Origin of the sequence: Pseudomonas sp. LH21 (genome assembly GCF_036549575.1) — a bacterium.
GTDB lineage: Bacteria > Pseudomonadota > Gammaproteobacteria > Pseudomonadales > Pseudomonadaceae > Aquipseudomonas > Aquipseudomonas peradeniyensis.
In genome coordinates, this window is record NZ_CP144367.1 from 4018062 (window position 1) to 4242795 (window position 224734).

A 224734-nucleotide genomic window follows, 5' to 3' on the forward strand; every position below is an offset into this window, starting at 1 on the left:
CGGCCCGCCGGAAAATACAGCTGCCAGCCCGCTGTGTGCGGGGCGTCCGGGCTGTCGGGCGCGCCGTCGTTCTGCAGGAAGATCACCGGCACGCCAGCCTGCCGTGCCCGCGCCAGCAAGCGGGCGATGCTTGCCTGCAGGGCGAGGTGACCGGGGACGGCGTTGGCCCCTTCCATGAACGCGCATTGCACGTCCACCAGCAACAGGGCCTCGGCCCGGGGGATCGGTTCAGCGGGCATGCGGCGCTCCACGGCGAGAGATGAAAGGCCGAGCATAGCGCAGCCCCAAGGCGCGCCGTACCATGACCGCCGATTCATCACAGTGCCTTGGAGGCCAACATGAAACACGCTATCGCGCCGGTGGGCGCGGAACATTTCGATCGGCTGGCCGATCTGTGGGAAGCCTCGGTACGGGCGACCCATGACTTTCTTCCCGATGGCTACATCGAACGTTTGCGGCCGCTGGTGCGCGAGCAGTACCTGGGGTTTGTCGAACTGCGTGCCTGGCGCGACAGCGACGGCCATATCCAGGGGTTTGCCGGGGTGCATGACGGCAAGCTGGAAATGCTCTTCATCGACCCCGCCTGCCGCGGCCAGGGCATCGGCAAGGCGCTGCTGGCCACTGTGGTCGAGGAGTTGGACGTGCGTGAGGTGGACGTCAATGAACAGAACCCGCAGGCGGTGGGGTTCTACCTGAAACAGGGGTTCGTCCAGGTCGGCCGTTCCGAGGTGGATGGCCAGGGCGATCCGTATCCATTGCTGCACTTGAAGCTGGAGGGGTGAGCATGTCATTCACGCCTGCAAAGGGGGCCGCTTTGCGGCCCATCGCGGGACGAGCCCGCTCCTACAGGTATTGTGCAGTACCTGTAGGAGCGGGCTTGCCCCGCGATGAGGCCTTCAAGACAAACCTATACTTCGGATAACCACCCAGCCTCTCGCCAAGGGGGCAATCCGCGTGAAATCAATCCTCGTGATGTTTGCGCTCTGCCTCCTGCTGGCCCTCGCCGGCTGCGCCGGCAAACGCCCCACGGCCCCACCGCCACCGCAGAACCTGCCCCCCGCCGTCTGGCAACGCATCGACCAGGAAATCATCGAGGCCTCGGTCGCTGCCGCAGGCTCGGCCAACGACTACGCCCGACGCTCCATGCGCGTGTGGAAAGAGCGGTGCAACAACGCACCGAGAACGACTTCATCCCCTGGTTCACCGGCTACTGGACCCAACAATGGCTCACGCTCAAGGTGGCCTGGTACACGATGAACAGCGGCAACGGCAACGAGCCGCCGGAAAAGCGCCTGGGCTTGTATCTGCAGGCACAATACCGCGAACGGGTGATCGACCCGGTGGCCGAGCAGATCAACCCCGAGGGCATCCGCGACCGCGCCAGCGAGCTTTACCTGCAACTGCTCGGCCAGCAGCTACCGGCGATCATCCAGCGCTACAACGCGCCGCCCGAGCAGTTCAGTCAGCGCCTGAATCGCATCCCGATCATCGCCCTGGGGCCGCCGGACGCACGCAACGCCTCGCTCTACCAACTGCTGCGGGCCAAGTCGCTGGACCAGCAACCGGCCTGGCAGTCGCTGCGCCAGCACCTGCACCAGCAGGCCGCCAAGGGCCCCGGGCAGACCGAGGCGGGGCTGTCGTCGGTGGCCACCCAGGCCAGCGAAAAACTCGGCGCCACCCTGGCCCCGCGCGGCGCTGCCAGCGCGATCGCGGCGGCGGTGGGCAAGGCGGCGGGGGCGTTGATCTCGGTGGCGGCAACCGGCTACGGCATCATCACCCATGACCGCGAGCAGCCGCAGATGGTCGAGCAGCTGCGGGTGATCCTCAATGTGGCGCTGAACCAGGAATGGCAGGAGCTGATGGAGAACCGCCAGAGCGGGGCCATGGCCGGGGTGTATTACCTGTCGGGGCAGGTGGAGGACAGTTTGCTGGGTTACCGAACGCCATGATCTGCAGGCAACGCACCCCCTGTAGGAGCGGCCTTGTGCCGCGAAAGGGGCGCGAAGCGGCCCCTGGATTTCAGCATTTATTCATAGATCGCCGGGGCTGCTTCGCAGCCCTATCGCGGCACAAGGCCGCTCCTACAAAAGGCTCACGCTGTCGCCAACGCCGAGTTCGGCAGCCCAAAGATCCGGTCGAACGCCCAGTTGTAGACGAACGTGTAGCACGGCACCAGGATAATGAACGCCAGGTCCACCAACAGTGCCTCCAGCAGGGTCATGTCCAGCCACCAGGCGATAAGCGGGATCAGGTACACCACCAGGGTCAGCTGGAAGCCGATGGCATGCGCCACCCGCCGGCCCAGGCTGCGGCCGCGCTTGGCCTGGCGGCTCTCCCAGCGTTCGAACAAGGTGTTGTAGATGAGATTCCAGAGCATGGCGATGGTGGTGATCATTACCGCCAGGGGGCCGGTGTGCGAGGCCTGGGTGTCGGACAGGTAGGCCAGGCCCAGGGTCGACATGCACAGGCCGATCAGTTCATAGAAGGTCACGTAGACCAGTTTGCGTTTGAGTCCTTGCACGGGATTACCTTGCTGCGGGTATGACGAAGGCGCGCAGAATGCATCAACACACTTGACAGAAAAAGTCGGCAGCCTTCAGATTTACTGAAAGGAGACTGCCATGAACTTTTCCAGCGACACCATCCTGCTGTTTCTCGCCGTGCTCGACCGCGGCTCGTTTTCCGCCGCCGCGCGGGCCCTCGGGCGCGTGCCCTCGGCGGTGAGCATGGCCATCGGCAACCTCGAGGCGGAACTCGGCTACCCGTTGTTCGAGCGCGGCTCGCGCGAAGCACGCCCGACCGCCCAGGCCCAGGCCCTGGAACCCCATGCCCGGCTGATCGCCGAACAGCTTGGGCTGCTGGAGGTGCACGCGCTGGAGCTGTCGCGCGGGCTGGAAAGCAGCCTGGCCATCGCCGTGGTCCCGGACATCGACCAGCGCCCGCTGCTCGACGCCATCACCCGCCTTGGCGAGCGCTATCCGCTGCTGGACATCGAACTGCTCGCCGCGCCTCAGGAAGAGGCCCTGCAGTTGCTCGACAGCGGTCGCGCCGGCCTGTGCCTGGCCTTCGCCGGGTTGCAGGTGGACCCGCGGCGCAGCTTCCAGCACATCGCCATGGAATCGCTGGTGGCCACGCTGTCGCCGCAGCACCCCGCCCTGCGCGAAGGGCGCATCCGTCACCTTGAAGACTTGGTCAACCTGCGCCAGATCCTGGTACGCAGCCGCGACCTGCCGCTGTCCGACCCACGCTCGCTGATCGGCACCTCGCACTGGCGCACCGACAGCCTGGACCTCGCCGTGCAGATGGTCGAGGCGGGCCTGGGCTGGGGCGATTTGCCCCTGTCGCGGGTTGCGCCGCTGATCGACGCCGGGCGCCTGGTGCGACTGGAATTCCACAATACCCGCAACGAACTGCAACTGCCGGTGAATGCCTTCTGGCTCAAGCAGCAACCCCTCGGTCAGGCGGCCAGAGCGCTGGTTGGCTTGCTGGCATCGAAACAACTTGTCACCCACTGAAGGCGATTCGGCCAAGCATTGCGACATTTAGTCTTTCAACATTTTTCAGACTCGGCCGATAGCGTTGCAACAGGCTCCGCCATTCGTGCCACAAGCACGCGGCGCCCTCCTTTCACTGGCTCAAGGTCTCGAAACATGAACCTGAAATTCCGCCACAAGATCCTGCTCAGTGCCTGCGCCGTCGTCGTACTGGCCTTTGCGCTGTTCACCCTCTACAACGACTACCTGCAACGCAACACCATCCGCCAGAACATCGAGTCCTCGGTGCGCCAGGCCGGCGCGCAGACCGCCAGCAGTGTGCAGAACTGGATGAGCGGACGCATCCTGGTGCTGGAGAACCTGGCCCAGGACATCGCCCAGCAGGGTGCCGGCAGCAACGTGCCGGGCCTGGTCGACCAACCGTCGTACACCAGCAACTTCCAGTTCACCTACTTCGGCCAGAACACCGGCCTGTTCACCCAGCGCCCCGACGCCAAGATGCCCGATGGCTACGACCCGCGTCAGCGCCCCTGGTACACCCAGGCCGTGGCCGCCAACCAGACCATGCTGACCCCGCCCTACATGGCGGCGGTAGGTGGCCTGGTGGTGACCATCGCCATGCCGGTCAAGGCCAAGGGCAGCGGCGAGCTGATCGGCGTGGTCGGCGGTGACCTGAGCCTGAACACCCTGGTCGACATCATCAACGCCGTCGACTTCGGCGGCATCGGCCACGCCTTCCTGGTCGACCGCAATGGCCAGGTGATCGTCAGCCCGGACAAGGACCGGGTGATGAAGAACCTCAAGGACATCTACCCGGGCTCGCCGCTGCGCGTGGAAACCGGCATCCAGGAAGTGAGCCTGGATGGCAAGGAACGCATCATCTCCTTCGCCCCGGTCGACGGCCTGCCGTCGGCGCAGTGGTACATCGGCCTGTCGATCGACAAAGAAAAGGCCTACGCCCCGCTGAGCCAGTTCCGCACTTCGGCCATCATCGCCATGCTCATCGCCGTGGCCGTCATCGCCGGCCTGCTCGGCCTGCTGATCCCGGTGCTGATGCGCCCGCTGACCACCATGGGCCGCGCCATGCAGGACATCGCCGAAGGCGAAGGTGATCTGACCCGCCGCCTGACTGTCGAGCAGAAGGACGAGTTCGGCGAGCTGGCCATCTCGTTCAACCGTTTCGTCGAGCGTATCCACGCCTCGATCAGCGAAGTGTCCTCGGCCACCCGCCTGGTGCATGACCTGTCGGAAAAGGTCGTGGTCGCCTCCAACGCCTCGCTCACTGGCTCCGAAGAGCAGAGCATGCGCACCAACAGCGTCGCTGCCGCCATCAACGAACTGGGCGCCGCCACCCAGGAAATCGCCCGCAACGCCGCCGATGCCTCGCAACACGCCAGTGGCGCCAGCGAACAGGCCAACGGTGGCCGCCAGGTGGTCGAAGAGGCCATCAGCGCCATGACCGCCCTGTCCGAGCGCATCAGCGAGTCCTGCGAGCAGATCGAGACCCTCAACGCCAGCACCGACGAGATCGGCAAGATCCTCGACGTGATCAAGGGCATCTCCCAGCAGACCAACCTGCTGGCGCTCAACGCCGCCATCGAGGCCGCCCGTGCCGGTGAGGCCGGCCGTGGCTTCGCCGTGGTCGCCGACGAAGTGCGCAACCTGGCCCACCGCACCCAGGAGTCGGCCGAAGAGATCCACCGCATGATCACCAGCCTGCAGGTCGGCTCGCGCGAGGCGGTGCACACCATGAACACCAGCCAGGTCTCCAGCGAAGAGACCGTGCAGGTGGCCAACGAGGCCGGCGAGCGCCTGGCCAGCGTCACCCAGCGCATCGGCGAGATCGACGGCATGAACCAGTCGGTGGCCACCGCCACCGAAGAGCAGACCGCCGTGGTCGAAAGCCTGAACCTGGACATCACCCAGATCAACGCGCTAAACCAGCAAGGGGTGGAGAACCTCAACGAAACCCTGCGCCACTGCGACGCCCTGAGCCAGCAGGCCGGGCGCCTGAAGCAACTGGTCGGCAGCTTCCGCATCTGACCTGCCGCCCGCTCCCGCATGCACTGCGGGGGCGGGCTTGCCTCAGGCCACCGCCACCTTAGCCCCCCTGCCCCGCCGTAACCATCCCACCAGCACCGCCGCCATCAGCACGAATCCCAGGTAGCCGAACAGCGGATACACCTGCCCGACCAGGCTGATGAACCCCACCAGGCTGCAGACGTACCCTACCCCACCGGCCGCCACCGCTCCCCAGCGGAACTTCAACGTGCCCGCCGGCAACAGCCGCGACAGGAACGAGAACAGCGTCCCCACCGCCGTGTTGACGATCATCCCGAAGATGATCAGGCACATCACCAGCCCCAGCAGCGGCGACACTTCGCCGGCGATCGACAGCATCGGCATCGGCAGCGCGGCCACGCTGTCCAGGCGCGACAGCAGCCCCGCGCTCATCACCAGCATCAACCCGCCGAGCGCCGCGCCGCCCAGCAGGCCGCCGACCACGGCGACCCGCCCGTTACGCGCCGAGCCGCCGAGGATTGCCAGGATCGGCGCCCCGGCAACGATGTTGTAGGAGACATACAGGAACGCCCCAAGCAACCAGTGATGGGTGCCCGCCTCCTGCTGGCTGGCCACCTGGTCGAGCGCCGCGAAACTTAAGCTGCGGGTGCACACCGCATACAGCGCGATGGCCGAGGCCACCAGGATCAGCAATGGAGTGATCGCGCCAATGGCCACCATCACCTTCTGCACATCCAGGCAGACGATGGCCACCACCAGCACGGTGACCAGCACGCTGCCGGCCAGCGCCGGGATGCCGAACTGCTGTTCGAGCAGCGCGCCGCCACCGGCGAGCATGACCACGGTCACGCCGAACATGAAGAAGGTGATGAGCCAGTCGACCAGCACGCCCAGGTGGCGACCGCAGATGGCCTGTATCACCGCCTTGTGCGAGGTGGCCTGGAGGCGGTTGCCCAGCCCCGCCAGGGCCATGCCGAGGAACGTGAACAACGCGGCGCTGACCAGCGCGCCGACCAGGCCCCAGACGCCGAAATCGACGAAGAACAACAGCAGTTCCCGCCCGGACGCGAAGCCCGCCCCCACGATCACGCCGACGAATGCGCCGGCGATCTTCAGCTGCTCTTGCATGTGCACCTCTGGTTTTTATTGTTGTGTCGGGTCGTAGCAGGTTGTCGTGGCAGCGGGCTTGCCCCGCGATACAGCCATCGCGGGGCAAGCCCGCTGCCACGGTGTCAGTTGTCCTGACCGAGGTAGGCCTGCACCTCGATCTCGACATCCACGCCCAGCGCCAGTGCCGAGGCCACCGTCGAACGCACCGGCAGCGCCGCGCCGAAGAACTCCTTGTAGACCTCGTTGAAACCGGCGAAATGGCTCATGTCCGACAGCCACACGGTGCACTTCACCACCTGGTCGAAGCGCGCGCCGCACGCCGCCAGGCTCTCGGCGATACGCTCGCAGGCCGCCCGGGTCTGTGCCTGGATATCGCCACGCACCACCTCACCGCCCGGGCTCATCGGCACCTGCCCGGACAGGAACAGGAAACCCCCGGCCTTCACTGCGCGGGAAAAGGGAAACGGCAGGCTGCTGGGGAAACGCTGGATTTCATTGCTCATGGGATGCTCCATTCAGGGTTGGATGAAACGGGCCGGGGACAGCCGTGCTGGCTCGACCCCCTGGCTGACAAGGCTGGCGCACAGCGGTAGGCCCAGCAACAGGTCGGCCGCCAGGCGCGAGGCCCCGGCGGCGGACTGGATACCATAGCCGCCCTGGGCCGCCAGCCAGAAGAACGCGGGTGAAACCGGGTCGAAGCCGATCACCAGGTCGCCATCGGCGACGAACGAACGCAGCCCCGCCCAGCTGTGGCTGGGCCGGCGGATCTCGAGGGTCGTCATCGCTTCGATGTTGTAGATCCCCAGCGCCAGGTCCAGCTCTTCGGGCGCCGCGTCCTGGGGTTCGACCGGGTCGGCGTTGGCGGGCGAGCCCAGCAGTTGGCCGGCGTCGGGCTTGAAGTAGAAGCTCTCGTCGACACCGATCACCGCCGGCCAGCGGGCGAAGTCGTGCTGCGCAGGGCCGGGGAAGGTGAACGCGCTGCGTCGACACGGCTGCAGGCCGACCTTGCCGACCCCGCACTGCCCCGCCACCTGATCGGCCCAGGCGCCGGCGGCATTGACCAGCAGCCGCGCACGCAGGCGGCTGCCGTCGGCCAGCTCGACATGCCACAGGTCATCCCGATAGTACGCCTGCACCAGCTCGGCATTGCAGCGCAGCTCGCCACCGGCCTGGCGCAGGCCGCGCAGGAAGCCCTGGTGCAGGGCGTGCACATCGAGGTCCATCGCCCCGGTCTCGTGCACGGCGCCGGCCAGCAGTTCGCCGCGCAGGCTCGGCACCAGTTCGAGCGCCGCCGCGCTGTCGAGCAGGCTGACGGCGGTGCCATTGGCCAGGTTCTGGGCGTAGGTGCTTTCCAGCAGATCGTGCTGCTCATGGCTGGCGACATACAGGCAACCGCGGGGTTCTAGCAGCGGGTGTTCACAGAAGCCCGCCGGCGGCTGCTCGTAGAACGCCCGGCTGGCGCGGGTCAGGGCCTGGATCTGCGGGGTGCCGTAGGCCTCCATGAACATCGCCGCCGAGCGCCCGGTGGCGTGATAGCCCGGCTGCGCCTCGCGCTCGAGCAGCAGCACCTGGCGCTGGCCGGCCAGGCGGTAACCCAGGGAGGCGCCAGCGATGCCGGCACCGATGATCAGAATGTCGTGGACCTGTCCCATGCACGCTCCTCCGGCGCTAATTATCATTTGTGAGAATTCTAATATATGAGAATTTAGGATTGCGCAAGGCGCCAAGGTAAGATGCCCGACCAAAGCACAGCCCGAGAGCCCCGATGCCCGACGTCCCCTCCACCCGCCCCCCGCTCGACCGCAGTGAAGTCGGCGCGCGCCTGCGCCAGGTGCGCAAGGCCAGGCAGATGACGCTCAAGCAGCTGTCGGCGCTCAGCGGCGTGCCGCTGTCCACGCTGTCGAAAATGGAGCTGGCGCAGGTCTCTGTAAGCTATGAAAAACTGGCCGCCGCCGCCCGCGCCCTGAACCTGGACATTGCCCAGCTGTTCCGCGCCAGCGGCCCGGTGGGCGCACCGCAGCCGGCCACCGTGGTGGTCGATTCGCTGGCAACGGTGGCGGGCTATTCCACCGGCACCTACGACTACTACCCGATCGCCGGCGCCTTCCCCGAGCGGCGCATGACCCCGGCCTATGCCCGCATCATCGCCCGTGAACGCGGCCAGTTCGACGATTTTATCCGCCACCCCGGCCAGGAGTTCGCCATGGTCATCAGCGGACGCGTGCGTATCGAGTTCGAGACCGGCGAAACGGTCAGTATCGGCCCGCAGGAGACGGCGTATTTCGACAGCCAGGTGGGGCATATATACCTGTCGGAGAGCGAGGATGGCGGCGATGCGCAGGTGATGGTGGTGATGACCGATCGTTAGTGCAGTTCCTCTGAAATCCCCCTGTCGTCGACAACCCAAGGAAAGGTCAACACGAATGACGCAGGTGATGGTACCTCGACCGTATGGCGCCATCAGCCTCCAACCGAAGATGTGTTGAACCGTTTGTAATACTTATGGTGTTAGTCAGATCCGCCGCTACCCTACCTAGTAATTTTATCAGGTTACAACTTGGGACAATTACGCGACTATCGCCTGGCGGCCATAAGAAACCACAAGAGCAGAACGGTCAATAGATGCCTCCCGAGTGAAGATGAAGACTCTTGTATTTAGACCGTTCGGAAAACCCCAGGAGAAGAATCATGTCAGAAGCTGTCACCAGCAGGAAAAATCTGCCAGAAGGGCAATACAGCCCGATGCCGGAACTCGGAAAATTCACCCGAGATTTCATCATGGCACATGAGGTCGCATTTATCGCACCTCCATACCCAAATCTAAAGGTGGGTGATAAATTAAAGCTCCGCCAGGTTCAAATTAGCAGAAGCAATCACGAAGAAGGAAACGAATCCGAGGTTCCTCAAACATTATTCGAATTCGAGCACATCGTTACGAGTAGCGATGTAGGCAAGGAATGGAAAGTCATTATCCCAAAACATAATCTGCTCGCAGGAAGTCACGTCGGCCATGGACATTCCGTGTGGTCTGTCAATGGTATGGAAGAAAGCACTTCCGGCCCCCATGTCATCTTCGATACTCGGGGAGACTCCTAATCACCTCACATGAATAAACGCCGCATTGCACCCTTGGCCTACGAGTTCGCTTCACGCTGGCGACATCGACCACTCGGGCACCACTGGGAAGCACGCTCGGGCTTGTTTCGGTCATCGGTTATAACCTAATAACCAACAAGTCTATTTGGCTATAAAAAAACCTATATGCTGGCATGCATCCGATCACGGGCAAGCTGGGCGTCGAGTAGCGTATGGATGTAGGTTCTTTCGGTTTCACCATTGCGGGCCTGGTTGTGGGCTTCATCGTCGGCATGACCGGCGTCGGCGGCGGTTCGCTGATGACCCCGATCCTGCTGTGGTTCGGCATCAACCCGGCCACCGCCGTGGGCACCGACCTGCTCTACGCCGCCATCACCAAGGCCAGTGGCGTCTGGGTGCATGGCCGCAACAAGAACATCGACTGGAAGATCACCGGCTGGCTGAGCCTGGGCAGCGTCCCGGCCGCCGCGCTGACCCTGTGGTTCCTCAGCACCCTGCACGCCGACACCTCCGCGCTCAACGCCATCATCAAGCAAGGCCTGGCGGTGGTGCTGATCCTCACCGCCCTGGCAATCCTGTTCAAGTCGCGCCTGCAGGCCTTCGCCAGCAAGCATGCCGGCGATCACTACCACCTCAGCGACCGCACCCTGAACATCCTCACCGTGATCACCGGCGTGGTGCTGGGCGTGATGGTCACCCTCACCTCCATCGGCGCTGGCGCGCTGGGGACCGTGGCGCTGTTCCTGCTGTATCCGTTCCTGGTCACCCGCCGCCTGGTCGGCACCGAGATCGCCCACGCCGTGCCGCTGACCCTGGTGGCGGGCCTGGGTCATGCCGGCATGGGCAACATGGACTGGTCGCTGTTGGGCTACCTGCTGCTGGGCTCGTTGCCGGGGATCTACCTGGGCAGCCACCTGACCGGGCGCATCTCCGACCGCGTGCTGCGGCCTTGCCTGGCGACCATGCTGTTGCTGATCGGCTACAAGCTGGCGTTCTGAACCGTCCCTCAGACCCTGTAGGAGCGGCCTTGTGCCGCGAAAGGGCTGCGCAGCGGCCCCAGGATTTCAGCGTTGACGCAAAGATCGCCGGGGCCGCTTCGCGCCCCTTTCGCGGCACAAGGCCGCTCCTACAGGGAACGCGTCAACCACGGCGCCATAGCACCGGCCAGAACTCCGGTTTCACATACCCACAGCGATCCAGCCGGGCCACGCGCTCCAGGCGCATGCGCTCACCGTCATAGCGCCATTGCTGGACCAGCCCGCAACCACGCTCCAACAGGCTTTTATCAGTGGCCTGCAATTGGCCACTTTGCGGATCGAACGCAACATGACCACTGAGCAGCGGCGCCAGTAACGGCATCGGGGTCTCGAACGCTATCTTGTTGATCTGGTAAGGGGCGGTGCGGGACACCCGATACAGGTAATTGGCGCAGAACTCGCCACTGCACCCGACATTGAGAATGACCAGGGCGCTGTCAGCGTCAAGCGGGTACACCTCATAGTGGCTGAAGCTGAGGCCCGGCACATCACCCTCGACATCCGCCTGGTGCTTCACCGTCCTGCCGATTTCATGAGCCTGCTCGTCGTTCATGCCCGGCGCGGCGACGAACCGTGGCAACGCCGCCGCGACAGGAGCGTCAGGCACCTCGGCAGCCGGGGCGTCACCCACCCGCACCAGCGCATCGACATGCCCTACCCGCCCCTGGACCGCATCGATGGCCAGCAACGCGCCACTGATCCCCTGCAACGACGCGACCAGCTCGCCATCCTCGGTCAACGAACTCAGGCGATTGCCGTTGCGTATCTGACGGATCAGCGCCAGAGCCGCATCGCCTTCGAGCTGCAGGTCGAAATCGTACTCACCTTGGATCCGCCGCCATTGAGCCGGCAGTTCCTGGCCATCGAGCAGCACCTGGTCGGCAAACGCCGGCCCGACACGCAGCGTCAGCTCGAGCTTGCCCTGCGGCCCCGCCTCGCGCCGGACGATGGTCTGCAGGCCGCTCATCAGCTCGTCGTCGATGGCCAGCAGCGCGGTGCAGGCACGGGTGTTGTCGCAGCCGACCGCCCAGTCCTTGACCTGCCGGTACAGCGGCACCGCTTCGAGCGCTGCCTGGGTGCTTTCAGCCTGCGCGGCCAGTGGCGCCACGAGCACCAGCAGCAGTGCCGCACGATGGTGTTTCATCCATTGCATGGGGTTGCCCCTGACGTCCCTTTCACGTTTTCAGCCTTCGCTGCGCCATAGTACCGGCCAACTGTCAGTGCCCACTTCGGCGCATCGGTCCATCCGCGCCAACCTGACCAGGCGCATGCGCATGCCGTCGTAGCGCCAGCTTTCCTCGACCCCGCAACTGCCGGGATAGTCGTCCTTGGCATAGCTGTGGAGCTCGCCCTTTTTGGGGTAGAACTCGATGGCGTCGCGCATCCGGCTGATCAGTACCGGGCTGGACGGTGCCTCGAACTCCAGCGGCCCAAGGGCATAAGGCGCCTTGCGCGACACCTTGTACAACGCGTAGAGGCAATGGAAATCGTTGCAGTTGTAGCTGAGCAGCGCCAGGGCGTGCTGGTCGTCCAGGGCATGCAGCTCTAGCTTGGGAGCGACATCGTATTCGTTCTTCAGCTGGTCTTCGGCGGCCGCCTTGGCCATCACCACCGGATTGATGCCCGCCAGTTCCTGCTCGCTAAGCGGCGTGGCTGCCACAAAGGCCGGCCCCCGGGGCTTGGCCGGAATGGGCAACTGGGCGTCGGCGACGCTGTCACCGGGTCGCACCAGCGCGCTGTAGTGGCCGACCCGGCCCTGCACCGCATCCATCAGCAGCAAGGCGGCGCTCAGGCCTTGCAGCGAACTCACGCGCTCCCCTGGCCGGGTGTCGTCCACCAGGCGCTGGCCATTGCGCAATTGCCGCAGCACGGCATAGGCATCGGCGCCCTCCAGCTCCAGGGTGGTCTCGACGCCGCGGGTCATGCGCCAAGGGGCGACCAGCAGCTGGCCGTCGAGCAGGGGCTCGCCCGACCAGTCGGTGCTGCCCACCAGGGTCAGGTGCAGGTTGCCCCAGGCACCCGCCTCGCGCTGCACCAGCATGCCCACCCGCATTAACTCCGGATGATCGGCCAGCACCGCGGTGCAAAAACGCGTGTTGTCGCAGCCCACCACCCAGTCCTTGATCTCCCGGTACACCGGTACCGGCTCTGGCTCCGCCGCGCCGACCAGGCCCGGTAGCAACGCCAGCCCCAGGGCCAGCCAGTTCCTTGTTGTTGCGCGCATCGTGCTGCATTCCTGTCTTAGCCGTGAAAGCCTCACTCCAGAGGCGGCGCAATGATTCCACAGATCAAATGCCAGGTGCGGAAAATCGGCAGTGGTGGTGGCGCCATGGGATCTGGCAGTATCGGTTGCGTCCTGTTCAGAGCCTGCGTCATGTCCGCTACCGTCAGCCCGCTGTTGCTTGCCTTGCGCGAGGGTACCCGCGCCTGCCACGAAGGGCTGGAGGCGCGCCTGCCGTTTTTCAGCGAAGGCTTCGACCGGACGGCCTATGCGCGCCTGCTTGCGGCTTACCACGGTTTCCATGCGCCGCTGGATACCTTGCTGGCCGGGTACCAGGCCGCCGAACGCAACAAGACACCCGCCTTGTCCCGCGACCTGAGCGCCCTGGCCATCGATGTCGAAGCACTGCCGCTGTGCCACGCCCTGCCTCGCATCGACGATGAAGCCAGTGCACTCGGTGTGATGTATGTACTTGAAGGCTCCACCCTGGGCGGCCAGGTACTCAAGCGAGCCATGGCTGAACGCCTGGGCATCGACGCCGACAGCGGCGGTGCGTTTCTCGACGTCTACGGCGCGCAGACCGGCGCACGCTGGCGCAGCTTCCTCGATCGACTGGCTGGCGCCGAGCAGGAGCCTGCCGCCCAGGCCCAGACGGTAAAGGCAGCGGTCGAGACCTTCACCTGCTTCGAACGATGGCTCGAAGAGCGACGCGTGCTGGTCTGCTGATCCACTGCGCTGGGGTCCTCACTTGCGGCACTTGTTCAACAGCGATGTCACTGTGGGCGTCATGCTGATCGCCGCTGCGCACAAACCACCGCATAACAACGCGAAGCCCAGCGCCCGCAACGGGTGCAAGGTATTGAAGAACGCCAGCACCAACAGCACCAGCAACAGCGTCAATCCGTAGCGGAGTGACGTTCTTGGAATGGCCACCATCAGCAGGTTGAAGAGCACGAAGGCGTAGAACACCATCATCGTCGCCAAGCCGACGCTGACGCCTCGCGCCATGGGCGGGCCAACATGCTGCCGATAGAAATCGAAGCCCAGGCTCAAGAGGAAGGGAAACGCCACACAGGCCAGTGCGTGCAGCAGGAAACGGGAAAGCAACGGCAACATTCGTCCTTGATCCTGGAGCCGGCCATGGGTTGTGTATGGCCGTAAATGAAGGGGACGAATTTAAGGGGGGCAGGCATCCTGGCACAAGCCTTTGAGAACCGGGCCGCACCTGCGGCCCTTCTACCAGAGCGCTAATCTGGCTCATCGTAAGTGACCCGACCCAATGACCAGGGCTCTACGATTTCACTCACGATGTTGCGCAGCAATGAACCCCATCCTTTGCGATTGTGTGCACCGGGTCCCATCAGCCTCAACATCAAGTACTCGTCCAGATACTCGTCATAGGCATAAATCAGCCAATAGTCGTTTTCGGGCTCATCGACGCGATGTGTCCGACGAAATGGCTCGTCGATTGACGCCCAACGCAGCATGACCGGTTGGGAGGTGGCCAGATGGATATGGTAAAGCTGGAATTTATCTTCAAGTGGTGCGTCCCTGCCAAACGTCTTCGGCTGAATGCCACCGACTTTGTAGGCATGGAAATCGACGTAGAGATCGTACCAATCTTCAAATCCCAGCTTGAACAGCTCAGAGACTTTGACAGACGGCACGGCCCCTCACTTGGTTACAGGCAGCTTTCCATGCTTTTCGACATAATCAAGCAGCGCCTCGCTTGAACGGGCACCCTGTCGAAGAACCTCTTCATCACTTTTGCCGCTTCGCTTTTGCTTGGGAACAAAGGTATTGTCCTGCTTTGCAGGTGCGTATCGAGCCATGACTACCTCCAGTACGCTGATGAGTTGATGCTACGTGCTCGGGGCGCCCGCCTCAAATGTCTTGCGACCATCGGAAGCCCCTGCCCACGCCACAGTCGAAAGCGTAGTCCGCACCAGCGGCCACTGGCCGTGGGATTTGCAACAGATCCTTTCTTCACGCACTGCGCCACACGGTGCACCACCCTCCTGCGAGCCCCGACATGAACGTCATTGCCTGTGATCTGCACCACCTGGACGCCGCCGCGGACCTCTTCAACCAGTACCGGATGTTCTACCAGGAGGCGGATGACCTCCCCGCTTCCCGCGCATTCCTCAAGACCAACCTCGAAACCGGCAACTCGCGTATCTACCTGCTGCTGGACGCCGACGGCCAGGCCATCGCCTTTGCCCAGCTGTACCCGGCCACCTGTTCGCTGGCGATGAAGCGCTTCTACTGGCTGTATGACCTGTTCGTTGCCCCGCACGCCCGCAGGGGCGGTCATGCCCGCTACCTGATGCAGCAACTGACCGAGATTTTCCAGGCCGAGGGCGCGCAGCGGTTGAGCCTGGACACCGCCCGGACCAACCTCGCCGCCCGGGCGCTGTATGAGTCACTGGGGTATGTGGCCGAGCAGGACTTCGTGACCTATCACAAGATGCTCGATCACTGACGGGCAGGTGCAGGGTCGGGCCGCACAGGCGGCCCTCGCTGCCATCGACTAACCCCGCTCTATCCCATCCAGCACAGCCGACGCCAAGGCCAGCCCTTTTTCCAGGGAGTTCTCCGTCGCCACCAGCAGACTGCGCAGTGGTTCGCTGGCTTTCTCCAGGGCCATGGCATTGGTTTCGTAGGCCGCCTGCAAGGCCGCCACCGCGCACACCAGCGCATCCTCGCCATCAATACCGGCATGCACCGAGAACATCGGTGGATGGGCGTCGTGGCAGGTGCCGAAATTGGCGTGGGCCGTGGTGGGGCGGGAGGTTCGAGGGGTCGTATCGAGGGTCATGGGCGAACCTCCCGGGGCAAGATGCGGGGTGGGTCGGGCACGATTTTCAGCATGGTTCAGCACTCCTGTACCGTCATGGGAAAACTGCCTGAATCCGCTTGCACTCGAATAGGTGGCAGCTATACGCAGGTGTGCAAGACCGAGGGTACAGGAACTCGGCAGGCCCAAGGGCCTCCCACGCATAGCCGCCATTGGAGGGCCCGAACCGCAGACTGCCGGCAAGGCCCAAAAGCGCTTTCGCGTTGTACCTGTACGGGCTTGCACACCCGGTCGTTGAATCAGCAACGACAGGCCGAGACTAAGGAATGCGACTGGCCAGAACAACAGCTGAAAGGCCGGAAAAGCATGCTTGGGAAACGTCCTACGTGAAATAGGGAAAGTCTTAGTAATCCGCTTGAAACAACCGTCCTGGCCTCATCGCGGGGCAAGCCCGCTCCCACGCATTTCCTCCTATTTGCCCTGCTACTTGCCCTGAAAGTCAGGACAATTTCTTATTTTCCTGTACACGAAATATCTACTAAAGGTTTATATTCCGCCCGCCGAAACAGAAAAGGTAGCAAGTGGCCACCACTCCATCGAAGCGGCCATGTACACCCTTCACTCTCACGGATGGGCGTCACCATGAAAATAAAAAACAAACTGATCCTGGCCTTCGTACTGGTGGCCTTCATCCCGGTGGCCCTGGTCGGCGGGATCTCAGTGCTGAACATCCGCAGCGAGGCGGTGGACCAGTTCCTCGACGGCAGCACCCGGGAAATCCGCCAGATCGACGGCAACATGCGCCAGTTCTTCGATGGCACGCTGCAGAACGTCGATCAAATGGCCAAGGATCCTGTATACACCTCGGTCACCTCGCTCAAGGACTACACCGGCGCCGATGCCGCCCGCCAGCCAATGCCCGAAGCCGCGCAGAAGGTGATCGACGCCTTCGCCCGCTACGGCACCACTCACCCGGCCGCGGCGATCCTGTCCATCGGCCTCGAGGACGGCAGCTACGCCAAATGGCCGGACGACCCGCAACTGGCCAAGTACGACCCGCGCACCCGCCCCTGGTACAAGGCTGCCATGGCCAGCCCGGACAAGACCGTGCGCACCGCCGCCTACTACTACGACAAGGATGACGTGGCCCTGGTCGGCACCGCCCGGGCACTGCTCGACGAGGCCGGCAAGGCCAAGGGCGTGTTCGTGGTCAGCGTGTCGTTGAAGAATCTCACCGAGCTGGTCAAGAGCATCAAGCTGGGCGACAGCGGCTACGTGATGCTGATCGAGGACGGCACCGTGCTGGTCGACCCGCGCAACGCCAGCCACGGCTTCAAGCAGCTCAAGGACCTCGGCGCGCCCTACGCGCAACTGGCCGCCACTTCCCAGGGATCCACCGACGTGGTGATCGACGGTGTGCGCTACATGGCCAATGTGTGGACCTCACCGGGCCTGGGCTGGCGCTTTATCGGCCTGATCGAGTACGACGAGGTGATGGCCGCGGCGACGCGCATGACCTATGTCACCGCGTTGATCGTGGTGGTGCTGGCCCTGATCTTCGCCCTGGTGGCCGCGGCGTTCTCGCGGGTGATCGTCAAGCCGATCGGCCAGGTCAGCATCGGCCTGCAGTCGATCGCCGAGGGCGAAGGCGACCTGCGCCGCGACCTGCAGGTCCAGGGCAAGGATGAAACCGCCGAGCTGGCCGGCTGGTTCAACAAGTTCCTCGCCGCCATCCGCCAGCTGATCCAGCGCATTGGCGCGGCCTCGACCAACCTGCACGAAGCCTCGCGCAGTAACAGCGAGATGGCCGGCAACATGAACGAGGCCGCCGGGCGTCAGCGCGAGGCAGTGGAGCTGGTATCCACCGCGTTCAACGAGATGGTCGCCACCGCCAACGAAGTGGCGCGCTCGTGCAGCAGCGCCGCCGACGCCGCCGAGCACGGCCACCGCCGGGTGGCCGAGGGCAAGCAGCAGATCGAGGCGACCACCGACAACGTCAATCGCCTGGGCCGGCGCCTGAGCGAGTCGTCCCAGGCCATGGTCGAGCTGGAGGAAGGCAGCCGCAGCATCAACCAGATCCTCGGCACCATCCGCGCCATCGCCGAGCAGACCAACCTTCTGGCGCTCAACGCCGCCATCGAGGCGGCCCGGGCCGGCGACCAGGGCCGTGGCTTTGCGGTGGTGGCGGACGAGGTGCGGGCGCTGGCCAAGCGCACCGCCGACTCCACCGGCGAGATCGACCAGTTGCTCAACACCTTGGGCGGCAAGACCCAGGAGGTCTCGCAGAAGATGGAAAGCTGCCTGGACCTGTCGCGGGCCAGCGTGTCGTCGATCGAAAGCGCGCGGGACAGCTTCGAGGGCATCCAGCTCTCGGTGAACGAGATCCGCGACCAGAACCTGCAGATCTCTGCCGCCGCCGAGGAGCAGCACAGCGTGGCCGAGGAGATCAACCGGCATATCCAGCAGATCTACGACGAGGCACGGCTGGTGGAGGGGCTGGCCAGTTCCGCCCAGGCCGACTCCGGCAGGCTGGCGCAGCTGTCAGACGAGTTGAACGGGTTGGTGGGACGCTTCAAGTCGTGACCTTTGGCTTCACGCGGGCCCTGTAGGAGCGGCCTTGTGCCGCGAAAGGGCCGCAAAGCGGCCCCGGCAATTTCTGCATCACCGCTGAAATCCTGGGGCCGCTACGCGCCCCTTTCGCGGCACAAGGCCGCTCCTACAGGGGTTGCGCATGGCTCGGCTACAGTGAACTCGACACCATCCTCGAGAGCACCATGCCCAACCACAGCCCCATCCCCCGCAGCGTCTGGGCTTTAGGCTTCGTCTCGCTGCTGATGGACATCTCCTCCGAGATGATCCACGCCCTGCTCCCGCTGTACATGGTCACCGTGCTCGGCACCTCGGTGCTGGCCGTGGGCCTGATCGAAGGCATCGCCGAGGCGACGGCGGCGATCACCAAGGTGTTCTCCGGCGCCCTCAGCGACCGCCTGGGCAAGCGCAAGCGGCTGACGGTGATCGGCTACGGCCTGGCCGCCGTGACCAAGCCGATCTTCCCGCTAGCCCCCGGGCTGGAATGGCTGACCGCGGCACGCTTCGTCGACCGCGTCGGCAAGGGCATCCGCGGCGCGCCACGGGACGCGCTGATCGCCGATGTCACCCCCGCCGCACTGCGCGGCGCGGCATTCGGCCTGCGCCAGGCGCTGGATACGGTCGGGGCGTTTCTCGGGCCATTGCTGGCGATCCTGTTGATGTGGCTGACCGCCAGCCACTTCCAGACGGTGTTCTGGGTGGCGGTGATTCCGGCGTTCATGGCGCTCTATGTGCTGGTAGCCTTCGTCCGCGAGCCCGAAAAACCGGCTGCGCTCGGCACAGTGGCCATGCCTCTGGCACTTCGCGAACTGGCCCGGCTGGGCAACGGTTACTGGCGTCTGCTCTTCCTGGCCACGCTGTTCACTTTGGCGCGCTTCAGCGAAGCGTTTCTGCTGCTGCGCGGCCAGGCGCTTGGCCTTGCCCCCTTGTGGGCGCCAGCGGTGCTGGTGCTGATGTCGCTGGCCTATTCCCTGTCGGCCTATCCTGCCGGGGCACTTTCCGACAAGGTCGGGCGACGGGGTGTGTTGATGCTCGGGCTGGCCCTGCTGGTGCTGGCCGATCTGCTGCTGGCCTGGTTGCCGGGCCTGTCCGGCCTGGCACTGGGCGTGATCCTGTGGGGGCTGCACATGGGGTTTACCCAAGGCGTGTTCAGCGCCTTGATCGCCGATAGTGCGTCCGAGGACCTGCGCGGGACCGCATTCGGCGTGTTCAATCTGGTGACGGGGGTGGCGTTGCTGGTGGCCAGTGTGCTGGCCGGAGGGCTGTGGGACTGGGTGGGATATCAGGCGACGTTCATGGTGGGGGGCGCTTTCGCGCTGGTCACGCTGATGGGGCTATGGCTTACCCGGTGATAGGCCATGAAGAGCAGCCTCGTTACCTGTGCTGAAGCTGTCGCGGGACAAGCCCGCTCCTACAAAGGTTTAAATCAGCTCGCGGAAATCGGACTTCACTTGATTGCCGACAAACCCAGGGATTGGTGAAAAATGCGCTCCAGCGCCGAGTAATCACAAACAACTGCGGCAATGTTCGCTTCGACCCATGCATCGGGTTCAACCTGCCACCAGTCGATCTGAAAACCCGCATTGAGCAGTAGATGCTCGAACAGTATGCGCTGTGCCCGCCCATTGCCCTCTCGGAAGGGATGAATCATATTCAGATCCCCAAAGCTTTCAGCAACAGCGGCCACCAAGGCGCCACGATCATGCCCCTCGAACCACTGCCTGTTTGCCATCCTGGCGAAGACCTTGCCGGCTTCGGGCTCGATCCGACTTAGATTGCAAAAACGGGTCTGGCCTTTCGAAATATCGAGAACACGCAGCTCGCCCGCCCAATCGTAGACATCCCGAAAAAGCGAACGATGAATCTGCTTCAAGTAGGCAAGATCATAGGGTGGCAGACTGAATTCGATCTCGCTCGCGGCCAGCTCGGAGAAGTCCCGCTCGGCCCTGCACAGCTCATCGTCATCATGAATACCGAGCCGATTGCGCAAAACCGAGGTGCCGGCATAGCAATAAGCATCCTGCCCGACCCCGTATTTATCCAACGTCAGCTCTGCTTGCGGTATTTACGCAGCAGTTCCTCCCGGGTGGGAAGCTCACGCTCAGCCGCGTCCGGTGACACGGTGAAGCCCTCTAGCCGCAGGCTGGCTACATAGTTAGAGCGACGTGTCTTGGCACAGTAAGCCTTCTTGGTTTCCAGGCTGATCCCTTTCACCTTTACACACCTTGATGGGTGAACACATCGCGATTATAGCGGATCGAAAGAAGCACCGTGCTACGTATAGACGCTAGGCAGGCACCTCCGTCGCAGGCTGCTGCTCCAGCAACGACCATCCCCCCTGCCCGTCCACCACCAGCCGATGAGAGTGGAACCCCGCCAGGGTACTGCGGTGCCCGACACTGACCAGCAGCGTCGCCGGCAGCTCCGTACGCAGCAGCGAATACAGCGCATGCTCCAGCCCTTCGTCCATCGCCGAGGTGGACTCGTCGAGGAACACCACCTGCGGCCGGTTGAACAGCACCCGGGAAAACGCCAGGCGCTGCTGTTCGCCGAGTGACAGGATCCGTGACCAGTCGCGCTGCTCGTCCAGCCGCTCGGCCAGATGGGCGAGGTTGACCTGGCGCAGGGCCTGCTGCATGCGCGCATCATCGCCGGACGCGCCCTGCGCTGGATAGGCGATGGCGGTGCGCAGGTCGCCCAGCGGCAGGTATGGGCGCTGCGAGAGGAACAGCGCCTGCGTCCCCAGTGGCCGCCTGACCTCGCCCTCGGCATACGGCCACAGGCCCGCCAGGGCACGCAGCAAGGTGGTCTTGCCACTGCCCGATGGCCCTTTGATCAGCAGCGCCTGGCCGCTGTGCAAATTCAGGTCAAGATCGGCGATCAGCGCGTGGCCGTCGGGGCGGCGCACCTGCAAGCCCTGGATCCCCAATGCGTGTTCCTGATCCACGCTGACTACGCGCGGCAACTCGCTGGCCTGCTGGTTGGCGTCGAGAAAACCGGTCAGGCGGTCGAGGGTGGCGCGGTACTGGGCGAAGGTGTCGTAGGACTCACGGAAGAATGACGAAAAAGCGAAAAAGGGGACAGATTTATTTTCTCTACTCTAATTTCGGCCTACCCTGCCAAACAGCTAGATCGCTACGCTCCAGGAACCAAATTTAGAGTAGGAAAAATAAATCTGCCCCCTTTTCCTTCGTCCCCTTTTCCTTCTTGCATTGCGCTCGCGAACATATCAGTGCCTGATGCATCGTAATAGGGGTGATTTTGTGCTGCACGAATCTCAAACCCCAGCACTCCCGTTTTATCCACATTCACGACCAATCCTGCTACGCCCTCAGGATTACCGTACCTAAGAGTAGCACCCCCATTGGACACACTCATCATAAAATCATTTTTGACATCTACTTTTGGAATAGGTGACTGAATTCTCCACAATTCTCCTTTTGCACCAACTAACCAGCGACTATTTCTTGCATCAAGCTCGCGACTTTGGATTTAAGCATTACATCGTCGAACTCATACTCTTCCCTTGATTCATCTGACTCGTACATATCCGCAGCACAAAAAATGCTGGACAAGCACTCGCTCAGCGAAGGCTCATCTAGTTGAAGGAGATTCCTATCTCGCTCAATTTTCCAAAGTTCAATATACGCCTCAGAAAAAACTTCGGCTGTCAGCCTTCCGGCCACATACGATCTTGCAAACTCCAAGAGAGTAAGACTCATCGTAGAACTCCATTTTTAACAAAGTTATCAAACTGCTGAGTTCCTGGCGAGAGCTTAAAGCCCGTCACAAAACCTCCTGACGCATCGAGCACAACAGCGTTGTTGGTGGTCGAATTAAAGAACACCTTGGAGTCTTTTACAAATCGGAGAAAAAAGGAGAAAAAAGGAGAAAAAGGGGACAGATGTATTTTCTCTACTCTAATTTCGGCCTACCCTGCCTAACAGCTAGATCGCTACGCTCCAGGAACCGAATTTAGAGTAGGAAAAATAAATCTGTCCCCTTTTCCTCCAACCCAACCATCGCCCCAAGCATTAAATCATACTACTGACATCTATACGAGAAGAAAAGCGTAGTGATAGAACATGAATAACACCCCTAATATCCCCAGGCAATTCACAAAGACGTAGTCCCGCTTGAGGTCTAGCGATCAAACTGTACCCCCCCAACTGATTAACATCATAACTAAACAAACCTCTACCAGCCATAGCGATAAATGATTTCAAGTATCGCTCCCGCTGCAGGGCGCTATTAAATTTCGGCAAATTTTCCTCAATAACCAATACCCCGACGCCGCCCTCTACGGACAAAAAATAATCAAGACTTTTCTCATATGCAGCAATTGACTCCCTTATCTGCACAGGAATGTAGCCTCGCCCTCCCGTCGCGAAATGCGCCAGCATGCCATCTTGAAAGGAAGCAAACCAGTCGAGATCATTAACCTCTAAGAACTCATCATCCATTTCCATCATTCAACTCCAAACATGCCAATGCAATTATCACAACGAGGAACCACCTCGCCTGTTCGCGGACGTATCGCAGAAGTAAATTTAATGTCACTCAATTTCAATCTTGAATTATTCAATAGCAACTCATTAGCAGCCCTAAACTCAGCACAACGACCCAGCGTGTTGCCACAAGCTGTTTTAACGCCCAACCCCCCCAAACGTTCAGCATATGCAACCAGCTCGGGCGCGATTATATCCGGAACGGCCCCATTCGATGCCGTTACTATCTTACCTGTCAGAGGGTCTACAGCGCCAATTGCGGTAGGTGGCTTGTATTTCCCAAAAGTACCGATATACGCTTCCAGCTGTCGGGTCGCGTCATCAAGAAGCTTACTGGTCTCTACCGCACTTTTTGCCCCCACAACCTCTGCAGCGCTTTTCACCCCTATCCGCTCAAGCAACGGCCCCAACAATTTCCCAAGCAAAGGACCGCCAGGTACAGGCAACAGCGTCGCCGCCACACTGGCATCACTGATCGCCTTGGCATTTGTTGCCTCAATCCAGCGCTGCGTCTCCGGATCATTCGGGTCAACGTTACTTCCCGCCGCAATACATTCCGCGCTGCCACAAGGAAAATACCGCGGAGTGAAGACCTTGCCCTCGACTTCCACACTGGCGCGATAGCCACCCTTTTCATCGAGCACATAACCGGTCAGACGATCCCGACCATTGCCAGCCCCCACACCAGCCTGCCCTTCGTAGGGCTGCGCCGATGGCGTCGTCCAACTGTAGCGGTCCGAGTTGGCCTTGATGTAATCGATGACAGCAGGGTCAAGCCTGGCGAGGGTCTGGACGTAGGTATCCGCGCCCGTCCTCACCCAATGGCCATCTTTGTCGTAGATCTGCCCAGCGGAAGCCACAATGTCGCTGGCCGGGTTGAGCACACCGTCCCGGGTCGAGGCCAGGCGTAACTGCTCTTCGATCTGCCCGACCGTGAAACGCCCATTACTACGCGCCGCCAAGCGCGTGGCAAGGGACTTGTCGTCGTTGTGCAACTGGCGGTTATAACGCTCGGCGTTACCGGCAACCCAACTGGCGATCTGCGGATCGCCGCCTGCCAATGCGCCGGCGAGTACACCGATGACCTGCGCGGTACCAACACGGAACTGATCGTTGGTGGCAAAGCGCTGATCCAGGTACTTGCCCAGCTTGTCGCTTGCAATGGACGTCAGGCCTTCCGACGCTGCGGCCGCCATGGCGCCACTCGTGAAGTCGCCACCACGTGCCTCGGCCAACGCCCCACCCAGCACCGCATGCATCATGACCTTCGAGGCCGTCCCGGGGTCGATCCCCAGCGAATCCGCGAAGTCACCCAGTTCCTTGTTGCTGCCTGCGGCGAGCAGGTCGAAGCCCTCCGAAACCAGGGCTCCGCCCAGGTTGTCCTTGAGACTACCGCCATTGATCGCCGTACTGATGGTACCGGCCACCAAGGCATGGCTGCCGCTACGCAACAGGTTCTGCCCGATGTTGTCCAGGCTGAGCATCTGCGAGGTATAGCCTGGGTTGTTGACGCCACTCTTGGTCAGGATCAACGCGCCATCGGTATTCCAGCCACTCACCAGGCTATCCAGCTTGCCCAAGGCCATTCCGGTAGCCCACTGCGTGGCGTAGCCCTTGATGGCTTGCATGCTGGTGGCGGACTTCAAGCCGGCACCGAGATCGCCACCACCGTTGATGGTACCCACGGCGAGGTTGCTAGCGAAAGCGCCAGCCAAAGGCCCAAGGTAGAAGCTGGCGATGATCGAAATGATCAGCGCAGGGGCAGCGCCCAGACTCGACTGGTTATACTTCCAGCTCTCGTGAACCTCCTTGACCAGCCTCCAGTCGACATCACCACGCGCCTCTGCATCCTTGAGCCAAGCGAGGCCAGGTTCTGCTGCGACCGTTGCATCGATCGTCTGGCTGACCGTCTGCTGGTCAACCTGCTTAATGTCGATGTGGATCTTCCCCGCAGCACGAATGGCCAACTGACCCTGGGCGATCAATTCGCTCTGGCGCAGGGTCTCATCCGTGCTGCCTTTGCCCTTCATGCTGGTCCAGGCCATGCTGCTTTTGGACTTCTCGTGACTTTCCTGGCGCAAGTCCTTTACAGCTTCGAAGGTGATGTCGCCGCCGCTCTCCAGCGTCAGGTCCTCGCCACTATTCAGCTTGGCAGCCTGGTACTGCTGATCGCCCTCGCTCTTGATGGTCAAGTTGCCACCCGCGCTGACGGCACTGCCAACCTGGGTCACCTTGGTCACTTCATCACGCTGGGTCTTCTTGCTGCCGAAGCTGCCTTTCTTCTTCTTGTCATACAGCGAGTAATCACTGTCTTCGGCCGCCAGCAGGCCCAGCCGGCCACCGGCGACCAGGTAGGCCTCGTCCCCGGCCTCGACCCGGCTGGCGCTCATCGCCAGGTCCTGGCCGGCGACCAGGGCCACGTCGCCACCTGCCTTGACGGTGGTGGACACCTGTTGCACGTGATCTTCGAGCACCTTGACTTTCTTGGTGTTCGCCGCCCAATGCTGCTCGTTGGCCGCCGAGATCAGGCTCAGGCCAGCGCCGGCCGACATCGCCACGTCGCGCTTGGCCTCGATCTGGCTGGCGATCGCCGCCAGGTCCCGGCCGGCGACCGCCGACAGGTCACGCCCGGCCGTGATAGAAGAGCCGTGCTGGGTGATCGTCGAGCTGCTGTGGCGCGCCGCAGCGTTGGCATTGCTGCCCACTTGCTCGACCACGCCCAGGCTCAGGTCGCGCCCGGCCTGCAAGGTCAGGTCGCGTCCGCTCTGCAACACGCTGGCGCTGCTGATGAGGTCGCGCCCGGCCTTGACGCTCAGGTCGTTGGCCGCCTCGATGCGGGCCGCGCTGTCCAGGAAGTCGGTGCGCTCGCTGATCACACCGTCGCTGCTTTGGTGCACGGTGACGCTGCGTTCGTTGAGCACACTGCCGTTAGCCGCGACCAGCGACACGTCACGCCCGGCGATGATGCCGCCGGCCTTGTTGACGATGTTGTTGCCGGCCAGCAGGTCCAGGCGGCCGCCCGCTTCGATCAGGCCGCTGTTCACCAGGTCGTTGCCGACCGTGCCGGTGAGCTTTTCGAGGGCGCGCAGGGTGCCGGCGTTGTCGAGGTTGTGGCCGGCGATCAGGTTGACGTTGTTACCGGCGATCAGCGCGCCGTTGGGCGCCAGGCGTTGCTTGGCGTGGGCCAGGTAGAGCACCGGCGCCAGCACTTCCTCGCCGCGCACCGTGGTCTTTTCCAGCCAGACGATGTCGTGGGTCAGGGCCGCGACCTGCTCGGCGCTCAGGCTCACGCCCACGGCCAGGTTGAGCTGCTGCTTGCTCTTGATGGCGTTGTCCATCAGGTACTTGAACAGCTTCTCGTCGGTGTTCTGGCCGTCGATGAAGCGCTGACCGGTGCGGGCCATTACCGCGTCGCGGATCAGGCGTTGCTCGTAGAAGCCATCTCCCAGGCGTTTGGCGCTCTGGTCGGGGTTGTAGCCCAGGTTAGCGAGCAGGTAGTCCGAACTCATGAACTGCTTGAGGTCGGTGAGTACCGGGTTGGTTTCGACCAGGTACTTGTGCGGCTGCGGTTGCGACTGGCGTTCGGGCAGGCCCTGGACGCGGCTGACGGTCTGGCTGACGAGTGTGAGCGACGGTTCGCTGCTTGGCCGCGAGACCTGCGGCCTCTGCACGCCATCGACCTGCGGTGGCAGCGCCTCGATCCCTTCGACGGAGGCGATATCACCCATTTGGGCGCGCACCGGCTGCAGCGTGCCGACGTCGATGCCACCCACGCTGGGAACCTCGATCGCATGGGCGGCGGCATCGATGTCACCGGTTTCGCGCGCCTCGACGGTCACCGTGCGGGTACTGGCGGCCAGCGGCGTGACCGCGTCCAACTGGAGGGTCCGGCCTTGGCTGTCGGGCAATTGCTGGCGTTGGGCCAGGTCGACGCTGGCCCCGCCAAGGGTCCAGTTCTGCGACCTGCTGCTGCCCTGGGCCGCCTGCGCGCTGTCGGCACCCTGCTCGCTCAGGCGGAACAGGCCATTCTGACTTGTAGGCAGGCTGAAGCCCGGCAGGGTCACCGGATTGACCTGCTGCTGGGCCAGGTCCGGTGGTAGCTGGGTGTTGATCGAGACCGCGGTCGAGTAGCCACTGCCAGCGCCGGTGTCGGTCTTGGTGCGCCCCGCCGAGACGTAGGCATAGTGCGGGCGGATCACGCTGTTGCTGATGTTCTGCGCGGCATTCAGGGCAACGTTGCCGCCGGCCTGGATCACCGCGTCATAGGCCTGGCCATCGCCGTTGCTGTTGGTGACTACCTTCGACAACATGCCACCGCCCATCAGGCTCAGGAAACTGCTGAGCTCGGCCTCGACCGTCGCCGATGGCGTGGGGCTGTTGCGGGCGTTGAAATTGGCCGCGGCCGGTAACGCCGAGTGGATCTGCTTGACGAAGTTCCAGTATTTGCGGGTGGTCTTGATCTCCTGGGCTTGCAAACCTTCGTTGTTGATGGTGACGGCGTTGGCTGTGAGGTTGCCGGTGGCACTGATCGCACTGCTGTGGTTGCTCAACGTCTGGGCGTCAATCAGCAGGTCGGCGCCGCTGTTGAGGTTGGCGGCGGCACTGCTGCGGGTGACGGTCAGGCGGTCGATTTCATCGATCTGCCACAGGCCGTTGCGCCGGCCTTTCTTGCGGAAATCGCAGCCGGGGCCGGGGATCAGGTTGCAATCGAGTTCTCTGATGGTAACCGAGACTTTTTCCGGCTTCGTATGCTCCAGCACGTCACGCACATTGTTGACGGTAGTGGCGTTGATCGTCAGGTTACGGCCGCTCTCGATGGTGCCCGAGCGGTTGTCCAGCAGGTCGGCCTTGGCCTGGCCCGCGTCGCGGGCGATCAGGACGTTGCCCAGGCCATAGACGTCGGCGTAGCTGTTGGTGAATGTGGCAGCCAGCAGGCGCATGTCGCCGCCGCTGGTGATCAGGCCCTTGCTGTTGAGCAGCGCCGGGGTGGTCAGGGTCAGGTCTTCGCCGCTGGCCAGGGTGCCGCTGTTATTGACGCCGGCTGCCGTCAGCGTGAGGTTGTCGGCGGCGGTCAGGCGGCCGGCGTTGTTGAGCTGGCCAGCGAGGTTGAGGGTGGCGTCCCGCCCGCTCGCCACACTACCGGTGGCGCCCAGCTCCAGTTGCCGAGCGTTCAGGCCAAGATTGCCCAGGCTGCTGTAGCGGCCGTTGCCGGTGTAACTATCGGTAAGGGTCAACTGTGCCGAGCCATCACTGGCGATCAGGCCGTCGTTGCTCCAGTTGCCGCCGGTGCCGACCAGGCTGTCCGAGGCCAGCAACTGGCCTTGGGTGGTCTGGTTCAGCTGTTTGACGTTGAGGGTCAGGCGCCCGGCCTGGATCACGCTGCTGTTGGTCCAGATGTCCGCAGTCAGCGTCAGTCCGCCTCGGGTCAGCACGCTGCCGCCGGCATCGAGCAGGTTGGCGGTGGCGACGTCGAAGGTGCCGGCGCCGCCGTGCAACAGGCTGCCGCCCTGGTTGCGCAGGCCGGCGACGTTCAGGGTGAAGTCGCTGTTGCGTGTTTCCAGGTGGCCGTTGCGGTTGTCGAACACGCCGCCGATCTGCAGGTCGGTCTTGCCATCGATGCCCAGGGCGCGCAACTGGCCATCCTGGTTGTCGACGCCGCTGGCCTTCACGGCAAGGGTGCTGTCGCTTTCGATCACCCCGGCACGGTTGCCGAGCTGGCCACTCAGCCCCAGTTCGACCCGCCCGGCGGCGATCTGGCCGGCGCTGTTGTCAAGGGTCGTGCCTTTGAGCTGCACCAGGTTGCTGGCGTACAGGCCGCCGTTGGTGTTGACCAAGGCGGCGGTCTTGATCAGCGCATCGCCATTCTGGGCGGCGATACGACCGTGCTGGTTGTCGAGGCTGCCTGCGGTCAGGTCCAGGCGCTGGCCATGCAGGGTACCGCCCTTGCCGACGCCGTCCTGGCCATTGAGCAGCTTCTGGTCGGCCTCGATGCGCAGCAGCCCCTTGAGGCTGGCCAGGGTGCCACCCTGGTTGCTCAAGGTGCTGGCTTTGACGTCGACGTCCCCGGTGCTGGCCAGCAGCTTGCCGCCCTGGTTGTCGAGCTCGCCATCAGTGGCGAAGTTCAGGCCGCCCTGGCCTTGCATCAGGCCGCCGAGGTTGCTCATCCCGGCCGCCGTTACCTGCAGCTCGGCGCCTTCGCTGTAGATCAGGCCGTCGGCGTCGTTGCGCAGGATGCCGGTGGTGGTGATCGCCATCCGGCCGTTGCTCACCAGCGTGCCGCGCTGGCGGTTGTCGATGCCGCCGGCTCGCAGGGTCAGCAGGCCCTGGCTGGCGATCTGGCCGCCCTGGTTGTCGACCTGGGTCGCTCGCTGCAGCAGCAACGGGCCGCCGCTGGCGAGCTTGCCGTTGGCGTTTTCCAGTTTGCCGAGCAGGTCGAGGGTCAGGCCGCCGTTGCTGGCCAGCGTGCCGGCCTGGTTGCGCAGGTCGGTGGCGGTGACGGTCATGGCCTGCTGGCCATTGACGGTGCCGCCCTGGTTGTCGAGGGTGGCGGCTTGCAGGTCGAGATCGGCACCGCTGTCGATCAGGCCGCCGGCGCTGTTGTTCATCTCACCGGCAATTGTCAGGCGCTGGCCGGCGCCGCTGGAGAGGATGCCAGCGCTGTTGTCGAGGCTGGCGGCCGCGACGCTCAGCCGGCCCTGGCTGACCAGGGCGCCGGCCGTGCTGTTGAGCAGGGTGCCGGACAACTGCACGTCCAGCGCGCCGTTGCGGCTGGACAGCGTGCCCTGGTTGCGGTTGTCGAGGCTCGCGCCGGTCACGGCCAGGCCTTGCCAGCCGGACACCAGGCCGTTCTGGTTGAGCAGGCTGGCGGCGTTGACGGTCAGCTCCTGGCTGCTGATCAGCTTGCCGTCGGTGTTGTCGAGCAGGCCGGTGTTCAGGGCCAGCGCGTGCTGGCTGGAGAGCTCGCCGCCTTGGTTGTTGATGGCGCGCAGGCGCTCCAGGGTCAGCGGCCCCTGGACGAGGATCTTGCCCTTGCGGTTATCCAGGTCATTGCCGTTCAGGTCCAGGGTGACGGCGCCCTCACCGACCAGGCGGCCGCCCGCCAGGGTGATCGCACCGAGGTCCAGGGCCATCGCGCCCTTGGCGGAGACTTCGCCGCCGCTGCCGGTGTCGAGGTTGCCGGCGTGCAGCTCGAGTCGGCCCTGGCTGTTGACCAGGCCGTTGGCGCTGTTGTCCAGGGCCATGGCGCGCAGAGTCAGGGCCTGGCTGGCGCTGATCAGGCCCTGGTCGCGGTTGTCGAGGCGGCCGTCGCTGCTCAGCAGCAGGTCGCCACGGCTGCTCAAGGTGCCGCCGCGGTTGTCCACGGACGCGGCGCGGGCATCGAGGCTGGCGGCGCCAACCAGGCCCTTGGTGTTGTCCAGCAACTGGGCGATACGCAGGGTCAGGCCCTGGTTGCTCAGCAGCTTGCCCTGGGCGTTGTCCAGGTGCCGGGCGGCGAAGGTGAAGGCCTGGGCGCTGGATATCTCGCCCTCGTGGTTGCTGACGCCGGCGAGGTTGTCGAGTTGCAGCGGGCCGAGCGCGTTGATCAGGCCGCCCTGGTTGTTCAACTGGCCGTTGTGCAGGTCGAGGGTCAGGCCGGCATCGCTGAACAGCTTGCCACCCTGCTGGTCGAGGCCGCTGACGCTGGCGGTCAGGGCCTTGGCGCTGCCGATGCTGCCACCGTTGTTCAGTTGCCCGGTGGTCAGGTTCAGGGTGTCGCCGCTGTCGAGGCGGCCGCCCTGGTTGTTCAGGGTGCCGGTGGTCAGCGTCGTCGCGCCTTTGCCGCTCAGGCGCCCGTCCTGGTTTTCCAGGCCGGCGCTGCGCAGGGCCAGGGTGCCGTCGGTGGCCAGCTCGCCGTGCTGGTTGAGCACTTGGCCGGTGACTTCGACCTTCAGGTCCTTGGCGCTGGACAGTTGGCCCTGGCGGTTGTCGAGGCTGGCAGCTTCGAGCACCAGGGTGCCTTCGCTGCTCAGCAGGCCGTCGCGGTTGTCCAATTCGCCCGCCAATCGCAGCACCAGGGGCTGCTGGCTGCGCAGGCTGCCACCGCGGTTGTCCAACCCGGTGCCGGTGAGCGTGAGGCGCTGGCCGTTGAGTTTACCGCCATTGCCGTTCAGCAACTGGGCGACACCCAGGTTGAGGTGCTGGTCGGCCTTCAGCAATCCACCGTCGCTGTTGTCCAGGGTCTGGCCGGTCACGCTGAGGTCGGCGTTGCTGGTCAGTTCGCCCGCTCGGTTGTCGAGGCTGGCAACGTCGAGTTCCAGCGCTTTTGTAGCGCCGATCAGGCCGTTGCGGTTATCCAGGTTGGCAGCACTGATGCGCAGGGTGTCGGTGCCGATCAGCTTGCCGTCCTGGTTGTCCAGGCGCGCGGCTTCGACGCTCAGCGCACCCTTGCCGTGCAGGCTGCCGCCTTGGTTGTCGAGGTGACTGGCGCGCACCTGCGCCGCGCCATCGCCGACAAGGGTGCCGCGCTGGTTGTCCAGCAGGCCGTCGACGGCGACCTGCAGGCCGTCCAGGCTGCTGATCACGCCATCGGCGTTGGCCACGCTGGCGCTGCGGCTGTCCAGGCCGTTGGCGCTGATACGGCCTTTGAGGTTGCTCAACACCCGCTCGACACGCAGGGTCAGGGCCTGGTCGCTGACCAGCTTGCCGTTGCTGTTGTCCAGGCTTCGGGCTGCCAGGGTGAAGGCGTGCTGGCTGGAGATCTCACCGTGCTGGTTGTCGATACCGCCGAGCTGCTTGAGTACCAGCAGCGGCGCAGTGATCACACCGGCGTTGTGCAGGTCGGCGCCGTTCATGTCCAGATCGAGCTGGGCGCTGCTGCTCAGCTCGCCACCTTGCTGCGCGAGGCCGCCGAGGTTGGCGGTCAACATGCCGGCACTGGCAATGCGGCCGTCATTGTCGAGTTGCTTGGCCTTGAGGTCGAGGCTGCCGGCGACAATCACGCGCCCGCCGTCGCGGTTGTCGAAGTGGTCGAGGCCCAAGGTGGCAAAGCTCTCGCTCTTGAGAAGCCCCTGGCCACGGTTGTCGAGACTGGCGCTGGTCAACGTAAGGGCATTGGCGCTCTCGATGACGCCGCCCTGGTTGATCAACTCGCTGGCGCTGACAATATTCAGCACACCATCACTGGAGAGACGACCGTCGCTGTTGTCGATGCGCTGGCCGTGCAGACTCAGGGTACCTTCGCTGCTGAGCTTGCCCGCCGTATTGTCCAGCCCCGCCGTCAGTTGCACCGCCAGGGCCTGCCCGGCGCCAAACGGCCCCCGGCATTGTCCAGGCGGCTGCCGGTGTGGTGGACATCCTTGGCGAACACCAGCCCCTTGGCCTGGTTGATCAGCGCGGCGACGGTCAGTTGCAGGTTCGTGCCGGCGATCAACTTGCCTGCGCTGTTGTCCAGATGCTGGCCAGCGACCTCGGCGCCGGCCTGGCTGGACAGCTCGCCGGCGCGGTTGTCGATGTGCTCGACCTTGAGTTTAAGTGCCTTTTTCGCCCCGACCATGCCGCCATCACGGTTGTCGAGGCTGCTGCCTGTGAGGTCCAGGTCGCCTTGGGCGACCAGTTCGCCACCCTGCTGCGCCAGCACTCCCACGGTAGCTCGCAGGTCGTTCTTGCTGGAGATTCGGCCCTTGCCATTGTCGATGGCGTCCAGGGTCAGGGTCACCGGCCCCTCGGCATTGACCAGCCCCTGCTGGTTGCGCAGATGCTGGCCGGTCAGGGTCAGGCCCTGCTTGCTGTTGAGCACGCCTTCACGATTGTCCAGCAGGCCGACCTGCAATACCTGGCCCTGGTTGGTGCGCAGAGTCCCGCCACGGTTGTCCAGGTGCGTGGCCTGCAGGTCGATCGCGCCTTTGGCCTGGATGCTGCCCTTGGCCTGGTTGTCCAGCAGGCCATCCACCTTCACGGTCAGGCCGCCATCACTCACCAGACTGCCGGCCTGGCTGTTGTCCAGGCTCGCCGCGCCCACGTGCAACTGTTGCTTGCCCCCCAGGGTGCCGGCTTGGTTGAGCAACGCGCCACGGCTGGTCAGGGCGAGGCCGGCATCGGCCATGACCTGGCCAGCCCGGTTGTTCAGGGTCGCGACGTTGATTACGCCGGCGCCGCTGCTCGAGACTTCGCCGTCGATGTTGAGCAGTTCTCCCGCCAGGGTCAGGTCGAGCCCTTGGCGGCTGCCGAACACGCCGTCGCTGTTGTCCATGCTCGTGGCCGTGGCATTCAACCCGGCCGCCGACACCTGCCCTTTGACGTTGCGCAGCGCCTGCTTGAGGCGAATGTACAGGGCCTGGTCGCTGAGCAGCTTGCCACCACTGTTGTCGAGACCGCGTGCGGCCAGGGTGAAGCCTTGCAGGCTGGAGATTTCGCCGCCCTGGTTGTCGACCTGGGCCAGGTGCTTGAACAGCAGCGGGCCATGGGCGTTGATCAGGCCGGTGGCGTTGTTCAGGTACTCGCCTTGCAGGTCGAGGGTCAGGGCCCCGGTGCTGTAGAGCTTGCCGCCATCTCGCTGATCGAGGCCTTTGATGCGGGCATCGAGCACCTGGCTGCCGGCAATACGGCCGGCCTGGCGATTGTCCACCTGTGCCGCCACCAGCGTCAGCCGCTCGGCACTGGTGAACCGCCCTTGGCGGTTGTCCAGAGTGCCGGTGGTAACCTGCACGTCGCCGTCGCCGCTCAGGGTCCCGCCGCGGTTGTCGAGGCTTGCACTGGTCAGGCTCACGGCACCCGCGCCGAGCAGTTCGCCCTTCTGGTTGCTGAATGCTCCGGTGGTGCCCAGCACCAGGGACGCGGCGCTGCTGGTACGGCCACTGTCATTGTCGGCACTGGCGGCTTGCAAGGTCAGGCCACCATCGCTGCGCAGCGTCCCTTGGCGGTTGTTCAGCCCGGCGCGCAGTTGCATCGACAGGCCTTGCCTGGCATACAGACTGCCCTGCTCGCTGTTGTCCAACTGCACCGCATGCAGATCGACCGTCTGCTGCGCGGATACGAGACCTTTGAGGTGGTTGTCCAGCCGCTGCAAGGTCAGGTGCATATCGCCGTTGGCCAACAGACGACCGCCGGTGCTGTTGTCGAGCTCGCTGCCGGCCAAGGTCAGGTCGGTGACACTGGAGACTTCGCCCTCACGGTTGTCCAGGGTCTGCACAGCCAGGTTCATGGCCTGCCCCGAATTGACCAGGCCACCTTCGCGGTTGTCCAGTCGCGCACTCTCGACCGTCAGCGCATCGTGGGCCGAAACGATGCCATTGCGGTTGTCGAAGTGGCCGACACTGAGAGCCAGGGTGTGCTGGCCGGTGATCCGGCCTTTGACCTGGTTGTCCAGGCTGGAGGCGTTCAGGCTCAGGTGGCTGTTGGCCGCCAGCAACCCGGCCTGGTTGAGCATTTGCCCCTGGATCACGGCCTGCAGCGCGCCCTCGCTGGTGAGCGTGCCGTGGCTGTTGTCGAGGCTGGCGGCAGTGAGTGTCAGTGCCTGACCGGCTATCAGGCGACCCTCGCGGTTGGCCAGTGCCCCGCCGTTGGCTGTCAGCTGGCGCTGAGCGCTCAAGCTCCCGCCCTGGTTGTCCAGGCGCTGGGCGGCGCTGACGGCCAGGTCGCGGCTGGCCACCACATGCTTGCCGCGGTTGTCCACGGTTTGCGCGTTCAGTTGCACATCGCCGCTGGCATTACGGCTGTTGTCGAGGTTGACCCCGGCTTCGATGATGCCGTGGTTGGTCAGGCGGCCGCCGCTGTCGAGGCTGATGCGCCCGGCGGCGGCGAGGGCCTGACGGTTATCCAGGTCACCCTGGGTCGCTACCCGCAGCTCGGTACCGGCGTACACCGCGCCCTGGGCTTCGAGCTGGCGGGCGGTGATATCCACCGCGCCTTTTTCGGCTTTGACTTCGGCCATGTGCAACTGACCATTGGCATCCAGCCGGATATCGCCGCCACTGGCGATCAGTTGACCGTCGAGCTTTACCCCGACACCGTCCTCGGTGCCCACCAGCTTGATGGCCCCGGCATACATGCCGCCCAGGGCCGAGGAGTCGATCGCCAATCGCGGCGCGTCCGTCGGGTTGGCGGCGCGCGCGGTGGCTTGCAGCGTGGCGGCGTCAACATCATTGGCACCGGCGATCACCGCCAGGTTTCGGGCCTGGATCTCGGCGTTGATCTTTGCGCTGCGGGTGACGATCTCGAATTGCTCGACATTGCCGGCATTGAGGCCGCCCCCCTCAATGGCGACGCTGCCCTGTTCCACCTGGTAACGCTGCAACTGGCCGTTTTCGATCACCGGTTTGCCGGTAGTCAGGGTGACATGCGGGGTATTGATGAAACCGCAACCGTTGCAAGATACGCCGTAGGGGTTGGCGACGATGACATGGGCCGACTGTCCGGCCACTTCGGTGTAGCCCTTGAGCTGGCTGGGATTGCTGCCGGTGACCTCGTTGAGGATAACGTTGGCTGCGCGGCCGGCCAGGTTGGGGTTGCCAAGAATGATCCCGCCCAACTGCGTGGACTGGGTGCGTCCGGTGGCGTTGTTGAGGATCACCCCCTGCTGGCCGACGTTGTAGTCGTTGAACGTGTTGTGCGACAAGCCGCTCGCCGTGGGCGTGGCGATGTTGACGATGGGCACGCCGTTGCCGGCCTGACCCAGTTGCGTCGCGCCGCCGTTGACCACGATGCCGTCGGCCATGGCCACCAGCGGCTGCCAAAACATCATGTTCGCCAACATGAAGGCCAGGCCACGCTTGGACAGGCCCCAGAACGTGTCACGCGGTTTCAGGGCAGCGGAAGGCTGGCGGGCCAGGAAGGTGAACTGACGAACATCCATGTCGGGCATCTCGGTTGTAAAACGGTGTTGGAGCAGCAGAACGAAGTTTCAGCGCAGGCCATCGCGCCAGCCACAGTGGCTGGAGCACATCAGGCGCGGGCATGCGCAGCCGTTCAGGGCAGACTGGCCAGCTGCAGGTGCGTGGCCATGTCGATGCAACGGCAGGTAGGCGGGTGGCGCAGGCAGCCACCGCGGCGATTGGAGGGGCCATCGGCGCACAGGCGTGCGCCTGAGGTGGAAAAGTACATCCTCGATCCTTCGAAAAAATGCTGGTGCAAAATCGATAAAGCGAATGATGTTAAATTGACATCAATTTGACGTCAATTAAACATCGACAAGACCAGGCATCCTGGGCCGTGGAGAAATGAGCCAGCACCGTACGAAAACCATCAAAACCGGCCCCCATGACTGAGCCGGCACAATCGCGGAATCAGGCAGGCGTACCGACCGCAGGCTGCTGCTCCAGCAACGACCATCCCCCCTGCCCATCCACCTCCAGCCGATGAGAATGGAACCCCGCCAGGGTGCTGCGGTGCCCGACACTGACCAGCAGCGTCGCCGGCAGCTCCGCGCGCAGCAGCGAATACAGCGCATGTTCCAGCCCTTCGTCCATCGCCGAGGTGGACTCGTCGAGGAACACCACCTGCGGCCGGTTGAACAGCACCCGGGAAAACGCCAGGCGCTGCTGTTCGCCCAGCGACAGGATCCGCGACCAGTCGCGCTGCTCGTCCAGCCGTTCGGCCAGATGGGCGAGGTTGACCTGGCGCAGGGCCTGCTGCATGCGCGCATCGTCCCCTGGGGCGCCCTGTGCCGGGTAGGCGATGGCGGTGCGCAGGTCGCCCAGCGGCAGGTACGGGCGCTGCGAAAGGAACAGCGCCTGCGTCCCCAACGGCCGCCTGACCTCGCCCTCGGCATAAGGCCACAGGCCCGCCAGGGCGCGCAGCAAGGTGGTCTTGCCGCTGCCCGATGGCCCTTTGATCAGCAGCGCCTGACCGCTGTGCAAATTCAGGTCGAGATCGGCGATCAACGCGTGGCCGTCGGGGCGACGCACCTGCAAGCCCTGGATCCTCAATGCGTGCTCCTGATCCACGCTGACTACGCGCGGCAACTCACTGGCCTGCTGGTTGGCGTCGAGAAAACCGGTCAGACGATCCAAAGTGGCGCGGTACTGGGCAAAGGTGTCGTAGGACTCACGGAAGAACGACAGCGAATCCTGCACCTGGCCGAACGCCTGGGCGGTCTGCATCACGTCGCCGAGCTTGATCGCGCCGCTGAAGAAGCGCGGAGCCTGGAGGATGAACGGGAACACCACCGCCACCTGGCTGACGCCCAGGTTGAAGCCGCTGAACTTGAGGTTCCGGAACACCAGCGCCCAAGCGTTGCCGATCAGCGCGAAGAAGCGCCCGAGCAAGGTGCCCCGCTCCACCTGCGCGCCCTGGTAGAAAGCGATGTTCTCGGCGTTCTCGCGCAGGCGCATCAAGGCGTAACGGAAGTTGGCGGTGAGTTTCTCGTTGAGGAAGTTGAGGCGGATCAGCGGCTGGCCAAGGCGGAAGGCAATCCAGGTGGCGATCAGCACATAGACATACACGGCGAATACCATCGCCCGGGGGACTTCGATGCCGGCCACCGCCAGCGGCGCGGAGAGGCCCCAGAGAATGCCGGTGAAGGCCACCAGCGACACCAGTGCGCTCACCGCCCCCAGCGCCAGCGACACGGAGCCGGTGACGAAGGCGTTCACATCCAGTTCGATACGCTGGTCGGGGTTGTCCACCGGCTCGGTGAGGAACTGCCCACGGTAGTAGGCATCGCCGTGCATCCAGTCGGCGGTCAGGCGCTCGGTGAGCCACACCCGCCAACGGATGTTGAACGCCTGGGTGACGTAGAAGGCGAACAGCGAGCGCAATACATGAATGGTCGCCAGCACCGCGAACACCCCGAGCAGGTACCAGAACGCGGTCTGGTCCAGTGCCTGCAAGGCGCTGTAGAAGCCGTTGTACCAGAACGAGAACAGCACGTTCAGGCGCACCGCGAACAGCGTCAGGACCAGCAGCAGGGCGAAGGCCAGCAAGGGCCGCCAACTGCGACGCAAGCTGAAATAGGGTCCGGCCAGTTGCCAGAACTGAGCCCCCCAGCGGGTGTAGCGCACCGCCAGCAAGGCGGTAATGGTGAAGCAGACAAGGGTGACCAACGAGGCGATTGCCAGCCAGCTCAGGCTCTCTTGCAGGGCCTGGTGCCAGTTCATGTCCATGGTGCGCGTCCGTAGAGGCTATTTTTGCGAGCGTAGCACCGGACATGCATTAACCCTGCAAACATGACGGACATTTCATCCTGGCCATGCGCTGCGCCAGCATCTGCGCAGGACTTGTCAGGGCGCGGATAATCGCGGCACCGTCACCGCAGAACCAGGCCATGAACATTCGTCTTGCTGGACTACAGGATCTACCCGCCCTGATCGCCATCGACAGCGTCGTCCACCAGGACCCGCTGCGTGCCGAACAGATTGCCGACTGGCTCGGGCAGTACGCCTGCCTGGTGGCCGAGGTGCGAGGTTCGGTGGCTGCCTACGCGGTGATACACCAACACTTCTTCGGTTGCGCTTTCATCGAGATGCTGATGGTTAGCCAGGACCATCGACGCAGTGGGCTGGGGGCCGCGCTACTGGCCCGCATACAGGCCGATTACGCGGGGCAGAAGCTGTTCACCTCGACCAACCGCTCCAATGATCCAATGCGCCGCTTGCTGGAGCACCGGGGCTTTGTCGAGAGTGGCGTTGTCGAGCACCTCGACGAAGGGGACCCGGAGCAGGTCTATTTCTGGCGATGCGATTGAGCCAGAATTCTAGGGCCCTATCGCGCGCCCTGTAGGAGCGGCCTTGTGCCGCGAAGGGCTGCGTAGCGGCCCCAGGATTTCACTGCCGAACAAAGATCGCTGGGGCCGCTTTGCGGCCCTTTCGCGGCACAAGGCCGCTCCTACATGGGCAGGCGTGAATTGCGCAATCAAACCACCGGCTGAAGTGCCTCGCGCACCAACGCATCCAGCCCCTCGTCTCCCTTGGCCAGCAATCGTTCACCCAACTGCCGGCGCATGGCCGGCGTCCAGAAGCTCTGCAGATGCTGCCTCATCCCCTGCACCGCCTTGGCATGATCCGGCTCGCTGTCGAAATAATGGGCGATCTGGTTGGCCATCTTCACCAGGTTGTCACTGCTCATCGACGCACCTCCGCCGCTTCCGCTTGCCGCCGCTCCTTGAGCAACCTGCGCTGCTCGTCACTGAAGCGCTGGTAGCGTTTCTGCCACTCCGACGGCTGGAACACCTTCGCCACCTCCACCGCAGTGACCTTGTATTCCGGGCAGTTGGTGGCCCAGTCGGAGTTGTCGGTGGTGATCACGTTGGCGCCGGACTCGGGGAAGTGGAAGGTGGTATACACCACACCCGGCGCCACCCGGCCGCTGACCCTGGCGCGCAGCACGCTCTGCCCGGAGCGGCTGCCGATGCCCACCCAGTCACCGTCGCTGATACCCCGACTCTCGGCATCGCTGGGGTGGATCTCCAGGCGATCCTCGTCGTGCCAGGCGACGTTGTCGGTGCGCCGGGTCTGCGCGCCGACGTTGTACTGGCTGAGGATGCGCCCGGTGGTCAGCAGCAGCGGGTAGCGGCTGTTGACCTTCTCGTCGGTGGGCACATAGCCGGTGAGCATGAAGCGCCCCTTGCCGCGCACGAACTGGTCGATGTGCATGGTCGGCGTGCCGTCGGGCGCGGCGTCGTTGCAGGGCCATTGCAGGCTGCCGTGACGGTCGAGCTCGGCATAGCTGACCCGGCGGAAGGTCGGGGTCAAGCGGGCGATTTCGTCCATGATCTCGGAGGGATGGCGGTAGTGCATGGGGTAACCCAAGGCACCGGCCAAGGCCACGGTGGCCTCCCAGTCGGCCTTGCCGGCCAGCGGCTCCATCACCTTGCGCACCCTCGAGATGCGCCGCTCGGCGTTGGTGAAGGTGCCGTCCTTCTCCAGGAACGAGCTGCCCGGCAGGAACACATGGGCGAACTTGGCGGTCTCGTTGAGGAAGATGTCCTGCACCACCACGCACTCCATCGCCAGCAGCGCGGCGGTGACGTGCTGGGTGTTGGGATCGCTCTGGGCGATGTCCTCGCCCTGGCAGTACAGCGCCTTGAAACTGCCGTCCAGCGCGGCCTCGAACATGTTGGGGATGCGCAGGCCCGGATCGGGCTGCAAGGTCACGCCCCAGGCCTGCTCGAACTCGGCACGCACGCTTTCGTTGGAGATATGCCGGTAGCCGGGCAGCTCGTGGGGGAACGAGCCCATGTCGCACGAACCCTGCACGTTGTTCTGCCCGCGCAACGGGTTGACCCCCACCCCTTCGCGGCCGATGTTGCCGGTGGCCATGGCCAGGTTGGCGATGCCCATCACCGCAGTGCTGCCCTGACTGTGCTCGGTCACGCCCAGGCCGTAGTAGATCGCCGCGTTGCCGCCGGTGGCGTAAAGCCGGGCGGCGGCGCGGATCTGCTCGGGGGGCACGCCGCACACCGGGCCGAGCACTTCAGGGGCGTTGTCGGGCTGGGCGACGAAATCGCGCCAGCGGGCGAAGTCCTCGGGCTCGCAGCGGGCATCGACGAAGCGCTGGGCCAGCAGACCTTCGGTGACGATCACATGGGCCAGGGCGTTGAGCATGGCCACGTTGGTGCCCGGTCGCAGCTGCAGGTGCAGCTCGGCGCGGGCGTGGGGCGAATCGACCAGGTCGATGCGCCGCGGGTCGATGACGATCAACCGGGCACCCTGGCGCAGGCGACGCTTGAGCTGCGAGCCGAACACCGGGTGCGCGTCGGTGGGGTTGGCGCCGATCACCAGCACCACGTCGGCCTGCATCACCGAGTCGAAGCTCTGGGTACCGGCGGACTCGCCCAGGGTCTGCTTCAGGCCATAGCCGGTCGGCGAATGGCAGACTCGCGCACAGGTGTCGACGTTGTTGTTGCCGAAGGCCGTGCGCACCAGCTTCTGCACCAGGTACGCCTCTTCGTTGGTGCAGCGGCTGGAGGTGATGCCACCAATGGAATCGCGCCCGTACTTGAGCTGGATCCGCCGGAACTCGCTGGCGGCATAGGTGACCGCCTCGTCCCAGCTGACCTCCTGCCACGGGTCTTCCAGGTGCTTGCGGATCATCGGCTTGGTGATGCGGTCCGGGTGGGTCGCGTAGCCCCAGGCGAAACGCCCCTTGACGCAGGCATGGCCATGGTTGGCGCCGCCGTTCTTGTCCGGGACCATGCGCACCAGCTGCTCGCCCTTCATCTCGGCGCGGAACGAACAACCCACGCCGCAATAGGCGCAGGTGGTGATCACTGCCCGCTCGGGCTGGCCCAGCTGAACCAGGCTCTTCTCGCTCAGGGTGGCGGTCGGGCAGGCCTGCACGCAGGCGCCGCACGATACGCATTCGGAACTGAGGAACGTCGCCGCCGGCCGCCGCTACCCGCGAATCAAAGCCACGCCCGGTGATGGTCAGGGCGAAGGTGCCCTGGATCTCCTCGCAGGCACGCACACAGCGGTTGCAGACAATGCACTTGCTCGGCTCGTAGTCGAAGTACGGGTTGGACACGTCCTTCTGTTCGCTCAGGTGATTGGCACCGTCATAGCCGTAGCGGACCTCGCGCAGGCCAACCTGTCCGGCGACGCTCTGCAGCTCACAGTTGCCGTTGGCCGAGCAGGTCAGGCAGTCCAGCGGATGGTCGGAGATGTACAGCTCCATCACATTGCGCCGCAGGTCGGCCAGGCGCGGCGTCTGGGTTCGCACCACCATGCCCTCGCTGACCGGCGTGGTGCACGAGGCCGGGTAGCCGCGCATGCCGTCGATCTCGACCATGCACATACGGCACGAGCCGAAGGCCTCGAGGCTGTCGGTGGCGCACAGCTTGGGAATGCTGGTACCGAGCATGGCGGCGGCGCGCATCACCGAGGTGCCGCCGGGCACGCTGATCGATCGGCCATCGATGACCAGGCTGACCTGCACCTCGCTGACCCGTTCCGGGGTGCCCAGGTCGATGTCGTTGCGGGGATCGAAGTAGTTGATCATTGCGCGGCCTCCAGGCCGAAATCGGCGGGGAAGTGCTTGAGGGCGCTGACCACGGGGTACGGGGTCATCCCGCCCATGGCGCACAGCGAGCCGTACTGCATCGTGTCGCACAGGTCGCGCAGCAGGCCGGCCTGGCTGGCGCGGTAGGCCGGGTCGGTACTGGCGATCAATCGATCGACCACCTCCACGCCACGGGTCGAGCCGATCCGGCACGGAGTGCACTTGCCGCAGGACTCCTCGGCGCAGAACTGCAGGGCGAAGCGGGCCATGCCCGCCATGTTCAGGGTGTCGTCGGCCAGCACCACACCACCGTGGCCGAGCATCGCGCCCAGGGCGGCGAAGGCCTCGTAGTCCAGCGGGGTGTCGAACTGCGCGGGCGGCACCCAGGCGCCCAGCGGGCCGCCGACCTGCGCCGCCTTGATCGGCCGGCCACTGGCGGTGCCGCCGCCGTAGCCTTCCACCAGCTCGCGCAGGGTCAGGCCGAAGGCGCGCTCCACCAAGCCGCCATGGCGGACATTGCCGGCCAGCTGGAACGGCAAGGTGCCCGTCGAGCGGCCCATGCCGAAATCGCGGTAGAACGCCGCGCCCCTGGCCAGGATGATCGGCACCGAGGCCAAGGTGAGCACGTTGTGCACCAGCGTCGGCTGGCCGAACAGGCCTTCGAGCGCCGGCAGCGGCGGCTTGGCCCGGACGATGCCGCGCTTGCCCTCGAGGGATTCGAGCAACGCGGTTTCCTCCCCGCAGATGTACGCCCCCGCCCCCACCCGCACCTGCAGGTCGAAGGCCACGCCGTTGCCGGCGACATCCAGGTAACCGGCCTCGCGGGCCAGCAGGATGGCCTCGTTCAGGGCACGCACGGCATCCGGGTATTCCGAGCGCACATAGATGTAGCCCTTGTTCGCCCCCACGGCGAGGCCGGCGATGATCATGCCCTCGATCAGCAGGAACGGATCGCCCTCCATCAGCATGCGGTCGGCAAAGGTGCCGGAGTCGCCTTCGTCGGCGTTGCACACCACGTACTTCTGCCCGGCCGGCGCCTGGCGCACGGTGCGCCACTTGATGCCCGCCGGAAACGCCGCGCCGCCCCTGCCCCGCAGCCCGGAGTCGAGCACCGCAGCGACCACCTCGTCGCCGTCCAGCAACGTGGCCTGGCGCAGGCCTTCGAAACCGCCGTTGGCGTGATAGTCGTCCAGCGACAGCGGCCGGGTGATGCCGGCGCGGGCGAACAACAGGCGTTGCTGCGTCTTCAGGTAGGGAATCGCTTCCACCGGCCCCAGCGCCAGGGCATGGCTGCCGGGGTCGCCCGCCAGGGCGTCGAGCAGCCCGGGCACATCCTCGGGGGTGACCGGCCCGAAGCCCAGGCGGCCCTGGGCGGTGTCCAGCTCCACCAGCGGCTCCAGCCAGTACAGGCCACGGGAACTGGTGCGTTTGATATGCAGCGGCAGGCGCCGCTGCGCGGCTTCGCGGGTCAATGCCTCGGCCACCTGGTCGGCGCCGACGGCGCAGGCCAGCGAATCGCAGGGGATGCACAGGCTCAGCATGCTTTCACCTCCTCGCGGCAAGCGTCCACCAGCGCTCGCAGGCGTTCGGGGGTGACGCGGGCGTAGAGCCGGCCATCGAGCTCCAGGGCCGGCGAGCAGGCGCAGGCGCCCAGGCAATACACCGGGCGCAGGTCGAGCGCGCCATCCTCGGTGCGGCCGTGATCCTCCAGCCCGAGCTGCTCGCGCAACTGCGCGGCCAGCGCCTCGGCGCCACGGCTCTGGCAAGACTCGGCGCGGCACAGGCGCAGGGTATGGCGGGCCGCTGGCGTGGTGCGAAAGTCGTGGTAGAAGCTGATCACCCCGCGCACCTCGGCCTGGCTGAGGTTGAGGGCATGGGCGATCTCGGCGACGGCGCTGTCGGGAATGTAGCCGGCGCCGGCCTGGATGGCGTGGAGGATCGGCAACAGGGCGCCGGGGGTATCCTGCTCACGGGCCAGGACGCGTTGGATCAACGGCAGGTGGTTCAAGTCATCAGGCATACAGCAGACCTCGGCATCCCGGGGCGGCCCGTTGGCGGGCGGCGGTCCGGCGGTGTTCAGCTGCGGTGCGCGGGCCAGGTCACGGTGGCGGCAGGCCGGGCACCCTCCTTGTCCGTGGCCGGGCGTCTTGCTGCGCTCGGTCCACGGGCATCCTCAGAGCATGGCAGTTATTGCGCGAGGGGGTTGTGCGCGGGCGACCCGGCGCGTCCTGAAACCGACCACCGGAGGGGGCAAACTGGGCCACGAGCTGGCCGCCCCTTTGGAACAACACGTAACCCATTGATTTAGCTTGACCCTGTGGGAGCGGGTTTACCCGCGAAGAATCCAGCGCGGTGTATGGCACCGGCTCCGCCGGTGTTCGCGGGTAAACCCGCTCCCACAGGGTGCGTGCTGGCTGCGCAATCATCGTTCCCTGCGCGACAGCGCAGGCGATCAGTCCACCACTACATGAGGCAGGAAGCGCGAGCTGTCCTTGGTGATCAGCGTGTCGTCTTCCCGAATGCCGATCCCCGAGGCCAGGTCACCGATCACCCAGGAGCCGATCAGGGTGTAGCTGTCGCCGAACTTCGGCAACGGCGCAAAGCCCTGGAGGATGTAAGGCGCATCGTCGTAGGGCCCGTCCTCGAACACCCGCTGGTCGTCGACGGTGCGGATATCCACGTTGGCCCCCTCGCGGGAGAAGTACGGTTTGCGCACCCAGCCCTTGGGTACCGGGCGTTGCGGGTCTTCGTCGAGGAGCGCCGGCAGCAGGTTCGGGTGCCCTTCGTGCCATTCCCACAGCAGCGGCAGGATGCCCTTGTTGGAGATCAGCGCCTTCCACGCCGGTTCCACGAACTGGGTATCGCAACCGGCGATGGCCTGGCCGAAGTCTTCGTGGAAGATATGCTCCCAGGCGTGCAGCTTGAACAGGCGTGGAATCGGCCGGCCTTCGAGGTCGACGAAACGCCCTTCGCCATTCAGGCCGATGTCCTCCACATCGATATGCCGGGTGCTGATACCTACGTGCCCGGCCATCTTGCGCAGAAAATCCGTGGTGCCACGGTCCTCGACCGAGCCGGCGATGGCCGAGAAGTAGAACGGGCTTTCGCGCTCGAAGGTGCCGAAGGCTTGCACCAAGTCCTCGGCCAGGGTGTTGAACTGGCTGGCATGGGCCGGCAGCACGCCGCGCTCGATCTGCTGCTCCAGCCAGATCAGCTGGAACGCCGCCGCCTCGTACAGCGAGGTCGGCGTGTCGTAGTTGGCCTCGATCAGCTTGGCCGGGCCGTGGCCGTCGTAACTGAAGTCGAAGCGCCCGTAGAGGTGTGGATGCCCCTCTTTCCACGAACGGCGCACCAGGTCGAAGAACGCCGGCGGGATCGCCAGGCGGGTCATCAATGCCTCGCTGTCGACGATGCGCTCGACCGCATCCAGGCACATGGCGTGCAGTTCCTGCGTGGGCGCCTCCAGGTCACGGCTGACCTGGGCCTCGCTGAACTGGTAGTAGCCGCGCTCGTCCCAGTAGCGCTCACCGTCGATGGTGTGGAAGGAAAAACCTTCGCGTTCGGCGGTGGCGCGCCAGTCCGGGCGTTCGTCGATGCTGATCTTGCGCATGCTCAACCGCCGAAGCTGAAGCCGCCGCTGCTCTTGCCGCCCCAGCCGCTGCGCGCAGTGGCCTGGCTGCCGAAGCCGCCGCGGGAGATCGACGAGGACACACTGGAGCGGGTCGAGGTTTTGGACCTGTAGCTGCTACCACCGCCGGAGTTGCCGGAGTAGTAGCTGCTGTAGCTGCCGCCACTCTGCTGGGCCTGGTCGGAGCGCTCGAAGCGCTTGCCCTGGTCGATCTGCTGGCCGAGTGTGGTGGTGCGGTAGTCGCCGCGGCTGTCGCGGTACTGGTACACCGGCTGCGAATAATACTGGCGGCTCCCGCCACTCATCATCTGGCCCAGCAACAGGCCGGTGAGCAGGCCGTTGAAGTTGCTGCCACCGCTGACGGCCTGGCCGCTGTTCTCGACCTGGGCGCGGGCCGCGTCAACCTGCGACTGGCTTACTTCACCCGACACCGCCAACTCGAAGCCACCCAGGCGCGGCATGTAGCGGCCGTCGCTGGTGACCTGGCAGTAATCGGGCACGAAATCGGCCTCGCAGGCTGCCTTGTCGCCATAGGTCGGGGCGACTCGACGGTGATCGGCCAGCGCCTCCATGTAGGCGTCGGAACACACATCCACCGGCATCTTGTCATCGACGCAGGCCTGGACGGTGGTGTAGTTGCTGCGCTTGCTGACCGTGTAGGTCTCCTCGGGCGCGCTGCACGCGGTAAGCGCCAGCGGCAGGGAGCTGGCCAGCACCAGCTTGACGGAACTTCGTCTCATGTAGGGCTCCTTGCGCGCAAACGGCTCAGACCGACGGGGTCATGCAGGCCGAGTTGAGGAAGCCCACGCTGATCGCCACGGCGGCGGCGTAGATCGCGGCGGCCATCTCGCCCTTGGCGATCCGGCTGGCCAGGCCCTTGAGCACCAGGCTGGTGATGCCGAAGGCGAGCAACTGCACCACCGCGGCGATCACCACCCAGACCACGAAATCGAGCAGGCTGACGCTGTAGGCGATGATGTTGCTGGCCGGCAGCGAGAAGCCGATCAGCGCGCCGCCCAGGGCGATGGCCGCGGCGCTGTTGTTGTCGCGGATCAGGGCGAACTCGCGGTGCGGGGTGAGGTGCGTGTAGATGAACTGGAACACCCAGAACAGCACCAGCGCCACGCTGATGTAGAGGATGAAGCCGATCACTGCCTGGGCATTGAGCGACATGCGAAGAGCGTCGAGCATGGTGAATCCTTGTCAGATGACGTTGAAGTCCGTTGATTGCAGGGTGACACCCACCGAAGTGGTCAGGCTGACATTGCCTTCTTCGTCCTCCTCCACCGACAGCAGGAGGAACTCGCGGCGATCGGTCAGGCCGGTCTCGCGGGCATACAGCATGGACAGGTGCTGGATGCGGTAGCTGGTCTCGGGGCTGGTGACCCGCTCGCTGATCGGCGTCAGCTCGGTCTGCCCTTCTTCGCTGCCCCACTGGCGGACGAACTCGTAGCCTTCGTGCTCGTAGTACGGCAGGCCGATGGTCGACTCAGGGCCCACCAGGCGCTTGAGTTCGGCGTCACTGTTGATCGGCAGCACACTGTAGTAGCCGAACAGGATGATATCGCGCACGTCCTCGGCGGAAGTGCCGCTCATCACCACCTGCAGCCAGTAGTCTTCGTCTTCCATGTAGAAGCGCGCCAGGCGCACCGACTGGCCGAGGTCGACCTCGCCGACGGCCCAGACCACTTCCTGCTCGGGGACTTCCAGCTCGGAGTGGCCGTCGAGCAGCAGCTTGAGCGAGGGGTCGAGCTTGAGCATGCGCCCGCTGCCCAGGCCGAACGGCAGGTTGCCTTGGGCCTGGCTGCCGGCGGCAGGTTTGGGGGCTTCGAAGCCCATGAAGCGTTTCAACCAACCCACGGGGCATTTCCTTGAGAGGGTGACGGAACCGGAGCCAATCCAGGTGCTGAAGCGAACAGGCAGGGCCTGCGGGGAGAAGGCGACATTGAAGATCCCTTGGGTCGCGGCAGTCCTTTGGCGGGGGCGACACGATACTGCTTTTCGTGCGCGCCGCCAACGGGTCTGGGGCAAGGTTTTGCGCCAGCCGGACCGGCCTCATCGCGGGGCAAGCCCGCTCCCACAAAGCCGCTGCAGATTTTACCGTTGGGAGCCTGCTCCCACAAAGCCGGTGCAGATTTTACCCTTGGGAGCCTGCTCCCACAAAGCCGCTGCAGATTTTACCCGTGGGAGCGGGCTTGCCCCGCGATGGGGCCGGCCCACTCAGCGGATCACTCCGCCGGCTTCGCCGCCTTGGCCTTCAAGCGCGCCAGCACATCATCGGCGCCGCTGTTGCTGGCGCCGATCCCGGCCGCCTTCAGGCGTGCCTCCAGGTCGCTGCCATCGGCCTTGCCGGCCAGCTCCGCCGCCGCTTCCAGCTCGGCCGCGCGCTCGCTTTGGCGCTTCTTGATGCGGTCCAGCGAGCCGACCGCCGTCTCCAGGCTGCCATTGGCGCCGCCGGTGGCCGACGCCGCGCTCACCTGGGCGCGCTGCACGCTCTCGCGGGCCTTGACCAGGTCCACCTGCTGCTTGAGGCCCTTGATCTGCGCCTCGGTCTTGCTCACGGTGGCGGTCAGGGTCGCCACCGACGCGCCGAACTGGTCGGCCAGCGCCTGCTCGGAATCGCGCTGGTTGGTCAGGTCGGCGATGCGCGCCGCGCACTCGTGGGCCAGCCCTTCCTCGCCCTTGTCCAGGGCGGCGATGGCCTTCTGTTCCCAGTCGCCGATGGTCTTGTCGAACTCGGTGATGCGCTGCTGCGCGGTCTTGTGCTTGGCCATGATCTTGACCAGCTGGTTGCGTGCATCGATCAGGTTGTTGTCCGCGTCGCGGATCTCCTGGTCGAGGATGCGCAGGGCCTGGGAGTCGACGATCGCCTCACCGACTTCCGAAGCGCCGCCACGCAGGGCGGTGACGATCTTTTTCAACAGGCTCATGGGGCAATCTCCGGAATCAGTGGGTGAAGTAGTCTTCGAAGTCTTCGGCGGCGGTGATGACATTGTCGGCCAGGGTGTGGATCTCCTGGACGATGTTGTCCAGTGACGAGGCCGCGCTCAGGGCGCCGAACATGGTGTACACCGACTCGCCCGAGGGCAGCCTGTGCAGGCCGATGGACGACAGCGGGAACACGTCGCGGGTGCGCAGCACCGCATCGTTGAAAGCCGCGGCGTCTTTCACCTGGCTGGCCTGCACCAGCAACGTGTCGACCAGGATTTGCTCGCCGGCCACGGCGATGTAAAGCGGCAGCCCGTCCAGCTCGTGCATTGTCAGCTTCAGGCTGGGTTCGGCGCCCTGTTGCAGGGACAGGCCGATCGCGCCGCCGCGTACATCCTCGAGCCCCTGGAGGGCGCCGTGCAGCGATTCGATCGTCCAATGGTTGTGCTCGGTCATGAAATCCTCCGTTCTGACCTGTTTGCCCGCGAGGGGCTGACGTAAAGCCTTCTCGATACCGCGCAAGGCGGCGGCATGCTCTGGCAGGATCCACAACTCACGCTTGACCAGGCCCGCGGCCTTGAGGCGGGCGCGCATGTCGCGCATGTAGTCTGTGGAGCTTTTCTTGCCTGCCATCGAGGGGTGTCCTTGTCTCACATGTGAGGTACATTACGCCTGGATTGTGACGTTCGCAAGTCTCACATGTGAGCCCCTACCCCGCTACCCGCACCAACCGCTGCAACACCTCGATCACCTGCGGATCGCGCACTTCGAGCACGTCCATCTGGATCCGCGCGATTACCGCCTTGAGCAGCTCGGTCTGGCTCATCCGGGTCTGCTGCAGCAGCGCCAGAAAATCCTCGGCCATGTGCGCGTTGACCTTCATCGACAAGCGCCGGGTAGCCCCCGATGCCTGCAACCCACGCTGACGCCGCTGCGCCTCCAGGGCCGTCACGAAGGCCTCGTGGCCAGGCTGCAAACCCATGCCCTGGCGGGCTTGCACCAGCCACTGGAAGTAATGGGCCAGGAACAGCTTGCGCAGGTGCCCGCCCGCCTCGCTGCACACAGCCTGCATCGCCGCATCCAGCACATCGAGATAGACCGCCGGCAGCCGCGCCTCGATGGACTTGAGCTGCTGCTTGCGCGTCTCGCGAATTGCCGGGGTGGACTGCGGCGGGATGGCCACCACCGTGTCGCAGCCATCGCAAACGCCCACCAGGATGTCCCGCGCAATGCCCTGGCCATCGCTGAAGGGCACGTCACGCCGGGTGTAATGCATGGCGACCAGCGCCTGACAGTGCTCGCACAGGGCCTGGCCGGTATCGCCTTCGAACAGGATCTTCATGGTCGGAATACTCACTGGTGAACGCTGATGAACCACGTCTGGGGTTCGATGAAATAGAACTTGATGTACCAGCCGCGGCGCTTGAGCACATGGACCTCGATGGCCGGCACGGCATGATGCGCACTGCTGCTGTAGTGACTACCGTCGCAGGAATGGATGATGTCGATGACTTCACCTGCGCCGACCTCCCCAATGGCCAGCAGGTTCTTGACCTCGATATCGCCCCTTGAAGCGTGCAGATAGTTGCCGGACTCGAGTGCGGCGACTACTGCACTCCTGATGGCCCTGAAACCCTTTGGCATGATCCTTCCTCGCCAATACGAAAATCATCGTACAAAACCCTGAATGAATCCACCTCTAGGTCAATTCACCCGACCAGCGGCGCATCAGCCACGTCGAAATGCGGATGACACGTGCGGATGAACTATGGCTTGACGGAATTAGCTGCGTCAGACGTCTGTGTAACAGGTGCTTTCGAGGATTAGCTGGATGTTTCAACAAGGCTGGGCGGTCAGCAATATCACCTTCGCCGCGGGTCCGATCGCCCCCGCCTCACTCACCACAGAATTATTTCGATTTTTTATAAAAGAGCGGCTTGCAATAGCAAATCGCTAGCAGGAACATCGGATCCGAATCCGGCAAACATGGACCGTTTACTTCAAATGCACCGTTCCCGCAAAAACCGTCTTGCCCTGCAGATTGCCCTTGTCGTCTCCAGTGGCACTTCACTGCACGCCCAGGGGGCGGAGTATTTCATCGACACCGCCACCTATTTCACCCAGGAGCTAGGCAGTACCGACAGGCTGAATGTCGGCAGCGCCGGCAGCGTCATCGTCACCACCGGACCGGCGGTGACATTGAACAACCGCAACTACGTCCCTTCGGTTTGGGTCGACAACGCGGGCACGATCACCTCCACCGTCGCCCGGGCTATCGACACCCTCGACCTGCCTGACACCGGGGGGCACTACCATATCAACAACCACGCCGGCGGACTGATCCAGGGTAACGGCGATGCCATCCGCATCAACAACACCACCTCCTACGGCTCCCTGGATATCGTCAACAGCGGCACTATCAGCTCCGCCTTCGGCCAGGGCATCAACCTTGATGCAATGGTCGGCAGCAGCTACTACACCACCTACGTCACCAACGCACGCGGCGGCGTGATTCGTGCCTATGCCGCCGACGGCATGACCACGGGCTCGAATGCCAGGATCGACAACTTCGGCGAGATCTCCAGCGATGGCTTCGACGGCGTCAACCTGCGCGCCGCAACCGGTACCTATGTCACCAACCATGGACAGATCGATGGCGGTCGGCATGGCGTCAACGCTGATGCAAATGGAACGCTCAGCACCTTCGGCACGGTCATTGGCCGCAACGACGCCGGGTTCAATTCGTCTGGCGACAGCAACGTCTTCAACTATGGTGGCCTGATCGTCGGTGGCGCCAATGGCGCGCAGGCCTACGGTGACGGTGATGGGGTGCGTATCGCCGGCATCGGCGAGGTCTCCAACAGCGGCACGATTCGTGGCGAAGGTGCCGCTGGCCTTGATCGCAACGGCCTCGCGAACACCAGCGAGGGCGTCGTTCTGGGTGGCGGCCGGCTGGTCAACGGCCCGGACGCCCTGATCGTCGGCGCTGACAACGGCGTGACAATCGGCAGCGCGCGCAACCGCGATGGCGCGGCGCTGGGCGGCACCTGGGTGAGCAACGTCGGCACCATCCAGGGACTGAACGGCCATGGCGTCAAGTTCGTCGGCGCGTTCGACGACAGGCTTGTCAACAATGGCCTGATAAGGGGCAACAATGGCCTGGCGCTGGACCTGGGCGGCGGCAACGACCTCCTCCAGGTCTCCACGCGGGGCCGCTTCGAAGGCCTCGTCGATGGGGGCAGCGGCCATGACACCGTGGAGCTGGGGCGCAAATACGAATGGTCAGGCAGCGGCAGCTTCGGCAACAGTCGCAATTTCGAGTCCCTGCAGGTCCTGGGCGGAACCTGGACCGTCACCAGCCCGGGCGACTTCAGCGACACCAGCCGGGTGTTCGACTACGCGCACCTGGTCAACCAGGGCGCCCTCAACGGCAGCGTGGATGTCGATCAATGGGGCACCTATGCCGGCGGCGGCTCGGTCGGCCATCTCAATGTCAACGGCACGCTGTACAGCAAGCCCGAAGGCGCCACCCGGGTCATCGGCAACCTGACCCTGGGCAACCAGGCAATCGTCGATATCGGCGTCAACCCCGACGGCAGCAGCGGCACACTGCGGGTGGGCGGCACCGCCTATCTCAATGACGCCAGCCTGCGGATCTCCCCCAACTTCAGTGATGTGCCATGGCCATGGCACAGCCAATACACCGTGCTCGAAGCCGGCCAGGTCGTCGGCCGTTTCGCTCAGGTTCAGGATACTTACTATGCGTTCCTGACCCCGGAGCTAAGCTACACCGACACCCGCGTGAACATGACCTTGACGCGCAACGACGTGCAGATGACCGAGTACGCCACCACGCCCAACAGCCAGCGGCTGGCCGAGAGCATCCGACCGAACTACTACTGGTGGGAGAGCGACCCCAACAGCCCCGTCTACGACGCCCTGCTCTACGCCAGCCCCGCCACGGCCAGTTCGGCCCTGGAGCAACTGGCCGGCAGCGGCAACGCCAACCTCGGTGCCGCGATTCTCGGCAGCAGCGCCCAGGTCGGCACGAGCATGCTCGCGGCCATGTACCAGATGGGCAGTGGCGCCGGCCTGGCCCTGGCGCTCGACCCGGTGCAGGCCCCGAGCGTCGCCGCCACCGGCGTGCCCAGCGAGCTGCGCAACCTCAACGACCCGCACGCCCGTGGCCGGGTGTGGCTGCAGGGCATCGGCGGCTACGGCAAACTGGATGGCGCCCACGGCAGCGCCGGCCTGGAGCAACGCACCCAGGGCACCCTGCTCGGCGTCGACTGGGCGCTGGACGACACCTGGCGCCTGGGCGTGCTGGGCGGCTATTCGAAAACCCGCCTGGACAGCGGTGCCGACGAGGGCACCCTGGACAGCTGGCACGCCGGCCTCTATGCCTTGCGCCAAAGCGGTCCGCTGGCCCTGCGCCTGGGCGCCGCCTACAGCCGGCACGACGGCGACAGCAAGCGGCGCATCGAATTCGAGCGCTTCAGCGAGCGCCCCAAGGGCGACTACGACGCCGACAGCCAGCAGGCCTTCGTCGAGCTGGGTTACAACCTCGGCAGCGGCCGCCTGAATGTCGAGCCCTTCGCCAACCTCGGCTACCAGCGCTATCACCGCGACAGCTATCGGGAGAAAGGCGGCATCGCCGCGCTGGACGTCGACGGGCAGAGCCAGGACAACTTCAGCAGCACCTTCGGCGTACGCCTGGCACACTTGAGCCAACTGGACAACGGCATCAGCCTGACGCCACGGGCCAGCCTCGGCTGGCGGCATGTGTATGGCGGCGTGGACAGTGAGGTGCGCCAGGCCTTCGTTTCCGGCGGCAGCGCCTTCAGCGTCGAAGGCACCGCGCTGGATCGTGACAGCCTGATGCTCGAGGCCGGGGTGGGGATTGGCCTGTCGGCACGGCACAGCCTGAACCTGGGGTACAGCGGCGAACTGGGCAGCGATAGCCGCAACCAGGCGCTGACGGCGCAGTGGCAGATGATGTTCTGACGGTAGCGGTCGATGGCCCCACACAGGGGCCATCAGCCACGCCTCATCTGTATCAGAACGCGTAGACCAACGTCGCCGTGGCGCTACGCGGGGTGCCATACCAACCACGCGCGCCGATCGCCGAGTAGTACTTCTCGTCCAGCACGTTGTTGAGGTTCAACGAGACGCTGGTCTGCGGCGTGATCGCGTACTGCGCCATCAGGTCGACCACGCTGTAGGCGTCCTGGGTGAACGTCTCGCCATGGGGCCCCGCTTTCTTCTTGTACTCCATGCCCTGCCAGCGCACGCCGCCGCCGACTTTCAGCTGCGGCAGGGACTGCAGTTGGTAGCTGGTGAAGAGCTTGAAGGTATCGCGGGGTACTTCGGTGAGCAGGCGCTTGCCTTCGGCGTCCTCGGCCTGGGCATAGGTGTAGCTGGCAGAAACTTGCCAGTCGGGCAGGATCTGCCCGGCCGCCTCCATCTCGAAACCACGGGTCTTGGTGCCGGACTCGGCGCGGTAGGCCTGGTTGCCGTCCGGTGCCAGCTTGTCGCCGTCGGCAACAGCCAGGTTGTCCTGCTGCACTTCGAAGACACTGAAGGCGGTGGTCAGGCGCTTGTCCCAGAACTCGCTCTTGATGCCCAGCTCGTAGTTCACGCCCTCCAGCGGTTCGATATAGCCACCATTGGCATCCTGCCGGCTCTGCGGTTTGAAGATGGCGGTATAGCTGGCGTAGGCCGACCAGTTCTCGGCGAAGTCGTAGACCAGCCCCACATAGGGCGTGACCACCCCGGTCTCGCTGCGCGAGGTGCGCGTGGTGGCGCCGGTGGCCAGGGTGGTATGGCTTTCGTCGCGTTTCCAGTCGATCAGCCGCGCACCAGTAATCAGCGCCAGTTCATCGGTCAGGCTCCAGCGTACCGAGGCCACCAGGCCGTCCTGGGTTTCATCCAGCGCATCCTCCGTGGACTTGGTGTGGATGGCCGCCGGGATCGCCAGCGAACCGTCCCAGGTGTGGATGTTGTCGATGGTCTGGAACGACCACAGCGGGTAACCGTCGTTACGGTAGTAGGCGCGATAGTGACTGGCTCCCAGGTACCCCTGGTGCTCACGGGAAAACAGCTCGAACGGACCCGACGCCGACAGGTCGAACGACGTCTGCCGCGGGTCCCCTGCCCAACGCCCCGTCCAGGTGCTGATGCCGCTGCCGTCGGGCTTGACGGTGCCGCTGGCGGCGGTGGCAAAGGCGTCATCATAGCTGCGCCGACTGTGCTCGGCGTTCAGCTTCAGTTGCCAGCCGTTGTCCAGCTGGTGCTCCAGGGTGGTGAACAGGGTTTTCGCGCTGCGCTTGTGGTAGCTCCAGTCGGACGCCGAGTTGAACGAACGCGATGGGTTGAAGTGGCTGCCATCGGCGTTGTACATCGGAAAACCGTGGTTGCCCGCGCCGTCGTTGTCCATCTCCTGGTATTCCGCGCCCACGGTCAGCAGGGTGCTGTCGGTGACGTCCCATTCCACCACGCCGTAGGCCACCTGCCGTTCCAGCGACTGGCGGTCGACATTGCTCTTGCTGTCGGTGGTCGAGGCCACGAAACGCCCACGCACATGGCCGCTTTCCGACAACTTGCCGGACACGTCCAGCTCGGTGCGGTAGTTGTCCCAGGAGCCGGCCTTGAGGGTCAGTTTGCGTTGGGTCTCGACGGTCGGTTTCTTGCGAATCAGGTTGACCGTGGCGCCGGGATCGCCGGTGCCCGACATCAGGCCGGTGGCCCCGCGCACCACTTCCACCCGGTCATACGACACCATGTCGGCCAGGTCGTCACGGAACCCGTAGCTATCCGGGCGGTTGACGCCATCGACCTGGATGCTGCCGACCTGGAAACCCCGCACGTAGATATGGTTGGCGTCGCTACCGGCCGGCCCCATGCTGTCGACGACCACACCCGGCGTCTGCTCGAGCACCTGGGTCACGTCCGTGAGGTTCTGGTCTTCGATCTGCTGGCGGGTCACCACGCTGACGGACTGCGGCGTCTCCCGCGCCGACAGGCGCAGGCCGGTCGCGGTGCTGGCAGAACCCGTGGTGTAGCTGCCGGTGCCTTCGGTGGTGCTGCCCAGGCCCAGGGCATCGACACTGGTCGCACCCAGCTCGACGGCGCCGTCGTTCTGCACCTTGCTCAGCACATAGCGCTTTTCGCCCACCTGCTGCACCCGCAACCCGGAGCCCTGCAGCAGCGTCGCAAACCCTTGCTCCAGCTCGAAGCTGCCCTGCAGCCCCGATGAATGCAGCCCGCTGGTTTCGTCGTTGCTGAAGCTGATGGTCACGCCGCTGGCGGCAGCGAACTGGCTGATTGCAGCGGCCAGGCTGCCGGCCGGGATATCGTAGCGCTGCGGGGCGGCCCAGGCGGTCGAGGTCGCCAATGCGCCAGCGCACAGGCTCAATGCGAGGGTCGCCTGACGGATACTGCAGGCTAGCGAGGTACGGCGTGCGGACATGAAAAGGGGTTCCTGTACTGGTTGGCATGGACACGCTTGAAGCGCGCGCCCTGAAGAGCCGAAGCAGCACGAAAAATCTGCTACCCCAAATGCGAAAAATTCTCGAATGTTGAGAAAGGATGAGCAATCACCCAGACTTTCAGCCTGTGTTGTCGTACAGGATTCGAGGCGTGGAAGTATTTGAGGCGTAGAAGGATTTGAGGCGTGGGGGCGGGCTTGCCCCGCGATGCGATGGCAGCCTTGACGCCCTCATCGCGGGGCAAGCCCGCTCCCACGCAATGTGCATTCGGGAGGGAGGCCGGACCACCCTACCCCACCCCAAGTGGCTCCAGCCGCACCCAATAGCGCGTCATGCGCCTTGCCCGAACCGGCAACGCGTCTTCCAGACTGGCCAACGCGACATCGGTATCATCAAGATTGAATGCCCCCGACAGCCGCAACCCGGCAACCTCCTGCGCACACCCCAGATACCCAGACCGATAGCGCCCCAGCTCACGAACCACATCGCCCAGGCGCCAATCGACGCTGACCAGCATGCCCTGCGCCCAGGCCTGGGCACCGGGCGCCAAGGGACGCAACGGCCCGATGCTATCGGCAGCGAAGCTCAGCCCATACCCGGCATCGATACGCACCACTTGCGACGTTTGCCCTGGCCGCACTTCCACGGCATGGGCAGCCACCGCCACATGGCTCGTACCCGCGTCCTGACGCACGCTGAAGCGGGTACCCAGGGCAAGGACCGCACCTTCAGCGGTGCGCACACTAAGCGGACGCGGGTCCTTGGCGGTCTCCACCAGGATCTCGCCCTGGCGCAGGTGGATCAGCCGCTGGCCAGCGTCGAAGCGGATATCGACGCGGCTGTTGGTATTGAGGTCCAGGCGCGTGCCATCGGCCAAGGTCACTCGGCGTCGCTCGCCGGTCCGGGTCGAGTAATCGGTGCTCCACGGCGAAATCCGATAGCCCTGCCAGCCCACCACACCAGCACCGAGCAACAGCACCAGGGCCTTCACGGCATGGCGCCGATCCCGTCGGGCGATTTCCAGGGTCTGCGCGGCGCCGCCGGGGGCATTGCCCAGGCGGCCTTGCAGCTCCTCCAGCCGCGCCCAGGCGGCGGCATGGCGAGGGTCGGCGGCGCGCCAGGCTTGCCAGGAGGCGCGGGTGGCGGCGTCGACGTTGCTGTCGTGCAAGCGCACGTACCAGTCCACGGCCTCGGCAAGAATGGCCTTCATGCACCCTCGACCAGCAGGCAATGCATCAGCCCGCGCGCCAGGTGCTTGCGCACGGTGCTCACCGAAACGCCGAGGCGTTCGGCAGCCTTTTCGTAGCTCAATCCGTCCAGTTGCACGGCAAGGAAGATCGCCCGGGTGCGCGGGCCGAGCCCGTCGAGCATCCGGTCGATGGCCATCAGGGTATCGAGGATGGCGGCGTGGGTTTCGGCGGAAGGTGCGTAGTTCTCCGGCTGCAGCGCCAGCGCTTCGAGGTAGGCGGTTTCCAGGCTGCGGCGGCGATAGAGGTCGATGACCAGGCCCCGGGCGATGGTGGCCAGGTAGTGACGGGGCTGGTTGAGGGTGCCGGCGGTGCGCGCCAGCAGCACGCGGATGAAGGTGTCCTGGGCCAGGTCGGCGGCATCGGCGGAGCTGTTCAGGCGTTGGCGCAGCCAGCCGTGGAGCCAGGTGCTGTGCTCGCGGTAGAGCGTTTCCAGGCCGCAGTGGACAGTGCCGGCGGGAACAACGGTGGACATTACGCCCTCCCCCAAAAGATTACCAGGTGCGAATAAGAATTTGTCGCAAGTGTACTCAGTGAGGGCGGGATTGGGAATGGTGGCAGGTACGCTCACATTGCTGGAAAACCTTTCATGAACGGATCGATTGCCTGCATCAGCTGCGCAACCATTGATCCGCCCATGATGGATCGTCTTCAGTCATGAAATGACTGCGCCAGAAACTCGGTGATCTGCAAGGCAAGCTGCTGCTGGATCAGCGCCCGTGGCCGAGCGTTATCGCCATCCCGGCAAATGACGCCATCACCGGGCGCGTCCTCTTCGAGCAACGCCAATGCGCCGGGTTTGCACATGGACAAGAAGCTGAAGTGGCTGGCGTCCTCGATCTCGACATAACGACTCGTCGCCTGAGGCAAACGCTTGGCCAGGTCGGCGGACTCCAGCTGCGCCGGAAGGTCTTCGGAGGGCGCGCCCGCCGCGATCACCAACGTCGGTACCGGCAATGCCGCCAGACTGGCATTGGTCATGCCCCGTGACAGGCCCAGATCCAGGGTCACGATGGCCGTGACACGCTTGTCACGCAGATCGTCGTCCAATCGGGCTTTCGATGCCGGGCTGCGGTCGGGGTTGATCTGTTTGTATACGTTGCAACTGGCCAGCTGCGGATGGGCAATGCAGTCCTGGGCAAAGCGCTCGGCGTCGAACCGGGCACCGGCGATTTCCAGGGCCGTCCAGCCGCCCAGCGAATGGCCTGCCACCGCGATCTTGCCCACCGCCACCGCTCCGAACTTTGCCGGCTGAGCCATCACCGCATCAATGGCCCGTTGCAGGTCGATGGGACGCTGCCACAACTGTGCCGCGGCTTCAGGGTCGCGATCGCGGGTGGTGGTGCCGGGATGGTTGACCGCCGCCACGATGTAACCCTGCCGAACCAGCGCGCTGGCCAGCCATGACTGGTTTCCCCAGTTGCCGCGGTAGCCATGGGACAACACCACCAAGGGGTGTGCGCCTTTGGCCGGAGGCGCATCGGGCACGGCGGGATCGCCGACGAACACCGGTGTATCACCGATCAGTTGCGGCGTGGCGGTGGTTGTAGCCGGGTACCAGACCGCCAGCTCCAGCGGGCGGTTATTTTGCTGGTCTGCCAGGGTCGAGGTCCGGAAACCGATGGGTGTTTCGCCGGCAAACGCCGGTAGGCTGAAACAGATGGAGAGCAAGAAGCCGAGCAGTGTTTTCATTGTTTTTATCTTCCTTGATGGGATCAGCGCCAGCAGGGCGCGATCGGGTGCGTGGGGAACGTATCGCCCCCTCACGTTGCCCTCGATCAGAACAGCCCGCCCATGGTCAACGTCAAGCCGCCACCAGCCTGCACCCCGATGTTGAATCCGGCGGAGAAGATCACACCCTTTGCCGAGCGCAGAAGACGCGGCAGGGTGTCCTGTGGCAGAAGCGCACCACCCGCCCCCACTGCGGCGGTGCTCATGATCAGCAATTTGGGGTCCAGACCGAACAGCACGCCCGACCCGCTGCCACCACCGACCAGGCCCAGCCCGCCTTCGAGGAACACGCATCCACCTTTGAAATCGTCGCGGACCAGGCCACGGCCAGCGACCGAGTCAGCCACCAGCACCGTGCCGATCGCCGGGAAGTCTTCGTTCGCGCCCACCGCGCCGACGCTCTTGCCACGTACCAGCAAGTTGATCTTGCCGACCCGCGGCAGGCGCGCGCCGACGCCCACCCCGATCCCGAGCGAGCCGTAGCGAAACTGTTGTTCGGCCTTGTCGGGATCGGTCAGGGTGAGCAGACCGCCGCTGGCGGCGGCGAACATCACCGTCAGACCACCACCGCTGGCCGTCTTGTATTTCCAGTCGCTGACACTCAGGGGTAATGTGACTTGCATGTGAACCTCCTTGTATTGGCAATACCATCCGGCGCTGGCGAATGCGTATGCCCGGACCGCCAGCAGCATAGCAACTCGTTTATTTTTTGAGGCACCGGCTCAATCAGAAATCTGGACGCCGCAGTCGAGCGCCGAAGCTGCCAGCTTGGCCATCTCAAGCCTGCTGTCCGGCTCGATACCGTCCTCTATCATCCAGGTCGCTGACAACCCTGCCCATGCCAGCACCCATTGCAAAAGCCTGCGACGATCAATACCGGCAGCAGCCGAGATAATCGCTATCCGACGTGCAAAGACCCCCGGTGCCAGCGCGCTCGCATCGTCCGGGTTGCAGAGGATGTTGGCGTAATCGAAGCCGCGCTCGCCGTACAACCCTTTGGGATCGATGGCGAGCCATCCAGCCGACCCGAAATCCAGCACGTTGCCGTGATGGATATCACCGTGCAGCACCACCACATCCTGCGGTTCGGCCAAAAGCGCCCTCGCCGCCCTGGCACTGTGTTCCAACACCCCGCCGTGAGTCGCCGCCGCACTCCACAACGCTTCGAACCATTGCGCCAGCGGAACCAGCGCAGGCATTGGCTCAGCGCGTGGGGCGTGTAGGCGGGCTACCACCGCGCAGAGGATGCGTGTGGCCTGGTCATCCCGGCCATCGGCAGCCATCTGCGCCAATGATGCCGAGCCTTGCGCCCGCTTCATCAACAACGCTTCGCAGTCGTGAGCCAGCACCGGAGCCGCACCATCACCGCCCCACCAGGCCATGAGCTGGTTGCCGGCCTGCTCTTCAGGTGATTGCGCGATTTTCAGCATGGCGGGTGTATCGCCCTGGCGAACCGGGAGAAGATGGCCGTTCAACGACTCGAACGCGTCCCCGTCGAGGGTCAGCCCCCATCGTTTCAGGTAGTGGTCAAACATGGTTTCATTACTCGCGATTCACTTGTGAACGGGGCTCGATGAGCCGGTGAACATCCATCGATGCCGTTCATTCGGAAATGACTATCCTGACGCGACGATTACCCGAGTACCAGCAGATGCTATCCGCACACCAAGCCAGCGCCATCGTCCTCAACTTTCTTAAAGACGTCATCCGAGATGGCCGCCCGGAACGGTTCGTCATTCAGTCCTGTGAACTCACCGCGAAGGGTGACTACTGGGTAGTTCGTTGCAACAGCGAGGGCTGCGTGGTGCATGGCAAGACCGAGTATTGCTATGTCGGCGTCAACGCCCATCTGGTCGATGTGAACAGCGGCGCGCTCGAAACGGTCGCCAACTGCTTCACTATCGAGGAGTACCTGCAGGACAAGGATGACCTCCATGCCGCAGCGGGCAAAACCTATGTGCTGGCGCCTTCGTTTACTCGTGAGAGCAGAACGGCGGTGATCAATCTGCGACAGAAGCTCGCCTACTCCTATCCCGACACCCTGTTCCTTCTGAAGGGGGCAGGCCGGCTGTGGTTCAAGGGTATCCGCCGGCAACTTGAAGATGCCCGGCAATTGCTCGCCATCGAAGGTATCACGACACAGATCGAGCTACATGCCGACCCACTGGACGCCATCCTGATCGGGCCGCAAATCTGGTACACCGAGGCGGTATTCAATGCGCTTCGCAGGAAGCCACTTCACCATGGCGAAGCTACTGAATGATGTTTTGTTCGATATAACCTGCCCTGCAACTGCCTCAACGGGAGAGGTCTGCCAGTAACGTCTTGACCGCCTCAGGCCCCATGGCACTCAAAACCTGCGTGGCGGCCTCGCGCATCGGTTGCCAGTGGCCACGCTGAAAGATCGACCGATCATGGCAAGGCAGGTCGCCGTCGCCCATCGACGCATAGAGCGCCCATACGCGGTTCAATGGCGCCGCAATCGAATCAGGCAAGGCATTACCGACGACCTGAAGCGCGTCCTGTACATGACGCATCCTGGCGTTCCACACCTCGCAGGCCAAGCAACCCGGCAGCGCTTGCTCCTGCTGTGTTGCGGTCATGGCAACGAACTCCAGCGCCGGAATCAAACGTGCTATCGCGTCGACAGACTCCAGTTCGTCTGCGCCATACCACTGGCAAATCAGGTCGACAAAATCAGGCATCTCGCTGGCCTTTGAGGTTGAGGTGCATCAGCAGGAACACGGGTGTTCGGCATGGAACACCACCTTACATGCGATGTACACCCATTGCCCAAGCCCTTTGCCAGTCACAACTTATAGAACGCTCAGAAAGACAGCGAGAATCAGATTAAGCCCCTTCCTTGTAGTCCATTTCCCAAACATACTGCTGCCGCCTTTTTTCCGTTGCGACTGCTCTGATCGGGCTCTAGTCTCGGGCGAGTCGCTGGTGTTCAGCGACCGGCTTTGACAGGCCGCAACGGTATTAAGCATACGGCTAGCCTTCGATGGTGGCTGTACGTGCGGGCACGCTTGCGTGCGCCGGAACTTTGCTTATTCCGCCGGTCTGTCAACCCACGTACAGCTGCCACCCTACTGTTTGACAGCAGGCAGGTGGCAGCCCTTCGAAAGGAATAAGTACATGCTCAAGATCGTCCCCGACCCACCCCACAACCACCACTCCCTCGAAGACACCCTCATCCAGGCCACCGAGTACGCCCTGTGTGCATTGACCGTGGCCCATCATGCCGTACAGCTAAAACCCAGGTCGCCCGCCGCGATCCTGATGATGGCGTCGATGCATGAGATGGAGTCGCTGCGTGTGTTGCTCGAAGCGGCATTGATCCAGGTGCAGATGCCAGCACAGGCGCCGACATTGCACTAGACAGCAAGGCATGTGTTGCCTGGTCGGGCCCTTTCGCGGGTAAACCCGCTCCCACAGGATCACCTGTGCCTTGGAGCCAGCGCTGTACCTGTGGGAGCGGGTTTACCCGCGAAGAGGTCCGCACAGGCACCGACCATCTCAGGGAGAGAATCATGATTACAGACGACACCCCCACCACTGTCGGCAAGACCAAGTTCTACCAGGGCGAAGGCCAGACCGACCCACTGTTCTGCATCGAACCCGGTATCCCTTGCCAGCACGCCCGCGACCAGGCCTCGGAACTGATGGGCTGCGTACGCGACCTGACCATCACCGGGATCATGGAGGAGAAACCGCAGATGCTCTGGGCGGCGTACTACCTGAGCGCGTTGGCCAAGGCGCTGATGGATGATGCGGAACTGGGCATGAGCCACTGAAGCGGGAGAAGACTTGGGCTTACCTTGCAACAGGTAAGCCCTCTCAAAATAAAAGAGCCACGCACTGCGTGGCTCTTTTATTTCAGCTTGCCACCCTCTTAAAGTGATTGCAGAGAAATACTAGCGCTCGTAGAGTCTTGCTGACTATCAGCATCCATCCAGACCCACTGCGTACCGTCGCCTTGCAAGTTATTACTCACACTTTGAATCTGAGTCGCAACAATGGTGACGGCTCCTTGTTCCGAAGCCGTAGGCCCAATATTGGTGACTTGACCAGACAGCAGGCCATTGGAGGTTTCATTAACAACAAACACAGTAGCAGCCGCTTCCCGGAACTGGCACGAGATAAACTGAGTAATTTTGCTAACGATGGTCAGATTCATCCACTTTGACGGAGGCACCGAATAATAGCGATTATATTTGTTGAACGGATACTGCTCACCATTAGCCTGCAGCTGATTATTGTTCAGCCCGCTTGTATTGGTCGGCATGCTGGTACTGCCCAGCCACAGTTCGACCTGTGCGATGCCACTGTTGCTGGGCAGCGAAACCGAAATGGTCTGGGTGTCGGTACCCGAAACAAAGCCCATCGAGGCCAAGCCGGCATTGGCAGTGGTGCCTGGAACAGTAATGCGTGCAGGGGGTTGGCTATTGCTCCATACCACATTGACAGTGGCATTGTTGTCACTACCCGCAGAGTTATAGATGAAAATCCCGTAAATCTGGCCAGGGCGCAACGTCGTGCAGGTAGCCGTATCACCCGGAGTCAAAGTGATCCGTTGGCCACCGTTCCAGTTTATTTGTGAGGCTGCGATAGCGAAGCTTTCCATGGGATAGTCCTTTAGTAGATGCAGCATGATAGACGCGCGTACGTCCCTAACATCCGTTGCGCGACTACGAGCTTAGCCATCACAAAAAAATATGCTACGGAGTGCTTAGAATCATTGGGAATTAGTGAGTAGTGGCTAAAAGCTATTCACCCCTCAATTAAAACTTAAGTAACAATCACACTAAAGCAATAGCCAGAATAGCACTTTCTACAACAGGCTGAAATCCATTACCTTTCAGCACCCGCTGAAGATATTAGGCCTGCTGGCTTTCACGATAGAAATTTGCGCGATAGCAGTTGAACGCTTTATTCGAACTCCCGTCCCACCCTCCCGATTGTCCCAGCATCATCGAAAAACCGTAATGCTGAAGATCCTCCCCCGCCCACCCCACAGCACCCCCTCTGTGAGAGCGAGCGGGCTGGGGTAGCGCTCAGTCTCCAGGCGCTACACGATTTCAAAGCTGGGCCTGAATAACAGGCGTTGCCATGGGGAGCACGCACTCCGTCGGACCATGAGAACTAAAAGTACGGCCCTGGGTCTGATTTGCACCCCAAACCCTCGCCCCTCGGAGGCGTACAGACCATGAAACATAAACTGGTGGCCATCTTCGCTTGTACATTGGCGCTTGGCGCTACTGCGTTGTTGCCTGCGGATGTCTCACCCATTGGCTCAGCCTATGCCAAAGGCGGTGGCGGTGGCGGTGGCGGTGGCGGTGGCGGTGGCGGTCATGGTGGTGGGAACGGTGGCGGCCACGGCGGCGGCATGGGTGGACACGAGGGTGGTCGTTCCGGCTTTGGTGGTGATCACGCAGGCAAGGCCAGTCGCGATCACGGCGTCAGCGGCAACCGATACGGCAGCCTGCGCAATGATGACAATGGCCATGGTTCCGTTACCTCTGGCGTAGCCCACTCCAAGGATACCCGCGGCCTGTCCAAATCCACCGCCGTCTCGCAGACAACCCCTGGGGATCATAACCAGAAGGGCCTGAGCAACGCGGTCCGGTCTTCGTCCAAGAACGATCGGTAAGCTGAGAGATCCACGATTCCATGCCCAGCCTCGTGCTGGGCTTTTTGCATTAGCTTCAGAGCATTCCTGGCCTGGAGGCGCCCAGCCGGGTAGCGCTTGGAATGTTGAAGCAGGGCCGGGCCCTGTTCGCCGGCAGCCCGGCTCCTAAGGAGGACGGGAATAACGCCCTGCGTACCAGCCGGTACCTTATCGCCAATCGGACCGGACGAGTCCCGCCATGCTTGGTGAACTGGGGGCCATCAACCTTTCCATCGCTTGCCAGCGGGACCCACCGCCTGGCTTCGCTGAGTTCGTGTCCCAGACTTATGCAATCTCAAGCCGCTTCCTCCTTGCGCACCTAGCCATCACGCCGCTTCTCCGTGGCACCGATGATGGATTGGGCACATTCTTTCTGAGCGTCAAGAGTTATGCAGCCTCTAGGGCAGCCTTCTTTCCACACGTACCATTTTTGTACCAATGTGCCTTCCTGGCCTGCGGCTCCAATTTTTTGGGCTGGTGTTTTTGCACAAAATACTGTATAAAAATACAGTCATGGAGAGCTTTCTCACATTGCGCTCTCCAATCACCATGGGCCCAAGCTGGAGACATCCCTGACAGGAAGGTGATAAATTGCTTACTGGAGCCAAACGGTTGATGAAGCGCTGAACACAGAGGGAGCTTCGCAGTGCAGACCATAAGTGTGCCTACCCTGAACGATGGGCAGTATGACTTCTTAAGATTATTTCAGATTTGGGAATCGGTAAGCAGGTGCCCTGCAGGGACACGATTCAACTTTTCTCATTGTAATTTTTTACGGCCAAACGCCGTAGCGTTCTTGGGTGGACTCACCAGGCTGGCTCAACACCACAATATACCTGTCCAGATTGAATGGAATACCATTTCACCAGCGGTACTAGCTAATCTGTGCCAAAACGGATTCGCTTTGAGCTTTGGCTATCCTTCACCGGGATGGAATGGAAACTCTATTCCTTATAGAGAGGACCGGCATTCGGCGCCGAACCCTGTCCTGGACTATTTAACTGACTTATGGCTTGGTCGCGGATGGGTACATGTCAGCCCTCGTCTAAGTGATGCGATAGTGGGTAAAGTCTGGGAAATTTATGCCAACTCTTTCGAGCACAGCATATCAGCCGTTGGAGTATATAGCTGCGGTCAGTATTACAACGCAATGAACCAGCTCGTCCTATCGGTCGTTGATTTCGGAGTAGGCATACCCTCCAAAATACGCCAATACCTTCAAAGTGATCCTCGCGCTCAAAACCTTCTATCAAGCTCCTGCCTCGAATGGGCCTTTCAAAGTGGAAACACAACTAGCACTCAACTTGGGGTCGCTAGAGGCCTTGGGCTTGACCTCTTGAAAGAGTTTGTACGAATCAACGCTGGATCACTTGAAATCTACAGCAACAATGGTTACGCGATAGTCGATCGAAACGGCGAGCGATACCAAGATCTCAACGGCGGCTTTTCGGGTACCGCAGTTCAAATAAAGCTTAACTGCGACGAAACCCTTTATCATTTCCGTGGCGAACTTTAGCCACTAGGAGAAAGAATGCGAATTCAAATCATTGAAACTTTTGGCCCAAGATGCATAACCGACGCAGATGGGCAAAAGCTCCACGACGAAGTTCTACCACACCTTCGAGAAAATACGGACGTTTATCTTGATTTCACCGACGTAAGGCAGTTCGCTTCGCCATTTTTCAACTACTCCGTGGGACAGTTACTAAATGACGTAACCGAAGACGAACTTCGAAAATTCTTACACCTCGAAGGACTGAACGAAACAGGTCGCTCAGTTGTAGAGAGAGTTATTTCAAATGCCTCCAAGAACAAATCCAACAATGACTACCGAAGGATAGTAGATTCGATCCTGGAGCAACAATCGCGAGGGGATGATTAATGGCGATCAACTTGACAGTCAATGCAAGCGTCGTTGATATATCGAGTGACAATCCAAAGCCCGGTGATAGCTTCCTCATTGACACTAATGTCTGGTACTGGATGACGTACTCTCGCGCCAGTCAGTGCGGAGCGCGTCCTTACCAAGTGAGTAGCTACCCAACCTACACAGCTAAAGCCCTGCAAACCAATTCGAAGATTTTTCAATCAGGCTTCAGCATTGCAGAACTCTCTCACATAATAGAGAAGGCAGAGCGCGAGATTTATAATGCAACAAACACTCCGGTTGGAACGAAAGAATTCAGACACAACTTCCCGGCAGAAAGATCAAATGTTTGCGCAGAGATTGACTCAGCTTGCCAACAGGTCCTCTCATTAGCCGACCCTCTTGAATCAGCTGTTAACAACGACCTTTCAAATGCCGCCTTGAAACGCTTGACTTCTAACATTGTGGATGGATACGACCTCTTCATCTTAGAGTCCATGACAACTCAAGGCATTACTCAAGTAATTACGGACGATGGCGACTTTGCCACTGTACCTGGAATCACTGTCTTTACCGCAAACCGTAATGTACTAGCGGCAGCTAAATCTCAAGGCAAACTCATTGTCAGATAATCATCCTTATAGTTCTACACGCATCGATTGCACTAGTGTATTGATAAGATAAAACGCCCAAGCCCCAACGCAATGGGCTTGGGTGATTTCTTGGATCCGTGGGCATTTCCAATAAATCAACCACGTCATCATTTTCTAAAACTGCCCACAGTGCAAAGATGGGGCGACTGATAAAACCACCCCTACATACCTAGACTCTACTTTATATAGCGCCAGCGGACCAGGCGAGCGTCTTTACCCATAGATCCCCTGAACTTTATTTTACTCAAAAAGAGTCACTTCTAAGTTCCACTCCGTAAGATTTAGCTATAACTCCCATTTTCTCCTCAATCTCAGCATACTGTTTTTCCGTTCTCATACGAGCAAAGTCTGCCCTCAGGAGATACAGCTGTTCCTGATTAACATAAGGGGAAATTATATTCAAATTTGCATGAAACAAACGCCACACCAAAACTGACTGACTCATAGACGAATAAGCTACATAAGCCGCAATTATGAAAGCCAAGACACTAAGCCTTGCACTAAACAAAAGCCCCCGCAAAATTATTTTTACTCTAGCACTAACCTCACCATACTCACGATCTCGTGCCCATACATCCTCACCGCTCTTGTCGCGACCAATAATTCTGTAAACTATACGCTCCCCCCAAACCTGCATGAATCCTACATACAGACCCATGATAGCCAACATATAAAGCAATAACGTCACTCCAGCCATCGGCGTTGGATCTAAGGCCGCATTGCTAAATACTGAATCTCTAAGTTTCTGGGAGCCAAAAGTAAAAAAATCAAACAAGTACCTCGACGCGACGTTAAAGCCTGGCTTAACTATAGCATCGTAAATCGCCGAACATACAACCCCTACAATTATCACCCCAACAACTGTAATAGGGGCTTTACTTTTCAATACTTTAGAAATCATTCCTATAAACTCACATTGGACATTGAACGTCGCACTCATTTTGTCCCAAATCGGTGGCATTTCGCCACCCCTCATCACCAAAGTTTTCTACTTATCGCACCAGAAATTAACAAAACACCCTACGAGCGCTTGCAGGCTACGCCCCGCCCGCAAGACCTGGCTACTTGTCTAGGTGATACCCTTAAAATAATCGATCTAAACGGCATCGACGGGCCAGCTCACTGCGCATAGATAGTCCATAACTGGTCGAGCCTTGTGGTGTAAGACTGACTGATCATCTCACGACGCATCCCCCAATCGGGGGTGTGAGGGACGCTTCCAGCCCGCAACGTGCCTCTGCCATACCGGTCATTGATATCATCCAACACCGACATCAAGCGATTACACGTCGTCGGCTGCGAGGGCATAAACAGATCATCCGTGAACTCGCCAGGCTGCCGCAGATCCAGTAGCAGCACCTCGGCCTTGCTGTACCGGTGGCCGGCCTGGTAGATCCGCTCCACAGCCTCAGTTGCCGCCCCGATCAACAGCAAAGTGTCATTGGTGGGATAAGGCAGGTCGACCAAGGCCCCCTTAGCAAGGCGCGGCTCGTTGGGGTTGAACATGCCGGTGCGGATCGACACTCGCATGCGCTTGCATACCGAGCCCTGGGTACGCAGCTTCTCAGCCGCACGCGCCGTGTAGGTGGCCACCGCTTGCTTGATCGGTGCCAGCTCCGTCAGCCGCTTGCCAAACATTCGGCTGCAGCAGATCTCCTGCTTCGGTGGGTCAGCCTCATCCAGCTCGAGGCAAGGTGTACCGGCGAGCTCGCGCGCGGTCTTCTCCACCACCACGCTGAACTTGTCGCGCAGCATCCGTGGGTCTGCCTTCGCCAGGTCCATAGCCATGCGGATGCCCATCGCCTCGAGGTGCGCCGTCATCCGTCGGCCAATACCCCAAACCTCTTTCACCTCAGTATTGCGCAGTACCCAATCGCGCTTGAAATCGTCAGTGATATCGACCACCCCGCCCGTATGCACCTGCAGGCGCTTGGCCGTGTGGTTGGCGAGCTTTGCCAGGGTCTTGGTGCGGGCAATCCCCACACCCACTGGGATGCCGGTACAGCGCAACACCTTGGCGCGCATATCTCGACCGAACTGGGTCAGGCTCCCCTGCACGCCCGTGAGGTCAGCGAAACATTCGTCGATCGAGTAGACCTCAGCCGCAGGCACCATCGACTCGATCAACGACATGACCCGCTCGCTCATGTCGCCATACAGCGCATAGTTTGACGAGAACGCCACGATGCCATGCCGGCGCAGCTTCTCCTTGGCCTGGAAATAGGGCTCGCCCATCTTCACGTAGGGCTTGGCGTCGTATGACCTGGCGATCACACAGCCGTCATTGTTGCTCAGCACCACGATGGGCGTCTTGGCCAGATCGGGCCGGAACACGCGCTCGCAGCTCGCGTAGAACGAGTTGCAGTCGATCAGCGCGAACACCTGGTCACTGGGCATGATCGCGCACGCTGTAGCGAACCACACCCCAGATGAGCAGGTCGTCGCCTTCCATGACGTGCCGCGGTGGGTAGGCGGGATTCTCCGACTGAAGGATCAGCACGCCATCGCGCCGGTACAGGCGCTTGCAGACGGGCTCGGCGTTGATCGCGGCGATCACGATGTCGCCGTGCTCAGCCTCCTTGCTGCGGTCTACGATGAGAAGGTCGCCCGAGAAAATGCCGGCGCCCTGCATGCTGTCGCCCTCCACATGCACCAAGTACACGTGAGGAGCACGCAGGTCGAAAAGCTCGTCGAGGGAGATATGGCGCTCCAAGTGATCCGCCGCTGGCGAAGGGAATCCGGCCGGCACACGGAACGAGTACACCGGCAGCCGCGTAGGGCCGCCCGTCGGCGCGCCCAGGAAGGTGATGGTCATGGCAGATCAACTCAAATGAATATCTGTATATTCATACAGTAAACTGTTAGACCGTTCCTACGTCAATGCGCGGACGCGAGGCAGCCGACAAACGAGCGAGGTGGTTTATGTGCGGGAGGCTAAGTCAGTACAGCGGCATCCATGACTTCGTTGACACTCTGAGCATGCCGGAGGTCTGGCGAAACAACGTCAGCGACCAGCCTCTTGGCCGGTACAACGTCGCGCCAACGACGAATGTGGCGGTGCTTCGAGTAGATGACGCAGGCCCGCGCGCGGACCTGGTGCGGTGGGGGTGGCGGCCGCACTGGGCGGCCGACCGGGCGGCGCCGATCAACGCCAGGGTCGAAAAGGTGGCGCACGGCCCGTTCTTCCGCGCGATCTGGCCGCACCGGGCAATCGTACCGGTGGACGGCTGGTATGAATGGGTGGATGAAGGAGGACCGAAAAAGCAACCCTACTTCATCCACCGACGAGATGGACGCCCTGCCCTATGCGCTTCCATAGGTCAGTTCGCAGGCAACGAGCACGATGGGTTCGTCATCATCACCGCCGACGCACAGGGCGGGATGGTCGACATGCATGATCGGCGACCAGTCGTACTGTCGCCCGATCTGGCTATCGAATGGGTTGCGGCCGGCATGCCCAGCGAGCACGCTGAACAGCTGGTGCTCAACCTGGGCGAGCCGGCCGAGGCCTTCGAGTGGTACCGCGTAGGAACTGCCGTGGGCAACGTGCGGAACCAGGGGCCAGCTCTAATCGAGCCGGCTCAGTGACGAATCAGGGCTTGATGGCCAAGCGCATACAACTGGTAGTCGGAGACCGCCTTAAATGAGGACTCTGCTATCAATCGCAGGCGCTCAACCTCCTCTGCCGGCGCTCCCGAGTCCTGCGCCCTGTGGTAAGCGCGCATGTCCTCAAGAGCCACATTCATCAGCGGCTCACCTGCCTGGATCATTCCTTCGATGGTTCGCTTCACGACACTGCCCTGATGTTTAGATTAGGGCAGTATAAAGTGCCAGCCAGAGATACGCGCAGGCCTCAGAACAGCTGTCCCAACCGTTCCGGCTCCCAGTTCATGATCACCAGCTCACCAGTGACATCGGCCTTGCCCTGCCGCTGGTTGGTGTTGCTGTAGCGGATGTCCAGGCACTCGAAGCGGAAACCGTCGAAGGCTCGCCGGATGTCCGGGTGATCGTTGATGCTGACCATCACCCTACCCTTGCAACGCCGCATGAAGTCGGCCATGCGCTCGTACTCCTCGAACGGGAAGTCGACGCCGTAGCCGGCGGTCTGCCAGTAAGGCGGGTCCATGTAGAAGAACGTGTGCGCTCGATCGTAGCGCTCGGCGCAATCGAGCCAGGACAGGTTCTCGACATAGGTGCCGGCCAGGCGCTGCCATGCGGCCGAGAGATTCTCCTCGATGCGCAGCAGGTTGATGGCAGGTCCCGTGGTGGCGGTACCGAACGTCTGCCCGGTGACCTTGCCGCCGAAGGCGTGCTGCTGCAGGTAGAAGAAACGGGCTGCACGCTGGATGTCGGTCAGCGTCTCAGGGCGGGTCATCTTCTGCCACTCGAAGATCTGGCGCGAACTGAGCGCCCACTTGAATTGGCGGACGAACTCCTCGAGGTGGTTCTGCACTACCCGGTAGAGCGTCACCAGGTCGCCGTTGAGGTCGTTGAGCACCTCCACCGGAGCGGCCTGGGGACGCATGAAGTACAACGCGGCACCGCCGGCGAAGACTTCGACATAGCATTCATGAGGGGGAAAGAGTGGGATCAAGCGGTCGGCCAGGCGGCGCTTGCCGCCCATCCAGGGAATGATTGGAGAGGTCATTGATTGCAAGTCTTTACTGTATGGATAAACAGGTGTTAGGCTCGCCGCGCTTTGTGCACAAGGCAGGGGCCACGGCTGGACTTGCAGGAAGGGTCTGCGGGTTCGGCGGGCCGGGCTGGATGTTGGCGCATCCACCCGGCCCGCCTCTTTACTACTTCGTGACTTCGCGCACGTAGGCCTGACAGGCCTTCAGCGCGATCAGTCCTCGATCGCCTTCGCCGGTGATGGCGATAATTCGTCGAGCATGCGCTGGGTCAAGTTGGGCGCGTAAGGCTCCATCCACCACTCCTCCGGTGCCGGCGGGCGCTCGCCCCCCACTGCCACAACCCTGGGCGGCAACGGATCCGGCGTCGACCAGGACTGACAACCGCAGATCAGCAGTAGCAAGCCGGTCGCGCAGGCGAGCCTGAGCTTGTTGAGCATCGTTCATCTCCTTCCAGTGGGTTTTGTCTTGGGCCTGCAGGCGATCCTCCAGGGCACGCCTTGCTACCTGCAGCTGCTCGAGCTGGTCGAGCGCTGCCACCGCAACCACCTCCCGCTCTCGGCTATGCTCCAGGTCCTTTGCCGCAAGCTGCTGCTCATAGCCCGCCGCCTGCGTGGCCAGCTCGTTGGCCTGCCACAACCAAGCAAGCCGTCCGCCGACCACGGCCCCGAACACCAGAGCCAGCAGCGCAAGCCGCGATTCCAGGCCCATCAGATCAGCACCTCCTCGGCACGCTCGTAGATCTCCAAGCGATCAGCCTGCCCGTTGAGCCCGCCGTTGATGCGTCGCGTGATGGCTTCGAACGCCGACGGCCCCTTGTCGGCCAGCGAGTTAAGCCCCGCCTGGTGCCAGAACCACCCGGCCGAGTCTGCGGCATGCTCAGGGCGCTCGAGGAGTTCGGGGTGGGCCAATAGGTCCAGGCCCAGCGCCTCGCCACATCGCTTGTAGTTGGCGCGCCCGGTGATCTGAATCAGGCCACGGCCACAGTACTTTTGGCCGTCGCCGTCGGCCTCGGGCGTGTTGCCCAGTCGGGCGGCGAGCTTGCCGGTGTCGTACTTCGACAGGTACTGATCGCCGCCCAGCTCGCGAACGTAGCGCAGCTGGCCCGACTCATGGCCGACCTGGGCGAGCCACGCACGCTTGCGCAACGGGGTGACAATGCCCCACTTCACCATCGCCGCATTCAAGACAGGAAGAAAAACGCCGGCTTGAGTGCCGGCGTTGGGGAGGATCTGCTGCAGCTGCTTGAGGGTGACTGTCATCTTGAATCTCCTGTTGTGGCCGCTCAGGCCGGGTTGACCGCGACCACCTTCAGTGGCTGGTCGGATTTCTTTTTCTTGCCCTTGCCTTTGGCCTTGGCCTTGCCCTTCTTGCCGCCGTTGCACTCCACCGCGGTCGACCAGCCAGAGGCATCGAACGTCTGCTCGACGCTGTCGACCAGGTACTGCCCGTCCAGCCCATCCTTGAAGCCCTTGGCATTGATCACCCGTTCAGCGAACAGATCGGTTCGTCCGGCCATCTGCAGGCGCACGCCGGCCGTGCTGCGGTTGAATGCCGCGAGCTTGGCTTTGGCAGCCTGCAGGGCTGCCGACTTGTTCGGATAGATGTGGCGATCGGTGTGCACGCCCGGCAGGCCGGAGGGGGCGTCGTCGTTGCTCAGCTCGATGACGGCCAGTTCTCCAGTCTTCTTGTCCTGGTGCGTGGTCTTCACGGCCGCCTGCGCGTTGCGATCGCCGAGCCGGAACTGCCACCGGCTCACATCTGCCGGGGTGATTGTGACCGTGCCAAAGGCCTTGCCGCTGGCACTCAGGCTGGCTTCACGGGGCATGACCAGCAGCTTTCCGTCGGCCACTTTCGCCGTGCAGTCGTACTGCTTGGCCAGGCGGGTGATGAAGTTGAAGTCGGATTCTTTGCGCTGGTCGACGCGATCGACCTTCGTCTGCACCGGACAGACCGGTGTCCAGCCGTTGCGGGCGGCGATGTCGCGGACGATCTGCGACAGGGGCACGCCTTCCCAACTGCCACTGCGCGTGGTCTTGCCGGTGCCGCGCATGTCGCTGGCCTTGCCGCGGATCACCATGGTGCGTGGCGGCGCCGAGACCTCGATCTCGTCGACGGTGTAGCGGCCCAGACGAGCCAGCGGCTGGCCAATGTAGCCTAGGTGGACCTCGATCCGGGCGCCCCTGGCAGGCAAAGCCACCGCCGCGTCGCGGTCATCGATCCGCAGCTCGAACTCGTCGGAGTCCATGCCGGGCTTGTCGGTGGTTCTCAGCAGGATCAGCCGGTCGTTGATCAGCATCGTGATGTCCCTGCCATCAGCGACGATGCGGAAAGTGGGTTGCATAGGCACTCCAGAATGAAAGAGCCCCGCACTGGGCGGGGCTCGGTGTGTGGCGGTGGGTCACCCCCACAGCTCGATTGTCTCGATCGACGGCGCTGCCAGCTCGGGCAGCACGATGATGACCCCGGCGCGGTAGGGCTGCGGCTCATCCGCCAACCCAGGGTTCTCCTGCAGCACCAGTTCGACGGTGCCGTTGAGGTGGCCGTAATGCTGGTAGCACAGCGTGTCCAGCAGATCCCCGTCAGACGTTCTGCATGTCGTTGCCATACTTCACAAACTCCAGTGAGAAACCCTGCTTGCGCGGGATGCCGCCGGCCAGCAGCGCGCCCTGCTCTTCGTCCAAGTTGGTCAAGCACCAGGTGCCCAGCACGTCGCCGTAACCGGTCACCAGGCTGACCGGCTGTAGCCGGCGGACGATTGTGCGCAGCGCATCCAGCTGCTTGATCCCGCCCCTGCTGGTGAAGATCACTCCCTTGAGCGTGATCTTGTCCTCGCCCTGCCCGACCGCCTGCTGCGCAATATCCCGCGTGAGGCGCTCTTGGCCGGCCCAACGCGCCGACGTCTGCCGGCGGAGCTCGTCAAAGGCTGCGGTATCCAGGTTGAAGTAATACGGCTGCAGCTTGGCGTCGAGCGGCTGCAGGATCAGCAGGTGTGGGAATGGTTTGATTGCCTCGGCTGCCGGCGTGGCCAGCGGCGCAAGCGCACTGGTCGGCAGAATGTTGGCCAGCGTAGGGCTTGCCTGCCCAGCAATGCGGCTGATCGCCGCTGATGCCCTGCCGGCCTGTTCCTTCAGCGAGCCGATGCGGTCTTGCACCCCTGCCGCTCCGCTGACCACCTGGCTGTAGGTTGATGCCACCTGCCCCACCGTGGACTGGGCCGCATTGATGGCTCGCATCGTGCGCTGCAGCTTCTGGCCGAGGGCCGGGCCAAGGACTGGCAGGCTCTCCAGCTCCGAGGCGGCTCCGGTCATATCGCCGACGGCACCGGTCAGCGGTCCCAGCATACCGTCGAGGCTGGTGCGGCCAGCCTCCCCCGCCGCAATCAACGACGACAGCGTCGACTGCATGGACGCCATATAGGCCATGGCACCTCCTTAGACATGTGGTTGATCGAAGAGCTGACCAGAAGCCTGTCGCGCAAGGCTTTCCCGTGACCAGGTCTCCCAGCTGTTGCGGATCATCCCCTCGAGCGAGCGAAACACCTGCTGCGGATCCTTGACGTCGCCTTGAACGGTGATCGGCATGTTGGGCATGTAGGAGAACTGCTGGTCGACCTTGGGCGGGTCCGCTTTCGGCTTGGCCTGCTCGAGCGCCTGGGCCACGACGGGCGCCGTGGGAGCGGGTGCTGCGGCGGCGATCGACCGAGCCACATCACCAGGGACCGACTTATCCTTGTCCGCCTTCGCCACCTGCTCGTCCTCGCCGAACAGTTTCTTGCCCAGCCAGCCGCCCAGGCCCTCACCGCCAAGGCCGCCGATCGCGGCCCCGATAGCACCACCAATCGCCGTGCCCAACACGGGCACAACAGAACCGAGCGCCGCACCTGCAGCACCGCCCGCCAGCGCGCCGGCCAACCCGCCCGCCGCGCTGCCGTAGCCCTCGGCTTTCTCGTCCTGGGTTTTCGCGTTCATGGCCGTCTCGACCACGGTCATGCCCGCATCGAGCACCTTCCCGCCTGGGAGTTTGCCGACCACCTTCGACACCTTGCCGACTGCGCCCATCACCCGGCCTATCCGACCGACCTCGGCTGCAGCCGTCGCAGCGCCTGCGGCCGCCGCACCTGTCGCAGCCCCGGCTCGAGCGACTCGGCCGACAGCCCCCGTGGGAGCAGACCGACGCGGTGTAGCCCCGCCCCGGCCCCTGCGCTGCCGGCGACGCCGTCGACCACCTGGTTCACCCGCGTCGACCGATGAGCCAAACCCGCCAAGGTCCTTGGCGTTGACGACAAATACACGCTGCGGCTCGCTCCCGAGGCCGCCACGATCATCGTTCGCAGCACCCGCACCGAACACCTTGCCTAAGGCGCCGAGGCCTGCATCGACCATCGGGTTGCCCGTCTCCGACAGCTCTCCCTCACCACCGGCGCCACGCCCCATCCTGCGGCCCCGTGCGAGGTTGATCACCCCACGCCCAACCTTGATCGCACTGCGTGCCGTGAGGAACGCCATCACCGCCGCAGCGATGCCCGAGACGCCCAACACCAGCCCAGGCAGCTTGTCCGACAGATAGGTGATGCCATGAGCGACCTTGGTCAGCCCTGTGGCGAGAAGATCAGTGGCCGGGCGGATCGCATCGCCAATGCTGCGCATCGAGTCATCCACGGCCTGGCCCAACTCGCTCCACTGCTGCTTGGACGTTTCTCGACGCTCGGCCAGGTTCTTGTCGAGGATGCCCCCTACCTTTTTCGCATCAGCCGAATCGGCCTTGAGGGTGTTGTACAGCCCCCGGTTCTGCGCGTAGGCCGTGAGCGCTGCCTTGACCTGCATGTCGGCGAACACATCACCGGTACGCAGGCTTCTTTCCAGCGCCTCGAGCGACGCCTTGACCTTCTCCGGGTTAGCCTCCTTGTCGATGTTGGCCTGGGCGTCCTTCATCGCCTGGGCCTTCTTCGGGTCGGTCTTCTCGACGTACTGCATGGCCAGGCCCATGGACGCCTCAATGACGTTCATGCCCTTTTGCAGCCCGGTGTTCAGCGACTTCTGGTAGTCAATCCCGGCCTTTGCATAGTTCTTCTGGATATCACCGGCACCGATCTTCTCAATCCAGTTCTTAAAGTTGTTCGCCGCCTCATCGGCGCTGCCAGCGGTCTTCATCTGCACCTGCAGCATCGAGCCCAGTGAAGTGACCGCATCCAGCCCGGTGACGCCGTTCTTCTCCATCCCGGCCAACAGTTGCGGGAACCACTTGGCCATGTCGGACGCCTCGAAGCTGCCCGCCTGCCCCTGATACGCGATGGCCTCCAACGCCTGCTGCATGACCTTGGGATCGGTGATCTTGGCGTTCTGCTGCAGCGCCTGGATCATCGCCGCCGTGTCGACGCCCGAGGAGCCTTGGCCGACGGCGAATTTCGCCGCCGTCGGCGCATAGGCCATGGCCTTGTCCACCTCCATACCGGCGCCGACCAGCTGGTTGATCAGGTCCGCCACGTCGTTGCGCGACATCCCGGTATCGCGCGCAGTATCGATTACCGCCCGACTGAGCTGGGCCTCTTGCGGCTTGTTGACGATGTCCGACTTGATCGCGATGTCACGGATGATCGCTTGATAGTCCGCACTGATCTTCGTCGGGATCGCCGCCAGACCGGCGCCAACTACAGTGGCACCGATGTTGGACTTGAGCGACGACTTGCCCGCATCGATCTGTTGCCGGCCTTTCTGCTGCAGATCTGCAGCTTTCGCTTCACGCCCGAGTCGCTGGTACTCCTTGGACAGCCGGCCGACCTCGACGCCCTGTTTCTTCAGCGCATCGAGATTGCCCTCCAGGCGCCGCAGCAACCGGGAGGCCGCCGCCGCGCCGCTGTCGTGCGCCTTCTTCCATTCCTCCCGGAGCTTGATCGTTTCACCGATGGTGTTCTTCAACACCTTCGCGCGGCTGCCGCTCTCCTCGAGCTTCTTGATATGACCCTTGGCGGTACCGAATGCCGAACCAAGCGATGCGGCAACAGCCCCGCCGATTTCCAGCGCGATCGCCAGCTTTGCCATGCGCTACCCTCCTGCAGGCTCAATCCGTGAGCCACCAGACGATGTCCATCCAGGGCATCGCAGAGATCTCTGCCGCCGAGAAACCCAACTCCTTCGCCAGCCGCTTGGCCAGCTGCTTCTGAGATCGCGGGTCAAAGCTCGTCGTCTTGCACCAGGCGAAAATAGCCGGCCTGCAAACGGCTGTAGTCCTTCAGGGTCAGGCCTTCGAGGTCCTTCAGGCCGACCTCGGCCAGCGAGGCGAACAGGTTCAGTTCGCGTTGTTCATCATCACCATTGGTGAGCTGCTGTGCAGCACGAATGTCGCGCACCGTCGGCGCCCGCAGGTTCAGCTTGTCCACCTGCACGCCATTGCACTCCGCGGGCCTGCTCAAGGTGACGATGACGCGGTCGGTTTCAAGCTGCAGGTAAGCGGGGATCTTCTTGCTCATGAGGTGTTGTCCTTATCGGTGAGTACGTTAAAGGCCCAGGGCCTGGCGTTGCTGGGCGAGCTGGTCGACGCCGTCGATCACGCGCTTCATGCCCAGGGCATCGATCTCGTAAATCAGGCGCCCGTCGACCTCGAGCTTGTAGTAGGTCACCGCAACGTTGTGCTTGATCTCAGCCTTGTCGCCCGCCTTCCAGTCGCCCATGTCGACCTCCTTCAACGCGCCGCGCAGGGTAACGATCACCGGGGTGACCTTGCCCTTGAGGCCCTTGAAGGCGCCGCGGAACGTGCCGTTGAAGGCGGTGCCATCGGCCAGGCCAAAGAACTTCAACGACTCGCGCCGTACGCCGGTGGTGGTGAAGGCAGCCTCTTGTTTCTCCATGCCCTGTTCCATCTCGACAGGCATGTCCATACCGCCCGGGCGGTGCTCCTCCATTTTCAGGGTGAGCTTGGGCAGGGTCAGGCTGGGCACATCGCCCTGGAAGCTGACGCCATCGACGAACAGGTTTAGGTTGGCCAGTGTTTCGGGAATCATCGCCATGGGGGTCGCTCCTTATGCGTTGGCGTCGAGAACTTCGGTCAGCCACTGGTTGGTGACCTCGACGCGGAAGTTGGGGTTTTCGGCAGGCGGGACATCGGTGAAGCGGATGTTCCAGTACACCTTGCCCTGCTCCAGCTGGCTGGCAGTGTTCAGTTCGGGGTCGGCGAACACCTCGAAGTTGATGATTGCGCCCTGATTCTTCAGGTCGCGCATGAACGCCTGCAGGCCCTCGGTGACGTCCTTGACGTAGGTAGCCGTGATCGAGCGGTCCACGGCCCACTTGTGGCCGTAGAGGATCGCGTCCATGACGATGTCCATGGTGCGCACGCGGGTGACGAAGGCCCATTTCGGATCGCTCGACAGCGTACGGTTGCCCCACAGCCGGTAGCCGTCGTCGCGAATGATGGTGGCGATATTGGCGTTGTTCAGCAGGTTGGCGCGGCAGGTCTCGTCGCCGTCGAGGAACTCGATGGGCCGCGACGTACCGGTGATGCCGACGAACTCCTTGTTCGACGGCGAGGCCCAGAACCCATACTCGCGGTCGGTCCAGGCGAACAGGCCGGCCACCCAGGCCGAGCTGGGTGCGTCCACCGTGGCGCTCGCGTCGGTATCCCAGAACCGCACGCCCGGATCGACCAGGAACGCACGCTTGGCACCAAACTCGCCGGCATACGCGACAGCCGCTTCGTCAGTGGTGTTCGGCCCGTCGAGAATGGCGATACCGCGCAGCTTGTCGGCTAGGGCCACCAAAGCACTACCGACCGCCTGGGTCGCGCTGTGCTTGGGTGTCACCAGCAGCCGCGGCTGTGCGTTGAACCGGCTCTTGCCGTCGAGCAACGCCTGCAGGCCAGTGCGCTGGCCGCCCGCCTTGGTCCCGCCGATGATCGCCGAGGTCTGCTCAGCGGTGTCTTCAAGCTTTGCCACACCACAGGCGACGATGACCGCCTTGGCACGGGTGTAGATAGCGCGGCAGGCTTTGGTGATCGCCGCGCCTTCGCCGAATGCGGCGACCGCCTCACGCTCGCTGGTGATCATCACCAGGTCATTCGCTTTGGCCGTGCCATCGGGGCCGGGGGTGAAAGTGTCGACCAGGCCGATGATCGAGGAAGACGGCAGCGCGATGGTACGCGCGCCCGTATCGACGTTCGTTACGGTAACACCGTGGAAAAAGCCACTCATGTGAAGCCTCCAGAAATGCGAAGGCCCCGACAGTGCGGGGCCTCAAGGATTTACATCAGGAAAGAAAAAGCCCCAGCAATGCGGGACTTCAGGTCAGCAGGTCATCGAGCCAGGGCGGCGCGCTCGGCCGCTTGGCAACGCCGGGAAACGCCTGGCTTTCCGGCCACTGCCGAAGCGCGGCACGGTAGTGCTGCAACGCCAGATAATCTTCAGCAGACAGCGTGCAGGGCTGCACGAGCTCCAGCTCATCACGGTGTCGCGTCACTAGCGGGTCAGTTGCCAACAATTGGCGATCACGCCAACGCCGCTCGGTCTCGGCAAGTGCTTCACCCGTGGGCGGTGGCGGATCTCCCAGCACCGGCATTCCGTCATCACCCTTGACCACCACCTTGCCGGCAGCAAGCCCATTCTTGAGCATGATTGCTTGGGCCTCTGGCACTGCCACAGCGTCATCAGGAATGATGAAGTTGTATTCGGGCGAGTACCAGCCGGGCTCTGCGAAGCTGTAGAGCCAGGTGATTGCAGGCGACTCGACTGTTAGATCTTGAATGCCCATCAGTAACCCCATGCCCACCAGTTGATAGTTTGATTCACGCCGCCGCTCGTCGTGTTTATGTCTTGCGTCACGCGCAGCAGCTGGTTTGATAAAAGGGTTGCGTATGCAGTGGTGTTGCCCTGGATTGTCGCGGCGCTAGCCGCTACGCCCGCGAGAGCCCCGAGACCCACGTTGAACGCCAGCGGCAGTGTCACGTCCACCGCTGCGTCCGGCCCCACTAGCGTCGCCCCAAACTGGATGATCAAACCGCCAGGCACATCGGGTATGCGGATAAAGTCGTTCGCAGTAAACCCACGCTTGGGGAGCAGAGCACCGACAGCCTGCGTGATCAGATACTGAATATCCGTCCGGCTGAAGGTCTCGGACTTCGGAAACGCATCAGTAATGCCGTAACCGGCCAGCGTGGTCGACTTTGCGGCCTTTCCTGCAAGCGCATTGGCCATAGTCGCTGCGAAGTTAGGATCATCACCGAGCGCGGCGGCCAGCTCCCTCAGGGTATCCAGCGCTGCCGGCGACGACGCGACCAGTTTTGCGACAGCCTCCATAACGAACTTCGTATTAGCGGCCAGATCGCTGGAGTTACCGGCCACGACGTCCGGCACCCGAACAGGCCCGGTGAACGCAGCACCCGCCAAGTTGGCCTTGAGCGCCGGGGTGAAGTTTCCGTCATGCCACAACTCCCGCCAGGTACCGGCACCATTGGCCGCGACGCGCCGAACCCCATACCACTCATCAATCATGCCCGCGAGCATCTGGAACGAATACCTGTCGCCCGGATACTTGATATAGAAGCCGGCGCCGTAGCCGATCGCTGCGGGCTTGTCCGTGGTGCCATTCGTCACAGAGACGAACTGGGTGTCCGTCAGGTCAGTGAGAGCCCCCGCAACGACTGGCGCGTCGCCCAGCAGGCCGCCGGCGCCCTTTGACATTTTCAGCGCCAGCTTTGCGTCTGTTTGGGTCTGCGTGTAAGCGTCCAAAATGCCGTAGCCGCTCAGCGTCGTTGGATTCGCCCCCTGCTGAACGATGCCGCGCTCATCAATCGTTACCTTTGTGTAAGAACCTGCCACCTTGTTCTTGGGCAACACGCTCAATATCGCGGCGTCGACATATTCTCGAGTGGCCAGCACCACCGCCGGATCGATCTTGAGTTGCACGTTACTGGAGCTGCTGACAATCAGGTTCATGCGGACAACCTGAGTTCGCCCTGAGCCTTGGCTGAGCAGCGGTTTGTAGGTCGGCGCGCAGTTTGCGACAGCGACCATGTCACCGTCAGCGTCGTACAGCGCAATCTCGCGTATCCACTTTCCGCCTACATCGGCGGGAATGACCTGCTCGGCAATGATGATCGCGCTGTTCTTATCGTCCACCTTCAGCAGGTTCAGCGGCGCACGGCGCCATTCACTGATCAGGCTCGTCTGTGTGGCATTGGGAGTGGGGTCGGTGCCATTGGCATCACCCACGCCCATCTGGGTGATTTTCCACGGGATGCCCAAGGCATCCGCGTTGGCCTGTTTCGCCGCCCCCACGTTGGTGAGGATGGCGTAAAACTGTGAGTTCTGGTCAACCATGAGCAATGTCCAGGGTGTCGATTGTATGTTCACGGCCACCGCGCCCGATGGCACCGGTGACGACAATGTCGCGCTGCACGGGCGGATAGATGTCCAGTACGTCGCCTTCGCTCAGCGCCCCCGCCAAGTAGAAAGCACCACTGGTTTCAAGGCTGATCTGCAGTGCAGTGAGGTGCCGGCTTACCGGGCGCGCGTCATCCAGCAGCGAGGCCAGCTCTCGGTAGGTCTCCTCGTCGATGCCTCCGTCCGAGACGCCTATCTTCAAACCGAAAGTGCCCGGCCTGCCCAGCGGCCACTGCTGCCACCACTCGCTGACCTCGATCAGATAGCCGAACGGCTCGACCACCCGGCGAAGCGCGCCGATCGTGCCCTTGTGCGCATGCACGAAGAACGCGGAGCGGATCACCGACCGCTTGACCGCCTCCGACCAGGTGTCGTCCCAGCGGTCCACCGACCACGCCCAGGCCAGCTGGTACAGCAGGTGCGCCGGGCAGGTGTCGGGGTTGTACAGGGTCCGCAGGGGGATGTCGGTCAGCTCGTCCGTGGCGACCTCGACAGCGCGTTCCAGCTGGGTGCTGTTCACGGGGAGCAGACTTTTCATGTCAGCCACCCCATGCCACGTCGATCGCCTCGCACCACGCCGCCTGTTCCTTGGTAGGGCGAATGTCCGTCCACCCCACCAGCTCCACGCGACTCACTCCGTCAATGTGCAACTGGGCATCGATCCCGGACCGCGAGACCTCCAGGCCCAACCGACGCCGGGGATTTACCCAGGCCTGCAGCCGAGCCTTGCATGACGCCAGGATGGCTTCGTTCTCCGGCCCCGTACCGGCCTTGTATAACAGGGCCTCGACGCGGTACGGCAGGATCTCGGCGGGCTGGACCGTGAGCCGATCGGCCACCGGGCGCACGTCATCATCGCTCAGGTGTGCACGTACCGTCTCCAGTAGTTCCGGCGGGGCGTGGCCTGTGCCCTCCAGATCCAGCACCGTGACCACCACCTCGGCCGGGGCCGGGCTCTCGGCTGTCGCGTCCGCCACCCGGCCGGAGGCATTGCGCGCATGCAGGATGTAGCTGTTACGCGGGCCGGCAGTAGTCAGCCCCTCATAGACCAGCTGCACGCGCTCACGCAGCGCATCGTCTGCCTCGAGCACGCGCTCGACCGGAGGCACCGCATTCATGTCCTCGGCCTGCACCACCAGCCGCTGCAGGTTCACATTGGCGGCCAGCTGGTCCAGGTCCGCGCCGCGTGCATAGGCCAGCATCAAGGCCTTGGCCGCGTCGTTGACCCGCGCCCGGTTCTGCATTCGACGGTAGGCACCCAGCTCGAGGAGCTTGGTGATCGGGTCACTCTCGAGCAGCGCATCCCATTTGTCCCCCATGTACTGGCGAAAGCGTTGCAGCTCTTCGCCGTACACCCCTTCGAAATCAATGCTCTCCAGCACCTGCGGCGCCGGGAGCTGCGACAGATCCACTACGCTCATGCACTCACCTCCAAGACTGCGCTGTCGCCCAGGTACGTACCGGTCAGTTGCAGGTCGATCTTGCCGTCAATGACCGCAAGCACCCGCACCCGCTCCAGCTGCAGCCGCGGTTCCCATCGGCCCAGGGCACGGGCAACCTCGGCCTGCACCGCACTCTTCCAGCCCTCGTTCACCGGCAGGTCGACGTAGCGGCGCAACTGGCAACCGTACTCAGGGCGCATCCGGCGGCTGCCTACCGTGGTAGTGAGGATGTCCTCGATTGACTGCCGCAGGTGCCCCAGGCCGGCGACCGGCTGGCCCGTTCGACGATCCATGCCGATCACGGTCAGGCTTCCCTGAAGTCGGACCGGTTGCGCATGTAGGCCAGGCCCACCGCGTCCTCGCCGCTGATCGTGACCTGGCCCTGCACCACTTCAAGCTCCACCCAGTCGGGCAGGATCAACTTGCGGCGGGTGTACTCCTGATCGATGAAAGTCACCGGTCCGTGCGGTACCGGCGCCGCTTCGCTGCCCTCTTCAGGCTCTTTCTGTGTTCTGGCCATGCTTTCCTCCAGGCATGAAAAAGCCCGCACTAGGCGGGCTGTGGTCAGTGTTTGTGGTTTGCCGTGTTGCCGGCGGTGTCGATGATCCGGCCCCCGCCGTTGATGTCACCCGTGACCATCAGTGCTCCGTTGATCGTGACCGCGCCGGTCAGCGTGATCGTGTCACCCTGAGCGGTGATGCTCGAGGACTGGGCCGTGATGGCGTCGTCCGTCAGCACCGCCTGGGAGGCCCCGACCTTGACCGTGACCGTGCCGCTGGGCAGCTCGATCGTGTAGGTCTTGGCCTGCCAGTCGTAGACCAGGGAGCCACCGTCGTCGAAACGCCAGACCTCGACATGGCCGCGGTTGTCCGGCGCCGGGCCGGCGTTGCCGTACAGCCCTGGCACGAAAGTGCCCTGCGCAGGCTCGCCGCTGGGACTGATCAGCAAGCCCTGCTCTTCCAGGCTCGGCGCCCGCCAGTGGCGCGCCTTGCCGGCGGCCTGGCTGTGCCAGCGGACCCAGGCGCTGGTCCAGCCGCTGCCGTCCGACACCCGCACCATCGCGGCGACAAGGTCGACGGCGACCACCCGGCAGGGGATCACCAGGCTGGCCAGCATCCGGTCGTGCATGGCTGATGCGTAACTCATGACAGTTCCTCCGGGCTGACGGGCTCAGCGTACGGGCCGACCTTCAGCACCAGTGTGCCCGGTGGCTGCCTGGGCCATGGCCACTCTTCCTCGCCCAGGTAGATGATCTGGGTCCACTCCACCACCCAGACCGCGTAACCGTCCAACTCAGGCCGCGTCCAGTCCTGTGCTGCTCGGACGAACTTGGCCGGCTCGACCTCGATGCCCCATGTCTGTATACGCAGCAACACGGTCAACTGAGCCGCCGAGAACGCGGCGATACGGAGGCTAAAGTCTTCCTCCCCCGCGACAATAACGCGCGCCTCGAAGCGCGCCTCCACCCCAACCTCGCCAGTACCAGGGTCCGGCCCCGGCTCCCACTCGACCAACTCAATCACCACTGCGGGGATCGCAATCCGATCAAGCCGGTCAGGCATGGTGCCGACGTATTCCAATGCAGGCAGCGCCTCGGCGATGTGCGTCTCGATCGCGGCGTACAAGCGATCAAGTGGGATCGGATCCTCAGCCATTACCAACCCTCCCCAACAGTTTCTGCAGCTCGTAGTTGAGCTCTTGCCTCATGACCTCCAGCAGCCGCTGGTGGGCCTTCTGTGTCCACGACTCGAAGTGCGGCTTCACGTCTTCCAGCGAGATCATCGCCTTGGCCAGCGGGAAGCGGCTGCCGTTCTCGGCGATCCAGCCCGAGCTGGCACCGCCCTTCCCCGACACTTCGCTTGCCGGGTAGTCGCTTGCCTTGAAATGCTTGCTGGCCGTGCGGATCCAGATATCGGGGTTGCTCCCGTACACCGCCTTGTAGAAAGCCCCTTGGTAGCGGCGTCCTGCCACCGAGACCCCGTTGCGGGTTTGCCGGGGCCGACCCGCGCGGCTTGCTGCGATTGGGTCAAGGCCGAACCACAGCTTGCCGCGACCGTCACCGCCCACCGGATAGGCCCGCAGGCGCTGACGAACCGAGGCCACGGCGATCCGCTCCTGCACGGCGACTGCCCTACCCACGTGGGTGCGCAGCCAGCGCAGGGTCTTGTTGATCGCTCGACGCTGAGCTTTGGCGATGGCCTTGGGGGCCAGCGCCGCGAACGCATCAAACTGTGCGACCTGCTGGGGCAGCGCCTGTAAGGTGATCATCCCGGTACCGGAGGACACCTTGTGATAGCTGCCGACGCTCATACCGATTTCCTCAGCACCAGGGCCACCAGCCCGTCACCGCCTGGCTCGACGCTGGCAATCGTGTACGCGCCGCCGCCATCCTCGGCCGGCACGTCGATTTCTACCCGCTGCCGGGTTTCGACTCCGGCGTTGTCCTTCACACGGATGACTAGGTGCGGTTCGCGCAGGGCCGTGGTGATGCGGCCGAGCTTCGGCTGCAGCCAGGGCGCCGAGAACATCCCCAGCACCTCACGGCCCTCAATCCGCGCCGTGTCGCCCAGGACTTCGAACACGGTGTCGTCCACTTTGTCGATCAGGTCCCGGAAGGCCATGATCAGAGCGTCAGGCGGATTACTGCACGGGGACGAGTGCAGATGTGCAGCGGGTTGGATTGCGCCTCGCCGTCGACACCTTTGCCGAACGGCATCTCCTCGATCTTGCTGTAGTACGGCAGGCCTTCGGTGTTAACCGTCTCGATGTAGTCCGCTGGTGCGTAGATCGAAAGGAACAGATCTGAGACGCCCTCGGGCACCAGGCGGGCCTCGTCGTCGGCAACGTAGGCCTTGCCGCCTACCTTGCCGCGATAGCGCTCCCAGCTGATGCCGCCAAATTCGAACGACGCACGCCCGTCACCCCGCAGGGATGCGGCCTGCTCGCTGGCCTTGTAGGTCTCAACCACCGAATTGTGAGCGATCAGCTTCTTCCAGAACGTCTTGCCGCAGAAGGCACGTGCACCAGTGGTGGTGACGTTGCCGAGCGCGTCTTCCTGCATGTCCAGCGCATCGACGCACTGGGCCTGGACGTTGGCGTTCTGATCGTTGAGGCCCATCGACATCGTCTGCCGGGAAACACCAAAGGTTTTGTAGATGTCCAGCAGCACCGAGGTGCCGTCGGCGTCCAGCACCTGACCATTCACAGCACCCATGCGGTGATACTCATGGGTGGCGTCCAGCTGGCTGCGCACCTTGCTCAGGCGTTTGTTCACCACGGCCTGAACGGCCTGGAGCTCGGTGGTGGTACCAAACGCACGAATGCCCTGAATCTCGTCGGCCTTGATCGAGAAGCGCTGCGGCAGGTGGATGGTGTTGAACGGGATCAGCTTGCGCTTGCTGCCGCCGACCACAAGGCCAGAGGTCCCACGTTCACCTGCAGGAACCAAGGCCAGCGTATCGCCGTCCTTTTCGATCTGAACGGTCAGGGTCGGTACGCCCTCCTCGCGGAACAGGCCGAGGGCGGCCAGACGGCCCGGCACGTACTCCTGCTCGTTGATGGCAGCGGTCAGGGCCGCAACGCTGAAGGCATCGTCTTGAAAAATGGCAATCTCAGCCATGGGGTACTCCAGAAAGTAAGAACCCCGCACAAGGCGGGGCTGGGAGAAAGAGAAGGTCGGATCAGCGCAGGATGATGAACTGCTTCGCCAGGGACTTTTCGGCATCAGCATCGACGCCCGTCAGCAACGCCTCGGTGACCTCGGCCAGCCGCACGACAGCGCGCCCCCGGCGCGAGATGTCCGACTCACCGAGCGGGGCGAAAAGGATGCAAACGGCGTTTTCAGTACCGTCTTCAGCCGCAGGAGCGTAGGGGGCGAACTCGCCAGTTGCCGTGACCAGGCCGAGCAACTGCCCAGCAACCAGGGCCGGGCCGGCTGCGATGTTGATGGCTTCGCGGGAGATCTTCCCCGCGCCCTCAGAAAGCAGGAACTCACCGGCGTGGACCGGTTCCTGTTGGATGTTGCTCATGGTCGTGCTCCTTTGTTGGCGGCCTGCCGGCGGGCAGCCCAGATGCTGGATGGATTAGGGAGTTGCGCCTTCACCTTCTCTTGATCGTCGTCGGCCGGCGGCAACGAGTTATTGATCTCGAAGCCCTTGCCGGAGCTGACAATCTTCTCGAACAGCCGAGCACGCACCGCGTCAGCGTCCAGGCCGGCAGCGACGTACTCTTTGGTCAGCTCGGGCAACCGCGCGGCGACACAGAGATCGTGTACGCCCTTGGCATTCTTCAGCGCGGCCTGCACCGTGGTCGCGTCAGTCAGCTTGGTCGAAGCGATCAACGTTTCAGCCAGATTGCCGATACCGGCCTTGGCGCAGCCCTGGGTGATCATCAGCGCCAGCGCCGTGGAGTCGGCGACGTCAGGCTTGGTCGGCGCAGGCGGCTTTGCTGGATCACCTGCCGGCGGCTTGCCAGCCAACTGATCGAGCAACGGCTGCGGGGTTTTCTGGTACCGGGCCATGGCCGCGCCATTGCCCAGACAGGCCCGCACCTGCACGCCGCTGCCGATCTCATCGACCAGCCCGAGGTCGAGGGCCTCTTGCGCCGTGAGCCAGCTCTCATCGTTGACCAGGCGCCGCAGCTCGGCTTCGTCAATCTCGGGCGACTTGGCCTTGTAAGCCGCGATGATCACTTCGAACGCCTGGTCGAGCACATCGGCCACCCGACGCAGCTCGTCGGCGTCACCTTCGATCCAGGTGTAAGGGTTGTGAATCATGAGAATCGCGTTCGACGCCATCACCACCCGGTGAGCGCCGCACACCGCAACGCTACCTGCGCTGGCCGCCAAGGCATCGATCCGGGCGGTGCAGCGCTCGCCCAGGCGGGCCAGCGCGTTATGGATGGCCACACCCTCGAACAGGTCGCCGCCGTTGGTGTTGAAGGCCACGTGCACCGGCGAGACACCGTCATCAATCGCCTTCAGATCGCGGAGGAACTGGTTGGCGGTGATGCCCCAACCACCGATCTCGCCATAGATGTAGATCTCGATCGGCGCTGGCTCGGTGTCAGCAGCGCCATCAGCCTTGGTCGCGGCGCTGATGCGGTACCAGTGCTGCTCGTTTTCCGGTTGCGGCGCGGGCGCCTTGTTGAAGATGCGGAGCGGTTTCAAGGGGGTCATGGCTTCTCCTTCTCGTCGGGATCATCATCGACCGCCGACAACGTGCTGTACTTGATACCCAGGGCCTGCGCCCGGGCGAGATCGGCGGCGTTCTCTTCGTCCACCACCTCGGCATCGGTACCGTTGCGCAAGCAGGTCTCGCTGCGCGTGGTGAAGCCGGCAGCGATTTCCATCTGCCGGGACTGGACATCTTGAACCGGGTGGATGTAGGCCCAGCCTTGCGGCACCCAGCGGGTCCGACAGTACTCGCGGCGACGCAGCGAGTAGTCGGGCAGGTCGAGCCCCCCGGCCAGGACGGCCATGTCCAACCAGGCTTGCCGCACAGGACGGCACAACTGGTGGACGTAGACCTGGAACTGGAGCTGCTCCAGCCGGCGTCGGAACTCGGTCAGCACCACACGGATCGCGCGGTCGTTCACGCCCTGCATGTCGCCAGTCATCAACTCGTACGGCAAGCCGGTGCCAGCAGCAGCAGCCATCAGTTGCTGCCGCATGAAGTCGCGGTAGTTGTTGCCCGCGTCCGGTGGGTCAGAGAACTCGATCTCCTCGCCTGCTCCCAGCTCCTGCACCGTGCCGGGCTCCAGCCCCACCATGGGGGTGAAGCCGTCTCGGTCGAGGTCGAGGGGCGCACCAGTGAGGGGGTCGAGCTGTGGCCGCCCCTCCGGCGCGGGTTTGCGCACGAAGCCTGCGAACAGGTTGGCCACTTCCTGCCGGAACAGCACCGCATCGTCGAAGTTGTCCAGGCTGCGTAAGCGCTTCAGGACCGGCGCCAGGCGCGGCACACCGCGCAGCTGACCTGGCTCCAACGGTTCGAAGACGTGCAGCATCTGCTCGGCCGGGACGCGTACCAACTGGTTGTAGCCTACGTTCAGCGAGGACTTGTCGCTGGGGTGGACCCGATAACACCAGTACGCCACCCGCCGGCCCATACCGTTGAACTCGATCCCGGCGCGGATGACGTTGCCGAAGCGGGTCACCTCGAACTTGTCGTGGGGAACGAACTCCGGCGCCAGGCACTGCAGCTGCAGCGGCACGGCGTATCCATCCTCCAACCGGCGCGGACGCAGGCGGATGAAGCACTCGCCCGACTGCTCCACGGTCCGAGCCACAAGGGCCTGCAGGCCGTAGAAGTCGGTGAGCTGATCGGCATCAGCCTCATCGACCCAGTCCTCCCACAGCATCTGCATTGCCTTGCGTAGCTCTTTGTCGGCGAGCTGGGGATGCGGCGTGATGCCGGTTCCGATCAGGTTGCTGACCCGCTTGTCTATGACGTTGGCCGCGTAGGGGTCATTGCGCACCGCGCTGCGGGAGCGGGAACGCAGGTTGCGCAAGGCCGGCATGATCAGGCTGTTTACGCCAGTGTCCGGCGCGTCCCACCCCGATGAGCGCCGTCCCTCGGCGGCGCCTTCGTAGCTGGCCTTGATCCGCTCGGGCACCAAAATGCCTGAACGTCCGAGGGACATGTAACGTCCGCTCACAGTCCCTTGCCCCCATGGTAGAGGCGAGTCACGCGCGAGCGCGGCCCGGCGGCCTTCACCAGTTCGGACTGGATCAGGTCGCGAGCCTTGATCAACTCGTCGACCGTTCGATACTCGACAGTGCGGTCCGAGTACCGAACGATCTTTTCACCACGCGCGATCGCACGCTCGACGGTGGCGAGGTCTGCTTTTGTATAAGCCATGTCAGCGTCTCTTCAGGTATCCGCTGCTGGAGCTGCGGCGTTGCATGGGTTGAGGCGCGGCCCTCGGGGCCGGCTGTGGCGGGGGCGGATCGGGGCGCCTGACCGGAGCCGGCGCAGCTGGTGGCGGCGGATCGTCTTCGTCCTGGCCGTCGGGCGCTGACTCGTTGGCCTGGGGCCGGGCTGGCTGCTGCTCGCTTTGATCGAACAGGCTGGCCTGCGCAAGGGCCTGCCTCAGCTTGTCCCAGTCGTGTTCGCCGTACCGGTGCAGGCCGAGGAAGTTGGCCATTGCCAGGTTGTACACCATGAGGTCCAGCGCCTCGTTGCGCTCGGCCTTGCTCTTGACCCACTCGATCCGCTTGTAGCCCTTCACGTAGCGGGCGATCTTGCGTTCAGCCACGCACTGCTGGAAGAACTCATCCGGCAGGTCCTTGGCGAAGTGCAGCGCGCCCGGCCCCTTCTCGAAGCTGTAGCGGTTGTAGATCCAGTCCTTGGCCGTGTCGGTACCGACGATCCAGAGCTCGGCGCCGTTGCGCTCGGTCTGGCCCTTCCAGGTGACGTCCACCTGCGACGGGCGCTGGGCGATCACAGGCCGCCCCGGCTTGCTCGCCCCCTTGAGCGCGAACACGTTGCGCCAACGGCGCACGCGGGTGAACTGGTAGACCTCGTGGGTGTGGTGGCCGCCGGAGTCGATTCCGGTGGCCAGGATCGCCAGGCTTACACCGCAAGGGTGGCGGTAGCGGATCTTGAGCCGGTCATCGAGCAACGCCCAGGTGCGCTCGTCGGCCGGGTCGCCAGGGATCACCTGGTGATCAACCACCCAGCGCTCCATGCCGGCGCCCCACGCCATGACCATCAGCTCAAGGCGGTTGGCCTGGACATCGACGGATGCCGTCAGCGCAAGCGCCCCCACAGGTAAGGTGCCCAGCACGTAGTCTTCCTGAAGCGCACGGGCCTGCAGCACCTCAGCCTTGGTCTGCTCGATCGCGCTATCCCAGACCTCGGCCAGACGGGTGTTGTAGAACACCTGCATGGGTTCAAGGTCGCCGCGGTCCTGGGCACGCTTGGCCTCCTCGAACTCGCGAGCCAGCATGGCCCAGGAATGCCAGCCCAGCGGGGCATACAGCGCGTTGAGGTGGAAACTCACCGTCTCACCGTCGCCTTGGGCATGGGCTCGCCACTCGCCCTTGGCCAGCATGTCGGCCTTGTGATGCTCTTCGATCAGCACATCACACTCAGCACCTTCGCACTGGTAGTGCACCCTGCTGAAGTCCGGCGAGTACAGCAGGCGATCCCACTTCAGGACCTGCATGTGCCCGCAGGTCGGGCATGGCACGTAGTAGTGCCGCTGATCCCCCATCATGAACAGATCGTCGATCCGTGAGGCGCCCTTGATGAGCGGGGAGCTGGAGAAATAGAACTTAGCGTTGCGGCCGAAGGTACTGCCCCGCGCCTCGGCCAGCTTGATCGGGTCGCCCTCTTGATCGACGTCGACGTCCCAGCGGTCGACCTCATCGCCATACACGTAGCGGGCGGACAGCTCCGACAGGTTGGCAGCCGAGCCAGCGGTGGTGGCGTACAGCGTGCCGCCCTCGAACTCTTTGGTGTCCATCGTGTTGCGTGCATCCCTGGAACGGTTAGCCGCCACGCGCGCCTTGAGTTCTGGCGTTGCGTCGATCGTCTTGCCAATCCGCGAGGACACCCGCTTGGCCAGGGCCAGGCTGGGCAGCAGGGTCAGGATGTTGGAAGGCGCCATGTGGATCAGTGCGCCGATCCAGTTCAGGGCGATCTGGGTTTTCATCAGCTGCGATGCGACCTTGGTCACCACCCGTTTGCAGGGATGGGCAGGCGACAGGCAGCGCATGGGTTCGCGGGCATACGGGGTACGCGCGGTGCGGTACTTGCCGGGCTCGGCGGCGCCGGTATCACGCGGGATCCGCATGTACTCGTCCGCCCACTCGTCTACCCACAGCTCGGGGTCAGGCGTCAGCCCTCGGCAATACGCTTCGCGGTACACCTTGGCACCGTCTGCGTATCCGGTGGGCATAGGCTCAGCTCTGTGTGATGGCTCGGTCGAGGTCGGCACTACTCATCTTGTTGACCTCGGTGAAAACGCGGCGGAACGCGGTGGCAAGGTGCTTCTCGATGTCCCATGGATCGTCCATCCCCACCAGCTCGGCAGCGAGCTGGGGTGCAAGGCCGAAGAACTGGTCGCGAAGCATCCGGCCTACGGCGTAGGCCGCGTCTTCCACCGCCTTGCGCTCGACCAAGTCGCCCTGGACCTTGTGGAACTCGGCCTCGGCCAGCTGCGCCAGGTAGAACTCGCGATGGGCTTTCGACCGCTGGAAGTTGTGGCCACTGCCCGGCGCCGGATCCGGCTGCTGCACCGCAGGTGTGTCGCGGCCTGGCTGGAGCTGGCTGCGCACGTCGCGTTCTATCCGGGCTTCTTCATGCCGGGCCGCGACCGGCGCCTTGGCTGGATCCGCCGATTCGGCCAGCAGCAGCTCGGTGGCTTCGACGTCGACCTTGCCGTCGGCAGTCAGCACCAGGCGTTCTTGCTTGACCAGTTTGGAAACGTAGGATTTCGACCATCCATTGCGGGCGGCGAACTCCGATTTCGTCAGATGGGTCATGTCGAAAAGTCCAGTTCACCCAATGAATTCAGGGGGTTAACCAGTTCACCGCAGTTCACTAAGCGGGTGAACCGTCCGCTAACAAAGAATCGCGGGTTCCCGGTCCCGTACCCCGGCAATATCGCCAGGGTCCCCGGCCACACCCAGTATTCCGGCCGGGTCACTGACCTGCCTCGGTGCCAGCTGGCGGCACCTGCGCCAGCCCCAGCCGCTTGGCAGCCCAACGCTCGTAGAGGTTGATCGCCACATCGGCGCCGGCCATCGCGGTGAGGCATCCGACCGCAGCCGACATCCACACCGAGACGCCGAGGGCGTACAGCAGCATGTTGGCTGAAAGGCCGCAGGTAACGCAGGCACCTGAACGCAGCGCGAGGCGACGAACCAGCCCCCAGCCCCGAGCACCTGCTTTGTCAGCCCGCCACATCTCACCCGACACCCCGCCGACCAAGGACAGTACGATCACCATCCATATCGGCATTTCAGCGAGCGCTTGCTGTTCACTGGTCATTCATTTCTACCTTTAAGCGAGATTTTGAAGTGGGGTTTTGAGTTGAGGCAAGCCCATGGCAGCCATATGCTGCGTCATCAAACTAGGAGTAATGCGATGGATATGAAGATCGTTGCTTATGCAGGGCTAATCGTGGCCGTCATCAGCCTTTTGATGACCTACATCAAGCTAGCGCCCCCCGAGGTAAAACGACTGAAACGGATCGTCTTTCGCATCTGGGTGCTTGTATCACTGGCATTTTTGACTCAGGCCTACGCCCGAGATCTGTATCAGATGATCCAACCAGGACAACCAATAAACCTCGAGACGATTGCTATTGGGCATGGCTTGATGTTTGGCCTGATCTCATTCGCAGTCATCCTTCCAATCATCGTCTTACACTGGCGGACAGTGGACAGAGCTGAAGGGCAATAGCAAATCAGGTGGAGAGAACCCCACCGGCCGGTAGGGTTCTAGAGGGAGTGCGCGATTGGGCGGGAGCCCTTAAGCGCACTTGTCATATCGTGGCGCCTTTTTACATGCCACCGGAAAAACCGAAAAGGGGCAATTATCGGTACGCCACAATGTGGTCGCTATGTAGCATCCATGTTGCAGGCAAGTTGCATAGTGACCCGACGAACGGTAGGCAAGCGTACCCGCCCTGCCCTTGCCCCAAGGATGGCCAGCACCTGCAAGTGCAGCGCTTTCACCCAGTTGCGATAGGTGCGATCCGCGTCCTCGGCCAGCCCTACTTCGCGCATTTGCTCACGCACCGTCACACCGTGCAGGTAGCGCAGCTCGGCCAGCTTTGCCAACGTGGCGCCCCGAGCATCACGCCGCGCCAGTTCCGCCACTGCAGCGTCGACCTCGGCGGCGGCATGGTCGAGGCCCGCACCCGACACCAAAATGCGCGCCCCCGACGATCCCATGCGCGGCGCCGCCCCTTTCCACTCCATGATCGTGCCCATCTGGCTGCCCAAGCTCGCGTCCAGCCCCAGCTTCCCGCGCTGCTCCCCCCAGTGACGCATCAGTTCGCCCACCAGGCGCAGACGCTCGACCGGGTCGATCAGTGCTGACATATCCATCCGGTGCTGCGCCAATCGCACCAGGAGCTGAAGGCGCATTCCATGGTCCATCGTCATCACCATTCCTCCGAAATCAGCACCCAACACATATTTAGCCAACCCAACACAAACTCAACACACTCAAACCCCAATAAATTCAATGGATTGGAAACATGTGTGTTTAGTGTGTTGGGTGTGTTGGGTTTTTCAGGGGTCGCATAGAGATTCATCCGCCCTTCGATCCCAGCGCTTGAAGAAGATCGCATGCGCGTGCGCGTGCGCGAACCCAACACACCCAACACAAATAGCCGCCAAGCCACGGATTCCGGGACCTGAGCCTGTGTTGACTTGCGTAATCCAACCCAACACAAACCCAACACACCCAACACACTTACCGGCGGAGTCATGCTGCAACCCTCTTGATGTGGTCCCAGGCTTCCACGTTCCAACCTGCGAGCTTCGCTCGCTCACGCCACTCGATGACGTTCTTCCCCAGCACGGCCGCATTCAGGGATGGGGGTAGGGAAGGATCTCCATCGTTGGGCATGAAGAACGCAGCGAAACGCCTGGTGTCCTTCGCCGTGGAAGGGTCCGTCCAGGGAATAGCCCTCGTCTTCTCCACCTTCGCGCTCAACATCAGCGAGAACTTGGTTTGGCTCATGGCGTGCTCTTTATTGTGGGCGCACCACTCGATGAACATGGCGTACACATCCGAGGTCAGGCAGCAGCCCCACAGACCATACCCAAGCTCGCCGTTTCGCCAGAGGTAGAAGAAGGTCTGCCAGGCCGTGCGGCTTAGCTCGACCAGGCGTTGCCGGGCCTCGGTCTTCGGTGGACGCGTGCGCTGGTTGAAGTCCTCAAGGTCGACGTCCAGCAGCCAACCGTACAAGGCGGCCACTCCACCGTTGGCCAGCTCTCGGGCGATTGCCTTCTGGCGCTCAGGCGGCAAAGTCTCCAGGGGCCACATCACCAGCATCCGGCGATCGTCTTCGCTGATCGGCCAAGGCATGATCTCATTGCTCAGGAACGCCGAGTTCATGTGGTTGGCCTCTTCCCAGCCGTTGATGAACTTGGATTCCATCCGCACCGTCTTGCCTGTGATCATGTGCTTGATCTTGCCGACTTGGTTGTAGCGCTGGTCGCGGCTCACAACCTCTTCGAACACCGCCCACAGCTTGCCGCTTTGCCAGGCGTTGAAGTTGCCTTCCAACTGCGCCTGGCCAACCGTCGCGCTGTACCGCCCGTAAAGCTCACCCATGATGTCCGCGAACAGCAGGCTCTTACCCGAGCCTTCCATGGTCGAGTGGAACAGGATCGCCGTGTCCATCTTTGCGCCCATATGCTGCAGCGGGTAGGCCAGCCACTTGATCAGCCAGTCCAGCGCTTCCGCTTCGTTGTTGCAAAGGAACGCGATCAGCCAGCGCAGGTTCTCGCAGGCAGCATCATCGCGCACCGGCGTGAGCGGCAGCCCCTCGAAGGTGTTGATGTAGATCGCCGGATCTTTGGTCATAGTCGGGTCGAATACGATGTGGTCGACGTCCACCACCCGCCGATCCGGGCTGTTCAGCCATAGCTGATAGGCATCACCCAGGGCCATCTTCACGCTACCCTCGGGCAGGCGACGTTTCTTCTCGCGGTCCCAGGCCTCCTTCGTACCGTCGATGTAGATGTACCGGTCGAGCGGCTCCAACTTCAGCGCCCCGCCCTTCTTGCTGGACATCTTCCGGGCGTGCTCAAGCTCTGACACCTGCTCGGAGGCAATCAGCTTCTTGTCGGTCCGCTCTATCCACTCCTTGGCCAGCGGCTTGCCAACCAGGGCTTCGAAGCCCGCCCGCTTCATCGCCCGCCCCTTGTCCAAGTCCCACACGCTGGTGGTGCCTTCGACCAGAGCGAAGCGGCGCATTGCACCGTCAATGTCCAGGGCGTCGCCCCCTGCCCCCCCAGTGGCCGAGGAGCCGGCCGGGCTTCCCGCCTCGACGTCAGATGGGGTGTGGGGAAGGTGCTCGACATTGCCGTCGCCGATCGGCGCCAGTTCGGCCTGCTCGGAGACCGATGGGGTGTGGGGAAGCTCACCCAGCGGCGGCGGCTCTGGCGGGCGGGACTTGGCGTCGATACCGAGGATCCGAGCTGCCGCCCTGGTCGCAGCCCTCTGGTCACCGTCGTGCATCAGAATGCAGAACACGTCGAAGGCATCATTCTTGTGTCCGTTCGCCAGCGGGTCCGACGTGTGATGAGAAAAGAGCTTGCCATCGGTGATCGTCACCCCAGGTATACCGGAGCTGCTGTGCGGGCTCAGCCACTTCCCGTCGATGCGCTTGTAGCCATGCGCCTCGATCATCGTGGCGATGTCATGGATACGATTGAATTCCGGGATGACCTCGGGAAGCTTGTCACCAGATCGAGCAGCAGCTGGGGATGGCCTTGGCAAGGGGCGAGCAACGGGCATAGCCGGCTTCGGCCTCCACGGGCAAACGGCCTCCCCTTTGGGCTTGAACTCGTCCCAGCCCTGCCAGATCGCCAGCAGTTCGGGTGGAAGCTCCGGCAAGCCGCCCGCGACTGGCGCGGTGCGCCATGTGTAGGGCTTGCCCGTACCTGGGTGAATAGAAGGCGGCAGCACGTCCTGCACCAGGCCGCCCCGCAACTCGAAGACGGTCACTTTCTTGAAGGGCTCAGCCGCCAGGCGGAAAGCCGCTTCGCGGTCGGCATCTTCCTGGTCTACAGCTGCTTGCACCTGTGCCATGAGCCCCTTGTAGATGGTGCCATCGGGGTCGTTTTTGTTGGGCCACACCAAGGCGTGACGGCTCAACTCAACACCCTCGGGGACGCGGAACATCACACGGAAACGCTCAGGGTTACCCACGGAGGTCGGGTATGCGTCTGCAAGGGCGTCAACGTCGAGTCCAAGCGTCTGCTGCAGGACCTGCCGCGTCAGCTCGACATCATCGACGTCCAGCGAACAGACACGACTAGGCCCGAGTACCACCCCTAGGTTGTGACTCGGGCGCTTCGTCCAGAACGCTTCGGCATCAGCGGCGACAGTGAGGTAGCGACCGGGCAGGTTCCAACCCTTACCCTTTGGCCCCTTCTCGCCTGGCTCGATGGGAACCAGGGCCAAACCAAAGGTTTCAATGTAACGCCGCGCCCAATCAGCTGTGGTAGGAGTTGGGCGCGTGCTCATCTGCGACGCTCCCGTAATCCTTGGCAGTCGATACAGGTTTCACAACCTGCGACCGACTGCTGGCGGGCCAACGGAATAGGCTCGTCGCAATCCTCGCAGAACTGGGCACTCGGCTTTTCAGGAAGGCGCGCAAGACGCTGCAACGACAACTGCAGGAAGTACTCAGCATGATCGTTGGCGAAATCGACAGCATCAGCCATGGCTTATGTCCTCCATGGCCTCGCGGGCACCTGCCATGATGGCGAGCACCTGCCGGATAACCTCCATGCCACGCTGCTCCAGGTCCAACACCTCCGGCAAGGTCCAAACGTTGTCCGAGGCACCATCATGCAGGCTACCTACGAACTGCCCCGACTCGTCGAGCAGCTTCGCGACCGCCTGCAGCGCGTCGTTGGTGGCCGGAACCGGCTCGGGGCGATACCAGACCGCACCGGCAGGACGGACCAGCGCGTCGAGTAGCCGCGAATCACCAGTCCACTGGACGATCTCTTCGAGCTCGTCGGGGGTTGGCCAGCGGCGGTCGTCGGTGTGGTGTAGCTTCTTCTGAAGGGTATCCACCTCAAGCCCCATGTCGAAGGCCAGCTTGGTGATACCACCGTGATAATCACGACCAGCGCGATAGAGCGCCTGCCGCAAGGTGAGGACTGGGCCAACGCCCGGCAAAAGATCAATCCTGCTCATAACCGTAAAACCTCGGTTTACGGTGTAGCCAGAGAATGGGGTAGGCCCTATCCTACAGCCACGACCGTACTGTGCTGTGCGTCGTCGTAGCTGGACTGGGGAGGTGAGAGTCCCCAGTCCAGCACCTTACTTTTTTGTCTGTCTCAAGTAGGCCCAGTCGATGTCCGGCCGCATGGCCTCACAACGAATGACCCCTTTTGTTTCCCGTTCCAGGCTTACAGCCAAACCAGCGCTAGCGCGACGGTTGCCGTAAGCCACCTGCTTCAACTGGCCTGGCGACGTCCCGCAGTGCTCCGCGAAAGCCTTAAGCCCTTCCCTGTCCATCGTCTTCAAGTACTCGCTAAGCGTCATAGACACCTCCATGGGCGGCGAGATTAGCAATTGCTAATGATCAAAACAATAGCATGTCGTAATTTACTGTTTGCTAACGGACAGCAATCATCGCCGTATGGATATCAACGAAAGGCGTATCGCCTCCCTCCGCAGAATCATGGGTACCCTGAGCCAGAAGGAATTCGCCGAGGCTCACGACCTGGACGCGTCGTATCTGTCACAACTACTGAACGGACATCGCAAGCTGGGGGAAAAGGCTGCGCTGAATTTGGAGCTCAAGATCGGGCTCGCAGCAGGGACGCTGACATCTCCTCCCTCGGAGGAGCCCCCCACCAAAGCCCCAGACAATGTGGTTCGCCTACCCACCCGCGTGGTCAAGGACAAGAACTTCTTGCTGATTCCGCATCTCGACATAGCGGCATCAATGGGGCCAGGCAAGGCAGCCCCAAACATGCACATTGAAGTCATTCGCGACATGACGGTTCATCTGGATTGGCTCAGGATGCAGGGCCTGACCTTCTCCAAGATCGACAATCTGGCGATCATCACCGGAGATGGAGACAGCATGTCGGGGACCTTCGCCGACGGGGACGCGCTTCTGGTGGATCGAGGCATTAACGAGGTTAAGACCGACGCCATCTATGTCTTCACCCTTGACGGAGACCTCTACATTAAGCGCCTTCAGCGTCTCACCGGCGGTACGCTCCGGATGATTTCTGATAACCCAATCTACCCTCCAATCATCATCGACGAGTCGATGATCGATCGCATGCACATCCAGGCCCGAGTTCTGCTCGCCTGGAACGCTAAAAAGCTCTAACACCACTTCGCTGTGCATCACCGGCTTGTGCGCCGGGCACAGTCATGCCCGATAAATTTAGCATTTGCTATTGATGAACGAATTAGCTTTTGCTAATTTCGTGTTGCGTCAGCTCTCACATAAAGGACATGACCCTCATGAAATTTGCACAGCACAACGGACCCAGCGCGGTTCTGCTACACCCAACCACCTGCAGCAGCCTTGCGAAAATCAGGGAGTTCCAGCACCGCACGGGTATGCAAGTTGTCGTATCCCAGGCAGGCAAGGCCCACGCCGTTCCCTACTCCGGAGGTGCCGCGTGAGCGAGTTCACTATCCCTTTGAGTCGGATCATGGTGCTGGAGCGCACGCTGGAGCACGGCGGAAACGCGACGTGCAAACTTCAACGCCCCGAGACATCGCTGGACGCCCAGGTCTACGTCGAGAATGACAGCACCACTCACCACATCAAGGTGACGATGGGGCCGCTCACCAGCTCTCTATCCCTTCCCCGCAGACTGGCCACCAAGTGCCAGTCCTTACGCTATTTCCTGCAGGATCTGGCCAATGGCCGAGCTGACTCCGGCGCAATGTCGGAAGAGGCTCTCGCCCTGCTGGAGGCGCAAGACAGCGTGGATGAAGTCCTACTCGTCGGCCAGATCGCGTATGTGATCAATACCGTCAACCATGCGCTGCCCTTCGGCGCAGTTATCACCAATGACCAGGGCGAGGTCTGCGCAGCGGTTACCGCCTCGAGCAAGCAGCAACTCGCTGCTGCCCTGCGCGCAAAGCTCAAGCCCGGCCATGAGGGGCCTGGGGAGCGCACATGAGCACCCTGGAACAACTGCGCAGTGAGTGGGCGACGCCCTGCCCTACGTTGACCGCCGTGCGGGAGCGCTACTTCCCACACATAGGCTCGGACAGACGGCTCAGGGAGCTGATCAACAAAGGGGCGATCCCGCTGACGTTGAAAAAGCTGCACAACTCAGCGAAGGCGCCCCACGTGATCTACCTGCACGACCTCGCCCAATACCTCGACCGTCAGGCGCAACAAGACTCGCAAATCGCGTGAACCAGGCGGCCCCGGCCATCAGGGGCAACAGCCCGCCACCGGCTCTCAAATCCACGGTGGTTGGTCAATTTGGAGCACACCATATGCAACCACATCAGCAAGTCCTCGCCATGGGCATCCTTTGGCTTGTCACCTTGATCGTCGCGCCATACCTGTTCTCGAAGGCCCGCAGCCGCGCCTTCAGTCGTGGCATGGAGATTGGCAAAGAACACCATAGAGCCGATCTCAAACTGCAGCTCAAGACCCTCCGAGAGGAACTGGACGAGACTCGCATCCAGACCGAGGCAGACCAGCGTAAACACCATCAGGCCGTGGCGGCTCTCAAGCGAACCATCACCGAGCTTGAAGAGCGGATCATGTCCTACACAGGCATGCCGGTGACCAGGGCAGACTACGACCAACTGCTCGCTGCTGCCGACACCCTTCGGCTCGCCAACCGCACCCTCACCGTATTGAAGTCGGAACTCCAAGCAGCCCGAGCAGGCCACCAGGCCAAGGCCATGGATGACTTGGCGATGCGCATCCACGCCCAACTGCGTGCCACACCGGCCAGCGCCTCTAAAGCGGAGGTAGCAGCATGAGCACCAAGAGCGTACTCGTAATTGGCCCCCAAGGGTGCGGCAAGACCACTCAAGCCCCCGCGATCGCCAAGGCCCTGGGCCTCAGCAATATCCACGACAACTGGGAGCCCGGAGCAGCAGTCGCACTTCTGGACACCCTGGTACTGACCAACGCACGCGTTGCCAACTGGCACTTCAAAGGGCGGACGATAACTTTCGACCAGGCCATGCAGATCGTCCAGCGCGGAGGTGACGCAGCATGACTCTGCGTAGGCATGTTTTGAAGCACTTCCACATGTGCTGCGGCTTGGGCGGCGGCGCCAAGGGGTTCAACCGATCAAAACCCATCGTCGGCAACCTGCAGGCCGACTGGCAGTGCATTGGCGGCGTCGACGTGGACCCGGCCGGGCTGGCCGATTTCGAACGTCTATCGGGCGTGAAGGGCACGCTCATCGATCTGTTCACCCGCGACCAGTACATCCGTTTCCACGGGAAGGAGCCACCACCAGGGTGGCGCGAGGCGACCCCGGAGGATATTCGTCGCGCCGCAGGCGGGCAGCGCCCTGACGCAGTGTTCATCAGCTCCCCCTGCAAGGGCGCGAGCGGGCTGCTGTCCGAAACCATGAGCCTGACACCACGGTACCAGGCCTTGAACGAACTGACGCTGCGCTGCATCTGGCTGTTCTGCGAGGCCTGGGCCGACGACCCGGTTCCGCTGCTGGTGTTCGAGAACGTACCCCGCCTCGCCACTCGCGGCCGGCACCTGCTCGACCAGATCAACAGCCTGCTGGGCCAATTCGGCTACGCAGTCGCCGAGACCACTCACGACTGCGGCGTCATCGGCGGCCTGGCCCAGAGCCGCAAGCGCTTCCTGCTGGTGGCCCGCCACGTCGAGAAGGTCCCTCCGTTCCTGTACGAGCCAGAGAAGAAAAGCCTGCGAGCCGTGGGCGATATCCTTGGACGCATGCCACTGGCCGGCGACATCGAGGCCGCCGGCCCCATGCACCGGGTTCCCGCACTGCAGTGGAAGACTTGGGTACGCCTCGCTCTGGTCGAGGCTGGCAAAGATTGGCGTAGCCTCAACGACCTCGCGATCGAGGATGGCTACCTTCGCGACTTCGTGATCGTCCCCGAAGCCTACGCAGGCTATCTGGGCGTGAACGACTGGGAGAAAGCCGTAGGCACTGTCGCCGGCAAATCCAGACCAACGAACGGCGCGTTCTCGATCGCAGATCCTCGCGCTCAAGCCGGCGCCCTGCAGTACCAGCAATACGGGGTGCGCCGCTGGGAAGACACCAGCGGCGCAGTGATCGGCGTCAAAAGCCCAGGGCAAGGCACGTTTAGCGTGGCCGATCCACGACGAGCAGGTGGCGGCTTCGGCAAGTATCAGGTCACCCCTTTCACCAGCCCAGCCAACACCGTGATTGCTGGCAGCACCACCGGCCAAGGCGCCTTTGCGGTACAGGACCCGAGGTACCACAACTGGCACCCCGGCGCATCAAGCCGCAAGCTGAACGTGGTCGGAATGAACCAAACCGCTGGCACTGTCACAGGCTCGCAACAGGTCGCCAGTGGCGCTATGTCGATCGCCGACCCTCGCCCCGGCATGCGCCGCACCAAAGGCGATGCCTACCTCACTGGCGGGCATTACGGCGTGGTGCGGTGGGATGGACCGGCAGGCGCCGTGTCCGCCAGCGCGATGCATGACAACGGCCGCTGGAGTGTCGCCGACCCGCGCCTACCCGCCGCCAACGAACGCCTGACCTGCGTAATTGAATCGCTGGACGGGACATGGCACCGCCCCTTCACAACCTTCGAGCTGGCCGCCATCCAGAGCCTGGTTGAGCCGGAAGAACAACTCGAACTGGACGGCCTCAGTGACCAAGCTTGGCGCGAACGGATAGGCAACGCTGTGCCTCCACATGCCGCGGAGGCCGTAGCGGATGTGATGGGCACCACTCTGTTGTTGGTCGCCCAGGGCGAAACCTTCGTGCTGAGCAGCATGCCGATTTGGGTACGCCCCATCGCCGTAGGCCTGAGCGTTGCTCAGCGGGAGGCCGCATGATTGACGATCGTCACGATTGCCCAGCGTCGGACGCTGAGCACAGAGCCGCCGCGTGGCTCGGCCAGGCCGGGCTGTATCGCACTCGACTGGAAGGCGTGCAGAACGGCGAGCAGCACCTAGAACCAGCTTCTACCGACGAGCATTTCGAACTTTCACAAACCCACGTTCGCGAAGGCCTGCGCCATGCCCAGCCGCAGATGGAGAACAATTCATGAAGACAGCCTTTGTGTTGATGGCACAGTACAACGGCCTAGCCATCATCTCGCTTGAGCAGGTCTGCGCCGACTACTTTACACACCTCACGCCGCTAGTATTCCAACGAAAGGTGCTGGCAGGGGAGATCAAGCTTCCTATAACCCGTCTTGAACCTAGCCAGAAAAGCGCCCGAGGCATTCACATTACCGATCTGGCTCTCTACCTGGATCAGCAGCGGGATGCTGCGCGCAAAGAATGTGCGCAGCTGAACAAGACGCTACGTCCGGGCTAATTTGGAAATTGCGTCTACTAGTAAGTGATGTCGTAAGAATTATACTTGACCCAGCTGGCTGCATTCGTCTTGCGCCCTGCGTCGATGGCCGTCAACGATCGGCGGCCATCTCTGTAGCCGCGATACGCAGAGAACATCTATTGGCAAAAAGCTGCCGCTCGATGGTATCTACCAAAACTACGAGCGGAACTGGTTTCATTTATCTGCTGAATTATCGGGTTCTAAATCTAAGCGGACGTAACGCGGCTCGCGCCGAAGCCCATCCGCTCCATAGGTCTTCACAAGCTGGAGTTCTTCAACATTGAAAGTTATGCCGTCGACAAGGCAGGCTTCAGCTACGCGAGGGCTATTATTATATAGCCAAACATAATGCTTTTTTGTCCAACTAATAATCGCTTTATGCAATGGCCAGCTTTCTTTTCCACGACTACTCTCATGCACTTCCAGCCCCATCACATTAAGGCAGAACCCGAGAATTTTCGCACCTTTGAAATTAGGGAAACGATCCATCTCAGCAATCGCATCATACAACAGCCGGCGAAACTTATACTTCACCACTTTACCACTCGCCCCATTAAGCCCGTGGTTAATCGGCCCCCAGATCGAGTTATGCTGGATAAACCAGCACTCCCACTGCGGCGAAGCTACAGACGAGGCGTGGAAGATAACCTCAAAAATCATGCTGGCAATGTCATCGTAAATCGACTCATATGGATGGCCGTATTCCACTCTCACGCGAAGGCGAATGTAGTCAGGCTTCCCTTTCTTATCCAGAATCTCAACAGCATCTTTGATGAAATCGATGACTATCCGGAGGCACTGAACGGTATCGCTGTCGAGCGAATTGGCTACCGCATTCAACTTGTACAGCCCATAAACAGCATTCTCGATATAGCCCTTCGCGCGAAACAGGGGATTAGAGTGATGCCAGTGCGGTTTTTTTACATAGTCACGGAGGGTAATCAAAACCACCCTACAGTAAGCTTCCCACTGTACAGCGGTCCATTTCCGATTCCCCACGAGGTCTGGATCAAGCAAAGTTCCAATGGTGTCAACCATCATATGATTTCCGAACATTGCTTGACTTAGGGGCTGGTGGTATCCGATTAGTCCTGACTCATACCCCATAGACTCATGATAGATAAACGAGTTCGTATTTAGCAGGGCCTCTCTCACGATATTTTTGGCGAAAATTTCGATCTGGACACCGTATTTTTTGGTCTCACCAATTTCGTCAAAGATTGCAAGCGCAGCGCCCGGCGAGGATTCGACTATCACACGACAAAGTCTTTTATCGGCTATAAGAAGCAGGATATCATTCGCATAGGACTCTACTTTAGGCAGGACCGGCGACGTTTGACTTCCATCTGATTTTGGGTGGTGATTTACAAAAACTTTCCGATCAGTTGCGTAGCGCACCAATGCTCTAGCAGAGTACATGAGTTCGTCAGCGACCACAGACAGTTCTTTCGGGTCACCTTTCAGAATGTGTCGATACAAGGTCTGTGCATAGCGTTCGGCGTTCCGCCTTCCGAATGTTGGTCGCCTTATAAAGGCGAACCATGCCCAGGTTAGGAATGTAATGAAGAAGATACCGGCGAGGAAGGCCTGCCATAAGGGTGGGGTGAGCAAACTGCCTCGTGGTACGAGCCACCCTTGAGCACGCCATAGGTCGGTCAATAAGGTGAGTACACCCACGATAGCAACGACTGAGTAGGTTAACCGTTGGAGCGGAATCGGGGCGGTTTGGACACGAAAGCGATAGCGCACGTCACCGATTGTCCAGGCGAGAACCATAAGAGCAAGACCCGCAAGAAATTCCGAGAAACCGAAAAATTTGGAACCGTTCGGATCAAGCTGAACAAAGCACACAGCCGCATAGCACTTCTCTACTACCATAACCATCCTTAGAAAATTTCTTTCCTGAGGTGTATACCCCGGCAGCTCTGGGGAGAACAAGAAAATATCTCTAATGGTTCAGTTTTTAGGACCCAGGTAACCAACTGTCTCATAATCCGGCATGGGACGGGTGCGGAACAGATGCAGTCAAAGGCTGCTCGCAGGCTTGTGCTTTGGCGCGGAACTGGTCGTCCCTACGACTGATTTCGACGGTTAGCCGCTTGACTCCAGCAGCAGCTTTGGATCGAAGCTAATAATCGTGGCCGCCCTTCATCGCCCCTAAGGGTTGAATCGCTAGGGAACAGACCATAGCCTGCCGCCGTCCGAATCCATCGATTACAAGGGGCAAGCCCAACTAGTCAACCCTTGCGCCGAGGGTAACTGGCGCCTGGATAATCCGCTCTAACCAACTCCATCCCTTGTATCGATCGCCACGCCCCCGCAGGTGGGTGTAACGCCGCAGCGAGTTCCAGTCACGATGACCAGAAACACTCGACACTCTGGGGATATCCCAATCCATTTCGAACAGCCTGCTCACGCCCTCGTGGCGCAGATCGTGGAAATGCAGATCCGCCACACCAACCATCTTGCAGGCCTGGGACCAGGCCTTACCGATTGAGTCGCTGTTGTAAGGGAAAATCTCAGCACATTGGCGCGGCATACTTTGCAGAATCCTCCACGCCTCATCAGGGAGATGGCACCAAACATCGTTGCCAATCTTCTGCCCCGGGTTCTTCATGTCGCGCACTTTCACCGCCTGGCGGTGCTCATCCAGATCCTCCCACAAGATGCGGGCGATCTCGTCCATACGCCGTGTTGAGAAGATGGCAAACGCCGCCACCTTGGGCATGTGAATGACAGTCGGGCGCCGTGAAAGCATCTCGAAGAAATGCTCGAGCAGCTTGTCGAGTTCGTCGAGATTGGGCCTTCGATCCCGCTCACGGCTCCTCATGTTGTAACCGAGCCGCTTCAGCACGAGGCGCGCATCCGGCATGGCTTGAGGGTTGATCTCATACCCCCACGCCGCCCTGGCCAGCGACAGCACTGAGCCCAAGTGAGCAAGATCATTGCCAGCTGTCTGCGGTTTGATGTCACCACCCTCGGGGCTCATGCGCCATAAAGCATAGTCCACCAGGACCTGCTGAGAGATATCGGAATCGACCACGTCGCCCAGGTAGCTACTCTTGATGGCCACGAGGGTCTGCCGCTTCGTCTTGCCAAGCGGCCGAGCTTTCTCTGCCTCCACCAGGTATCGGTCGATCATGTCCTTGACGGCGTGCCCGCCACGATTGGCCCGCTCGATCGCTCCAGGTTCCGCCAACTCGGTCTCTCGTCGCTTCGCCCAGGCTTGAGCTGCCTGCTTGCGGGCGAAGGTCTGACACTCTTGGTAGACTAGGACACCTTTTTTCTTGAGGCGGATCTGGACGGTATAGCTGACCGTTCCATCGGCCTTTTTCCTTGCTCTGATCGTTGCCATATTTTCCGGTGGTACAAGCGTGATTGGCGGTGGTACATCGTACCACCGTCACACCAAAAACGTCTGAAAACCCTGGAAAATGGTACAAAACCGTGTAGACCAGAATGCCCCTAGAAACAGCTTCAAAGCCACAAACCACGCGCCCCGAGCCGTCCCGCCGCTTCTCCGTGGCACCGATGATGGACTGGACAGATAGACACTGTAGGTTCTTCCTGCGCCTGCTCTCCCAGCATGCGCTGCTCTACACCGAAATGGTCACCACCGGCGCCCTGCTGCACAACGACGCCCAGCGTTTCCTGCGCCATGACCAATCCGAGCACCCGCTGGCCCTGCAGTTGGGCGGCAGCGTGCCGGCGGACCTGGCCGCCTGCGCGCGCCTGGCCGAGGAGGCCGGCTACGACGAGGTCAACCTCAACGTCGGCTGCCCCAGCGACCGGGTGCAGAACAACATGATCGGCGCCTGCCTGATGGGCCATCCGGCGCTGGTGGCCGATTGCGTCAAGGCCATGCAGGACGCGGGCGGCATTCCGGTCACGGTCAAGCACCGCATCGGCATCAACGGCCGCGACAGCTACGCCGAGCTGTGCGACTTCGTCGGCCAGGTGCGCGACGCCGGGTGCCGCAGCTTCACCGTGCATGCGCGCATCGCCATCCTCGAAGGCCTGTCGCCCAAGGAGAACCGCGAGATCCCACCGCTGCGCTACGACGTGGCGGCGCAGCTGAAGGCCGACTTCCCGGACCTGGAGCTGGTGCTCAACGGCGGTATCAAGACCCTCGACGAGTGCCGCACCCACCTGCAGACCTTCGACGGCGTGATGCTGGGGCGCGAGGCGTACCACAACCCGTACCTGCTGGCCGAGGTCGACCAGCAACTGTTCGGCAGCACGGCGCCGGTGGTCAGCCGGGCCGAGGCGATGGAAAAGCTGCGTCCGTACATCGTCGCGCACATGCAAAGCGGCGGCGCGATGCATCACATCACCCGGCATATCCTTGGGCTGGGCCAGGGCTTCCCGGGAGCGCGGCGCTTCCGGCAGTTGCTGTCGGCGGACATTCACAAGACCAGCGAACCGCTGAAGGTGCTGGACCAGGCCGCCGAGCTGTTGCAGGGGCGCTGAGGGAACCTGGGGCGGGGTTGGCACTCGAAGGGTTAGCCTTTTACCGTGGCCCTGGCGTTGGCCGGGGCTGCTTTGCAGCCCTTCGCGGGGCAAGCCCGCTCCTACACACGGGAGCGGGCTGCTTCGAAGGGTTTCCCGATACGCCTGCGACGGGCCTTGAGTGGCTGTCGGGGCTCGGGTAATGTCGAGTCATTGCACAGGACAGAGCACGCCCATGACCTCCAAGCTGGAACAACTCAAGCAGTTCACCACCGTGGTCGCCGACACCGGCGACCTGGACGCCATCACCCGCCTCAAGCCGGTCGACGCCACCACCAACCCTTCACTGCTGCTCAAAGCCGCCGCCATCCCGGGTTACGCCGACCTGCTCAAGCAGGTCAAGGCCGATGCCAAGGGCAATGTCGACCTGGCCTGCGACAAGTTCGCCGTGTCGGTGGGCTCGGGCATTCTCAAGGTCATTCCGGGGCGCATCTCCACCGAGGTGGACGCGCGACTGTCGTTCGACGAGCCGGCGCTGCTGAAAAAGGCCCGTCAGCTGATCGAGCTGTATGAAGCGGCCGGCGTGCCGAAAGACCGCGTGCTGATCAAGCTGGCCTCCACCTGGGAAGGCATCCGCGCCGCCGAGAAGCTGGAGAAGGAAGGCATCCAGACCAACCTCACCCTGCTGTTCTCCTTCGCCCAGGCCCAGGCCTGCGCCGATGCCGGGGTGTTCCTGATCTCGCCGTTCGTGGGGCGCATCTACGACTGGTACAAGAAGAGCACCGGCAAGGAATACGTCGGCGCCGAGGATCCGGGCGTGCAGTCGGTCACCCGCATCTACGACTACTACAAGACAAACGGCTACGACACCGTGGTCATGGGCGCGAGCTTCCGCAACATCGGCCAGATCGAGCAACTGGCCGGCTGCGACCGCCTGACCATCAGCCCCGAACTGCTGCAGCAACTGTCGGACGACCAGGGCGAACTGCCACGCCTGCTCAAGCCGGGCAATGCCGGCGAAGCCAAGCAGCAGTTGAACGAAAGCCAGTTCCGCTGGGCGATGAACGAAGACGCCATGGCCACCGAGAAGCTGGCCGAAGGCATCCGCCAGTTCGCCCGCGACCAGGAGAAGCTGGAAGCGCTGATGGCTGGCTGACAAAGCCTGATACATCTTCGGCTTGATCGACGGGCGGTTAATGCAGAGCATTTCCCGCCCGTTTTCGTACCAGGCCATAACACGCACCCTGTGGGAGCGGGTTTACCCGCGAACACCGGCGCAGCCGGTGCCAGCCACCGCAGTGCCTTCTTCGCGGGTAAACCCGCTCCCACAGGGCCTGAGCCAGACCCACCTCTCATGTTTTGCTCAAGATAGATGACACCTACCCCGTCGCTCCCCCTCGTCCTCGCCGGCCCCATCCTCCGCCGCCTGGAACCGCAACGCCTGGCCATCTGGCTGGTCGGCTCGCAACCGCTGCAACCCGAGTTCCTCCTCGACCAGGCCGGCATAGGCGTCACCACGCGCTGCGAGGTGATCGCGGTCGGTGTGCACGCCTTCATCCATCTGCTGGACATCCACTTCGACCACCCACTGCCCAGCAACGTGGCGCTCGACTACGACCTGCGCCTGGCCAACGGCCAGGGCATCGCCGACTGGGCCCCGCACCTGCTCTACCCCGGCGCCAGCCGCCCCAGCTTCGTGCTGCGCGAGCGCCTCGACCAATTGCTCCACGGATCCTGCCGCAAGCCCCATCACCCGGCTGCCGACGGCCTGCTGTGCGCCGACCGCCTGCTTGCCGCCAACCCGCGCCCAGAAGAACGCCCCGCCGTGCTGCTGATGAGCGGCGACCAGGTCTATGCCGACGATGTCGCCGGCCCCATGCTGCGTGCCATCCACGCACTGATCGAGCGCCTGGGCCTGTTCGACGAAGCCCTCGACGGCGCCCTGGTCGACAGCGGCGCCGAACTCTATCGCCACCCGGCCTGCTACTACCACCGCGCCGACCTGCTGCCGGCCCAGGAAGGCAACGAGACCCTGCGCGAACGCTTCTTCGGCGGCAAGCGCAAGCCGATCTTCTCGTCCAGCAACGCCGACAATCACCTGGTGACCTTCGCCGAGGTCATGGCCATGTACCTGCTGGTCTGGTCGCCGCTGCCGTGGACCCTGGTGCGGATGGACATGCCAGAGGGCCTGACCGAGCAGCGCCAGGCCCGTTATCAGTGCGAACTGCCGCTGATCGAGGCTTTTTGCGACGGCCTCGGCCAGGTGGCGCGGGTAATGGCTCACCTGCCCTGCCTGATGATCTTCGACGACCACGACATCACCGACGACTGGAACCTGTCGGCGCAATGGGAACAGACCGCCTACGGCCACCCGTTCTCGCGGCGCATCATCGGCAACGCCCTGCTCGGCTACCTGCTGTGCCAGGGCTGGGGCAACGACCCGGACGGTTGCGCGGCGCTGGTCGGGCAATGCCGGCAACTGAACGAGGCACGGGACGAGCTGATCGGCGAGCTGCTGCGCTTCCAGGGCTGGCAGTACGCGCTGCCCAGCAACCCGCCGCTGCTGGTGCTCGATACCCGCACCCGCCGCTGGCGCAGCGAAAGCAGCCTGGCCAAGCCCTCCGGCCTGCTGGACTGGGAGGCGCTGAGCGAACTGCAGCAGGCGCTGCTCGACCATCCTTCGGCGATCATCGTCTCGCCGGCGCCGATCTTCGGGGTCAAGCTGATCGAGACCGTGCAGCGGGTGTTCAGCGCCCTGGGCTACCCGCTGCTGGTGGATGCGGAGAACTGGATGGCCCATCGCGGCGCGGCGCAGGTGATCCTCAACATCTTCCGCCATTCGCGCACGCCGGGGCACTACGTGGTGCTGTCGGGCGACGTGCACTACTCGTTCGTCTATGAGGTGCTTATCCGCCACCGCCAGCGCAGCCCGCACCTGTGGCAGGTGACCAGCAGCGGGATCAAGAACGAGTTTCCCCGGCGCCTGCTGGATGTGCTCGACCGGCTCAATCGCTGGCTGTACTCGCCGCGATCGCCGCTCAACTGGTTTACCAAGCGCCGGGAAATGGAGGTGGTGCCGCGCACGCCCAGCCGGAGCAAGGCAGGGGAGCGGTTGTGGAACAGCGCGGGGTTGGGGCAGGTGTTCTTCGATGGCCAGGGGCGGCCGGAGCGGGTGTATCAGTTGAATGCGGATGGTTCGCCGGCTACGGCGTTCATCCAGGAGTGACGCCATCGCGGGGCAAGCCCGCTCCCACAATGAACACCATTGTTTCCTGTGGGAGCGGCGGTGCGCCGATGCGACTTGCCCCGCGATGGCGTCGGCAGGTCCAGTGCAGGATCAAGACCGCTCGAGCGCGCTCACCAGGTCATGGAACGCCTCACGGTTGGAGTCATTCAAGCCCATGAGGATCTTGTGCGCCTCCAGCACCTTGGAACGCACCACGCTCTCGTCCTGGTCCTGGGACGGCAGGTCGGTCAGGCATTCCGGGCACGGCACCGGGCGGTCGACGATGTTGAACACCTGGTCGAAGCCCATGGACTGCAGCAGGCGGGAAATATCCGGGTTGGTGGTGACCACGGTCGGCAGCAGGCCGACTTTCTGCCGGGACAGGATCGACAGCTTGGCCAGCAGGCCGAGGGTGGTGCTGTCGATGCTCTCGGTTTCGGTCAGGTCGATGACGATGGCCGAGAAGTTCAGCGCGGTGAAGATCTTCTCGATCGTCGCATCCAGCGCCGAACACAGGGTCAGGCGCACTTCACCGACAAATTTCAGAACGAAGGTCCCGCTCTGCTCGGCGAACTGGATTCTACCAGTACTCATTCAAGGTTCCTGCTCAACACCAATAGGGCGATATCATCCGGCATCTCCCCAAGCGTAGCCAATTCGAATCGTTGGCGCAGCCCCTCCAGGCTACCACCCGCCGCCTTGACGATTTCCGGCAAGGCCGCTTCCTTATCTTTGAGTGTGTCCCCAGGCAAAAGGTCCAGAATGCCATCGGACATCAGGGTGAGGCTGAACTGCGGTGGCAGCTCCAGCACCTGGTCCTGGTAGCTGGCCTCGTCGAACAACCCCACCGGCAGGCCGCGGCCTTCCAGGTAGCGGGCCTGGCCCGGGGTGTACAGCACCGGCAGCGGCAAGTGGCCGCCGACGCTGTAGGTGAGCAGGCCGGTGTCCTCGTCGATGACGCCACCGACCATGGTCACATGCTTGCCCAGCTTGCAGTTGATCAGCCCGCGGTTGATGTGGCTGAGCACCTGCGAAGGCTTGAACTCGCGCATCTTGCCGCCACGCTTGAATTCGAACAGCAGGCGCGTGGTCATGAACTTGAGCAGCACCGTGACGAATGCCGACGAGGCACCGTGGCCGGAGACGTCCGCCAGGTAGAAGGCGATGCGCCGGTCATCCACGCGGAAGTAGTCGGCGAAATCACCCGACAGGTACAGCGACGGGATGATCTGGTGCTCGAAGGCGAACTCGCCGGCCACCCAGGGGTTTTCCGGGAGCATGTTCATCTGCACCTGGCGACCGGCGGTCTGGTCCTCCTGCAGCAGGTGCAGGCTGGCCTCCAGCTCGCGGTTGGCGGCTTCGAGCTTCTCCCGGTAGCGCTGGTTCTCCAGCACCAGGCGCGAGCGGTCGAGGGCGCGGCGCACCGAGTGCTCGAGCACGGCCAGGTCTTCCAGGGGCTTGATCAGGTAGTCCGCCGCGCCCAGGCGCAGGGCTTCGACCGCGTCGCTCATGACGCCGGCACCGGACACCACGATCACCGGCAACTGCGGCGCGCGCTCGCTGATCCGGCGGATCAGTTCGAGGCCGCCCATCTGCGGCATGCGCAGATCGCAGATCACGAGGTCGGGCTGGTGTGCTTCGAAGACCTGGAGGCCCTGCTGGCCGTTGCCGGCCTGGAGGACGCTGAAGCCGCTGTCTTCCAGATAGGCGGCGAGACTGGCACGGACCACCTCGTCGTCATCGATGATCAGCAGCGTTGCACTGGGTTTCTGCATGTGGGCGAACGGCGCCAGATTTGGGTTGGCGTAGCGGCTGCGAAGGACCGACAGACGGCTACTGGAATGCTCTCTAGCCACTCTCTATTTGAGTTGTAGGACAAGAAGACTGGTCCGGCAAATAGCGAGGTGCCCTGTAAGGCGCTGACGGTACTCCCATCCGCCTGGCGTTTCAAGCATGGCAAGGAAGACTTCCGCGCACTTTACAGGGCAAATCACCCGGCGTTATAAGAAAGCACATCGGCGCAACCTGACGAAAGGATGCAAGCATGTCCCAGCCTCCCGTGGATTACAGCGAAAAACGCGATTTCATACGCATGCGCATTGAAACCGAGGTCAGCCTGCTGCACGCCGGCCAGGTGATCAGCGCCGTGTGCATCGACCTCTCCAGCAGCGGCATGCAGGTCCAGGCACCGCAGCGGTTCAAGGTGGGCGACCAGCTCGAGGTGCGCATCGACTCCGACCATGCCGCCCTTGCCGGCCTGCATGCCAGCACCGAGGTGGTGTGGATCGCCGACCAGCCCGGCGGCGCGCAGAAGTTCGGCCTGCGCATCCTGGCCATGCATTGAACTGTTACGAAAAAGGCGACCCGAAGGTTAATGCCAGTCAGTTAAACCAATTGGGGTCGCTGCGCGACCCTTCGCGGGTAAACCCGCTCCCACAGGTACAGCGCTCGATTCAGCGTTTGCGCGATCCTGTGGGAGCGGGCTTACCCGCGAAGGGCTGCAAAGCAGCCCCAATAAGTGCGATGAAGCGCTAACTGACTGGCATTAACCCGAAGGTCGCCTTTTACGTGAGCCGGTCGATCAGAAGTCGTCTTCGACCTGGCCGTCCTTGACCTTGAACTCGCGGTTCTGCAGGTAGGCGTTGCGCAGGAAGATGTACTTGTCGCCCTGGATCAGTTTCTCCGCCGACAGCAGGCTGGCGCGGGTGTCGATCACGTCCACTGCCATGAGCGAGTTGCGGGTCGGCACATGGTCGATGTAGCGGTAGGGTTCGGTGTAGGTGTCCGGGTACTTGGCCAGGCCGTCACGCACGGTGCTCGGGCCAAGGAACGGAATGACCACGTACGGCCCGCTGGGCACGCCCCAGTAGCCGAGGGTCTGGCCGAAGTCCTCGTCGTTGCGCTGCAGGCCCATCTTGGTGCCGACATCGAAGAAGCCGCCCAGGCCGAAGGTGGTGTTGACGATCAGCCGCGCCGTGTCGATACCCGCCGCTCGAGGCTTGAGCTGCAGCACGTTGTTGGCCAGGTTGGTGACGTCGCCCAGGTTGCGGAAGACGTTGTGGATGCCATCCTCGAGGAACTGCGGGGTGACATACTGGTAACCCTGGGCCAGCGGCTTGAGGGCATAGGTGTCGAGGACGTCGTTGAACTTGAAGATCGGTCGGTTGACCGACTCCCACGGATCCTCCTCGGTGGCCGCCTGGGTGACTGCCACGGGCGCCAGCAGCAAGCTGGCGCAGACACAGGCCTGGGTGACTCGCTCGATCACTCCGGCACCGATCCTACGCATAGATGTTTCTCCATCGGATTTCACGGCGGCAACGGCCTTTGGCGCGCTGCTCGATAGGGCGCAAGTATACTGGCTTGCTGGCTGAACGGTAGTTTTACATATCTCTGTCAAGATTTCGTGAACAACTGTAGTCGTCATCCCTTGGTCACAATCGCCGGGTAGCTTGCGGGGTATTTAGGGACGTTGCCATGCAAGACGCACCCGCCTTCACCGCCGTGCTGTTCGGACTGCGCGGCTGCCTGGTCCAGGCAACCGACGGCGGCCCCCTGCCCGCCCCCGGCGCCCTCGATTCCCTTCACCGCCTGCGCTCACAGGCGGTGCCGTGCATCTGGCTCGACGAACTCAGCGCCAACCAGGGCAAGCGCCTGAGCAGCGTGCTGCCCGACTGGCTGCCGGGCCATCTGGTCAATGGCTGCAAGTGGCCGGCGCCCAACGCCTGCTGGCAGGCGCTGATGAGCCTCGACAGCCAACGCCTGGAAGGCTGCGTGCTGGTCAGCGGCGAGCCGCGGCTGCTGCAGGCCGGGCTCAACGCCGGCCTGTGGACGGTGGGCCTGGCGGCCTGCGACCTGGGCTCCAGCCAATGGCAGGCCATGACCCGGCAGGAACAGGAGCGCACCCGTGGCAAGGCGACCCTGGCGCTGTTCGGCCTGGGCGTGCACTCGGTGATCGATCACCTGGAATCCCTCGACACGTGCCTGGCGGACATCGCCCAGCGCCGGCACAAGGGCGAGAAACCCTGATACATCCCCGTTGATACGGGTCATGCAAAGCAGCGGCAGGTGGATTACGCTAGAAGGCAGGCCAGAACCTTTACCGTGTCGCCGAGGTCCATGGCTTGCCAAGTCATTGATGGAGAACGAACAATGCCTGCCCGCGAACTGCAAGAGCAACTCGATAGCCTGCGCGAGCAACTGGACCGCAATCCACCGCTCTCGCTGGAAGAGCGCGACCACCTGCATGAACTGATGCAGCAGATCGAAGCCCAGATCAAACTCGAAGAAGCGACCAAGGACAACAACCTGGTCGATGGGGTCAATACCGCCGTCGAACGCTTCGAGGCCGATCACCCAGACCTTACCGCCATCCTGCGCAATATCGCCAATCACCTGCACAGCATGGGGATCTGATCACATTGCGCTGTCGCGCACAAACAGGGACGTGGGAGCGGGCTTGCCCCGCGAGACCGGCGTAGCCGGTGCCATCCATCGCGGGGCAAGCCCGCTCCCACGATGCCCGTACTACTGACGCACCAGTCGCAGATTCTGCGGGCTGATCGCCCCGGTGCTGCGGTACGGGTTGATATCCAGCCCACCCCGGCGCACATACCGCGCATACACCGTCAGGTGCTCAGGCTTGAGCAGGTTCTTCAGGTCCAGGTAGATCCGCTCCACGCATTGTTCGTGGAAGTCGGCATGCTGACGGAAGCTGATCAGGTAGGTCAGCAGGCTGGCATGATCCAGCGCCTGCCCCTTGTACTCCACCACCACGCTACCCCAGTCCGGCTGGCCGGTGACCGGGCAGTTGGATTTGAGCAGGTGGCTATGCACGGTCTCTTCCACCACGCGCTCCGACGCGCAACGCAGCAGCTCCGGTTGCGGCTGCTCGTAGTTGCTGATGTTCACATCCAGCGCATCGATGCACTCGCCCGGCAGCGCAGTCACGCCCTGCCCCTCGACCTCGGCCAGGGTGCTGACCTTGACCCCGACAGGCTTGCCGGCTGCGGCGGACAGGTCCTGCACCAGGCACGCCTGCAATGCCTCCAGCGACTCGAACACCGTCTGGTTCAGCGAGTTGAGGTACAGCTTGAACGACTTGGACTCGATGATGTTCGGCGAATCGCACGGGATGGCGAACTCACCGATGGCCACCACCGGCTTGCCCGAGGGCAGCAGCCAGGACAGCTCGAAGCAGTTCCAGAAGTCCACGCCCTGCCACGGCAGCGCATCGCCGCTCACGCCCAGCTCGGTCCATTTGGCCAGGCGGGGAATCGGGAACAGCAGCGAGGGGGTGTAGGTGGCGATGTATTCGCTGGACTTGCCCAGCGGGGAGTGTTCGGCGGCGGGATGCATGGAAACTGACCTGAAGGTTCGAAATTGCCCCTAGTCTACCGGTTTTGCACCCCGCCTTGGAGCCGTTGTCACTCGATGGTCAGCGGGCCGACCATGCCTGCCTGATAGTGGCCCGGCACGTTGCAGGCGAACTCGATGGGCGCCGACTTGCGGAAGGTCCAGGTCAGCTCGGCGCGCTGGCCGGGCTGCACCAGCACGGTATTGCCGCCGTCATGGCCGTGGCCAGCGCCCATCTGGCCGTGATCCATCTGGCCATGGTCCATGCCTTCGTGGTTCATGCCGGCGGTGAACATCTTGCCCTGCATGGCGATCATTTCCTTCTGGTGCTCGGCGTGCATGGCCTTGTCGCCCAGGTTGAACTCGTGGGGCAGCTTGCCTTGGTTGACCAGCACGAAGCGCACGGTCTCGCCGGCCTTGACCTTGATGCTCTTGGGTTCGAAGGCGATGTCCTTGAGCACCACCTCGACGGTGCGGGTGGCCTTGGCCGCCTCGGCCGGCTCGCCGAAGGCGAAGGGTTTGCCGCTGTCGGCGAAGCTCGGCAGGCTGACCAGTGCGAGGGCGGCGGCGATGAACAGGTGTTTCATGGGTGACTCCGGGTCGTTCTGGGAGAATGAGGCCATTCTCGAAAAGGCTGGCTGGCAGCTGGCTGACGGGAAGATTACAACTTTGTCAGCTTGGGCAGGCCGCCGGATCGTCACGTATCATTTCGGCATCACGTTGGCCCTAACCGTTGGTAAACACATGAAACTGCTGATCGTCGAAGACCAGGCCAAGACCGGCCAGTACCTGAGCCAGGGCCTGAGCGAAGCCGGTTTCGCCACGGAGCTGGCCATCGACGGCGACACAGGCCAGCACCTGGCCCTGACCGGTGACCACGACCTGCTGATCCTCGATGTGATGCTGCCGGGGCGTAACGGCTGGCAGATCCTCCAGGCCGTGCGCCAGGCCGGACTGGACACGCCGGTGCTGTTTCTCACCGCCCGCGATGCCGTCGAGGACCGTGTCCATGGCCTGGAGCTGGGTGCCGACGACTATCTGGTCAAGCCGTTCGCCTTCTCCGAGCTGCTGGCCCGCGTGCGCAGCCTGCTGCGCCGGGGTGCCAGCGCCAGCCAGGACACCTGCCTGAGCCTGGCCGACCTGCGCCTTGACCTGATTCGCCGGCGCGCCGAGCGGGCCGGCCAGCGCGTCGACCTGACCGCCAAGGAATTCGCCCTGCTCGAACTGCTGCTGCGCCGCCAGGGCGAGGTGCTGCCCAAGTCGCTGATCGCCTCGCAGGTGTGGGACATGAACTTCGACAGCGACACCAACGTCATCGAGGTGGCCATCCGCCGCCTGCGCCTGAAGATCGACGACCACCACGCCACCAAGCTGATCCATACCGTGCGCGGCATGGGCTATGTGCTCGAGGAGCGCCAGGACTGATGCGCCGCCTGTCACTCGGCAGCCGCCTGGCGCTGCTGTTCGCCGCCTGCACCGCCAGTGTCTCGCTGGGCGCCGGCCTGCTGTTCAGCCGCGCCAGCGAGCAGCATTTCGTCGAACTCGACCAGCAGCTGCTCAGCGGCCGCCTGTCGCTGATGCGCAGCCTGCTCGACGGCGTCACCAGCCCCGAGCAACTGGCCACGCGCCTGCCGGGACTGCTCAATGAGCTGAGCCACCAGTCCGACCTGGCCTTGCGCGTGCGCGCGGTCGACGGCACCACCTGGTTCGCCAGCCGCAGCGACCTGCCCGACGCCCCGGATCAGCCCGGCCTGGCCACCCTGCATACCCAGGGCATCGACTACCGCGGGCTGAGCCTGCCGCTGGACGAAACCCGACCCGCCTCGCCGCAGCTGACCCTGTTCCTCGACATCACCCATCACCAGCACTTCCTGCAAGGTATGCAGCGCCTGATCTGGCTCACGGTCGGCCTCAGCGCGCTGGTCACCGCGCTGCTGGGTGCCTGGGCCGTGCGCCGTGGCCTGAAGCCGCTGCGGCGGATGGGCAAGGTCGCCGCCAGCGTCAACGCCCGCTCGCTGACCACCCGCCTGCCGGCCGCCGAGATGCCCGAGGAGCTGGCCGAGCTGGCCGGCACGGTCAACGCCATGCTGCAGCGCCTGGACGACGCCTTCCAGCGCCTGTCGGCATTCTCCGCCGACATCGCCCACGAGCTGCGCACGCCGCTGTCCAACCTGCTGACCCACACCCAGGTCACCCTCACCCGCCCGCGCAGCCTAGAGGAGTACCGCGAGGCCCTGCATGGCAACCTTGAAGAGTTGCAATGGATGGCCCAGCTGGTCAACGACATGCTTTACCTGGCCAAGGCCGACCACGGCCTGCTGATGCCCAACAGCCAGGCGCTGGACCTGGCGACCGAGGTCGATGCGCTGCTGGAGTACTACGCACCACTGGCCGAAGAAGCTGAAGTCAGGCTGTCACGCGAGGGCCAGGCGCATGTCGAAGGCGACCGGCACATGCTGCGCCGGGCCTTGTCGAACCTGCTGGACAACGCCCTGCGCTTCACCCCGGCCGGCGGCGAGATCCGAGTGAGCCTTGCGCCCGGGTTGCGCATCGAGGTGGCCAACAGTGGCCCGGCAATCCCCCCGCAACTGCTGGAGCGGCTGTTCGACCGTTTCTATCGAGCGGACCCGGCGCGCCAGGAGGGCAGCAGTGAGCATGCAGGGCTCGGGCTGGCCATCACCCGCTCGATCGTGCAGGCCCACGGCGGGAAGATTCGGGCGGAGTGCGAAGGTGGGTGGACGCGGTTCGTGATCGAGTTGCCTGCGTAGCCCTCATCGCGGGGCAAGCCCGCTCCCACGCCATATTATGATGGCTGGAAATAGGAGGTCTGGCGTGGGAGCCAGATTATGATGCCTGGAAACAGGAGGTCTGGCGTGGGACCGGGCTTGCCCCGCGATGGACTATAGCCAGATAGCATCCCAATGAGGATAATCCCCCAGCCGCCTGACCAAACCTGCCCTCAAGGGATTAGCCACCACATACCTGGCAAATTCGCGAAGATCTTCCTCCCGCCTCAGCGCCCTGTCGTGATAGCCCGGCTGCCATAATGGTCCTTTCAGTTTTCCAAGCTTGAACAGCGAACATCGGCTGCGCGACTTGAATCGCCGCATAATCGTAGCGAGCGTGTCATCTCCCAACTTGATCAGCCAGTGAAAGTGATCAGGCATGACCACCCATGCGAGGCTGCACAAAGACCCCTCCTGCTCAGCCTGATTGAAATGGAAAGGCAAGCAACGAGCAGCTTGGAAATCTTCAAAAAATGGAAAGCGGTCCCTGGTCGTGCTAGTCAGCAAGTAGACCCGGCTAGGCTCGGAACACCTGCCGTGGCGCAGGCGGTGGGAAGCGGGACGATCCATGTCGATCTCCTTGAAGTAAAATTCTCAAGGTAGATGGCCAATGCAAGCGACAGCGAAGGGAAGCGGTACCGGATGTTTCATGGTTCGTGTACAAGCATCGCGGGGCAAGCCCGCTCCCACGCCAGACCTCATACTTGCAGGCATCAAAGACCGGCGTGGGAGCGGGCTTGCCCCGCGATAGCGCTTACTCGTAACGCAACGCCATCGCCGGTTCGATCTGCGAGGCCCGGTAGGCAGGATAGATGGTCGCCAGGAAGCTCATCACCAGCCCGGCCACGCAGATGATCGCCACATCGCCCCACTGCAGCTCCGACGGCAGGCTGCTGATGAAGTAGATGTCGGAGGTGAAGATGTGCTGCCCGCTGACCCGCTCGACCCAGCCGACCACGGCGCTGACGTTCAACGCCAGGAGCACCCCGAGCACGCCGCCGATCAAGGTGCCGACGATGCCGATCAGGCTGCCCTGGACCATGAACGTGCCCATGATCTGCGCCGGCGTCGCGCCGATGGTGCGCAGGATGGCGATGTCCGCGCCCTTGTCGTTCACCACCATCACCAGGGTGGCGATGATGTTGAAGGCGGCCACGGCGATGATCATCATCAGCAGCAGGCCGATCATGGTCTTTTCCATCTTCATTGCGCTGAACAGGCTGCCCTGGGTGTGCGACCAGTCGTCGGCGCGGTAGCCGTCGCCCAGCCCGGCGGCGATGGCCTTGGACACCTGCGGCGCGGCGTACAGGTCGTGCAGCTTCAGGCGCACGCCCTGTACCTGGCCCGGCGCCCAGCGCTGCATCTCGCCGGCGTCGGCGATATGGATATAGGCCTGGGAACCATCCAGCTCGGCGCCGACCTTGAAGATGCCGACCACGGTCAGGCGCTGCATACGCGGGGTGATGCCGCCCGGCTCCTTGCTGACCTCCGGGACGATCAGGGTCAGCTTGTCGCCGGTGTTCAGGCGAAAGCGTCGCGCCGTCAGTTCGCCGATCACCACGCCGTATTCACCGGGCACCAACGCCTGCAGGCTGCCCTGGACGATATGCTGGGTGACGATGGAGACCTTGCCCTCCTCGGCCGGGTCGATGCCGGCAACCTGGATCGGCTGCATCGCCCCCTTGTACGAGAGCATGCCCTCCATCTCGGTGATCGGCGCCGCGGCCATCACCGCCGGGTTGCCTTCGGCGGTGCTGGCGACCTTGCGCCAGTCGTCCAGCGGCTGCGCGCCGAGGATCGCGGCATGGGGCACCAGGCCGAGCACGCGCGAGCTCATCTCGCGCTGGAAGCCGTTCATCACCGACAGCACCGTGATCATCGCCAGCACGCCAAGCGACAACCCGATCATCGAGGTCATGGAGATGAACGAGATGAAGTGGTTGCGACGCTTGGCACGGGTGTAGCGAGCACCGATGAACAAGGACAAGGGTCTGAACATGAACAGGGATACCCAATCTAAGTGTGAACCGGAGCGCCTCAAGGCGCCCCGCGCAAGCGATTCAGATCGCCACCAGGCGCCCGTCTTCCAGGCTCAGCACGCGGTCCATCTGGCGCGCCAGGTTGAGGTCGTGGGTCACCACCAGGAAGGCGGTCTGCGAATGCGTGGACAGCTCGCGCATCAATTCCTGGATACCCATGGCCGTATGGTGGTCGAGGTTGCCGGTGGGCTCGTCGAGCATCACCAGGCCCGGACGATTGACCAGGGCGCGGGCGATCGCCACGCGCTGACGCTCACCACCGGACAGCTCGGCGGGCTTGTGATTCAGCCGGTGCCCCAGGCCGACGCGCTTGAGCAGTGCCTCGGCGCGCTCGCGGGCCTCGGCGATCGGCGTCTTGCCGATCAGCAGCGGCATGCAGGCGTTTTCCAGGGCGGTGAACTCCGCCAGCAGGTGGTGGAACTGGTAGACGAAGCCCAGTGCGCGGTTGCGCAGCAGGCCACGGGCCCGCTCGCCCAGCGCCGACAGCTCCTCGCCGGCCAGCCAGACACTGCCCTGGGTTGGCGTGTCGAGGCCGCCGAGCAGATTGAGCAAGGTACTCTTGCCCGAGCCCGAGCTGCCGACGATGGCCACCCGCTCGCCCGGGTGCAGCTCGAGGTTCAACCCCGACAGGACCTGGACCGACTCCGGGCCTTCCTCGTAGCTCTTGCCCAGGTTGCGGCAGCTCAACACGGCTTTATCACTCATGCGCGACTCACTCATAACGTAGCGCCTCCGCCGGCTGGGTGCGCGAGGCGCGCCAGGCCGGATACAGGGTGGCGAAGAAACTCAGGACCAGCGCCGCACCACAGACCATGTACACGTCCTGGGCCTGGATCTGCGACGGCAGGTAATCGATGAAGTACACGTCGGCATTGAGGAACTTGTGCCCGATCAGGGTCTCGATGCCGGCGATGGCCGCGCTCACGTTGAGCGCGCCGAGGATGCCCAGCACCGCGCCGATCAGCGTGCCGACCACGCCGATCACCGTGCCCTGGACCATGAAGATGGCCATGATCTGCCCAGGCGTGGCGCCCAGGGTGCGCAGGATGGCGATGTCGCCGCGCTTGTCGTTGACCACCATCACCAGGGTGGAAATGATGTTGAACGCCGCCACCGCGACGATCAGCAGCAACAGCAGGCCGATCATGGATTTCTCCATGCGGATCGCCTGGTACAGGTTGCCGTGGGTGCGGGTCCAGTCACGCGGGTAGAACTCCTGCTCGCCCAACTGCTGGGCGATGGCCCAGGCGGCCCGCGGGGCCTGGAACAGGTCGTCGAACTTCAGGCGCACGCCCTGGACCTGGTCGGCCTTCCAGCGGTGCAGGCGCGACAGGTCGGCGATGTTGGTCAGCCCCAGGTAGCCGTCGATCTCGCCGGCGCCGACGTGGAAGGTGCCGACCACGGTGAAGCGCTTCATGCGCGGGAACATCCCCGCCGGGGTGACGCTGACCTCGGGGGCGACGAAGGTCAGCTTGTCGCCGATACCCACGCCCAGCTTCTGCGCGGCCCTGTCGCCGATCATGATGCCCCACTCGCCCGGGGCCAGCTTGTCGAGGCTGCCGTCGAGGACGAACTTGTCGATGATCGACACCTCGCGCTCGCGGGCCGGGTCGATGCCGTTGAGCAGCACCTTCTGCACCTTGCCTTCATGGGTCAGCAGGCCCTGCATCTGGGTGAACGGCGCGACCGCCAGCACCTGCGGATTCTGCTTTACTTTAGAGGCGAGGGCCTGCCAGTCGTCGATCGGCTGGCCGGTCTCCAGCGTGGCGTGGGGGATCATCCCCAGCACGCGGGTACGCATCTCGTGGTCGAACCCGTTCATCACCGAGAGCACCACGATCATCACCACCACGCCCAGGGCGAGGCCGATCATCGAGGTGAGCGAAATGAACGAGACGAAGTGATTGCGGCGCTTGGCACGGGTGTAGCGCGTACCAATGAATACGAATAGAGGTCTGAACATGTCGGGGCTTGTTCGGATGAAAGGGAACGTCCTTGTGGCGAGGCGCCTACGGCGGCTTTACACTCGGACCACCGCCGTAACCTTGGGTTCGCCATGACGACATTAGACGAAGAAGATCGCCGCGAATACTACCGCATCGAAGATCGGATCGCACTTCAAATCAGCCCCCTCAGCGCGGCCGAAGCCCTTGAAACAGAACTGTTGCAGGATGATTCCGAGCTGTTCAACCTGCTCAGCGAGCTGCACCTTTCGGACTTCGAGTCGCAGCACCTGTTGCGCCAGCTGAGCGAAAAAGACCGCACCCTGGCCGCCTTCCTGCGCGCCCAGAACAAACGTCTCGACTTGCTCAGCGCCGTGGTCGCCCAGACCCTGATCGGCGAAATCGGCCAGCCGCAGCCGGTGATCATCTCTGAAGGCGGCATCGAGTTCGCCCAGGCGCAGAAGATCGCCACTGGCACCCGGGTCAAGGTGAAGATGGTGCTGATGCCCCGCGCCCACGGCCTGCTCCTGCGCGGCCGGGTCACCCACTGCGACCCGCGCCCCGACGGCGACTTCGAGGTCGGTACCGAGTTCATCGACATGACCGACGCCCAGCGTCAGTTGCTGGCCCGCTACATTTTGCAGCGCCAGCAACAGCAACGACGCCAGGCGCTGGAACAGAACGACCCCGCTTCCTGAAGCCCTTTTCTCTCTGATTTGAAGGAACGAACGTGACCTTGATCTATGGCCACCGCGGCGCCAAGGGCGAAGCGCCCGAGAATACCCTGCAGAGTTTCCGCCAGTGCCTGTCCCATGGCGTGGACCGCTGCGAACTCGACCTGCACCTGTCGGCCGACAACGAGCTGATGGTGATCCACGATCCGACCCTCAAGCGCACCACCGGCCGGCGCGGCAAGGTGGTCGAGCACACGGCGGCCGAGCTGGTCACCTATGATGCGCGCAAGGGCGGCCCGGGGCATGTGCAGCCCTGCCCCATCCCACGGCTCGAGGAATTGTTCGAGAAGTGCCCGTTCGAGCACTGGCAGCTGGAGGTCAAGAGCGCCTCGCGCACCCGTGCCGCCAGCACCGTGCTGGCGATCCGCGAACTGGCCCAGCAATACGGGCTGCTGGACAAGGTCACCATCACCTCGAGCTCACGGGAAGTGCTGGGTGCCGCCCAGGAGCTGGTGCCCGACATCAAGCGCGGACTGGTTGCCGAGTACGCCTGGCTCGACCCGCTGAAGGTCGCGCAGAACTACGACTGCGAGATGCTGGCGTTGAACTGGACGCTGTGCACCCCCGAGCGCCTGATCAAGGCGCAGCGCCAGGGCTTGCACGTGTCGGTATGGACGGTCAACGAACCGGCGCTGATGCGCCGGCTCGCCGACTTTGGCGTGGACAGCCTGATTACAGACTTTCCCGGTTTGGCCAGGACCACCCTCGGGTAGGGCTGAAATCGGTCTCCCCGACCGGCTCAGGCCACCGGTCGGAGCCGCTCAAAAAAGCCGGTTCAGACCATCGTAGGCAGCTACCCGATAGGCTTCGGCCATGGTCGGGTAGTTGAAGGTGGTGTTGACGAAGTACTTCAGGTTGTTCTGTTCGCCCGGCTGGTTCATCACCGCCTGGCCGATGTGGACGATCTCCGAAGCCTGGTAGCCGAAGCAGTGCACGCCGAGGACCTCGAGGGTCTCGCGGTGGAACAGGATCTTCAGCATGCCTTGCGGCTCGCCGGCGATCTGCGCGCGGGCCATGCTCTTGAAGAAGGCCTTGCCCACTTCGTAGGGCACCTTGGCCTGGGTCAGTTCCTGCTCGTTCTTGCCGATCGAGCTGATCTCCGGAATGGTGTAGATGCCGGTCGGCACGTCGTTGACGAAGCGCCAGCTGCCGTTGTCGACGATGCTGCCGGCGGCCGAGCGGCCCTGGTCGTGGGCGGCGCTGGCCAGGCTCGGCCAGCCGATCACGTCACCGGCGCCATAGATGTTCGACACGCTGGTGCGGTAGGTCTCGTCGACCTCTATCTGGCCACGGCTGTTGACCTTGATGCCGATGTTCTCCAGGCCCAGCTTGTCGGTGTTGCCGGTACGACCGTTGCACCACAGCAAGGCGTCGGCCTTGATCTTCTTGCCCGACTTCAGGTGCAGGATCACCCCGTTGTCCAGGCCTTCGACGCGGTCGTATTCCTCGTTGTGGCGCACGGTGATGTTGTTGTTGCTGAAGTGGTAGCTCAGCGCCTGGGAGATTTCCGAGTCGAGGAAGCTCAGCAGCTGGCCGCGGTTGTCGACCAGCTCGACCAGCACGCCCAGGCCGCTGAAGATCGAGGCGTATTCGCAACCGATCACCCCGGCACCGTAGACGATCAGCTTGCGCGGGGTGTGGCTCAGGCTGAGGATGGTGTCGCTGTCGTAGACGCGCGGGTGGTGGAAGTCGATGTCGGCCGGGCGGTACGGGCGCGAGCCGGTGGCGATGATGATGTGCTTGGCGTTGAGCTTCTCGACCACGCCGTTGGGGCAGACCACTTCGACGGTCTGCTCGTCGGCGAAGCTGCCGGTGCCGACGAACACGTCGACGCGGTTGCGCGCGTAGTAGCCGGTGCGCGAGGCAACCTGCTTGCTGATGACCTTCTCGGCGCTCTTGAGCACGTCGGGGAAGGAGAACCAGCGCGGCTCGCCGATGGCGCGGAACATCGGGTTGGTGTTGAACTGCATGATCTGCCGCACGGAGTGACGCAGCGCCTTGGACGGGATGGTGCCCAGGTGGGTGCAGTTGCCGCCGACCTGGCGACGGCTGTCGACCATGGCCACCTTGCGCCCTGCTTTGGCGGCGTTCATTGCCGCGCCTTCTCCGGCCGGACCGGAACCCAGCACCACTACGTCGTAGTTGTAGACAGCCATGCGTACTCCTTCAGAACTGGCCCGCCGGCCGGATGGCCGCGGGGCGCGATCATGTCGCCGGGGCGCCATGAGAAAATTCGGGTGCAGTCTAATCAAGCGTGAACGCCGCGCACATTAACCCTTGGTCGCGTCGTAGGCCATTATTGCCTGCACTACATGTCGTTTCACCGTATCCATGGCATTGATCATCCGTGGCTTGCCTTTCACTCGCCTTTCACCAGCCGCTCGAAGGCCGGCGTGGAACGGGAGACGAAACCACCCTCGACCCGGGTCACCAGCACCGCGGCGATGCCGTGGGCGATGGCGAAGTCCCAGCCCTGCTGCGGCCCGAGGATCAACAGCACGGTCGAGTAGCCGTCGGCCTGCAGCGCCGAGGCGTCGAGCACCGTCACCGCCGCCAGGTCGTGCTCGACCGGGCGCCCGAGACGGGCGTCGAAGGTGTGCGAATAGCGCCGGCCATTGTCCTCGAAATAATGCCGATAGTCACCCGAGGTCGACACGGCCATGTCCTCCACGTCGATGACCTGGCGGGCGATCTGGCGGTCCTCGCGCGGCAACTCCAGGGCCACCCGCCAGGCACTGCCGTCGGGCTTGCGGCCCACGGCCTTGAGCTCGCCGGTGGCTTCGGCGAGAAACGCCTCGATACCCATGGCGCGCAGGCGCTGGGCGATCAGGTCGACGGCGTGGCCGGCGGCGATGCTGTTGAAATCCAGCTCGATGGCGGCGTCCTTGCACAGGGCCTCGCCCTCGATGCGCAGGTGGCGGTAGCCCACGCGCTGGCGAGCACGGGCCAGCGCCTGCGGGTCGGGCACGTGCATCTCGCGGGCCTGGGGGCCGAAGCCCCAGAGGTCGAGCAGCGGCTCGACGGTGAGGTCGAAGGCGCCCTGGCTCTGCTCGGCCAGGTGCTGGCCGAAGCTGGCCAGCTCGAACAGGTCGGCGTCGATGGGCAGGCACTGGTTGGCCGCAAGCTGGTTGAAACGGCTGACGGTGGAGTCGCCGCGGTAGGTGGAGTAGCGGGCATCGATGGCCTGGAGGATGGCCTCGACCTCGGCCTGGACCTGCTCGGGCGCCGGACCGCCGGGTTGGCGCACGTACTGGATGCTGTAGCTGCTGCCCATGGTAGGGCCGCCGAAGCGTTCTAGGGTGGGAGTTGGCTCGCAGGCGGACATCAGGATGAGGATGAAGATTAAAAGCGCACGCAATCTCTAGATCTCGACTGTCAGGACTGACCCTATCGCGGGGCAAGCCCGCTCCCACGCTGGTGATGCTTGTCGCTCTATTTCCTGCGCGGCTGCACTGCCGGCTCACTACTTACTAAGATCGCACATCGGCCGGCGTGGGAGCGGGCTTGCCCCGCGATAGGGCCATCGAATCCTGAAAAAAAACGGGAACCCGAAGGTTCCCGTTTTTTCAACGCATTACAAGCGGATCAGCGTGGAAACGCTGGCGGGTTCACACCGGCCATGTCTTCCATCACGCGCACCACCTGGCAGCTGTAACCGAATTCGTTGTCGTACCAGACGTACAGGACAACGCGGTTGTCGTTGCAGATGGTCGCCTCGGCGTCGACCACACCGGCGTGGCGCGAGCCGACGAAGTCGGTCGATACCACTTCCTGGGAGCTGACGTAGTCGATCTGCTTGTGCAGCTCGGAGTGCATGGCGGTCTGGCGCAGGTACTCGTTCAGCTCTTCGCGGGTGGTGGCCTTCTCGAGGTTCAGGTTGAGAATGGCCATCGACACGTTCGGCGTCGGCACACGGATGGCGTTGCCGGTCAGCTTGCCCTTGAGCACCGGCAGGGCCTTGGCGGCGGCGGTGGCGGCACCGGTCTCGGTGATGACCATGTTCAGCGGCGCGGCGCGGCCACGACGGCTGCCCTTGTGGAAGTTGTCGATCAGGTTCTGGTCGTTGGTGAACGAGTGAACGGTTTCGACGTGACCGTTGACGATGCCGTACTGGTCGTTGATGGCCTTGAGCACCGGCACGATGGCGTTGGTGGTGCAGGACGCCGCCGAGATGATCTTGTCGTCGGCGCTGATGTCGCCGTGGTTGATGCCGTGCACGATGTTCTTCAGCGCGCCCTTGCCAGGTGCGGTGAGGATCACGCGGGCAGCGCCCGGGCAGGCCAGGTGCTGGCCCAGGCCATCGGCGTCACGCCATACGCCGGTGTTGTCGACGATCAGCGCATCGTGGATGCCGTACTGGGTGTAGTCGACTTCGCTCGGGCTCTTGGCGTAGATCACCTGGATCAGGTTGCCGTTGGCGGTGATGGTGTTGTTGGCTTCATCGATGACGATGGTGCCGTCGAACGGACCGTGCACCGAGTCGCGGCGCAGCAGGCTGGCGCGCTTGACCAGGTCGTTCTCGGCGCCCTTGCGCACGACGATGGCGCGCAGGCGCAGGCCGTCGCCGCCACCGGTCTTCTCGATGAGGATGCGCGCCAGCAGGCGGCCGATGCGGCCAAAGCCGTACAGGACGACGTCGGTGCCCTTGCGTGCGGAAGCGTTCTGCTGACCCACGACATCGGCCAGTTCGTCACGGACGAACTGCTCGGCGCTGCGGCCATTGCCTTCGACCTTGAACTTGTTGGCCAGCTTGCCCAGGTCCACCGAGGCGGCGCCCAGCTTCAGCTCGCTCATGGCCTTGAGCAGGGGGAATGTCTCGTGGACGGACAGCTCGGTCTCGTCGGTCTGACGGTGACGGGCAAAGCGGTGGGCTTTGAGGATCGAGATAACCGAACGGTTGATCAGGCTGCGGCCATAGATCGAGCTCACCACGTTGTTGTTGCGGTAGAGCTGACCGATAAGCGGGATCATCGCTTCAGCCAGGGCTTCACGATCGATCCACTCACCAAGACACTGGTCGGGCTTCTGAGTCACGGTAACCTTCCACATGTAGGGGAACAAAAAAGGGGCTACATTATGACGCCCCTCGGCGTATCGGGCAATGAGCGCCTGTCGCCGACGCCAGACCCCGTCGTCATGCCCTCGCGAGCCTGACAGCGAGCCCCGGCACCGGTACAATCGACCTCTTTGCCGCAACGCTTGGAGTCCGATCTCCCGTGTCAGTTCTGCGCCTACCGCAAATGTCGGCCACGGCCGGCAAACAAACCTGGGGCAACCTGCCCGGCGCCGCCTTGAGCCTGGCCATCGCCGAGGCGGCCAGTACCGCCGGTCGCTTCACCTTGCTGCTGACCGCCGACAGCCAGGCGGCCGATCGCCTCGAGCAGGAGCTGCGCTTCTTCGCGCCGGCGCTGCCGGTGCTGCCGTTCCCCGATTGGGAAACCCTGCCCTACGACCTGTTCTCGCCGCACCAGGACATCATCTCCCAGCGCATCGCCAGCCTCTACCGGCTGCCGGAACTGGACCACGGCATCCTCGTCGTGCCGATCACCACCGCCCTGCACCGCCTGGCCCCCACGCGCTTCCTGCTGGGCAGCAGCCTGGTGCTGGACGTCGGCCAGAAGATCGACGTCGAGCAGATGCGCACGCGCCTCGAGGCCAGCGGCTACCGCTGCGTCGACACGGTCTACGAGCATGGCGAGTTCGCCGTGCGCGGCGCGCTGATCGACCTGTTCCCCATGGGCAGCAAGCAGCCGTACCGCATCGACCTGTTCGACGACGAGATCGAGACCCTGCGCACCTTCGACCCGGAGTCGCAGCGTTCGATCGACAAGGTCGACTCGATTCGCCTGCTGCCGGCGCGCGAGTTCCCCATGCAGAAGGACGAGGTGACGCGCTTCAAGGCGCGCTTCCGTGAACGGTTCGACGTGGATTTTCGCCGCAGCGCGATCTTCCAGGACCTGACAAGCGGCATCATCCCCGCCGGCATCGAGTACTACCTGCCGCTGTTCTTCGAAGAGACCGCCACCCTGTTCGACTACCTGCCGACGGACACCCAGGTGTTCTCCCTGCCGGGCGTGGAGCAGGCCGCCGAGCACTTCTGGAACGACGTGCGCGGGCGCTATGAAGAGCGTCGCGGCGACCTCAGCCGGCCGCTGCTGCCGCCGGCGGAGCTGTTCATGCCGGTGGAGGACTGCTTCGCCCGCCTCAAGCAATGGCCACGGGTGGTGATCGGTGCCGACGACGTCGAGCCCGGCGTCGGCCGCGAGCGCTTCCCGGCCCGCGCCCTGCCCAACCTGGCCATCGAAGCCAAGGCCAACCAGCCGCTGGCGGAGCTGGCGAGCTTCCTCGACCAGTTCCCCGGCCGCGTGCTATTCACGGCGGAATCGGCGGGCCGGCGCGAAGTGCTGCTGGAACTGCTCGAACGCCTGAAGCTGCGCCCGCACACCGTCGACGGCTGGGCCGACTTCGTCAGTGGCGGTGAACGCCTGGCGATCACCATCGCGCCGCTGGACGACGGCCTGCTGCTGGACGACCCCAGCCTGGCCCTGGTCGCCGAAAGCCCGCTGTTCGGCCAGCGCGTGATGCAGCGCCGGCGCCGCGAGAAACGTGGCGAGGCGGCCAACGACGCGGTGATCAAGAACCTCACCGAGCTGCGCGAAGGCGCCCCGGTGGTGCACATCGACCACGGCGTGGGCCGCTACCTGGGCCTGGCGACCCTGGAGATCGACGGCCAGGCCGCCGAGTTCCTCACCCTCGAATACGCCGAGGGCGCCAAGCTCTACGTGCCGGTCGCCAACCTGCACCTGATCGCCCGCTACACCGGCAGCGACGACGCCCTGGCGCCACTGCACCGGCTGGGCTCCGAAGCCTGGCAGAAAGCCAAGCGCAAGGCTGCCGAACAGGTGCGCGACGTTGCCGCCGAGCTGCTCGACATCTATGCCCGCCGCGCCGCGCGCAAAGGCTATGCCTTCGCCGATCCGGCCGCCGACTACGCCACCTTCAGCGCCGGCTTCCCGTTCGAGGAAACCCCCGACCAGCAAGCCGCCATCGAGGCGGTACGCGCCGACATGCTCGCCAGCCAGCCGATGGACCGCCTGGTGTGTGGCGACGTCGGCTTCGGCAAGACCGAGGTGGCCATGCGCGCCGCCTTCATCGCCGTGCACGGCGGACGCCAGGTCGCATTGCTGGTACCCACCACCCTGCTCGCCCAGCAGCACTACAACAGCTTCCGCGACCGCTTCGCCGACTGGCCGGTGAAGGTCGAGGTGATGAGCCGCTTCAAGTCGGCCAAGGAAGTCGCCAGCGCCGCGGCGGACCTGGCCGAAGGCAAGATCGACATCCTCATCGGCACTCACAAGCTGTTGCAGGACGACGTGCGCTTCAAGGACCTGGGCCTGGCCATCATCGACGAGGAACACCGCTTCGGCGTGCGCCAGAAAGAGCAGCTCAAGGCCCTGCGCAGCGAGGTGGACATCCTCACCTTGACCGCAACGCCCATTCCACGGACGCTGAACATGGCGGTGTCGGGCATGCGCGACCTGTCGATCATCGCCACCCCGCCGGCCCGGCGCCTGTCGGTGCGCACCTTCGTCATGGAGCAGAACAAGAGCACGGTCAAGGAGGCGCTGCTGCGTGAACTGCTGCGCGGTGGCCAGGTGTACTACCTGCACAACGACGTCAAGACCATCGAGAAGTGCGCCGCGGAACTGGCCGAACTGGTGCCCGAGGCGCGCATCGGCATCGGTCACGGGCAGATGCGCGAGCGCGAACTCGAACAGGTGATGAGCGACTTCTATCACAAGCGCTTCAACGTGCTGATCGCCTCGACCATCATCGAGACCGGCATCGACGTGCCCAGCGCCAACACCATCGTCATCGAACGCGCCGACAAGTTCGGCCTGGCCCAGCTGCACCAGCTGCGCGGCCGGGTAGGTCGTAGCCACCACCAGGCCTACGCCTACCTGCTGACGCCGCCGCGCCAGCAGATCAGTGCCGATGCCGAAAAGCGCCTGGAGGCCATCGCCAACACCCAGGACCTGGGCGCAGGTTTTGTCCTGGCCACCAACGACCTGGAGATCCGCGGCGCCGGCGAGCTGCTCGGCGAAGGCCAGAGCGGGCAGATCCAGGCGGTTGGCTTCACCCTGTACATGGAAATGCTCGAGCGCGCGGTCAAGGCCATCCGCAAGGGCACCCAGCCGAACCTCGAGCAGCCGCTCGGCGGCGGCCCGGAGATCAACCTGCGCCTGCCGGCGCTGATCCCCGAGGACTACCTGCCCGACGTGCATGCGCGCCTGATCCTCTACAAGCGCATCGCCTCGGCGGCCGACGAAGAGGGCCTCAAGGACCTGCAGGTGGAAATGATCGACCGCTTCGGCCTGCTGCCCGAGCCGACCAAGAACCTGATGCGCCTGACCCTGCTCAAGCTGCAGGCGGAAAAGCTCGGTATCAAGAAAGTCGATGCCGGCCCCAATGGCGGCAAGCTCGAGTTCGAGGCCGAGACCCCGGTCGACCCACTGACCCTGATCAAGCTGATCCAGGGCCAGCCCAAACGCTACAAGTTCGAAGGCGCGACCCAGTTCCGCTTCCTGGTACCGATGGAACGCCCCGAAGAACGTTTCAACACCCTGGAAGCGCTGTTCGAGCGCCTCACCCCACAAAATCCATAAGGAAGCTTCATGCGTGCCATCCGTTGCCTGACCCTGCTGCTGGCCCTGCTCGCGCCAGCTGCCTTCGCCGCAGGCCCCTACCAGGTGGAAATGATCCTGGTGCGGCAGAACGCCGTGCCGGCGATCACCAGCCCGTTCGCCCCGGAAGACTGGAGCGCCGGCGCGCCGCGCCTGGAAAAAGGCGCCGAGCGCCCGACCGGCCTGGGTGACGAAGTCACCCGCCTGCAGGCCACCGCCGACTACACCGTGCTGCTGCACAAGGCCTGGCAGCAGGACGGCGATACCGTCGCCGTGAGCGCCGGTGACGAGCAATTCGGCCATTTCCCCATCGAAGGCAACCTGAGCATCAGCGAAGATCGCTTCATCGCCGTCGACGCCAACTTCTGGGTCAACCAGCTCGACGGCAACGGCAGCGTGATGCAGAGCGAACAGCTCAAGCAGAGCAACAGCAACATGAAGGCCGGCCAGCTGACCTTCTTCGATGGCGGGCATCTGGCGCTGCTGCTCAGGGTTTCGCCGGCCGGCATGCGCAAGATCCCGCTGCCGGATCCGGAAATGATGGAGCAGTGAAACCGTGAACGCCGATGTGCAGAAGCTGGCGGCCGAGAACCCGAGCTGGAAGCGCGATTTTTCCGCGGCCACCCTGCAACGTGGTGAACGGTACGCCGAACAGGGCCTGGTGCAGATCCAGTCCCACGGCGACTCGCGCATCGCGTCCACCTGCCACGGCAGCGGCGGCAATGTCTATCGCCAGCGGATCATCATCACTGCCGGCCCCTCCGGGCAGTGCCATGTGCGCGGCGACTGCTCCTGCCCGGTCGGCACCAACTGCAAGCACTGCGCCGCCGCGCTCTATACCCTGGCCAACAGCTACGGACACGTCGCGGCCAACGGCGACCAGTTGCCCCATCACCTGCAGCACTGGCTGCAGGGGCTGGAGCCGCCTGCGCCCAGGCAAGACGGCGCTGAAGACCGGCGCGGGCGCATGGTCTGCTACGAGTTGATGCTCGTCGATGACCACAGCAGCTGCGCGCTGCGCGTGCGCAAGGGTACTCGCGAAGAGCACGGCATCCGCTACAGCCGCATCCATTCGTTATACGAATTACTTTACGAGCCGCCGAAGTACGTCAAGGAGGAAGACCTGCGCATCCTGCGCCAGCTCTCCGCGCAGAACGCGCCCTATGGCCAGGAACGCGGCTACACGCTCAAAGGTCATGAAGGCGGCGAATTGCTGCAGCGGGTGCTGGACACCGGGCGCCTGATGTTCATTGAAGAGCTGCCGCTGCTGCTGCAGGGCGCAGAGCGCCGGGCACAGTTCCGCTGGGTTCGCCTGGACAACGGTGACTACCGGGGCATGTGGTACTGCGGCGAGCAGCCGCTAAATTGCATACTGCCGCTGATACCGCTGTTCTATTTCGATATCGATACCAAGGAAGTCGGCACCGTCGGCCACGACCTGGATCCGCACACTGCCCTGCAGCTGTCCCTTGCTCCCGATGTACCGGAACACCTCATCGTGCCCCTCAGCCACAAGCTCAACGCCCTCAATCATCACCTGCCGACGCCCACCACCGTGCAGCAGGAGCAGCTCGACGACATCCAGCCGACCCCGCACCTGACCCTCGGCAGCCTCGAATTCAGCGCCTACACGCCCAAGACCGGACGCATGCAACGGCAGATGCAGCACCGCGCCGCGCTGGCGTTCGACTACGACGGCCTGCGCGCCAGTGGCGGCGGCGACAAGCCACTGAGCCGCCTGGTGGGCAGCACCAGCCAGCGCATCCGCCGCCAGCCCCAGACCGAGCAGGCCCTGCGCAAGGTGTTGCGCGAGCATGGCTTCAAGCCCGCCACCCGCCAGAGCAAGGCCCTGCCCGACAGCGCCGGCGAGATGCTCCAGTTGCCTGACGACGAAGCCTGGCTGCGCTTCGCCCGCGAAGGCCTGCCGCGCCTGCGTGAGGCCGGCTGGGCCATCGATGTGCACCGCGACTTCGCCTTCAACCTGCACGAGGTCGACGACTGGTACGCCACCATCGATGAAGCACCGGGCCACGAATGGTTCGACCTGGAACTGGGCATCGTCGTCGAGGGCCAGCGCCACAGCCTTCTGCCGATCGTCCTGCAGCTGCTGCGCGCCAGCCCCGAGCTGCTGCGCCCCAGCGAACTGGCGCGGCGCAGTGACGATGAACACCTGCTGATCGACCTCAACCGCGCCCGCCACGACAGCCCGGCGCTGCGTGTCGCCCTGCCCTATGGGCGAATCAAGGCGGTGATGGGCACCTTGGGCGAGTTGTACCTGCACGACGACGTCAGCGGCCCGAGCCTGCGTCTGGAGCGCGCCGACGCGGCGCGACTGAACGACATCGACCACCTGCCGCTGCAGTGGGAAGGGGGCAGCCAGGTGCGCGACCTGGGCCGGCGCCTGCGCGACGCCCGCGATCTGCAGGTGGCACCGCCCAAGGGCCTGAACGCCACCCTGCGCCCCTACCAGCAGCAAGGCCTGAACTGGCTGCAGGCCCTGCGCGAGATGGGCACCGGCGGCATCCTCGGCGACGACATGGGCCTGGGCAAGACCCTGCAGACCCTGGCCCACCTGCTGCTGGAGAAGGAAGCCGGACGCCTGGCCCACCCGGCACTGGCGGTGATGCCCACCAGCCTGGTACCGAACTGGCTAGACGAAGCCCGGCGCTTCGCCCCCGACCTGCGCGTCCTGGCCCTGCACGGCCCCGGCCGCAACAAGCACTTCGCCAACCTGGCCGACTACGACCTGGTGCTGACCACCTACGCCCTCGTCCCCCGCGACCTGGAACACCTCAAGGCCCAGCCCTGGCACCTGCTGGTGCTGGACGAGGCGCAGAACATCAAGAGCAGCACCAGCAAGGCCGCCCAGGCCGTGCGCGAGCTGCAGGCCAGCCAGCGGCTGTGCCTGACCGGCACGCCGATGGAGAACAACCTCGGCGAGCTGTGGTCGATCTTCCACTTCCTGATGCCCGGCTGGCTGGGTGACAGCAAGCGCTTCACCCAGGACTACCGCACCCCGATCGAACGCCACGGCGATGCCGAGCGCATGGCCCACCTGGCCAGCCGCATCCGCCCGTTCCTGCTGCGCCGCACCAAGGAGCAGGTGGCCACCGAACTGCCGGCCAAGACCGAGATGATCCACTGGGTCGAGCTCAGCGACGCCCAGCGCGACACCTACGAAGCGGTGCGGGTGGCGATGGACAAGAAGGTCCGCGACGAGATCGCCCGCAATGGCGCCGCCCGCAGCCAGATCGTCATCCTCGACGCGCTGCTCAAGCTGCGCCAGGTGTGCTGCGACCTGCGCCTGGTCAAGGGCACCGAGACCAAGGGCACGTTCGCCGACAAGGGCAAGCTGGGCAGCCTGCTGGAAATGCTCGAGGAGCTGCTCAGCGAGGGGCGCAAGGTGCTGCTGTTCTCGCAGTTCACCTCGATGCTGGCGCTGATCGAGTTCGAGCTGGAGAAGCGCGGCATCCGCTACAGCCTGCTGACCGGCGACACCCGCGACCGCCGCGCGCCGGTGCAACAGTTCCAGAACGGCGACAGCGAGGTGTTCCTGATCAGCCTCAAGGCCGGCGGCACCGGGCTGAACCTGACCGCCGCCGACACCGTGATCCACTACGACCCGTGGTGGAACCCGGCCAGCGAGAACCAGGCCACCGACCGCGCCTACCGCATCGGCCAGGACAAGCCGGTGTTCGTGTTCAAGCTGATCACCCGGGGCACGGTGGAGGAGAAGATCCAGCAGTTGCAACAGGAGAAGGCGGCGCTGGCGGCCGGGTTGCTCGATGGCGGGCAGGCCGGGCAATGGCGGCTGGGGGATGACGAGATCGAGGCGCTGTTCGCGCCGCTGCCGGGTAAGCGCGGGCGTTAAGCCAGGCTTTTCCCGTGCCGGCCTCTTCGCGGGTAAACCCGCTCCCACAGGGACGGCGTATTCCTTGAGGGTGACGCCTTACCTGTGGGAGCGGGTTTACCCGCGAAGAAGCCAACGCGGTCAATCGACCAGCTGGGCTTCCTTCAACGCCCCCAGCGCCTCCAGCCAACGCGGCTGCTGGCGGTAATCGGTACGCGCGAAGCCCTGCCCGCGCATCCGCGCGATCCGTGGCGACGGCTTGACCTTCATCCGCTGCGCCGCGCTCAACGCCAGCTCCGCCGCCGCCCGGTCGTTGCACACCAGGCCCATGTCGCAGCCGGCGCTCAGGGCCGCCTCGATACGACTGGCGGCATCGCCCACCACATGGGCGCCGGCCATGGACAGGTCGTCGCTGAAGATCACCCCGTCAAAGCCCAGCTCGCCCCGCAGGATGTCCTGCAGCCAGCGCCGGGAGAAGCCGGCCGGCTGGTTGTCGACCTGCGGATAGATCACATGGGCCGGCATCACCGCCGCCAACTGGCCACCCAGGCGGGTGAACGGCACCAGGTCGGCGGCGCGCAGCTGCTCCAGGCTGCGCTCGTCGACCGGGATCGCCACATGGGAGTCGGCTTCGGCCCAGCCGTGGCCGGGGAAATGCTTGCCGCAGGCAGCCATGCCCGCGGCGTTCATGCCGCGGATGAACGCACCGGCCAGCTCGGTGGCACGCTGTGGATTGCCTTCGAAGGCGCGGCTGCCAACCACGGCGCTGCGCTGGTGATCGAGGTCCAGCACCGGAGCGAAGCTCAGGTCCAGGCCCACCGCCAGCACCTCGGTGGCCATCAGCCAGCCGCACTGCTCGGCCAGGTACTCGGCATTGGCGTTGTCGGCGATCGCGCGCATGGCCGGCAGGCGCACGAAGCCCTGGCGCAGGCGCTGGACCCGCCCGCCTTCCTGGTCCACGGCGAGGATCAGCTCGGGGCGAATCGCGCGGATCGACGCGCACAGCTCGCGCACCTGGCGCGGGCTGTCGACGTTGCGGGCGAAGATGATCAGGCCGGCCACTTCGGGCTGGCGCAGCAGATGGCGGTCTTCGGCGGTCAGCCATTTACCGGCGATATCCACCATCAGGGAGCCTTGCAGGCTGGCAGTCATAGGGAGTCCTTCATGGGAGGTCCAGGGGCGCTTCGCCGTGGCGCGGGCGCACGCAAGCATCGGACAACGAAGTGCCCGATGGTTCAGTGGCGAAGCGGCCGTGCTGGCGGAAAATGCGGCGAGAGGCAAGGTCAGACATGCGCGCTAGCTTAGCGCAAGCGCCCTGCCCCGCCCAGTGCTCAGGCCTTGGCGGGGGCGGCGGACTTGCTGCGCGGACGCAACTGCGCCGTGGCCATGGCCTCGTCGGTGACGCCGCTGTCGGCGCGCATGCCGGCGGCCAGGAACGGCACCATCAGGCGCATGACCTGCTCGATCGAGGTGTTGATGCCGAAATCGGTCTCGGCGATGGCCCGCAGGGCCTTGATCCCCGACATGCTGAACGCTGCGGCGCCGAGCATGAAGTGCACGCGCCAGAACAGCTCCAGCGGCGGGATGCGCGGCGCGGCCTCGTTGACCAGCAGCATGTAGCGGCGGAACACCTTGCCGTACATGTCTTCCAGGTAGCGCCGCAGGTGCCCCTGGCTCTGGCTGAAGGCCAGGCCCAGCAGGCGCATGAAGATCGACAGGTCGTTGTTGCTGCGCGGCTGCACGGCCAGGGCCTGTTCCACCAGCATCTCCAGCAGCTCTTCGAGCGAGGCCTTCTGCTCGGGACGCGCCTGACGACGCTCCAGCTCGCGCTCCAGGCTCGCGCAGAACGGCCCCAGGAAGCGCGAGAACACCGCCTGGATCAGGGCCTTCTTCGAACCGAAATGGTAGTTCACCGCCGCCAGGTTGACCCCGGCCTTGCTGGTGATCAGCCGCAATGAGGTTTCCGCGAACCCGCGCTCCGCGAACAGCTGCTCCGCCGCATCGAGGATGCGTTCAACGGTTTCCGATTGGGCCATGACTACTCCGCCTGACAAACAGTTGTTTGAAACATACGTTTCAGGCCTGCCGATGTCAAGGCTGGGTGACCGGTCGGTCGCCATTTAAAAGCGCCAAGAGTCAGGCTGCAAGCGACAAGATGCGTCGGCGTTTCGATCTTTCTTGGTCCGGGTGGGTTGCAGGCCGCGAGCCACTGTATATAATTCCAGTCACTGTATAAAAAGACAGAGCCCTCGCCCATGCTGAAACTGACGCCACGCCAAGCCGAGATTCTGGCCTTCATCAAGCGCTGCCTCGAAGACAACGGCTTCCCGCCGACCCGCGCCGAGATCGCCCAGGAGCTGGGCTTCAAGTCGCCCAACGCCGCCGAGGAACACCTGAAGGCCCTGGCCCGCAAGGGTGCCATCGAGATGACCCCCGGCGCCTCCCGCGGCATCCGCATTCCCGGCCTGGAGCCGAAAAGCGACGACAGCGGCCTGCCCATCATCGGCCGGGTCGCCGCCGGCGCGCCGATCCTCGCCGAGCAACACATCGAGGAATCCTGCAACATCAACCCGGCCTTCTTCCATCCCCGCGCCGACTACCTGTTGCGCGTGCACGGCATGAGCATGAAGGACATCGGCATCTTCGACGGCGACCTGCTGGCCGTGCACACCACCCGCGAAGCCCGCAACGGCCAGGTGGTGGTGGCCCGCATCGGCGACGAAGTGACCGTCAAGCGCTTCAAGCGCGAAGGCAGCAAGGTCTGGCTGATCGCCGAAAACCCCGAATTCGCCCCCATCGAAGTCGACCTGAAGGAACAGGAGCTGGTGATCGAGGGCTTGAGCGTCGGCGTCCTGCGCCGCTGAACCAGGAGGCGTCATGCAGCCGTTCACCCATGCACCCCAGCAAGCCCAGCTGCCGCTGTTCGAGGCCTTTCTCGCCCAGCCGGTGCTACCCGGCCTCAAGCCCGCTCCGGCAGCGCGCAAGAGCAGCCAGCCCGAGCTGTTCAGCGAACTGGCCCTGCGCGGCGCGCCCGGGCATTGCCAGAGCCTGCTGGCGCCGGTCCTGCGCGAACTCAGCGAAGAAGACGACAGCCGCTGGCTGACGCTCATCGCCCCGCCCGGCAGCCTCACCCAGGCCTGGTTGCGCGATGCAGGTCTCAACCGTGAACGTATCCTGCTGCTGCAACCCGGTGGCAACCAGACCGCCCTGCAACTGGCCTGCGAAGCGCTGCGCCTGGGCCATAGCCACACCGTGGTCAGCTGGCTGGGCACCCTCAACGGCAGCGCTCGCCAACAGCTGCAGCGCGCCGCCGCCAGCGGAAACGCACAAAGCCTGAACATCCGCCTCGGCTGATGTTCAGGCTTTGCCTGTCAAACGCTTGAAACCCTGGGCAGGTAACCTGCCTCAGTGAAGGACGCGCGGCCCCTCTTCACGCTCGAAGTCACCCTCGACGAGGCGGCCGGCCATCTGCACGCCGACGCTGAGCATGGCCTTGGCCACTTCCACATGCTGTCCTTGCAGGAATGCCTTGGCATCCTCGGAGAAATCCAAGGTCACCAGGGAGCCTTCATCCTCGGCACGGCGCAGCTCGATCCGGCCATCAGGCAACTCGACAATTTCTAGAAAGGACGTTGACATAAAGGGCCTACTTTTCACGAAAGGCCATCAGTGTACCAGCCATGGCGGCGGTCAGCACTCACTCAGCGCTTCGCGGAATCGTCTCACCAGGCTTTTCAGGTTCTGCCGCCAGGCTTCAAGCTCCTCGCGGGAAAGCTCGGCCGGCTCGGGCTCGTCCAGATTGACGGCCTGGATCAGCGGCTGGGTGACGTCGCCCTTCACGGCTTTCTTCGCGACCGGCGGTCGGAACAAATCGGCATAAGCGGCCAGCAGGCGCGCCAGCCAGGTTTCCGGCTGACGGGCCAGCTCCAGCAACTCGGCCATTTCCGGTATCGCCACGCTCTGCAGCACCTCGTCGCTGAACAGCAGCTCGGCCCGTGACGCCGAGGCCTGGGGCAAGCGGTAGAAACCGGCGATCTCGTGACACAGCCCCAGCAGCGCGCCATACAGGTGGAACAGCGCCGATTCGCGCTCGGCCTGGAGCAGGCCCTGGGCGTTCATGGCCTGGCTGTCGGCGGCCTTGGCCATGGATTCCAGGGCAAGGCCGGCGAAGAACAGTTTCTGGTTGGTGCGGGTGTAGAGTTCCTGGGCCATTTTCCATGACCTCCCATGGGCAGCAAGGCGATATCGCAGTTTCGGGGCTGCCAAGCGTTACCGCAAGCACAAACGATCGCGGGGCAAGCCCGCTCCCACGAGGTCCAAGCAGAACCTCGTGGGAGCGGCGGTGCGCCGATGCGACTTGCCCCGCGATGAGCCTGAGACTCAGATCAGCGCTTGTCTTCGACCTTCCACGCCTTGCCGTCGTAGAACGCCTTCCAGCCGGTCGGCTTGCCGTCGACCTCGGATTGCACGTACTGCTCCTTGGTCTTGCGGCTGTAGCGAATCACCGTCGGGCGACCGTCCGGGTCCTTCTGCGGCGCTTCGCAGAGGAAGTGGTACTTCGGATCGATCTCGTGCTTGTGCGGGACGATCTCCAGCACCAGTGGCGCGCGGGTTTCACGGTTCTTCGGGAACTGGCTGGCGGCCAGGAACAGGCCCGAGGCGCCGTCGCGCAGCACATAGGTGTCGTCGACCTTTTCGCACTTGAGCTCCGGCATGTCCACCTTGTCCATCTTCGGCGGCGCTGCCTCGCCGCTCTTGAGCAACTTGCGGGTGTTCTTGCAGGTGGGGTTGGTGCAGCCGAAGAACTTGCCGAAACGGCCGGTCTTGAGCTGCATCTCGCTGCCGCACTTGTCGCATTCCAGGCTCGGGCCTTCGTAGCCCTTGATGCGGTAGCTGCCCTCCTCGATCTCGTAGCCAGCGCAATCCGGGTTGTTGCCACAGATGTGCAGCTTGCGCTTCTCGTCGAGCAGGTAGGCGTCCATCGCCGTCGAGCAGATCGGGCAGCGGTGCTTGCCGCGCAACACCAGCGACTCGGACTCACCTTCGTCGTCGGCGGCGATCTCGTCGCCCGGCACCAGGTTGACCGTGGCCTTGCAGCGCTCCTTCGGCGGCAGGCTGTAGCCCGAGCAGCCGAGGAACACGCCGGTGGAGGCGGTACGGATCATCATCGGCCGGCCGCATTCCTTGCAGGCGATGTTGGTCAGGGTCGGCTGGTTGGCGCGCATGCCGTGCTCGCTGGACTCGGCGGTCTGCAGCTTCTTGCTGAAGTCGCCATAGAACTCGTCGAGGACGTTTTTCCAGTCACGCTCGCCCTGGGCCACATCGTCGAGGTTCTCTTCCATGCCGGCGGTGAAGCCGTAGTCCATCAGGTTGGCAAAGCTCTCGGACAGGCGCTCGGTGACGATGTCGCCCATCTTCTCGGAGTAGAACCGGCGGTTGTGCAGTGTCACATAACCGCGATCCTGGATGGTCGAGATGATCGCCGCATAGGTCGATGGACGGCCGATGCCGCGCTTTTCCATTTCCTTGACCAGGCTCGCTTCGGTGAAGCGCGCCGGCGGCTTGGTGAAGTGCTGGCTGGGGTCGAGCTGGATCAGCTTGAGCGCCTCGCCCTGGGCCATTTCCGGCAGCACGTCGTCCTCGCCCGGCTTGCTCTGTTGCGGCAGGACGCGGGTGTAACCGTCGAACTTGAGGATGCGGCCCTTGGCACGCAGCTCGAACTCGCCGGCCACCACGGTGACGCTGGTGGACAGGTATTGCGCCGGCGGCATCTGGCAGGCCAGGAACTGGCGCCAGATCAGCTCGTACAGGCGCTCGGCGTCACGCTCCATGCCGCTGAGTTTGGTCGGATGGGTGTTCACGTCCGACGGACGAATCGCCTCGTGCGCCTCCTGGGCGCCTTCCTTGCTGCCGTAGACGATCGGCGCGGCGGGCAGGTATTGCTTGCCGAATTCTTTCTCGATGTAGCTGCGGGCCATCTCGACGGCGTCGGTCGACAGGTTGGTCGAGTCGGTACGCATGTAGGTGATGTAGCCGGCTTCGTACAGACGCTGGGCCATCATCATGGTCTTCTTCACCCCGAAGCCCAGGCGGTTGCTCGCGGCCTGCTGCAGGGTGGAGGTGATGAACGGCGCCGACGGCTTGCTGCTGGTCGGCCGGTCCTCGCGCTTGCTCACGCTGTAGCTGGAGGCCTTGAGCTTTTCCAGCGCGGCCATGGCCTGGGCTTCGTTGAGCGGCTTGAAGGCCTCGCCCTTCTCGCGGGCCACCTCGAAACGCACCTTGGCGTTCTTGGCGGTGCCCAGGTCGGCGTGGACTTCCCAGTACTCTTCCGGGTTGAACGCGCGGATCTCGCGCTCACGCTCGACCACCAGCTTCACCGCCACCGACTGCACGCGGCCGGCGGACAGGCCGCGGGCGATCTTGGCCCACAACAGCGGCGAGACCATGTAGCCGACCACGCGGTCGAGGAAGCGCCGCGCCTGCTGGGCGTTGACCCGGTCGATATCGAGCTCGCCCGGCTGGGAGAAGGCTTCCTGGATCGCCTTTTTGGTGATCTCGTTGAACACCACGCGCTTGTAGCGGCTGTCGTCACCACCGATGGCTTCGCGCAGGTGCCAGGCAATGGCTTCCCCCTCGCGATCCAAGTCGGTTGCGAGATAGATGGTGTCGGCATCCTTGGCCAGGCGGCGCAGCTCCTCGATCACCTTCTCCTTGCCGGGAAGGATCTCGTACTTGGCCTTCCAGCCCGCCTCCGGGTCGACACCCATGCGCGCGACCAGGGTGCGGCGCGCCTTCTCCTTCGGCGACAAGGCCGGAGCCTCGGCCGCGGCCTTGCCGCGCTTGGCCGCCGGTTCCTTGCTCGCACTGGCGGAACCGCTGGTGGGAAGGTCACGGATGTGGCCGATACTCGACTTCACCACGTACTGGCTGCCCAGGTACTTGTTGATGGTCTTGGCCTTGGCCGGGGATTCCACAATGACCAGCGATTTGCCCATGGATCGGAGTATTCCTGAATCTGAAGATGAAAAACGCGTCAGGTGCCGGACGCGGCACCGCTATATATAGTGGCAAAAGAGTGAGGTCAAGCGTGGTCGATCACTCGTGCGCCTTGCCAAGCCGCTCGCCCAGCCCCTCTTCGGCCTTGACCAAAGCAAAGCGTGGCACCTGCTCGCCGTCAACCTCGACGGACTCCTGGAACATCGAAAGTGGCCTGACCCAGAAGCTGTAGTCACCATACAGGCACTGGTAGAAGACCATCCACTCTTCGCTCTCGGAATGCCGCGCCGCGCTGAACACGCGGTATTCAGGGCCTTTGTAATGCCGGTACACACCAGGTTGTATCTGCATGTCACTCGCCCTCTTGAACAAATCCTGTAAAAAACAAAAACCGGGGCACATGGCCCCGGCTGCTGTCCCGCGACGCGATCAGACGCGTTCGAAGACAGTGGTGATGCCTTGGCCCAGGCCGACACACATGGTGGCGACGCCCAGGGTACCGCCATTCTGCTTCATGACGTTGAGCAGGGTGCCGGAGATCCGCGCACCGGAGCAACCGAACGGGTGGCCCAGGGCGATGGCGCCGCCGTGCAGGTTAACCTTCTCATCCATCTTGTCGAGCACTTTCAGGTCCTTCAGCACCGGCAGGGCCTGTGCGGCGAAGGCTTCGTTGAGCTCGAAGAAGTCGATGTCGGCGATGGTCAGGCCAGCGCGCTTGAGGGCTTTCTGCGTCGCCGGAACCGGGCCGTAGCCCATGATCGCAGGGTCGACACCGGCCACCGCCATCGAGCGGATCACCGCCAGTGGCTGGATCCCCAGGTCCATGGCGCGCTGGCCGGACATGACGATCATGCACGAGGCGCCGTCGGTGATCTGCGAGGAGGTACCTGCGGTGACGGTGCCACCTTTGGGGTTGAACGCCGGCTTGAGCGACGCCAGGCCTTCGAGGGTGGTTTCCGGGCGAATGGTCTCGTCGTAGTCGAAGACCTTCAGGAAGCCGTTCTCGTCGTAACCCTGCATCGGGATGATCTCGTCCTTGAACTTGCCCTCGACCGTCGCCTTGTGGGCGAGCTGGTGCGAACGCAGGCCGAACAGATCCTGTTGCTCACGGGTGATGCCGTGCATCTTGCCGAGCATCTCGGCGGTCAGGCCCATCATCCCGGAAGCCTTGGCGGCGTGCAAGGACATGTGCGGGTTGGGGTCGACGCCGTGCATCATGCTGACGTGCCCCATGTGCTCGACACCACCGACCACGAACACATCACCGTTGCCGGTCATGATCGCCTGGGCGGCGGTGTGCAGCGCGCTCATCGACGATCCGCACAGGCGGCTGACGGTCTGGGCGGCGGAGGTGTGCGGGATCTGGGTCATCAGCGAAGCCATGCGGGCGATGTTCCAGCCCTGCTCCAGGGTCTGGTTGACGCAGCCCCAGATCACGTCCTCGACTTCCTTCGGATCGACCTTGTCGTTGCGCTCCAGCAGCTTGCTGATCAGGTGCGCGGACATGTCCTCGGCACGGGTGTTGCGGTGCATGCCACCCTTGGAACGGCCCATCGGCGTGCGACCGAAGTCGACAATCACCACGTCTCTTGGATTCAGGCTCATATCAATATTCTCGCTCTAGCTCGTTGGGCGCTCAGTTGAAGAAGCGCTGGCCGTTCTTGGCCATTTCGCGCAGCTTCGCAGTGGGGTGGTACAGCGGCCCCAGGTCGGCGTACTTGTCGGCCAGTGCGACGAACTCGGCGACCCCGATCGAATCGATGTAGCGCAGCGCGCCACCACGGAAGGGAGGGAAACCGATGCCGTAGACCAGGCCCATGTCGGCTTCGGCGGCGGTCTCGACGATGCCGTCTTCCAGGCAGCGCACGGTCTCCAGGCACAGTGGCACCATCATCCAGTTGATGATGTCCTCGTCGCTGACTTCACGCTGCTCGAAGATCACTGGTTTGAGCACGTCGAGCACGCTGGCGTCGGCGACTTTCTTCGGCTTGCCGCGCTTGTCGGTCTCGTAGGCGTAGAAGCCCTTGCCGTTCTTCTGGCCCAGGCGGTTGGCCTCGTAGAGGGCGTCGACGGCGGAGCGACGGTCGTCCTTCATGCGGTCCGGGAAGCCCTCGGCCATCACGTCGCGGCCGTGGTGGCCGGTGTCGATGCCGACCACGTCCATCAGGTAGGCCGGGCCCATCGGCCAGCCGAACTTCTCCATGACTTTGTCGATGCGCACGAAGTCGACGCCGGCGCTGACCAGCTTGGCGAAACCGCCGAAGTACGGGAACAGCACGCGGTTGACCAGGAAGCCCGGGCAGTCGTTGACCACGATCGGGTTCTTGCCCATCTTCTTGGCGTAGGCAACGGTAGTCGCGACCGCGACTTCGCTGGACTTCTCGCCGCGGATGACTTCGACCAGCGGCATCATGTGCACCGGGTTGAAGAAGTGCATGCCGACGAAGTTTTCCGGACGCTTGAGCGCCTTGGCCAGCAGGTTGATGGAGATGGTCGAGGTGTTGGAGGCCAGGATGGCATCTTCCTTCACCTGGCCTTCCACTTCAGCCAGTACCGCTTGCTTGACCTTCGGGTTCTCGACCACGGCCTCGACGACGATGTCGACGTTGGCGAAATCGCCGTAGGACAGGGTCGGACGAATGGCGTTGAGCGCCTCGGCCATCTTCGCCGGGGTCAGGCGACCCTTCTCGACGCGCTTGCCGAGCAGCTTGGAGGCCTCGTTCAGGCCCAGCTGGATGGCTTCCTCGCGGATGTCCTTCATCAGGATCGGCGTGCCCTTGACCGCCGACTGGTAGGCGATGCCGCCACCCATGATGCCGGCGCCGAGCACGGCGGCCTGCTTCACGTCGTGGGCGATCTCGTCGTGGGCCTTGGCCTTGCGCTTGAGCTCCTGGTCGTTCAGGAACAGGCCGATCAGGCTCTCGGCGACCGAAGTCTTGGCCAGCTTGGCGAAGCCTGCGGCCTCGACTTCCAGGGCCTTGTCACGGCCGAAGTTGGCCGCCTTCTGGATGGTCTTGATGGCCTCGACCGGCGCCGGGTAGTTCGGGCCGGCCTGGCCGGCGACGAAGCCCTTGGCGGTCTCGAACGCCATCATCTGCTCGATGGCGTTGAGCTTGAGTTTTTCCAGCTTGGGCTGGCGCTTGGCCTTGTGGTCCAGCTCGCCGCTGATGGCGCGCTTGATCAGGTCCAGGGCACCGGCCTGCAGCAGCTCGGGCGCCACCACGGCGTCGACGGCGCCGACCTTCAGGGCGTCCTCGGCACGGTTTTCCTTGCCCGAGGCGATCCACTCGATGGCGTTGTCCGAGCCGATCAGGCGCGGCAGGCGCACGGTGCCGCCGAAGCCTGGGTAGATGCCCAGCTTGACTTCCGGCAGGCCGATCTTGGCGCTGCTGGACATGACCCGGTAATCGGCGGCCAGGCACATCTCCAGGCCGCCACCCAGGGCGATGCCGTTGATGGCGACGACAGTCGGCACCTGCAGGTCTTCGAAGTCATTGAAAATGCGGTTGGCTTCCAGGTTGCCGGCGACCAGTTCGGCCTCGGGCAGCTTGAAGTTGTCGACGAATTCGGTGATGTCGGCGCCGACGATGAACACGTCCTTGCCGCTGCTGACGATCACGCCCTTGATCGAGGCATCGCCCTTGATCACGTCCACGGCCTGACGCAGCTCGTTCAGAGTGAGACGGTTGAACTTGTTGACGGACTCACCCTTGAGGTCGAACTTCAGTTCGACGATGCCGCTTTCAAGAGCCTTAACCGTGATGGCTTTACCTTCGTAAATCATCAACTGATCTCCACGATATGGAAGCTGAACAGTACACGTCGAACGCTGGCGCAAGAGCCGGTCTACCGGTCCCTCGCCCCAGGCACACCCGTCGACGCGCTAATCGGGATTCTGTAAGAGCCGTCTGACATACAAACGCTCAATTCATACGCCCGTTTGACTTGGGTGTGCACACATTCTCCGAAATGAACGGCGTTGTCAAATGCTCGCGAACACCGTGAAAACGCGACTTTCCAGTCATCTTCTACCCGCCGGGTACGAAACATGATGACAGTGATCGCCGACCATTCATGTCAGCGATAGACCATCACCGACCGCGGACGGCGCTTTTTTCTAAACGCATCCGCCAACCATGGCTACACTGGGTCTGCATGAAAGTGTTTCCGGCCTGCCTGGCCTTTTTCTGCGCTGCAGAACGCAAAACGGCGCGCAAGAGCATGATTGCTCCTGCGCGCCGTTTTGCGTTGGTCAGGTTCAGGCGAGGGTATCGAGGGCCTGGGCAATATCCTGCAAAACAGATTTATCGCCCCGCTCGCTCCAGTACAGGGCGATCATGCGCCGGTCGGCCTCGACCTTGTAGACGGTTTCCGGCAGGCGGGCGAAGACCTCGGCCAGGCGCGGGTCCTCGCAGGGTTCGCGCCACTGGTTCCACCACACGCCTGGGCTGATCTGCCAGTAGCACCAGCAGTCCTCGCGGCCCTTGCGCCGCGCCCGATGGTATTGCGGACAGGGGCTGGGCGGCTCCTTTTCCAGCCAGTGCGGCCACTGCTGCGGCGCCAGCTGCATGGCCAGGCCCATGCGCCGCCCTTCAAGGCGCAGGCTCATCTGCTCACCCTGCTTGCGCGACTGGCGCAGCCAGGCCAGCGGGCTGAGCATCAGCGCAAGGATTGACACCACCAGCCATACCGTCATATCTGTAGACCTTATAAAGCGTTGCAAATGAGCGGGTTATCCAGGTTTCACGAACGCCCGGCCCGAAAGCGACCATACTTCTACTATCGCGATTGTCAGGAGTACTGCACATGTCCTACGAACATCTTCTGGTCGCCGTCGACCTGACCGAAGAATGCGACCCGGTGATCAAGCGGGCCAAGACCATCGCCCTGGCCAGCGGCGCCAAGGTATCCCTGGTGCATATCGTCGAACCCATGGCCATGGCCTTCGGCGGCGACGTGCCGATGGACCTTTCGCAGTTGCAGCAGCAACAGTTCGACCAGGCCAAGGAGCGCATGGAACGCCTGTTCAACAAGTACCCGGACATCCAGCGAGGCGATTCGCACCTGGTCTATGGCCAGCCGCGCCAGGAGATCCATGAACTTGCCAAGAAACAAGCCTGCGACCTGATCGTGGTCGGCAGCCATGGCCGCCATGGCCTGGCGCTGCTGCTGGGCTCCACCGCCAATGACGTGCTGCACGGCGCGCCGTGCGATGTACTGGCGGTAAGGCTGCAGAAGAAAGAATAAGTCAACCTGCTCCGGCCTCTTCGCGGGTAAACCCGCTCCCACAGGCTGGTCACCGCTCCTGAGGCAGTGGTAACTCTGTGGGAGCGGGTTTACCCGCGAAGAGGCCGGGACAGGAAATCAGCCTTCCAGCTCGGCCCAGCGCTCCACCAGCACGTCCAGCTCGCCCTGCAGCTTCTCCAGCTTGGCCAGCACTGCGGTGGTTTCATCGATCGGACGCTGGTAGAAGTTCGAGGCATTGACCTCTTCCTGCACCTCGGCCATCTGCTGTTCCAGCGCATCGATCTGCCCTGGCAGCGCTTCCAGCTCGCGCTGCAGCTTGTAGCTGAGCTTCTTCTTGCTGGCATCGGCAGCGGGCGCGGCGACGGCCGCAGGCGCTTGCTCTTCAACCGCCTTGGCGACCACCGCGCTGTTGAGCTCGGACTTGCCGCCCTTGCTTTCAGTCACGCCCAGCAGCTTCGGCGAACCACCCTGGCGGATCCAGTCCTCGTAGCCACCGACGTACTCGCGCACGCGCCCCTCACCCTCGAACACCAGGGTGCTGGTCACCACGTTGTCGAGGAAAGCCCGGTCGTGGCTGACCATCAGCACCGTGCCCTTGTAGTTGGACAGCACTTCCTCGAGCAGCTCCAGGGTCTCGACATCGAGGTCGTTGGTCGGTTCGTCCAGCACCAGCAGGTTGGCGGGCTTGCTGAACAGCTTGGCCAGCAGCAGGCGCGCACGCTCGCCACCGGACAACGCCTTGACCGGCGTGCGCGCACGCTGCGGGCTGAACAGGAAGTCGCCGAGGTAGCTCAGCACGTGGCGGTTCTGGCCATCGATCTCGATGAAGTCGCGACCTTCGGCCAGGTTGTCGATGACGGTCTTTTCCAGGTCCAGCTGATGACGCATCTGGTCGAAGTAGGCCACTTCAAGCTTGGTGCCACGCTCGACCTTGCCGCTGGTCGGCTCCAGGTCACCGAGCATCAGCTTGAGCAGCGTGGTCTTGCCGGTACCGTTGGCGCCGAGCAGGCCGATGCGGTCTTCGCGCTGCAGGACCATGGAAAAGTCCTTGACCAGTTTCGGGCCATCCTTGTGTGCAAAGCTGACGTCCTCAAGCACCATCACCTGCTTGCCGGACTTGTCCGCCACCTCGATAAGGATGTTGGCCTTGCCCTGGCGTTCGCGGCGCTCGCCGCGCTCCACGCGCAACGCCTTCAACGCACGTACACGGCCTTCGTTGCGGGTACGCCGGGCCTTGATACCCTGGCGGATCCACACCTCTTCCTGGGCCAGGCGCTTGTCGAACAGCGCGTTGGCGGTAGCCTCGGCGGCAAGCTCGGCCTCCTTGTGCACCAGGAAGCTGGCGTAGTCGCCGTTCCAGTCGATCAGTCCGCCACGGTCCAGCTCGAGGATGCGCGTGGCCAGGTTCTGCAGGAAGGAACGGTCGTGGGTGATGAACAGCACCGCGCCGTTGAAGCCGTTAAGGGCTTCTTCCAACCAGGCGATGGCACCGATATCCAGGTGGTTGGTCGGCTCGTCGAGCAGCAGCAGGTCGGGCTCGGACACCAGTGCCTGGGCCAGCAACACGCGACGGCGCCAGCCGCCGGAGAGCTCGGCCAGGGTCTTGTCGGCCGGTAGCTGCAGGCGGCTCAGGGTGCTTTCCACCACTTGCTGCAGGCGCCAGCCGTCGCGGGCCTCCAGCTCGTGCTGGACGTGCATGAGCTTTTCCAGGTCCTCGTCGCCGTGGATGTTCTGGCTCAGGTGGTGGTACTCGGCCAGCAGCTCGCCCACGCCATCCAGGCCCGCGGCCACCACGTCAAAGACGCTGCGCTCGTCGGCCACCGGCAGTTCCTGTGGCAGTTCGCCGATCTTGAGCCCCGGCGCGCGCCAGATATCACCGTCGTCGGGCTTCTGCTCGCCCTTGACAAGGCGCAGCATGCTCGACTTGCCCGTGCCGTTGCGGCCGATGATGCACACCCGCTCGCCACGGGCGATCTGCCAGGACACTTTGTCCAACAGCGGCATGGCGCCGAACGCGAGGGACACATCGCTGAATTTGAGCAGGGTCATGATCATCTCCAAAAACCGGGCGCGCATTCTACCCGACTTGGCCCTTCACGGCATCAAAAGCCCATCGCCGGCAGCAGGACATCGGATAACAACTCGATACAAGCACAGTGCTTTCACCGGCCACCGGCAAACGGCTAAGCTAGGCAGTAATACCCAACAGTGCTGGCTCCGCCGTCACTTTCCATGGTTCTACTGCCCGGACGTATCATGCGCAGCCGCCTGTTACAAATTGCTTCCTGCCTGCTGCTCACCGCCACCGCCGCGAGCGCCGCACAGGCCATCGACATTTCCCAGCAGCGTCAGTACTACGACGAGGCCAAGCGCGCCCTGGCCAAGGGCGACAAGGGCCCTTACCTGCGTTACGCGCAGGCGCTGCGCGACTACCCGCTCACGCCCTACCTCACCTACGACGAGCTGACCGCCCGCCTGAAGAGCGCCAGCAACGAGGAGATCGAGGGCTTCCTCAAGGCCCACGGCGACCTGCCCCAGGCCAACTGGATGAAACTGCGCTGGTTGCGCTGGCTGGCCGAGCGCGGCGAATGGAACACCTTCACCCGCTACTACGACCCCAAGCTCAACTTCACCGAACTGGACTGCCTCAACGGTCAGTACCAGCTCTCCCACGGCCTGCGCGCCGAAGGCTTCGCCACCGCCGACAAGCTGTGGAACGTCGGCAAGTCGCAGCCCACCGCCTGCGATACCCTGTTCTCCATGTGGGCGGCCGAAGGCCAGCTGACCGAGGCCAAGCGCTGGCAGCGCGCCAAGCTGGCGGCCCAGGCACGCAACTACGGCCTGGCCAGCAACCTGGTCAAGACCCTCACCACCCTCGGCCCTCAGGGCAAGCTGCTGATCGATGTGGCGCAGAAGCCCGAGCTGCTCAACCAGCCGTCGCGCTTCACCCCGGTCAACGAGGCCATGTCCGACGTGGTCAGCCTCGGCCTGCGCCGTCTGGCCCGCCAGGACCCCGAGCAGGCCATGGCGCTGCTCGACGACTACGCCCAGCGCATGCACTTCTCCCGTGACGAGAAAGTCGCCATCGCCCGCGAGATCGGCCTGACCCTGGCCCGGCGCTACGACCCGCGCGCCCTCGACCTGATGACCCGCTACGACCCCGAGCTGCGCGACAACACCGTCAGCGAATGGCGCCTGCGCCTGCTGCTGCGCCTGGGCCGCTGGGAGGACGCCTACGAGCTGACCAAACGCCTGCCCCAGGACCTGGCCAGCAGCAACCGCTGGAAGTACTGGCAGGCGCGCAGCCTGGAGCTGGCGCAGCCGAACAACCCGCAGGTCCCGCTGCTGTACAAGACCGTCGCCCGCGAGCGCGACTTCTATGGTTTCCTCGCCGCCGACCGGGCGCAGACGCCCTACCAGCTGAACAACAAGCCGCTGGCGCTCAGCCAGGCGGTGATCAACAAGGTCCGCAATACCCCGGGCGTGCGTCGCGCCCTGGAGTTCCATGCCCGCGGCCAGATCGTCGAGGGACGCCGCGAGTGGTACCACGTCAGCCGCCACTTCAACCGTGACGAGATGGTCGCCCAGGCCCGCTTGGCCTATGACATGCGCTGGTACTTCCCGGCCATCCGCACCATCAGCCAGGCCCAGTACTGGGACGACCTGGACATTCGCTTCCCCATGGCCCACCGCGACACCCTGGTGCGCGAAGCCAAGGTCCGCGGCCTGCATTCAAGCTGGGTGTTCGCCATCACCCGCCAGGAAAGCGCCTTCATGGAGGACGCCCGCTCCAGCGTCGGCGCCAGCGGCCTGATGCAGCTGATGCCGGGTACGGCCAAGGAGACCGCACGCAAGTTCAGTATCCCGCTGGCCTCGCCGGCGCAGGTGTTCAACCCGGACAAGAACATCCAGCTCGGCGCCGCCTACCTGAGCCAGGTGCACGGCCAGTTCAACGGCAACCGCGTGCTGGCCTCGGCCGCCTACAACGCCGGCCCCGGGCGCGTGCGCCAGTGGCTCAAGGGCGCCAAGCACCTGAGCTTCGATGTGTGGGTCGAGTCGATTCCGTTCGACGAGACGCGCCAGTACGTGCAGAACGTGCTGTCGTATTCGGTCATCTACGGGCAGAAGCTCAATTCACCGCAGCCGCTGGTGGATTGGCATGAGCGGTATTTCGACGATATGTGATCGGAGCCTATCGCGGGGCAAGCCCGCTCCCACGGTGCGTGGGAGCGGGCCTGCCCCGCGATAGCACTATTCGAGGACCTGGACGGCCATACCCACCTTCAGCTCCCCCTCGCCATCCACCGCCAGGTTCTGGCCAAACAGCACATCCCCCTCCTTCTCGCGGAACGTCTTGAGCGTGGTCAACGGCTCACGGTCCGGGCTGCGCTCGCCCGTGGCGGGATCAAGGGTGGTGAGGATGCAGCGCACGCTCGGCTTGAGCACGCGAAAGGTCATGTCGCCGATACGGATACGCTTCCAGCGGTCCTCGGCAAAAGCCTCGGCCCCCTCGACCACCAGGTTCGGGCGAAAACGCAGCATCTCCATGGGGCGCCCCACCCGACGGCTCAGCTCATCCAGTGAAGCCTGGCCGATCAGCAGCAGTGGAAAACCATCGGGAAAGGCTGCCCGGTCACTGTTCAGGCCGTAGCCGCTGGGCAGGTAGCGGGCCCGCTGTTCGGGGCAGTGCACCAGCCTTACCGCCTTGCCCAGCAGCTCGCTGAGCCAGGCTGCGGCGGCATCGCCGGCATCGGGTACGCGCAAGGTGTCGCGCCAGATGGTGACGCCGCGCAGCGCCTCGTCGGCGGGCGGCACCGGCACCTCCAAGGGCGCCTGCCCCGGCGCCTGGAGCAACAACTGGCCCTGATCGCCATAATCGGCACCAACCTGCCCCAGCCGCGGCCAGGCCCGCTGGGTCAGGAAGCGGCCATTCTCCTCCTCCACCACCAACCAGCGGCGGTCACCGTCCAGGCCCAGATTGCCGACCGCGGACGCCTGCAGGCCCTGGGCCCGTCCCGATTTCACCGGGTATCGATACAACGCACTCAGAAACATCCTTGCTCACCTGGCATCCGTGGAAATGCCAAGCTTACACCTAGGCGTGATCCATGTTCAGACGCTGACGCACCACATCCACCAGGCGGTCGGGCTGGAACTTGGACAGGAAGTTGTCGCAGCCGACCTTCTTGACCATGGATTCGTTGAAGCTGCCGGACAGCGAGGTGTGCAGCACCACGTAGAGGCCGCGCAGGCGCGGGTCGTTGCGGATCTCGGTGGTCAGCCGGTAACCATCCATCTCGGGCATTTCGGCGTCGGTGAAGATCATCAGCAGCTTCTCGCAGACATTCTCCCCGGCGTCGGCCCAGCCCTTGAGCAGGCGCAGGGCCTTGAGGCCGTCGCTGGCCACGTGCAGCTTCACCCCCAGTTGCGACAGGGTGTCGCGCAACTGCGCCAGGGCCACGCTGGAGTCGTCCACCAGCAGCACTTCGCGGCCACGGGCACGGGCCAGCACCGGGTCTTCCAGCTTGTCGCGGGATACCTTGGCGCTGTACGGCACGATCTCGGCCAGCACCTTCTCCACGTCGATGACCTCCACCAGCTTCTCGTCGACCTTGGTGATCGCCGTGAGGTAGTGTTGGCGACCGGCGCTGGCCGGTGGCGGCATGATGGCTTCCCAGTTCATGTTGACGATACGATCGACGCCGCCCACCAGGAACGCCTGCACCGAACGGTTGTACTCGGTGACGATGATGGTGCTGTCCGGTCCCGGCTGCAGCGGGCGCATGCCGATCGCCTGGGACAGGTCGATCACCGGCAGCGTCTGGCCACGCAGGTTGACCACGCCGCAGACGAAGGAATGACGCTGTGGCATGAGGGTCAGCTTGGGCAGCTGCAGCACCTCCTGGACCTTGAACACGTTGATGGCGAACAACTGTCGGCCGGCCAGGCGGAACATGAGGATTTCCAGGCGGTTCTCACCCACCAGTTGCGTGCGTTGGTCTACCGTGTCGAGAATGCCAGCCATTGGAAAGCCCCCAGGCGTGAGTCGGTAAAAATTGAATGCATCCCCCTGTATCGGCGGATGCGCGCGCAGCTTGACCCCTGATGGAAAAAGCCGCACCGGGTGATTGATATCACTTTACCATCATGCTTTACTGCTGCCACATCCCACCGCGTCCGTCGCTCGCAACGAACGACCCACCTGAATCCTCATCAGGGAATCCCCTAGTAGCAATCGGGTGCAACCTGATGTTCGCAATATCCATTAGCCATTAATGTGACGCCATTCTCACTGCATGAACGGAGTCAGGCTTTTGCGAGCGATCATCTTGGTACGGCCAATCCCTGACCACGGGGCGCCATGATGGATAGCACACCACTGCACAACGCCGCCGTGGCGGCCTTCCTGCAAGATGCGCAGGTCCTGCTGGCCAGGTCCCAGGAATGCCTGCAGCACCTGGAACTGATCGCCAACGACCCGGACGCCTGCCACAGCCTCACCACGGCACTCGACACCCTCGCCCGCCGCGCCGACGCGCTCGGCCTGCTCGAGGTCGCCCACTATGCGTTCGCCCTGCAAAAGCTGCTCGCGCCCACCTGCGCCCAGCAGCACCTGCACGGCAGCAGCCTGCCTGCACTGGACGCCTGCCTGACCCTGCTCGACTGGCAACTGGAGCTGCTCGACCCGCGGACCGGCCAACTGGGCATGGACACCGACGAACAACGGCTGCTGCTAGGCGAACTGGCCACCTCCCTGGGCCAGCCGTCCACGCAGCTGTGCGCGGACTGCCAGCAGACGGGGGTGTACTGCGCCCACCCTCATACGGCAGACAACGGCATCGACGCGTCCGACCGGCAACACTAGGGTTTGTAGGAAAAGTCGCCGAGCGGCGATCAGGCAAGGCGAAAACAGGCGAGGAAGCGGAGTTTGCTGGGTGCAAATGAGCATTCCGAGCCTGTTTTCAACGCAGCATGATCGTCGCGCAGGCCCTTTTCGTACAAACCCTAATGCGGCCAACTGAGTCACAACTAAGGTCGGCTCAGGGTGAAACTTGCAAAGTTGGACAAGTTTTTCCAAATGTTTTTGCGCAGCGGGATTATTAGTTGCCCCAGGCGCATTGGAAACATCATTTAATAATGGCACTCTGCTAGCCAAGCCCTCGACCACCAGGCCCGCCACAGCCCGGAAAATACGAGGTTTCAAGCAGTTATCCCCCCGCGACCAAATTCAATCAAAGTGATAACATGCGCGCATTCGAACATGCGCGCCCAGGTTATCGGGCGATTGGATCCGCATTGCGCACTTGATTGCAAGCGGGGCGGTAAAACCTCTGGTCAGACGTGTGCAATGCCCCTAACCGCTATAACTCAGTGGCTTCCCTATCTATGCTCCCACGCTTGAAGTTTCTCCAGCGTTGCCGCTCCAGCGTTGCCCTGCTGCGCTGGACGACCGCGCTGCTGTGCGTTGCATCGCTGGCGGCGAACCTGGTGGTATACCTGAGCACCCAGCCCCTGTCGGCCAGCCTGCTGCTGCTGCAACTGCTGGCGATGATCGGCGTCGGCTGGCACCTGCGCCACTGGGCGCGTTCGATCAGCCTGCGCCCGGCGGAACTGGCCACGCGCATGCTCAAGGTGCAGGAAAGCGAACGCCAGCGCCTGAGCCGCGAGCTACACGACGATATCGGCCAGCTGCTGACTGCCGCCAAGCTTCAGGTCGACTGGCTGCAACGCCGGGTGCCGCCCGAGCTGCAGGAGCACTGCAGCACCTTGCGCAGTACCCTGGACCTGACCCTGAGCAACGTGCGCGACGTTTCCACCATTCTCAACCCGCGCCAGCTGGCCAGCCTGGGCCTGGAGGCGAGCCTGCGCGCGCATCTGCTACGCACCCTGGAAAACACCGAGGTGCACTGGAGCCTGGAATGCAAGCAGCGTCTGGGCGGCATCAGCGAAGAGGTGGCCATGGCCGCCTTCCGCATCACCCAGGAGGCGGTCACCAACATGTTGCGCCACGCCGACGCCCGCAACCTGGTGGTTCGCCTGCAACGCACCTCGGCCGGCCTCGCCCTGTCGATCCACGATGACGGTGGCGGCTTCGTACCGGCCCAGTCCCCCGCAGAGTACGGCCAGCGCGGCATGGCCGGCATGCAGGAGCGGGTGACCGCGCTGCAAGGCAGCCTGACCATCACCAGCCAGCCCGGCCAGGGCACCCAGATCGAAGCCCTCTTTCCGTGGCCGCCCCGCAGCCAAGAACGCGCCAGGACCCCTGCCTCCGATGACCTGTAGATTACTGCTGGTGGACGACCACTCCCTGATTCGCGCAGGCGTCAGGGCACTGGTATCGGACATCCCCGGTTACACCGTGATCGGCGAGGCCGACGACGGCGACCAGCTTCTGGAGCACGTCCTGCGCCTGGCGCCGGACATCGTCCTGCTGGACATTTCCATGCGTTCGACCAGCGGCCTGGACGCGCTGACGCAATTGCGCGCAAACGGTTGCACCTGCAAGGTCCTGATCCTGTCGATGCACACCGACCCGGAAATGATCATGCGCGCCCTGGAAAGCGGCGCCCACGGCTACCTGCTCAAGGACACCACGGCCACCGAGCTGGAACAGGCGCTTACCGCGCTGCGCAACGAAGAACGCTACCTCAGCCCGGCCATCGCCCACACCGTCATCAACCAGGCGCTGCTGCGCGCCCAGAGCGGCCGCCAGCCGAGCAGCGAAGGTCACAACCTGACCGGTCGCCAGCTGGAGATCCTGCGCCTGATCGTGCGCGGCAAGTCGACCCGAGAGATTGCCGCCGGCCTGGGCCTGTCGATCAAGACCGTGGAGACCCACCGCTCGCAGATCATGAAGCGCCTGCAGATCTACGACGTGGCGGGGCTGGTGCTGTTCGCCGTACGCGAGAAGATCATCAGCCTGGACGACTGAGCAGCGGCGAGTCCGTCGGCAGGTGCACGCGCAACGCTCGTGGCATGGCCTCGAAGCGCAGGCTGGCGGCCTGCAGCGGCTCGCCGTCGAGATTCATGTCCAGCCCCTGGGCGCCCTTGATTTCCACCCAGGGCAAACGCGCGCGGACGAACAGGCCGTCACCGGCCAGCAGGTCGCGCAAGGCCCCCGCTACCTCCTGCGGCGCCGGCAGGATGCCGATATCCAGCAGGCCGTCATCTACTGTTGCCTCCGGGCACAGCACGTGCCCGCCGCCGGCCTGGCGGCCATTGCCGATGCCCAGCGCCAGCAACTCGCCCTGCCATTGGAAGCCAGGCCCCTGCAGCTCGACCGAGGCAGCCTGCAGTTCGCTGAAGCGTGACAGGCCGGTGAACAGATAGGCCGCCGCGCCCAGCACTTTCTTCAGGTCTTCCGAGGTGTTGGCCGTGACCTGGCTGCCGAAGCCCCCGGTGGCCATGTTCAGGAACAACTGGTCGCCCACCCGCCCCAAGTCAATCGGCCGCGCCGGCACCTCCAGCAGGTCGAGCGCCGCCTGCGGTTCGAGGGGCACGCCGGCTGCCCTGGCGAAGTCGTTGGCGGTGCCCAGTGGCAGCAGCGCCAGGCTGGCCTGGGTGGCGGCCAGGCCCATGGCTTCAGCCACGTCGCGCAAGGTGCCGTCACCGCCACCGGCCACCACCTGGCCATAGCCCGCCGCCAAGGCTTCGCCGACCAGGCGCTGGGCGTCGCCGCCCTCCCAGGTCAGGCGCACATCCAAGGTCCAGCCCCGTTCGCGCAGTTGGCCCACCGCAGCTCGCACCTCTTCGTTGCCAGCCTGCTTGCCATGCAGGATCAACAGTGCCTTGCGCTCGCTCATGCCGCTCTCCCCGAATAGAAATGCCCTACTGCAATCTCGACCACTGCCGCACGCAGATTGCTCCCGACGACGCCGAAAAACCGCCACTTCACACAATTGCCATTGAAAGCTGATCGCCACAGGTGCATCATCTGACAAATATTTGGCCATCACGGACGAAGCCGACTCGAAAAGTCATTTTATTGACTTTGTGCCGCCAGACGCCTGACAGGTCGTGATTTCCTTGCATTGCGCTGCCCCCGGCGCCCTGATTCGAGGCTGTGACTATGAGCGTTCTGATCCCCTGCATCATCGCTGGCGGCGCCGGCACCCGATTGTGGCCGGTCTCCCGCGAGGCCATGCCAAAGCCCTTCATGCGCCTGCCCGATGGCATGAGCCTGCTGCAGAAGACCTTCAGCCGCGCCAGCAGCCTGCCCGGCGTCGAACGCGTGCTCACGGTGACCAACCGCGAAGTGGTGTTCCGTACCCAGGACGAGTATCGCCAGGTCGGCACCCAGCGCATTGCGCTGGACTTCATCCTCGAACCCTTCGGGCGCAACACCGCCCCGGCCATCGCCGCCGCGGCGCTGCACTGCGCCCGCCTGCATGGCGAGGACAGCCTGCTGCTGGTACTGCCCGCCGACCACCTGATCCAGGACCAGGACGCCTTCGAGGCGGCCGTCCAGCGGGCCATGGCCCTGGCCGCACAAGGCTGGCTGACCACCTTCGGCCTGCTGCCGACCCGCCCCGAAACCGGTTTCGGCTACGTCGAACTGGGCCAGCCGCTCGACGGCGACAGCTACCGGGTCGCCCACTTCGTCGAAAAGCCCGACGCCGACACCGCCCAGGCCTACCTGGACGGTGGCCGGCACCTGTGGAACGCCGGCATGTTCTGCCTGCGCGCGGGCACCGTGCTGCAGGAGCTGCAGGCCCATGCCCCCGAGGTACTGCACAACGTGACCCACTGCCTGGTGCAGAGCCCGTTCAAGGAGGGGACATGCGGCCAGCAGGTGGAACTCGACGCCGACAGTTTCGCGCTGGCCCCCGACATCTCCATCGACTACGCCCTCATGCAGCCCTCCACCCAGGTGGCCGTGGTGCCCTGCGCCATCGGCTGGAGCGACATCGGCAGCTGGGAAGCGGTGCGCGAGCTGCGCCCGGCCGACAGCCAGGGCAACCACTGCAACGGCGAAACCGTGCTGCACGACGTGAGCAACTGCTACATCGACTCGCCACGCCGGCTGGTAGGCGCGGTGGGCCTGGACAACCTGATCGTCATCGACACCCCCGACGCCCTGCTGATCGCCGATGCCGCGCGCAGCCAGGAGGTCAAGGTGATCGCCCAGCAACTCAAGCGCCAGGGCCACGATGCCTACCGCCTGCACCGCACCGTGACCCGCCCCTGGGGCCTGTACACCGTGCTCGAGGAAGGGCCGCGGTTCAAGATCAAGCGCATCATGGTCCGCCCCGGCGAATCGCTGTCGCTGCAGATGCACCATCACCGCAGCGAGCACTGGATCGTGGTCAGCGGCATGGCCTGCGTGACCAACGGTGAAGAGGAGTTTCTGCTCGACACCAACGAGTCGACCTTCATCAAGCCCGGCCGCAGCCATCGCCTGACCAATCCCGGCGTCATCGACCTGGTGATGATCGAGGTGCAGAGTGGCGAGTACCTGGGCGAAGACGACATCGTGCGCTTTACTGATATCTATGGACGCGCCCCGGCAGCAGCAGCACCTGCTTGACTGCCAGAGGGCGCGTTTTGCCATCCAGGGCCGACACCCGGCCAACCGCGAGGATTCGGGCTCATGCGCATACTCTGGACCCTGCCCTACCTGCCCTGGCCCACCACCAGCGGCAGCAAGACCCGGCAATTCCACCTGCTGCGCGCCCTGGCGCAGCATGGCCACCGGATCACCTTGCTGGTGCAGTCGAAGGTACCCTTGAGCGACGCGGCGCGCGAGGCCCTGGAACCCCTGGTGGAGCGCCTGGTGGTGCTGCCCCGGCGCGCACTGCACAGCCCGCTGAACCTGCTGGCCTCGCCCATCATCGACTACCCCATGCGGGCCATCATCAATGGCCTGGCGCCCTGCCTGAGGCACCGCTTCGAGCAACTGCTGGACGAACCCTGGGACGTGATCCAGATCGAGCACAGCTACAGCTTCCAGCCGTTCGAGAAGGCCTTGCAGGCCCGTGGCCTGCCCTACATGCTCAGCGAGCACTACCTGGAGTCGGTGATGGGCGCCGCCTGTCACGACCGCCTGCCCCTGTGGCTACGGCCGCTGAACGCCTTCGACCGCTGGCGCTACCGGCGCTGGGAGCAGCGGGTACTGCGCCAGCCCACCGAGGTGGTGGCGGTCAGCGCCCACGACGCCGAGCTGATCGGCCAGATCAGCGGGCGCCCGGTGAACGTGGTGGTCAATGGAGTGGACTGCGACCACTACCAGGACGTGCGCCCCACGCCGCACAGCCAGCGCCTGCTGTTCGTCGGCAACTTCGAGTACGGCGCCAACCTGGAGGCCATCGAATGGGCGCTGGAGGAAATCCTGCCCCAGGTGTGGATGAGCAACCCGGCGGTGCGCCTGGCCATTGCCGGCCACGCCCTGCCGGCCAGCTGGAAGCTGCACTGGAACGACCCGCGCATCGAGTGGGTGGGCTATCGCCCCGACCTGCGCGAACTGCAACGGCGCTCGGCGCTGTTCTTCGCGCCGCTGCGCCATGCCGGCGGCTCCAAGGTGAAGATCCTCGAGGCGATGGCCGCCGGGTTGCCGGTGATCACCACCAGCAAGGGCGCCTCGGGCCTGGCCATGAACAACGGCGAGCACTACCTGGGCAGCGACGACAGTGGCCAGCTGGCGCTGCTGGTCACCCAACTGCTCAACCAGCCATGGCGCATGTGCCAGCTCAGCGAGGCCGGGCGCCAGTTCGCCCGCCAGCGTCATGACTGGAGCGTCGCCGCCCAGCAGCTGGAGAACGTGCACATGCGCCTGACCCAGCTGGCGCCGGCTGGCGCGGCGGCCGCCGGTAGCGTGCTAGCCAAGTAGTTCGCTGAACGGAATGAACGTCACCGCATCGCCCTGTTGCGGCGTCGTGCCTTCGAGCACTTCCACCACGCCATCGGCCCATGCCGCGCTGCGCAGCACGCCGGAGCTCTGGTTCTTGTAGATGCGCACGCGACCTTCCTCGATACGCGCCCTCAGGTACTCGCGGCGCGTCCCGGCCTTGGGCCAGTCGAAGCCCGCCGGCACGCTGAAGCGCAACGGCGCGACATGGGCCACGCCCATTCGACGCAGCAGGTAGGGCCGGGTCAGCAGGCCGAAGGTGACCAGGGTCGAGGCCGGATTGCCCGGCAGGCCGATCACCGGCACCCCCTGGTAATGGCCGAAGGTCAGCGGCTTGCCCGGCTTGATCGCCAGCTTCCACAGCGCCAGCTCGCCCGCCTCGCGCAGGGCCAGGCCGAGGAAATCGGCTTCGCCCACCGACACGCCGCCGGTGGACAGGATCAGGTCGACATCACCCAGCCCGCCAAGGCACTGGCGGGTACGCTCGAGATCGTCCGGGAGAATGCCGGCGTCGACCACCGTGCAGCCCAGGCGTTGCAGCCAGCTGACCAGCAGGCGTCGGTTGCTGTTGTAGATCTGCCCGGGCCCCAGGGCCAGGCCCGGCTCGACCAGTTCGTCGCCGGTCGACAGCACCGCCACCCGGGGCCGGCGCCGCACTTCAAGCGTAGCGAAACCCAGGGTCGCGGCCAGGCCGAGCTGGATCGGGCCCAGCCGCGTGCCGGCGCTCATCACCTGTTCGCCGACACGGGTTTCCTGGCCTTTGGGGCGAACGTTCTGCGCCAGCGCCAGGGGCTCGAGAAAGCGCACCCGGCCGTCTTCGAGCACCTCGGTGTTTTCCTGCATCTCGACGCAATCGGCGCCTTCCGGCAGCGGCGCGCCGGTGAAGATCCGTGCGCAGGTGCCAGGCTCCAGCGGCTGTGGCGCATGCCCGGCGAAGATGCGCTGGGTCACCCGCAGCGGTTCGCCCTGCCAGTCGGCCAGGCGCAGGGCGTAGCCGTCCATGGCGCTGTTGGGCCACGGCGGCAGGTCGAGGCCGGCCACCAGCTCGTGGGCCAGGACCCGCCCTTCGGCCTCGGCCAGCGCTACCTGTTCGGTCTCGGCGATGGGCGCCGTGTCGGCCAGCGCCAGCAGGCGCTCCAGGGCCTCTTCCACCGGCATCAAGGGCCGGGCCACCTCAGCCACGGCTGTCACAGGCCGCCGCCTGCTTCAGGTGCGGCACGAAATTGCACGGCCGGTGACGGGCGTCCAGCTGCTCGGCGAGGATGCCGTCCCAACCGGTGCGCACGGCGTTGGTCGAACCCGGCAGGCAGCAGACCAGGGTGCCGTTGGCAAGCCCCGCCAGGGCGCGGGACTGCACGGTGGAGGTGCCGATATCGGCCACCGAGATCTGCCGGAACAGTTCGCCAAAGCCCTCGACCTGCTTGTCCAGCAGGCACGCCACGGCTTCCGGGGTGCTGTCGCGGCCGGTGAAGCCGGTGCCACCGGTGATCAACACCACCTGCACCTGGTCGTCGGCGATCCAGGTCGCGACCTGGGCGCGGATCTTGTACAGGTCGTCCTTGAGCAGCACGCGCTCGGCCAGGCGATGGCCGGCGGCGCCCAGGCGATCGACGAACAGCTGGCCGGAGGTGTCGGTGTCGAAAGTGCGGGTGTCGCTGACCGTCAGCACGGCGATGTTCAGCGCAACGAAAGGGGTATCTGCCTTGGCTTTCATGGGAGTCCGTCGCAGGGTAACTGGGAATGTGCGCTGTTATATCACAGGCCGCCTGCGGCGTTGTTCTTGGTCAATGCCGCCGCGATGGCGCTATGCTGCACTGTGCAAGGAACTTGCGTGGACGCCCTGCGTCTTAATGACATCTAGCACCATCGCACTGGAGAAACACGATGATCCAACGGACCCTTCCCGCCTTCCTGCTTGCCCTGGGCCTGGGCGCCCTCGCCGGCTGCGCCTCGCCAACCGTCATCACCCTCAACGACGGCCGCGAGATCCAGGCGGTGGACACCCCTTCCTATGACGACGACTCCGGCTTCTACGAATTCGAGCAGCTCGACGGCAAGCGCACGCGCATCAACAAGGACCAGATCCGCACCGTCAAGGAGCTGTGATCCAGCATTGCTTTTGGACGCAACTCCTTTTTGCAACAAGGGGTTGCGTTGAAAAAAGCGATGCAGTAGCATTTTGGACATCGGAGTGTAGCGCAGCCAGGTAGCGCGTCTCGTTCGGGACGAGAAGGCCGCAGGTTCGAATCCTGTCTCTCCGACCATATCCCGCAAAAAACCCGCCTCGAGCGGGTTTTTTGTTGCCTGCGAAAAGGCCAGGTGGCGCCCTGCATCAGGCAACACTGGGCCCTGTAGGAGCGGCCTTGTGCCGCGAAAGGGCTGCACAGCAGCCCCGGGATTTCAGCGTTGTTGCAAAGATCGCCAGGGCCGCTTTGCGGCCCTTTCGCGGCACAAGGCCGCTCCTACAGGTTGGCGCCGCTCCCACGCTTAGCTTACGCGGTTACTCCGGCAACACCGGCACGTACAGCAGTTGCAGGCGCGCACTGCTCCACTCACGGGTCTTGTTGGTCAGCTCGAGGTCGTTGTTCAGCTTCTGGCCGTAGGTCGGCACGATCTCCTTGAGCTTGGCTTGCCACTCGGCACTCTTGATCCGATCCTTGAAGGTCTTCTCCAGCACGCTCAGCATGATCGGCGCGGCGGTCGAGGCACCGGGCGAGGCACCCAGCAGCGCGGCAATGCTGCCGTCCTCGGCGGCCACCACTTCGGTGCCGAACTGCAGCACGCCACCGTGCTCGGGATCCTTCTTGATCACCTGCACCCGCTGGCCGGCCTGGAGCAGCTTCCAGTCTTCGTTCTTGGCGTTGGGGAAGTACTCGCGCAGGGCCGCCATGCGGTCATCGAAGCTAAGCATCAGCTGGCCCATCAGGTAGGTGCTCAGGTCAATGTTGTCGATCCCGGCGTGCATCATCGGGCTGATGTTGTGGGTAGTCAGCGAACTGAACATGTCCAGCAGCGAGCCGTGCTTGAGGTACTTGGTGGAGAAGGTCGCGAACGGGCCGAACAGCAGCACTTCCTTGCCATCGATCACCCGAGTGTCCAGGTGCGGCACCGACATCGGCGGCGCGCCGACCGAGGCCTTGCCGTACAGCTTGGCCTTGTGGCGGGCGACCAGGTCGGCATTGTCGGTCATCAGGAACTGGCCTCCGACCGGGAAACCGGCATAGCCTTCGGCCTCTTGAATGCCGGACTTCTGCAGCAACTTGAGCGCGCCACCACCGGCACCGATGAAGACGAACTTCGCCTTGACCGCGGACTCCTTGCCGCCGTTGGCCAGGTCGGCCACCACCACGTTCCAGCTGCCATCGTCATTGCGCACGATGTCGCGCACTTCATGGCTCAGGTGCAGTTGCACATTGGGGTTGCGGGTCATCGAGGCGAACAGCTGGCGGGTGATCTCGCCGAAGTTCACGTCGGTGCCGATGGCCATGCGGGTCGCGGCCACCTTCTGCGCAGGATCTCGGCCTTCCATCACCAGCGGCACCCACTTGCGAATCTGCTCGTGATCCTCGGTGATTTCCATGCCGCGGAACAGCGAGCTGTGTTGCAGGGCTTCGACGCGCTTGTGCAGGAAGTCGACGTTGTCGTCACCCCAGACGAAGCTCATGTGCGGCACATTGTTGATGAACGAGCGCGGGTTGCTCAGCACGCCCTGCTCGACCTGGTAGGCCCAGAACTGCTTGGACACCTCGAACTGCTCGTTGACGTTGACCGCCTTGCTGATGTCGATGCTGCCGTCCTTGCCGACGCTGGTGTAGTTCAGCTCGCAGAACGCCGAGTGGCCGGTGCCGGCGTTGTTCCAGGCATTGGAGCTTTCCTCGGCGACCTGGTCCATGCGCTCGTAGACGTCGACCTTCCAGTTCGGTTCCAGCTCGGTGAGGTAGGTCCCAAGACTCGCACTCATGATGCCGCCGCCGATCAGCAGGACATCGACGGACTTCTGTGGCTCCGCGGGCTTGGAGCAGCCGATGACGCCCAGGCACAGGAGCGTCAGCAGGATTTTTTTCATTAGCTCAATCCAATTGAAGTGAAGGACTGGCAGTCGTTGCCCCCGGCGTGCACGCCCGGATGTTGTTGTTCTGGTCAGCAGGAGTCTTGCGAAATCGGGGCACGATCGCCTCGGGCCGTGGCCCGGGGCGCCGTAAAGCAGGGAGTGTGCCAGGTTGGCCTGGGCCAATGGCGCAGTGGGCTTGGCAGGGGCGGGTTGGCGGCAATCCGCCAAATGGATGGGTACTTTGCCTGAGGAATGGCGGATTTCCCCCGAACGCCTGTAGGAGCGGCCTTGTGCCGCGAAAGGGCCGCAAAGCGGCCCCGGCGATCATTGCGTCAACATTGAAATCCCGGGGGCCGTTGCACGGCCCTTTCGCGGCACAAGGCCGCTCCTACACAGGGATCGTGCAGGCTTGTCAGGCAGTGAGGCGGGAAGTGACTTCGCCCAGCTGTCCCGACAACCCGTGCAAGCGCTGTCCGGCCTGTTCGGTATGCTGCACGGCCTCCTGGTTGGCGGTGGCGATGCGGGTGATCTCGACCAGGTTGCGCGAGATGTCCTCGGCGACGCTGGTCTGCTCCTCGGCAGCAGTGGCGATCTGCCGGTTCATGTCGCGGATCGCCTCCACCGCCGTGGTGATGCGCTGCAGCATCTGCCCGGCCTGCTGCACCTGCTCGGCGCCCTCCTCGCTGCGCTGCTGGCCGCTCTCGATGGCCTTGACCGCCTCCACCGCGCCCGACTGCACCGCTTCGATGATCTGGTGGATTTCGGCGATCGACGCCGCGGTGCGCTGGGCCAGGCTGCGCACCTCGTCGGCAACCACCGCGAAGCCGCGCCCGGCCTCGCCGGCACGGGCGGCCTCGATGGCGGCGTTGAGCGCCAGCAGGTTGGTCTGCTCGGCGATGCCGCGAATCACTTCGAGCACCTTGCCGATGCGCGTGCTGTCGTGCTCCAGGTGACGGATCACCGCCGCGGTACCGGCGATTTCGCGGTTGACCACGGCGATGGTGTCGATGGTCCGCTGCATGACCTGCTCGCCGGCCTGGGCGCTGTGGTCGGCCTCGTCCGCGGCGCGGGCGGCGTCGGCGGCGTGGCGCGCCACTTCCTGGGCGGTGGCCGACATCTCGTGCATGGCCGTGGCGACCTGGTCGGTGCGCTGGAACTGGTCGTGGGTGCCATGGGCCATGTCACCGGCGATGCTGCGCAGGCGGTCGCTGGCGCTTTCCAGCTCCTCGGCATTGTCCTTGAGGCGGCCGACGGTGTCGGCGAGGAAGTCACGCAGGGTGTTGGCGGCCAGCGCCAGGCGCCCCAGCTCATCCTCGCGGCGGCTGTCGACACGGGCGGCGAAACGCCCCTGGCTGAGCTGGGCGACATAGTCGATCAGCTGGCGAATCGGCTCGACCAGGCTGCGGTTGACCAGCCACAGGCTGAACAGCCCGACCAGCACGGCCGAGCCCAGCATCACCAGCACACCCAGCCATACCGTGCGTTCGGCGCTGGCGCTGATGGCGCCGGCACGCCCGTGGGCGTCGGCGCGCAACTGCTCCACCAGCGCGCTCATCTGGTCGCTGGTGGCACGGTCCACACCCTTGACCGCCAGGTCGCCCGCCACCGGGTCGCCGCCGGCGGCCAGGAACGCCTGGCGTCCCTGCGCATAGGCAGAGCCCAACTGCCGGTGGCTGGCCTTGAGCTGCTCCAGGCGCGCCTTGAGCGCCGGCTCGCTGCTGTCGATCAATTGCCCCAGCAACTGCTGCACCTGCTGCTCGCGGGCCTGGAACTGCTGCCAGTACTTGTCCAGCTCCGCCGGCTGGCGACCACGCAGCAGCACGTTCTTCCACTCCTGCACCTGGATCTTGAACTGCAGGTTGGCTTCGTCGATCAGCTGCGAGGCACGCAACGGCCCGTCCACCAGCTCGGCATAGCCGCGCACGCTGGACGACAGGAACTGGAAGCACACCAGGGCGATCAGCAGGATCGCCACCAGGCTGCCACCGAGCAGGGAGAGAATTTGCACTCTGAGGGATTTACGCAAGATTGCGGATCTCGGAACAAGGAAGAGGGAAAACGGCGCACGACGGCACCGCCGACGGAGGCATCCTTGTCCTCGTTCGCTGGCCCGAAAACGCCGCCATCGGGCGATGGCAACCAGGGCGAGCACCTGCGCAACGGCCGAGGCAGATAGTCTCAGGCAATTGCTACAAAATTGTTACAAAACAGTGACAGCGATGGCCGCTCAGGCCGGGTTGAACTGCAGAGCGGCCAAGCGTGCGTAGAGTGGGCTTTGCTCGATCAATTGTCGATGACTGCCGACTGCCGCCAGTCGGCCTTTGTCGATCACCGCGATGCGATCGGCATGCTGCACCGTCGCCAGGCGGTGGGCTATGACCAGCGTGGTGCGCCCGGCCATCAGCTGCGGCAACGCCTGCTGGATCAGGTGCTCGCTCTGCGCGTCCAGGGCGCTGGTGGCTTCGTCCAACAGCAGGATCGGCGCATCCACCAGCAGCGCCCGGGCGATCGCCAGGCGCTGACGCTGGCCGCCGGACAACCCTAGGCCGCCCTCGCCCAGCAGCGTCTGGTAGCCCTGGGGCAACTGGGCGATGAACTCATGGGCATGGGCGCTGCGCGCCGCCGCCTCGACCTCGGCCAGGCTGGCGTCGGGCCGACCGTAGCGGATGTTGGCCTCGACCGTGCCACGGAACAGCGCCGGCTGCTGGGCCACCAGGGCGAACTGGCGACGCAGCTCGGCCGGCTCCAGACCGGTGATCGGTTGGCCATCGAGCAGAATCGCACCACCCTGCGGGTCGTAGAAACGCAGCAGCAGGTCGAACAGGGTCGACTTGCCGGCCCCCGACGGCCCGACCAGGGCCACGGTCTCGCCCGGGCGGATGTGCAGGCTAAGACCATCGATGGCCGCCGCCGTGGGGCGCGATGGGTATGCGAAGCGCACGTCGCTCAGCTGGATATCGCCCATGGCACGGCCCTGCGCCAGCCCCTGTGGTTGCGCCGGCGCCAGGATCGCCGTCTGTGCCGCCAGCAGCTCGGCGATGCGCTCGGCGGCGCCGGCAGCCCGTTGCAGCTCGCCGATCACCTCGCTCAGGGTGCCGAAGGCGCTGCCGACGATCAGGCTGTAGAACACGAAGGCGGCCAGCTCGCCGCCGGAGATGCGCCCGGCGATCACGTCCATGCCACCGACCCAGAGCATCACCCCTACCGCCCCCAGCACCAGCACGATTACCAGGGTGATCAGCCAGGCGCGCTGGGCGATGCGTCTGCGTGCCACCCCGAACGCCGCCTCCACGGTCTCGGCGAAGCGCGCCTGGTCATGCCCCTGATGGTTGTAGGCCTGCACCGTCTTGATCTGGCCAAGGGCCTCGGCGACATAGCTGCCCACGTCGGCCACCCGGTCTTGGCTCTGCCGCGACAGGCTGCGCACGCGCCGCCCGAACAGCAGGATCGGCGCCAGCACCAAGGGCAAGGCCAGCACCACGATGCTGGTCAGCTTGGGGTTGGTGACGAACAGCAGGATCACCCCGCCCAGCACCATCAGCGCGTTGCGCAGGAACATCGACAGCGACGAGCCGATCACCGACTGCAGCAAGGTGGTGTCGGCGGTCAGCCGCGACTGGATCTCAGAACTGCGGTTGTCCTCGAAGAAACCCGGGTGCAGGCCGATCAGGTGATCGAACACTGCCCGGCGAATATCGGCCACGCAGCGCTCGCCGATCCACGACACCAGATAGAAACGGGCGAAGGTCCCCACCGCCAGGGCCAGCACCAGCAGCAGGAACAGGCCGATGGTCTGGTTGAGCTGGTGCGCCGAGCCGGTCATGAAACCCTGGTCGACCAGCAGGCGGATACCCTGCCCCATGGACAGGGTGATGGCGGCGGTGACCACCAGTGCCAGCAAGGCCAGCAGCGCCTGGCGGCGATAGGGACGGACGAAGCGCCAGCCCAGGTGCAGGGCGCGGCGCTGGCGGGGCGAGATCGGCTCGGGCATGGCGAAGGTCGTTCTGTGCTGAGACCAGACCAAGACTACCACTCGTCGACCCCGTGCAACGTCTGGAAATGCGACGCCGTCCCATGATCGAACGGGGCGGCAGTGACTATGCCCATTCGTTCTAACCTGCGACTGGAGGTTTACCGCCGTTTCTGTTGGACTGATCCGGCATGACGCCGAAGAAACTGTCACAGACCAGTCACGGCGAAGCGCTACCTTGAGCTTGAACCTGAAAGAGGAGACAGGACATGAGCTTGCAGCATACCGATACGCCCAAGAACCAGAACCGTCCGCAACCTCAGGTCTGCGGCTCGATCATCGATGCCCAGGGCCGCGAGGTCCCGATTACCGAGCAGATGATCCAGAAGGCCTGCAAGGACCTGGAAGAGAGCCGGGTCAAGAAAGTCGGCAAGGCCTGACCCCCGAATTGCGTGCAACCCGGCGCTCGCGCCGGGTTTTTATTGCCCTGCCTTTCTGCGTCCTCAGGCCAGCACCGCGCCCAATGCACTGACCAGCTGCGCCAATTGGGGTACTTCCCCGCGTATGCGCACCGGCAATCCCTCGATTTCACGCCTTACCGGGTAGTGCTTGCGCAGCAGGTCGAACGCCGCACGCTGTTCGGCCGGATCTTCGCTGAGGCTGCGACGGAAATCCGCATCGTCACGACGTGGGTCGTAGACCGCCCGGCACAGGGTGGCCAATGCCCATGCCGGATCCGCGCTCGAGTCAAACGCGATCTGTGCAAGGCACGGCGCCGGCAGCAGGTCGGCCAGGCGCACCTGCTCGGGCTCGCCGCGCCAGCGGCAGAAGGCCTGGTAGATCTGCGCCGTGCCCCGCTGCTTGCCGTCCAGGCTGTAGCCGGCAATATGCGGCGTGGCCAGGGTGCACAGGTCGGCCAGCTGCAGGTCCACCTGCGGTTCGCCCTCCCACACATCCAGCACCGCGTGCAGATCCTCACGATCCAACAGCAATTCGCGCAGGGCTGCGTTGTCCACCACCGGGCCGCGGCTGGCGTTGATCAGCCAGGCGCCGGCACGCAGGCGCGCCAGGCGCTGCTGGTCGAGCAGGTGCCAGGTCGGGTGCTCGCCGCCGCGTTGCAGCGGCGTGTGCAGGCTGATCACGTCGCACTGTTCGAGGATCGTCTGAAGGTCGACAAAGTCGCCGCCCTCGTTGGCATGGCGCACCGGGTCGCACACCAGCACCTTCCAGCCCAGGCCATGCAGCACTCGCACCAGGCGCCCACCGACCTCGCCGGCGCCGACCACGCCATAGACCCGCTTGCCCAGGTCAACGCCTTCGAGTTCGGCCAGGGTCAGCAGGCTGCCCAGCACGTAGTCCACCACGCCACGGGCGTTGCAGCCCGGCGCGCTGCTCCAGTGGATACCGGCTTGGGTGAAGTACTCGAGGTCAAGGTGATCGGTGCCAATGGTGCAGGTGCCGACAAAACGCACCCGGCTGCCTTCGAGCAGTTGCCGGTCGACGCGGGTCACCGAGCGCACCAACAGGACGTCGGCGTCCTTGACGCAGGCGGCGTCGATGGCCCGGCCGGGGTAACGGCGGATCTCGCCGAAACCGGCGAAGAAGGCATCGAGCAGCGGGATATTCTCGTCGGCAACTATCAGCATGGCGCTCTCCTGTCAGGGGAGCGCAGTGTAGCGCGATCGCAGGCGGCTCAGTCGGCCTTCTTGCGGATCCAGTACAGGTAGGTGCCGGCCTCTTCCTGCTGGCCTAGCAGCTCGTGGCCGAGGAAGATGCAGAACTTGGGAATGTCGCGACGGGTCGACGGATCGGTGGCGATCACCTTGAGCACGCCGCCGCCGGCCAGCTCGCGCACGTGCTTGTGCAGCATCATCACCGGCTCCGGGCAGTTCAGGCCGGTGGCGTCGAGGATCGCGTCGTGGGTGAAATCGGTCATGTAGGGCTCCGCAAAATGATCGTCATTGTGGCGCATCCGTCGAGGTGCTCCAAGGGCTGAGAACCGAAGCCCCCTGTAGGAGCGGCCTTGTGCCGCGAAAGGGCTGCAGAGCAGCCCCGGCAATTTCTGCTTTCACGCTGAAATCCTGGGGCCGCTTTGCGGCCCTTTCGCGGCACAAGGCCGCTCCTACAGTGGCCGGGCAAACCCGTTTAACGCGGTTTCAGGTCCAGCCGGCGCAGGTGGCAGGTCACTTCCTCGCGGTCGTGATACAGCTGCTTGCAGGCGATCGACACCTTGACCTTGCGCGCTTTGAAGCCTTCCTCGATCCGGTCGAGCAACTTGCGCACCTCGGCGTGACGCTGCTTCATCGGCAGCTTCAGGTTGACCACCGCCTCGCGGCACAGTCCTTCGCCCAGCCAGGTCTCGATCAGCGACGCGGTGCGCGCCGGCTTCTCGACGATATCGCAGACCATCCAGTCCACGGTCTGTTTCGGCTTCCAGGTAAAGCCGTCGGCCATCAGGTGGGTGACCAGGCCGGTGTCCATCAGGCTTTCGGCCATCGGCCCGTTGTCGATGGCGGTCACCAGCATGCCGCGCTTGACCAGCTGGTAGGTCCAGCCGCCGGGGGCGGCGCCCAGGTCGACGCCGGTCATGTCGTCGTTCAGGCGCTGGTCCCACTGCTCGCGGGGGATGAACTGGTGCCAGGCCTCCTCGAGCTTGAGGGTCGAGCGGCTGGGGGCCTCGCGGGGGAACTTCAGGCGCGGTATGCCCATCGGCCAGAGCGCCGAATTGTCGGCCTCGGCCAGCCCCAGGAACACCCGCCGGCCACTGATGAAGGTCAGCAGCAGGCGCGGCCGCCGGGCGTCGTCCACCAGCCGCCCGGCCTTTTCCAGGGCCTTGCGCAGCGGCACCTCGAACTTGCGGCAGAAGGTCGACAGCTCCTTGCCATCGTTGCTGTCGAGCACTTCCAGCCACAGGCTGCCGCACACCGGCAGCCCGGCCAGGTGCTCGAGCAGCACGCTGATGCGGTCGGTCTCCGGCAGCTCGACATAGGCGCCGCGGGCCCACTGGCGCGGGAAGATCAGCTGCGAAAAGCGCAGCGTCTGCATCATGCGTTCGGCGCCGTCCGCCTCGCTGCAGACGAACTCGGCGCAAGCGCTCTGCGGCTTGCCCTTGGCATAGCCGGCCACGCCCAGGTGGGCGGCATGTTCGCTGATTTCGGCGCAGACCTCGCCCTCGAAGCCGGGCCGGCAATGCATGAACAGGGTATTCATTTCTCACTCCACATCACTGGCGCAGACGGCGCCAGGGCGGCGAATGATAAAGGAAGATCGGAACCGACGACACGCCCCATCGGTCCAGAAAAGGGTCAGGCCAGGCAAACCGGTCTAACCTGACTGTTCAGCCAGGTCCGTGCCGTGCGGACCGGTCCAGAGCGGTGACACCGGCGAGCGACCCGCAATCGCCGGGCACCGGAGCACAAGGAGTTGTAAATGCCCTCGCTCGATAGCCTGAAAACCCTCAAGACCCTCCAGGTGGCCGACCGCGCCTACCACTATTTCAGCCTGCCCGACGCCGCGCGCCAGCTCGGCGACCTGCAGCGCCTGCCCATGTCGCTGAAAGTGCTGCTGGAAAACCTGCTGCGCTGGGAAGACGGCAAGACCGTCACCGGCGACGACCTGCGCGCCCTGGCCCAGTGGCTGCAGGAGCGCCGCTCCGACCGCGAGATCCAGTACCGCCCGGCGCGGGTGCTGATGCAGGACTTCACCGGCGTGCCGGCGGTGGTCGACCTGGCCGCCATGCGCGCGGCGATGGCCAAGGCCGGCGGCGACCCGCAGCGGATCAACCCGTTGTCGCCGGTAGACCTGGTGATCGACCACTCGGTGATGGTCGACCGCTACGCCAGCCCCAGCGCCTTCGCCCAGAACGTCGACATCGAGATGCAGCGCAACGGCGAGCGCTACGCCTTCCTGCGCTGGGGCCAGAGCGCCTTCGACAACTTCCGCGTGGTACCGCCGGGCACCGGCATCTGCCACCAGGTCAACCTCGAGTACCTGGGGCGCACCGTGTGGACCCGTGAAGCGGACGGGCGCACCTACGCCTTCCCCGACACCCTGGTCGGCACCGACTCGCACACCACCATGATCAACGGCCTGGGCGTGCTCGGCTGGGGCGTCGGTGGTATCGAGGCGGAGGCTGCGATGCTCGGCCAGCCGGTGTCGATGCTGATCCCCGAGGTGATCGGCTTCAAGCTCACCGGCAAGCTGCGCGAGGGCATCACCGCCACCGACCTGGTGCTGACGGTGACGCAGATGCTGCGCAAGAAGGGCGTGGTGGGCAAGTTCGTCGAGTTCTACGGCGACGGCCTGGCCGACCTGCCGCTGGCCGACCGCGCCACCATCGCCAACATGGCCCCTGAGTACGGCGCCACCTGCGGTTTCTTCCCGGTGGACCAGGTGACCCTGGACTACCTGCGCCTGTCCGGGCGCCCCGAGGAGGCCGTGCAACTGGTCGAGGCCTACAGCAAGGCCCAGGGCCTGTGGCGCCTGCCGGGCCAGGAGCCGCTGTTCAGCGACACCCTGGCGCTGGACATGAACGACGTCGAAGCCAGCCTCGCCGGGCCCAAGCGCCCGCAGGACCGGGTCGCCCTGGGCCAGGTCGCCCAGGCCTTCGACCATTTCATCGAGCTGCAGCCCAAGCCGCTGGCCAAGGAGGTCGGCCGCCTGGAAAGCGAAGGCGGCGGCGGTGTGGCGGTGGGCAATGCCGACCAGGCCGGCGAGATCGACTACAGCCACGCCGGCCAGACCCACACCTTGCGCGACGGCGCCGTGGTGATCGCCGCCATCACTTCCTGCACCAACACCTCCAACCCCAGCGTGATGATGGCCGCAGGGCTGGTGGCGAAAAAAGCCGTGGAGAAGGGCCTGACCCGCAAGCCCTGGGTCAAGAGCTCGCTGGCCCCAGGCTCCAAGGTGGTGACGGACTACTTCAAGGCTGCCGGCCTCACGCCTTACCTGGATCAGCTCGGTTTCGACCTGGTCGGCTATGGCTGCACCACCTGCATCGGCAACTCCGGCCCCCTGGACGAGGCGATCGAGAAGGCCATCGGCAGCGCCGACCTCACCGTGGCTTCGGTACTGTCGGGCAACCGCAACTTCGAAGGCCGGGTGCACCCTCTGGTCAAGACCAACTGGCTGGCCTCGCCGCCGCTGGTGGTGGCCTATGCCCTGGCCGGCAGCGTGCGCCTGGACCTGACCCAGGACGCCCTGGGCACCGGCAAGGACGGCAAGCCCGTGTACCTGCGCGATATCTGGCCAAGCCAGCAAGAGATCGCCGAGGCCGTGCGCAATGTCGACACGCGCATGTTCCACAAGGAATACGCCGAAGTGTTTGCCGGCGACACCCAGTGGCAGGCCATCGAGGTGCCCCAGGCGGCCACCTATGTCTGGCAGGACGACTCCACCTATATCCAGCACCCGCCGTTCTTCGACGACATCGCTGGTCCATTGCCGGAAATCGGCGAAATCCACGGCGCGCGCATCCTTGCCCTGCTCGGCGACTCGGTGACCACCGACCATATCTCTCCGGCCGGCAACATCAAGGCCGACAGCCCGGCCGGCCGCTACTTGCGCGACAAGGGCGTGGAACCACGGGACTTCAACTCCTACGGCTCACGGCGCGGCAACCATGAGGTGATGATGCGCGGCACCTTCGCCAATATCCGCATCCGCAACGAAATGCTCGGTGGCGAGGAAGGCGGCAACACCCTGTACGTGCCCAGCGGTGAAAAGATGTCGATCTACGATGCCGCCATGCGCTACCAGCAGGATGGCACGCCGCTGGTGGTGATTGCCGGGCAGGAATACGGCACCGGCTCCAGCCGCGACTGGGCGGCCAAGGGCACCAACCTGCTGGGGGTCAAGGCGGTGCTGGCGGAGAGCTTCGAGCGCATCCACCGCTCCAACCTGGTGGGCATGGGCGTGCTGCCCTTGCAGTTCAAGGCCGGCGACGACCGCAAGCGCCTTGGGCTGACCGGCAAGGAACGCATCGATGTGCTGGGCCTTGGCGGCGCGCAGATCCGCCCGGGCATGAGCCTGCCGGTGCGCATTACCCGCGAGGACGGACGCCAGGAGCAGATCGAGGTGCTGTGCCGGATCGATACCCTCAATGAGGTGGAGTACTTCAAGTCGGGGGGGATCCTGCATTATGTGCTGCGGCAATTGATCGCGGAGTAAAGCGGGCTTTGCTGTAAGTTTGCCTGAAGCTTGCTGGGGCTGCTGCGCAGCCCTTTCGCGGCACAAGGCCGCTCCTACAGGGGAACGCGATCTCTTGTAGGAGCGGCCTTGTGCCGCGAAAGGACTGCAACGCGGTCCCGGCATTACCCGCCCAAGCGCACAAACATCCAGGTGTCCTGAAGGCCATGGTGTAAGTCCTACCCTCCTCGGATTCACCGGCACTAAGGAAATGTCATGCCTCTTCCCCACTGGATCGCCCTGATCCTGCTCGCTCTCGGCTATGCGATCGCCCTGACCTACGGCAGCCTCGGCCTCACCGCCCTGCCCGCCTTGCTTGCCCTGCTGTGCAGTGCATTGCTCGCCCGCCGTCCGGTGCGCTGGCAACAAAGCCTCGGCCACCTGCTGTTCATCCTCCTCGCCCTCGCCCTGGCCCTGCACTGGCTACCCGGCTTCCACAGCGCCAAGGTGATCGACAAGGCCGTGCTCAGCGACGGCTCCGTGCCTTTCTCGATGTATCTGAACCTGGACAAGCCCCTGATCGGCCTGTGGTTGCTGCTGGCCTGCCCGTGGCTGGTCATGCTGCGCCCACGCGGCCTGCTGCCGGGCCTGGCGCTGACCCTGCCCTTGACCTTGCTCGCCTGCCTGGGCGGCGCCTGGGCCCTGGGCATGCTGGCCTGGGCACCGAAATGGCCGGACCAGGCCTGGCTGTGGCTGCTGAACAACCTGCTGCTGGTGAGCCTGACCGAGGAACTGCTGTTCCGCGGCTATATCCAGGGCGGCCTGCAACGTCTGTTCAGGCATGAAGGGCTGGCGTTGCTGGTGGCCGCGCTGTTGTTCGGCCTCGCGCACCTCGCCGCTGGCTGGCAGTGGTTCTACCTGGCCACCCTGGCCGGGGTGGGGTATGGTCTGGCCTATCGCCATGGTGGACTGGCGGCGGCGGTGCTCTGCCACACCTGCGTCAACCTGGCGCACTTTGCCGCTTTCAGCTACCCGATGCTGGCCCCGAATTGAACAATCGGTCATGATCAGACCTGATCGTCATCATTTATAAAGAAAACTGCAATATTGGCGGCAACGGCTGCGATCAGGTGGGCTGCATTAGCTCAGCCGCACTGATGGCACCTTGCCCCAGATCAAGCCAGTTAAATATTCATTCAATAAAACCAGAGGCTTGCCGATACCCGTCGAAAGCCTTGCGGATTGAACAGCCAATGCGTAACAACCAGCCGATTACCCAGAGAGAACGGACTTTCCCTGCCCAGCAGCGGTTGATTTCCACCACCAACGCCAAGGGCGTGATCACCTACTGCAACGATGCCTTCATCGAGATCAGCGGTTTTTCCCGCGAGGAACTGATGGGCGCGCCGCACAACCTGGTGCGCCACCCCGATGTACCGCCGGCCGTGTTCGCCCACATGTGGCAGACCCTCAAGCAAGGCCTGCCGTGGATGGGCATCGTCAAGAACCGCTGCAAGTCGGGCGACCACTACTGGGTCAATGCCTACGTCACGCCGATCTTCGACAGCAACCAGGTGGTCGGCTACGAGTCGGTGCGGGTCAAGCCCACCGCCGAGCAGATCCGCCGCGCCGAAGCGCTGTACCAGCGCATCAACCAGGGCCGCTCGGCCATCCCGAAACGTGACAAGTGGCTGCCGGTGCTGCAGGACTGGCTGCCGTTCATCCTGGTCAGCCAGATCGGCTTCCTGATCGGCAACTGGCTCGGCCATTCCTGGGGCTTCGCCCTGGCCGCCGGCCTGTCGGTGCCGCTCGGCCTGCTCGGCCTGAGCTGGCAGCAGCGCGGCCTCAAGCGCCTGCTGCGCCTGGCCGAACAGACCACCTCCGACCCGCTGATCGCGCAGATGTACACCGACAGCCGCGGTGTCCAGGCACGCCTGGAAATGGCCATGCTCAGCCAGGACGCACGGATGAAGACCTGCCTGACCCGCCTGCAGGACAGCGCCGAGCAGCTCAGCGACCAGGCCCGCCAGTCCGACGCCCTCGCCCACCAGAGCTCGTCGGGCCTGGAGCGCCAGCGGGTGGAGACCGAGCAGGTCGCCGCCGCCGTCAACCAGATGGCCGCCACCACCCAGGAAGTGGCCAACCATGTCCAGCGTACCGCCGACGCCACCCAGGAAGCCAACCGCCTGACCAGCCAGGGCCGCAACATCGCCGGCGAAACCCGTGACGCCATCGAGCGGCTGTCCGCCGCCGTGGGCGAGACCGGGCTGACCGTCACCCAGTTGGCCAAGGACAGCGACGAGATCGGCGGCGTGGTCGATGTGATCAAGGGCATTGCCGACCAGACCAACCTGCTGGCGCTCAATGCCGCCATCGAAGCGGCGCGCGCCGGGGAGATGGGCCGTGGCTTTGCCGTGGTCGCCGACGAGGTCCGTCAGCTGGCCCAGCGCACCGCCGAATCCACCGGGCAGATCCACACCCTGATCGCCAAGCTGCAACAAACCGCCAACAACGCGGTGCAGACCATGGAGACCGGCCACCGCCAGGCCCAGGAAGGTGTCGAGCGGGTCATGCAGGCCGACCAGGCGCTGGTGGGCATCAGCGAGGCCGTGGCCAACATCACCGACATGGCGACCCAGATCGCCGCCGCCACCGAAGAGCAGAGCGCGGTGGCCGAGGAGATCAGCCGCAACATCAGCACCATCGCCGACCTGGCCGACCAGACCTCCGGCCAGGCCCAGCGCTCGGCGCTGCTCAGCGAAGAGCTGACCAGCACGGCGGGTACCCAGTACTCGCTGGTGGAGCGCTTCAACCGCTGAAATCGGTAGGCGTCATCGCGGGGCAAACCCTCTCCCACAAGTCCTGTGCATAGCGCCAGGCCAGTGGGAGCGGGCTTGCCCCGCGATGCTTTTACCAGTCGAGCGTCAGCCGGCTCTCGAAATAACGCACCTCACCCGTCAATGGATCCTCGAAGCGCAGGCTATGGGCCAGCAGCTTGAGCGGCCGTGCGTAATCATCCTGCTCGTTGACCAGCTGCGGGTAAAACGGATCGTTGCAGATCCCCGCGCCCAACGCCGCCATGTGCACGCGCAACTGGTGGGTCTTGCCGGTAACCGGTGACAGGCCATAGCGCCACAGCTCGCCATTCTTCTCCAGCACACAGGCGTGGGTTTCACTGTTGTCGGCCCCTTGCACCTCATGCATGCGGAAGAACGGCTCGCCATGCACCAAACGGCTGCGGTGCACCAACGGGTAGTCATGCTGCGGCATGGCCGCGGCGATGGCCTGGTAGTGCTTGTCGATGCGCCGCTCAGGGAACAGGCGCTGATAGGCGCCACGGCTCTGCGGGTTGGCGGAAAACAGCACCAGCCCGGCAGTGTGCCGGTCGATGCGGTGCAGCGGCACCAGGTGCGGGTTGTCCAGACGCCGGATCAGCCGGCGCAGCAGCGTCTGTTCGACGTACTCGCCGGTGGGGGTGACAGGCAGGAAGTGCGGCTTGTCCGCCACCACCAGGTGCTCGTCGACATGCAGGATCTCTTCCTGCACCGGGATCACTTTCTCGTTGGGCACTTCACGGAAATAGTGCAAGCGCATGCCTCGCCGATAGTGCGTATCCGCCGCAATGGGCTGGCCATCGGCATTCAACACCCGGCCCCGGGCGAAGCGGTCGAGCCATTGCTCACGCGTGATGCCCTTGAAATGATCGCACAGGCAGTCGAGCACGTTTGCCCAGGGCCCCGGAGGCAGGCATACGGTACTGGCTTGCTGGTGGGCGGGGTCGAAAGGCGTGGTCATCGTCGGGCTCGGTTCTGCGGGGCTGGCATTATCCCCCAGCTCGCGCCCCTCAACCAGCCTCGCTGGCCGGTTCGCAACGCGCCTTGAGCCAGCGCAGCACCTGCACCGCGTCCCAGCGCCCCGGATCGTAGAGGGCGTAGCTCAGGCCCTGGTAGCCCACCACATCCAGCGGACGGTGGAAGCCGGCGCGCTGGAACAGCGCCTCGATCTCGGCGAAACAGGTGTTGAAATGCACCTTGCCGAACGGCGTGCGCTCGTCGGTGACGATGCCGTCGAGGCGCAATTCCAGCACGGCCTCGCACACACGCTCGGGAGCCATGTGATTGATGCTGTACTTGAGTTGCTCGACATTGAGCATGGCTTCACCTCGGATACTGTATTTATATACAGCATACGGAGCGACCCACCCGCTCGTCAATGCACGGTTCAGCCGAGGAAGGCCACTACCTGCTCGGCATCGAACGGCCAGCCCAGCTCGGCGCCGGTATCGCAACGGCGCAGCACCGGGATGCTCAGCCCGTAGCGTTCGAACAGCGCCTCGCTGTCGGCGATATCGACCAGCTCGACCAGCAGGCCGTGCTCGACGAACGGCATCAGCACAGCCTCGGCCACTTCGCACAGGTGGCACCCCACGGTGCCGAACAACTGGGTTTCAGGGAGCATGCAGACATCCGTAATTCGCATGAATGGATGCTCATTCTAGGTCCGTCCCCGCCAACGCGCACCTGACCTGGCTCAATCCTGGCTGGTGGCGCCGATCCGATGCACGGCCAGGTCCGCTCCCTGGAACTCCTCCTCATGGCTCAGGCGCAGACCATGCAGCGCCTTGATCAGGCCATACACGGCAAAACCGCCGGCCAGCGCCACCAGCACGCCCGCCAGGCTCCCCAGCAACTGGCTGACCAGGCTGACGCCACCCAACCCGCCCAGGGCAGCCTGGCCGAACACGCCGCAGGCGATGCCGCCCCATACGCCACACACGCCGTGCAATGGCCACACGCCCAGCACGTCGTCGATCTTCCAGCGGTTCTGCGCGGCGGTGAAGCACCAGACGAACAGGCCACCGGCCACCAGCCCGGTGACCAGCGCGCCCACCGGATGCATCAGGTCGGAGCCCGCACACACCGCCACCAGGCCGGCCAGTGGGCCGTTGTGCAGGAAGCCCGGGTCGTTGCGCCCGGCCAGCAGGGCCGACAGCGTGCCGCCGACCATGGCCATCAACGAGTTGATCGCCACCAGCCCGCTCACCCCCTGCAGGGTCTGCGCGCTCATGACGTTGAAGCCGAACCAGCCGATGATCAGGATCCACGAGCCCAGCGCCAGGAACGGAATACTCGACGGCGCGAACGCCACCAGGCGCCCCTCGCGGTAGCGGCCACGGCGCGCGCCTAGCAGCAGTACCGCCGCCAGCGCCAGCCAGCCGCCCATGGCGTGCACCACCACGGACCCGGCAAAATCATGGAACGGCGCGCCGAAACGCGCCTGCAACCAGGCCTGCAGGCCGAAGTTGCCATTCCACACCACGCCTTCGAAGAACGGGTAGATGAGCGCCACGATCAATGCCGTCGCGCACAGTTGCGGCGCAAAGCGCGCGCGCTCGGCGATACCGCCGGAGATGATCGCCGGAATGGCCGCGGCGAAGGTCAGCAGGAAGAAGCACTTGACCAGCGCATAGCCGTGATCGCTGGCCAGCGTCGCCGCCGGCTGCAGGAAGCTCACGCCATAGGCGACCCAATAGCCGATGAAGAAATACACCAGGGCCGAGATGGCGAAGTCGCTGAGGATCTTCGACAGGGCGTTGACCTGATTCTTGTGCCGCACCGTGCCGACCTCGAGAAAGGCGAACCCCGCGTGCATGGCCAGGACCAGGATCGCGCCCATGAGGATGAACAAGGTGTTGGAGCCATGGACCAGGGAGTCCATCGCGCTGTGCATGTTTTCCATGAAGAGGCAGACCTGCAAAAAGGCACCAGGACAGTTCAAGAACCGGCATCCATGCACCGGATCGGTGCCAGGCCCCTGCCCCGTTTCGGTGAGCCGGGCGGCGCCTGCGTGGTTTTTTCTTGGGTTTGTCGTGGATTGGGTTAAGGTTTAGCAGTATCCGCAGCGCTGGCGCATGGTTTCGGCGCAAGCCTCGGCGGACACGCACCGCTTTTTAGCAAGCGCTGTACCAACACATCCCGCTGAACCTTCCGCGCCACCGATCACTCGAAATAGCCAGTACACATCCACAGGGAGAGGCCCATCCATGGCCAGCAAATCGGCAAAGACTGCACAGGAAATTTTAATGGCTGACTTCCAGGCCCTGGTCCGCGACACCGAGAAGCTGCTCGCCGACACCGCCAACCTGGCCGGCGACCAGGCCGACGAACTGCGCGAGCAGATCCACGAACGCCTGGTGCAGGCCCGTGAGACCTTGCAGTTGACCCAGGACTCGGTGCGCGCCCGCGGCCAGGCGGCCCTCGGCAGCGCCGAGGAGTACGTGCAGGCGAACCCGTGGCAAGCCATCGGCATCGCCGCCGGCGTCGGCCTGCTGATCGGCCTGCTGGCCAAGCGCTGAGGAGCCGGCATGGACAACGACGCCATCGGCACGGGCGCCTCCGGTCGGCGCCTGGGCGCGGCCATATTGGGCCTGCTGCACAGCCATATCGAGCTGTTCGGCATCGAGTTGCAGGAGCAGAAGGCCCGCACCCTCAGCCTGCTGTTGTTCGCGGGCCTGGCCCTTGTGTTCGCCCTGCTGCTGCTGACCGCGCTGTCGGGCCTGCTGCTGGTGCTGCTGTGGGACAGCTACCGGCTGGCCGGGATCATCGGCCTGTGCGTGTTCTACGGGCTCGCCGCGCTGTACTGCGGCCTGCGCCTGAAAGCCGCGGTGTTCGATGAATCCTCGCCGTTCAACGCCACCCTCGAGGAATTGGCCAAGAATCGGGAGCGCCTGTTGCCATGAGCCTGCCCGAACTGCCCAACACCCGTAACCCACGTGAGCTGCGCAAGGCCCTGCTGCGCCTGCGCATGGAAATGCACCGCCAGGAAATCCGCCACGAGTCCGGCCAGTTGCTCGAACCGGTCCGCCGCCTGCGCGGCATGGGCAGCTCGTTCGGCGAGGGCCTGGGGGTCAAGCACGGCTCGCTGTGGGGCATCGGCGCCGTCGTCGCCCTGGGTTTTCTCACCGGCAAGGGCGTGCGCAGCGGCAACCTGACGCGCCTGGTACGCCTGGGCACCAGCCTGGTGCCGCTGATCCGCCTGTTCCTCGGCAACAGCCGCCGCCCCTGAGATCACGGCGCGCCTGACGCTTGCACGGGCGCGCCGGACGCAGGAAGCTATCCCTACTCTACGATGGGAGATCACGCCTTGGACTGGCACACCCTGCTGACCCGCGAACGACTGGGCAAGGCCCTCTACAGCCCCGAGGAACTCGGCCGCAGTCCGTTCCACAAGGACCACGACCGCATCATCTTCTCCGGCGCCTTCCGCCGCCTGGGGCGCAAGACCCAGGTGCACCCCGTATCCAGCAACGACCATATCCACACCCGCCTGACCCACTCCCTGGAGGTCAGCTGCGTCGGCCGCTCGCTGGGCATGCGCGTCGGCGAGACCCTGCGCGAGCAACTGCCGGCCTGGTGCGAGCCCAGCGACCTGGGGATGATCGTGCAGTCAGCCTGCCTGGCCCACGACATCGGCAACCCGCCGTTCGGCCATTCCGGCGAGGACGCCATCCGCCACTGGTTCCAGCAGGCCGCCGGGCGCGGCTGGCTGGATGACATGAGCGATGACCAGCGTACCGACTTCCTCAACTTCGAAGGCAACGCCCAGGGCTTTCGCGTACTCACCCAGCTCGAATACCACCAGTTCGACGGCGGCATGCGCCTGACCTATGCCACCCTTGGCGCCTACCTCAAGTACCCGTGGGCGGCACGCCACGCCGACGCCCTGGGCTACAAGAAACACAAGTTCGGCTGCTACCAGAGCGAACTGGGGCTGCTCGAGCAGATCGCCGGCAAACTGGGCCTGCCGCAGCTGGAGCACCAGCGCTGGGCCCGTCACCCCCTGGTGTACCTGATGGAGGCCGCCGACGACATCTGCTACGCCCTGATCGACCTCGAGGACGGGCTGGAGATGGACCTGCTGCAATACGCCGAGGTCGAGGCACTGCTGCTGGACCTGGTGGGCGACGACCTGCCGGAAACCTATCGCCTGCTGGGGCCCGGCGAATCACGTCGACGCAAGCTGGCGATCCTGCGCGGCAAGGCCATCGAGCACCTGACCAACGCCGCCGCCCAGGCTTTCGTCGAACAGCAGCAGGCCCTGCTCGCAGGCAGCCTGGCAGGCGACCTGGTCGAGCACATGCACGGCCCGGCGCAACGCTGCGTGCTGCAGGCCAAGGACATGGCGCGCAAGAAGATCTTCCAGGACAAGCGCAAGACCCTGCACGAGATCGGCGCCTACACGACCCTGGAGATCCTGCTCAATACCTTCTGCGGTGCGGCCCTGGAACAGCATGGCGGGCGTACCCCATCGTTCAAGAGCCGGCGGGTGCTGGACCTGATCGGCAACAACGCCCCCGACCCGCATGGTTCGCTGCACGACGCCTTCCTGCGCATGATCGACTTCATCGCCGGCATGACCGACAGCTACGCCAGTGAAATGGCTCTGGAAATGACCGGGCGTTCCAGTCCGAAATAAGGGCGGACGGGGGTGGCAGGCGCCTGTTTGCCACCCACGTTTAATACGCATGAAATTTCCCACGTAATGTCGATATCCAATAAACACGCTCACCACGCAAACCCACAAAAACGATCAAACCCTGACAATTCCCTCTCAATATCTACATCACTCGTAGCAATGTTTCGCCAACACTGTAAGTAAATTCCTATATCCCGGTTTTGGCAGCTACTTCCCTGCCCGTCGACATTCAACTGAGCTAATGTGCCGGCTGCCTTCACGCGCCGCATGGAATGTTGAATATGCACTCAGTCTTTATAGTTGATGACCATCCCGTCATACGTTTGGCGATACGGATGTTGCTGGAAAACCAGGGATACAAGGTGGTCGGGGAATCGGACAACGGCGTGGACGCCATGCAGTTGATCCGCGAGACTCCGCCGGACCTGGTCATCCTCGACATCAGCATTCCCAAGCTCGATGGCCTGGAGATGCTCTCGCGCCTGCAGGCCATGGCCATCCCGCTGAAGGTCCTGGTGCTCACAGCCCAATCGCCGGCCCTGTTCGCCGTGCGCTGCATGCACTCCGGCGCGGCCGGGTACGTGTGCAAGCAGGAAGACCTCAGCGAACTGCTCAGCGCGATCAAGGCCGTACTGTCCGGTTACAACTATTTCCCCAGCCAGGCACTCAATCCACCGCCGACGGGCAGCAACCAGGAGCTGGAACTGTTCCGCCAGGTCAATGATCGGGAACTCATGGTCCTGCAACTTTTTGCCCAGGGGCGCAGCAACAAGGAGATCGCCAAGGGCATGTTTCTCAGCAACAAGACCGTCAGCACTTACAAGAAACGTCTCATGCACAAGTTGCGCGCCAGCACTTTGGTGGAATTGATCGACGTCGCCAAACGCAACGCGCTGGTTTGAGGTCATGATGTGGAGGTGCATCGTTACATCGCTGCTGTGCCTGGGCATGCCGCTGCAAGGTGCCGGCGTGACCGTCGACACGGGGCGAACCTACACCCTGCTCAGCCGTTCGGCGCCGGCATCGGTCCAGCCCGGCCTGACACCGGCCCAGCGCGACTGGCTCGCGCAACGCCGGGAACTGGTGCTGGGCACCTCGGCCCCTGACTACCCGCCGTTCGACATCGCCACGGGCGGGCGCGAATACCAGGGGCTGACGGCCGACTACGCCGGCCTGATCGGCAGCGCCCTGGGCCTGCCAGTGCGGGTGCAGCGCTTTCCCAGCCGGCCGGCGGCGGTCGCCGCGCTCAAGAGTGGGCATATCGACCTGCTGGGCAGCGCCAACGGCTACGAAGCGGTGACCCAGGGCCTGGCACTGTCGCGGCCCTACGCCATCGACCAACCGGTGCTGGTGACCCGCGAGGATGAAACCCGGGCGTTGGACACGGGCCTGACGGGCATGCGCCTGAGCATGCTGTATCACTACCTGCCGCCCGGGGAGATTCACGCCAACTACCCCAAGGCCGAGCTGCTGACCTTCGAATCGTCCACCCAGGCGCTGAATGCCGTGGCCTTCGAGCAGGCCGACGTGTTCATCGGCGATACCATTTCCACCCACTACCTCATCAGCCAGGGGCACCTGCCGCACCTGCGCATGGCCAACTTCGGCAAGCACGAAGCCGTGGGTTTCAGCTTCGCCATGCGCGAGGACGCGCTCACTCTCCAGTCCCTGGTGGACGCCGCCCTCGACGCCCAGCCCAACACCACCCGCAACGATATCTTCAAGCGCTGGAGTGCCAGCAGCGGTAGCCTGCTGACCGATCGCAAGCTGCAGTTGTCGGCGCGCGAGGAACAGTGGCTGAGCGAGCATCCGATCATGCGCGTGGTGGTCAACGACACCGCCGCGCCCCTGACCTTCTTCGACAACAATGACCGCCTGCGCGGCATCGTCGCCGACCTGCTCGAACTCATCCGCCTGCGCACCGGCCTGCGCTTCGAGATCCGCCGCGCCAGTGGCGATGGCGACATGATCGACCAGCTCGAGTCCGGCCGCGCCGATATCATCGCCAGCCTCTCCACCGACGCCCGTCGCGGCAGCGCGCTGCAGGTCAGCCGCCCGTACCTTGAAAGCGCCTACGTGCTGGTCAGCCACACCGGCGACGACCAGCCCAACAGCCTCAAGCAACTCAAGGGCAAACGCGTCGCCGTGCCCCGCGACAGCAGCGTGGCCGCCCTGCTCGCGGCACGTCACCCACGGATTCACCAGGTCGCCACCGAAAGCACCTACTACTCCATGGTGCTGCTCGGCAGCGGCGCGGTGGATGCGGCGATCGCCACCCTGATCGACGCCAACCACATGCTCGCCACCAGCAACAACCTGGTGATCCGCAGCACCGTGGGCACGGAACCGGCAGCCTTCGCCATGGCGACCGCCGCGGGTGCCAGCGAACTGGCGGCGATCCTCGACAAGGCGCTGTTGAGCATTTCGCCGGAGGAACTGGGGGTGATCAACAGCCGTTGGCGCGACCATGGCCTGCGTGACGACGCCTACTGGCGCAGCTACCGTCGGCTGATCCTTCAGGTGGCGGGGGGTATCGCGGTGCTGCTGGTCCTCGCACTGGTGTGGAATGCCCGGCTGCGCCGTCAGATCAAGCAGCGCCAGCGGGCCGAACGAGCACTCAACGACCAGCTGGAATTCATGGGTGCGCTGCTCAATGGCACGCCCCATCCGATGTATGTCCGCGACCGTGACGGGCGCCTGCAAAGCTGCAACGACAGCTACCTGCAGGCCGTTGGCGCCAGTCTCGAGGAAGTCCTGGGCAAGAGCCTGGACGAAGCCCCCTTCAGCGACTGCGACTATACCCGCCAGGTCCAGGACGACTACCAGCGGGTGATGGCCCAGGGCAAGCCCTTGATCCTCGATCGCCCCCTGCGCCTGCGTGACCGTGAGCTGACGATCTATCACTGGATCCTGCCCTACCGCGACTCGCTGGGCGAGATGCAGGGCATCATCGGTGGCTGGATCGATATCAGCGAACGCCGCAATCTGGTCCAGGACCTGCGCCTGGCCAAGCAACAGGCCGATGACGCCAATCGGGCCAAGAGCACCTTCCTGGCCACCATCAGCCATGAGATCCGCACGCCGATGAACGCCCTCATCGGCATGCTGGAACTGGCCCTCAAGCGCGCCGACCAGGGCAAGCTGGACCGCCCCGCGCTGGAAGTCGCCCATCATTCGGCCAGCGACCTGCTGGGGTTGATCGGCGACATCCTGGATATCGCCCGGATCGAATCCGGGCAAATGTCCCTGGCCCCCGAGCCTGTAGACCTCGCGGCCCTGGTCGAGTCGGTCGGCCGCGTGTTCGATGGCCTGGCACGGCACAAGGGCCTGGTGCTGGATGTGGTGATTGCCCGCGAGGCCCGCTGCCATGCGATGCTCGATCCGCTGCGTTTCAAGCAGGTGCTGTCGAACCTGGTGAGCAATGCGATCAAGTTCACCGAACAAGGTCAGGTACGCATCAGCGTCCGCCTGCGCAACGACGGCGAGCCGGCGGTGCCGACCCTCGACCTGGAGGTGCGCGACAGCGGCATAGGGATCCACGAACAGGACCTGCAACGCCTGTTCTCGCCCTTCGTGCAGGCCAACCCCTACAGCGATGGCGCCCGGGCCGGCACCGGGCTGGGCCTGGTCATCAGCCGCGACCTGTGCGCGATGATGGGCGGTGAACTCACCCTGCAAAGCCTGCAGGGCGTAGGCACCCGCGTGCGCCTGGTGATGCCGCTGCAATGCATCGAGCCGGTGGCAGCCTTGCCACGACCGGCCACTGAAATCCTCCAGCCCGACCGGCAACTGCGCATACTGGTGATCGACGACCACCCGGCCAACCTGTTGCTGATGGCCCAGCAACTGAACTACCTGGGCCTGAGCCAGGAAAGCGCCGAGGACGGATGCGAGGGGCTGCGCAAATGGCGCGAAGGCTGTTTCGACGTGCTGATCGTTGATTGCAACATGCCGCAGATGAATGGCTACCAACTGGCCAGGGCCGTGCGCATGGAAGAACGCCTGCACGAGCGACCACCCTGCACCATCCTCGGCTACACCGCCAACGCCCAGCCCGAGGTGCGCCAGCAGTGCCTCGACGCCGGCATGGACGACTGCCTGCTCAAACCCATAGGCCTGCAAGTGCTGGGGCAGCGACTGAACGCGATTGCGCGGCTTGCCCGCCAGGCTGACAAGCGCCATACGCCAGCAGTGCCTTTTGACCTCGACGGTCTTTCAGCGATCGTCGGCGACAACCTCGCCGACCGCGACCGTATCCTCGACACCCTGCTGCTGAGCCTGCGCCAGGACCTGCAGGTGCTGATGGCCATCGACCCGAGGCACGAAAGCGCCGAGCTGGCATTACAAGCACACAAGATCCTCAGCGCGGGAAGGATGCTGGATGCACAGGCATTGATCGAGGCGTGCGAGGCACTGGAGGAGACGGGCCTGCCCCAGGCTGAGCTTAAGCGGCGCCGCCAGGCGCTGGCGCGGCATATGCGCCGCGTGGAGAAAGCCCTGGCCAGGCAGCGGGAGCGCCTGGCCGAAGCCGGATGAGGGCGGTACAGGGCGTACCGCCGACATTCATCAGGAAGCCGGGTTGACCGGTTTTTCCGGGTACCAGGCGTCCAGCAGCGGGCTGACTTCGATATTGGTCAGTTCGCTGCGGCCCTTGAGCCAGGCTTCGACAGCGGCGCGCTGTTCTTCGTTGACCGAACCACGGGTGGCCTTGCAGACCAGGCCGAAGTCGTCGCCACCGACGTAATCCAGGCCGTTGGCATCCATGGCTTCAGCCAGGAAGGCGTCGAGGAAGGCATCGATGGCTTCATCGGACAGGTCTTCCTTGAAGCCCAGGTTCAGTTCGAAACCCAGCTCCTGGAATTCGTCCACGCACAGTTTCTTGCGCAGGCGACGGGAACGGTTGGTAGCCATGAAACAATCCTCTCAATTAATTACGCGCGGCACTTTACCAGTTTCCGCTGCCTAACGGCGCTTTTCCGTCGAATGAAGCCCATGCACGTTCTGCTTGGGGCATAATGCGCGCTACATTTTGTCCTGGGGCCATCACCTCCTACAGCCCCGTTGTCTTTTTCCCTCGCCTGCAGGGTTTGTCCATTTATGATCAAGACGCTCCGCCCACTGCTGCTCGCCGGCCTGTTCCTGCCCCTGTCGCTGTCCGTGCAGGCCGCCACCGTCAACACCAGCCTGCCGCCTAAGGTGCAGCAGGCGCTCAAGACCAACAAACTGCAGGATTCGGCCCTGTCGCTGGTCATGCTGCCGCTGGACGGCCCGGGCACGGCGACCGTGTTCAACGCCGACGTGTCGGTCAACCCGGCCTCGACCATGAAGCTGGTCACCACCTATGCCGCGCTGGAACTGCTGGGCCCGACTTTCCAGTGGAAAACCGAGTTCTACACCGACGGCACCCTGAGCAACGGCGTGCTGAACGGCAACCTGTACCTCAAAGGCGGCGGCGACCCCAAGCTGAACATGGAAAAGCTCTGGCTGCTGATGCGCGACCTGCGCGCCAATGGTGTGCGCACCGTGACCGGCGACCTGGCCCTGGACCGCAGTCACTTCGTGCAACCCAACCTGCCACAGTTCGATGACGACGGCGGCGACGAGAACAAACCGTTCCTGGTCAAGCCCGACTCGCTGCTGGTCAACCTCAAGGCCTTGCGCTTCGTTGCCCGTAACGACGGTGGCAAGGTCAACGTCTCGGTCGAGCCACCGATCGCCAGCATCCGCATCGACAACCAGGTCAAGGCCGTGGCCGGCAAGCAGTGCACCGGCGAGGTGCGCTACAACCCGGTAGTCCAGCCGGACGGTGTCAGCGTGACGGTCAGTGGCCAGCTCGCCGACGGCTGCAACTCGCAGACCTACCTGTCGCTGCTGGATCACCCGACCTACGCGGCCGGTGCCGTGCGGGCGATCTGGAACGAGCTGGGCGGCAGCATCCAGGGCCGCGACCGCATCGAGAACGTGCCCAAGAGCGCCCGCCTGCTGGCCCGCGCCTTCTCGCCGGACCTGGTGGAAGTCATCCGCGACATCAACAAATACAGCAACAACACCATGGCGCAGCAGCTGTTCCTGAGCCTTGGCGCGCAGTTCCGTACCGACGCCGACGGCGACGATGCCCGTGCCGCCCAGCGCGTAGTGCGCCAGTGGATGGCGAAGAAAGGCATCACCTCGCCGCACCTGGTGATGGAGAACGGCTCGGGGCTGTCCCGTGCCGAGCGGGTCAGCACCCGCGAGATGGCGGCGCTGTTGCAGGCGGCCTGGAAGAGCCCTTACGCGGCCGAGTTCATCAGCTCGATGCCGCTGGTGGGGATGGACGGCACCATGCGCAAGCGGCTCAAGCGCACGGCCATGACCGGTGAAGGGCACATCAAGACCGGGACCCTCAATACCGTGCGGGCGATTGCCGGGTTCAGCCGGGACAGTAACGGGCACACCTGGGCGGTGGCGGCCATTCTCAATGATCCAAAGCCTTGGGGGGCTTCGCAGGTTCTCGATCAGGTGTTGCTGGATCTTTATCGGCAGCCTAAGGCGGGGAATGGGACTGTTGGGGTGATGCCTTGATTTGATTCGGCTTGGGCTTTCAGGGGGTTGGTTTTGATGGATGTAAGCGCATTCGTTGGCGATGGTGACGCATAGTCACCTTTTCGCCCTTACGGCCATCCCTTTCAAGGTCTTTTGGTTTTAGCGGCCTTGATGACCCGATCCGTCGAAACGTGGGCATGCACAGCCGTACCTTGCACCCAGGCCTTCGCTTTGGGCACCTTGGGGCCTCGTGGACTTTTCACGACCTGTTTGGGCTGGATGTTTCTGGCTAGCTCCAGCAGGCGCTGGGCCAGTTTGTCTATCGGTACAACTGGCATGTACTCGGATGGCAGGGCAATCTGCATGCCTTCGTAACCCCCTCTGATCTGCACCGCCAAGTGATAGATCGAGGCTTCCCAATTATCGGGCAAGGCATCCCGATGGGCCTGCTCAACACTACGTTTGAGCAAGGCCAGAACGTTGTATGCCAGAACGGCAGTGGTGAAGCCAAGCAAGGCAGCTCGCGGGCTGCCAAGGGTTTCAATTTCACTTTCCAGAATCGCTTCCAGTCGCTGAAACATCCCTTCGATGCTCCAGCGACGGCGATAGAAGTCTGCGATTTGTTGTGCACTGATGCTCTCGGGCAGATTGCTCCAGAACATCAAGCTGTTATCACCTGAGTCGTTTGGCGAATGAAGTGTCAACTCGACACGTCGCCAGCAGTGCCCGCCTTTTACTTCGATGGATTGCTCGCGCACTGTGCCTGTTGCTACCGGCATCGGTGCTTGCCACTCACCTTCTTGGATCAAGCGGGGATGTTTGGCTTGCTGGCGAATGACAAATGATGTGCTCACCTGTTCGCACGCCTCCATGACAGGCAGCGTGCAGTAGAGGCGATCAGCGACCCAGACCTGATTGGCCTTTGCTTGAGCCAGTAACGGCAAGACACAGACGCGCTCACTTGCGTAGGCGTCTTCACACGGTTGGAGGTCGATCACCTGATCCAGATCGGGATCGTAGACCACTACCGAGAACCCGGGGCGAGCCGCCCCACGCTCTTGGCGCAACGCACCAAGACGCTTTTCGGTGGAGGCCAGGTGGCTTCCATCGACTATCCGAACTTGCCAATCAGGAAGCATGGCTGAATAGCCCAACTCATGGATTGTCGGCGCCAAGCGCTGCGCACAGCCTGTCACCAGAGCACGCAACAGGGCAGGTTCGGTTCGACTGATCTTGTCGTAAAGGGCCGCCAGACTGACGGGAAGGTCGTCTAGTTGTCTCGCGGCAGCATGTAAGGATGGCTTCAAGCCCAGAGAAACAAGCGACATCAGCTTGACGATGGTCGAGAACAGCAATTCGCGAGAATACTGCCGTTGCCGGTGCTCCTCGAAAACCTGATCGACCCACTCCGGCGCAATGGCCTGCTCCAAGGCAAGTTTGGCCATTACGCTGGCGGGTGCTTTTTTCTCGAATCGCGCTAGTACATCAGCCCACATCGTTCGGGTCTTCCTGACTGGATTTCAGTGGATTCTACCGAAGACCTTGAAAGGGATGGCCCTTACGGCGAGTTCCTTTTTGAAGGATCAAAAAGGAACCAAAAAATCCTCGCTCCATTCATCCGGCCCCTACGCTTCGCTTCGGGGTTCCCTCGCTCCGTTCTTGCTCCCGGGAGGACCGCGCTGAACGCCCCATCCTGGGGCGCAGCGCTTGACGGCCATCCTTGGCCGTCACCTCCCTCCGCAAGAACTCCGCTCGGCCTACTGAAGTCGCAATTGGTGGCGCCTGGACTATCGCGCGCTTAGAAGCAAGAGCAAGAGCAAGAAATGCGAATTCAGTTGTTTGACAGTTAATTATGTATTGACTGTTCCGGCCCTTTCGCGGGGCAAGCCCGCTCCTACAGAGTCATATATAACGGCGACTATTGCGTGGGAGCGGGCTTGCCCCGCGATGCGATCGAAAGATTAATTAAGCTGCAACTAGCGACAGCTGCGCAAGTCCAGGCGCCGCTCGTAACTTCGCGACTTCAGGAGGCCGAACGCAGGTCTTGCGAAGGGAGGTGACGGGCATGGATGCCCGTCAAGCGCTGGGGCCCAGGATGGGCCCTGCAGCGCGGTCCTCCCGGGAGCAAGGCCGGAGTGAGGGAACCCGGAGCGAAGCGCAGGGCCGGATGAATGGAGCGAGGATTTTTTGGTGACTTTTTGATCCTTCAAAAAGTTACCCGCCGTAAGGGCGGAAAGGTGACTAAGCGTCGACATCGCAAATGAATGCACATACAACCCTAAACACCAACTAAAACAACCAAACAACCAAACAACCAAAATCAAGATCAAGATCAAGATCAAGATCAAGAGAAACGAAGTAGTAGCTAGCCGGTTGGCAATGATTTGACTGGATGAGTCCTATCGCGCTCAAACCCGCTTCTACAAGTTAGGTATAACTTCTTGTAGGAACGGGCTTGCTCGAAATCAAAACAGAACTCAACGCGCTGGCGCGAGTTTGCCCTTGTCATCGGAGAAGACGATCTCGACCCGACGATTCTGCGCCCTGCCCCGCTCCGAGGCGTTGGCCTCCACCGGATACTGGTCGCCATACCCCTCGACCTGGATACGCTTCTCATCTACCCCCAGATCGACCAGCATGTCGGCGACCGACTGGGCGCGATCACGGGACAGCTTGAGGTTCTCTTCCGCAGCACCAGTGCTATCGGTATAACCCTCGATCCGCACCACCCGCCGCGGATTGAGCTGAAGGAACTGCACCAGCTTAAGTACAGTACGGCTGGCCGAATTCTTCAGGTCGGCCTGGCCGGTATCGAACAGCACGTCACCCAGAGTCATCACCAGGCCACGATCGGTCTGCTCCGACGCCAGCGCGACAATCTGCGCCTCGACGAACTTGCCCTGCTGCTGGACGCTGGCCAACTTGGCCTCGCGCAGCGCCAACTGCAGGCGCTGGCGCTCCAGATCAAGCTTGGCCAGACGCTCCTGATTCAACGCCAGCTTGGCATGCTCACTGGCAATCTCGCTGTAGCGCTGGCTCAGGTAGGCGTAATGACGGACATCACTGCCAGTGCCGACATAACCTGCCAGACGCTCCGCACGGGCCAACGACTCGCCGGCGCGGATCACATCGCGAGGCGCACTGCGCAGCACATCGGAATCGTCCTTGACCTTCTGGAACGCGGCACTGGCATCGTCCAGCGCCGACTCGCTGCGCTGGCTGGCGCAACCCTGCAAACCGACCAGGGCCAGCAAGGCCAAGGCCGCCATGGGCTTGAAGCGCTTCATGGCTGCACCTCCAGCTGCTTGCGCAGGCGCTTGATCCGCGACTGCATCGCCTGCAGCTGCTCCTCGCTCTTCTGGTTCAGCACCCGCGCCTCGGCCAGGCGGGCATCGAGCTCGGCCTGCTCGGCGCGCATGCGCGCATCGCGGTGGCTTTCGCCGAGCATGTTGCTCTTGGCCCGGGCCAGCTTGTCTTCGGCCAGCTTGAACTCCGGCACCTGCTCATTGGCGCCGACCGCCTTGGCCTGCTCCAGCGCCTGTTCCGAGAGGCGCAGCTGTTCATTGGGTGCCGGGTCGTTGGCACAGCCGGCCAGGCCAAGCACGGCCAGGGCGAGCATCAAGGGTTGGATTCTCACTCACGCTTCCTACTGTTTGGGGGCACCCTGCGACGCCTGCATCTGCGCCTTCCAACGCTCGACATTGCGCTGCAGCACAGCTTCGCTCGCCCCGGAGATCGGCAATTCTGTCAGTTTTTTCGCCAGTTGTCCGCGCAACCAGCTGTCGTTGCACGCCGAGTTGTGCGAGACCGCCAGGTACAGCCCCGGACGGTCCACCGGCAAGCCCCGGGCGATGAGGTCGTTGCCCACGCCCAGGCTCTGTGCCATGGCCATGCCCGAGTAGCGCCCGGCCAACACATAGTCAACCTGGCCGAGCACCAGCTTCTGGAAGGCCTGCGTCAGGTTCTGCGCAGGCTCCAGCTTAAGCTGCGTCTTGGCGAAGGCGTCGAAAGCCGGGGTCAGGCGGGCCTTTTCGGAAAGGGCACCCTGGTATTGGGCGAGGTCGGCCGGGCCATCGAACACCAGAGTCGCGTCGTGGCGGGTCCAGACCAGGTATTCATTGAGCTGCAGGGCCGGATGGATGTAATCCAGGCTGGTCAGCTGGGTGACCTGCATCGGCGTGTCGAGCAGCAGGTCCATGCGCCCGCTGCGCACCTCTTCCAGGGCCTGCTCGCGCCTGCCTGCGTGCAGCACCTCGACCTTCACCCCAAGCTCGGCCGCCACCTGGCGCAGCAGATCGACATTGGCGCCGATCAGGTGTTTCGGGTCTTGCGGGTCCTGCCAGGAGTACGGCGGCGCATCCGGGCTGCCGGTAGCCACCAGACGCTCGCACTTGCCCAGCGCCAAGGCCTGCGTCGATAACAGCACCAGCGCGCAGGCCAGCCCTCCCTTGCTCCAGCGAAACGCCATGCAACCTCTCCCCGCCCCTGAAAAAATCCATGAAAAAACCCGGACCGCCAAGGGCGGGCCGGGTTCTTTATAAGTGAAGCAGGCGGATCAGACCAGCTTTTCCAGCTCCGGAACCGCTTCGAACAGGTCGGCGACCAGGCCGTAGTCGGCGACCTGGAAGATCGGCGCCTCTTCGTCCTTGTTGATCGCGACGATCACTTTCGAGTCCTTCATGCCGGCCAGGTGCTGGATCGCGCCGGAGATACCAACGGCGATATACAGCTGTGGCGCGACGATCTTGCCGGTCTGGCCGACCTGCATGTCGTTCGGCACGAAGCCTGCGTCGACCGCGGCGCGCGAGGCGCCGACGGCGGCGCCGAGCTTGTCGGCCAGGGCGTACAGGTGCTTGAAGTTGTCACCGTTGCCCATGCCGCGGCCGCCGGAAACGACGATCTTGGCGGCGGTCAGCTCAGGACGGTCGGACTTGGCCAGCTCTTCGCCAACGAAGGCCGACTTGCCGGCGTCGTGGGCGGCAGCGACAGCTTCGACAGCGGCCGAACCACCTTCGGCGGCCACGGCGTCGAAGCCGGTGGTGCGCACGGTGATGACCTTGACCGCAGCGCTCGATTGCACGGTGGCAATGGCGTTACCGGCGTAGATAGGACGCTTGAAGGTGTCGGCGGATTCGACCGCGATGATCTCGGAGATCTGGTCGACGTCCAGCAGCGCGGCAACGCGCGGCAGGATGTTCTTGCCATTGGTGGTGGCCGGGGCCAGCACATGGCTGTAACCCTTGGCCAACTCGACCAGCAGCGGCGCGACGTTTTCCGGCAGGGCGTGGGCGTAGGCGGCGTTATCGGCAACCAGCACCTTGGCTACGCCAGCGATCTTGGCGGCGGACTCGGCGACGCCACCGACGTTCTGGCCTGCGACCAGCACGTGGATATCACCACCGACCTTGGCGGCAGCGGCGACAGTGTTCAGGGTGGCCGGGGCTACGGCACCGTTCTCGTGTTCAGCGACAACCAGGATAGTCATTTAGATTACCTTCGCTTCGTTCTTCAGCTTCTCGACCAGTTCGGCCACCGACTTGACCTTGATACCGGCGCTGCGGGCGGCAGGCGCTTCGACCTTGAGGGTCTTGTTGGTGGAGGCGATGGACACGCCCAGCGCGTCTGGAGTGATGGTCTCCAGCGGCTTCTTCTTGGCCTTCATGATGTTCGGCAGCGACGCGTAGCGCGGCTCGTTCAGGCGCAGGTCGGTGGTAACGATGGCTGGCAGGTTCAGCGCGACGGTCTGCAGGCCGCCATCGATTTCACGGGTGACGTTGACCTTGTCGCCAGCAACTTCGACCTTGGAGGCGAAGGTACCCTGGGCGAAGCCGGTCAGCGCGGCCAGCATCTGGCCGGTCTGGTTGTTGTCGCTGTCGATGGCCTGTTTGCCGAGGATCACCAGCTGCGGCTGCTCCTTGTCGACAACGGCTTTCAGCGCCTTGGCCACGGCCAGGGAGTTCAGTTCGTCAGCGGCCTCGACCAGGATGGCGCGGTCGGCGCCCAGGGCCAGGGCGGTACGCAGTTGCTCCTGGGCGGCGGTCGGGCCGATGGAGACGACGACGATTTCGCTCGCCACGCCCTTCTCTTTCAGGCGGACGGCTTCTTCCACGGCGATTTCGCAGAAGGGGTTCATGGACATCTTGACGTTTGCAAGGTCGACGCCGGAGTTGTCCGCCTTGACGCGAACCTTGACGTTGTAGTCGACCACTCGTTTGACAGCTACAAGAACCTTCATGGATTCCTCGTTACTCTCCGGTGAAAAGAAGATCGCCTGGGGACTGCCCGGCGAATGCGCGTGGGTACAAGGGCACCTCTAAAAACGTTCCGACGCCGACAAAGTTCAATTGACCGATCAGTCCTGTTTCGACCCTTGCGGGCAAAACCCACGGGTCATTTCCTGTCGTGGCGTGTAGACTCCACTACAAAACCTGATTCGGCCCGTAAACCCTGCTCCACGCCTGGTCTTTAGGGGTGCACCTGCGCCCGACGGTCAGCCTACGGCGAACGCGAAAGCGCTCGTATCTTGACCGTAACACCCAATCCGGTCAATACGGCAAATTGGCCAGCCTCCAGCCGCCTACCTGCGATTCTACGGGCCTCCGGCAAATTCAAACAAACGTTTGTATTGGACCCGCCAAGTGGTGTAGATATAATGCGCGGCCAAGACAAAACGGTGTAGTCCATCACCTGCGAAGCTACAGCCTCTGCACGCCGCATGTGACCGTGAACACCCATAAAAGACAAGCAACGCGATGAGCCTTGAGTAGGAGAGAACCTGTGGAACGCGAATACATGGAATTCGACGTGGTCATCGTCGGCGCAGGCCCGGCGGGCCTGTCCGCCGCCTGCCGCCTGAAGCAGAAGGCCGCCGAAGCCGGTAGCGAGATCAGCGTCTGCGTGGTCGAGAAAGGCTCCGAAGTCGGCGCCCACATCCTCTCCGGTGCGGTGTTCGAACCGCGCGCCCTGAACGAACTGTTCCCCGACTGGAAAGACCTCGGCGCGCCGCTGAACACCGAAGTGAAGCGCGACGACATCTATGTGCTGAAAAGTGCCGACAGCTCGACCAAGGTCCCCGACCTGTTCGTGCCCAAGACCATGCACAACCACGGCAACTACATCATCTCCCTGGGCAACCTGTGCCGCTGGCTGGCCCAGCAGGCCGAGAACCTGGGCGTCGAGATCTACCCGGGCTTCGCCGCGCAAGAGGCACTGTTCGATGAGAACGGCGTGGTCCGCGGCATCGTCACCGGCGACCTGGGTGTCGACCGCGAAGGCAACCCGAAGGACGGCCTGTACACCCCGGGCATGGAGCTGCGCGCCAAGTACACCCTGTTCGCCGAAGGCTGCCGTGGCCATATCGGCAAGCAGCTGATCAAGCGCTTCGACCTGGACAATGAATCCGACGTCCAGCACTACGGCATCGGCCTCAAGGAAATCTGGGAAATCGACCCGGCCAAGCACGAGCAGGGCCTGGTGGTGCACACCGCCGGCTGGCCGCTGGACGTGGTGAGCGCCGAGAACACCGGCGGCTCCTTCCTTTATCACCTGGAAAACAACCAGGTGGTGGTCGGCCTGATCGTCGACCTGTCCTACTCCAACGCTTACCTGTCGCCGTTCGACGAGTTCCAGCGCCTCAAGCACCACCCGGTGATGGCCCGGTACCTCGAAGGCGGCAAGCGCATCAGCTACGGCGCCCGCGCCATCTGCAAAGGCGGCCTGAATTCGCTGCCGAAGATGGTCTTCAATGGTGGCGCGCTGATCGGCTGCGACCTGGGCACCCTGAACTTCTCCAAGATCAAGGGCAGCCATACCGCGATGAAATCCGGCATGCTCGCCGCCGAGGCGGTGGCTGACGCATTGATCGCCGGCAGCGAAGGCGGTGACCAGCTCAACGGCTATGTCAGCGCCTTCAAAGCCAGCTGGCTGCATGAAGAGCTGTTCGCCAGCCGCAACTTCGGCCCGGCCCTGCACAAGTTCGGCCCGTTGCTCGGTGGTGCGTTCAACTACATCGACCAGAACTGGTTCGGCGGCAAGCTGCCGTTCACCCTGCACGACACCAAGCCGGACTATGCCTGCCTCAAGCTTGCGGCGGATTCGCAGAAGATCGACTACCCGAAACCAGACGGCAAGCTCAGCTTCGACAAGCTCAGCTCGGTATTCCTCTCCAGCACCAACCATGAAGAGGAACAACCCTGCCACCTGAAGCTGAGCGATCCGAACATCCCGATCGCCAGCAACCTGCCATTGTACGACGAGCCGGCACAGCGCTACTGCCCGGCCGGCGTGTACGAAGTGGTCACCCAGGAAGACGGCAACAAGCGCTTCCAGATCAACGCGCAGAACTGCGTGCACTGCAAGACCTGCGATATCAAGGATCCGGCCCAGAACATCACCTGGGTCACCCCTGAAGGTGCCGGCGGGCCGAACTACCCGAACATGTAAGCCCTGCCATTGCGGCAAGCAAAAGCCCCCTGGCCGTGAGGCCCGGGGGCTTTTTGCATGGCAAAGACGCTACCGCTTGTACGAAACAACGGTGTGCGCGGTGTCCAGCCCCAACTGCGCGAGCCGCTCCAGGACATGTCCCAGGCACTGCCCGCCATCGGGTTTGTAGTGTCCGGAGGCATCGTTGACCAGGCCAAGTATGTCGCTCACCGCATTGCTGGTGGTCTTGCGGTCGATCCGCATTTCTCCGGCGCATACCACCGGCTGCCCACCACCAAGCTGACTGTGCCGGGTGTAAAGCGCCCGATCGAGGGACTGATCCCAGAATTTGACCAGAATGCTCTTTTGCGGGGTGTAGACCCAGGTGTAGGCATCCTGGGCAGTATTGGGACGCAGATAGATCAATCTTCCGCTCTTGAGCTCATAAGCCAGTATCTGACCCCGTTCTTCACCGATCAGCTGACAGACGCCATCGAGGGTTTCAGGCCGATAGCTGCGCCATTTCAGCACGTCGATCAACCATTGCTGCAATTGCACCGGGTAGGTGTAACCGGCAAAGTCCAGAGGCGCCGAGATATCAGCCTTGCGCCAGTCCAGCCAGTTCACCCGGCCTTGCCATGCCACGCCGTCCCTGGCCTCGACCCAACGGTTGTCGCTCCCAACGACGCGGTTGCTCAGCTGGTCATTGGCCTTCAGGTCCAGCGACTGCATCTTCCAGGCTGGGCCGTACCCCCCGGCACTGGCCTGGTAGATCTCGACCGTATGCAGCTCATCGGCATAGATCACGCTGCGCTGGAACATCTTGACCAGGTCGACCTCGACCTTGAAGTGCGCCCCACGCTCGAAGTTGCCAGCCAACGGCTGGCGGTGCTCGCTGCCATTGATCGAGAACGAAAGGGTATCGCCTGTTCCGGCACTGTAGTCGGCAGAGACAGCGAGGCACACGCTCAGTTTGTCGACGACCATGCTCGGCGCCTGACCTCGGCGCGGGACCTGGGGCAGTTGCACCCGCCAGGCTTCGGAGGGCAGCGCCTCGCTTCGTCGCTGCAGCCAGACCTCACCCGAAATCGGGGCACTGCACAAAGTACGGGTGCCGTCGCCATAGAGAAGCTCGCCCTTGGAAGACAGCCGCCAGCGATCTCCCGAGGCTGTGCTCGCCTTGCCGCAGATCCCGAGCCCCAAGGCCTGCCCGGTGGTGACATTGACCAGTCGTCCGTCCTTGTAGAGCCATTGCATGGCCTTGGGATCCGGATTCACGGCGAGGCACACGCCCTCCTCGTCCGCCATCAGGTAATCATGACCGTTGGTGAGCATGAACGGGATACCGCTGGGTAGGCCATTCACGGGGTCCCCGGCACCACCACTGCCATCAAGTGCCTTCAGTTGGGTGAACTCGACCGTTTGCTGACGCTGCGCACTGTCGGTCAACAACACGGCATGGCTGTTGGCGGCCAGCTGGATACGGCTGATATGGCGAAAGTCATGTAGCGGGTGTACGCCGGTCAATTGCTTGCCATCACCGTAGACCACCACCCAGGCCTGGTCGTGGTGGTTGCGCGACTCCAGCACGCAGGCCAGGCTTCGGCCCCAGCGGATAACCGGAGTCCTGGCCTGATCATCCGGTTTCGTGCTGGCGGGATTGGCAGCCGAAAAGCTCATCTGTGGTGGAAACGCAGGCAGCTGGGCCCGCGTCATCCAGGTGATGCTGAAACTGGACATGTATATTTCTCCTGACTGTATGAACGGAAGGGTCCGTCAACGATCAGTCGAAATTACGTGCACAACCTTGAAGGCGCTGTAGGGGGGCAGAGCTGCCGACGCTCAAAATCCCTACCCTGCCTGTAGGACCTGTTGACTGCCTGGACGTATCAGGCAGTCCTGACTTCCTCGAACAGTTCCGGATGGCGATCCAGGAGCTTGAACAGCTTGATCAAAGCGACCGGCGGCCGGGTCTTGCCATTTTCATAACGAGAGAACGCATTGACGCCTCCCCCGAAGATTTCACCCGCTTCACGCTGGTCGAGGTCGAACTTCTTGCGCACGGCAACAATGAAGGCAGGGTCAATAGCCTCAGCATTGATCTTCCGATCAAACTCCACCATCAGGTCACTGACACGCATGGCTTCGGCATGACTCAACACCGCCTCACCACAGGCAGGGCAATAATCACCACTGACATGCGGAATAAGCGTCGACATGCCCTTGTAGCGATAGGGCATGTCCTGAGTGTCCGGTGCAAGCTCGGCACCACCACAAATCGGGCATCTCATGTTTACAGCTCCTTGAAGGACACGATAAGAACATCATCGACAACCGTCAGTTTGAGATACACATACCCCACTGCTGTGAGCGGTCGATAGACGTCCTGCCAGACCAGGTGATCGGCATAGCTGGTCATGCTCTTGTAGAAATCAGCACGCTCCAGCCTGCTGATCACCTCAAGCATACCTGGGTAATCCAGTCCCAGAGCCCTGGCTCCTCGAAGCGCGGTAGAGGTTGCCCTTACTCGCTCGGCTGCGAGCAGCGCTTTTATTCGCTCCAACGTGCAGTGCGGCGTTCTTTTCTCCATGAGAAATTAACCTTCCAGGTTATTTTCGGCCAATAGGTTATTCCAATAACCCCCGCCCGGAAGTCTGCCTCACTGCCCTGCGGCCTTTACCGCTTCATTTGTCACCACACATGAGCGCCAACGGCTCCGCCCCAAACCCCAACGGCTCACGACGTCCGAAATAGAGCGCCGTCAGCAACCCGACCATGCCCATGACCAGACAAAAGCCGACACACACCCACGGGCTCCAGGGCATCAGGGCGATCAGCGCCAGCGGCGTGGTGCTGGCCCACAAGGCGTAGGCGATGTTGTAGGTGAAGGAGATGCCCGATACCCGGATCTCGGCCGGGAACAGCCCGACCATCACCGACGGCACCACCCCCACCACGCCACAAGACAGGCCGGCCAGGGCATAGGCCGCCCAGAGCTGTCCCCACTGGCCCACCAGGCTGGCGTACAAGGCGCCGATGCCCAACGGCAACAGCAGGCAGTAGAACATCAGCGCCCGCCAGGCACCGATACGGTCCACCAGCAAGCCGGCCAGCACGCAGCCGATATTGAGGAAGACGATGCCCACGCTGCTCAGGGCGAAGGTGTGCCCGGCCGTCATGCCGAACCGCTGTTGCATCACGGTCGGGGTGATCACCACCAGCACCACCACTGCCGAGGTCAGTACACAGGTCAGCAGCGCCGCCGGCACCAGGGCCCGTCGATGAGTGCCCAGCACCCGTCGCAGGGGAAAGGCCACCGGCTGTTCCTGCTGCGCCCGCAGGGCCAGGAACACCGGAGTTTCACTCAACCAGCGGCGCAGCCAGACACCGATCACGCCAAACACGCCGCCGAGCAGGAAGGGATAGCGCCAGGCGTAATCGAGGATTTCCTGGGGCGTGAACAGCTGCGCCAGCAAGGTTGCGGTCAGCGCCCCGAGCAGATAACCGAAGGTCAGCCCCGCCTGCAGGAAGCCCAGCGCATAACCGCGACGACCAGACGGCGCATGTTCGGCGACGAAGGTCCAGGCGCTGGGCACCTCGCCGCCGACCGCCGCCCCTTGCAGGATGCGCAGGGCCAGCAGGATCAGCGGCGCGGCGTAGCCGATGTCGGCGTAGGTCGGCATCACCCCGATCAACAGGCACGGCAGCGCCATCATCAGGATGCTCAGGCTGAACACCCGCTTGCGCCCCAGGTGGTCGGCGAAATGGGCCATGAGGATGCCGCCCAGCGGCCTGGCCAGGTAGCCGGTGACGAAGATCCCGAAGCTCTGCAGCAGGCGCAGCCATTCCGGCATTTCAGGCGGGAAGAACAGCTGGCTGAGGGTCAGCGCGAAGAACACGAAGATGATGAAATCGTAGATTTCCAGGGCGCCACCCAGCGCGGCCAACCCCAGGGTCCGGTGGTCGCGACGGCTGAACCGTGGCGGGCGGGTGGTATCGATGGCAGTCATGGCAGCTTCCGCAACGAGGCAAAAGGCCAGAGGATAGCAAATCCCCCTGCTGCTCAGGGATTGCGGCAGAACACCGTCTGCGCAAGGTTGGTGCGCCGCCGTGCATGGCTTGACGCCCCCGCCAACCCCGGCGGCAAGGGCAACTGCCCGACCAGCACGGGCATGTCGATGATTGCCATGAAGGACTCCAGCGCCTCGCTGTCGGGGGCATGGGGCAGGCTGATGCTGACGGCGTGGCGATCGCTCGGCGGTACGGCGGGCACTTTCAGGTGTGGCGAGTGGTACAGCAGCGCGTGCTGGATCTGCGAGCTGACCCGGCAAAAACGCGCCAGGTCGACCCCGGCATGACTGGCCAGCTCGATGTTGCCCACCAGCAGGTTGAAGGGTTCCAGGGCGCTGTGCACCAGGCGCTGCAAGTCGTCGAAACTTTCCACCGGGGCGATCCGGTAATAACCCAGGCCATTGAGCATCTTCTCCAGCTGCAGGCGCTGGCCAGGGTGCTCGTCGGCGATGAGGATGCGCATGGATTTGTTAGGCATCGTCCGGACCTGGGCAGTTGGGTGGTGACGGTAGCTCCATGACCATACTGCGCCGGCAACGGCAACGTCAGGCGGGACGCCTGAACGGGGGGTCTTTATTGATAGTTGTCGTGAACCGGGGAGAAATCAAGTCGCCCACTCACGGAATTTTCACATCTGCGCACGGCTCGCTCAGGACTCCCACTGGCGCATGCGCACGCGGCAATGCTTCATGGCGTTGACAATGTGTTTTTCCACCAGGCTGCGGGAAATACCCAAGCGCTCGGCGATCTGCTGGTGCGACAGGCCATCGAGCTTGCGCAGCAGGAAACTGTCGCGGCAAGGCCCGCTCAGTTCGCCCAAGGCCTGCTGCATCATCGACAGACGCTGGTCGAGTTGCATGCTCTGCGTCAGCGCAGGGGTATGCCAGCGCTCATCGCTGTCAAGTACCTCCAGCGGCTCGGCTTGACGCACCAGATGTCGACGATGATGATCGACCACGAGGTTCATGGCCGTGCGATACAGGAAGGCGCGTGGGTGCTCGATCTGCTCGCCCTCCGTGCGCTCCAGCACCCGGATATAGGCATCGTGGGCGACGTCTTCGGCCGTCTGGCGATTACCGAGTCGGGCGGACAGGAAGCTCACCAATTCGCGATAGTAATGTTCCACGACGGCACCTGGCGTCACCCTGCTCGAACGTTGGTAGTCAGGGGCAGAGTTCTGGATGATATCAGCGTGCGATCTTACAAATTATAATTATTCGCAGCAACACGCAGACCACCCCGCGCTGCGCTAAATCGTCATCGATATCATTCGTTTAACTGGGACCCCCGAGCGCATGCCCCGTCGCGGCACTCGGCCACTACCTCCGGCTGGAAGCCCGCATGACACGCACATCCAATACTCGTCGCCGTCTGCTGATCGGCGCCCTGGGCCTGGCCGGCCTCGGCAGCCTGGTGGCCTGGCAGGTACTGCCGCTCGGCGGCGCACCGGTCAGCACCGTGCCGGTGACCCGCGCCGATATCGAGAGCAGCGTCACCGCCCTGGGCACCCTGCAACCACGTCGCTATGTCGATGTCGGCGCCCAGGCCTCGGGGCAGATCCGCAAGCTGCATGTGGAGGCCGGCGACGAGGTGCGTCAGGGCCAGTTGCTGGTTGAAATCGATCCGTCAACGCAACAAGCCAAGCTCGATGCCGGACGCTTCTCGATCGAGAACCTCAAGGCCCAGCTCGCCGAACAACGAGCGCAGTATCTGCTCGCCCAGCAGCAGTACAAGCGCCAGCAGGATCTGGCCGCCACCGGCGCCAGCCGCCAGGAAGACCTGCAGACGGCCGCGGCGCAGTTGAAGGTGACCCAGGCCCGCATTGACATGTACCTGGCGCAGATCCGCCAGGCCCAGGCCAGCCTGCGCAGCGACGAAGCGGAGCTGGGCTACACGCGGATCTACGCGCCCATGAGCGGCACCGTGGTGGCGGTGGACGCCCGCGAGGGCCAGACCCTCAACGCCCAGCAGCAGACCCCGCTGATCCTGCGCATCGCCAAGCTGTCGCCGATGACCGTATGGGCCCAGGTGTCCGAAGCCGACATCGGCAAGGTCAAGCCGGGCATGACCGCCTACTTCAACACCCTGGCCGGCGGCAAGCGGCGCTGGACCAGCACCGTCCGCCAGATCCTGCCGGTGCCACCCAAGCCGCTGGACCAATCCAGCCAGGGCGGGGGCAGCCCGGCCAGCGCCACGGCCGGCACCACGGGCACCAAGGTGGTCCAGTACACCGTGCTGCTGGACGTGGACAACCCCGACGGCGCCCTGATGGCGGAGATGACCACCCAGGTGTTCTTCGTCGCCGGCCAGGCCAGCCAGGTGCTCAGCGCGCCCCTGGCCGCGCTCGATGACACCCCCGGCGACGGCGTGCGCCTGGCCCAGGTGCTGAACAACAAGGGCCAGATCGAGGCGCGTCAGGTACGCACCGGCTTGAGTGACCGCCTGCGGGTGCAGATCCTCGACGGCCTGAACGAAGGCGAGCGCCTGGTCATCGGCCTACCCGCCGCCAGTGGGGGTTGAGATGTCCACGCCCCTGATCGAGCTGTGCGACATCCGCAAGGTCTACGGCGGTGTCGATTCGCCCAGGGTCGAGGTGCTGCGCGGCATCAGCCTGAGCATCCACCCCGGCGAGTTCGTCGCCATCGTCGGCGCCTCGGGTTCCGGCAAGTCGACCCTGATGAACATCCTCGGCTGCCTCGACCGCCCCACCTCGGGCAGCTATCGTTTCGCAGGCCGGGACGTGGCCGAACTGGACAGCGACGAGCTGGCCTGGCTGCGCCGCGAAGCTTTCGGTTTCGTGTTCCAGGGCTACCACCTGATCCCCTCGGGTTCGGCCCAGGAGAACGTCGAGATGCCGGCCATCTACGCCGGCACCCCGCCCGCCGAACGCCATGCGCGCGCCCACGCCCTGCTCGAACGCCTGGGCCTGGCCAGCCGCACCGGCAACCGTCCGCACCAGTTGTCCGGCGGCCAGCAGCAGCGGGTGTCGATCGCCCGTGCGCTGATGAACGGCGGGCACATCATCCTCGCCGACGAGCCCACCGGCGCACTCGACAGCCAGAGCGGCGCCGAGGTGATGACCCTGCTCGACGAACTGGCCAGCCAGGGCCATGTGATCATCCTCATCACCCATGATCGTGAAGTCGCGGCCCGCGCCCAGCGGATCATCGAGGTGCGCGACGGCGAGGTGGTCAGCGATTCGGCCACCCCGTCCTCGGTCGATGCACCACCCCGACAGGTGCAGGCCGACGACCTGCGCCAGCGCCTGGACTTCGGCGCCACCCAGCGCGGCGCCTGGAAGGGCGAGCTGGTCGAGTCCCTGCAGGCCGCCTGGCGGGTAATGTGGATCAACCGCTTCCGCACCGCTCTTACCCTGCTTGGCATCATCATCGGGGTGGCCTCGGTGGTGGTGATGCTGGCGGTCGGCGAAGGCAGCAAGCGCCAGGTCATGGCGCAGATGGCCGCCTTCGGCTCGAACATCCTCTACCTCAATGGCAAGCATTCCTCCGAGGAACTGATGGGCATCGTCACCCTCGACGATGTCGACGCCATCGGCGAACTGCCGCAGGTCAAGCGCGTCATGCCGGTCATCGGCGACAAGCTCATGGTGCGCCACGGCAACAAGGGCGAGCAGTTCTATGTCGGCGGCAACAACACCGGGTTCCCCGAGATCTTCAACTGGCCGGTGGTCGAGGGCAGCTTCTACAGCGAGGCCGACGAAGCCAACGCCGCCGCCGTGGCCGTGATCGGCCAGAAAGTGCGCGAGAAGATGTTCGGCGTGGGGAGCAACCCGCTCGGCCAGTACCTGCTGATCGGCAATGTGCCGTTCCAGGTGATCGGCGTACTCCAGGGCAAGGGTGCCAGCTCCGGCAGCGAAGACAGCGACGAGCGCGTGGTGGTGCCCTACTCTGCCGCCTCCATCCGCCTGTTCGGCAGCCGCGATCCGGAGTACGTCACCATCGCCGCCCAGGATTCCAGCCGCGTGAAGGAAACCGAGCAGGCGATCGAACGCCTCATGTTGCAGCGCCACCAGGGCAAGTACGACTTCGTCCTGACCAACGACGCCGCGCTGATCCAGGCCGAGGCCCGCACCCAGAACAGCCTGTCGCTGATGCTTGGGGCGATCGCCGCGATCTCGCTGCTGGTCGGCGGCATCGGCGTGATGAACATCATGCTCATGACCGTGCGCGAACGCACCCGCGAGATCGGCATCCGCATGGCCACCGGCGCACGCCAGCGCGACATCCTGCGTCAGTTCCTCACCGAGGCGGTGATGCTGTCGATGGTCGGCGGCGTGACCGGCATTGTCCTGGCCCTGGCCATCGGCGCCAGCCTGCTGCTGGCCGACATCGCCGTGGCCTTCGCCCTGCCCGCCATCCTCGGCGCCTTCGCCTGCGCCGTGATCACCGGCGTGGTGTTCGGTTTCATGCCGGCCCGCAAGGCCGCCCGCCTCGACCCGGTCAAGGCCCTTACCAGCGAATAGTTCATGACCATCACCAGCCGCATCAGCCTGTTGACCCTGAGCCTTTGCCTGGCCGCCTGCAGCAGCCCGCCCCCCCCGGCGGCGAACATCGACACGCCAGCCGCCTGGCAGGGGCCGACCACGGCCCAGCCCCTGCCCGACAGCCAGTGGTGGCGCGCCTTTGCCAGCGCCGAGCTGGACCGTCTGGTCGAACGCGCCCGCCTGAACAGCCACGACCTGGCGGCGGCCGCCGCGCGGGTACGCAAGGCCCAGGCCAGCGCGGTGATCGCCGGCGCACCGCTGCTGCCCGAGGTGCAACTGGGCCTGAACGGCAGCCGCCAGCGCCTGTTGCGCGGCGAAGGCAACAGCCAGCTTGACGCCAGCAGCAACGAACGCACAAGCACCTCGTTCGGCACTCGCCTGAGCGCCAGCTACGAGATCGACTTCTGGGGCGGCCTGCGCGCCACCCGCGACAGCGCCCTGCGCAGCCTCGACGCCAGCCGCTTCGACCGCCAGACCGTGGAGCTGACCCTGGTCAGCGCCGTGGCCGACAGCTACCTGCAGGGCCTGGCCTTCGACGAGCAACTGCGCATCGCCCGCCTCAACCTGGACAACGCCCGTGATGTGCTGGGCCTGGTCGAAGCCCGCGAACGCTCGGGCTCGGCCACCCGCCTGGAGCTGGCCCAGCAGCGCAGCCTGGTGGCCGCCCAGGAGCGCCAGCTGCCGCTGCTCGAACAGCGTCGCCAGGACAACCGCATCGTCCTCGCCACCTTGCTGGGCGACCCAGTGCAGGCACTGCCTGTCCCTCGCGAAACCATCGGCAACGTTCAGTGGCCCGGCATCGGCAGCGGCGTGCCCAGTGAGCTGCTCGGCCGCCGTCCGGACATCGCCGCCGCTGAGGCGCGCCTGGCGGCGGCCAGCGCCAACGTCCAGGTGGCGCGGGCGGCGATGCTGCCGCGCCTGATACTGGGGGCGGACCTGGGCAGTGGCGCCCGGACCTTGCCCAATCTCTTCGACAGCCCGTACTACACCCTGACCGCCGGTCTCACCGCGCCGATCTTCAACAATGGCCGCCTGAGCGCCGCGCGCGACCAGGCCAGCGCCGAGCAACAGGAGTTGCTGGAGCTGTATCGCGCCAGCATTCTCGCGGGCTTTGCGGATGTCGAGAAAGCCCTGAACGCCATTGCCGGCGTGGAGCGTCAACGTCGCTGGCAGGACCAGGAAGTGGAACAGGCGCGCATCGCCTTCGACCTGGCCCAGCAACGCTATGCCGCCGGCGCCGAGACCTTGCTCACGGTGCTGGAGACCCAGCGCACGCTGTACCTGGCCCAGGACCAGCAGGCGCAGTTGCGCCTGGAGCAGTTGCGCGGCAGCGTGGCGCTCTACAAGGCTCTGGGTGGAGGCTGGCAGGCGCCACAGAAACTGTAGGAGCGGGCGTGTCCCGCGAAGGGGCTGCGCAGCAGCCCCAGGGGTCTCAAGCGAGACTCTTGCTCACCACCTCATACACATCGCTGGACAGCGCCCCGGAAGCGAGGATCCGCTCCAGCTCGCCCTTCATCAGCGCCTGGCGCTGATCGTCATACTTGCGCCAGCGGGTCAGCGGTGCGAGCAGACGCGAAGCGATCTGCGGGTTCAGCGCATTGAGCTCGATCACCAGGCCCGCCAGGAAGCGGTACCCCGAACCATCGACAGCGTGGAAGTTGACCAGGTTCTGCCCGGCGAAGGCGCCGACCAGCGCCCGCACCTTGTTGGGGTTCTTCAGGGTGAAGGCAGGGTGCTGCATCAGCGCCTTGACCCGCGCCAGCCCACCTGGCAGCGCACTGGCCGCCTGCACGCTGAACCACTGGTCCATGACCAGCGGGTTGTCCTTGAAGTGCTCGGCGAAGGCTTCCAGTGCCTTGGTCCGCTCGGCTTCGAACGGCGAATTGACCAGCACCGCCAGCGCGGTCAGGCGCTCGGTCATGTTGTCGCAGTGCTCAAACTGCTCCAGGGTCGCCTCGAGCACCGGCGCCTTGGCGGTCAGCATCAGGTACGACAGGGCAATGTTCTGCAGGCTGCGCCGGGCGAAATGCTCGGCCGAGGCCACATAGGCGGTGTTGCGCGAGACCTCGCGGTTGGCCTGGTAGCGCGCCCACAGGGCGTCGAACAGCTGCTCGGCGATCTGCTGGCGGGCGAACTCGCGGGCGGCGTGGATCGCATCGACATCGGCCACCTGGCTGATCTCGGTGAGGTACGCCTCGCCCGGCAGCGAAAGCATCTCGGCGACCATGGCCGGGTCCAGCGCTTCGTTGCCCAGCACGGTGCCCAGGGCGGTGATCAGACGCTGGTCGAGCTTGAGCGCTTCACCACGCTGGTGCTGGCCGATCAGTTCCTGCAGTACCTGCACCGACAACTGCTGCCCCGCTTCCCAGCGGTTGAAGCCGTCGCTGTCATGCTGCATGAGGAACATCAGCTGGTCGCGGTCGTACGGGAAGCTCAGCTTGACCGGCGCGCTGAAGCCGCGCAGCAGCGACGGCAGCGGCTTGGCCGTGATCCCCTCGAAGGTGAAGGTCTGCTCGGCCTCGGTCACCGACAGCACGCGGCTGCTGCCGACGGCCTGCGCCTCGCCCACCAGGCGCAGCGGCAGGTCGTTGCCTTCGGCGTCCAGCAGGCCCAGGGCCACCGGGATCACGAACGGCAGCTTCTCGACCTTGTCCGGGGTCTGCGGGCAGCTCTGGCGGAAGGTCAGGCTGTAGGTCTGCGCGGCGGCGTCATAGGCCTCGCTGACTTCCAGGCGCGGCGTGCCGGCCTGGCTGTACCAGCGCTTGAACTGGGTCAGGTCGACGCCGTTGGCGTCTTCCATGGCCTTGATGAAGTCGTCGGTGGTCACCGCCTGGCCGTCATGACGCTCGAAGTACAGGTCGCTGCCCTTGCGGAAGCCCTCGGCGCCCAGCAGGGTGTGGACCATGCCCACGACCTCGGCGCCCTTCTCGTACACGGTCAGGGTGTAGAAGTTGGAGATCTCGATGAAGCTCGCCGGGCGCACCGGGTGGGCCATGGGGCCGGCGTCCTCGGCGAACTGGTGGGTGCGCAGGTAGGCGACATCCTCGATGCGCTTGACCGTGCGCGAGTTCATGTCGGCGCTGAACTCGGCATCGCGGTACACCGTGAAACCTTCCTTGAGCGACAGCTGGAACCAGTCACGGCAGGTCACACGGTTGCCCGACCAGTTGTGGAAGTACTCGTGGGCGACCACGCCCTCGACCCGCTGGTGGGCGGCGTCGGTGGCGGTCTCGGCGCGGGCCAGTACGCAGCTGGAGTTGAAGATGTTCAGGCCCTTGTTTTCCATGGCACCCATGTTGAAGTCGTTGACCGCGACAATCATGAAGATGTCCAGGTCGTACTCGCGACCGTAGACCTCTTCGTCCCAGCGCATCGACTTCTTCAGGCTGACCATGGCGTGGTCGCACTTGTCGAGGTTTTCCGGCTCGACATAGATGCGCAGCGCCACATCACGGCCAGACTGACGGGTAAACGTGTCCTCGACGCACCATAAGTCACCCGCCACCAGCGCGAACAGGTAGGCCGGCTTCTTGAACGGGTCTTCCCAGGTCGCCCAGTGGCGGCCGTCATCACCCGGACCGCTGCCGACCGGGTTGCCGTTGGACAACAGCACCGGATAGCGATGCTGCTCGGCGATCACCGTGGTGGTGAAGGTGCTCATCACGTCCGGGCGATCGAGGTAGTAGGTGATCTTGCGGAAGCCCTCGGCCTCGCACTGGGTGCAGAACATCTTGCCGGACTTGTACAGGCCTTCCAGCGCGGTGTTGCTCTCAGGGTGGATCTTCACGCTGGTGTCCAGAGTGAAGCGCTCACGCTTCGGCTGCACGGTGAGGCTGTCGTCGTCGAGCTGGTAGTCGTCGGTGCCCAGCGCCTGGTCGTCCAGCTGCACGCTCAGCAGTTCCAGGTGCTGGCCATCGAGCACCAGCGGCGGCAGGCCGGCGCCGCGCTCGGGGTTGCGGCGCATGACCAGCTGCGCATGGACCAGGCTGTGGTCCTCGAACAGTTCGAAGGTCAGGTGGGTCTCGTCGATCAGGTACTCGGGGGCCTGATAGTCCTTGAGGTAGATCACTTGCGGTTGTTCGGTACGCATGGTGACGATCCTTTTACTGGAGCACGGCCAGCTGGTAGGCCGTGTACTTGCGAATGTTGATCACGCCGGTGTCGAAGATCAGGTACTGGCCCTTGATGCCCAACAGTGTGCCTTCCACGACCGGGTCCTTGTCGAGGTTGAAGCTGACGATCTTTTTCGGGTAGGCCTCGACCGGGTAGCGCATCTGCACCACCTCGGCGTCGGGCAGCGGCTGGATGGCCTGCAACCCAAAGCGTTCCTGCAGGGCGCGGATGCCGTCGGCGCAGGCGTCGAAGATCTGTTCGCGGATGGCCGGCAGGTCGAGCACCTCGGCGTCACCCTTGAGCAGTGCGCGCCAGTTGGTGCGGTCCGGCACCTGGCTGCGCAGCACATCCTCGACCAGCCCGGATTGCTGGCGGGTGGCCACGCGCATGATCGGCAGCGCCTGGCTGGCGCCCTGGTCGAGCCAGCGGGTGGGCAGCTGGGTGGCACGGGTGATACCGACCTTGATGCCCGACGAGTTGGCCAGGTAGACCACGTGGTCGGTCATGCAGAACTGCTCGCCCCACGAAGGCTCCCGGCAGGTGCCGGCGTCGTAGTGGCATTTCTCCGGGGCCATGATGCACACATCGCACTGGGCCAGCTTGGTCATGCACGGGTAGCAGTACCCCTGGCTGAAGCTGGTCTTAGTGCGTTTGCCGCAATGGGTGCAGTGGATCGCGCCGAGGTATTCCAGGCGGATCGCCTGGCCGATCAGCGGGTTGACCGGCACCTCGGCGTCATCCAGGCGGAAACTGTATTGAACGACCGGTGCGTCCAGGCGCACCGCCATCTTGCTCAAAGAGCCACGAGCGAGTTCGATCAATGTACCGAGTCCGACTTGAACAGGATGTTGGCGATCGGCGCCGACTTCGAGGCGCACTCCTGCGGGCCCATGTAGCCAGTGCGCTGCTCTTCGGGGAGATTCTTCATCTCCCAGGCGATCACCGCCTGCAGCGACAGCTCCTTCTGTTCGGCGGTCAGCTTGCGGCCGTCGGACCATTTGCCGATCTCCACGGCCGTCTTCAGGCTCTCGTAGATCTCGGGGGTGATGTTTTCGATCATTTGCGCGAACGTGGACATGGTGTCTCCTCAGTCAGGCCGACAGTCTACGCCTGGCAAGCCATCCGCCCAAGAGGCCGGTCAGGCATCCGATGAGCAACCCGCCGACATGGGCGGCGTTGGCAATCTGGCCGAATCCCAGTTGGCCGACCACGCCGCTCAGGCAGACCACCAGCCAGATCAGCATCATCACCAGCACGCCCTTGGGCAGGTTGAACTGCGGATTGGGCGCCAGCCACTGGTACAGCCAGACATGCCCGAGCAAGCCGTAGAGCACCCCGGACAGGCCACCGAACAGGCTCGGGCCGCTGGTGAAATGCTGGGCCAGGTTGGATACCAGGCTGAACAGCAAGGTCAACCCCAGCAACATCCACGGGCCCTGGCGCAACTCGATGCGTTTGCCCAGCTCCCAGTACCACAGGCCGTTCATCGCCAGGTGCAGCACGCCGAAGTGCAGCAGCATCGGCGACACCAGGCGCCACCATTGGCCTTCGGCCAGGCCCTGGAGCAACGGCGTGAAGTACAGGTAGTCGCCCTGCACCTTGAACGACAGGAAGGTGAACCAGCCGATGGTCGACAGGTTGTCGCCCAGGCCGGTTACCCCGGCGACCACCAGGCTCAGGATCAGCACCGCGGCGGTGACCTTGCAGGCCAAGGCCTGCTCCTTCAGCGAAGGCGGCGCCGGGGCATTCGTCGGGCCGCCCTCCATAGGTTCGGGCATGGCTTGCAGATCGGCATTGCCGTCAGGGAAACGCCGGTACAGCTCGAGCACATCCCCGGCCATGGCCGGCGGCGCCCACAGCACCTGCTCCTCGCCCTCCTCCACCACCCGGTGCGGCACCTGCAGGCGCCGCAGCAAGGCAACGAAACCACTGAGATCGACCGCCAGCGGCAGGCGCAGCACTTCGATCACGTTCATTGGCTGGCCTGCGGACGGTCGACATCGACCCAGACGAACTTGTGCGGGTCGATGCGTGTCTCGTCGTCCAGGCGGTAGGCCGCCAGCTTGCCGTAGAGCACGGCGCTGTAGTCCAGGCACGCTAGGTTGGCGCGGATCGGTGCCGGGCGTCCGCTGCGCCAGTAGTGGCCGACGAACAGCAGCGGCTCGTCCTCGTCGTAGCGCAGCAGGGCATTCTTCTGGCTGTGGCTGAGGGGCGTGCGGGCCACCTCGTCGGGCAGTGCGTCGGGCTGGAAGACGATGTCGCCGTAGGTCTGCGGGTCTTCCTCCCAGAACTTGGTGCGGAAGAAGGCGCGGGTCAGGCCGTCGCCGCCGGTCAGCGTCAGGCCGTCCGGCAGGCGCATGTCGGTACCGCGCAGCAGGCGATTGCACACCGTGGCGGCGAAACTGCCGGACACCGCCGACGCCTGCACGAAGTGCTCGTCGATGCGGCCCGTGGGGTACTGCTGGCGCAGCGGCTCGATCAGCCGCGGGTCCCAGCAGGCGTGCACCAGGCGGAAACGTCCGGCGTCGACGAACAGCGGCAGCTCATAGAACCACTGGATGAAATCGTGCCAGTCGCCGGGGTGCTGGGCGAACTGGGTGAGGGTCTCGTCGATCAGCCGGGCATGGCGCGGGGTGTGCTCACGCACGAAGGCCTTGCCGCTGCCGGGCAGTGCCGGGGTGACCCAACCCAGGGCGTTGTACTCGTGGTTGCCCATGATGCAGAAGGCCTGGCCGGCCTCGACCATATCGTGGACGATGTGCAGCGCCTCGCGGATGCGCGGGCCGCGGTCGACGATGTCGCCGAGGAACAGCGCCTGGCGCCGTGGGTGGCGCCAGACCCCGCCGACCCGCTTGTAGCCGAGCGCGTCGAGCAGGCGTTCGAGGGTGAGCGCACAGCCGTGCACGTCACCGATGATGTCGAAACTGCGCGCCGGATCGAGCATCAGTCGTCCCTGCCGCCCAGGCGGCTGCCCCAGCCGAGCTTGGTGCGGCAGACCTCGTAGTAGTTGTGGTCCAGCGGATGGATCAGGCGCAGCTTCTGCGGCTTCTTGCTCACCGTGATGGTGTCGCCGGGGGCGCAGGTGAAGTGGTTCTGGCCGTCGCAGGAAACCTGTGGGTAGATCTGCAGGTCCTTGGACACGACGATCTTCAGCTCGCTGTTGCCGTCCACCACGATCGGTCGGCCCGACAGGGTATGCGGGTACATCGGCACGATGACGATGGCGTCGAGCTTGGGGTGCATGATCGGGCCGCCGGCCGACAGCGCGTAGGCGGTGGAGCCGGTCGGGGTGGCGACGATCAGGCCATCGGCCTTCTGGCTGCAGACGAACTGGCCGTCGATGTAGATCTCGAACTCGATCATCCGCGTCGACTTGCCTGGGTGCAGCACCACGTCGTTGAGCGCATCGCCCTGGCCGATGGCCTCGTGGTGACGGCGCACCTCGGCCTGCAGCAGGAAGCGGTTCTCCACCAGGTAGTGGCCGTCGAGTACCTCGGCGACCTTCTCTTCCAGCTCGTCGGGGCGGATGTCGGTGAGAAAGCCCAGGTTGCCGCGGTTGATGCCCAGCACCGGGATGTTGTGCCGGGCCAGGGCGCGGGCGGCGCCAAGCAGGCTGCCGTCGCCGCCGACCACGATGACCAGGTCGCAGACCTCGCCCAGCAGCTTGCGCGTGGAGGTCTGCAGGCCGTGGCCGGGCAGGACTTCGGCGATGGTGTCCTCGAGGATCACGTGCAGGTGGCGCTCGAGGAGGAATTTTTTCAGTCGGCGAATGGTGTCGAGCACCTGGGAGCTGCCAAGGCGTCCGATGATACCGATATTGCGAAATTGCTCCATGGTGCTCCTGCAAGGCTCTGCGGCGGGGTGACAATGCCGGGATTATGGGCGAAAGGACCGGCCAGCGGCAAACCGGCTATGCTCGCAGGATGATGCCCTTCGCCGACCTCGAGTCCCTGCCCCGCCAGCTGCGCCACCCTGCCGTGCGCGACCTGGCCTGGGCGCTGCTGTCGCCACCGCTGCTGGCCCAGGCCGGCTGCCCCCAGCGCCACCCGCTGCAGGGCAGCACCTGGGCCGATGATCCGCAGCGCCTGGACCACTGGCTCGCGGCGCTCGACCAGGCGCCTGCACCGCTGCTGAGCTGGCTGGCACGCCTGAACAGTCGGCGGCTGGGCCTGTACTACGAAAGCCTGTGGCAGTTCGCCCTGCAGCAGGCGCCGGGCATCGAGCTGCTGGCGGCCAACCTGGCGATCCGTGACGGCGGGCACACCCTGGGCGAACTCGACCTGTTGCTGCGCGACCGTGACGGCGATCATCACCTGGAGCTGGCCATCAAGCTCTACCTCGGCCCGCCTGCCGGCGATGGGCAGGACCCGGCGCACTGGCTCGGCCCCGGTTGCCACGACCGCCTCGGGACCAAGCTGGCGCACCTGGCCGGGCATCAACTGACGATTTCCGGCCAGCCCCATAGCCGTGCCGCGCTGGACGGGCTGGGAATCGCCGAGGTCGAGGCCCACCTGTGGCTCGGCGGCTATCTGTTCTACCCCTGGCCCGAGCATGCCGAGGCGCCTGTCGGTGCTCATCCGGCGCATTTGCGTGGGCGTTGGCTGCATCGGCGGGATTGGGCGGAATACCTTGAGCACTGCCCGCCCGGACGCTGGCAGCCACTGCCCCGGCATGGGTGGTTGGCGCCGGCGCGAGTGGAGACATCCTGGCCCACGAGCCAGTTCGACGCTTGGTTGACTGAGCTGGATGTGTTCGCCCCCGCACAATTGCTGGTACGGCTGGAACAGGATGGCGACGGCGCCTGGCAGGAGGCCGAGCGTGTGTTTCTGGTGGCGGACAGCTGGCCGTACTTGCCCGGACTTTGAGGTGGCCCTTTCGCGGGTAAACCCGCTCCCACAGGTATCGTGTCACCTTCAAATGTGGTGAAGATCCTGTGGGAGCGGGTTTACCCGCGAAGAGGCCGGAGCAGACAACACAATTTTCACCGACCTGGCGCAAGGATCGACTCCCGACTGCCATTACAGTTGTACCTGAGCGCCAGCAAGAGCGCCCTTTCCGACCTGATGACGAGGACCTACCATGGTTTCATCCACTCCCGCGGCACATTACGCGCGGCTATCGATCGCCCTGCACTGGCTGATGCTGGTGCTGCTGGCCGCCGTCTACGCCTGCATCGAACTGCGCGGCCTGTTCCCCAAGGGCAGCGCCGAACGCGACCTGATGAAAGACCTGCACTTCATGCTCGGGCTGACCGTGTTCGTGCTGGTCTGGCTGCGCCTGGCCCTGCGCCTGTCGCGCCCCACTCCGCCGATCGTGCCCAGGCCACCAGCCTGGCAGACGGGCCTGTCGCACCTGGTGCACCTGCTGCTGTACCTGATGATGATCGGCCTGCCGCTGGCCGGTTGGGCGATCCTAAGCGCCGCCGACAAGCCGATCCCGTTCTATGGCCTGGAACTGCCGGCGATCGTCGCCCCCGATCCGGACCTGAGCAAGTTCATCAAGGGCTGGCACGAGCGCATCGGCAGCTGGGGCTACTGGCTGATCGGCCTGCACGCGCTGGCCGGGCTCTATCACCACTATGTGCGGCGCGACAACACGCTGCTGCGCATGCTGCCCTACAAGTAACCGCGTCGTCCCTGCAGGCCTCCGGTGTGCAGGAACACCAGGCGGGTGCCGGGGGCGAAACGCCCGGCCTCGACCTGGTCGCGCAGGGCCAGCAGGGCCTTGCCGGTGTAGAGCGCCTCCAGCGGCATGCCGGTTTGCCGTTCGGTGTCGGCGATGAACGCCAGCAGCGCATCGTCGATACGGGCAAAGCCGCTGCGGCTGGCGTCGTGCAACTGATAGCCGTGCACACCGGACAGCGCCGCGACGGTCTCCGGCACGCCATGGCCAAGCGGCACGGCGAGAGCGCCATGGACGGCATGCCTGCCCGCCTCCTCCAGCACCATCCCTGCCAGGGTGGTGCCGGTTCCCGCTGCCAGCCACCAGGCGTCGTAGTCGGTCCAGCCGAGCGTTGCCAGTTGCGCCCGGCACTGCTCGATGATCAACCCGCAGCCCTGGGCACCGGCCAGGCCGCCACCGCCTTCGGGGATGCAGTGCCAGCCCGGATACCGGGCTTGCCAGGGCTGCCAGAAATCGGGCTCATGGCGGGCACGGTAGCCGCCGAAACCGAGCCAGTGAAGTTCCATGCCCAGGGCGCGCAGGTCCTGTACCGTCGGCGTTTCCTGGGGGTGGCCGCGCAACAGGCCGGCGGTGGCGAAACCGAAGCGTTTGCCGGCCGCCGCCAGGGCATGGAGATGGTTGGAATGGTTGCCGCCCAGGCTGATCAGGCCCGGGGCATCGGCCTTGCGGGCCTGGAGCAGATGATGACGCAGCTTGAACCATTTGTTGCCGCTGATCAGCGGGTCGATCAGGTCCAGGCGCAGGACCGCGGCTTCGATTCTCGCGTGGCGCAACCAAGGCAGGTCGAGACGTTGCAGGGGGGCTTGGGGGAGAGAAAAATCGGACATGAAGGCAGTTTATCTGATCGCGCAGATGCAGATGTGCTGCTCGTTGCCGTTGCCGTTGCCGTTGCCGTTGCCGTTGCCGTTGCCGTTGCCGTTGCCGTTGCCGTTGCCGTTGCCGATCAGGAGTCTAGCGCCATACCCAGCTAGCGACAGCTGCGCCAGCCCAGGCGCCGCTCGTACCTTCGCGACTTCAGGAGGCCGAACGCAGGCCTTGCGGAGGGAGGTGACGGGCATGGATGCCCGTCAAGCGCTGGGGCCCAGGATGGGCCCTGCAGCGCGGTCCTCCCGGGAGCAAGGCCGGAGTGAGGGGACCCGGAGCGTAGCGGAGGGCCGGATGAATGGAGCGCAGCGTTTTTTGGTTACTTTTGTCCGGCCGGCGCTCCGGGCGTTTGACAAAAAGTGACTCGCCGGGGGGCGAAAGGGTGACTGTGCGTCATTATAGCTAATGAATGCGCTTACACCTGTAAAAACCCACGCCGATCGCATTTGACTTTGACTTTGACTTTGCCTTTTAGAGTCATGTGTTTTGAAAGTTATATGCGCATTCATTTGCGATGGTGACGCATAGTCACCTTTCCGCCCTTACGGCGGGTCCCTTTTTGAAGGATCAAAAAGGAACCAAAAAATCCTCGCTCCATTCATCCGGCCCCTACGCTTCGCTCCGGGGTTCCCTCGCTCCGTTCTTGCTCCCGGGAGGACCGCGCTGAACGCCCCATCCTGGGGCGCAGCGCTTGACGGGCATCCATGCCCGTCACCTCCCTCCGCAAGAACTCCGCTCGGCCTCCTGAAGTCGCAATTGGCGTCGCCTGAACTATCGCGCGCTTAGAAACAAGATCAAGATCAAGATCAAGATCAAGATCAAGATCAAGATCAAGATCAAGATCAAGATCAAGATCAAGATCAAGATCAACAGACATGGAGTAAGTGTGGAGTGCTGGCAATATTTATTTAGTTACAGCCACTCGTTGGAAAGCCAACTTCCAAAGAAAAGGTGTATCACCACCTCAACCGAGGAAGTTGACTCACCAACGATTCAAACAATCACAGTTCCGCCGCCAACCTCGACCCTTGGTTAATCGCCCGCTTGGCATCAAGCTCAGCCGCCACATCAGCGCCCCCGATCAGGTGCACCGACTGCCCGGCCGCAACAAGGCCATCATGCAACTCGCGCAGCGGATCCTGCCCAGCGCAGATGACGATGTTGTCCACCGCCAACAACTGCGGCTCGCCCTCACCAACCCGTACATGCAGGCCGGCATCGTCCACGCTCAGGTACTCGACGCTGTTGAGCATCTGCACCTGCTTGTTCTTCAGCCCCGTGCGATGAATCCAGCCGGTGGTCTTGCCCAGGCCATCGCCGACCTTGGTTTTCTTGCGCTGCAGCAGGTACACCTGACGCGCCGGCGCATGAGGCTCGGCCTTGACCCCGGCCACACCACCACGGGCCTGCAAACGCGTATCGATGCCCCACTCCTTCCAGAACGCCTCACGGTCCTGGCTGGTGGCCACGCCCTTGTGCACCAGGTACTCGGACACATCGAAACCAATGCCACCGGCACCGATCACCGCCACCCGCTCGCCCACCGGCTTGCGCTCCAGCAGCACGTCCAGGTAGCTCAGCACCTTGGCGTTGTCGATACCGGGAATGGCCGGCGTGCGCGGGGCGATGCCGGTGGCCAGGATAATCTCGTCGAACTCGCCAGACACCAGCGCAGCCACATCGACACGGGTATTCAGGCGCAGGTCGACACCCGTGGACTTCACCTTGTTGCGGAAGTAACGCAAGGTCTCGTAGAACTCCTCCTTGCCCGGCACGCGCTTGGCCACGTTGAACTGCCCGCCGATCTCAGCGGCAGCATCGAACAACGTCACTTCATGGCCGCGCTCGGCGGCCACGGTGGCGGCCGCCAGGCCCGCAGGACCGGCGCCGACCACCGCAATGCGCTTGACCGCCCGCACCGGCAGGTAGTTGAGCTCGGTCTCATGACAGGCTCGCGGATTGACCAGGCAGCTGGTCAGCTTGCCGCCGAACGTGTGGTCCAGGCAGGCCTGGTTGCAGCCGATGCAAGTGTTGATCTCGTCGCCACGGCCTTCAGCGGCCTTGTTGACGAAGTCCGGGTCGGCCAGGAACGGCCGGGCCATCGAGACCATGTCGGCATCGCCCTCGGCCAGCACCGCCTCGGCCACCTCCGGGGTGTTGATGCGGTTGGTGGTGATCAGCGGGATCTTCACCGCGCCACGCAGCTTGGCGGTGACCTTGCTGAACGCCGCGCGCGGCACCTTGGTGGCGATGGTCGGGATGCGCGCTTCATGCCAGCCGATACCAGTGTTGATCAGCGTGGCGCCGGCCTGCTCGATGGCCTTGGCCAGCAGCTCGATCTCGTCCCAGGTACTGCCGCCCTCGACCAGGTCGAGCATCGACAGGCGGAAGATGATGATGAAGTTCGGCCCAACCGCCTCGCGCACCCGGCTCACGATTTCCACCGCCAGGCGCATGCGGTTCTCGTAGCTGCCGCCCCAGCGATCGGTGCGGTGGTTGGTGTGGGCGGCGAGGAACTGGTTGATGAAGTAACCTTCCGAACCCATGATCTCGACGCCGTCGTAGCCGGCACGCTGGGCCAGGCTTGCGCAGGTGACGAAGTCGCGGATCTGCTTCTCGATGCCCTCCTCGTCCAGTTCCTTGGGCTTGAACGGGTTGATCGGCGCCTGGATGGCGCTGGGCGCCACCTGTTTCGGGCTGTAGGCATAGCGTCCGGCATGCAGGATCTGCAGGCAGATCTTGCCACCGGCGGCATGCACCGCCTCGGTGACGATCCGGTGCTTGTCGGCCTCTTCCTCGGTGCTGAGCTTGGCCGCGCCGGAATACACGCCGCCTTCATCGTTGGGCGCGATGCCACCGGTGACCATCAGCCCGACGCCACCACGTGCGCGTTCGGCAAAGTACGCGGCCATGCGCTCGAAGCCGCCCGGGCGCTCCTCGAGGCCGGTGTGCATCGAGCCCATCAGGGTGCGGTTGCGCAGGGTGGTGAAGCCCAGGTCGAGGGGGGCCAGCAGGTGCGGGTAACGGTCGGTAGCCATGGATGGACTCCACAGGTGGCGTGATCACGGAATGCGGGCACCTCTACCAAGCCTCTACAGCAGCGTGGCGGGGCCCGTCGTTTGTCTGAGGTCGACATTAAACAGGCGTTTGAACACGCTCAATGATCGAAACTGACAACTTATTGATCCTGCTGCACAGCAGGACTACCCTAGGGCACTCCTTCTGCACAGCGCTGGACCGCTCCATGCGAAAACTGCTAGCCGGCGCCCTGGCGCTGGTCACCCTTGCCGCCCTCTGCGGCTACGGCTTCTGGACCCTGCAGCGCCCGGAGGGTCATTACCTGTCCGACCTGCGCATCGAACTGGCCCTCAACCAGGGCGTGCCGGGCGAGCACGGCAACCTGCTGGGAGTCGAGCCGCTGCTGTATCCGGGGGACTACCAGAACCTCACGCGCCTGCACCGCAAGCTCTCGGCCTACCTGGAGCAGGCCCGTGCCCAGGGCCTGGTCAACCCGCGCACCGTGGTGGTGTTGCCGGAGCATATCGGCACCTGGCTGTGGGCCCGGGGCGAGAAACGCGAGCTGTACCAGGTCACCCAGCGCAACGAGGCCTGGCAGTGGCTGGAGCTGAGCAACCCGCTGCGCTACGGCCTGGCGATGCTCGCCGCCAGCGGTGACGATCGCCGCTCGGACGCGCACCTGCGCATGAAGGCCGCGCAGATGGCCGCCGACTACCAGCAAGTGTTCGGCAACCTGGCCCGGGAGTTCGGCGTCACCTTGGTCGCCGGCTCCATCGTCCTGCCCGCACCCTATGTGGAGAACGGCGTGTTGCGCACCGGCAACGGCCCGCTGTACAACAGCAGCCTGGTGTTCGCCAGCGACGGTTCGGTGCTCGGGCAGCCCCAGCATCAGCAGTACCCCGACAGCGAAAGCCGGCGCTACATCCACGACGGCCAGCAGCATCCGCTGCAGGTGCTGCAAACCCCCGCCGGACGCTTGGGCGTACTGATCGGCAGCGACAGCTGGTACCCCGCCAACTACCGGCAACTGGCCGCGCAATCGGTGCAACTGGTCGCCAACCCGGTATTCCTCAGCGGCAAGCAGAGCTGGCTGGCGCCCTGGCGTGGCAACCGCCACCAGGCCGAGGCCGCCGACCTGCCGCTGCGCCGCGGCGCAGTGAGCGAACAGCGCGCCTGGCAGCAACTGCCCCTGGCCGCCAACGCCGCCACCCCGAGCATGAGCGTGTTCATGCGCGGTCAGTTCTGGGAGCTGGGCAGCGACGGACAGGGCTTCGCCAGCCAGGGTGGCACGCTGTGGGTCGGCAACGACAGCCACGGCGCGCGCCTGCTCAACCTGTGGCTGTGACGACATGCCCCGCCCCCGCGTACGCCTGGGTGAACTGTCGGTCGGTTTCGTCCAGCCCCTGGCCGAGGCGCTGACGGCACTCGACCACGATCCGCACCCCCTGCTGCTGCGCTATGGCCTCGACGCCAGGCGCCTGGCCGAACCGGGCGCGCGGCTGTCGATCCCGCGCTACATGCACCTGGGACACGCGGCGATCGCCTTGTCCGCCGAGCCGGCGCTGGGCCTGCACATGGGGCGCCTGAGCCGCCTGGCCCAAGCCGGCCTGGCCGGCGTCGCCGCCGCCCAGGCCCCGACACTCGGCGACGCCGCCCGTACCCTGCTACGTTTCGAGCCGCTTTATGCCGCCAACTACCGCGGGCAGTCGAGCTTTCACGAAGACGCCCAGGGCGCCTGGCTGCGGTTCTACTCCATCAGCCCCTACAACGACTACAACCGTTTCGTGGTCGACTCGCTGCTCGCTGGCTGGCTGGCCCAGCTTGGCGCCCTGGCGGCCAGGCCGGTGCAGGCCGAGCGCCTGGAAATCGAGTTCGACGCCCCCGCCTACGCCGCTCAGTACCAAAGCCTGTGCGCAGGCCCGGTGCATTTCGGCGCCACAGCCAACCAGCTGCGCCTGAGCCAAGCCACCCTGGCCCTGCCCAACCCGCAGCACTGCCCCAGCACCTGGCAGCACCTGCTGCAGTTGTGCGAGGCGGAACTGGCCCAGCGCACGCGCGTGCGCAGCCTGGGCGAACGCATCACCCACCTGCTGGGGCCGCTGTTGAACGGTGGGCGCGAGCCGGATCTGGAAGAAGTGGCGCGGCACCTGCAGCTGCCGACCTGGACCTTGCGCCGCAAACTGGCCGAGGAAGGCACGCGCTTTCGCAACCTGCTCAACGACACGCGGCGCGACCTGGCCGAGACCTATATCCGCGACACGGAGCTGGCCTTCGGCGAGATCGCCTATCTGTTGGGATTCGCCTCGGCCGAGGCCTTCCAGCGCGCATTCAAGCGCTGGACGGGGCTGACACCGGGGGAATTTCGCCGCCATCAGCGGCAGGTGGGCTAGAGCTCGGTGGCGTCGTCGGCCGGCTCCGGCAGGTCCAGTTCATAGGCCTGGAATTCGAGCAGTTCTTCCTGATAATCGTCCATCTTCTCGCCCCTTTGATTCATCGTTCTTTGGTCATTGCGCCAACCTAAGGCAGCGGAATGACCAAATGATTACAGCCCTATGAACGATAAACGTAGCAGGCGAGCGGGAAGTTATCGACGCGTCAGAGTGGCGCGGGGGCCTGCTCCACTGCCGGCGCTTCCTGCTGTACCTGGATCGGCGTTGGCTCGACGGGCGGCGCGATGGGCTGCGAGCCCTTGCTGTCGTCAACAATCGGGGCCGCTGGGGCTTCGCTGGCCGGTACAGGAGCCGCTGGAGCGGCAACAGGCGCGGGCGCAGCGGCAGGGGCGACGGCAACCGGAGTCGGTACCGGGGCCTCTGCCACGCTCTCGGCGACCGGCGCGGCAGACTGCGGCGCGGGCGCCAGGGCAGCGGGCGCGGGTTCCGGCAAGCCCAGGTCGGCGGCCGGTTTTTCCACCTTCGGCTCGGCGGCAGGTTCGGTCTTCTCCGGCTTCTTCGGCTTCGGCAGGTAGCTTTCCACCAAGGCGAAGTAACGATCGTAGAACTGCGCGGCGGTGACCGTCTCGCTGGCGACCTTGACCATGGAGTCGTCGGTGGAGCCGATCGGCATCGACACCGAACCCAGCACACCG

General features: G+C 64.0%; 208 protein-coding genes, 1 tRNA gene and 5 pseudogenes (2 of these 214 only partly in view). 72 read left to right on the forward strand and 142 right to left on the reverse strand.

Going from position 1 to position 224734, the window contains the following annotated elements; all coding sequences use genetic code 11:
• On the reverse strand, positions 1 to 239 hold the 5' portion of the coding sequence (locus VUG52_RS18230) for an isochorismatase family protein (protein ID WP_050705033.1). The gene continues 346 nt to the left of window position 1, outside the view; only the first 239 of its 585 coding nucleotides appear in the window; its start codon is at positions 237 to 239; its stop codon lies off the left edge, out of view.
• 99 nt (positions 240 to 338) lie between these two features.
• Between VUG52_RS18230 and VUG52_RS18235 the strand changes: the two genes are divergently transcribed.
• Together VUG52_RS18235 and VUG52_RS18240 are read left to right on the forward strand one after the other, a co-directional pair.
• Entirely contained in the window at positions 339 to 782 is a 444-nt protein-coding gene (locus tag VUG52_RS18235) for a GNAT family N-acetyltransferase (RefSeq protein WP_050705032.1), read from the forward strand.
• 190 nt (positions 783 to 972) lie between these two features.
• Positions 973 to 1949, forward strand: a pseudogene (locus tag VUG52_RS18240) (hypothetical protein).
• Between the two features lie 143 nt (positions 1950 to 2092).
• Here the strand turns inward: VUG52_RS18240 and VUG52_RS18245 are convergent.
• Entirely contained in the window at positions 2093 to 2521 is a 429-nt protein-coding gene (locus tag VUG52_RS18245; RefSeq protein ID WP_050705030.1) for a PACE efflux transporter, read from the reverse strand.
• Positions 2522 to 2621: 100 nt separating this feature from the next.
• Here VUG52_RS18245 and VUG52_RS18250 point away from each other — a divergent pair, with 100 nt between their 5' ends.
• Positions 2622 to 3515, forward strand: coding sequence for a LysR family transcriptional regulator (locus VUG52_RS18250; protein WP_050705029.1), 894 nt, complete (start codon positions 2622 to 2624; stop codon positions 3513 to 3515).
• A 135-nt stretch (positions 3516 to 3650) separates the two neighbouring features.
• Complete coding sequence (gene mcpA, locus VUG52_RS18255) at positions 3651 to 5537, forward strand: methyl-accepting chemotaxis protein McpA (protein WP_028692685.1); 1887 nt, start codon at positions 3651 to 3653, stop codon at positions 5535 to 5537.
• A gap of 42 nt (positions 5538 to 5579) precedes the next feature.
• Here mcpA and VUG52_RS18260 read toward each other — a convergent pair whose 3' ends face one another.
• From VUG52_RS18260 to VUG52_RS18270, 3 genes are all read right to left on the reverse strand, one after another.
• Positions 5580 to 6644, reverse strand: coding sequence for a YkvI family membrane protein (locus tag VUG52_RS18260; RefSeq protein WP_331831844.1), 1065 nt, complete (start codon positions 6642 to 6644; stop codon positions 5580 to 5582).
• Positions 6645 to 6748: 104 nt separating this feature from the next.
• Entirely contained in the window at positions 6749 to 7129 is a 381-nt protein-coding gene (locus VUG52_RS18265) for a RidA family protein (RefSeq protein WP_050705027.1), read from the reverse strand.
• A 12-nt stretch (positions 7130 to 7141) separates the two neighbouring features.
• Positions 7142 to 8278 carry an NAD(P)/FAD-dependent oxidoreductase gene (locus VUG52_RS18270; RefSeq protein WP_050705026.1) on the reverse strand — a complete coding sequence of 379 codons (1137 nt, stop codon included), beginning with the start codon at positions 8276 to 8278 and terminating at the stop codon, positions 7142 to 7144.
• 113 nt (positions 8279 to 8391) lie between these two features.
• Between VUG52_RS18270 and VUG52_RS18275 the strand changes: the two genes are divergently transcribed.
• The 3 genes from VUG52_RS18275 to VUG52_RS18285 all read left to right on the forward strand — a co-directional run bounded on the left by VUG52_RS18275 (position 8392) and on the right by VUG52_RS18285 (position 10720).
• Positions 8392 to 8994, forward strand: a complete 603-nt coding sequence (locus tag VUG52_RS18275) for a helix-turn-helix domain-containing protein (protein ID WP_050705025.1) — start codon at positions 8392 to 8394, stop codon at positions 8992 to 8994.
• 320 nt (positions 8995 to 9314) lie between these two features.
• Entirely contained in the window at positions 9315 to 9722 is a 408-nt protein-coding gene (locus VUG52_RS18280) for a hypothetical protein (RefSeq protein ID WP_156329611.1), read from the forward strand.
• Positions 9723 to 9934: 212 nt separating this feature from the next.
• A complete protein-coding gene (locus VUG52_RS18285) occupies positions 9935 to 10720 on the forward strand; it encodes a sulfite exporter TauE/SafE family protein (protein ID WP_050705024.1) in 786 nt (261 codons plus the stop codon).
• Between the two features lie 142 nt (positions 10721 to 10862).
• Here VUG52_RS18285 and VUG52_RS18290 read toward each other — a convergent pair whose 3' ends face one another.
• A complete protein-coding gene (locus VUG52_RS18290) occupies positions 10863 to 11912 on the reverse strand; it encodes a DUF1176 domain-containing protein (RefSeq protein ID WP_050705023.1) in 1050 nt (349 codons plus the stop codon).
• A gap of 30 nt (positions 11913 to 11942) precedes the next feature.
• The gene (locus VUG52_RS18295; protein ID WP_052896420.1) at positions 11943 to 12983 is read right to left on the reverse strand and encodes a DUF1176 domain-containing protein; all 1041 of its coding nucleotides are present in this window, start codon (positions 12981 to 12983) and stop codon (positions 11943 to 11945) included.
• A 150-nt stretch (positions 12984 to 13133) separates the two neighbouring features.
• Between VUG52_RS18295 and VUG52_RS18300 the strand changes: the two genes are divergently transcribed.
• Entirely contained in the window at positions 13134 to 13706 is a 573-nt protein-coding gene (locus tag VUG52_RS18300) for a biliverdin-producing heme oxygenase (protein ID WP_050705099.1), read from the forward strand.
• A gap of 18 nt (positions 13707 to 13724) precedes the next feature.
• Here VUG52_RS18300 and VUG52_RS18305 read toward each other — a convergent pair whose 3' ends face one another.
• The 3 genes from VUG52_RS18305 to VUG52_RS18315 all read right to left on the reverse strand — a co-directional run bounded on the left by VUG52_RS18305 (position 13725) and on the right by VUG52_RS18315 (position 14812).
• Positions 13725 to 14096, reverse strand: coding sequence for a hypothetical protein (locus tag VUG52_RS18305; RefSeq protein WP_331831845.1), 372 nt, complete (start codon positions 14094 to 14096; stop codon positions 13725 to 13727).
• Positions 14097 to 14227: 131 nt separating this feature from the next.
• A complete protein-coding gene (locus tag VUG52_RS18310; RefSeq protein ID WP_082337704.1) occupies positions 14228 to 14647 on the reverse strand; it encodes a type II toxin-antitoxin system YafO family toxin in 420 nt (139 codons plus the stop codon).
• A 6-nt stretch (positions 14648 to 14653) separates the two neighbouring features.
• Positions 14654 to 14812: a hypothetical protein gene (locus tag VUG52_RS18315; RefSeq protein ID WP_156177521.1), complete on the reverse strand. Its 159-nt coding sequence runs from the start codon at positions 14810 to 14812 to the stop codon at positions 14654 to 14656.
• A gap of 200 nt (positions 14813 to 15012) precedes the next feature.
• On the opposite strand from VUG52_RS18315, the gene VUG52_RS18320 reads away from it, so the two are divergent.
• Entirely contained in the window at positions 15013 to 15462 is a 450-nt protein-coding gene (locus VUG52_RS18320) for a GNAT family N-acetyltransferase (RefSeq protein ID WP_050705019.1), read from the forward strand.
• A gap of 48 nt (positions 15463 to 15510) precedes the next feature.
• On the opposite strand, the gene VUG52_RS18325 is transcribed toward VUG52_RS18320, so the two are convergent.
• Complete coding sequence (locus VUG52_RS18325; RefSeq protein WP_050705018.1) at positions 15511 to 15798, reverse strand: hypothetical protein; 288 nt, start codon at positions 15796 to 15798, stop codon at positions 15511 to 15513.
• A gap of 621 nt (positions 15799 to 16419) precedes the next feature.
• Between VUG52_RS18325 and VUG52_RS18330 the strand changes: the two genes are divergently transcribed.
• Positions 16420 to 18360, forward strand: a complete 1941-nt coding sequence (locus tag VUG52_RS18330) for a methyl-accepting chemotaxis protein (RefSeq protein ID WP_050705017.1) — start codon at positions 16420 to 16422, stop codon at positions 18358 to 18360.
• Positions 18361 to 18551: 191 nt separating this feature from the next.
• Positions 18552 to 19718 carry an MFS transporter gene (locus VUG52_RS18335; RefSeq protein WP_262974284.1) on the forward strand — a complete coding sequence of 389 codons (1167 nt, stop codon included), beginning with the start codon at positions 18552 to 18554 and terminating at the stop codon, positions 19716 to 19718.
• Between the two features lie 95 nt (positions 19719 to 19813).
• Here VUG52_RS18335 and VUG52_RS18340 read toward each other — a convergent pair whose 3' ends face one another.
• The 11 genes and pseudogenes from VUG52_RS18340 to VUG52_RS18390 form a co-directional block, all read right to left on the reverse strand.
• Positions 19814 to 20410 carry a putative adenosine monophosphate-protein transferase Fic gene (locus VUG52_RS18340; protein ID WP_050705015.1) on the reverse strand — a complete coding sequence of 199 codons (597 nt, stop codon included), beginning with the start codon at positions 20408 to 20410 and terminating at the stop codon, positions 19814 to 19816.
• A 2-nt stretch (positions 20411 to 20412) separates the two neighbouring features.
• Positions 20413 to 20580, reverse strand: coding sequence for a YhfG family protein (locus VUG52_RS18345; RefSeq protein WP_156329610.1), 168 nt, complete (start codon positions 20578 to 20580; stop codon positions 20413 to 20415).
• A gap of 73 nt (positions 20581 to 20653) precedes the next feature.
• Positions 20654 to 21427: pseudogene (locus tag VUG52_RS18350) on the reverse strand (ABC transporter ATP-binding protein/permease); the annotation flags it as partial.
• A 74-nt stretch (positions 21428 to 21501) separates the two neighbouring features.
• Complete coding sequence (locus VUG52_RS18355; RefSeq protein WP_156329609.1) at positions 21502 to 21678, reverse strand: hypothetical protein; 177 nt, start codon at positions 21676 to 21678, stop codon at positions 21502 to 21504.
• Positions 21679 to 21815: 137 nt separating this feature from the next.
• Positions 21816 to 22088, reverse strand: a complete 273-nt coding sequence (locus VUG52_RS18360) for a colicin immunity domain-containing protein (protein WP_050705014.1) — start codon at positions 22086 to 22088, stop codon at positions 21816 to 21818.
• Positions 22089 to 22400: 312 nt separating this feature from the next.
• Positions 22401 to 22835: a hypothetical protein gene (locus VUG52_RS18370; RefSeq protein ID WP_082337701.1), complete on the reverse strand. Its 435-nt coding sequence runs from the start codon at positions 22833 to 22835 to the stop codon at positions 22401 to 22403.
• Entirely contained in the window at positions 22835 to 32140 is a 9306-nt protein-coding gene (locus VUG52_RS18375; RefSeq protein WP_331831846.1) for a DUF637 domain-containing protein, read from the reverse strand. Before VUG52_RS18375 ends, VUG52_RS18370 begins: the two co-directional genes overlap by 1 nt.
• Entirely contained in the window at positions 32131 to 33678 is a 1548-nt protein-coding gene (locus VUG52_RS27295; RefSeq protein ID WP_442964608.1) for a hypothetical protein, read from the reverse strand. The genes VUG52_RS18375 and VUG52_RS27295 overlap by 10 nt, the downstream gene beginning before the upstream one ends.
• Positions 33658 to 35703, reverse strand: a pseudogene (locus VUG52_RS27300) (two-partner secretion domain-containing protein); the annotation flags it as partial. The pseudogene VUG52_RS27300 and the gene VUG52_RS27295, both read right to left, overlap by 21 nt.
• 113 nt (positions 35704 to 35816) lie before the next feature.
• Positions 35817 to 35951: a hypothetical protein gene (locus VUG52_RS18385; protein WP_256205979.1), complete on the reverse strand. Its 135-nt coding sequence runs from the start codon at positions 35949 to 35951 to the stop codon at positions 35817 to 35819.
• A 182-nt stretch (positions 35952 to 36133) separates the two neighbouring features.
• Entirely contained in the window at positions 36134 to 37951 is a 1818-nt protein-coding gene (locus VUG52_RS18390; protein ID WP_050705012.1) for an ABC transporter ATP-binding protein/permease, read from the reverse strand.
• Positions 37952 to 38112: 161 nt separating this feature from the next.
• On the opposite strand from VUG52_RS18390, the gene VUG52_RS18395 reads away from it, so the two are divergent.
• Complete coding sequence (locus VUG52_RS18395; RefSeq protein WP_050705011.1) at positions 38113 to 38532, forward strand: GNAT family N-acetyltransferase; 420 nt, start codon at positions 38113 to 38115, stop codon at positions 38530 to 38532.
• A 167-nt stretch (positions 38533 to 38699) separates the two neighbouring features.
• On the opposite strand, the gene VUG52_RS18400 is transcribed toward VUG52_RS18395, so the two are convergent.
• The 12 genes and pseudogenes from VUG52_RS18400 to VUG52_RS18455 form a co-directional block, all read right to left on the reverse strand.
• Complete coding sequence (locus VUG52_RS18400; RefSeq protein WP_050705010.1) at positions 38700 to 38912, reverse strand: formate dehydrogenase subunit delta; 213 nt, start codon at positions 38910 to 38912, stop codon at positions 38700 to 38702.
• Positions 38909 to 41783, reverse strand: a pseudogene (gene fdhF / locus VUG52_RS18405) (formate dehydrogenase subunit alpha). The gene VUG52_RS18400 and the pseudogene fdhF overlap by 4 nt, the downstream one beginning before the upstream one ends.
• Positions 41780 to 43324: a formate dehydrogenase beta subunit gene (locus tag VUG52_RS18410; protein ID WP_220689923.1), complete on the reverse strand. Its 1545-nt coding sequence runs from the start codon at positions 43322 to 43324 to the stop codon at positions 41780 to 41782. Before VUG52_RS18410 ends, fdhF begins: the two are co-directional and overlap by 4 nt.
• Positions 43318 to 43803 (reverse strand): formate dehydrogenase subunit gamma, encoded by a 486-nt coding sequence (locus VUG52_RS18415; RefSeq protein WP_050704886.1) that lies wholly within the window; start codon positions 43801 to 43803, stop codon positions 43318 to 43320. The genes VUG52_RS18410 and VUG52_RS18415 overlap by 7 nt, the downstream gene beginning before the upstream one ends.
• Positions 43804 to 44235: 432 nt before the next feature.
• Positions 44236 to 45393, reverse strand: a complete 1158-nt coding sequence (locus tag VUG52_RS18420; RefSeq protein ID WP_050704885.1) for a glutathionylspermidine synthase family protein — start codon at positions 45391 to 45393, stop codon at positions 44236 to 44238.
• A gap of 2 nt (positions 45394 to 45395) precedes the next feature.
• On the reverse strand, positions 45396 to 46151 hold the full coding sequence (locus tag VUG52_RS18425) for a DUF1190 domain-containing protein (RefSeq protein WP_050704884.1): 756 nt from the start codon (positions 46149 to 46151) through the stop codon (positions 45396 to 45398).
• Positions 46152 to 46176: 25 nt separating this feature from the next.
• Positions 46177 to 46602 (reverse strand): DUF350 domain-containing protein, encoded by a 426-nt coding sequence (locus VUG52_RS18430; RefSeq protein ID WP_028692698.1) that lies wholly within the window; start codon positions 46600 to 46602, stop codon positions 46177 to 46179.
• Between the two features lie 12 nt (positions 46603 to 46614).
• Positions 46615 to 47271 carry a DUF2491 family protein gene (locus VUG52_RS18435; protein ID WP_050704883.1) on the reverse strand — a complete coding sequence of 219 codons (657 nt, stop codon included), beginning with the start codon at positions 47269 to 47271 and terminating at the stop codon, positions 46615 to 46617.
• 368 nt (positions 47272 to 47639) lie between these two features.
• Positions 47640 to 48341 carry a PspA/IM30 family protein gene (locus VUG52_RS18440; RefSeq protein ID WP_028692700.1) on the reverse strand — a complete coding sequence of 234 codons (702 nt, stop codon included), beginning with the start codon at positions 48339 to 48341 and terminating at the stop codon, positions 47640 to 47642.
• Positions 48342 to 48357: 16 nt separating this feature from the next.
• Complete coding sequence (locus tag VUG52_RS18445) at positions 48358 to 48972, reverse strand: YjfI family protein (RefSeq protein WP_331831848.1); 615 nt, start codon at positions 48970 to 48972, stop codon at positions 48358 to 48360.
• 76 nt (positions 48973 to 49048) lie between these two features.
• A complete protein-coding gene (locus VUG52_RS18450) occupies positions 49049 to 49681 on the reverse strand; it encodes a hypothetical protein (protein ID WP_331831849.1) in 633 nt (210 codons plus the stop codon).
• A gap of 11 nt (positions 49682 to 49692) precedes the next feature.
• Positions 49693 to 49983 carry a hypothetical protein gene (locus VUG52_RS18455; RefSeq protein ID WP_331831850.1) on the reverse strand — a complete coding sequence of 97 codons (291 nt, stop codon included), beginning with the start codon at positions 49981 to 49983 and terminating at the stop codon, positions 49693 to 49695.
• A 360-nt stretch (positions 49984 to 50343) separates the two neighbouring features.
• Here VUG52_RS18455 and VUG52_RS18460 point away from each other — a divergent pair, with 360 nt between their 5' ends.
• Positions 50344 to 53343, forward strand: a complete 3000-nt coding sequence (locus tag VUG52_RS18460) for an autotransporter family protein (RefSeq protein WP_331831851.1) — start codon at positions 50344 to 50346, stop codon at positions 53341 to 53343.
• Positions 53344 to 53395: 52 nt separating this feature from the next.
• On the opposite strand, the gene VUG52_RS18465 is transcribed toward VUG52_RS18460, so the two are convergent.
• The 6 genes from VUG52_RS18465 to VUG52_RS18490 all read right to left on the reverse strand — a co-directional run bounded on the left by VUG52_RS18465 (position 53396) and on the right by VUG52_RS18490 (position 60339).
• Positions 53396 to 55807: a TonB-dependent siderophore receptor gene (locus VUG52_RS18465; protein WP_331831852.1), complete on the reverse strand. Its 2412-nt coding sequence runs from the start codon at positions 55805 to 55807 to the stop codon at positions 53396 to 53398.
• Positions 55808 to 56115: 308 nt separating this feature from the next.
• Entirely contained in the window at positions 56116 to 57036 is a 921-nt protein-coding gene (locus VUG52_RS18470) for a FecR domain-containing protein (RefSeq protein ID WP_331831853.1), read from the reverse strand.
• Positions 57033 to 57548: a sigma-70 family RNA polymerase sigma factor gene (locus VUG52_RS18475; RefSeq protein WP_050704877.1), complete on the reverse strand. Its 516-nt coding sequence runs from the start codon at positions 57546 to 57548 to the stop codon at positions 57033 to 57035. The genes VUG52_RS18470 and VUG52_RS18475 overlap by 4 nt, the downstream gene beginning before the upstream one ends.
• 176 nt (positions 57549 to 57724) lie before the next feature.
• Positions 57725 to 58765 carry an alpha/beta hydrolase family protein gene (locus VUG52_RS18480; RefSeq protein ID WP_050704876.1) on the reverse strand — a complete coding sequence of 347 codons (1041 nt, stop codon included), beginning with the start codon at positions 58763 to 58765 and terminating at the stop codon, positions 57725 to 57727.
• Between the two features lie 86 nt (positions 58766 to 58851).
• Positions 58852 to 59427 (reverse strand): hypothetical protein, encoded by a 576-nt coding sequence (locus VUG52_RS18485; protein ID WP_050704875.1) that lies wholly within the window; start codon positions 59425 to 59427, stop codon positions 58852 to 58854.
• 99 nt (positions 59428 to 59526) lie between these two features.
• Positions 59527 to 60339 (reverse strand): aminoglycoside phosphotransferase family protein, encoded by an 813-nt coding sequence (locus VUG52_RS18490; protein ID WP_050704874.1) that lies wholly within the window; start codon positions 60337 to 60339, stop codon positions 59527 to 59529.
• A gap of 77 nt (positions 60340 to 60416) precedes the next feature.
• On the opposite strand from VUG52_RS18490, the gene VUG52_RS18495 reads away from it, so the two are divergent.
• The gene (locus tag VUG52_RS18495) at positions 60417 to 61067 is read left to right on the forward strand and encodes a hypothetical protein (protein WP_052896393.1); all 651 of its coding nucleotides are present in this window, start codon (positions 60417 to 60419) and stop codon (positions 61065 to 61067) included.
• Between the two features lie 34 nt (positions 61068 to 61101).
• Here the strand turns inward: VUG52_RS18495 and VUG52_RS18500 are convergent, their stop codons facing one another.
• A complete protein-coding gene (locus VUG52_RS18500; RefSeq protein WP_050704873.1) occupies positions 61102 to 61509 on the reverse strand; it encodes a hypothetical protein in 408 nt (135 codons plus the stop codon).
• Between the two features lie 436 nt (positions 61510 to 61945).
• Between VUG52_RS18500 and VUG52_RS18505 the strand changes: the two genes are divergently transcribed.
• Together VUG52_RS18505 and VUG52_RS18510 are read left to right on the forward strand one after the other, a co-directional pair.
• The gene (locus VUG52_RS18505; protein ID WP_050704872.1) at positions 61946 to 62188 is read left to right on the forward strand and encodes a hypothetical protein; all 243 of its coding nucleotides are present in this window, start codon (positions 61946 to 61948) and stop codon (positions 62186 to 62188) included.
• Positions 62189 to 62340: 152 nt separating this feature from the next.
• Entirely contained in the window at positions 62341 to 62604 is a 264-nt protein-coding gene (locus tag VUG52_RS18510) for a DUF3077 domain-containing protein (protein ID WP_050704871.1), read from the forward strand.
• Between the two features lie 98 nt (positions 62605 to 62702).
• Here VUG52_RS18510 and VUG52_RS18515 read toward each other — a convergent pair whose 3' ends face one another.
• Positions 62703 to 63434, reverse strand: a complete 732-nt coding sequence (locus VUG52_RS18515; RefSeq protein WP_050704870.1) for a hypothetical protein — start codon at positions 63432 to 63434, stop codon at positions 62703 to 62705.
• A 582-nt stretch (positions 63435 to 64016) separates the two neighbouring features.
• On the opposite strand from VUG52_RS18515, the gene VUG52_RS18520 reads away from it, so the two are divergent.
• From VUG52_RS18520 to VUG52_RS18525, 3 genes are all read left to right on the forward strand, one after another.
• On the forward strand, positions 64017 to 64460 hold the full coding sequence (locus VUG52_RS18520) for a hypothetical protein (protein ID WP_262974287.1): 444 nt from the start codon (positions 64017 to 64019) through the stop codon (positions 64458 to 64460).
• 1549 nt (positions 64461 to 66009) lie between these two features.
• Positions 66010 to 66360, forward strand: coding sequence for an STAS-like domain-containing protein (locus tag VUG52_RS27305; RefSeq protein ID WP_442964595.1), 351 nt, complete (start codon positions 66010 to 66012; stop codon positions 66358 to 66360).
• A complete protein-coding gene (locus VUG52_RS18525; RefSeq protein WP_331831855.1) occupies positions 66360 to 66977 on the forward strand; it encodes a hypothetical protein in 618 nt (205 codons plus the stop codon). The genes VUG52_RS27305 and VUG52_RS18525 overlap by 1 nt, the downstream gene beginning before the upstream one ends.
• Positions 66978 to 67242: 265 nt before the next feature.
• Here the strand turns inward: VUG52_RS18525 and VUG52_RS18530 are convergent, their stop codons facing one another.
• From VUG52_RS18530 to VUG52_RS18540, 3 genes are all read right to left on the reverse strand, one after another.
• On the reverse strand, positions 67243 to 67959 hold the full coding sequence (locus VUG52_RS18530) for a hypothetical protein (RefSeq protein ID WP_331831856.1): 717 nt from the start codon (positions 67957 to 67959) through the stop codon (positions 67243 to 67245).
• 158 nt (positions 67960 to 68117) lie between these two features.
• Positions 68118 to 69395 carry a translesion error-prone DNA polymerase V subunit UmuC gene (umuC, locus tag VUG52_RS18535; RefSeq protein WP_331831857.1) on the reverse strand — a complete coding sequence of 426 codons (1278 nt, stop codon included), beginning with the start codon at positions 69393 to 69395 and terminating at the stop codon, positions 68118 to 68120.
• Positions 69385 to 69813, reverse strand: a complete 429-nt coding sequence (locus tag VUG52_RS18540; RefSeq protein ID WP_331831858.1) for a LexA family protein — start codon at positions 69811 to 69813, stop codon at positions 69385 to 69387. The genes umuC and VUG52_RS18540 overlap by 11 nt, the downstream gene beginning before the upstream one ends.
• A gap of 107 nt (positions 69814 to 69920) precedes the next feature.
• Between VUG52_RS18540 and VUG52_RS18545 the strand changes: the two genes are divergently transcribed.
• Positions 69921 to 70586 carry an SOS response-associated peptidase gene (locus VUG52_RS18545; RefSeq protein ID WP_331833177.1) on the forward strand — a complete coding sequence of 222 codons (666 nt, stop codon included), beginning with the start codon at positions 69921 to 69923 and terminating at the stop codon, positions 70584 to 70586.
• Here VUG52_RS18545 and VUG52_RS18550 read toward each other — a convergent pair.
• The 29 genes from VUG52_RS18550 to VUG52_RS18690 all read right to left on the reverse strand — a co-directional run bounded on the left by VUG52_RS18550 (position 70580) and on the right by VUG52_RS18690 (position 93438).
• The gene (locus VUG52_RS18550; RefSeq protein WP_084941429.1) at positions 70580 to 70768 is read right to left on the reverse strand and encodes a hypothetical protein; all 189 of its coding nucleotides are present in this window, start codon (positions 70766 to 70768) and stop codon (positions 70580 to 70582) included. The genes VUG52_RS18545 and VUG52_RS18550 overlap by 7 nt on opposite strands.
• Before the next feature lie 83 nt (positions 70769 to 70851).
• Complete coding sequence (locus VUG52_RS18555) at positions 70852 to 71646, reverse strand: DNA adenine methylase (RefSeq protein WP_331831859.1); 795 nt, start codon at positions 71644 to 71646, stop codon at positions 70852 to 70854.
• Between the two features lie 151 nt (positions 71647 to 71797).
• Positions 71798 to 72340: a lysis system i-spanin subunit Rz gene (locus tag VUG52_RS18560; protein ID WP_331831860.1), complete on the reverse strand. Its 543-nt coding sequence runs from the start codon at positions 72338 to 72340 to the stop codon at positions 71798 to 71800.
• Positions 72340 to 72891, reverse strand: a complete 552-nt coding sequence (locus VUG52_RS18565) for a glycoside hydrolase family 19 protein (protein ID WP_331831861.1) — start codon at positions 72889 to 72891, stop codon at positions 72340 to 72342. Before VUG52_RS18565 ends, VUG52_RS18560 begins: the two co-directional genes overlap by 1 nt.
• A gap of 23 nt (positions 72892 to 72914) precedes the next feature.
• On the reverse strand, positions 72915 to 73973 hold the full coding sequence (locus tag VUG52_RS18570; protein WP_331831862.1) for a phage late control D family protein: 1059 nt from the start codon (positions 73971 to 73973) through the stop codon (positions 72915 to 72917).
• A gap of 57 nt (positions 73974 to 74030) precedes the next feature.
• The gene (locus VUG52_RS18575) at positions 74031 to 74237 is read right to left on the reverse strand and encodes a tail protein X (RefSeq protein WP_046856344.1); all 207 of its coding nucleotides are present in this window, start codon (positions 74235 to 74237) and stop codon (positions 74031 to 74033) included.
• Positions 74212 to 75054, reverse strand: a complete 843-nt coding sequence (locus VUG52_RS18580) for a phage tail protein (RefSeq protein WP_331831863.1) — start codon at positions 75052 to 75054, stop codon at positions 74212 to 74214. The genes VUG52_RS18575 and VUG52_RS18580 overlap by 26 nt, the downstream gene beginning before the upstream one ends.
• Before the next feature lie 9 nt (positions 75055 to 75063).
• Complete coding sequence (locus tag VUG52_RS18585) at positions 75064 to 77670, reverse strand: phage tail tape measure protein (RefSeq protein WP_331831864.1); 2607 nt, start codon at positions 77668 to 77670, stop codon at positions 75064 to 75066.
• Positions 77671 to 77801: 131 nt separating this feature from the next.
• Positions 77802 to 78098: a phage tail assembly protein gene (locus tag VUG52_RS18590; protein WP_046856347.1), complete on the reverse strand. Its 297-nt coding sequence runs from the start codon at positions 78096 to 78098 to the stop codon at positions 77802 to 77804.
• Positions 78099 to 78125: 27 nt separating this feature from the next.
• Positions 78126 to 78635 (reverse strand): phage major tail tube protein, encoded by a 510-nt coding sequence (locus tag VUG52_RS18595; protein ID WP_331831865.1) that lies wholly within the window; start codon positions 78633 to 78635, stop codon positions 78126 to 78128.
• Between the two features lie 12 nt (positions 78636 to 78647).
• On the reverse strand, positions 78648 to 79814 hold the full coding sequence (locus tag VUG52_RS18600; RefSeq protein WP_331831866.1) for a phage tail sheath family protein: 1167 nt from the start codon (positions 79812 to 79814) through the stop codon (positions 78648 to 78650).
• Between the two features lie 88 nt (positions 79815 to 79902).
• Entirely contained in the window at positions 79903 to 80370 is a 468-nt protein-coding gene (locus VUG52_RS18605) for a phage tail assembly chaperone (protein ID WP_331831867.1), read from the reverse strand.
• Entirely contained in the window at positions 80370 to 81938 is a 1569-nt protein-coding gene (locus VUG52_RS18610; RefSeq protein ID WP_331831868.1) for a phage tail protein, read from the reverse strand. Before VUG52_RS18610 ends, VUG52_RS18605 begins: the two co-directional genes overlap by 1 nt.
• Complete coding sequence (locus tag VUG52_RS18615) at positions 81931 to 82539, reverse strand: phage tail protein I (protein WP_331831869.1); 609 nt, start codon at positions 82537 to 82539, stop codon at positions 81931 to 81933. Before VUG52_RS18615 ends, VUG52_RS18610 begins: the two co-directional genes overlap by 8 nt.
• A gap of 1 nt (position 82540) precedes the next feature.
• Entirely contained in the window at positions 82541 to 83422 is an 882-nt protein-coding gene (locus tag VUG52_RS18620; protein WP_331831870.1) for a baseplate assembly protein, read from the reverse strand.
• Entirely contained in the window at positions 83419 to 83745 is a 327-nt protein-coding gene (locus VUG52_RS18625) for a GPW/gp25 family protein (protein ID WP_262950385.1), read from the reverse strand. Before VUG52_RS18625 ends, VUG52_RS18620 begins: the two co-directional genes overlap by 4 nt.
• 2 nt (positions 83746 to 83747) lie before the next feature.
• On the reverse strand, positions 83748 to 83963 hold the full coding sequence (locus VUG52_RS18630; protein WP_331831871.1) for a hypothetical protein: 216 nt from the start codon (positions 83961 to 83963) through the stop codon (positions 83748 to 83750).
• Positions 83964 to 84007: 44 nt separating this feature from the next.
• On the reverse strand, positions 84008 to 84589 hold the full coding sequence (locus VUG52_RS18635; protein WP_331831872.1) for a phage baseplate assembly protein V: 582 nt from the start codon (positions 84587 to 84589) through the stop codon (positions 84008 to 84010).
• Complete coding sequence (locus tag VUG52_RS18640) at positions 84586 to 85098, reverse strand: hypothetical protein (RefSeq protein WP_331831873.1); 513 nt, start codon at positions 85096 to 85098, stop codon at positions 84586 to 84588. Before VUG52_RS18640 ends, VUG52_RS18635 begins: the two co-directional genes overlap by 4 nt.
• The gene (locus VUG52_RS18645) at positions 85091 to 85753 is read right to left on the reverse strand and encodes a hypothetical protein (protein WP_236180315.1); all 663 of its coding nucleotides are present in this window, start codon (positions 85751 to 85753) and stop codon (positions 85091 to 85093) included. Before VUG52_RS18645 ends, VUG52_RS18640 begins: the two co-directional genes overlap by 8 nt.
• Positions 85750 to 86064, reverse strand: coding sequence for a head-tail joining protein (locus tag VUG52_RS18650; RefSeq protein ID WP_331831874.1), 315 nt, complete (start codon positions 86062 to 86064; stop codon positions 85750 to 85752). The genes VUG52_RS18645 and VUG52_RS18650 overlap by 4 nt, the downstream gene beginning before the upstream one ends.
• A gap of 2 nt (positions 86065 to 86066) precedes the next feature.
• Positions 86067 to 87062: a major capsid protein gene (locus VUG52_RS18655; protein ID WP_331831875.1), complete on the reverse strand. Its 996-nt coding sequence runs from the start codon at positions 87060 to 87062 to the stop codon at positions 86067 to 86069.
• 61 nt (positions 87063 to 87123) lie between these two features.
• A complete protein-coding gene (locus tag VUG52_RS18660; RefSeq protein ID WP_258599027.1) occupies positions 87124 to 87471 on the reverse strand; it encodes a head decoration protein in 348 nt (115 codons plus the stop codon).
• Positions 87468 to 88619, reverse strand: a complete 1152-nt coding sequence (locus VUG52_RS18665; RefSeq protein ID WP_331831876.1) for a head maturation protease, ClpP-related — start codon at positions 88617 to 88619, stop codon at positions 87468 to 87470. Before VUG52_RS18665 ends, VUG52_RS18660 begins: the two co-directional genes overlap by 4 nt.
• Entirely contained in the window at positions 88616 to 90097 is a 1482-nt protein-coding gene (locus VUG52_RS18670; protein ID WP_331831877.1) for a phage portal protein, read from the reverse strand. The genes VUG52_RS18665 and VUG52_RS18670 overlap by 4 nt, the downstream gene beginning before the upstream one ends.
• A complete protein-coding gene (locus tag VUG52_RS18675) occupies positions 90094 to 90300 on the reverse strand; it encodes a phage head-tail joining protein (RefSeq protein WP_056806607.1) in 207 nt (68 codons plus the stop codon). Before VUG52_RS18675 ends, VUG52_RS18670 begins: the two co-directional genes overlap by 4 nt.
• Before the next feature lies 1 nt (position 90301).
• Entirely contained in the window at positions 90302 to 92344 is a 2043-nt protein-coding gene (locus tag VUG52_RS18680) for a phage terminase large subunit family protein (RefSeq protein WP_331831878.1), read from the reverse strand.
• A gap of 4 nt (positions 92345 to 92348) precedes the next feature.
• Entirely contained in the window at positions 92349 to 92930 is a 582-nt protein-coding gene (locus VUG52_RS18685; protein WP_331831879.1) for a terminase small subunit, read from the reverse strand.
• A 160-nt stretch (positions 92931 to 93090) separates the two neighbouring features.
• Entirely contained in the window at positions 93091 to 93438 is a 348-nt protein-coding gene (locus VUG52_RS18690; RefSeq protein ID WP_331831880.1) for a phage holin family protein, read from the reverse strand.
• 96 nt (positions 93439 to 93534) lie between these two features.
• On the opposite strand from VUG52_RS18690, the gene VUG52_RS18695 reads away from it, so the two are divergent.
• Positions 93535 to 93852, forward strand: coding sequence for a hypothetical protein (locus tag VUG52_RS18695; RefSeq protein WP_331831881.1), 318 nt, complete (start codon positions 93535 to 93537; stop codon positions 93850 to 93852).
• A 158-nt stretch (positions 93853 to 94010) separates the two neighbouring features.
• Here VUG52_RS18695 and VUG52_RS18700 read toward each other — a convergent pair whose 3' ends face one another.
• The 5 genes from VUG52_RS18700 to VUG52_RS18720 form a co-directional block, all read right to left on the reverse strand.
• Positions 94011 to 94559 (reverse strand): hypothetical protein, encoded by a 549-nt coding sequence (locus VUG52_RS18700; protein ID WP_331831882.1) that lies wholly within the window; start codon positions 94557 to 94559, stop codon positions 94011 to 94013.
• Positions 94560 to 94884: 325 nt separating this feature from the next.
• On the reverse strand, positions 94885 to 97659 hold the full coding sequence (locus tag VUG52_RS18705; protein WP_331831883.1) for a bifunctional DNA primase/polymerase: 2775 nt from the start codon (positions 97657 to 97659) through the stop codon (positions 94885 to 94887).
• Positions 97656 to 97859: a TraR/DksA C4-type zinc finger protein gene (locus VUG52_RS18710; protein ID WP_207851568.1), complete on the reverse strand. Its 204-nt coding sequence runs from the start codon at positions 97857 to 97859 to the stop codon at positions 97656 to 97658. Before VUG52_RS18710 ends, VUG52_RS18705 begins: the two co-directional genes overlap by 4 nt.
• Positions 97852 to 98340 (reverse strand): phage regulatory CII family protein, encoded by a 489-nt coding sequence (locus VUG52_RS18715; protein WP_331831884.1) that lies wholly within the window; start codon positions 98338 to 98340, stop codon positions 97852 to 97854. Before VUG52_RS18715 ends, VUG52_RS18710 begins: the two co-directional genes overlap by 8 nt.
• Before the next feature lie 126 nt (positions 98341 to 98466).
• The gene (locus tag VUG52_RS18720) at positions 98467 to 98691 is read right to left on the reverse strand and encodes a YdaS family helix-turn-helix protein (protein ID WP_331831885.1); all 225 of its coding nucleotides are present in this window, start codon (positions 98689 to 98691) and stop codon (positions 98467 to 98469) included.
• Between the two features lie 97 nt (positions 98692 to 98788).
• Between VUG52_RS18720 and VUG52_RS18725 the strand changes: the two genes are divergently transcribed.
• The 8 genes from VUG52_RS18725 to VUG52_RS18760 all read left to right on the forward strand — a co-directional run bounded on the left by VUG52_RS18725 (position 98789) and on the right by VUG52_RS18760 (position 103655).
• Positions 98789 to 99493, forward strand: a complete 705-nt coding sequence (locus VUG52_RS18725; RefSeq protein ID WP_331831886.1) for a S24 family peptidase — start codon at positions 98789 to 98791, stop codon at positions 99491 to 99493.
• A gap of 298 nt (positions 99494 to 99791) precedes the next feature.
• Positions 99792 to 100301, forward strand: a complete 510-nt coding sequence (locus tag VUG52_RS18730) for a hypothetical protein (RefSeq protein WP_331831887.1) — start codon at positions 99792 to 99794, stop codon at positions 100299 to 100301.
• On the forward strand, positions 100298 to 100543 hold the full coding sequence (locus VUG52_RS18735; RefSeq protein ID WP_099431178.1) for a pyocin activator PrtN family protein: 246 nt from the start codon (positions 100298 to 100300) through the stop codon (positions 100541 to 100543). The genes VUG52_RS18730 and VUG52_RS18735 overlap by 4 nt, the downstream gene beginning before the upstream one ends.
• Positions 100544 to 100626: 83 nt before the next feature.
• On the forward strand, positions 100627 to 101124 hold the full coding sequence (locus VUG52_RS18740; protein ID WP_331831888.1) for a hypothetical protein: 498 nt from the start codon (positions 100627 to 100629) through the stop codon (positions 101122 to 101124).
• Positions 101121 to 101366 carry an AAA family ATPase gene (locus tag VUG52_RS18745; RefSeq protein ID WP_062361356.1) on the forward strand — a complete coding sequence of 82 codons (246 nt, stop codon included), beginning with the start codon at positions 101121 to 101123 and terminating at the stop codon, positions 101364 to 101366. The genes VUG52_RS18740 and VUG52_RS18745 overlap by 4 nt, the downstream gene beginning before the upstream one ends.
• Complete coding sequence (locus tag VUG52_RS18750; protein WP_331831889.1) at positions 101363 to 103168, forward strand: DNA cytosine methyltransferase; 1806 nt, start codon at positions 101363 to 101365, stop codon at positions 103166 to 103168. Before VUG52_RS18745 ends, VUG52_RS18750 begins: the two co-directional genes overlap by 4 nt.
• Positions 103165 to 103383, forward strand: coding sequence for a hypothetical protein (locus VUG52_RS18755; protein WP_331831890.1), 219 nt, complete (start codon positions 103165 to 103167; stop codon positions 103381 to 103383). The genes VUG52_RS18750 and VUG52_RS18755 overlap by 4 nt, the downstream gene beginning before the upstream one ends.
• Positions 103380 to 103655 carry a pyocin activator PrtN family protein gene (locus VUG52_RS18760; protein ID WP_331831891.1) on the forward strand — a complete coding sequence of 92 codons (276 nt, stop codon included), beginning with the start codon at positions 103380 to 103382 and terminating at the stop codon, positions 103653 to 103655. Before VUG52_RS18755 ends, VUG52_RS18760 begins: the two co-directional genes overlap by 4 nt.
• A 195-nt stretch (positions 103656 to 103850) precedes the next feature.
• On the opposite strand, the gene VUG52_RS18765 is transcribed toward VUG52_RS18760, so the two are convergent.
• Together VUG52_RS18765 and VUG52_RS18770 are read right to left on the reverse strand one after the other, a co-directional pair.
• Entirely contained in the window at positions 103851 to 105554 is a 1704-nt protein-coding gene (locus VUG52_RS18765) for a hypothetical protein (RefSeq protein WP_331831892.1), read from the reverse strand.
• Positions 105555 to 105909: 355 nt separating this feature from the next.
• Positions 105910 to 107031: a site-specific integrase gene (locus VUG52_RS18770; RefSeq protein ID WP_331831893.1), complete on the reverse strand. Its 1122-nt coding sequence runs from the start codon at positions 107029 to 107031 to the stop codon at positions 105910 to 105912.
• 104 nt (positions 107032 to 107135) lie between these two features.
• Between VUG52_RS18770 and dusA the strand changes: the two genes are divergently transcribed.
• The 3 genes from dusA (at position 107136) to VUG52_RS18785 (ending at position 111351) form a co-directional block, all read left to right on the forward strand.
• On the forward strand, positions 107136 to 108146 hold the full coding sequence (gene dusA / locus VUG52_RS18775; protein WP_331831894.1) for a tRNA dihydrouridine(20/20a) synthase DusA: 1011 nt from the start codon (positions 107136 to 107138) through the stop codon (positions 108144 to 108146).
• A gap of 214 nt (positions 108147 to 108360) precedes the next feature.
• A complete protein-coding gene (gene tal / locus VUG52_RS18780; RefSeq protein WP_050704861.1) occupies positions 108361 to 109281 on the forward strand; it encodes a transaldolase in 921 nt (306 codons plus the stop codon).
• A gap of 216 nt (positions 109282 to 109497) precedes the next feature.
• A complete protein-coding gene (locus VUG52_RS18785) occupies positions 109498 to 111351 on the forward strand; it encodes an alkaline phosphatase D family protein (protein WP_050704860.1) in 1854 nt (617 codons plus the stop codon).
• A gap of 111 nt (positions 111352 to 111462) precedes the next feature.
• Here the strand turns inward: VUG52_RS18785 and rssC are convergent, their stop codons facing one another.
• Both rssC and rssB read right to left on the reverse strand, forming a co-directional pair.
• Positions 111463 to 111945 carry an anti-sigma factor antagonist RssC gene (rssC, locus tag VUG52_RS18790; protein WP_023631332.1) on the reverse strand — a complete coding sequence of 161 codons (483 nt, stop codon included), beginning with the start codon at positions 111943 to 111945 and terminating at the stop codon, positions 111463 to 111465.
• Positions 111942 to 113126 carry a two-component system response regulator RssB gene (rssB, locus tag VUG52_RS18795; protein ID WP_028692716.1) on the reverse strand — a complete coding sequence of 395 codons (1185 nt, stop codon included), beginning with the start codon at positions 113124 to 113126 and terminating at the stop codon, positions 111942 to 111944. The genes rssC and rssB overlap by 4 nt, the downstream gene beginning before the upstream one ends.
• Before the next feature lie 269 nt (positions 113127 to 113395).
• Here rssB and VUG52_RS18800 point away from each other — a divergent pair, with 269 nt between their 5' ends.
• The gene (locus VUG52_RS18800; protein ID WP_050704859.1) at positions 113396 to 113695 is read left to right on the forward strand and encodes a PilZ domain-containing protein; all 300 of its coding nucleotides are present in this window, start codon (positions 113396 to 113398) and stop codon (positions 113693 to 113695) included.
• A 237-nt stretch (positions 113696 to 113932) separates the two neighbouring features.
• Here VUG52_RS18800 and VUG52_RS18805 read toward each other — a convergent pair whose 3' ends face one another.
• Complete coding sequence (locus tag VUG52_RS18805) at positions 113933 to 114640, reverse strand: MlaA family lipoprotein (RefSeq protein ID WP_050704858.1); 708 nt, start codon at positions 114638 to 114640, stop codon at positions 113933 to 113935.
• Between the two features lie 188 nt (positions 114641 to 114828).
• Here VUG52_RS18805 and VUG52_RS18810 point away from each other — a divergent pair, with 188 nt between their 5' ends.
• Together VUG52_RS18810 and VUG52_RS18815 are read left to right on the forward strand one after the other, a co-directional pair.
• Positions 114829 to 115380, forward strand: a complete 552-nt coding sequence (locus VUG52_RS18810; protein ID WP_050704857.1) for a phosphonoacetaldehyde phosphohydrolase-related protein — start codon at positions 114829 to 114831, stop codon at positions 115378 to 115380.
• A 123-nt stretch (positions 115381 to 115503) separates the two neighbouring features.
• Complete coding sequence (locus tag VUG52_RS18815) at positions 115504 to 115767, forward strand: DUF4404 family protein (RefSeq protein ID WP_050704856.1); 264 nt, start codon at positions 115504 to 115506, stop codon at positions 115765 to 115767.
• A 111-nt stretch (positions 115768 to 115878) separates the two neighbouring features.
• Here the strand turns inward: VUG52_RS18815 and queF are convergent, their stop codons facing one another.
• The gene (queF, locus tag VUG52_RS18820; RefSeq protein WP_050704855.1) at positions 115879 to 116709 is read right to left on the reverse strand and encodes an NADPH-dependent 7-cyano-7-deazaguanine reductase QueF; all 831 of its coding nucleotides are present in this window, start codon (positions 116707 to 116709) and stop codon (positions 115879 to 115881) included.
• A gap of 68 nt (positions 116710 to 116777) precedes the next feature.
• Positions 116778 to 117293, reverse strand: a complete 516-nt coding sequence (locus VUG52_RS18825; protein ID WP_050704854.1) for a cupredoxin domain-containing protein — start codon at positions 117291 to 117293, stop codon at positions 116778 to 116780.
• A gap of 157 nt (positions 117294 to 117450) precedes the next feature.
• Here VUG52_RS18825 and VUG52_RS18830 point away from each other — a divergent pair, with 157 nt between their 5' ends.
• Positions 117451 to 118131, forward strand: coding sequence for a heavy metal response regulator transcription factor (locus VUG52_RS18830; RefSeq protein ID WP_050704853.1), 681 nt, complete (start codon positions 117451 to 117453; stop codon positions 118129 to 118131).
• On the forward strand, positions 118131 to 119474 hold the full coding sequence (locus VUG52_RS18835) for a heavy metal sensor histidine kinase (protein ID WP_423812660.1): 1344 nt from the start codon (positions 118131 to 118133) through the stop codon (positions 119472 to 119474). Before VUG52_RS18830 ends, VUG52_RS18835 begins: the two co-directional genes overlap by 1 nt.
• 132 nt (positions 119475 to 119606) lie before the next feature.
• Here VUG52_RS18835 and VUG52_RS18840 read toward each other — a convergent pair whose 3' ends face one another.
• From VUG52_RS18840 to VUG52_RS18855, 4 genes are all read right to left on the reverse strand, one after another.
• The gene (locus tag VUG52_RS18840) at positions 119607 to 120062 is read right to left on the reverse strand and encodes an REP-associated tyrosine transposase (protein ID WP_050704852.1); all 456 of its coding nucleotides are present in this window, start codon (positions 120060 to 120062) and stop codon (positions 119607 to 119609) included.
• A gap of 184 nt (positions 120063 to 120246) precedes the next feature.
• Positions 120247 to 121491, reverse strand: coding sequence for a lipoprotein-releasing ABC transporter permease subunit (locus VUG52_RS18845; RefSeq protein WP_262950332.1), 1245 nt, complete (start codon positions 121489 to 121491; stop codon positions 120247 to 120249).
• A gap of 61 nt (positions 121492 to 121552) precedes the next feature.
• Positions 121553 to 122236: a lipoprotein-releasing ABC transporter ATP-binding protein LolD gene (lolD, locus tag VUG52_RS18850; RefSeq protein WP_177330835.1), complete on the reverse strand. Its 684-nt coding sequence runs from the start codon at positions 122234 to 122236 to the stop codon at positions 121553 to 121555.
• A gap of 7 nt (positions 122237 to 122243) precedes the next feature.
• Positions 122244 to 123494: a lipoprotein-releasing ABC transporter permease subunit gene (locus VUG52_RS18855; RefSeq protein ID WP_220689924.1), complete on the reverse strand. Its 1251-nt coding sequence runs from the start codon at positions 123492 to 123494 to the stop codon at positions 122244 to 122246.
• Between the two features lie 93 nt (positions 123495 to 123587).
• Between VUG52_RS18855 and VUG52_RS18860 the strand changes: the two genes are divergently transcribed.
• Both VUG52_RS18860 and VUG52_RS18865 read left to right on the forward strand, forming a co-directional pair.
• The gene (locus VUG52_RS18860; protein ID WP_050704842.1) at positions 123588 to 124172 is read left to right on the forward strand and encodes a PilZ domain-containing protein; all 585 of its coding nucleotides are present in this window, start codon (positions 123588 to 123590) and stop codon (positions 124170 to 124172) included.
• A 32-nt stretch (positions 124173 to 124204) separates the two neighbouring features.
• On the forward strand, positions 124205 to 124921 hold the full coding sequence (locus VUG52_RS18865; RefSeq protein WP_050704841.1) for a glycerophosphodiester phosphodiesterase: 717 nt from the start codon (positions 124205 to 124207) through the stop codon (positions 124919 to 124921).
• A 48-nt stretch (positions 124922 to 124969) separates the two neighbouring features.
• Here VUG52_RS18865 and sthA read toward each other — a convergent pair whose 3' ends face one another.
• The 3 genes from sthA to VUG52_RS18880 form a co-directional block, all read right to left on the reverse strand.
• Positions 124970 to 126364, reverse strand: a complete 1395-nt coding sequence (gene sthA, locus VUG52_RS18870; protein ID WP_050704840.1) for a Si-specific NAD(P)(+) transhydrogenase — start codon at positions 126362 to 126364, stop codon at positions 124970 to 124972.
• 203 nt (positions 126365 to 126567) lie between these two features.
• A complete protein-coding gene (locus VUG52_RS18875; protein WP_050704839.1) occupies positions 126568 to 127566 on the reverse strand; it encodes an FAD:protein FMN transferase in 999 nt (332 codons plus the stop codon).
• Between the two features lie 227 nt (positions 127567 to 127793).
• Positions 127794 to 129257 carry a glyceraldehyde-3-phosphate dehydrogenase gene (locus VUG52_RS18880; protein ID WP_050704838.1) on the reverse strand — a complete coding sequence of 488 codons (1464 nt, stop codon included), beginning with the start codon at positions 129255 to 129257 and terminating at the stop codon, positions 127794 to 127796.
• A gap of 167 nt (positions 129258 to 129424) precedes the next feature.
• On the opposite strand from VUG52_RS18880, the gene mfd reads away from it, so the two are divergent.
• Genes mfd through VUG52_RS18895 form a run of 3 tightly spaced genes read left to right on the forward strand, consistent with a single transcriptional unit; the run spans position 129425 to position 136763 of the window.
• Complete coding sequence (mfd, locus tag VUG52_RS18885) at positions 129425 to 132874, forward strand: transcription-repair coupling factor (RefSeq protein WP_050704837.1); 3450 nt, start codon at positions 129425 to 129427, stop codon at positions 132872 to 132874.
• Between the two features lie 9 nt (positions 132875 to 132883).
• Complete coding sequence (locus VUG52_RS18890; protein ID WP_050704836.1) at positions 132884 to 133444, forward strand: CsiV family protein; 561 nt, start codon at positions 132884 to 132886, stop codon at positions 133442 to 133444.
• Positions 133445 to 133448: 4 nt separating this feature from the next.
• A complete protein-coding gene (locus VUG52_RS18895; protein ID WP_331831900.1) occupies positions 133449 to 136763 on the forward strand; it encodes a DEAD/DEAH box helicase in 3315 nt (1104 codons plus the stop codon).
• A gap of 120 nt (positions 136764 to 136883) precedes the next feature.
• Here the strand turns inward: VUG52_RS18895 and nagZ are convergent, their stop codons facing one another.
• Positions 136884 to 137882: a beta-N-acetylhexosaminidase gene (gene nagZ, locus VUG52_RS18900; RefSeq protein ID WP_177330834.1), complete on the reverse strand. Its 999-nt coding sequence runs from the start codon at positions 137880 to 137882 to the stop codon at positions 136884 to 136886.
• A 191-nt stretch (positions 137883 to 138073) separates the two neighbouring features.
• On the reverse strand, positions 138074 to 138778 hold the full coding sequence (locus VUG52_RS18905; RefSeq protein ID WP_028692735.1) for a TetR/AcrR family transcriptional regulator: 705 nt from the start codon (positions 138776 to 138778) through the stop codon (positions 138074 to 138076).
• A gap of 219 nt (positions 138779 to 138997) precedes the next feature.
• Between VUG52_RS18905 and lexA the strand changes: the two genes are divergently transcribed.
• On the forward strand, positions 138998 to 139606 hold the full coding sequence (gene lexA, locus VUG52_RS18910) for a transcriptional repressor LexA (protein ID WP_050704834.1): 609 nt from the start codon (positions 138998 to 139000) through the stop codon (positions 139604 to 139606).
• A gap of 13 nt (positions 139607 to 139619) precedes the next feature.
• Positions 139620 to 140096, forward strand: coding sequence for an SOS-induced cell division inhibitor SulA (gene sulA / locus VUG52_RS18915; protein WP_050704833.1), 477 nt, complete (start codon positions 139620 to 139622; stop codon positions 140094 to 140096).
• A gap of 51 nt (positions 140097 to 140147) precedes the next feature.
• On the opposite strand, the gene VUG52_RS18920 is transcribed toward sulA, so the two are convergent.
• The 7 genes from VUG52_RS18920 to VUG52_RS18950 all read right to left on the reverse strand — a co-directional run bounded on the left by VUG52_RS18920 (position 140148) and on the right by VUG52_RS18950 (position 148434).
• Positions 140148 to 140381: a hypothetical protein gene (locus VUG52_RS18920; RefSeq protein WP_023630868.1), complete on the reverse strand. Its 234-nt coding sequence runs from the start codon at positions 140379 to 140381 to the stop codon at positions 140148 to 140150.
• Between the two features lie 51 nt (positions 140382 to 140432).
• Positions 140433 to 140954: a DUF6586 family protein gene (locus tag VUG52_RS18925; protein ID WP_050704832.1), complete on the reverse strand. Its 522-nt coding sequence runs from the start codon at positions 140952 to 140954 to the stop codon at positions 140433 to 140435.
• 173 nt (positions 140955 to 141127) lie between these two features.
• The gene (gene topA, locus VUG52_RS18930; protein ID WP_050704831.1) at positions 141128 to 143737 is read right to left on the reverse strand and encodes a type I DNA topoisomerase; all 2610 of its coding nucleotides are present in this window, start codon (positions 143735 to 143737) and stop codon (positions 141128 to 141130) included.
• Positions 143738 to 143837: 100 nt separating this feature from the next.
• Positions 143838 to 144089 (reverse strand): DUF1653 domain-containing protein, encoded by a 252-nt coding sequence (locus VUG52_RS18935; protein WP_050704830.1) that lies wholly within the window; start codon positions 144087 to 144089, stop codon positions 143838 to 143840.
• A gap of 78 nt (positions 144090 to 144167) precedes the next feature.
• On the reverse strand, positions 144168 to 145343 hold the full coding sequence (fadA, locus tag VUG52_RS18940; RefSeq protein WP_050704829.1) for an acetyl-CoA C-acyltransferase FadA: 1176 nt from the start codon (positions 145341 to 145343) through the stop codon (positions 144168 to 144170).
• A gap of 31 nt (positions 145344 to 145374) precedes the next feature.
• The gene (fadB, locus tag VUG52_RS18945) at positions 145375 to 147522 is read right to left on the reverse strand and encodes a fatty acid oxidation complex subunit alpha FadB (RefSeq protein WP_050704828.1); all 2148 of its coding nucleotides are present in this window, start codon (positions 147520 to 147522) and stop codon (positions 145375 to 145377) included.
• 474 nt (positions 147523 to 147996) lie between these two features.
• Entirely contained in the window at positions 147997 to 148434 is a 438-nt protein-coding gene (locus VUG52_RS18950; protein ID WP_050704827.1) for a hypothetical protein, read from the reverse strand.
• Positions 148435 to 148544: 110 nt separating this feature from the next.
• On the opposite strand from VUG52_RS18950, the gene VUG52_RS18955 reads away from it, so the two are divergent.
• Positions 148545 to 148985 carry a universal stress protein gene (locus tag VUG52_RS18955; RefSeq protein WP_050704826.1) on the forward strand — a complete coding sequence of 147 codons (441 nt, stop codon included), beginning with the start codon at positions 148545 to 148547 and terminating at the stop codon, positions 148983 to 148985.
• A 117-nt stretch (positions 148986 to 149102) separates the two neighbouring features.
• Here VUG52_RS18955 and VUG52_RS18960 read toward each other — a convergent pair whose 3' ends face one another.
• Positions 149103 to 151034, reverse strand: coding sequence for an ATP-binding cassette domain-containing protein (locus tag VUG52_RS18960; protein WP_050704847.1), 1932 nt, complete (start codon positions 151032 to 151034; stop codon positions 149103 to 149105).
• 207 nt (positions 151035 to 151241) lie between these two features.
• Here VUG52_RS18960 and VUG52_RS18965 point away from each other — a divergent pair, with 207 nt between their 5' ends.
• Entirely contained in the window at positions 151242 to 153170 is a 1929-nt protein-coding gene (locus VUG52_RS18965) for a transglycosylase SLT domain-containing protein (RefSeq protein ID WP_050704825.1), read from the forward strand.
• Positions 153171 to 153236: 66 nt separating this feature from the next.
• Here VUG52_RS18965 and VUG52_RS18970 read toward each other — a convergent pair whose 3' ends face one another.
• Entirely contained in the window at positions 153237 to 154040 is an 804-nt protein-coding gene (locus tag VUG52_RS18970; protein WP_050704824.1) for an MOSC domain-containing protein, read from the reverse strand.
• 40 nt (positions 154041 to 154080) lie between these two features.
• Positions 154081 to 155010: a chemotaxis protein CheV gene (locus VUG52_RS18975; protein ID WP_050704823.1), complete on the reverse strand. Its 930-nt coding sequence runs from the start codon at positions 155008 to 155010 to the stop codon at positions 154081 to 154083.
• 339 nt (positions 155011 to 155349) lie between these two features.
• On the opposite strand from VUG52_RS18975, the gene VUG52_RS18980 reads away from it, so the two are divergent.
• The 3 genes from VUG52_RS18980 to VUG52_RS18990 all read left to right on the forward strand — a co-directional run bounded on the left by VUG52_RS18980 (position 155350) and on the right by VUG52_RS18990 (position 157917).
• Positions 155350 to 155850, forward strand: a complete 501-nt coding sequence (locus tag VUG52_RS18980; protein ID WP_050704822.1) for a hypothetical protein — start codon at positions 155350 to 155352, stop codon at positions 155848 to 155850.
• A 521-nt stretch (positions 155851 to 156371) separates the two neighbouring features.
• Positions 156372 to 157268, forward strand: coding sequence for a sensor histidine kinase (locus VUG52_RS18985; protein ID WP_050704821.1), 897 nt, complete (start codon positions 156372 to 156374; stop codon positions 157266 to 157268).
• Entirely contained in the window at positions 157258 to 157917 is a 660-nt protein-coding gene (locus VUG52_RS18990; protein ID WP_050704820.1) for a response regulator, read from the forward strand. Before VUG52_RS18985 ends, VUG52_RS18990 begins: the two co-directional genes overlap by 11 nt.
• Here the strand turns inward: VUG52_RS18990 and yegS are convergent.
• Positions 157901 to 158788: a lipid kinase YegS gene (gene yegS / locus VUG52_RS18995; RefSeq protein ID WP_050704819.1), complete on the reverse strand. Its 888-nt coding sequence runs from the start codon at positions 158786 to 158788 to the stop codon at positions 157901 to 157903. The genes VUG52_RS18990 and yegS overlap by 17 nt on opposite strands.
• Before the next feature lie 266 nt (positions 158789 to 159054).
• Between yegS and VUG52_RS19000 the strand changes: the two genes are divergently transcribed.
• Positions 159055 to 160512, forward strand: a complete 1458-nt coding sequence (locus VUG52_RS19000) for a mannose-1-phosphate guanylyltransferase/mannose-6-phosphate isomerase (protein WP_050704818.1) — start codon at positions 159055 to 159057, stop codon at positions 160510 to 160512.
• A 63-nt stretch (positions 160513 to 160575) separates the two neighbouring features.
• Positions 160576 to 161811, forward strand: coding sequence for a glycosyltransferase family 4 protein (locus tag VUG52_RS19005; RefSeq protein ID WP_050704817.1), 1236 nt, complete (start codon positions 160576 to 160578; stop codon positions 161809 to 161811).
• Here VUG52_RS19005 and VUG52_RS19010 read toward each other — a convergent pair.
• Both VUG52_RS19010 and moaB read right to left on the reverse strand, forming a co-directional pair.
• Positions 161800 to 162987: a molybdopterin molybdotransferase MoeA gene (locus VUG52_RS19010; protein WP_050704816.1), complete on the reverse strand. Its 1188-nt coding sequence runs from the start codon at positions 162985 to 162987 to the stop codon at positions 161800 to 161802. The genes VUG52_RS19005 and VUG52_RS19010 overlap by 12 nt on opposite strands.
• Before the next feature lie 16 nt (positions 162988 to 163003).
• Complete coding sequence (gene moaB, locus VUG52_RS19015; RefSeq protein WP_028692756.1) at positions 163004 to 163543, reverse strand: molybdenum cofactor biosynthesis protein B; 540 nt, start codon at positions 163541 to 163543, stop codon at positions 163004 to 163006.
• Positions 163544 to 163713: 170 nt separating this feature from the next.
• On the opposite strand from moaB, the gene VUG52_RS19020 reads away from it, so the two are divergent.
• Positions 163714 to 163935, forward strand: a complete 222-nt coding sequence (locus tag VUG52_RS19020) for a YgdI/YgdR family lipoprotein (protein WP_023632528.1) — start codon at positions 163714 to 163716, stop codon at positions 163933 to 163935.
• Between the two features lie 81 nt (positions 163936 to 164016).
• Positions 164017 to 164093 (forward strand) — tRNA-Pro (locus VUG52_RS19025).
• A gap of 236 nt (positions 164094 to 164329) precedes the next feature.
• On the opposite strand, the gene mqo is transcribed toward VUG52_RS19025, so the two are convergent.
• The 4 genes and pseudogenes from mqo to VUG52_RS19040 form a co-directional block, all read right to left on the reverse strand.
• Positions 164330 to 165895, reverse strand: coding sequence for a malate dehydrogenase (quinone) (gene mqo, locus VUG52_RS19030; protein ID WP_050704815.1), 1566 nt, complete (start codon positions 165893 to 165895; stop codon positions 164330 to 164332).
• Positions 165896 to 166292: 397 nt separating this feature from the next.
• On the reverse strand, positions 166293 to 167060 hold the full coding sequence (locus VUG52_RS27310) for a methyl-accepting chemotaxis protein (protein WP_409077831.1): 768 nt from the start codon (positions 167058 to 167060) through the stop codon (positions 166293 to 166295).
• 165 nt (positions 167061 to 167225) lie between these two features.
• Positions 167226 to 167435, reverse strand: a pseudogene (locus VUG52_RS27315) (methyl-accepting chemotaxis protein); the annotation flags it as partial.
• Between the two features lie 672 nt (positions 167436 to 168107).
• Entirely contained in the window at positions 168108 to 169871 is a 1764-nt protein-coding gene (locus VUG52_RS19040) for an ABC transporter transmembrane domain-containing protein (RefSeq protein WP_050704814.1), read from the reverse strand.
• 248 nt (positions 169872 to 170119) lie between these two features.
• Here VUG52_RS19040 and VUG52_RS19045 point away from each other — a divergent pair, with 248 nt between their 5' ends.
• On the forward strand, positions 170120 to 170290 hold the full coding sequence (locus tag VUG52_RS19045) for a PA1571 family protein (protein WP_177330833.1): 171 nt from the start codon (positions 170120 to 170122) through the stop codon (positions 170288 to 170290).
• A gap of 63 nt (positions 170291 to 170353) precedes the next feature.
• Here VUG52_RS19045 and pdxB read toward each other — a convergent pair whose 3' ends face one another.
• From pdxB to rlmM, 3 genes are all read right to left on the reverse strand, one after another.
• The gene (gene pdxB / locus VUG52_RS19050; RefSeq protein ID WP_050704813.1) at positions 170354 to 171496 is read right to left on the reverse strand and encodes a 4-phosphoerythronate dehydrogenase PdxB; all 1143 of its coding nucleotides are present in this window, start codon (positions 171494 to 171496) and stop codon (positions 170354 to 170356) included.
• Between the two features lie 47 nt (positions 171497 to 171543).
• Positions 171544 to 171786 (reverse strand): sulfurtransferase TusA, encoded by a 243-nt coding sequence (gene tusA / locus VUG52_RS19055; RefSeq protein WP_050704845.1) that lies wholly within the window; start codon positions 171784 to 171786, stop codon positions 171544 to 171546.
• A 209-nt stretch (positions 171787 to 171995) separates the two neighbouring features.
• Complete coding sequence (gene rlmM / locus VUG52_RS19060) at positions 171996 to 173060, reverse strand: 23S rRNA (cytidine(2498)-2'-O)-methyltransferase RlmM (RefSeq protein WP_050704812.1); 1065 nt, start codon at positions 173058 to 173060, stop codon at positions 171996 to 171998.
• Positions 173061 to 173279: 219 nt separating this feature from the next.
• On the opposite strand from rlmM, the gene acnA reads away from it, so the two are divergent.
• The 3 genes from acnA (at position 173280) to VUG52_RS19075 (ending at position 178798) form a co-directional block, all read left to right on the forward strand.
• The gene (gene acnA, locus VUG52_RS19065; protein WP_050704811.1) at positions 173280 to 176021 is read left to right on the forward strand and encodes an aconitate hydratase AcnA; all 2742 of its coding nucleotides are present in this window, start codon (positions 173280 to 173282) and stop codon (positions 176019 to 176021) included.
• Between the two features lie 234 nt (positions 176022 to 176255).
• Entirely contained in the window at positions 176256 to 177032 is a 777-nt protein-coding gene (locus tag VUG52_RS19070) for a CPBP family intramembrane glutamic endopeptidase (protein ID WP_050704810.1), read from the forward strand.
• Positions 177033 to 177232: 200 nt separating this feature from the next.
• Positions 177233 to 178798 (forward strand): methyl-accepting chemotaxis protein, encoded by a 1566-nt coding sequence (locus VUG52_RS19075; RefSeq protein WP_050704809.1) that lies wholly within the window; start codon positions 177233 to 177235, stop codon positions 178796 to 178798.
• A gap of 91 nt (positions 178799 to 178889) precedes the next feature.
• On the opposite strand, the gene VUG52_RS19080 is transcribed toward VUG52_RS19075, so the two are convergent.
• From VUG52_RS19080 to VUG52_RS19095, 4 genes are all read right to left on the reverse strand, one after another.
• Positions 178890 to 179774, reverse strand: coding sequence for a pseudouridine synthase (locus tag VUG52_RS19080; RefSeq protein WP_050704808.1), 885 nt, complete (start codon positions 179772 to 179774; stop codon positions 178890 to 178892).
• Between the two features lie 49 nt (positions 179775 to 179823).
• Positions 179824 to 180132 (reverse strand): hypothetical protein, encoded by a 309-nt coding sequence (locus VUG52_RS19085; RefSeq protein WP_050704807.1) that lies wholly within the window; start codon positions 180130 to 180132, stop codon positions 179824 to 179826.
• Between the two features lie 68 nt (positions 180133 to 180200).
• Complete coding sequence (locus VUG52_RS19090) at positions 180201 to 180437, reverse strand: glutaredoxin family protein (protein ID WP_050704806.1); 237 nt, start codon at positions 180435 to 180437, stop codon at positions 180201 to 180203.
• Positions 180438 to 180509: 72 nt separating this feature from the next.
• Entirely contained in the window at positions 180510 to 181718 is a 1209-nt protein-coding gene (locus VUG52_RS19095; protein WP_050704844.1) for an ammonium transporter, read from the reverse strand.
• 304 nt (positions 181719 to 182022) lie between these two features.
• Between VUG52_RS19095 and VUG52_RS19100 the strand changes: the two genes are divergently transcribed.
• From VUG52_RS19100 to VUG52_RS19125, 6 genes are all read left to right on the forward strand, one after another.
• Positions 182023 to 182334 (forward strand): DUF883 family protein, encoded by a 312-nt coding sequence (locus VUG52_RS19100; protein ID WP_050704805.1) that lies wholly within the window; start codon positions 182023 to 182025, stop codon positions 182332 to 182334.
• 9 nt (positions 182335 to 182343) lie between these two features.
• Positions 182344 to 182718: a phage holin family protein gene (locus VUG52_RS19105; protein ID WP_050704804.1), complete on the forward strand. Its 375-nt coding sequence runs from the start codon at positions 182344 to 182346 to the stop codon at positions 182716 to 182718.
• Entirely contained in the window at positions 182715 to 183044 is a 330-nt protein-coding gene (locus VUG52_RS19110; protein WP_050704803.1) for a hypothetical protein, read from the forward strand. Before VUG52_RS19105 ends, VUG52_RS19110 begins: the two co-directional genes overlap by 4 nt.
• Before the next feature lie 78 nt (positions 183045 to 183122).
• On the forward strand, positions 183123 to 184454 hold the full coding sequence (locus VUG52_RS19115; RefSeq protein WP_050704802.1) for a deoxyguanosinetriphosphate triphosphohydrolase: 1332 nt from the start codon (positions 183123 to 183125) through the stop codon (positions 184452 to 184454).
• Positions 184455 to 184735: 281 nt separating this feature from the next.
• The gene (locus tag VUG52_RS19120; RefSeq protein WP_050704801.1) at positions 184736 to 185356 is read left to right on the forward strand and encodes a response regulator transcription factor; all 621 of its coding nucleotides are present in this window, start codon (positions 184736 to 184738) and stop codon (positions 185354 to 185356) included.
• Positions 185357 to 185363: 7 nt separating this feature from the next.
• Positions 185364 to 188990, forward strand: a complete 3627-nt coding sequence (locus VUG52_RS19125; protein ID WP_050704843.1) for a transporter substrate-binding domain-containing protein — start codon at positions 185364 to 185366, stop codon at positions 188988 to 188990.
• A gap of 30 nt (positions 188991 to 189020) precedes the next feature.
• Here the strand turns inward: VUG52_RS19125 and VUG52_RS19130 are convergent, their stop codons facing one another.
• Positions 189021 to 189365, reverse strand: a complete 345-nt coding sequence (locus VUG52_RS19130) for a YggL family protein (protein ID WP_050704800.1) — start codon at positions 189363 to 189365, stop codon at positions 189021 to 189023.
• 186 nt (positions 189366 to 189551) lie between these two features.
• On the opposite strand from VUG52_RS19130, the gene dacB reads away from it, so the two are divergent.
• Entirely contained in the window at positions 189552 to 191015 is a 1464-nt protein-coding gene (dacB, locus tag VUG52_RS19135) for a D-alanyl-D-alanine carboxypeptidase/D-alanyl-D-alanine endopeptidase (RefSeq protein WP_050704799.1), read from the forward strand.
• Positions 191016 to 191119: 104 nt separating this feature from the next.
• Here the strand turns inward: dacB and VUG52_RS19140 are convergent, their stop codons facing one another.
• From VUG52_RS19140 to VUG52_RS19165, 6 genes are all read right to left on the reverse strand, one after another.
• Positions 191120 to 192421, reverse strand: coding sequence for an IS4 family transposase (locus VUG52_RS19140; protein WP_050707627.1), 1302 nt, complete (start codon positions 192419 to 192421; stop codon positions 191120 to 191122).
• A 1032-nt stretch (positions 192422 to 193453) separates the two neighbouring features.
• Positions 193454 to 194263, reverse strand: coding sequence for an OmpA family protein (locus VUG52_RS19145; protein ID WP_331831908.1), 810 nt, complete (start codon positions 194261 to 194263; stop codon positions 193454 to 193456).
• Positions 194260 to 194613 carry a DUF4398 domain-containing protein gene (locus tag VUG52_RS19150; RefSeq protein ID WP_050704797.1) on the reverse strand — a complete coding sequence of 118 codons (354 nt, stop codon included), beginning with the start codon at positions 194611 to 194613 and terminating at the stop codon, positions 194260 to 194262. Before VUG52_RS19150 ends, VUG52_RS19145 begins: the two co-directional genes overlap by 4 nt.
• A 9-nt stretch (positions 194614 to 194622) precedes the next feature.
• Positions 194623 to 195444, reverse strand: a complete 822-nt coding sequence (locus tag VUG52_RS19155; protein WP_050704796.1) for a substrate-binding periplasmic protein — start codon at positions 195442 to 195444, stop codon at positions 194623 to 194625.
• Positions 195445 to 195531: 87 nt separating this feature from the next.
• Entirely contained in the window at positions 195532 to 196461 is a 930-nt protein-coding gene (locus tag VUG52_RS19160) for an electron transfer flavoprotein subunit alpha/FixB family protein (RefSeq protein ID WP_331831914.1), read from the reverse strand.
• On the reverse strand, positions 196462 to 197211 hold the full coding sequence (locus tag VUG52_RS19165; protein ID WP_028692905.1) for an electron transfer flavoprotein subunit beta/FixA family protein: 750 nt from the start codon (positions 197209 to 197211) through the stop codon (positions 196462 to 196464). It abuts the gene before it with no gap.
• A gap of 542 nt (positions 197212 to 197753) precedes the next feature.
• Between VUG52_RS19165 and VUG52_RS19170 the strand changes: the two genes are divergently transcribed.
• Complete coding sequence (locus tag VUG52_RS19170) at positions 197754 to 199418, forward strand: electron transfer flavoprotein-ubiquinone oxidoreductase (RefSeq protein WP_331831915.1); 1665 nt, start codon at positions 197754 to 197756, stop codon at positions 199416 to 199418.
• A gap of 69 nt (positions 199419 to 199487) precedes the next feature.
• On the opposite strand, the gene VUG52_RS19175 is transcribed toward VUG52_RS19170, so the two are convergent.
• From VUG52_RS19175 to VUG52_RS19200, 6 genes are all read right to left on the reverse strand, one after another.
• A complete protein-coding gene (locus VUG52_RS19175) occupies positions 199488 to 201137 on the reverse strand; it encodes a hypothetical protein (protein ID WP_331831916.1) in 1650 nt (549 codons plus the stop codon).
• A 149-nt stretch (positions 201138 to 201286) separates the two neighbouring features.
• Complete coding sequence (locus tag VUG52_RS19180; protein ID WP_050704793.1) at positions 201287 to 201688, reverse strand: type II toxin-antitoxin system MqsA family antitoxin; 402 nt, start codon at positions 201686 to 201688, stop codon at positions 201287 to 201289.
• A gap of 2 nt (positions 201689 to 201690) precedes the next feature.
• Entirely contained in the window at positions 201691 to 201987 is a 297-nt protein-coding gene (locus tag VUG52_RS19185) for a type II toxin-antitoxin system MqsR family toxin (protein WP_331831917.1), read from the reverse strand.
• Between the two features lie 94 nt (positions 201988 to 202081).
• The gene (locus VUG52_RS19190) at positions 202082 to 203407 is read right to left on the reverse strand and encodes an MFS transporter (protein WP_050704791.1); all 1326 of its coding nucleotides are present in this window, start codon (positions 203405 to 203407) and stop codon (positions 202082 to 202084) included.
• 53 nt (positions 203408 to 203460) lie between these two features.
• Positions 203461 to 203946, reverse strand: coding sequence for a hypothetical protein (locus VUG52_RS19195; protein WP_050704790.1), 486 nt, complete (start codon positions 203944 to 203946; stop codon positions 203461 to 203463).
• Between the two features lie 171 nt (positions 203947 to 204117).
• Positions 204118 to 204594 carry a sigma-70 family RNA polymerase sigma factor gene (locus VUG52_RS19200; protein ID WP_050704789.1) on the reverse strand — a complete coding sequence of 159 codons (477 nt, stop codon included), beginning with the start codon at positions 204592 to 204594 and terminating at the stop codon, positions 204118 to 204120.
• A 215-nt stretch (positions 204595 to 204809) separates the two neighbouring features.
• Here VUG52_RS19200 and VUG52_RS19205 point away from each other — a divergent pair, with 215 nt between their 5' ends.
• The 3 genes from VUG52_RS19205 to VUG52_RS19215 are packed head-to-tail and all read left to right on the forward strand — an operon-like array spanning position 204810 to position 209358.
• Positions 204810 to 205988, forward strand: a complete 1179-nt coding sequence (locus VUG52_RS19205) for an efflux RND transporter periplasmic adaptor subunit (RefSeq protein ID WP_331831919.1) — start codon at positions 204810 to 204812, stop codon at positions 205986 to 205988.
• 1 nt (position 205989) lies between these two features.
• Positions 205990 to 207951 (forward strand): MacB family efflux pump subunit, encoded by a 1962-nt coding sequence (locus VUG52_RS19210; RefSeq protein ID WP_331831920.1) that lies wholly within the window; start codon positions 205990 to 205992, stop codon positions 207949 to 207951.
• A gap of 3 nt (positions 207952 to 207954) precedes the next feature.
• On the forward strand, positions 207955 to 209358 hold the full coding sequence (locus tag VUG52_RS19215) for an efflux transporter outer membrane subunit (protein ID WP_331831921.1): 1404 nt from the start codon (positions 207955 to 207957) through the stop codon (positions 209356 to 209358).
• Positions 209359 to 209404: 46 nt separating this feature from the next.
• On the opposite strand, the gene pepN is transcribed toward VUG52_RS19215, so the two are convergent.
• From pepN to VUG52_RS19245, 6 genes are read right to left on the reverse strand one after another with little or no spacing between them, the layout of a single operon-like run.
• Positions 209405 to 212062: an aminopeptidase N gene (gene pepN, locus VUG52_RS19220; RefSeq protein ID WP_331831923.1), complete on the reverse strand. Its 2658-nt coding sequence runs from the start codon at positions 212060 to 212062 to the stop codon at positions 209405 to 209407.
• A gap of 13 nt (positions 212063 to 212075) precedes the next feature.
• The gene (locus VUG52_RS19225; protein WP_050704784.1) at positions 212076 to 212906 is read right to left on the reverse strand and encodes a DUF2797 domain-containing protein; all 831 of its coding nucleotides are present in this window, start codon (positions 212904 to 212906) and stop codon (positions 212076 to 212078) included.
• A complete protein-coding gene (locus VUG52_RS19230; RefSeq protein ID WP_011532970.1) occupies positions 212903 to 213163 on the reverse strand; it encodes a YeaC family protein in 261 nt (86 codons plus the stop codon). The genes VUG52_RS19225 and VUG52_RS19230 overlap by 4 nt, the downstream gene beginning before the upstream one ends.
• Positions 213164 to 213176: 13 nt before the next feature.
• On the reverse strand, positions 213177 to 214061 hold the full coding sequence (locus VUG52_RS19235; RefSeq protein WP_050704783.1) for a rhomboid family intramembrane serine protease: 885 nt from the start codon (positions 214059 to 214061) through the stop codon (positions 213177 to 213179).
• Positions 214058 to 215029: a metallophosphoesterase gene (locus tag VUG52_RS19240; RefSeq protein ID WP_028692913.1), complete on the reverse strand. Its 972-nt coding sequence runs from the start codon at positions 215027 to 215029 to the stop codon at positions 214058 to 214060. Before VUG52_RS19240 ends, VUG52_RS19235 begins: the two co-directional genes overlap by 4 nt.
• Positions 215029 to 215919, reverse strand: coding sequence for an NAD(+) kinase (locus VUG52_RS19245; RefSeq protein ID WP_023632574.1), 891 nt, complete (start codon positions 215917 to 215919; stop codon positions 215029 to 215031). Before VUG52_RS19245 ends, VUG52_RS19240 begins: the two co-directional genes overlap by 1 nt.
• Before the next feature lie 44 nt (positions 215920 to 215963).
• On the opposite strand from VUG52_RS19245, the gene VUG52_RS19250 reads away from it, so the two are divergent.
• Both VUG52_RS19250 and VUG52_RS19255 read left to right on the forward strand, forming a co-directional pair.
• Positions 215964 to 216950: a DUF1853 family protein gene (locus VUG52_RS19250; protein ID WP_050704782.1), complete on the forward strand. Its 987-nt coding sequence runs from the start codon at positions 215964 to 215966 to the stop codon at positions 216948 to 216950.
• 214 nt (positions 216951 to 217164) lie between these two features.
• Positions 217165 to 217710 (forward strand): cytochrome b, encoded by a 546-nt coding sequence (locus VUG52_RS19255; protein ID WP_050704781.1) that lies wholly within the window; start codon positions 217165 to 217167, stop codon positions 217708 to 217710.
• Here the strand turns inward: VUG52_RS19255 and VUG52_RS19260 are convergent.
• The 3 genes from VUG52_RS19260 to VUG52_RS19270 all read right to left on the reverse strand — a co-directional run bounded on the left by VUG52_RS19260 (position 217701) and on the right by VUG52_RS19270 (position 221669).
• Entirely contained in the window at positions 217701 to 218594 is an 894-nt protein-coding gene (locus VUG52_RS19260) for a 1-aminocyclopropane-1-carboxylate deaminase/D-cysteine desulfhydrase (RefSeq protein WP_050704780.1), read from the reverse strand. The genes VUG52_RS19255 and VUG52_RS19260 overlap by 10 nt on opposite strands.
• A 9-nt stretch (positions 218595 to 218603) precedes the next feature.
• Positions 218604 to 218825: a hypothetical protein gene (locus VUG52_RS19265; protein ID WP_331831927.1), complete on the reverse strand. Its 222-nt coding sequence runs from the start codon at positions 218823 to 218825 to the stop codon at positions 218604 to 218606.
• Between the two features lie 807 nt (positions 218826 to 219632).
• Positions 219633 to 221669, reverse strand: coding sequence for an NADPH-dependent 2,4-dienoyl-CoA reductase (locus tag VUG52_RS19270; RefSeq protein ID WP_050704779.1), 2037 nt, complete (start codon positions 221667 to 221669; stop codon positions 219633 to 219635).
• A gap of 206 nt (positions 221670 to 221875) precedes the next feature.
• Between VUG52_RS19270 and VUG52_RS19275 the strand changes: the two genes are divergently transcribed.
• Positions 221876 to 222994: a nitrilase-related carbon-nitrogen hydrolase gene (locus VUG52_RS19275; protein ID WP_050704778.1), complete on the forward strand. Its 1119-nt coding sequence runs from the start codon at positions 221876 to 221878 to the stop codon at positions 222992 to 222994.
• A 4-nt stretch (positions 222995 to 222998) separates the two neighbouring features.
• Positions 222999 to 224039 carry an AraC family transcriptional regulator gene (locus VUG52_RS19280; RefSeq protein ID WP_050704777.1) on the forward strand — a complete coding sequence of 347 codons (1041 nt, stop codon included), beginning with the start codon at positions 222999 to 223001 and terminating at the stop codon, positions 224037 to 224039.
• Between the two features lie 205 nt (positions 224040 to 224244).
• Here the strand turns inward: VUG52_RS19280 and VUG52_RS19285 are convergent, their stop codons facing one another.
• Positions 224245 to 224734: the 3' portion of a DUF2242 domain-containing protein gene (locus VUG52_RS19285; protein WP_050704776.1), read on the reverse strand. Its footprint extends 392 nt past the window's final position; 490 of the gene's 882 nt are visible here — the last part of the coding sequence; its start codon lies beyond the right edge, outside the window; its stop codon occupies positions 224245 to 224247.

What these genes read in the sequence shown, in the direction of transcription:
- VUG52_RS18920 (WP_023630868.1), bottom strand. Translation starts at nt 140,381, where the DNA reads ATGTCAACGTCCTTTCTAGAAATTGTCGAGTTGCCTGATGGCCGGATC.
- VUG52_RS19070 (WP_050704810.1), top strand. Translation starts at nt 176,256, where the DNA reads ATGCCTCTTCCCCACTGGATCGCCCTGATCCTGCTCGCTCTCGGCTAT.
- VUG52_RS19120 (WP_050704801.1), top strand. Translation starts at nt 184,736, where the DNA reads ATGCACTCAGTCTTTATAGTTGATGACCATCCCGTCATACGTTTGGCG.
- tusA (WP_050704845.1), bottom strand. Translation starts at nt 171,786, where the DNA reads ATGACCGATTTCACCCACGACGCGATCCTCGACGCCACCGGCCTGAAC.
- yegS (WP_050704819.1), bottom strand. Translation starts at nt 158,788, where the DNA reads ATGAGCGAGCGCAAGGCACTGTTGATCCTGCATGGCAAGCAGGCTGGC.
- VUG52_RS18370 (WP_082337701.1), bottom strand. Translation starts at nt 22,835, where the DNA reads ATGGAAATGGATGATGAGTTCTTAGAGGTTAATGATCTCGACTGGTTT.
- VUG52_RS19080 (WP_050704808.1), bottom strand. Translation starts at nt 179,774, where the DNA reads ATGACCACGCCTTTCGACCCCGCCCACCAGCAAGCCAGTACCGTATGC.
- VUG52_RS18925 (WP_050704832.1), bottom strand. Translation starts at nt 140,954, where the DNA reads ATGGCCCAGGAACTCTACACCCGCACCAACCAGAAACTGTTCTTCGCC.
- VUG52_RS18685 (WP_331831879.1), bottom strand. Translation starts at nt 92,930, where the DNA reads ATGACCCATCTGACGAAATCGGAGTTCGCCGCCCGCAATGGATGGTCG.
- lolD (WP_177330835.1), bottom strand. Translation starts at nt 122,236, where the DNA reads ATGAGTGATAAAGCCGTGTTGAGCTGCCGCAACCTGGGCAAGAGCTAC.
- VUG52_RS18990 (WP_050704820.1), top strand. Translation starts at nt 157,258, where the DNA reads ATGACCTGTAGATTACTGCTGGTGGACGACCACTCCCTGATTCGCGCA.
- VUG52_RS18395 (WP_050705011.1), top strand. Translation starts at nt 38,113, where the DNA reads ATGAACATTCGTCTTGCTGGACTACAGGATCTACCCGCCCTGATCGCC.
- VUG52_RS18390 (WP_050705012.1), bottom strand. Translation starts at nt 37,951, where the DNA reads ATGGACATGAACTGGCACCAGGCCCTGCAAGAGAGCCTGAGCTGGCTG.
- VUG52_RS18540 (WP_331831858.1), bottom strand. Translation starts at nt 69,813, where the DNA reads ATGACCATCACCTTCCTGGGCGCGCCGACGGGCGGCCCTACGCGGCTG.
- VUG52_RS19185 (WP_331831917.1), bottom strand. Translation starts at nt 201,987, where the DNA reads ATGGAGAAAAGAACGCCGCACTGCACGTTGGAGCGAATAAAAGCGCTG.
- VUG52_RS18830 (WP_050704853.1), top strand. Translation starts at nt 117,451, where the DNA reads ATGAAACTGCTGATCGTCGAAGACCAGGCCAAGACCGGCCAGTACCTG.
- VUG52_RS18460 (WP_331831851.1), top strand. Translation starts at nt 50,344, where the DNA reads ATGCACCGTTCCCGCAAAAACCGTCTTGCCCTGCAGATTGCCCTTGTC.
- VUG52_RS18840 (WP_050704852.1), bottom strand. Translation starts at nt 120,062, where the DNA reads ATGGATCGTCCCGCTTCCCACCGCCTGCGCCACGGCAGGTGTTCCGAG.
- VUG52_RS18935 (WP_050704830.1), bottom strand. Translation starts at nt 144,089, where the DNA reads ATGCAGATACAACCTGGTGTGTACCGGCATTACAAAGGCCCTGAATAC.
- VUG52_RS18325 (WP_050705018.1), bottom strand. Translation starts at nt 15,798, where the DNA reads ATGACCCTCGATACGACCCCTCGAACCTCCCGCCCCACCACGGCCCAC.
- VUG52_RS18530 (WP_331831856.1), bottom strand. Translation starts at nt 67,959, where the DNA reads ATGCCACCGATTTGGGACAAAATGAGTGCGACGTTCAATGTCCAATGT.
- VUG52_RS18290 (WP_050705023.1), bottom strand. Translation starts at nt 11,912, where the DNA reads ATGCAATGGATGAAACACCATCGTGCGGCACTGCTGCTGGTGCTCGTG.
- VUG52_RS19165 (WP_028692905.1), bottom strand. Translation starts at nt 197,211, where the DNA reads ATGAAGGTTCTTGTAGCTGTCAAACGAGTGGTCGACTACAACGTCAAG.
- VUG52_RS18260 (WP_331831844.1), bottom strand. Translation starts at nt 6,644, where the DNA reads ATGCAAGAGCAGCTGAAGATCGCCGGCGCATTCGTCGGCGTGATCGTG.
- VUG52_RS18470 (WP_331831853.1), bottom strand. Translation starts at nt 57,036, where the DNA reads ATGAAGGCCATTCTTGCCGAGGCCGTGGACTGGTACGTGCGCTTGCAC.
- VUG52_RS18845 (WP_262950332.1), bottom strand. Translation starts at nt 121,491, where the DNA reads ATGTTCAGACCCTTGTCCTTGTTCATCGGTGCTCGCTACACCCGTGCC.
- VUG52_RS18680 (WP_331831878.1), bottom strand. Translation starts at nt 92,344, where the DNA reads ATGCCCACCGGATACGCAGACGGTGCCAAGGTGTACCGCGAAGCGTAT.
- VUG52_RS19105 (WP_050704804.1), top strand. Translation starts at nt 182,344, where the DNA reads ATGGACAACGACGCCATCGGCACGGGCGCCTCCGGTCGGCGCCTGGGC.
- VUG52_RS18585 (WP_331831864.1), bottom strand. Translation starts at nt 77,670, where the DNA reads ATGGCAAAGCTGGCGATCGCGCTGGAAATCGGCGGGGCTGTTGCCGCA.
- VUG52_RS18810 (WP_050704857.1), top strand. Translation starts at nt 114,829, where the DNA reads ATGCAAGACGCACCCGCCTTCACCGCCGTGCTGTTCGGACTGCGCGGC.
- VUG52_RS18660 (WP_258599027.1), bottom strand. Translation starts at nt 87,471, where the DNA reads ATGAGCAACATCCAACAGGAACCGGTCCACGCCGGTGAGTTCCTGCTT.
- VUG52_RS18675 (WP_056806607.1), bottom strand. Translation starts at nt 90,300, where the DNA reads ATGGCTTATACAAAAGCAGACCTCGCCACCGTCGAGCGTGCGATCGCG.
- VUG52_RS18285 (WP_050705024.1), top strand. Translation starts at nt 9,935, where the DNA reads ATGGATGTAGGTTCTTTCGGTTTCACCATTGCGGGCCTGGTTGTGGGC.
- VUG52_RS18415 (WP_050704886.1), bottom strand. Translation starts at nt 43,803, where the DNA reads ATGCCTGATGACTTGAACCACCTGCCGTTGATCCAACGCGTCCTGGCC.
- VUG52_RS18695 (WP_331831881.1), top strand. Translation starts at nt 93,535, where the DNA reads ATGGATATGAAGATCGTTGCTTATGCAGGGCTAATCGTGGCCGTCATC.
- VUG52_RS18975 (WP_050704823.1), bottom strand. Translation starts at nt 155,010, where the DNA reads ATGGCTGGCATTCTCGACACGGTAGACCAACGCACGCAACTGGTGGGT.
- VUG52_RS18765 (WP_331831892.1), bottom strand. Translation starts at nt 105,554, where the DNA reads ATGGTAGTAGAGAAGTGCTATGCGGCTGTGTGCTTTGTTCAGCTTGAT.
- lexA (WP_050704834.1), top strand. Translation starts at nt 138,998, where the DNA reads ATGCTGAAACTGACGCCACGCCAAGCCGAGATTCTGGCCTTCATCAAG.
- VUG52_RS18520 (WP_262974287.1), top strand. Translation starts at nt 64,017, where the DNA reads ATGAAACATAAACTGGTGGCCATCTTCGCTTGTACATTGGCGCTTGGC.
- VUG52_RS18735 (WP_099431178.1), top strand. Translation starts at nt 100,298, where the DNA reads ATGAGCACCCTGGAACAACTGCGCAGTGAGTGGGCGACGCCCTGCCCT.
- VUG52_RS18720 (WP_331831885.1), bottom strand. Translation starts at nt 98,691, where the DNA reads ATGACGCTTAGCGAGTACTTGAAGACGATGGACAGGGAAGGGCTTAAG.
- VUG52_RS18725 (WP_331831886.1), top strand. Translation starts at nt 98,789, where the DNA reads ATGGATATCAACGAAAGGCGTATCGCCTCCCTCCGCAGAATCATGGGT.
- VUG52_RS18335 (WP_262974284.1), top strand. Translation starts at nt 18,552, where the DNA reads ATGCCCAACCACAGCCCCATCCCCCGCAGCGTCTGGGCTTTAGGCTTC.
- VUG52_RS18740 (WP_331831888.1), top strand. Translation starts at nt 100,627, where the DNA reads ATGCAACCACATCAGCAAGTCCTCGCCATGGGCATCCTTTGGCTTGTC.
- VUG52_RS19145 (WP_331831908.1), bottom strand. Translation starts at nt 194,263, where the DNA reads ATGAAGCGCTTCAAGCCCATGGCGGCCTTGGCCTTGCTGGCCCTGGTC.
- VUG52_RS18705 (WP_331831883.1), bottom strand. Translation starts at nt 97,659, where the DNA reads ATGAGCACGCGCCCAACTCCTACCACAGCTGATTGGGCGCGGCGTTAC.
- rssC (WP_023631332.1), bottom strand. Translation starts at nt 111,945, where the DNA reads ATGAGTACTGGTAGAATCCAGTTCGCCGAGCAGAGCGGGACCTTCGTT.
- VUG52_RS18275 (WP_050705025.1), top strand. Translation starts at nt 8,392, where the DNA reads ATGCCCGACGTCCCCTCCACCCGCCCCCCGCTCGACCGCAGTGAAGTC.
- VUG52_RS18385 (WP_256205979.1), bottom strand. Translation starts at nt 35,951, where the DNA reads ATGTACTTTTCCACCTCAGGCGCACGCCTGTGCGCCGATGGCCCCTCC.
- VUG52_RS18510 (WP_050704871.1), top strand. Translation starts at nt 62,341, where the DNA reads ATGATTACAGACGACACCCCCACCACTGTCGGCAAGACCAAGTTCTAC.
- VUG52_RS18760 (WP_331831891.1), top strand. Translation starts at nt 103,380, where the DNA reads ATGAAGACAGCCTTTGTGTTGATGGCACAGTACAACGGCCTAGCCATC.
- rlmM (WP_050704812.1), bottom strand. Translation starts at nt 173,060, where the DNA reads ATGAATACCCTGTTCATGCATTGCCGGCCCGGCTTCGAGGGCGAGGTC.
- VUG52_RS19125 (WP_050704843.1), top strand. Translation starts at nt 185,364, where the DNA reads ATGTGGAGGTGCATCGTTACATCGCTGCTGTGCCTGGGCATGCCGCTG.
- VUG52_RS18655 (WP_331831875.1), bottom strand. Translation starts at nt 87,062, where the DNA reads ATGGCTGAGATTGCCATTTTTCAAGACGATGCCTTCAGCGTTGCGGCC.
- VUG52_RS19250 (WP_050704782.1), top strand. Translation starts at nt 215,964, where the DNA reads ATGGGCGAAAGGACCGGCCAGCGGCAAACCGGCTATGCTCGCAGGATG.
- VUG52_RS18315 (WP_156177521.1), bottom strand. Translation starts at nt 14,812, where the DNA reads ATGGCTCGATACGCACCTGCAAAGCAGGACAATACCTTTGTTCCCAAG.
- VUG52_RS19110 (WP_050704803.1), top strand. Translation starts at nt 182,715, where the DNA reads ATGAGCCTGCCCGAACTGCCCAACACCCGTAACCCACGTGAGCTGCGC.
- sulA (WP_050704833.1), top strand. Translation starts at nt 139,620, where the DNA reads ATGCAGCCGTTCACCCATGCACCCCAGCAAGCCCAGCTGCCGCTGTTC.
- VUG52_RS19255 (WP_050704781.1), top strand. Translation starts at nt 217,165, where the DNA reads ATGGTTTCATCCACTCCCGCGGCACATTACGCGCGGCTATCGATCGCC.
- VUG52_RS18485 (WP_050704875.1), bottom strand. Translation starts at nt 59,427, where the DNA reads ATGCAAGTCACATTACCCCTGAGTGTCAGCGACTGGAAATACAAGACG.
- VUG52_RS19155 (WP_050704796.1), bottom strand. Translation starts at nt 195,444, where the DNA reads ATGGCGTTTCGCTGGAGCAAGGGAGGGCTGGCCTGCGCGCTGGTGCTG.
- VUG52_RS18630 (WP_331831871.1), bottom strand. Translation starts at nt 83,963, where the DNA reads ATGGCCAGAACACAGAAAGAGCCTGAAGAGGGCAGCGAAGCGGCGCCG.
- VUG52_RS18550 (WP_084941429.1), bottom strand. Translation starts at nt 70,768, where the DNA reads ATGATCCAGGCAGGTGAGCCGCTGATGAATGTGGCTCTTGAGGACATG.
- sthA (WP_050704840.1), bottom strand. Translation starts at nt 126,364, where the DNA reads ATGGCTGTCTACAACTACGACGTAGTGGTGCTGGGTTCCGGTCCGGCC.
- VUG52_RS18715 (WP_331831884.1), bottom strand. Translation starts at nt 98,340, where the DNA reads ATGAGCAGGATTGATCTTTTGCCGGGCGTTGGCCCAGTCCTCACCTTG.
- VUG52_RS18785 (WP_050704860.1), top strand. Translation starts at nt 109,498, where the DNA reads ATGACACCTACCCCGTCGCTCCCCCTCGTCCTCGCCGGCCCCATCCTC.
- VUG52_RS19260 (WP_050704780.1), bottom strand. Translation starts at nt 218,594, where the DNA reads ATGTCCGATTTTTCTCTCCCCCAAGCCCCCCTGCAACGTCTCGACCTG.
- VUG52_RS18610 (WP_331831868.1), bottom strand. Translation starts at nt 81,938, where the DNA reads ATGGTTGACCAGAACTCACAGTTTTACGCCATCCTCACCAACGTGGGG.
- VUG52_RS18815 (WP_050704856.1), top strand. Translation starts at nt 115,504, where the DNA reads ATGCCTGCCCGCGAACTGCAAGAGCAACTCGATAGCCTGCGCGAGCAA.
- VUG52_RS18835 (WP_423812660.1), top strand. Translation starts at nt 118,131, where the DNA reads ATGCGCCGCCTGTCACTCGGCAGCCGCCTGGCGCTGCTGTTCGCCGCC.
- VUG52_RS19195 (WP_050704790.1), bottom strand. Translation starts at nt 203,946, where the DNA reads ATGCCTAACAAATCCATGCGCATCCTCATCGCCGACGAGCACCCTGGC.
- VUG52_RS27305 (WP_442964595.1), top strand. Translation starts at nt 66,010, where the DNA reads ATGCGAATTCAAATCATTGAAACTTTTGGCCCAAGATGCATAACCGAC.
- VUG52_RS18980 (WP_050704822.1), top strand. Translation starts at nt 155,350, where the DNA reads ATGGATAGCACACCACTGCACAACGCCGCCGTGGCGGCCTTCCTGCAA.
- VUG52_RS18750 (WP_331831889.1), top strand. Translation starts at nt 101,363, where the DNA reads ATGACTCTGCGTAGGCATGTTTTGAAGCACTTCCACATGTGCTGCGGC.
- VUG52_RS18515 (WP_050704870.1), bottom strand. Translation starts at nt 63,434, where the DNA reads ATGGAAAGCTTCGCTATCGCAGCCTCACAAATAAACTGGAACGGTGGC.
- VUG52_RS18330 (WP_050705017.1), top strand. Translation starts at nt 16,420, where the DNA reads ATGAAAATAAAAAACAAACTGATCCTGGCCTTCGTACTGGTGGCCTTC.
- VUG52_RS18525 (WP_331831855.1), top strand. Translation starts at nt 66,360, where the DNA reads ATGGCGATCAACTTGACAGTCAATGCAAGCGTCGTTGATATATCGAGT.
- moaB (WP_028692756.1), bottom strand. Translation starts at nt 163,543, where the DNA reads ATGAAAGCCAAGGCAGATACCCCTTTCGTTGCGCTGAACATCGCCGTG.
- VUG52_RS19235 (WP_050704783.1), bottom strand. Translation starts at nt 214,061, where the DNA reads ATGAACGTGATCGAAGTGCTGCGCCTGCCGCTGGCGGTCGATCTCAGT.
- VUG52_RS19190 (WP_050704791.1), bottom strand. Translation starts at nt 203,407, where the DNA reads ATGACTGCCATCGATACCACCCGCCCGCCACGGTTCAGCCGTCGCGAC.
- fadB (WP_050704828.1), bottom strand. Translation starts at nt 147,522, where the DNA reads ATGATTTACGAAGGTAAAGCCATCACGGTTAAGGCTCTTGAAAGCGGC.
- VUG52_RS19075 (WP_050704809.1), top strand. Translation starts at nt 177,233, where the DNA reads ATGCGTAACAACCAGCCGATTACCCAGAGAGAACGGACTTTCCCTGCC.
- VUG52_RS19010 (WP_050704816.1), bottom strand. Translation starts at nt 162,987, where the DNA reads ATGCCGGTGGAAGAGGCCCTGGAGCGCCTGCTGGCGCTGGCCGACACG.
- pdxB (WP_050704813.1), bottom strand. Translation starts at nt 171,496, where the DNA reads ATGCTGATAGTTGCCGACGAGAATATCCCGCTGCTCGATGCCTTCTTC.
- VUG52_RS18620 (WP_331831870.1), bottom strand. Translation starts at nt 83,422, where the DNA reads ATGAGCGTAGTGGATCTGTCGCAGCTCCCGGCGCCGCAGGTGCTGGAG.
- VUG52_RS19240 (WP_028692913.1), bottom strand. Translation starts at nt 215,029, where the DNA reads ATGCTCGATCCGGCGCGCAGTTTCGACATCATCGGTGACGTGCACGGC.
- VUG52_RS18710 (WP_207851568.1), bottom strand. Translation starts at nt 97,859, where the DNA reads ATGGCTGATGCTGTCGATTTCGCCAACGATCATGCTGAGTACTTCCTG.
- VUG52_RS18650 (WP_331831874.1), bottom strand. Translation starts at nt 86,064, where the DNA reads ATGGCCTTCCGGGACCTGATCGACAAAGTGGACGACACCGTGTTCGAA.
- VUG52_RS18615 (WP_331831869.1), bottom strand. Translation starts at nt 82,539, where the DNA reads ATGAAAAGTCTGCTCCCCGTGAACAGCACCCAGCTGGAACGCGCTGTC.
- topA (WP_050704831.1), bottom strand. Translation starts at nt 143,737, where the DNA reads ATGGGCAAATCGCTGGTCATTGTGGAATCCCCGGCCAAGGCCAAGACC.
- VUG52_RS18690 (WP_331831880.1), bottom strand. Translation starts at nt 93,438, where the DNA reads ATGACCAGTGAACAGCAAGCGCTCGCTGAAATGCCGATATGGATGGTG.
- VUG52_RS18770 (WP_331831893.1), bottom strand. Translation starts at nt 107,031, where the DNA reads ATGGCAACGATCAGAGCAAGGAAAAAGGCCGATGGAACGGTCAGCTAT.
- VUG52_RS18745 (WP_062361356.1), top strand. Translation starts at nt 101,121, where the DNA reads ATGAGCACCAAGAGCGTACTCGTAATTGGCCCCCAAGGGTGCGGCAAG.
- VUG52_RS18590 (WP_046856347.1), bottom strand. Translation starts at nt 78,098, where the DNA reads ATGAGCAAGAAGATCCCCGCTTACCTGCAGCTTGAAACCGACCGCGTC.
- VUG52_RS18600 (WP_331831866.1), bottom strand. Translation starts at nt 79,814, where the DNA reads ATGAGTGGCTTTTTCCACGGTGTTACCGTAACGAACGTCGATACGGGC.
- VUG52_RS18965 (WP_050704825.1), top strand. Translation starts at nt 151,242, where the DNA reads ATGCGCAGCCGCCTGTTACAAATTGCTTCCTGCCTGCTGCTCACCGCC.
- VUG52_RS18985 (WP_050704821.1), top strand. Translation starts at nt 156,372, where the DNA reads ATGCTCCCACGCTTGAAGTTTCTCCAGCGTTGCCGCTCCAGCGTTGCC.
- VUG52_RS18360 (WP_050705014.1), bottom strand. Translation starts at nt 22,088, where the DNA reads ATGAGTCTTACTCTCTTGGAGTTTGCAAGATCGTATGTGGCCGGAAGG.
- acnA (WP_050704811.1), top strand. Translation starts at nt 173,280, where the DNA reads ATGCCCTCGCTCGATAGCCTGAAAACCCTCAAGACCCTCCAGGTGGCC.
- VUG52_RS19095 (WP_050704844.1), bottom strand. Translation starts at nt 181,718, where the DNA reads ATGGAAAACATGCACAGCGCGATGGACTCCCTGGTCCATGGCTCCAAC.
- VUG52_RS19175 (WP_331831916.1), bottom strand. Translation starts at nt 201,137, where the DNA reads ATGTCCAGTTTCAGCATCACCTGGATGACGCGGGCCCAGCTGCCTGCG.
- VUG52_RS18665 (WP_331831876.1), bottom strand. Translation starts at nt 88,619, where the DNA reads ATGACCCCCTTGAAACCGCTCCGCATCTTCAACAAGGCGCCCGCGCCG.
- VUG52_RS19270 (WP_050704779.1), bottom strand. Translation starts at nt 221,669, where the DNA reads ATGGCTACCGACCGTTACCCGCACCTGCTGGCCCCCCTCGACCTGGGC.
- VUG52_RS18500 (WP_050704873.1), bottom strand. Translation starts at nt 61,509, where the DNA reads ATGCCTGATTTTGTCGACCTGATTTGCCAGTGGTATGGCGCAGACGAA.
- VUG52_RS18430 (WP_028692698.1), bottom strand. Translation starts at nt 46,602, where the DNA reads ATGCTCGACGCTCTTCGCATGTCGCTCAATGCCCAGGCAGTGATCGGC.
- VUG52_RS18305 (WP_331831845.1), bottom strand. Translation starts at nt 14,096, where the DNA reads ATGTTGCCGTTGCTTTCCCGTTTCCTGCTGCACGCACTGGCCTGTGTG.
- VUG52_RS18595 (WP_331831865.1), bottom strand. Translation starts at nt 78,635, where the DNA reads ATGGCGATGATTCCCGAAACACTGGCCAACCTAAACCTGTTCGTCGAT.
- VUG52_RS18565 (WP_331831861.1), bottom strand. Translation starts at nt 72,891, where the DNA reads ATGACAGTCACCCTCAAGCAGCTGCAGCAGATCCTCCCCAACGCCGGC.
- VUG52_RS19140 (WP_050707627.1), bottom strand. Translation starts at nt 192,421, where the DNA reads ATGGCCAAACTTGCCTTGGAGCAGGCCATTGCGCCGGAGTGGGTCGAT.
- VUG52_RS19205 (WP_331831919.1), top strand. Translation starts at nt 204,810, where the DNA reads ATGACACGCACATCCAATACTCGTCGCCGTCTGCTGATCGGCGCCCTG.
- VUG52_RS18955 (WP_050704826.1), top strand. Translation starts at nt 148,545, where the DNA reads ATGTCCTACGAACATCTTCTGGTCGCCGTCGACCTGACCGAAGAATGC.
- VUG52_RS18635 (WP_331831872.1), bottom strand. Translation starts at nt 84,589, where the DNA reads ATGAGTTACGCATCAGCCATGCACGACCGGATGCTGGCCAGCCTGGTG.
- VUG52_RS18825 (WP_050704854.1), bottom strand. Translation starts at nt 117,293, where the DNA reads ATGAAACACCTGTTCATCGCCGCCGCCCTCGCACTGGTCAGCCTGCCG.
- VUG52_RS19280 (WP_050704777.1), top strand. Translation starts at nt 222,999, where the DNA reads ATGCCCCGCCCCCGCGTACGCCTGGGTGAACTGTCGGTCGGTTTCGTC.
- VUG52_RS18270 (WP_050705026.1), bottom strand. Translation starts at nt 8,278, where the DNA reads ATGGGACAGGTCCACGACATTCTGATCATCGGTGCCGGCATCGCTGGC.
- VUG52_RS19210 (WP_331831920.1), top strand. Translation starts at nt 205,990, where the DNA reads ATGTCCACGCCCCTGATCGAGCTGTGCGACATCCGCAAGGTCTACGGC.
- VUG52_RS18410 (WP_220689923.1), bottom strand. Translation starts at nt 43,324, where the DNA reads ATGCTGAGCCTGTGCATCCCCTGCGATTCGCTGGCCTGCGCCGTCGGC.
- VUG52_RS18235 (WP_050705032.1), top strand. Translation starts at nt 339, where the DNA reads ATGAAACACGCTATCGCGCCGGTGGGCGCGGAACATTTCGATCGGCTG.
- VUG52_RS18250 (WP_050705029.1), top strand. Translation starts at nt 2,622, where the DNA reads ATGAACTTTTCCAGCGACACCATCCTGCTGTTTCTCGCCGTGCTCGAC.
- VUG52_RS18295 (WP_052896420.1), bottom strand. Translation starts at nt 12,983, where the DNA reads ATGCGCGCAACAACAAGGAACTGGCTGGCCCTGGGGCTGGCGTTGCTA.
- VUG52_RS18490 (WP_050704874.1), bottom strand. Translation starts at nt 60,339, where the DNA reads ATGTTTGACCACTACCTGAAACGATGGGGGCTGACCCTCGACGGGGAC.
- VUG52_RS19000 (WP_050704818.1), top strand. Translation starts at nt 159,055, where the DNA reads ATGAGCGTTCTGATCCCCTGCATCATCGCTGGCGGCGCCGGCACCCGA.
- VUG52_RS18700 (WP_331831882.1), bottom strand. Translation starts at nt 94,559, where the DNA reads ATGACGATGGACCATGGAATGCGCCTTCAGCTCCTGGTGCGATTGGCG.
- VUG52_RS18455 (WP_331831850.1), bottom strand. Translation starts at nt 49,983, where the DNA reads ATGCCAAAGGGTTTCAGGGCCATCAGGAGTGCAGTAGTCGCCGCACTC.
- VUG52_RS19180 (WP_050704793.1), bottom strand. Translation starts at nt 201,688, where the DNA reads ATGAGATGCCCGATTTGTGGTGGTGCCGAGCTTGCACCGGACACTCAG.
- VUG52_RS18545 (WP_331833177.1), top strand. Translation starts at nt 69,921, where the DNA reads ATGTGCGGGAGGCTAAGTCAGTACAGCGGCATCCATGACTTCGTTGAC.
- fadA (WP_050704829.1), bottom strand. Translation starts at nt 145,343, where the DNA reads ATGAGCCTGAATCCAAGAGACGTGGTGATTGTCGACTTCGGTCGCACG.
- VUG52_RS19265 (WP_331831927.1), bottom strand. Translation starts at nt 218,825, where the DNA reads ATGCCCGTCACCTCCCTCCGCAAGGCCTGCGTTCGGCCTCCTGAAGTC.
- VUG52_RS18560 (WP_331831860.1), bottom strand. Translation starts at nt 72,340, where the DNA reads ATGGGCCTGGAATCGCGGCTTGCGCTGCTGGCTCTGGTGTTCGGGGCC.
- VUG52_RS19045 (WP_177330833.1), top strand. Translation starts at nt 170,120, where the DNA reads ATGAGCTTGCAGCATACCGATACGCCCAAGAACCAGAACCGTCCGCAA.
- VUG52_RS18860 (WP_050704842.1), top strand. Translation starts at nt 123,588, where the DNA reads ATGACGACATTAGACGAAGAAGATCGCCGCGAATACTACCGCATCGAA.
- VUG52_RS18605 (WP_331831867.1), bottom strand. Translation starts at nt 80,370, where the DNA reads ATGGGCATTCAAGATCTAACAGTCGAGTCGCCTGCAATCACCTGGCTC.
- umuC (WP_331831857.1), bottom strand. Translation starts at nt 69,395, where the DNA reads ATGCCCAGTGACCAGGTGTTCGCGCTGATCGACTGCAACTCGTTCTAC.
- VUG52_RS19005 (WP_050704817.1), top strand. Translation starts at nt 160,576, where the DNA reads ATGCGCATACTCTGGACCCTGCCCTACCTGCCCTGGCCCACCACCAGC.
- VUG52_RS18970 (WP_050704824.1), bottom strand. Translation starts at nt 154,040, where the DNA reads ATGTTTCTGAGTGCGTTGTATCGATACCCGGTGAAATCGGGACGGGCC.
- dacB (WP_050704799.1), top strand. Translation starts at nt 189,552, where the DNA reads ATGATCAAGACGCTCCGCCCACTGCTGCTCGCCGGCCTGTTCCTGCCC.
- VUG52_RS19160 (WP_331831914.1), bottom strand. Translation starts at nt 196,461, where the DNA reads ATGACTATCCTGGTTGTCGCTGAACACGAGAACGGTGCCGTAGCCCCG.
- pepN (WP_331831923.1), bottom strand. Translation starts at nt 212,062, where the DNA reads ATGCGTACCGAACAACCGCAAGTGATCTACCTCAAGGACTATCAGGCC.
- VUG52_RS19100 (WP_050704805.1), top strand. Translation starts at nt 182,023, where the DNA reads ATGGCCAGCAAATCGGCAAAGACTGCACAGGAAATTTTAATGGCTGAC.
- VUG52_RS18300 (WP_050705099.1), top strand. Translation starts at nt 13,134, where the DNA reads ATGTCCGCTACCGTCAGCCCGCTGTTGCTTGCCTTGCGCGAGGGTACC.
- VUG52_RS18855 (WP_220689924.1), bottom strand. Translation starts at nt 123,494, where the DNA reads ATGTTCAGACCTCTATTCGTATTCATTGGTACGCGCTACACCCGTGCC.
- mqo (WP_050704815.1), bottom strand. Translation starts at nt 165,895, where the DNA reads ATGAAAAAAATCCTGCTGACGCTCCTGTGCCTGGGCGTCATCGGCTGC.
- VUG52_RS18755 (WP_331831890.1), top strand. Translation starts at nt 103,165, where the DNA reads ATGATTGACGATCGTCACGATTGCCCAGCGTCGGACGCTGAGCACAGA.
- VUG52_RS18580 (WP_331831863.1), bottom strand. Translation starts at nt 75,054, where the DNA reads ATGGCCTATATGGCGTCCATGCAGTCGACGCTGTCGTCGTTGATTGCG.
- VUG52_RS18950 (WP_050704827.1), bottom strand. Translation starts at nt 148,434, where the DNA reads ATGACGGTATGGCTGGTGGTGTCAATCCTTGCGCTGATGCTCAGCCCG.
- VUG52_RS19130 (WP_050704800.1), bottom strand. Translation starts at nt 189,365, where the DNA reads ATGGCTACCAACCGTTCCCGTCGCCTGCGCAAGAAACTGTGCGTGGAC.
- tal (WP_050704861.1), top strand. Translation starts at nt 108,361, where the DNA reads ATGACCTCCAAGCTGGAACAACTCAAGCAGTTCACCACCGTGGTCGCC.
- VUG52_RS18265 (WP_050705027.1), bottom strand. Translation starts at nt 7,129, where the DNA reads ATGAGCAATGAAATCCAGCGTTTCCCCAGCAGCCTGCCGTTTCCCTTT.
- VUG52_RS18320 (WP_050705019.1), top strand. Translation starts at nt 15,013, where the DNA reads ATGAACGTCATTGCCTGTGATCTGCACCACCTGGACGCCGCCGCGGAC.
- VUG52_RS18645 (WP_236180315.1), bottom strand. Translation starts at nt 85,753, where the DNA reads ATGAGCGTCGGCAGCTATCACAAGGTGTCCTCCGGTACCGGGATGATC.
- VUG52_RS18880 (WP_050704838.1), bottom strand. Translation starts at nt 129,257, where the DNA reads ATGTGGAAGGTTACCGTGACTCAGAAGCCCGACCAGTGTCTTGGTGAG.
- VUG52_RS18465 (WP_331831852.1), bottom strand. Translation starts at nt 55,807, where the DNA reads ATGTCCGCACGCCGTACCTCGCTAGCCTGCAGTATCCGTCAGGCGACC.
- VUG52_RS18960 (WP_050704847.1), bottom strand. Translation starts at nt 151,034, where the DNA reads ATGACCCTGCTCAAATTCAGCGATGTGTCCCTCGCGTTCGGCGCCATG.
- dusA (WP_331831894.1), top strand. Translation starts at nt 107,136, where the DNA reads ATGCCCCTAGAAACAGCTTCAAAGCCACAAACCACGCGCCCCGAGCCG.
- VUG52_RS19040 (WP_050704814.1), bottom strand. Translation starts at nt 169,871, where the DNA reads ATGCCCGAGCCGATCTCGCCCCGCCAGCGCCGCGCCCTGCACCTGGGC.
- VUG52_RS18570 (WP_331831862.1), bottom strand. Translation starts at nt 73,973, where the DNA reads ATGCAACCCACTTTCCGCATCGTCGCTGATGGCAGGGACATCACGATG.
- VUG52_RS19230 (WP_011532970.1), bottom strand. Translation starts at nt 213,163, where the DNA reads ATGTCCACGTTCGCGCAAATGATCGAAAACATCACCCCCGAGATCTAC.
- VUG52_RS18800 (WP_050704859.1), top strand. Translation starts at nt 113,396, where the DNA reads ATGTCCCAGCCTCCCGTGGATTACAGCGAAAAACGCGATTTCATACGC.
- VUG52_RS19020 (WP_023632528.1), top strand. Translation starts at nt 163,714, where the DNA reads ATGATCCAACGGACCCTTCCCGCCTTCCTGCTTGCCCTGGGCCTGGGC.
- VUG52_RS19090 (WP_050704806.1), bottom strand. Translation starts at nt 180,437, where the DNA reads ATGCTCCCTGAAACCCAGTTGTTCGGCACCGTGGGGTGCCACCTGTGC.
- VUG52_RS19215 (WP_331831921.1), top strand. Translation starts at nt 207,955, where the DNA reads ATGACCATCACCAGCCGCATCAGCCTGTTGACCCTGAGCCTTTGCCTG.
- VUG52_RS19245 (WP_023632574.1), bottom strand. Translation starts at nt 215,919, where the DNA reads ATGGAGCAATTTCGCAATATCGGTATCATCGGACGCCTTGGCAGCTCC.
- queF (WP_050704855.1), bottom strand. Translation starts at nt 116,709, where the DNA reads ATGCATCCCGCCGCCGAACACTCCCCGCTGGGCAAGTCCAGCGAATAC.
- VUG52_RS18575 (WP_046856344.1), bottom strand. Translation starts at nt 74,237, where the DNA reads ATGGCAACGACATGCAGAACGTCTGACGGGGATCTGCTGGACACGCTG.
- VUG52_RS27310 (WP_409077831.1), bottom strand. Translation starts at nt 167,060, where the DNA reads ATGGCCCATGGCACCCACGACCAGTTCCAGCGCACCGACCAGGTCGCC.
- VUG52_RS18400 (WP_050705010.1), bottom strand. Translation starts at nt 38,912, where the DNA reads ATGAGCAGTGACAACCTGGTGAAGATGGCCAACCAGATCGCCCATTAT.
- VUG52_RS18450 (WP_331831849.1), bottom strand. Translation starts at nt 49,681, where the DNA reads ATGAAGATCCTGTTCGAAGGCGATACCGGCCAGGCCCTGTGCGAGCAC.
- VUG52_RS18480 (WP_050704876.1), bottom strand. Translation starts at nt 58,765, where the DNA reads ATGAAAACACTGCTCGGCTTCTTGCTCTCCATCTGTTTCAGCCTACCG.
- VUG52_RS19085 (WP_050704807.1), bottom strand. Translation starts at nt 180,132, where the DNA reads ATGCTCAATGTCGAGCAACTCAAGTACAGCATCAATCACATGGCTCCC.
- VUG52_RS18890 (WP_050704836.1), top strand. Translation starts at nt 132,884, where the DNA reads ATGCGTGCCATCCGTTGCCTGACCCTGCTGCTGGCCCTGCTCGCGCCA.
- VUG52_RS18475 (WP_050704877.1), bottom strand. Translation starts at nt 57,548, where the DNA reads ATGTCCACCGTTGTTCCCGCCGGCACTGTCCACTGCGGCCTGGAAACG.
- VUG52_RS18505 (WP_050704872.1), top strand. Translation starts at nt 61,946, where the DNA reads ATGCTCAAGATCGTCCCCGACCCACCCCACAACCACCACTCCCTCGAA.
- VUG52_RS18420 (WP_050704885.1), bottom strand. Translation starts at nt 45,393, where the DNA reads ATGCGCAAGATCAGCATCGACGAACGCCCGGACTGGCGCGCCACCGCC.
- VUG52_RS18905 (WP_028692735.1), bottom strand. Translation starts at nt 138,778, where the DNA reads ATGGCCCAATCGGAAACCGTTGAACGCATCCTCGATGCGGCGGAGCAG.
- VUG52_RS18495 (WP_052896393.1), top strand. Translation starts at nt 60,417, where the DNA reads ATGACTATCCTGACGCGACGATTACCCGAGTACCAGCAGATGCTATCC.
- VUG52_RS18640 (WP_331831873.1), bottom strand. Translation starts at nt 85,098, where the DNA reads ATGGCTGAGGATCCGATCCCACTTGATCGCTTGTACGCCGCGATCGAG.
- VUG52_RS18555 (WP_331831859.1), bottom strand. Translation starts at nt 71,646, where the DNA reads ATGACCTCTCCAATCATTCCCTGGATGGGCGGCAAGCGCCGCCTGGCC.
- VUG52_RS18445 (WP_331831848.1), bottom strand. Translation starts at nt 48,972, where the DNA reads ATGGCAGGCAAGAAAAGCTCCACAGACTACATGCGCGACATGCGCGCC.
- VUG52_RS18440 (WP_028692700.1), bottom strand. Translation starts at nt 48,341, where the DNA reads ATGAGCCTGTTGAAAAAGATCGTCACCGCCCTGCGTGGCGGCGCTTCG.
- VUG52_RS18425 (WP_050704884.1), bottom strand. Translation starts at nt 46,151, where the DNA reads ATGAGACGAAGTTCCGTCAAGCTGGTGCTGGCCAGCTCCCTGCCGCTG.
- mcpA (WP_028692685.1), top strand. Translation starts at nt 3,651, where the DNA reads ATGAACCTGAAATTCCGCCACAAGATCCTGCTCAGTGCCTGCGCCGTC.
- VUG52_RS18805 (WP_050704858.1), bottom strand. Translation starts at nt 114,640, where the DNA reads ATGCGTAGGATCGGTGCCGGAGTGATCGAGCGAGTCACCCAGGCCTGT.
- VUG52_RS18280 (WP_156329611.1), top strand. Translation starts at nt 9,315, where the DNA reads ATGTCAGAAGCTGTCACCAGCAGGAAAAATCTGCCAGAAGGGCAATAC.
- rssB (WP_028692716.1), bottom strand. Translation starts at nt 113,126, where the DNA reads ATGCAGAAACCCAGTGCAACGCTGCTGATCATCGATGACGACGAGGTG.
- VUG52_RS19275 (WP_050704778.1), top strand. Translation starts at nt 221,876, where the DNA reads ATGCGAAAACTGCTAGCCGGCGCCCTGGCGCTGGTCACCCTTGCCGCC.